Raw genomic sequence first — 225,869 nt, forward strand, 5'->3', positions numbered from 1 at the left:
GAACGACGTCGGGTTCGCGGGTGCCCCCTGCGACGTCCCGTTGAACCCGAAGCTCACCGTCTGGCCCGGCTGGATGTTCTGGTTCCAGCTGGCGCCCTTCGCGGTGGCCTTGCCCGCCGCGACGGCGACCTCGGCCGACCACGCCTGGGTGATCCCCTGACCCGAGGGGACGTCCCAGACCAACTGCCACGCGCTGACCGCGCTGGTGCCCGTGTTCTTCACCGACACGTTCGCGGTGAAGCCGCCGGACCACTGGCTGGGCACGCTGTAGGTCACCGAGCACGCGCCCGGCGTCGTGCCGCCACCCGTGGCGGTCCGCACCGACACGACCGCGGACGGCGGCGACGTGTTGCCCGCCGCGTCCCGCGCCACCACGTAGAACTGGTACGCGGTGTCCGCCGCGAGACCGGTGACGGTGGCCGTCGTGCCCGAGGCCGTCGCGACCGCCACGTCGGTGGCGCCCGCCTCCCGGTAGACCGTGTAGCCGCTGACGCCGGAGTTGTCCGACGCCGCCGACCAGCTCAACGACACCGAGTTGGCCGTGGCGGTCGCGACGGGCGTGCCGGGAGCCGTGGGCGCCTGGGTGTCACCGCCGCTGTCGCCGCCGGTGAAGTTCACGTCCGAGCAGCTGTAGAACGCCTCGGGGCTGTCGCTGCGCTGCCAGATCGAGTAGATGATGTGGCGGCCGGTCTTGTTCGGCAGCGTGCCGCTCCACGAGTACTCGCCGCTGCCCAGCGGCGGGTTGACCACGCTGTCGAACGGCGCGGGCTCCAGGTCCGACCACTTCAGCGGCTGCGTGACGTCGAAGCCGTCGCGGGTGACGTACTGGTCCCAGCGGCCCGGGTGGGGAGCCCAGGCGTTGTACTTGAACGTGATCGACGCGTTGGCCCGCAGGCTGGTCACCGGCCAGTCGTTGCGGGCCAGGTTGTAGGCGTCGTACTTGGTCGTCGGACCGCACAGGTCGCCGTCGGCGATGATCTCGCGGTGCTTGCCGGCCGCTTGGCTGATCAGGTTGCCGTACCAGTCCCACAGCGGTTGCTTGCCACCGATCTGCACCGCGGCGACGCACGCCGGGTTGGCCGGGTTCAGGTCGCCGCCGCCGCTGTTCGCCCTGCCGTCTTCGTAGCAGGCGTACGTGCGGCTCGGGGGGTAGGTCATGGAACCGTGTGCCAGCGCCACGCCGCTCTGGACGAACACGCTGGTCACACCGACCACACCGAGCGCGGCAACCGCCAACGCCCCAAAGCGCTTGAGTCGCAAGGACCTTCTCCTTCAGATCGACGGTGATCTGTGAACCAGGGGACTGGGAGCGCTCCCAGAATTACGATCGCATTACCGGTGACGCCACGTCAACGATCCGTTTCAACTGGTGGTCGTCGGGTACCGCCTGACCATGCGGATCGCGGTGGTCGGTCAGATAGCCCGTGACCTGGTGCTCGTGGTACCCGAAGTGCCCGGATCGGGAGGGCACGCGGACGTCCTGGAGCGGCGCGAAGTGCTGGGCGGGAAGGGCGCGAACATCGCTCGCGGCACCAGGCAGCTCGGCGCAACGGCCGCGGTGGTGGGCGTCGTCGGGGACGACCGGGAGGGCCGCCTGCTGGTCGAGCGGCTGGACGCGGACGGCGTAGCCACGACCGCCGTGACCTGCCGGGCGGGCGTCCGGACGGCCCTGATCGTGGACGTCGTGTGCGAGGGCGGGTACCGGTACCTGGAGGACATCCCCGAGGCGACCCTGGTGACGGCCGACGACGTGCGCGCCGCGTCGGCGACGCTGGCCGGGGCGGACGCGGTGGTCGTGCAGCTGGAGCAGCCGGCCGACGCGGCGCTGGCGGCGGTCCGGGCCGCGAGCGGGCTGGTCGTGCTGGACGGCGCGCCGGACGGGCGCGCGACCGAGCTGCTGGCCGCGGCCGACGTGGTGCGGGCCGACCACGGCGAGGCGGAGGCGTTGACCGGGCGCTCGATCACCGACGTGGACGCCGCCGTGCGGGCGGGGCGCGAGCTGCTGGCGCGCGGCCCGTCGGTGGTCGCGCTGGAGGTGCCGGGCGAGGCGAACGTGCTGACGTGGGACGACGGGTCGGCGGTGATCCCGTTGACCGACGAGGAGGTCGTGGACACGACCGGGGGCGGTGACGCGTTCGTGGCCGCGCTGACCGTGGCCCTGGTCCGCGGCGACACCCCTGAGGTCGCGGGCAGGCTGGCCACAGCCGCCGCGGGCCGCGCGGTCCGCCACCCCGGCGGGCGGACGGACCTCACCGGGCTCGACCTAGGCGCGCGTCAGCTCGGCTAGGCGTTCGAACAGCTCGTAGGCCGACCTCAGGTGCCGCGGTTCCTCGGTGAACATCGCGCGGTGCAGGTAGGCGTAGAAGACGACGGCCGGGCCGTCCGCGAGCGTGAACCGGGTCAACGGGTGCTCGACGCCGGGGCAGTACCCGGCGCTGCGCGGGATCACCCGCACGGTGACGTCGGTGCGGTCGATCGCGGCGCCCTCCAGCACGTAGACCGTGCAGCGGTCGGGGTCGAGCCGTTCGAAGACCGGGTTGAGACCCAACGGCGCGAGCACGTCGATCCGCTCCGCGGCGCGGCACAGCACGTTGATCACGCTCGTCGCCTCCGTGCCCCACGCGCACCACATGGTCGGGTCGGGCGTCGGCGACTCGGCGACGCCGTTCTCCAGCTCCCGGATCCGCTGCGGCGACTGCCGCGTCCTGGCGGCGAGCTCGGCGACGGTCAGGCCGTTGGCCTCGCGCACCCGGCGCAGTTCCAGGCCGAGCAGGCGGCTGCGCAACGCGGGCTTGAGTTCCATCAAGTGATCACTTCCAACGGGACGGCGGTCCCACCGAAGCTATCGTGATACTTATCGGAGTGTCGATTCATCGAACGAGTGGACTGTCGCTACGCTCTGTGTCGCCGCGACCACAGAACGACGGGATGAAGGACATGGGCGACGACGCCCCGACCTCCAGCACGGTGCAGGCGTGGGAGCTCGGCCTGAGGCTGCGCGAACACCGGGAACGGCTCGGGTTCACGGCGGCGGCGATCGGCAAGACGACGGGCATCGGCGGCACGAACCTCTCCGCGATCGAGTCCGGCAAGCGCCGCCTCACCGCGGCGAAGCTGCACGACCTCGCCGACGCCTACGAGCTGCCCGACGACGAACGCGCCGACCTGGAATCGATGCGGGCGCGGACCGAGCGGCGCGAGTGGTGGTACGACTACGCGCGCCTGTACTCCGACGACTTCCTGCGGTTGCTGGGGTTGGAGGCGGGCGCGGAGAAGGTCTACGAGTACGCGCCGGACATCGTCCCGGGTCTGTTGCAGACCGCCGACTACGCGCGCGCCGTGATGCAGGCCGGCACCCCGTACATCCGACCGGTCGACGTCGGCCCGAGGCTGGAAACCCGGCTGGCGCGCCAACTCCGGCTCGACGGCGACCACCCGTTGCTGCTCGACGTCGTGCTCGGCGAAGCCGCGCTGCGCCAACGGGTCGGCGAACCCGGTGTCATGCAAGGACAACTGGCCCACGTGCTGGAAGTCTTGGAGCACAAGGCTGATCACGTTCGTGTCCGGGTCATCCCCTTCACGGCCGGGGCGCACCCGTTGCTCGGCGCGGCGCTGCGGATCATGTCGTTCAGCTCCAACCGGCTCTCGGATCTGGTCTATCAGGAGACAGCGATCAGCGGTGTCATCATCGACAAACGCCAAGTAATACTCGAATCGACGGCGAGCTTCGCGGAGACGTTCGACCGAGCGCTCGACGACCGCGACTCGCGCGAGTTCATCGACGCGGTCTACCACGAGATGGAGCGGCACTGATGTCTTTCACCTCCTCTGCCCTGGCGCGCGGCTGGTTCAAGAGCAGCTTCAGCACGGCGTCGGGCGAGTGCGTCGAGGTCTGCTTCGACGGCGACGTGGTCCTGGTGCGGGACACCAAGGACCGGGGCGACGGCCCGGTGATCACGCTCGACGCCGTGCGGTGGGACGACTTCCTCCGCCGGTTGCTCGCGGGGGCCGTCGACGCGGACAGCGCGCTCGCCGTGCTGCCGGAGCCCAGCGGCGGCACCATCCTGCGGGCCCGCCACGACGGCACGGCGTTGCGCTACACGCGCGGCGAGTGGGAGATGTTCATGCGCGGTGTCCGGGCGGGCGAGTTCACCCACTCCGCCGCCGTCGCCTGAGTCGGCAGGTCACGGAACCGGACCCCTTATGGACTCGCACCGACCGGTTCCGTAACCTGTCCGAGACCTGGGCGGGTGTGACCCGTTCGGGCCCCACCCGGCTCAAGGAGGATTGCGCGAACCGTGGCGTCGAAAACCGCTCAGCGCACCGTCCGCGCAGCCCTGACGGCCACCGCTGTCTCGGTGCTGCTCGGCGTCACCCTGCCCCTCCCCCCGGCCGTCGCGGACCCGGACGCGTCCGAGGCGCTGAAGAAGTACCTCGACCTCTCCCACGAGGCCGAGGCGCTCAACGAGGAGCACCTGCGGGCGCAGGAGTCGTTGTCCAACGCCCAGGGCGCGCTCGACCAGGCCAACCGCGACCTCACCGCCGCCCAGCAGGCGCAGGAGGCGCTGCGCGGCCAGGTCGACCTGCTGACCGAGGCGTCGTTCGAGGGCGCGCGGTTCAGCCAGCTGTCGGCGTTGCTGGTCAGCGACTCGCAGCAGGACTTCCTCAACCGCATGTCCGCGCTGGGCGTGCTGGCGGGCGACAACGCGGAGGCGTTGGACGGGCTCGGCAAGGCCGTCGACCTGGCCAACGACGCCGCCCGCCGCGCCGGTGAGGCGGCCGACGCGGCCAACCAGGCCATCGCCGACATCGACCAGCGCAAGGCCGCGCTGGACGGGCAGATCACCGAAGCCCGCGAGGCGTACCGGTCGTTGAGCCCCGCCCAGCGGGCGGCGTTGAACAACGCGGGCGACATGAGCGCGATCCCCGTCCCGTCGGGCCAAGCCGGGCAGGCGCTGGCGTTCGCCCTGGCCCAGCGGGGCAAGGACTACGTGTTCGGCTCGAACGGCCCGAACACCTGGGACTGCTCCAGCCTCATGCAGGCGGCGTACCGGTCGGCTGGCATCGCGATCCCCCGCACCACCTACAGCCAGGCCCTCATCGGCCGGTCGGTGTCGCGCAACGAGGTCAAGGCCGGTGACCTGATCATCTACTACACGGGCCAGACGCACGTGGCGATGGCGATCGACGGCCTGCGCGCCGTGCACGCGTCCACCGAGGGCGTGCCGGTGAAGGTGCAGGACATCGAGTCCATCGGACCGGTCAACGTCATCCGGCGCGTGGTCGGCTGATTCCCGGGTACTACTCCTGCGCCACCACACGTGACGGAGGACGACATGCCCGACGTAGTCGATCTGATCATGCAGGACCACCGCGAGGTGGAGCGGCTGTTCGCCGAGCTGAAGGACCACCCGGAGAAGCGCCCGCTGCTGGTGCCCGTGCTGGTGTCCGTGCTCACCGCGCACAGCCGGGCCGAGGAGGCGGAGGTCTACCCGGTCGCGAAGGACGAGGCGGGCGAGACCGACGAGGTCGAGCACAGCCAGGAGGAGCACGCCGAGGCCGAGCAGCTGCTGGCCAAGCTGGCCGGGACCGACCCGACGTCCCCCGCGTTCGACGACGTGCTGCGTGAGCTGGTCGAGTCCGTGACGCACCACGTCGAAGAGGAGGAGTCGTCGGTGCTGCCCGGCATGCGGGAGCGGCTGGACGACCGGCGGCGCGAGGAGCTGGGGCGGGCGTTCGCGGAGAGCCGGGCCCGGCACATGGGTGACCGACCGGGTGAGGCGACCCGCGAGGAACTGCTGACCCAGGCGCGCAACGCGGGTGTGTCGGGCGCGTCGGGGATGAGCAAGGCCCAGCTCGAGAAGGAGCTGCACGCGTCCTGACGGGCGCTCACATCTCCCCTGGGCCTAGGCTGGGTGCGGTTGAGCAGACAGCCGCACCTGCCGACCACACCCAGGGGTGGACATGGACGATTTCACCGACGCCGTCACGCTCGCGGCGCGCGACGTGTCCGAGGGCGTGGCGGTGGTCGTCGTCACCGGCGAGCTGGACATGGCGACGGTGCCGGTGGTGGAGGAGTTCGTCCGCCGCCGGCTCAACGACGTGAGCCAGGCCCTGGTGCTGGACCTGTCCGGCGTGACGTTCCTCGGGTCGACCGGGATCAACCTGTTGATCGTGCTGCGGGCCGAGTGCGCGGCGGCGGGCGCGGAGCTGCGGTTGGTGGCGACCACGAAGGCCGTGTTGCAGCCGCTGGCGCTGACCGACCTGATCGACCACTTCACGATCGTGACGGCGGTCGGCGAGGCGAGCTGAGCGGGTTCGCGGTGGCCTGGTCCTCCAGCACCGCCCAGACGATCTTGCCGCCCCGCGGCCACGGGTGGCTGCCCCACTTGCGGCTCAGCGACGACACGATGGTGAGGCCCCAACCGCCTCGGCGTCGTGGCTCGGACTTCGGCTCGCGGGGTTGGTCCGGGCTGTCGTCGTGCACCGCGACGACCAGCCGGCGGTCGCGCAGGTCGAGGCGCAGCGTCGGCGCGGAGCGGCCGTGCCGGACGGCGTTCTCCACCAGTTCGGTGGCCACCGTGACCGCGTTGTGCACGAGGTGGGTGACGTGCCAGCGCTCGCACGCAGCGCGGACGAAGTTGCGGGCCAGCAGGCCGCTGACCAGCGAGTTCGGCAGAGCGGTTTCGTCGCGGGTGCGTTCGGGCGGGCGTTCGACGGCGGCCAGGGCGTCGTCCAGCGCCGCGAACCGCGGCACCGCGCCGAGGCTGTTCGCGAGCGCCCGGCGTTGACCGGGCGACTCGCCGACCAGCAGCACCGGGATGCCCGGCCACTCGGCCACGCGCAGCCGCACGGTGGCGAAGACGGACAGGAACGCGGGCGTGGCGCACTCGAAGCGGTCGTCGAGCCGCACGACCAGGGCCGTCGGCTCGTCCGCCGCGCACTTGAGCAGCCCGTCCCGCAGCTCCCGGTAGGTGGTCAGGTCGAGCCGCCCGGCCGGTCGGACCACCGCCGCGCCGTCGACGTCGGTGCGGTCGAGCGCCAGCGCGATCCCGCCGGCGCCCGGCCCGTCTAACGTTGGCATCAGGTCACCCCGATCGGTGGATACCCGGGCGGTGCGGGGCTATTCCCCTGATCGGGATGCGGGGTCGGCCGAGGGGGGCGGCCGACCTCAGCGGGCGGCCGAGGCGACCTTCGACTTCGGCGTCCACTGCGTGTAGCCCGCGCGCTCCGCCTCGGCGACCGAGCGGAACGTGACATCGCCCTTCATGCGCTTGTAGTACGGCGACTGGGGCGTGTGGAAGATCATCGACTTCGAGTTCGCCTTGACCTCGACCGCCTCCTCCGCCGCTGCCGCCACGGGCACGACGGCGGCTTCGACCGCAGGGGACTCGACGGCGACGGGCTCGGCCACCTCGGGCGTCTCGGCTGCCGGGATCTCGACGGCCGGAACCTCGACGGCAGCAGGGGCCTCGACGGTCCGGGACGCTTCGACCGCCTCCGACTCGGACGCGACCTCGACCTCCTGGACCGCTTCGGGAGTCTCGGCGGCCACGGGTTCCTGGACGGCTTCGGCTTCCTGGGCAGCCTCGGCCACCGCGACGACCTCGGGCTCAGGCACGGCGGCGGGGGCCGGGATCACCGCGGCGGCAGCGGCGACCGGGGCGGTCTCGGCGGCAGGGGTCTCGGCGGCAGGGGTCTCGGCGGCAGGGGCTTCGGCGGAGACCGGAACCTCGGCCGGAGTCTCGGCGACAGCGACCTCGGCGGCAGGAACCTCGGCAGTGGCAGGGGTCTCGGCGGCCGGAGCTTCAGCGGAAACCGGAACCTCGGCGGCAGGGGCAACCGGGGCGGTCTCGGCGGCGGGGGTCTCGACAGCAGGGGTGTCGGCGGCGGAGGGCTTCGCGGAGACGGCGGAGACGGCGGCGGCGGCCGGGACCTTGTCGGCGGCGGGAGCCGTGTCGGAGTCGGCGGAGTCAGCGGAGTCAGCGGTGGGGGTGGCGGCCGGCTCTTCGAGGCGGGCGCGCAGGTCGCGGATGACGGGCTTGAGGCGCAGCCAGACGACGGCCGCGCCCGCCAGGAACGCCGCCACGCACAGGACGATGGTGAACAACCAGGACACTGCCAACTCCTACGGCCACAGCTTGCGGAACAGGGACGTCGACCGGACGCGTCACGACAGGGCGCACGCCGCTCGGTCGGCAGGTCGGGCGTCACGGGCGTTGCCACCCGAAGTCACGACGCCTCGCCACGAGCTCGACCCGAAAGCACACGACCCGTCGGCCGAATTCACCGTGTCGGGAACCACAGACTAAGGACGCGTCAAGCGGCGTTCGGCAGCACCCCCTGCCTGCATCCGCACCGGCTGCACACCGGGTGCGCGGGCAGCCGCACGTCGGCCAGCAGTTTCCGGGCGTCGTCGAACGTCGGAACCCGCTGCCCCGGCACCAACAAGCTGTCCAGCACCTCCTGCCGCCGCCGCGCCAACGCGCGCGACCGCTCCACCGGGTCCTGCAACCGCGCCCGCACCCGCTCCCGCGACTGCTCCCGGGCCAACGTGCCCGCGGTGCCCAGCGGACGCCGGGGCCGCGGCTCGGTCAGCCGGGCGTTGCGCCGGTTGATCCGCCACCACGCGCCCAGCGTCATGCCCGCCACCGGGGGGCGCGCTCGCCGCGCGCCCCCCTGCCACCACGACCGCAGCCGCGCACGGAGGAAGTCGTGCGCTACCTGGTCGCGGTGGCGCGGGCTGCCCTGCCTGGTGCCGTCCGGCCTGCGGTCGACCGCCGCGAGCAGGGCATCGACGCTCCACCCCTCGCCGAACCACGGCTCGACGACCCGGCGCACGGCGGCGCGGTGGGCGTCGGGCCAGGTGGCGCGCAGGCAGAGCGCCTCGACCGCCGTGTCGATCTCGGCGTCGGTCTCGGGGATGACACGGCCGGGCCACTGACGGGGATCGAGTCGAACACGCATCGCATGGCTCCCTTCGAACGCGTACCGAACATCCGTTCGAGATAGTGCCACCGACCACCGACAATTCCTGAACCTTAGATTTGACTTATATAAGCCCATCCTGAAAGATACTGGTCGTGCACGCGTTCGACGTACTCGGCGACCCGGTCCGTCGCCGCATCCTGGAGCTGCTCGCCGACGGCGAGCAGACCTCCGGCGCGGTCACGGAGGTGGTCCGCCGGGAGTTCGGCATCTCGCAGCCGGCCGTCTCCCAGCACCTGCGGGTGCTGCGCGAGAACGGCTTCGCCCGCGTCCGCGCCGAGGGCACCCGACGCCTCTACGCGGTGGACGACCAGGGCTTGCGCGAGGTGGACGAGTGGCTCGACCGGTTCCGCCGGTTCTGGAGCGGGCACCTCGACGCGCTGGCCACCGAACTCGCGCGCGGCAAGCGCGAGAGGCGACTCAAGGAGGAGCGACAGTGATCGACATCGCCGACCAGCTCAAGGCGATCCACCGCGAGGTGAGCGCGGGCTCGGACGAGACCGTCGGCGTGCTGCTGCGCCGCACCTACGACGCCGCGGCGGCGGACGTGTGGGACGCGGTGACCGACCCCGACCGGCTCAAGCGCTGGTTCCTGCCGGTCGGCGGCGACCTGCGCGAAGGTGGCACCTTCCAGGTGGAGGGCAACGCGAGCGGCGAGATCCTGACCTGCGCGCCGCCGGAGCTGCTGCGGCTGACGTGGGGCGCACCGTCCAGCGTCGTGGAACTGCGCCTCACCGAGGACGACGACGAGCGGACCACCGTCGAGCTGGAGCACACCGTGCCCAAGGCGATGGCGGGCAGCGGCGCGGGCGCGCTGTACGTCGGCCCCGGTTGGGACGGCGCGCTGCTCGGCCTGGGCCTGTACCTCGCGGGCGGGGTGCACGAGGGCTTCGACCCGGTCGCCGCCGCCAACGCGCCGGAGACCCAGCGGTTCAACGCCGGGTCCATCGACGCGTGGGCGGCGGTGGTGGCCGGGTCGGGCACCGCCTCTCAGGACGAGCTGGACGCGGCGGTCGCGATGGCGAAGGGCCAGTACACGCCGGACCTCGACTGAGTAGTTCCACGGTGGGCAGCCGCGCGCGGCACGCCTCACCTTCGACGGGCAGGGGCGCATCACCGAGGTGGCCGACCGCTACCACCCCTGGCTACGGCTCGGAGACCTCGGCTTCGACGCCGTCCAGCGTCGACTCGATCCCGTCGAAGCCGGGGTCCACGGGTGCGGCGTCGTCGGCGCGGCACCCGGCCACCGCGAACAGCAGCACGACCGCCGCGATCACGGCCCTCACTTCACACCGCAGTGCGCGGCCTGGAACTCGTCCACGCGCCGCTGCGCGTCCGCGAGCTTGGTCACCTGCCCGTCGCGCCGCTCCAGCCGCCGGTCCAGCCGCTCGGCGCGGGCGGTGTTGCCCGCGTCGCGCGCCTTCTGCGCCTGCGCGCGCAGCCACGCCGTCGAACCGTGCAAATCGGCCCCGCCGTTGATGCGGGTGGTGAGCCGGGTGATGCGCTCCTCGACCTTCGGGGCGCGCTGCTCGCACAGCTGCTTGACCTTCTCCGGCCCGATCGTGATGGGCGCGTAGTCCTGGGCGGCGGCGGCCACGCCGGTCGAGGTGAGCCCGAGCGCGGCGGTCGCGACGACCGCGAGGCGAGTCCATGAGTTCATGACCACCACGATCACCGGTGACGGTGTGGGGAGCGTGCGGCGAATGTTCGGGTTCGGCAAAGACGCCCGGTTTCACCGCTCACCGCGGCGGCAACCCTCTCCCCCATGACCGACACCTTGTGGGACGAGTTCCACCGCGTGGTGAACATGACCTCGCACGAACTGGAGGACTGGCTGCGCACCCGCTCGGCGGACGAGGACAGCGAGGCCCTGCCCGACCAGGCCGGCACGCCCACCGGGCAGGAGGTGCTGCGGGTGCTGCGCAAGCGGCGCACCGACCTGACCACCGAGGACGTGAAGGTGATGCGCAAGGTCGTGGAACGGGTGCGCGAGCAGCGGCGCGAGGACCTGGAGCCGACGGCGGGCGAGGCGCACTGGCGGCACCGGCTGATGTCCATCGGCCACGACCCGCTCAAGCCCGCCTAGGGCTCACCGCCGGTCGGCGACGCCGATCTTCTCCACCTCGCCCAACCGCACGCCCGCCTCCGGGACCAGCCCGAACTGGACGACCTGGCGGCGGGCGAGCAGGTCGGTGAGCCAGTCCACCGCCACCCGCAGCCGGTTGCCCGGCATCGCCAGCAGGTGGTAGCCGCGCGCCACGGCCTTCGCGGGCAGGCCGGTCAGCGGCACGTGCAGCGGGTTGGCCACCGCCTGCGCGCCGGCCAGGTCGACCACGAACCCGAGGTCGCGGTGCCGGTAGGTGCCCACGTCGCCGTACCCGAGGGACGCGGCGACGTTGCGGCCCGCGAGCTTGCCCTGCCGCTCGGCGTGCTGCGCGGTCATCGGGGTGGGCCGGCCGCCGTTGAACACGTCCGGCACGGCCGCCACGTCACCGGCCGCGAACACGTGCGGGTGCGTCGGCACGGCCAGCGTCGGGTCGACCACGACCCGGCCCTTCACCGTGGCCAGCGAGACCGACTCCACCAACGGGTCCGGCCGCACGCCCACGCACCACACGAGCGTGCGCGTCGGGATCTCGCTGCCGTCGGTCAGCTTCGCGCACTCCGCGGTGACCTCCTCGACGCTGGTCCCCAGCCGCACGTCCACACCGCGGCCCCGCAGGACCCGCGCCGCGGGCCCGGACAGCCGCTCGTCCAGGCCGGGCAGCACGCGCGGCGCCATGTCGACGAGCACCCACTTGATCTCCGACTCCGCCAGGCCGCGTCGCCCCCGCAACGCCGACCGGGTGAGCTGCTGACCCTGCGCCACCAGCTCCGTGCCCGTGTACCCGGCGCCGACCACGACGAACGTCGCGCGCGCCGCCCGTTCCGCCGGGTCGGTCGCCTGCTCGGCCAGCTCGACCTGCCGCAGCACGTGGTCGCGCAGGAACACCGCCTCGGCCACCGACTTGAACCCGAACGCGTGCTCTGCCACCCCCGGGATCGACAGCAGCCGGGTGACCGAGCCCGCCGTGAGCACGAGCCGGTCCCACTCCAGGACCTGCTCCCGCCCCTCGACGTCCACGGCGGTGCACGTGCGCGCGGCCAGGTCGAGCCCGGTGACGTGCGCCTGCACCAGCCGGGTGCGCGGCAGCTTGGGCCGCAGGGGCACGGCCACCCGGCGCGGGTCGAGCGAACCGCCCGCGACCTCGGGCAGCAGCGGCACGTAGAGCATGTAGTCGGTGGGGTTGACCGCGACCAGCTCGGCGGCGTCGGCGGGCAGCACGCGTTCCAGCGTGCGCAGGCAGTGGTAGCCCGCGAAGCCCGTTCCCACGACCAGCACGCGTGGCTTGCCCATGGCCCGACCCCTCCGACGGTGTGCGTTCCGCCAGCGGGTACCCCGGACCCGGAAGGGGTAGACAACGACCATGGCCCTGGGACTGCCCGACGCGATCACCGCCTGTCTCTTCGACCTCGACGGCGTGCTGACCAGCACGGCCGTGCTGCACCGCCGCGCGTGGCGGCGCACCTTCGACGACTTCCTGCGCCCGCGCGGCGAGCCGCCGTTCGCCGAGTCGGATTACCTCAAGTACGTGGACGGCCGGCCGCGCTACGACGGGGTCCGGGAGTTCCTCGCCTCGCGCGGCATCACGCTGCCCGAGGGCGAGCCCGACGACCCGCCCGACGCCGACACCGTGCACGGCGTCGGCAACCGCAAGAACGACCTGCTGGAGGCGATCATCCGACACGAAGGCGTGACCCCCTACGCGGGCACGGCGCCGTACCTGCGCGCGGTGGAGGGAGAGGGGTTGGGCATCGGCGTGGTGACGTCGTCGGCCAACGCCCGCAAGGTCCTCGACGCGGCCGGCCTGAGCCCGTTCGTGCAGGCCCTGGTGGACGGCGTGGTGATCAGCCGCGACGGGCTCAAGGGCAAGCCGGCGCCGGACTCGTTCCTGGTGGGCGCGCGGCTGCTGGGCGTGAACCCGGCGCACGCGGCGGTGTTCGAGGACGCGCTGTCGGGCGTGCGGGCCGGGCGCGCGGGCGGGTTCGGGCACGTGGTGGGCGTGGACCGGACCGGTCAGCGGGAGGCGCTGCTCGCGCACGGCGCGGACGTCGTGGTCGAAGACCTCTCGGAGCTGCTGTGAGCGGTTGGGAGGTCCACCCCTGGATGGTGCGCTGGGACGGTCTCGCGGTGGACCAGCTGCGGCGCACGGAGTCGGTGTTCGCGCTGTCCAACGGGCACATCGGTCTGCGCGGCACGCTGGACGAGGGCGAGCCGCGCGGCCTGCCCGGCACCTACCTCAACGGGTTCTACGAGGAGCACGCGCTGCCCTACGGCGAGTCCGGCTACGGCTACCCGGAGGCGGGGCAGACGGTCGTCAACGTCACCGACGGCAAGGTGATCCGGCTGCTGGTCGAGGACGAGCCGCTGGACATGCGCTACGGCCGCGCCCACGCGCACCAGCGGGAGCTGGACTTCCGCACCGGCACGCTGCGCCGCTGCACCGAGTGGGAGTCGCCGACCGGACGGCGGGTGACCGTGCGCACCGAGCGGCTGGTGTCGCTGACCCAGCGCGCGGTCGCGGCGATCCTCTACGAGGTCGAGCCGAGCGAGGACGTGCAGCTCGTCGTGCAGTCCGATTTGCTGGCCAACGAGCCGGTGGAGAACGAGGGCGACGACCCGCGGGTGGCCGCGGCGCTGAACGAGCCGCTGGTGGCGGACTTCGCGCACGCCGAGGACTACCGGGCGGTGCTGGCGCACCACGCGCGCAACTCGGGGCTGCGGATGGCCGCGGCGATGGACCACGAGCTCGAGGTGGACGACGGCGTGCGCACCGAGATCCGCGCCGAGGGTGACCTGGCCCGCTTCACCGCCGCCGTGGACGTGCCTGCGGGCGGGAAGCTGCGGCTGGTGAAGTACCTCGGCTACGGCTGGTCCGCGCAGCGCTCGGTGCCCGCGCTGCGGGCGCAGGTGGAGGCGGCGCTGGCGGGCGCGCGGCAGACCGGGTGGGAGGGCCTGCTGGCCGAGCAGCGGCGGTTCCTGGACGACTTCTGGGAGGTCGCCGACATCGAGCTGCACGGCGACGACGAGTTGCAGCAGGCGTTGCGGTTCGCGCTGTTCCACATCATGCAGGCGGCGGTGCGCGGCGAGACGCGGGCGATCCCGGGCAAGGGGCTGACCGGGCCCGGTTACGACGGGCACGCGTTCTGGGACACCGAGATGTTCGTGCTGCCCGTGCTGGCCTACACCGTGCCGGAGGCGGCGCGGGACGCGCTGCGGTGGCGGCACTCGACGCTGCCCAAGGCGCGGGAGCGGGCCGAGGTGCTGGGCCAGCGCGGCGCGGCGTTCCCGTGGCGGTCGATCAGCGGTGCGGAGTGCTCGGCGTACTGGCCCGCGAGCACGGCCGCGTTCCACGTCAACGGCGATGTCGCGCACGCCGTGCTCCAGTACGTGAACGCGACCGGTGACCGGGCGTTCGAGCGCGAGTGCGGCGCGGAGATCCTGGTGGAGACGGCGCGGCTGTGGACGTCGCTGGGCCACCACGACCAGCACGGCGGGTTCCGCATCGACGGGGTGACCGGGCCGGACGAGTACTCGGCGGTGGTGGACAACAACGTCTACACCAACCTCATCGCGCAGAAGAACCTGCGCGGCGCGGCGGACGCGTGCGAGCGGCACCCGGACGTGGCCGAGCGGCTCGACGTGACCCCCGAGGAGGCGCAGGACTGGCGCAAGGCCGCCGACGGGATGCTGATCCCGTTCGACGACCTGCTCGACGTGCACCAGCAGAACGAGGGGTTCACCTCGCACGCCGAGTGGGACTTCGAGGCCACCGACGCCGACGAGTACCCGCTGCTGCTCAACCGGCCCTACTTCGACCTGTACCGCAAGCAGGTGGTCAAGCAGGCCGACCTGGTGCTGGCCATGCACGTGCGCGGTGACGCGTTCACGGCGGCGCAGAAGGCCCGCAACTTCGCCTACTACGAGGCGAGGACGGTGCGCGACTCGTCGCTGTCGGCCGGCACCCAGGCGGTGCTGGCGGCCGAGGTGGGCGCGCTGCAACTGGCCTACGACTACCTGGCCGAGGCGGCGTTCACCGACCTGCACGACCTGCACCGCAACGTCCACAACGGACTGCACATGGCCTCGCTGGCGGGCGCGTGGGTAGCCCTGGTGGCCGGGTTCGGCGGGATGCGCGACCACGACGGCGAGCTGTCGTTCGCGCCGCGCCTGCCGCCGGGGCTGACCGGGATGGCGTTCCACATGTCGTTCCGCGGCACCCGCTTCGCGGTGGAGGTCGGCCCGGGGTCGGTGACCTACCGGATCGTGGCGGGCGACGCGCTGCGCACCAGCCACCACGGCGAGCCGATCGTGGTCGAGCCGGGCCGCCCGGTCACGATGTCCACACCGGACGCGCCGCGGCCACCCGAGCTGTGCCAGCCGGCGAACCGCGCACCCGCGCGCCGGGTGCCGCCGGTCCGGCCGTTCACAGGCGTTCCGGGTGACCCGGAACGGGAAATCGCGGCGGGACAAGAAGATCGTGGATGAGGTGCCCGGCCGGACTCTTGGGGGGGAGGGGAGCCCGGCCGGGACTTGTCAGGCGGCCAGTGGGGGGGCGGTGGCCGCCTAAGCCCTCATCGCAGGCTGGGTTACCCCTGTTACCGGAGTTCAACCGCCGACTTCGGGGACGACCGCGTGATCCGGATCATTCGCCCGGTCGGGACCGCCGCCCCTCGGCCCGGCGTCGCCCACCCGGCGGCACCCGTGACCAGGGGAAACCGTCTCCGCAATCGTGCGGGCGCGGACCGGCTGCTTCCCGGCGAAACGTAACCCACAGGAGTGAGAGGGGCAGCGCGGCGGCCCGCGGCCGGACAGGATGCCGGAACGTGAGCTCAACACCGATCTACGACGAGTTGGCGGCGACCTACCTCGCCGACCTCCTGCCCGAGCCGGCCCGGCCCGCCGCGCCGGACGAACCGGGCGGGCGGGCCGCGCCCCCGCCCGGCACGACACCCGGGCCGGCCTCCGCCACGCCGCCCACCGGAGGTCTGAACCACCTCTGATCTTGACACCGCCTCACGCAGCAGAGTAGGACGAGCGCAGCCCGTAAAGGTCGCCTACCCCGAAGGGTGGAGCGGAATGCGTGCACGAGCACTGCTCTGCGCAGTGGCCCTGTTCGCCGCCGGTGCTTGCAACGCAGAGCAGACCGAGACCCCTGAACAGGTGACACTGACCTGGTGGGACTACCTCAACCACTCCCCCATGGCCGACCAGGCCGTGGACAGCCTCCTCACCCGGTACCACCAGGAACACCCCGACGTGCGGATCGAGCGCACCTCCCTGTCCCACCCCGAGTTCCGGGTCAAGCTCGCCGAGGCGACGGCGTCCGGCGTGTTCCCCGACATCGCCGCCGTCGACGCCGCCGACCTGCCCCGGCTGGCGGAGGGCGGCGCCCTGGCCGACCTCACCGACCGCTTCGACCGGTGGGAGCTCGAAGACCGGTTCCTCCCGGCCGTGCGCGAGAGCGTCACCCACCAGGGGCGTGTCCACGGCGTTCCGCTGCGCACCACCACCACGGCGCTCGTCTACAACCGCGACCACTTCGCCGCGGCCGGCCTCGCGGACCCGCCGACGACCTGGGACGGGCTGCGCACCGCCGCCCGGACCCTGACCTCGACCGAGCGCTCCGGGCTGTGCTTCGGCGCGAAGGACGACGACCTGACCGCCACGTTCCTGCCGCTGCTGTGGCAGGCGGGCGGCGACGTCACCGACATCGGCGGGCAAGCCTCCCTGGACGCCCTCGCCCTCCTCGACGGCCTGGTGAACACCGACCGGAGCACCCCCGCCGACGCGCTGGGCTGGACCGACGACGACGCCCGGCAGCGGTTCGCCGAGGGCCGCTGCGCGATGGTGATCACCGGACCGGCCGCGGCGCCCGAGCTGAACCAGGCCGGCCTGGACTGGGCCGCGGCCCCGCTGCCCGACGGCGCGGCGGGCGCGGCGGGCCTGCTCGGCGGTCAGACGGGGGTGGTCGGGCGCAACGCCCGCGCCGAGCGGGCGTGGGACGTGCTGACCTGGCTGGCCGAGCACCCCGACAACGCCACCGAGTTCGGCGGCGGCCTGGGCGCGCTGCCCAACCGCACCGACACCGTGGACGAGCTGGCCTGGCAGTGGGACCCCAACGTGCCGGGCTTCGCCGCGGGCCTGCGGTCGGCGCGCACACCCACCGCGTACGGCGCGAAGTACCCGGAGATCTCCCGCGCCGTGGCCGCGATGGCGACGCGGGTGCTGACCGGTGAGCGCCGCCCCGATCAGGCGATTGCGGACGCCGCGGCGGAGATCGACCCGCTGCTGCGCTAGTCGTGCGCTGACCTGCGTGCGACCGGCCGGTTAGCCGTAACGCCGCACGGTGTTGGGCGATATGCCCCGAAAGGGGAGGTCACCGGGGGGCGAGGATGAGCCGAACGGGCGCGGGTAACCCGGTGTCATGCGGAACCAGGCTGCCGTGACCGAACGGCGTACCGGGAAGAAGGCCCGACCGGGGTCCGAGGCGGAGACCCCGTCGTTCAGCCGGGCGCAACTCCTCGCGCTCCTCGTCGGCCTGCTGCAGATCGTCTTCGCCTCCATCCCGTTCCTGCCCATGGGCGAGGGAGCCGTCCACACCCTGTACGTGTGCACGGGCCTGGCCGGCGTGCTGCTGGCGTGGCGGCACCAGCACGCGCGGTGCTACGGCGTCCTGCTCCTGCTGCTCTACGGTCAGCTGTTCATCACCGACGCGGAGGACACCACCGTCCTGGGCCTGCCCACGTGGGAGACCCTGGCGTACGGGCGGGCCGCCTTGGCGGGCGTGGTGATCGCGCTGGTGCCCGCGTTCAAGCGGCGGTAGGCGCCCGCGGTCATGGTGCCGTCCGGGTGGAAGCGGAGCTTGGGGTCGCCGCTGCGGGCGATCGACTCGAACATCGCGAGGTCGGACTTCGTCGTGGGCTCCCAGTACATGTGGGCGCCGTGCGTGACGCCCATGTCCATCGACATCATCGTCGCGACGGCCCGGTCGTAGCGCCGCCTGCTCAGGTACGCGCCGCCGGAGGCGTGGATGTCGAACACGTCGTGATCGCCGGTCAGGGGCCGCAGCCCGCCGTCCCGGTCGACACCGTGCACCACCCCGTCGCGCACCACGAACTCCCCGCGCCGCTCGAACCGGGCCATCTTGTCGCGCAGCGCCTCGAACTCCGCGCGCCGCTGGTCGTAGCGGCGCAGCAGCCGGTCGTGCAGGTCGAAGCGGGGTAACTCGGGCCGGAAGTAGCCGACCAGGCCGCGGTGGCGGCGGGCCGCGCCGAGCCGGACGTCCAGGTCGTCGATGGTCTTGGCCTTCACCGCCTCGGGCTTGGGCAGCGCGCCCTCGCGCAGCCACGCCACCGCGTGCGGGTTCGTCGCCCGCACGTCGATGACGAGGTCCTGCTCGGCGGCCACCTGCTGGAACTTGCGGGCGTTCTCGATCGGCATGCCGAAAACCGGCTCCACCGACGCCAGGGGGAAGAGGTGATCAGTGCGCACGGCTATTAAGGTCCGCCCGAAAGGCGCGTGCACCAGACCGCGGGCTTCGGTTAGCTCGGAGCGTGACCCCTGATTCACTGATCGGACTGCTGGCCGAACCCGAGCGGTTGCGCGTGGCCGCCGCGCTGGTCCTGGGCGCCCGCACGACCGCGGACATCACCGAGGCGACCGGGTTGGACGTTCGGCGGGTCGAGAACTCGTTGCGCCGACTGCGGTCGGCGGGACTCGTCGTCACCGACGGGTCGGGCTTGCGACTGCGCGAGGAACTGTTCAAGGAAGCCACCCGGGTCGAACAGGCGAACCGGGTCCAGGAGGACCCGTTCGTGCGGGATGGGCGGCTGGTGAAGCTCCCCGCGCAGCGCGGACGCAGGCGGGCGGTGCTCGAACAGGTGAGCACCGCGTTCGAGCCGGGTAGACGGTACCCCGAGCGGGACGTGGTGGAGGTGCTGAAGCGGTGGTGCGACGGCGGTGAGGTCGACCACGTGACCGTGCGCCGGTACCTCGTGGACGAAGGGCTGCTCAGCCGGGACGACGGCGTGTACTGGCGTACCGGCGGCCCGGTGAGCGTCTAGCGGCGGTCAGGTCGTTCGGTGGTCCGATCTTCGGCCGTGTTCAGCCGAACGAGTCGGGGTCGGGACCGGTGCGCTCGCCCCGGTCCAGTCCCCTGATGGCCGCCATGTCCTCCTCGTCCAGCTCGAAGTCGAACAGGGCGGCGTTCTCCGCGATCCGGCCGGGCGTCACCGACTTGGGGATCACCACGTTGTCCAGCTGCACGTGCCAGCGCAGCACGACCTGGGCGGCCGTGCGGCCGTGCTTGGCCGCGATGCCGGTGATGACCGGGTCGGACAGCAGCGCGCCCTGCGCCAGCGGGCTCCACGCCTCGGTCACGATGCCGTGCCGGGCGTGGAAGGCGCGCAGCTCGGCCTGCTGGAGCCACGGGTGCAGCTCGACCTGGTTCACCGCGGGCACCGCACCGGTGGCCTCCACGATCCGCTCCAGGTGCGCGGGCTGGAAGTTGGACACGCCGATCGCCCGGACGCGGCCGTCGGCGTACAGCTTGCCCAGCGCGCGCCAGGTGTCGACGTAGCGGTCCTGCCCGGGCGCGGGCCAGTGCACGAGGTACAGGTCCAGCCGGTCGAGGCCGAGCCGGCCGAGGCTCGCGTCGAACGCGCGCAGCGCCTCGTCGTAGCCCTGGTCGGAGTTCCACAGCTTGGTGGTCACGAAGATCTCGTCGCGCGGCACGGGCGAGTCGGCCACGGCGCGGCCGACGGGCTCCTCGTTGCGGTAGGCCGCGGCCGTGTCGATGCTGCGGTAGCCGACCCGCAACGCCTCGGTCACCGCGTCGTAGGTGTCCTCAATGGACACCTGGAAGACGCCGAAACCGAGCTGCGGCATGGTCACGCCGTTGTTCAGGGTGGTGGTCCTCATGGGTCTCATCATGCCCGCTGTCAACGCCTCCCACGGGCTGGGAGCCGTTGACGCGCGTCACGCCCCACTGGTCCGATCACCCCGTGACGGCATTGCCCGAGGTGACGGGCTTCGACGCGGCGGACGTCGAGGTGACCGTGCTCATCCGCGTCTCCGCACCGGCCGCGCGCGTGGCGGACACGGCGGGGCGGTTGGCCGAGGCGCTGCGCTCGGCGCTGGACCTGCCGCGCTCGGACGTGGTCGTCGACCTGCCGGTCGCGCGGGCCCGACCGGTGCTGCGCGTGCTGGTCGACTCCCGCCGGGTGCTGCACCGGGGCGTGCCGGTGGAGCTGACCAGGCTGGAGTTCGACCTGCTGCACCACCTGTGCGCCAACCCGCACCGGGTGCACCGCCGGGCCGCCCTGATGGCGAGCGTGTGGGGCACGACGAGCACCGTGGACACCCGGACGGTGGACGTGCACGTGCGGCGCCTCCGGCACAAGCTGGGCGAGGCGGCGTCCATCATCACCACCGTGCGCGGCGTCGGTTACCGGGTGGACCACGCCGGCGAGGTCGTCGTGGAGCGGGACGCGCCCGCCGGGTGACCGGCGTCAGGAGATGAGCGCGACCCGTCGTTCCACCTCGGCGGGCAGCGGGCGGCGGTGGCGGACGGCCCCGGGCAGCCTGCGGAGCGCGGCGACCAGGGCCGCTCCCGCGTCCCGGTCCCGCAGACCGCGCCTGGCCAGCGCGAACGTCTCGCCGAGCACCACCCGGGCCGGGCGGCGCAGCCAGGTGGTGAGCAGGTCGTTGCGCATCTCCACGCGACGCCGCCACGCCGACGGCGGCCGGAACGACGACGGCTGGTGGTGCGCCACCACGTCGTCCACGTAGCAGCACGCCCAGCCGGACGCGGCCATGTCCCACGAGAACAGCCGCTCCTCGCCGGGCCAGAACAGCACGGGGTGGAACCCGCCCACCTCCAGGAACGCCGTCCGGCGCACGACCGCGCCGCAGCACACGAACCCCAGCACCGACGGTCCGGGCAGGTCGTCGTCCCGGCCCAGCGCCGACCGGGCCATCTGCTCGCACACCGGGTCCAGCCGGCCCTCGGGCTCCACGAGCGTGCGCGCCGCGACCAACCCCAGCCGGGGGTGCCGGGCGAACAGCTCCTCGGCGCACGGCAGCGCGCCGGGCGCCCACCACGAGTCGTCGTCGCTGAACGCGACGTACGGGGTGGTCGCGTGCCGCACGCCGCGGTTGCGGGCCAACGCGCCTTCGTTGCGGCCCAGGGCCAGCACCTCGACCTGGTCGAACCCGCGCCGCACCCGGGCCACCGTGTCGTCCGACGAGCCGTTGTCGACCACCACGACCGGCACGCGCAGCTCCGCGAGACGGGTCAGCGTGCGCACCAGGTCGTCCGCCCGGTCACGGGTGGCGATCACCACGGTGGTCTGGGACACCGGGGAGTAGTACCCCGGGAAGTGGTGGTTACTCCTCTGCTCCGGGGGTAGGCCCAGGTCATGGGATTCGAACGGGCGGTGGTGACGGGCGGGGCCGGGTTCCTCGGGTCGCACGTGTGCGAAGCGCTGCTCAAGCGCGGCACGCGGGTCGTCTGCGTGGACGACTTCCGGACCGGGTCGCCGGACAACCTGCCGGACGACCCGCGGCTGGGCGTGGTGGTCGAGGACGTGGCCAAGCCGCTCGACCTGCTCGGCGACGTCGACCTGGTCGTGCACCTGGCCTGCCCGGCGTCGCCGGTCGACTACCTGCGCATGCCGGTCGACACGCTCAAAACGGGCGGTTTCGGCACGCTGCACGCGCTGGAGCTGGCGCGGCGCAAGGACGCGCGGATCGTCATCGCCTCCACCAGCGAGGTCTACGGCGACCCGTTGGAGCACCCGCAGCGGGAGACCTACTGGGGCAACGTCAACCCGGTCGGCCCGCGCAGCGTCTACGACGAGGCCAAGCGCTTCGGCGAGGCCATGACCTTCGCGTTCCGCGGCGAGCACGGCGTGGACACGGGCGTCGTGCGCATCTTCAACACCTACGGCGCGCGGATGCGCCCCGACGACGGCCGGATGATTCCCACGTTCGTGCGGCAGGCCCGCGCGGGCGAGCCGCTGACCGTGCACGGCGACGGCTTGCAGACCCGGTCGCTGTGCCACGTGGACGACCTGGTGCGCGGCCTGCTGTCGATGGCCGAGAGCGACCACCCCGGTCCGGTGAACCTCGGCAACCCCGAAGAGGTGACGGTGCTCGACGTCGCCCGGAAGGTGATCGAGCTGACCGGCAGCACGTCCGAGGTCGAGCACGTCGACGCCATGACCGACGACCCGCGACGACGCCGGCCGGACATCTCGCTGGCCCGGCGGGTGCTGGGCTGGCAACCGGAGATCGGGTTGGACGAGGGGCTGCGGCGGTCGTTTGACCGGCACCTCGTCGGGTAGTCGGACGACACCGGTCCGCGACGGTCCACAGCCGAGCGGCGCCCACGCCGGTGACAGTCCACACAGGAGTTGGAGCGAAAGGGGAAAGCCGTGCGCGTGCTCGGTATCAACGCGGTCTTCCACGACCCCGCCGCCGCCCTCGTGGTGGACGGCGAGGTGGTGGCCGCCGCGGAGGAGGAACGCTTCTCCCGGCGCAAGCACGGCAAGCGGCCGGTGCCGTTCTCCGCGTGGGAGCAGCCCGAGCAGGCCGCGAGGTGGTGCCTGGAGCACGCCGGGCTGACCCCCGCCGACCTCGACGCGGTCGCCTACTCCTACGACCCGGACCTGGTCGAGCCGAACGACGTGCCGTGGGAGGACCTGCGCACCGAGTACGCGCGCCGCGCGCCGTACTTCCTGGCCACCGCGCTGCCGGGGCTGGACCCGGCGATCGTGCGGTTCGTGCCGCACCACGTGGCGCACGCCGCGTCCACCGGCCTGGCCGCGCCGTTCGGCGGCGACTGCGCCGTGCTGGTCAACGACGGTCGCGGCGAGTGCCGCTCGCACCTGGCGGGCAGCTACCGGGGGCACCGGCTGGAGACGCTGGCCGCGCAGCACCTGCCGCACTCGCTGGGCCTGCTCTACGAGGACCTGACCGAGCACCTGGGCTTCCTGCGCTCCAGCGACGAGTACAAGGTGATGGCGCTGGCCTCCTACGCCGAGCCCAGGCACCTGGACCTGCTGCGCGAGCACGTCCGCGCGACCGAGGACGGCGGGTTCCACATCACGCCGCTGGACTGGGCGACGCTGGCCAAGCGCCGCGGCCCGGACGACGAGGTGACGCGGGAGCACGCCGAGCTGGCGGCCAGCGTGCAGGTGCGGGTCGAGGAGGTGCTGCTGGACCTGGTCCGGTGGCTGCACGAGCGGACCGGGCAGAAGCGGCTGACCATGGCGGGCGGCGTCGCGCTCAACTGCGTGGCGAACACCCGGATCTTCGCCGAGGGGCCGTTCGACGAGGTGTGGGTGCAGCCGGCCGCCGGTGACGCGGGCACGGCGCTCGGCGCGGCGTTGCAGGTGGTCGCCGACGCCGGCGAGCCGGCCGCCGCCATGCCCGGCGCGGACCTGGGCCGGTCGTGGACCGACGCGGAGGTCGAGGACTACCTGCGCGACGCCAAGGTGGCGTACGAGGAGCCGGACGACGTGGCCGTCGCGGTGGCCGAGGCGTTGGCCGAGGACAAGGTGGTGGCCTGGTTCCAGGGGCGCAGCGAGTACGGGCCGCGGGCGCTGGGCCGCCGGTCGCTGCTCGCGCACCCCGGCAAGGCCGAGAACCTGGAACGGCTCAACAACGTGAAGGGGCGCGAGCAGTTCCGGCCGATCGCGCCGATGGTGCTGGCCGACCGCGCGGCCGAGCTGTTCGAACGCGGGCCGCTGCCCAGCCCGTACATGCTCTTCGTGCACGACGTGCGACCCGAGTGGCGTGACCGCGTCCCCGCGGTCGTGCACGTGGACGGCACCGCGCGGGTGCAGACCGTGGACCCGGGCACCGAGCCGCTGATGGCGCGCGTGATCCGCGAGTTCGACCGGCGCACGGGCGTGCCCGTGGTGGTGAACACGAGCCTGAACACGGCCGGGCGGCCCATGGTGGACGACCCGCGTGACGCGCTGGAGTGCTTCGGCTCGGCGCCGGTGGACCTGCTGGCCATCGGCCGGTTCGTGGTGCGGCGGCCATGAGCGTCGACTACGCGGTGGTGATCCCCACCGTCGGCCGGGACAGCCTGAAGGTCGTGCTGGACGCCCTGGAGCACGGCGTCGGCCCGCCGCCGCGCGAGATCATCGTGGTGGACGACCGGCGCGAACCCGGACCGCTGCCGGCGACGCACTCGGCGCGCGTGCTGCGCACCGGTGGCCGCGGCCCGGCCGCCGCGCGCAACGCCGGGTGGCGTGCCGCGTGCTGCGAGTGGGTGGCGTTCCTGGACGACGACGTGGTGCCGCCGCACGACTGGAAGCAGCAGGTGACGGCCGATCTGGCGAAGCTGGGGCTGGACGTGGGCGCGTCTCAGGCGCGGATCGTGGTGCCGCTGCCGCAGGACCGCCGGCCGACCGACTGGGAACGCGGCACGGCCGGGTTGGCCGACGCGCGGTACATCACCGCGGACATGGCCTACCGGCGGGCGGCGCTCGTGCACGCGGGCGGGTTCGACGAGCGCTTCCCCCGCGCGTACCGGGAGGACGCCGAGCTGGCGCTGCGCGTGCAGGCGCACGGGTACCGGATCGTCAACGGTGACCGCGTGACCACGCACCCCGTGCGGGAGTCGGACTTCTTCGTCAGCCTCAAGCAGCAGCGCGGCAACGCCGACGACGCGTTGGTGCGGCGGCTGCTGGGCCCGCAGTGGCGCGAGCGGATGGGCGGTGTGCCCGGACGGCTGCCCTGGCACGCGGCCACCACGGCGTCCGGCGCGTTCGCCGTCCTCTGCGGACTTCGCGGGTGGCGCAGGGCCGCGGTCGCGTTCGGCGCCGCGTGGGCCGGGCTGACCGGGTGGTTCGCCGCGCAGCGCATCGCGCCCGGACCGCGCACCCGCGACGAGGTGGTGAAGATGGTCGTCACGAGCATCGCCATCCCGCCCGCCGCGTGCGCGCACCGGTTGCGCGGCGAGATCCGCCACCGGGCCGTGCCGGTCGCGGGACGGCAGCGCCGCCGGGTCGTGCCGGTGGCGGACGCGCTGGACCGGCTGCGCACCCGTGGCGGCCCCGCGGCGGACCGCTCCCGCGTGTCGCGCGCCAAGTCGTCCGGTGGCAAGTCGGGGGTGGTGCGGTCGTGAGGGTGCTGGTGCTGCGCGCCCTCGGCCTCGGCGACCTGCTGACGGCCGTGCCGGCGCTGCGCGGGCTGCGGCGCGCCCACCCGGACGCCGAGATCACCCTGGCCGCGCCCGGCTGGCTGGCCGACGTGGTCGACCGGATCGACGCGGTCGACCGGCTCCAGCCCACCGAAGGGCTCGTGCCGATCGACTACGACTCGCCGGACCTCGCGGTCAACCTGCACGGGCGCGGGCCGCAGAGCACCGAGCTGCTGCGCGCCACCCACCCCGCGCGGCTGATCACGCACGGCGTGCACGTGCCGTGGCCCGCGCACCAGCACGAGGTGCTGCGGTGGTGCCGGTTGCTGGCGCAGTTCGGCATCGCGTGCGACCCGGACGACCTGCACCTGCCACCGCTGCCGCGGCACGACCACGTCGTCGTGCACCCCGGGGCGAGCCACGGCGCACGCCGGTGGCCCGCGGACCGGTTCGCGGCGGTGGCGCGCGCGCTGGGCCCGGACGTGGTGGTGACCGGCAGCCCCGCCGAGGAGCCCTTGGTGCGCGAGGTGGCGCAGGGCCGCACGCGCACGGGCGACCTGGCCGGACTGCTGGACCTCGTGGCCGGCGCACGACTCGTCATCTGCGGTGACACCGGCGTGGCGCACGTCGCCACCGCCTACCGCACGCCGTCCGTGGTGCTGTTCGGACCGGTGTCCCCCGCCGAGTGGGGGCCGAGGTCGGGACCGCACCGGGCGCTCTGGCACGGGACGACCGGCGACACGTTCGCCGACCGGCCCGACCCGGGGCTGCTCGGGATCACCGTGGACGAGGTGCTGGATGCCGCGCGATCGCTACTGGGAGGTGGACCGTGGCCAGGATCGGCGTCATCGGCGCGGGCTATGTCGGGTTGACCACCGCGGCCTGCTTCGCGCGGCTCGGGCACACCGTGGTGTGCGCGGACGTGGACGGGGCGAAGGTCGCCGCGCTGGGTCGGGCCGAGATCGGCGCGCACGAGCCGGGGCTGGGCGAGCTGGTCGCGGAGGGGCTGCGGGCCGAGCGGTTGCGGTTCGTGCTCGGCAACGCGGAGGCGCTGTCCGATGTGGACTTCGTGTTCCTGTGCGTGCCGACGCCGACCGGGCAGGACGGCGCGGCCGACCTGAGCGCGGTGCACGCGGTGCTGCGCGAGGCGCGGGACGCGGTGCGGCCCGGCTGCGTGCTGGTGATCAAGTCGACGGTGCCCGCCGGCACGACCGAGCGGGTGGCGGAGCTGGTGGGCCGGCCGGACGTGCAGGTGGTGTCCAACCCGGAGTTCCTGCGCGAGGGGCACGCGGTGGACGACTTCCTGCGGCCGCAACGGGTCGTGGTCGGGTCGGCGGCCGAGGAGGCCGCGCGCCGGGTGGTCGCGCTGTACGCGGGGACGGGCGCGCCGGCACTGGTCACGAGCAGCGCGAGCGCGGAGCTGGTGAAGTACGCCAGCAACTGCTTCCTGGCGATGAAGCTGTCGTACGTCAACAGCCTGGCCGAGCTGTGCGAGCGGGTCGGCGCGGACATCGGCGACGTGACCGAGGGGATGCGGCTGGACGACCGGATCGGGGCGTCGTTCCTGGAGCCGGGGCCCGGGTGGGGTGGTTCGTGCTTCCCCAAGGACACCAGGGCGTTGCTGTCCACGGCGGAGGACGCGCACGTCGACTTCCCGTTGCTGCGGGCGACGATCGGCACGAACGGCCACCAGGCGCACCGGGTGGTCGGGATGGTGCGCGACGCGGTGGGCGGGTCGCTGGACGGCGTGCGGCTCGGGCTGCTCGGGTTGACGTTCAAGGCGGGCACGGACGACCTGCGCGACTCGCCGGCCCTGGCGGTGGCCTCGCTGCTGGCGGAGGAGGGCGCGCGGCTGACCGGCTACGACCCGTGCGTGTCGGCGGACTGCGGCCCGGTGCGGGTGCTCGACTCGGCGGAGGCGGCGGCGGACGGCGCGGACGGGCTCGTGGTGCTGACCGAGTGGCCGGAGTTCGCGGAGCTGGACTGGCCGAACCTGGCCGCCGCCATGACCACCCCGGTGATCGTGGACACCCGCAACCTGCTGCCGGCGGAGAAGGTCGCGGAGGCGGGGTTCCACCTGGTCTCCCTGGGCCGCCCGACCGCCGCCAGGTGACGGCGAGGGTGCGGCCCGGCGGATGACGACGAGAAGTGCCACCCGACCGGCGACAGCCGGCCCCGGCCCTGCTAGCCGTTGCCCTCCGCCCGCCGGTCCAGCAGCTCGACCAGGTCGCGGACGAGGGCCGTGACCTGCTCGGCGGGCAGGGGGTCGTCGCCCGGGGCCGGCTTGAGCCGGTCGCCCAGGACCTCCTCCAGCTCGTCCCCCAGCTGGTCGAGCACCGCGTCCACCAGCGACTCCGGCACGACCTGGTACGTGATGTGGGTCGAGCCGCCCTCCCCCGCCGTCGCCGCGTGCACCCAGCCGACCGGGATGTAGAGCACGTCCCCCGGCGTCAGCGTGACCACGGCGGTCGGGTCGCCCAGCGCCGAGGCGTCGATCCGCTGCGCGCCCACGCCGTCGTGCTCCCACACCGACCAGGTCTTGGAGCCCGCCAGCTGCACCAGGAAGTTGTCCTCGCCGTCGGCGTGCGGCACCAGGCCCGCGTGCCCCGCGCCGGTCAGGAACACGTGCGCCTGCACCTCGCACCCGAAGTCCTCGGCCAGCACCTCCGCCAGCCGGGTCGCGCGCGGCACCCACAGCTCGGCGTTGGCCAGCACGGCGGTCGCGCCCGAGTCCAGCAGGCGGTGCACCTGCTCCGGGTCGACCACGTCGGCCACCGGCCGGCCCGCGATGGTCCGCGCGGTGGTGAACTCGGCGGGGTGGTGCAGCCGGCCCCGGGTGGAGACGCTGACCCGGTCGGCCCGCAGGCCCTGCCCGAGCAGCTCGCCGATCTCGTCCTCGGTCAGCCCGCCGGGCACGTCGGCCGGGTCGACCACCCGCCCGGTCGCGTGCGCGCGCCGCCAGTTGCGGTCCAGGAAGTCGTCCGGCAGGCCCCAGGCCCGGAAGACCTTCTCAGAGTCCACGGGTCACCTCGTCCAGTTCCTCGCGCCGGAACCACCCGACGGCCAGGCACGACAGGATCGTCGGCACGACCCGGTCGCCGACCGCCCGCACCGCGGTGGCGTACGCCGAGGCCCACGCCTCGCGCGGCGCGCCCGACCGCGGCAGGCCGTCGTCCGCCGCGGCCAGCGCCGACCGGTGCTCGCGCCACCGCGCCGCACCCGCCGCCACCGCCACGTCGAACGGGATGCGCACCGCGCCCTGGTGCCACGCCTCGTCCACGAGCAGCAGCACCGAACCCGGCTCGGCGGTCAGCGCGGCCGTGCCCAGCACGGCCAGCAGGCGCTTCGCGTCCAGGCCCATCAGGATCAACCCCGCCTCGGACACCGGGTCGGCGTCCAGCGCGGGCAGGTCGAACGTCGTGTGCGGGTGCTCAAGCATGGACGCGCTCCGCTCCGGTGGCCACCAGTTGCCCGAGGACGCTGTTGACCACCCGGGACGTGCCCACCCGGTGGCCGTCGATGTTGCGCGCGGCCGGGCCGAGCACCATGCACGCCGCCGCGCCCAGGGCGTGCACGCGGGGTGCCGCGCGGTACGCCAGGGTGGCCTCGTCCAGGTCCGGCCAGCCGTCGCGCAGGCCCACCACGTCCGGCGGCAGCAGGCCCGTGCCGACGTTCGGGCGGGTGCCCAGCGCCAGCACCACCCGGTCGCCCCCGGCCGCGGACCCGTCGGCCAGGTCGACCGCGCCCTCGCGCAGCCCGGCGACCTCGACGCCGCGGTGCACCACGAGGCGCCCCTCGGCCTCCGCCGCCGCCAACCCGGGCCGGAACTCGAACATCACCGACGCGACCCGCTGCTGGCGCATCATCTCCAGCCGGTCCTCCCACGTGGTGCCGTGGAAGCGGGCCCGGCCCTCGGCGCGGAAGAACGACGCGTTCACGTCGGCGCACTGGTAGTGCTCGGCGGCCTTGCGCAGCACCCAGTGCACGCGCCCGCCCGCGGCGAGGTTGTTCGCCACCACGTGCGCGCCGCTCAGGCCCGCGCCCACCACGACGGTGGTGTCCGCGCCGGGCTCCAGCGGCTCGTCCCAGTGGTGCGCGCGGCCGGGCAGCGGGCCGGGCCACTCGGCGCGCTCCTCCCCCGTGCACAGCACCACCGAGGACGCCGTGACGTCGCCCGCCGTCGTGCGCACGACCACCTCGTCGTCGGTGGGCAGCAGCTCCAGCACGTCGCCCTGCCACAGCCGGTCCGCCAGGCCGTGCGTGGAGACCACGTGGTCGCAGTAGGCTTCGAAGACGTCCAGCGGCACGACCGAGCGGTGCCCGGCCTGCGCCATCCGGACCTCCCGCTTCTCCACCGCCGTGAGGCCGGACCAGTGCAGCCGGGCGAAGTCGAGCAGCTCGCAGTCCCGGTAGCCCTCCACGCCGGGGTGGTGGTCGTAGGGCGAGCGCAGCGTGCGCTGGCCGAGCACGTCGGCGCGGCGGAAGAACCGGCCGCCGAGCCGTCCTTCGCGGTCGACCACGACGACGTCGCCGACGCCCGCGTGCCACAGCGTCGCGGCCAGGCCGAGCGCCGCCAGGCCGCCGCCGACCAGCACGACGTCGGCTCGCGCGGGCAGCGCGTCGGTGCGCGGTCGCGGCCGGGACCGGCCGCGTCCGGTGAGGTCCCGGCCGCGCGGCGAGCCGATCACCTCGGGCGGGGGCAGGAAAACGGTCACGTCAGCTCCGATTCAACCCGGTCGGTGGACGTCGCGGAGACGCCCAGCACGAGCACGAAGGGCACGGCGAGCACTGCCAGCCCGACCAGCACCGGCCCGGGGCCGACCAGGTCGACCAGCGCGCCGACGCCGCCGATGGCCACCATCCGCACGGTGGCGGTGACCGCGGTGCTCGCCGAGATCACCCGGCCACGCAGCCGGTCCGGCGTGATCCGCTGGCGCGTGGTGGCGACCACGATGAACGCCAGCGCGGACGCGCCGTCGAGCACCAGCACGGCGGCTGCCAGCGCCACCGGCGCGTCGAGCAGCGCCAGCAGGCCGACCGCGCCGCCGTTGACGGCCAGCACGCAGGCCAGCAGCAGCGGCCACCGGCGCACGTCGCAGAAGCGGGCCAGCACCAGGCTGCTGATCAGCCCGCCGATCCCGGCCGCGGACACGATCAGGCCGGTGGTGGCCGGTGAGAACGCCAGCTCACCGTCCGCCCGCACCAGCAGCGGCAGGAACGCCGCCGCCGCCAGCAGGTGCATGTAGCACGCGCCGGTGAGCAGCACGGCCTGCTGCCGGTCCCGCAGCACCAGCCGCAGCCCGGCGAACACCGAGGCGTCCTGCTCCCCGTGCTCGTCGGCGGCGGGCCGGTTGCGCGGCAGCCGCAGCAGCAGCGCCGCGGAGACCACGAAGCTGCCCGCGTTGACCAGGAACGCCACCAGCGGCCCCAGCGCCTGGAGCAGCCAGCCGCCCGCCGCGGGCCCGGTCAGCGTCGCCGCCGCGTCCGAGCCCTCGACCAGGCCGTTGGCCCGCATCAGGTCCCGGTCGCCGACGATGTTGGGCAGGTAGCTGCCCGCCGCCGAGTGGAACACCGCGTCGCCGACGCCCGCCACCAGGCCCAGCACGACCAGCGGCCACAGCCGCGCGCCGCCGAGCACGACCTCCGCGCCGATCGCCACGAACGCCACCGCGCGCAGCACGTCGGCGAACACCATCAGGCCACGTCGTTCGCCCCGGTCGACCAGCGCGCCCACGTGCAGCGACGCCAGCACCTGCGGCAGTTGCGACGCGGCGCCGACGAGGCCCGCGGTGACCGCCGAGCCGGTCGCCGCCAGCACGGCCAGCGGCAGCACGACATCGGCGACCCGGTCGCCGAGGATGCTCACCGCACGGGCGGCGACGAAATAGGGGAACAGTGTTCTCATGGTGACGACCGGGCACCGGCGGGAATGGCCCGCCGGTGCCGAGGCGCTCTTCTCAGCCGATGAGGGTCACCGGGATGACGACCTCGATCACGGGCTTGGGCGGCATGCCGTTCGCCACGTACTCCTCGATCATGCTCTTGACCTTCTTCGGGCTCTCCGTCGGCGCCGGGGAGAACCGCGCGTGCGAGGCGTTGCCGCGCCGCTTGGCGCATTCGATGGTGAACATCTTCAGCACCGCCTCGCCGGGCCGCACCTCGCCGTCGTAGAACATGATGCGCCCCTGGTCGGGCGTCATGAACGTCTTGGCGAACTGCCGCGAGACGACCATCGCGTCCGCGTCGTTGACGAACCTGGTGCCCTCGCCGGCGGTCATCTGCCAGGTCAGCCACGGTGCGTCGGTCAGGTTGGTCTCGGACTTGATGACCTGCCAGCGGCCCGCCTCGGGCAGCTCGAAGGACACCGCGATGTCGTGCTCCTTCGTGTCGATCGCGCCGGAGATCATCAGGACCCGGCGCTTCAGGTCCGCGCTCGCGGCCATCTGGATGTCGCGTGCCCGCACGCGCGTCTGCACGTCGAAACCGGGTACGGAAAGCGTCATCGGAACTCCCCCAATTCGAGTTCGCTGAGGTCTGCGTCGAACGTGCCACACCCCAGTGCGTTCGCCGTCATACCACTTCGAACGTAGACGAGCCCGGCTCGCACTACAACCACTCCGATCGGGTGAAGACGTTCGTTGTGGTGGTCGTGAACGAAATTCGTCTACGCTCGGGGTGTGCCGAGTCGAATGGTCCACAATGGACTGCGCATGATCGTCCACACCGCACCGGGCTCCGAGGTCGTCGGCGCCGCGCTGGCGGTGCGCGTCGGGTCGCGCAGCGAGACCACGTCGTGGTCGGGGCTCGCGCACCTGGCCGAGCACGTCGCGTGCGGTGACCGGACGCCCGCGGCGGAGGCGCTGACGGCGGTGGGCGGCACGTGCAACGCCGTCACGCAGCCGGACTTCACGCTGTACCACGGCGTCGTGGACGCCGAGCGCGGCGAGGTCCTGCTGGACCGGCTGCTGGAGGTGCTGTGCGCCACCGGCGGGACCGAGGAGCGGATCCGCGGCGAGGTGGCGATCGTGACCGACGAGCTGTCCGCCGCGGTGGACGGCGCGGTCATGGGCGGGTTCCCGTGGCTGTGGCTGCCCGCCGCGCTGTACGACGAGCCCGAGTTCGCGCACAACGGCTACGGCGACCTGGAGTCCCTGGGCCGGGTCACGCCCGAGGTGCTGGCGGGGTTCTTCGCCCGGCACTACGTCGCGGACAACGCGGTGCTGGCCGTGTCCGCCCCCGACCCGGAACCGCTGGTCGCGCACCTGCGGACGGCCCGGCCGCGCCGGGGCCCGGCCCGGCGCGACGACACCGGGCTGCCCCGGGTGACGCCGGCTGCGCCGACCCGCCTGGCCGCGCCGGAGCAGCCGCACCAGGCCACCGCCGTGGCCTGGTCGCTGCCGCACGAGCCGCTGTCACCGGGCCACCTGGCCGCCGCCGTGCTGGCGGACGTGCTGGTCGGTCCGGACGACGGGGTGCTGGAGGACGCGTTGCCGGAGGCGTTGGAGGTGGCGGCCTACGTCGGCCCGTTCGCCGACCCGTGGGGCGTGGCCGCTCCCCTGCCGTTCGTGGTGGAGGTGCACCACGAGGCCGACCGGGACCCGGCGGAGGTGCCGGGCGAGGTGGCGGACGTGCTGCGGCTCGACGAGCTGGACGACGTGCTGGTGGCCGCGGCGGCGGGCCGGTTGGCCACCGCGCTGCGGCAGCGGCTGGCCGACCCGGTCGACCTGCCGCTGCTGGCGGTGGCCGCGGAACTGGTGCACGGCGGCGTGGAACGGCTGGCCGCCGTGCCGGCCGAGCTGGCGCGGGTCGGCCGGTCGGACGTGCGCGCCGCCGCGGCCGGGTTGGCCGGTTCCGCGCACCGCGTGCTGACGAGGGGGCCCAGGCCGTGACGTTCTCGCCGGCACGCCCCTCGGCGCCGCTGACCTGGCTGCGGCTGCGGCTGCGCGTGAAAGGGCCCACCGCCGCCCGGGTCCTGGCGGGCGCGCGCGTCCGCGCCGAGCTGCTGCCCGTCACGCCGGTGGCCGGGCTGCCCCTGCACCGGCTGCTGGCCACGTGGGGCGCGCTGCTGTCGGTGTCCGCCGACGGCCACGGGGTGGTGGCGCACGTCGTCACGGACACCGACCGCGCGCAGGACGTGGTCGACGCCCTGGCCGCGGCCCGGTCCGCGCTCGCGCCGGCCGAGCTGGTCGAGCACGCCCGCGAGCAGGCGGCGCTGGCGTGGCGGTGGGAGCGGGACGACAGCGAGGCCCTGGCCGACCTGCTCGCCGACCTGGCCCTGCACACGCCGCCGTCGTCGTGGCCGGACCTGCACGACGACCTGGTGGACGCGATGGCGGCGGACGACCCGGGCGAGTGGTCCGGCGAGGTGACGATCGCGCACGTGGGCCCGCCCGGCGGGTCGATCTCCTTGCCCGAGCCGGTCGCACAGGACCGGAATGGACAGTCCACTGTGGAGTCGGCCGAACCGGCGCGGTGGCGGCTGGACGTGGTCAGCGACGGCAGCGCGCTGGTGCGCATGGCGTGGCGGACGCCCCGGCGCGACCACCCCGACTTCGCGGCGCTGGCCGTCGCGGCCCGGGTCGTCGGCGGGCACCACCGGTCGCGGTTGACGCGCGAGTTCCGCAACGACCGCGGGTGGAGCTACTCGCCGTGGGCGCTGGCGCGGGCCGGCCGGGACCACGGGTGGTGGCAGGTGTCGGTGCGGGTACCCGAGCGGCACGTGGCCGAGACCGTCGACCGGGTGCGCGAGCTGGTCGGCGGGCACGCGCCCGACCCCGCCGAGCACGGGGCGGCCGTCGCGCACGCGGCCACCGAGATCCGCAGGCTGTGGTCCTCCGGCGAGTCGGCGGCGTCGCTGCTCGGCTACTGGCAGGACCTGGGCCTGGACGTGGCCGCCGAGAAGGACCGCTGGCTGTCGGCGTTGGCCGCCACCACGCCCGAGGACGTGACGGCTGCCGCCCGCCGCTGGCTGTCCGGGCCGCCGCAGCTGGAGGTCGTGCTGGCCTGACCCGGGGTCGCGCCCGCGCCGGTGCCGCTCAGTCGCCGGCGTCGACCAGGAGGTCGACGGCGACCCCGGCCTTGCCCGGGTGGTAGTAGTCCTTGATGGCCTCGGTCCACGCGCGGACCTCGACGCGGTCCTCGGGCGTGGGGCCGAACGCGTCGAACAGCGCGTTCGTGTTCGCCGCGTCGAAGCCGATCGCGGTCATCAGGTCGAGGAACCGCGAGCGCTCCATCCAGCCGTCGCCGTCCGGGTCGCCCAGCGCGGACAGCGCCTCGGCGAACTCCTCTAGGGTGTCGTTGAACCGCTCCGGCGACAGCACGCACGCCGCGAACTCGTCGGGGGTGATCGAGCCGTCGTCGTCCACGTCCAGGTGCTCGGCCAGCGTCGCCCAGAAGCGCCGGAACGCGTCGGCCGCGCGTGCGCGCACCGCCTCCTCGGAGTCGGTCGCCACCGCGTCGACGCGGCCGGCCATCAGGTCGAAGTCGTCGGCCTCGACCCGGCCGTTGCCGTTCACGTCGAAGAGGGTGAAGACCAGTTCGACCCGCTCCTGCGGTTCCGCCTGCATCGTGGGCGTCCCTTCCTCCGAGGTGGTGCCCGGCCCCCCTGACCGGAGGGCCCTGACCGGGAGGCCACTGTGCCACGGGCGGGATCACGCGCCGCCCGGACGACGATCAGGTGCGGGTTTCCACGGCGCAGCGTCGTCGTGCAGTTGCTCCGCTCGCGTCCAAGCCCCGAGTGGGACACCACCCGATCGTGTCGGACACCTCCCGTGCGTGGGCCGCTGCGCCCGTTCTCGGGTGATGTCTGCACGATCGAGTGGTCTTGCTCCGCCGTGCGAGGACCGGCCGGCCGCTACCCGCGCGGGTCCCAGCGGAAGAAGCGGGTGGCCAGGGCGGTGGCGGCGACGGTCCACAGGGCCACCGCCAGCACGGCCGGGCCGACCTGGTCGGTCGGGCCGCCCCACGCGGCGTTCACCAGCGTGCCCAGGCCCGTGCCCGGCACGAGGAACACCGGCAGGTCCACCTCGCCGTTCGAGCCGAACAGGCCGCCGACGATCAAGGCGAAGAAGAACGGCGCGGTGGTGATCTGGGCCAGCTCGGCCGTGCCGGTGACCCCGCTGGTGGCCACGCCCGCCGCGCAGCTCAGCGCCACGCCGCCGACCAGCGCGGGCAGCAGCAGCTCGGGCCGGGCCGGCAGCGGCGCGCCCGCCGCCACGCTGATGCCCAGCAGCACGAGCGCCTGCGCGAGCCCGAGCGCCACCACCGGCAGCAGGAGGCCGGTCAGCACCACGACGTCGGACGCCGCGCCCGTCCGCAGCCGCTTGAGGTAGAGGTCCTGGCGGCGGGCGGTCAGCGCGGTCGTCACCGTCACGTACACGGTGAACCCGAACGAGAACAGCAGTTGCAGCGTCACGACCATCGTCCAGCCGGTCTGCTCGCCGTCCATGGCCAGCGCGAAGTACAGGCCGGCGGCCATCGGCATGAGCACGGCCAGCGCGGCGGCGGTCCGGTTGCGCAGCAGGAGCTTCAGCTCGGCCACGCCCAGTGCGGCGATCACGCGGCCACGACCTCCCTGCCCGTGCGGGCGTTGTGGAACACGTCCTCCAGCGACGCGTGGTGCGCGCGGATCCGGCCCAACCGCAGGCCCTCCCGCCCCGCCCACGCCAGCAGCACCGCCAGGTCGTCCTGCAACTCGGACGTGCGCACCTCGACCCGGCCGGACGGCCGGTGCACCACGTCACCGGACACCATCGGCAACGCGCCCACGTCGAGCGGGCCCGGCAGGTCGAACTCGATCCGCCCGGGCTGGGCGGCGAGCACGTCCACCAGCGCGCCGGACACCGCCACCCGCCCCTCGTGCATGATCGCGAGCCGGTGCGCCAGCGACTCGGCCTCCTCCAGGTAGTGCGTGGTCAGCACGACGGTCGTGCCCTCGGCCAGCAGCCCGCGCACGACCTCCCACGTGCGCTGCCGCGACTCGGGGTCGAGCCCGGTCGTCGGCTCGTCCAGGAACAGCAGCTCGGGTCGCCCCAGCACGGCCAGCGCGAGGTCCAGCCGCCGCCGCTCGCCACCGGAGAGCTGCTTGATCCGCACGTCGCGCCGGTGCTCCAGGTCCAACCGCGCCAGCACGTCCTCGGTGACCCGCCGACCGCTCGTGACGCCCCACAGCGCCACCATCTCCCGCGCGGTCAGGTCGGCCGGGAACCCGCTGTCCTGCAACATGATCCCGGTGCGTGAGCGCAGCGCCGCCCGGTCCCGGAACGGGTCCAGCCCCAGCACCCGCACCGTGCCGCCGGCCGGGGCGCGCAGCCCCTCCAACGTCTCCATGGTCGTGGTCTTGCCCGCGCCGTTGGTGCCCAGCAGCGCGAACAGCTCCCCGCGCCGGACCTCGAAGTCGACCCCTCGCACGGCCTCGAAGTCGCCGTAGCGGCACCTCAGGCCCACCACGTCGATCACTGTCTCTCCCATGACCACCATGCTGGTCGCCTGCGTGCGCCGCACCCAGTGCCGCGGCGCACCGGTCCATGTGACAGATGTCAGCAGACAGGGGTGCGACCCGGCTCGTAGATTCATCGGTGTGACTCCCCTGAACAGGCTCCGCCGCTACACGTGGTGGACCGTGGTGGCCGGCGGCGTGGTGGTCGGCCTCGGCACGGTGCTGGACCTGTTCGCGCACCCCTACGGCGTGCTGAAGTCGGTGCTGCTGGTCCTGGCCGTGGCCGTGGTGATCGGCCAGCACGCGCGGTACATGCGGCAGGCCATGCGCGGGCTGGGCCGCGGCGACGGCCCCGCGTGGGAGCACGCCGCGACGTTCGCGGTGGCGTTGGTCGCGTGGGCGGTCACCAGCGGCGCCAACGGCTTCCTGCCCGCCTGGGCCATGCTGCCCGCCCTGGTGGTCGCGCACGTGGGCGCGGTCCTGCCCTCGCGCAGCCGCTGGCCGGTGGTGGCGGTGATGGCGGTGCTCTCCGTCGCCGTCGGTGGGCTGTTCGGCGGCGCCGACGCGCAGCCCGCGATGGTCATGGCCGGCGCGATGGTGGTCGCGCTGGTGTTCGCCGACCTGGCCCAGCTGTGGATCTGGGACCTGGCGGTGAAGCAGGAGGAGAGCCGCCGGACCGCCGAGGCGCTGGCCGTGGCCGAGGAGCGGCTGAGGTTCGCCGCCGACCTGCACGACATCCAGGGCCACCACCTCCAGGCGATCGCGCTGAAGGGCGAGCTGGCGCAGCGGCTGATCGGCCGGGACGACGACCTGGCCAGGCAGCACGCGGGCGAGGTCGCCGAGCTGGCCCGGACCGCGTTGAAGGAGACCCGCGAGGTGGTGCAGGGCTACCGGCGGGCGAGCCTGGGCACGGAGATCGCCAACGCGGTGGGCGTGCTGCGCGCGGCGGGCATCGAGACCACGGTCTCCGGTGACGCGGCGGGCGTGCCGCCGCCGTTGCAGCCGCTGTTCGGCGCGCTGGTGCGGGAGGGCACGACGAACGTGCTGCGGCACAGCCGGGCGCGGCGCTGCGACCTGCTGATCGACGTGGTCGACGGCCAGGTGTGCGTGCGGCTGCGCAACGACGGCGTGCCCGCCGACTTCGCGGGCGCGGACGACGCGGGCGCGGGGCTGGCCGGGTTGCGCGAGCGGTTCGCCACGGTGGGCGGGCGGGTCGAGGTCGGCCCGGCCGGGTCGGAGGGGTTCGAACTGGTCGGGAAGGCCGGGGTGGGCCGGTGATCCGCGTGGTGCTGGCCGACGACGAGGACCTGATCCGGGGCGCGCTGGCGGCGTTGCTGGAGCTGGAGGACGACGTCGAGGTGGTCGCCCAGGCCAGCGACGGCGAGGCCGCGGTGGCGGCGGTGCGGGCGCACCGGCCCGACATCGCGGTGTTCGACCTGGAGATGCCCCGGCTCGACGGCGTGCTCGCCGCCGAGGCGGTGCGCGGGCTGGACGGCGTCGCGGTGGTCATCGTGACCCGGCACGCGCGGCCCGGCGTGCTGCGCCGGGCGTTGAGCGCGGGGGTGCGCGGGTTCGTGCCGAAGACGACGCCGGCCGCGCAGCTCGCCTCGATCCTGCGGGACGTGCACGCGGGCCGGCGGTACGTGGACTCCGAGATCGCCGCCGCCGCGCTCACCGAGGGCGCGTGCCCGTTGACCGCGCGCGAGCTGGACGTGCTGCGGCACGCGCTGCGGGGCGGCACGGTGGCGACGATCGCGCGCGAGGCCCACCTGGCGACGGGCACCGTGCGCAACTACCTGTCGTCGGCGATGACCAAGCTGGGCGTGACCACCCGCTACGAGGCCGCCCGGTTGGCCTGGGACGAGGGCTGGATCTGAGCCTGGCCGAGGTGCACGACCTTGACCGCGGTCATCTCGTCCAGCAGCTCGGGGCCGTAGCCGAACCCGGTGCCGGACAGGCGCCGCGGCTGGGCCGCTCCGCCGGGCGCGCCGCCGAACACGGCGTTGACCTTGACCGTGCCCACGGGCAGGGCCCGCCACGCGTGCTGCGCGTGCGCCATCGACCCGGTCAGCACGGTCGCGGCCAGGCCGTGCTCGTCCACGCACGCCTCCGCCAGGCCGGCCTCGAACGACGGCACCACGCGCACGGGCGCGACCGGCCCGAAGGTCTCCTCCCGCATCACCCGCATGTCCGGCGTGCAGTGGTCGAGCACGGTCGCCGGGTAGTACGCGCCCTCGCGGTCCGGGACCTCCCCGCCGACCAGCGCCCGCGCGCCGTCGGCCACCGCCTCGGCGACGTGCGCGTGCACGTGCTCGCGCATCCGCAGGTCCACCAGCGGCTGCGGGTCGGCGTTCCAGCGGCGCGCCTGGTCGCACAGCGCGGCCACGAACTCCTCGGCCACGGCCGCGTGCACGAAGATCCGCTCCACCGACGTGCACAGCTGGCCCGCGTTGGTGAACGCGCCGATCGCGGCCTGTTCGGCCGCCCAGACCGGGTCCACGTCGGCGTCGACCAGGAACGGGTCGTTGCCGCCGTTCTCCAGCAGCGCCTTGGCGCCGGTCCGGGCGCAGGCGGCGGCGATGGAGCGGCCGGTGGCCGTGCCGCCGACGTGCGCGACGACGTCCACGTGGGGTGACGCGGCCAGCGCCGCGCCCACCGAGGCGTCGCCGGTCAGGCTCTGGAGGACGCCCGGCGGGAAGTGGTCGACCATGAGCTGCGCGAGCAGCACACCGGTGTGCGGGCAGCGCTCGCTCGGCTTGTGCACGACGGTGTTGCCGGTCACCAGGGCCGCCCCGAGCAGGCCGCAGGACACCGCGACCGGGTCGTTCCACGGGGTGAGCGCGACGACCACGCCGCGCGGCTCGGGCACCATGAGGTCGGCGGCGTCGTGCGAGCCCTGCAACGACCGGCCGCGGTGGACCGGGCCCAGCTCGGCGTACTGCTCCAACGTGGACACACCGGCCAGCACACCGTCCCGCGCGGACGCGAACGGGCGACCGGTCTCGGAGTGCAGGGCGCTCGCCAGCTCCGCCGCGTGCTCCCGGATCGCCTGCGCCGCGGCCCTGAGCGCGGCTCCCCGCTCGGCGGCGGGTGTCGCCGCCCAACCGGGCTGCGCTTCACGCGCGGTGAGCACCGAGCCGGCCACGTCCTCGTCCGTGGCGATGGGCAGCCAGCCGATCAGCTGGCCGTCGACCGGGCTGTGGACGTCGAGTGCATCGACACGCATGTCCGTCATGGCCTCCGGGTACCCCCGCAGCCGAGGTGAAACCCGAGGCGGAGCCCCGAGGAGGACAGCCATGCCCGGACGTGAGGAGTTGCCCAGCACGATCGCGCGCTCGTCGAAGAAGGCGCAGCGGACGTGGATCAAGGCGCACGACTCGGCCGTGCAGACCTACGGCGAGGGCCAGCGCTCGCACCGGACGGCGTTCGCCGCGTTGAAGCACTCGTTCGAGAAGGTCGGCGACCACTGGGAGCCCAAGCAGGAGAAGGGCCCGTCCGACGCGCAGGCCGCGCGCAGCACGCCGAAGCAGGGCAAGACCGCCGGCGGCGTCGACGCCAACGCCAGCAAGCAGCACCTCTACGACCTGGCGAAGCGACTGGACGTGCCCGGCCGGTCGACCATGACCAAGCAGGAGCTGGTCGAGGCGATCGGCAAGGCGAACAACCGCAAGACCGCCAAGGCCCGGTCGTAGTATCGGCGCATGGGATTTCGGGTGCCGTGGGCCGCGCTGGCGCGGCTCGGTCAGGCCCACTGGTTCTTCGGCAACCTCTACGAGGCCGCGGTGGACGTGCCGCGGCTGCTGGCCGACGCCGGGCCGGACCGGGCCGCGGGCCTGCTCGCGCCCGGCAGCCCGTTGCGCTACTACGCGCCCGCCGCACCCGTGACGCTGACGGCCACCGCGGTGGCGCTGCTGCGCTCCGACGGCGACCGGCGGGCCGCGGCCACGTCGGCGGCGAGCACGCTAGTGGCCGCGGCCCTCACCGGCTACCTGGTCAAGACCGTCAACCTGCGGTTGCTCGGCGGCGAGCCGCTGGGCGACGACGACCGCCGCCGCCTGCTCGCCACCTGGCACCGCGGCAACCTGCTCCGGCTGGTCGCCCTGGCCGTGGCGGCGGCCACCCTGCGCCGGGCGACCGGACCGGCGCGCTGAGCCGGCGAGCGGTCAGGGTTCGAGCCACTTGCGGTCGGTGAGGAGCTGGCTCGCCTGCGGGCCCATGAGGGTCATACCGCCGTCCACCACGAACGACGCGCCGGTCACGTAGCCGGCCGCCGGGGTCGCGAGGAACGCCACCACCGACGCCACCTCGCTCGCGTGGCCCGGACGTCCCAGCGGCACGCCCGGTCGCGGCTCGGTGCGCGGGTCCACGTCCTCCTGGCCCGTCATCGGGGTGGAGATCTCGCCGGGCGCGACCGAGTTCACCGTGATGGCGTGCTCGGCCAGCTCCAGCGCCAGCACCTTGGTCAACGCGCCCAGCCCGGCCTTCGCCGCGCAGTACGGCGCCGCGCCGACCCGCGGTTGGTGCTCGTGCACCGACGTGATGTTGATGATCCGGCCGCCCCGACCGGCCTCGATCATGTGCCTCGCCGCGCGCTGCGCGCACAGGAACGCGCCGTCGAGGTCGACCGACAGCACCCCGCGCCACGTGTCGAAGTCCATGTCCACGGCCTTCTGCGCGGACCCGGTGCCGGCGCAGTTCACCAGCACGTCGACGCCGCCCAGCTCGGCCGCGAGCTCGTCGACCACGGACGCGGCTGCGGGCAGGTCGGTCAGGTCGAGCTGCCGCACGACCGCCCGGACACCCTGCTCTCGGACCTCCCGCGCGGTGGCCTCCGCGCCGTCGGCGTCGGAGTGGTAGGTGATGCCGACGTCCACCCCGCCGCCCGCCAGGGCGACCGCGACGGCCTTGCCGATGCCGGAGTCGGACCCGGTCACGACCGCGCGCATCGGCGCGCCCGCCCGGTCCTGGGGTAGTGGTGCGCTCATGGGCTGCGGGTACCCGGGCCGGTGTTTGCCACACGCCGTGCCGGGAACGCTCCGGGCAGTTCCACAACGGCGGGAGGAGCACCGATGAAGGCCGTCACCTGGCACGGCAAGAGGGACGTGCGTGTGGACACCGTGCCGGACCCCATTCTCAAGGAGCCGACCGACATCATCGTCCGCATCACGTCCACCGGGCTGTGCGGCTCGGACCTGCACCTGTACGAGGTGATGGGCCCGTTCATCGACGAGGGCGACATCCTCGGGCACGAGCCGATGGGCGTGGTCGAGGAGGTCGGGGCGGAGGTCACGGCGGTCAAGCCCGGTGACCGGGTCGTGGTGCCGTTCAACATCTCGTGCGGCACGTGCTTCATGTGCGAGCGCGGCCTCCAGTCGCAGTGCGAGACGACCCAGGTGCGCGAGCACGGCTCCGGCGCGGCGCTGTTCGGCTACACCAAGCTGTACGGGCAGGTGCCCGGCGCGCAGGCCGAGTACCTGCGGGTGCCGTTCGGCAACACGCTGCCGATCAAGGTGCCGGAGGGCCCGGCGGACGACCGGTTCGTGTACCTGTCCGACGTGCTGCCCACGGCGTGGCAGGCGGTGGAGTACGCGGGCACGCGGGACAGCCTGGTCGTGCTCGGCCTCGGCCCGATCGGCGACATGGCGACCCGCATCGCGCAGCACCGCGGCGTGGAGAAGGTCATCGGCGTCGACCTGGTGCCCGAGCGCATGGCCCGCGCCCGCGGCCACGGCGTGACCGTGCTGAACGTGCGGGACAACCACCTGGTCGACCACATCCGCGACCTGACCGGCGGTCGCGGGCCGGAGGCGGTGATCGACGCGGTGGGCATGGAGGCGCACGGCGCGCCGGTCGCGAAGCTCGCGCACCAAGCCGTCGGCCTGCTCCCGGACGCCATCGCGGCGCCGTTCATGCGGACCGCGGGCGTGGACCGGCTGCACGCGCTGCGGCTGGCGATCGAGATCGTGCGGCGCGGCGGCACCATCTCGATCTCCGGCGTGTACGGCGGCATGGCCGACCCGATGCCGATGCTGACCCTGTTCGACAAGCAGGTGCAGCTGCGCATGGGCCAGGCCAACGTGTGGCGCTGGGTGCCGGAGATCCTGCCGCTGCTGACCGACGACGACCCGCTCGGCGTGGACACCTTCGCCACCCACCACATGCCGCTCGACCAGGCCCCGCACGCGTACGAAATCTTCCAGCGCAAGCAGGACAGCGCGGTCAAGGTGCTGCTCCGCCCGTGACGGGTTATCGTCCAGCCATGATCCGCTTTCGGTGGTGTGCCGCCGTGGCGTTGCCGGCGGTGGTGGTGCTGGGCGGGTGCGGCACGGGATCGGACGACCTGGCCCGGCGGGCGGCGGAGGAGTTCACCGCGGCGGTGTCCTCGGGCGACTCCGACCGGGCGTGCGACCTGCTCACCGAGAAGGCCCGCGAAGACGCGGAGTGCTCGTCCTTGGACGTTCCGGGCGGGACGGTCGAGTCGGTGGAGGTCTGGGGTGACGCGGCGATCGTCCGCACCTCGGACGACGTGCTGTTCCTGCGCGACGTGACGTCGGGGTGGCGGGTGGCCGGCGCGGGCTGCGAGTCGCAGGGCGAGCGGCCGTACCGGTGCGAGGTGGGTGGGCCGTGACGCAGCGGGGGATGTTCTACGCGTACCTGTTGGGCGTGCTGGCGTTGTTGGTGTGCTTCAGCGTCATCGGGTTGGTGGGCCTGTGAAGAGGTTCCTGCGGGACAACGGGTTGGGGCTGGCGTTCGGCTTGCTGTTCCTGGCCTCGCTGGTCGGCCAGGCGTTCGCGGGCAACGCCGACCTGAACGACCACCGGTTGGCCGACGGCGGCGACCCGATCGGCTTCTGGCAGTACGTGACGTCCTCGGACTTCGCGGTGGACGTGGCGGAGAACTGGCAGTCCGAGTACCTCCAGTTCGTCCTGTTCATCTTCGCCACGGTGTGGTTGATGCAGAAGGGGTCCACCGAGTCGAAGACCGCCGAGCGGTTGGGCGCGGAGTCCGATGAGGACCAGTTGCTCGGCGCGCACGTGAAGGAGCAGTCGCCGCCGTGGGCGAAGGCGGGCGGTTGGCGCACCAAGCTGTACTCGAACTCGCTCGGCCTGGTGATGCTCGGGCTGTTCGTCGGCTCGTGGCTGACCCAGTCGATCGCCGGGCGCAGCCAGTACAACAACGACCAGCTCAACACGTTCCAGGACCCGGTGTCGTGGTGGGGGTACGTGCTGTCGCCCGACTTCTGGAATCGCTCGCTGCAGAACTGGCAGTCGGAGTTCCTGGCCATCGGGTCGATGGTGGTGCTGAGCGTCTACCTGCGCCAGCGCGGCTCGTCGCAGTCCAAGCCGGTGGGCGCGCCGCACGACTCGACCGACGAGTCCGGGTGACCGCCGGTTCGCGGCCGACCCCGCTCCCGGGGCCGGCCGCGAACCGCTGCTACACCGGCGTGCCGACCTCGACCAACCCGCGCAGCGCGTGCGGCAGCGGGCCCTGGTGCAGGACGCCGAGCCGTTGCGTGGCCCGGGTGAGCGCGACGTAGAGCTCGGCCCAGCCGCGCGGCCCGTCGGCCAGGATGTGCTCCGGCTCCACCACCAGCACGGCGTCGAACTCCAGGCCCTTGGTCTCCGAGGCGGGCACCGCGCCCGGCACGCCGGGTGGCCCGATCACCACGCTGGTGCCCTCCCGGCCGGCCTCGGACCGGACGAACTCCGCCACGGCGGCGGTCAGCCCGTCGCCGGTGACCTGCCTGGACCACGGCCGCACGCCGCACGCGCGCACCGACTCCGGCGGCGTGACGTCGGGCGCGAACTCGGCGAGCACCGCGGCGGCGACGGCCATGATCTCCGCCGGGGTGCGGTAGTTCACCGTCAACGACCGGTAGGCCCAGCGGCCGGGCGCGTACCGCTCCAGCATCGCGCCCCACGACGTGGCGCCGGCCGCCGAGCGGCGTTGCGCGAGGTCGCCGACCACGGTGAACGACCGGCCCGGACACCGCCGCATCAGCACCCGCCAGTCCATCTCGGACAGCTCCTGCGCCTCGTCCACCACGACGTGCCGGTAGGTCCAGTCGCGGTCCGCGGAGGCGCGCTCCACCAGGTCACGCGTGTCGCGCTCCAGCACGCGGTCCGCCAAGTCCTCGGCGTAGAGCAGATCGGTGGCGAACAGGTGGTCCTCGTCGTCCATCGAGTCCTGCCGCCCGACGAGGCTGTCCAGCACCTCGGCGGCGTACCGCGTCTCCGCCGCCCGCGCGCGCTCGGCGGCCCGGTCGTCGGACTTGTCGCGACCGAGCAGGTCGACCAGCTCGTCCAGCAGCGGCACGTCCGACACCGTCCACGCGTCGCCGTCGGCCCGCCACAGCGCCTGGTCCGCCCCGGCCGCCCGCAACCGCTCCGGCGAGGCGTAGAGCGAGGACAGCAGCGATTCCGGCGTGAGGACCGGCCACAGCTCGTCCAGCGCGGCGGTGAACACCTCGTCCTGGGAGAGCTCCTTGACCAGGTCGGCCCGCAGTCGCTCCCACGACTCGCGGTCGGACCGGGTCAGCCAGTCCTTGCCGATCCGGGCGATCGCGCGCTCGGTGAGCACGTAGGTGACGATCTCGGCGAACACCGCGCGGGCCTCGTTGTGCGGCAGCCCGCTGGTGCGCGCCTCCTCCCGGGCCCACTGCGCGGTCTCGGCGTCGATCCGCCCCCGGACGCCGCCCAGCTCGACCACCAGCGGCTCCTCCGGCAGCCGCTGCCGGTCCGCCACCGCCGCCGCGAGCACGTCCAGGATCTTCAGCGAGCCCTTGAGCCGGGCGACCTCCGGCGCGTCCTCGGCGGTGACGCGCAGGCCGGGCACGAGGTCGCCGGGCGTCATGAACACCACGTCGGACTCGCCCAACGACGGCAGGACGCGGCCGATGTGGTTCAGGAACGCGGGGTTGGGCCCGACGACCAGCACGCCGTGCCGTTCCATCCGCTCGCGCTGCGTGTAGAGCAGGTAGGCGACGCGGTGCAGCGCCACCACGGTCTTCCCGGTGCCCGGCCCGCCCTCGATCACCAGCACGCCGGGGTGGTCGAGCCGGATGATCTCGTCCTGCTCGGCCTGGATCGTCGCCACGATGTCGCGCATGCCCTCGCCGCGCGGCGCGTTGACCGCCGCGAGCAGCGCCGCGTCCCCGCGCTCCGCGCCGTCGGGGCGGCCCAGCACCTCGTCGGTGAAGTCGAGCACCTCGCGGCCGCGGGTGTGGAACTGGCGGCGGCGGCGCATGCCCTCCGGGTTGGCCGCGGTGGCGACGTAGAACGGGCGCGCCGCGGGCGCGCGCCAGTCCAGCAGCACCGGCTCGTACCCGTCGTCCTCGTCGAACAGGCCGATCCGGCCGATGTAGGAGCGATCCCCCGACGCGGAGTCCAGCCGGCCGAAGCACAGCCCGTTGTCGGCCACGGCCAGCCGCTTCACCTCCTTGGCCAGCGCGCGCACCTCGTCGTCCCGCTCCAGCGCGGTGCCGCCGGTGCCCAGCAGCGCCGCGTCGTACCGCTCCTTCACGCGCGCCCGTTCGACGTCGAGCCTCCGGTGGAGGTCCGCCACGTAGCGGCGCTCGGAGCGCAGTTCTCCGTCATAACCCTGAATGGACACGTGCCCCCGGTTTCCGCAGGTCCTGGCCTTGGCCGTGGCATTCTGCGGCATCACCGGGGTCTTGCCGCAAGGCGGGGGGTGCGCTATAAGTTAAAAGTGGCGGAAGAGCGCCGTGCGTTCACCGGCCGTGAACCGCTCACTCGATGCGGTCCTCGTCGTCCTCGTCCTCGTCACCGTCGGTGATGGTGTCCCGCTTGCGCTCGTGCCACGGCCAGGCGAACCACAGCGTGCCGAACACCAGGGCCGCGAACACGCCCATCAGGATCGCGATCCAGCCGCCGACGATCACCTCGCCGAGCATGAGGATCGTGCCGGTCATGGCCAGGGCCAGGCACGCCAGCCCGGCGATCGCGAAGCGGTTGGCCACCTCGATCACGTCCTCGCGCCGGCCGCGGCGGAAGAGCAGCCGGTGCCAGGGTGCGGGCGCGGTGAGCAGCGCCACGGCCCCGCCGGCGAACAGGATGGTGATCAGGTGGGTGGCGCGGATGTAGCTGTCGGCCGACGCGTAACGCTCGGTGAAGACGATCGACAGCAGGAAGCCGAACAGGATCTGCACGCCCGCCTGCGCCACGCGCAGCTCCTGCAACAACTCGTTGAGGTTGCGGGCCAACCTCCGCTGGTGTGACTCCTCAGCCTGACTCACCGCCACCATCTACCCAAAAGGGGCATTTCCCAATCATCACTGCGAGTGACGAAGGTTGACGCGTGGTGGTTCCGCGCCGGCCGGCGCGACGTCCTCCCGGGCGGACGACCCGAGCACGACCCGCGGGGCCGCCCGCCACCACACCTGCGCGAACGACTCCGCCTTCTCCGCGGCTGCACCCGGTCACCCGCGGGCGAGCGGCCTCCCGGTGTCGGGCCGGGACGTCACGGCCACGACCCTTCCTCCGCGTGCGCGACCACGAGCTCCCGCACCTCGCACCCCTCGGGTTGGCGCAGCGCGAACACGATCGCGTCGGCGACCCGCTCGGGCGGGTTCAGCTTGCTGTCGTCCGGCGGCCGGTACTGCTCGGCCCGGTCGTCGAAGAAGTGGGTGCGCATGCCGCCGGGGATCACCAGCGTGACGCCGACCCGGCCCGTGGTCTCCGCCGCCAGCGCCCGGGTGAAGCCGACCACGCCGAACTTCGAGGCGCAGTACGCGGTGGCGTCGCTGACCGCCTTGATGCCGAGGGTGGACGCGATGGTCACCACCCGGCCGCCGTCCAGCATGGGCAGCGCCGCCCGCACCACGGCTGCGGTGCCGAGCAGGTTCACCATCACCACCCGGTCCCAGTCCGCGCCGGACACCTCGTCCAGCCGGCCGCACGCGTCCGTGCCCGCCGCCGTGACGACGGCCCGCAGGCCGCCGTTGCGCTCGGCGATGGCCTTCACCGCGCGTTCCGCCGCCCTGGTGTCGGACAGGTCGACCGACTCGAAGTCGGCCACCTCCGACGACGCCGGCGCGGCCTTGTCCAGCACCAGCGGCTGCCCGCCCAACTCGTGCACCGCGTGCACCACGGCCGCGCCCAAGCCGGACGCGCCTCCGGTCACCAACACCTGGCCGAGCATCAGCCCCTCCTCGACAGCATCTCAGTGGTGGAACGGCCCCGGTGGTAGGGCACGACGACGGTCCGCCCACCCCACCCCTTGACCAGGTCCGCTTCCGGCAACGACTCCACGGTGTAGTCGCCGCCCTTGACCCACACGTCCGGGCGCAGGGCGGCCAGCACGCGCTCCGGCGTGTCGTCCTCGAACACGACCACGTCGTCCACGCAGCCCAGCGCGCGCAGCACCTCGACCCGGTCCTGCTCCCGGGTGACCGGCCGGTCCGGGCCCTTGAGCCGGCGCACGGACGCGTCGGAGTTCAGGCACACCACCAGGCAGTCGCCGAGCGACCGGGCGGCGCGCAGGGTGCGGACGTGGCCCGCGTGCAGCAGGTCGAAGCAGCCGCCGGTGGCGACGACCGTGCCGCCGCGCGCGCGTACCGCGTCCACAGTGGACAACCGGTCGACCGGCCGGAAGCCGGACGCGCCGCCGTCGCGCAGGAACGCGGCGGCCGACGTGACGCCGGCGGCGATCGCGTCGTCCATCGCCGCGCCGCCCATGAGCCGCGCGGCGACCGTCACCGCGAACCGGTCCCCCGCCCCGCACGGGTCGACCACGGGGACGCGCGGCGCGGGCACGGCGACCGGCGTGCCGCCGCCGTGCAGCAGCGCGCCGTCCGCGCCGAGCGTCACGACCACCGCTCGCGCCCGCCACTTGGCGCGCAGCGCGTCGAGCGCGTCCATCGGGTCGGCGTGACCGCTGAACGCCTTGGCCTCGGACGCGTTCGGCGTCACCAGGCGCGCACCCGGCACCGGGGCCGGGCCGCGCGGGTGCGGGTCCCACACGACGGGGCGGCGGGCGAGCACGCCGCGCAGCCGTTCGTCGCGGACCAGGCCGCGGCCGTAGTCGGAGACCAGGACGTAGTCGGCCTCCAGCACGGCGTCGAGCATGTCGTCGGTGGCCGTCGGCACGCCGGGGCCGCCGCCCCGGTCCAGCCGGGCGATCGACTGGTCGCCGCACCGCAGCCGGGTCTTGACCGGGGTGGGCGCGGGCGACGGTCCGAGCACGGACGGGACGCGGGCCAGCTCGCCGCGCAGGCGGTGGCCGTCCTCGTCGTCGGCCACCGCGCTGACCAGCGTGACGTCGACGCCGTCCGCGGCGGCCAGGGCGGCGGCCAGTCCCGCGCCACCGGGCCGGGCGCGTTCCTCCCGGACGTCGAGCACGGGCGCGGGCGCGTCCGGGCACAGCCGGTCGGCCGTGCCCACGACGTCGATGTCCAACAACGAGTCGCCGACGACGACCAGCTTCACGACACCCTCCGTTCCGACGCGGGCAGCGCCGCTTCGAAGGCGGCGCACAGCGCGTGCACGGCCACCAGCTGGGCTTCCTGCACGTTCGCGGGCTCACCGGGCAGCGCCAGCACCTCGTCCACCACCTCCGCCAGCGGGTTCGGGGTCGGGCCCGTCATCGCCCACACGTGCGCGCCCGCCTCCCGGCCCGCCTTCGCCGCCTCGATCAGGTTCGGGCTGCGCCCGCTGGTGGTCAGCAGCACGACCACGTCCTGCGGCCGGGCGTGCGCGGTGACCTGGCGGGCGAACACCTGGTCGTAGCCGTAGTCGTTGCCGATCGCGGTCACGCTGGAGGACTCCGAGCACAGCGCGATCGCCGAGAACGGCCGCCGGTCGTCGCGGAACCGGCCGACGAGCTCGGCGGTGAGGTGCTGCGCCTCGGCGGCCGACCCGCCGTTGCCGGCCGCCAGCAGCCGACCGCCGTCGCTGAGCCTGCGGGCCAGCACACCGCCCCAGCGGGTCAGCCGCGGCGCCTGGGCGCGCAGCCCGGCCAGCGACTGGGCCAGTCCGTTCAGGTGGGTCTCGACGGTCATCGCGTGCCTCCCACGGCCACGGCCCGACCCGCCGTGACCCGCTCGTAGACGCGTTCGGTGTCCTCGGCGATCCGGTTCCACGTGTAGCGCACGCCGACCCGGTCCAGGCCCGCCAGCCCGCACGCCTCCCGACGCGCCTCGTCCAGCAGCAGCGAGCGGAGGGCGCGGCAGAGCGCGGCCGGGTCGCGCGGCGGCACCAGCACGCCCGTGACGCCGTCCACGACGGTGTCGGTCAGGCCGCCGACCGCGCTGGCCACCACCGGCACGCCGCACGCCATGGCCTCCAGCGGCACGATGCCGAACGGCTCGTACCAGGGCACGCACGCGACCACGTCGGCCGAGCGCAGCAGCTCCGGCATCGCGTCCCGCGACACCTGCCCCGCCAGCCACAGCCGGTCGCGCACGCCGTGGCGTTCCGCGTGCGCGGCCAGCCGGCGCGCCTCCGGGTCGGACTCGACGTCCACCGGGCCGCCCGCGATGACCAGCTCGGTGTCCGGGAGCGACCGCAACGCGGTGATCAGGTCCTGGAAGCCCTTGCGCGGCACCAACCGCCCGACGGAGACGATCCGGTGCGGGTGGCGGCGGCGGTCGACCGGGCCCTCGGGCCGGAACCGCGCCGGGTCCACCCCGCACGGCACGACGGAGATCCGCGACCGCTGCACGCCCATGCGCATCAGCTCGGTCACCTCGTCGTCGCACGTCGCGGCGATCCGGTCGGCCTCACGTCCGATCATCCGCTCGATGCCGATGCGCTCGGCCGGGCTGGTGTCGTCCGCGCCCTGGTGGCGGCGCTTGACCGTGCCCAGGGCGTGGAAGGTCTGCACGACGGGCACGCCGACCTTGCGCGCGGCCAGCACCGAGGCCAGCCCGGACATCCAGAAGTGCGCGTGCACGACGTCGGGCCGGTCCTCGAACCACTGCTGCTCCAGGAACCGGGCGAAGTCGCCCATGTGCGGCAGCAGCTCGTCCTTGGGCACGGCGCGGGCCGGTCCGGCCGGCACGTGCACCACGTCGTAGCCCTGCTCCGTGCGCACCCGCTCGGGCAGGCCCGGGTCGTCGCGACGGGTGTGGACCACCACGTCGTGCCCGAGAGCCGACAGCGCCGCCGACAAGGCGGCGACGTGCACGTTCTGCCCGCCCGCGTCGACGCCACCCAGCGCGGCCAACGGGCTGGCGTGCTCGGACACCATCGCGATCCTCATCCGCTCACTCCTGTCAACAACCGGTCCCAACTCCGCAGGAACGCGTCGAGGCCGTACCGGGCCAAGGCGAACTCCCTGGCCTGCTTCCCCCTCTGCTTGGCCAGCGCGGGGTCGGCGACCAGCTCGGCCACGGCCCGCACCAGCTCGTCCACGTCGGTGGACACCACGCCGACCTCCGGCGGCACGGCGCGCACGACCTCCGTGCACGCCAGCGCCACCACGGGCATCCCCAGGTGCATCGCCTCGATCAGCGACAGCCCCAGCGACGTCCACCGCACCGGGTGCAGGTAGAGGCGTCGCAGGGCCAGTTCCCGGTGCAGCGACGCCAGGTCGTGGTCGCCGCGCCCCATGTCGCCGAGCTTCTCGGTCTTCATGCCGTAGACGTCCAGCGGCGCGGCCTCGGCGAAGCGGGGCAGCAGGTCGGTGCCGACCGCGCGACCGCGGCGCACCGGGTCGTTGACCACGACCGCGGCCCGGGGCAGTTCACCGGTGTAGAGAGGTCCTGGATCGACCACTCCGTGCTCTATGACGACCGTGCGCGCGGTGCCGCAGTCCCACATCAGGTCGTTGAAGTGGGTGACGTGGACGATCGTGCCCGGCCAGTCCTTGAGCGGGTGGGCCTGGTTCGGGTACTTGGGCGTGTTGTGCTCCAGGTACACGACCGGGATGCCGGTCGGGACCAGGCCGACCTCCTCGGGCCGCTGGAGCACCGCGATGTCGGCCTCCACATCGGACAGAGCCGCCCCGGCCACGTCGACCTCGCGCGCGGCGGGCCAGTCGCGCCCGGCCAGGCCGATGCCCTTGGGCGGCCCCGGGATCAGGTACTCGTGACCGCCCCGGACGAACGCGTTCGTCCACGAGCCGTGCACGTGCCACAGCAGGATCTTCACGTCCGCACCCCCGCGAGTTCGGCTACGGCGGTGACGACCCGGTCGGGCGTCACCAGGTCAAGGCACGGGTGGCCGGGCACCGGGCACTCGCGTGCGCGCGAGTCGCGGCACGGAGCGTCCTGGTCGCCCAGCAACACGTGCGGCCCGTGCGGCGCCCACCGGCGGGCGGGCACCACGGGAGAGAACAGGGACACGACGGGCGTGCCGACCGCGGCGGCCAGGTGCGCGGGCCCGGTGTTGCCGACCACGACGGCGTCCGCGCGGGCCAGCAGCCCGGCCAGTTCGGCGAACGTCGTGCGACCGCCGAGGTCCACGCCGTGCGCGCCGGCCACGTGCCTGGTCAGCTCGGTCTCGTTCGGGCCCCCGGTGACCAGCACGCGGTGCCCGGCCCCGGCGAGCGCGGTGACGGCTTGCGCGCACCGGTCCGGCGACCAGGCGCGGGCGGGCACGGACGCGCCGGGGTGCACGACGACGTACGGGCCGATCTCGTCCGGCTCCGGCGGGTCGACGATCGCCAGCCGGCCGTCGTCGCCGGGCGGCAGCTCGAAACCGGCGGCCCGTGCGACTTCCAGCGCCCGTTCGGCCTCCGGGACGTCCGGGTCGTCGCGCAGCCGGACGTCCAGCAACGAGCCGGGGTAGTCCGTGGAGCGGGCCACGACCTTCGGCACGCCGGCGAGCTTCAGCAGCAGCGCGAGCGGCAGCGGGCTCTGGTGGAAGGAGGTGAGGATCAGGGCGACGTCGGCGCGGACCCCTTTGAGCAGGGCCACGATCCCCTCGATGTCCGGTGTGCGGACGTCCGGGGCCGGGTTGGCGATCCACGGGCAGTCCCAGCGCACGACCCGCTGCACGCCGGGCAGCAGCTCGGCCGCCTGCGCGCCGGAGTGGCCGCACAGCAGCACGACCTCGCCCGCGTGCGCGGCGGCGCGCACCGCAGGACCGGCGAGCAGCACGTCGCCGTCGTTGTCGAGCCGGGCCACGAGCGTCCTCATAGGACCATCGCCACCGCGGAGCGGAGGTCGGGCGCCGTGTGCGGCGCGCGGTCGACCTCGTCGGGCAGGGTGACCGGGGTCGGCACGAGGATCGGCGTGACGCCCGCGGCCAGGGCCGCTTTGACGTCCGCTTCGATGTCGCCGATGAAGCAGGTGCGCTCGGGCCGCGCGCCGAGGGCCTCGCACGCGCGGAGGATCATGGTGGGCGCGGGTTTGCGGCACGGGCAGCCGTCGTCGGGGTGGTGCGGGCAGATCTGCCAGGTGCCGAACCGGCCCAGCAGGACCTCGACCCTCGCGTTCACCGCGTCCACCTGCTCGCGCGTCAGCAGGCCGCGGCCGATGCCGGACTGGTTGGTGACCACACCCGTGCGGACCCCGTGAGCGCGCAGCAGGCGCAGAACGTCGCGCGCGCCGGGCATCGGGCGCACCCGGTCCGGGTCGCCGTTGTAGGGCACGTCGCTGATCAACGTGCCGTCGCGGTCGAAGAGAACCGCGTCGGGGTACTGGTCCACAGAGGAGAGTTAGCCGGTGGGAGGAGAAGCAAACACGTTCGGAAGCGCTACTGTCCGTCACCACCGATGCGGTGAACATGTGTGTGGGAACGGGGTTGGTGGGTATCCGAGGTGCGAACTCGATTCCCGAGGAGAGGTTGTTTGCAGTGACGACGATCGAGAAGTCCGTGGACGTCGAGGTCCCGGTCACGACCGCGTACAACCAGTGGACGCAGTTCGAGTCGTTCCCGCGGTTCATGGAGGGCGTCGAGCGCATCACCCAGGTCACTCCCACCCGGACCCACTGGGTCACCAAGATCGGTGGGGTGACGCGGGAGTTCGACGCGGAGATCACCGAGCAGCACCCGGACGAGCGGGTCGCCTGGCACACGGTCGACGGTCCGCCGCAGGGTGGTGTGGTGACGTTCCACCGGCTCGACGACCGCCGCACGCGGGTGCACGTGCAGATGGAGTACGACCCGCAGACGCTGACCGAGAAGGCCGGCGCGGCGGTCGGCCTGGTCGACCACCGGGTGAAGGGCGACCTGGAGAGGTTCAAGGAGTTCATCGAGGGGCGCGGCGCGGAGACCGGCGCGTGGCGCGGCGACGTGAGCCGCCCGCCGCAGGCCGGTGAGACCCGCCACGACCTGCCCGACGCGGGCCGTCCGGGAGACCCGCTGCGATGAGCACCCGGGCGGTCCCGTGGCGACGGAGCTGGTCGGACCCCCCGATCCCCCGCCCCCGACCGCCCGTGGACGGCAGCTGACCGGACACGGTTGACCGAAGAGCCCCGCGGCCCCGGCCGCGGGGCTCTTCGCGTGCCCGACCACCACCGCCGGCGCCGCCCGACTGCCACCTGCCGGGACCACACCTGCGCTCATCCCACCGCTGCCCACCCCGGCCACCCGCTCCCGCTCGGTCCCCGCCGCACCGGCCGGCCGCTCCTTCTCGGCTCCACTCCCCGCACCGTCACCCTCAGTTGCGTGCTCCTCGTCGGCCGCAGCGCACTGCACCGCTCACCCGCACCGCTTGGCCCGCGCCCTGCACCCCCGCGCCCTGCCCGCCGCCGTGCGGCTGACCATCTGCCCGTTCGTGGCGAGATGTCCCTCCCTCTCGCCCCCTCAGGCATGCGAAAGGCCCGCGGGCGGGTCCGCGGGCCTCTCCGGGCATGGCGTGCGGCGGTCAGCCGTCCTTCAGCCGCTCGAACAGCTGTCCCACCGAACGCCGCAGCGCCGAAGCCGCGTCACCGAGGAGCGAACCCGTCTCGGGGCTGCCGTTCGCCGGCCGCTCGCCCACCTCGGGTTCCACGTCCCGGTCCAGCAGCTCCCGCAGCACCTCCAGCACCACCTCCGGGTGCCCCAGCGGCACGGGGGCGGCGAAGGTCTGGGCGGAGCTGATCAGGTCCTCGTGCCGGCGGATCAGGTCGCCGACGCCGGAGCCCGCCGCCGCGCCCGCCACCAGGTGCACCGGCACGGCCCGGTCCGCGAACTCGGACAGCACCTCGTCCACCTCGTGCCACGGCTCGTCCGTCGCGGGCAGCCGGCACCACATCACCTGGAGGTGCTCCGTCAACGGCCGCCACGTGCCGGGCAGGTCGCCGTGCCGGCCGACGCCGGCCGGGTCGAGCACGACCACGGCGGGCGCGTCGGGCGGGCCGGCCCACACCACCGACGGGCCCTCGCTCCTCGGTTCCTCGTCCATGCGGCTACACCTCCACCACTGCGGGTTCCACGCAGTACACGGTGTATGCCGATCGGATGACCGGTTGTGCCACGTTGCGCACCCGCACGCCGCCGGGCGTCATGCCGTGCTCGTTGCCGAAGTGCGCGTGCCCGTGCACGGCCAGGTGCGTGCCGTTCGCGTCGATCGCCTCGCCCAGCAGGTACGAGCCGAGGAACGGGTAGATCTCCGGCGGCTCGCCGCGCAACGTGTCCGGCACCGGCGAGTAGTGCGTCAACGCCACCTTCACGTCGGTGTCGAGGGTGCCCAGGGCGGTGCGCAGGGAGTCGGCGATCTCGGTGGTGTGCCGGATGAACGCCTTCATCTCCGGCTCGCCGAACGCGCTGCCGCACTTGCCCGCGAACCCGCCGCCGAAGCCCTTCACCCCGGCGACGCCCAACGTGTGGCCGTTCACGCCGATGGTGGTGGCCTCGCCCTCCAGCACGGTGATGCCCGCGTCGCGCAGCACGGCGGTCACCTCGTGCGGCTTGTCGTCGTGGTGGTCGTGGTTGCCCAGCACCGCGACCACGGGCACCGGCAGCCCTCCGAACTCGTCGGCGACCACCCGCGCCTCGGACACCGTGCCGTGCCGGGTCAGGTCACCGGCCAGCAGCAGCACGTCGGCGCAGTCGCCGAGCTCCTCCAACGCGGGCCGCAACCGCCCGCGCGCGTCCTCGCCCAGGTGCACGTCACCCACCGCGGCGATGCGGATCATCGAAGCTCCTCTCGGCCGACCGGGGCTTCGGACGGCACCACTTTCACGTCGTCGAGCACGGTCAGCTCCGGGGCCACGTCGTGGATCACGGCTTCGAGCTCGGCGCGGCGCTCGGGGCTGGCCACGTCACCGGACAGCAGCACGTGGTCGCCGCGCACGGTGACCCGCACGCCCAGCTCGGTGGTGCGCGGGTCCTCGGCCAGCGCCTGGCGCAGCCGGGCGGCGAGGTATTGCTCTGCGGTCATGGGACGCTCCTGGTCAGCGGGGCGGGCAGCAGGTCGAGGCGTTCGACCAGCACGAGGAACGCCTCGGCGTACGGCGAGTGCTTGGTGGCTTCGCGGACGCGCTCCCAGTCGATCTGCTCGCGCAGCGCGCGGGCGAACGGCAGCAGCTCGCTGAAGTCGCAGCGATGCCCGTCGAGGACGAGCAGCTTGCCGATCAGCACCTCGGTGGCGGGCATGACGGGCAGGACCACCGAGCCGACCTGGAGCTCTTCGGCGCGGGACAGCGTCTCGTCGGTCACCGGGACCTCGTTGGGCCGGAACAGCAGGTCCACCAGCGAATCGCCGTCGTAGACCTTCAACAGCCAGTCCTCGGGAGGTGTCGCGGCGCGCATGCCCGCCGACACGAGCGCTCTCACCGCCTCGCCGGCGTCCTGTTCCCGCACCAGGATGTCGACGTCGTGTTCGGTCGCGGGCCCACCTCTGGCGTACACCGCGCACCCGCCCGCGAGGGCGAACGGGATCTCTTGCGCGCGCAGGGCCTTGGCGACTTTGGTCAACGTGCGCAGCAGCTCGTCTTGGACACCGCTCATGCGTGGTGACTACCCGTACGGCTGGGTGTTCACACGGCGGCGGGTAGTCACGTCGACACGGGGTAGTCCACTCGGTATGACTGCCACACCGCCCGACCCGGACCCGGCCCGCACCCCCGGACTGGAGCCCGGTGGCGGGGTCGCGCCCGGCGAGACACCGCCCGACTCCGGTCAGACCTCCGGCCTGTCGCACCCGCAGCCGATGCCGTCGCGGCGCGGCCCGATCATCACGCTGGTGGCCGTGCTGGTCATCACGCTGCTGACGGTGGCGTTCGTGGTGGCGCAGGTGATGGGCTGGACGAACCTGTTCGAGGGGTCCTGACGCGGGTCAGGGCCGCAGCGGCGGGCTCGGGGCCAGGCCCTCCTTGCGGGCCAGGCCGTCGAGCAGTTGCCGGAGGGTGTCGCGCGCGTTGTGCCGGGGCGCCCAGCCGAGCCGGGTGAACGCCTTGGTGGCGTCCAGCAGCGGCACGGTGAGGGCCAGGTCGACCCAGCCGTGCGAGGTCGGTTGCAGGCGCAGGTGCCAGCTCACCCGGGCCGCGGTGCGCAGGGCGGCCGGGGGGATCGGCACGTGCCGCGCGCCCATGACCTCCGCGAGCACCTGCGGCGTCATGACCGGCTCGGACACCAGGTTGAACGCGCCCTCCGCGCGGGTGGTGAGGATGCGGGCGAGGGCGTCGGCCACGTCGTCCGCGTGCACGAACTGGAGCACCATCGCGCGCGGAAGGGGCAGCACGGGCAGCTTGAGCCGGAACAGGGCGTGCGGGACGAGCGGGCCGAGGAAGTAGCGCTTGATCTCGGCGGCGGCGTCCGGTTGCAGGACCAGACCGGGGCGGACGCGGGTGACGGCGAGCCGGGGGTGGTCGCGCTCCACCTGGTCCAGCAGGTGCTCGACGGCGGCCTTGTGCCGGCTGTAGTAGGAGTTCACCAGGCCGTCGGTCGGCCAGCTCTCGTCCACGGTGTGGTCTTTCGCGGCCGGCGAGTACGCGCCGACGGACGACATGTGGACCAGGTGCGGCACGCCCGCCTTCGCGGCGGCGGTGAACACGCGGTCGCTGCCCGCGACGTTGGTGCGGTAGAGGAGCCGTTCGTCGTGGCTCGGCTGGATGAGCCAGGCCAGGTGGACGACCGCGTCGGCGTCGCGGAACGCCTCGGCCAGCGGTTCCTCCGCGCCCTCGCGGCTGATGTCGACCGGGGTCCAGCTGATGGTGTCGTAGGGCGGTTCCACCTCGGGCGCGCGGCGGGAGATTCCGTGCACGGCGACGTCCGGTTCGTCGGCGAGACGGCGCAGCAGGGCGGTGCCCAGATTGCCGGTGGCGCCGGTGACGACGATCCTCATGGCGGTCGGGTACCCGCGCGGGCCGGGTGCGACACGGGGAGGTCGGGTGCTGGAGGCGGCGGGGTGGGGGTTGCTGGCCGGGTCGGCGCTGCTGGTCGGGGCGCTGGTGGGCTACCTGGCGCGGGTGCCGCGCGGCGTGGTGGCCGCCGTGATGGGGTTCGGCAGCGGCGTGCTGATGTCGGCGGTGTCGTTCGACCTGATCGCCGAGGCGCACGAGCTGGGCGGGCTGCTGGCCACGGCGCTGGGCGCCGCCCTGGGCGCGCTGGTCTACACGGCGGCGAACGTGGCGCTGGCCAAGCGGGGCGCGCGGCACCGGAAGCGCTCGGGCGGGTTGCAGCCGTCGGAGTCGGAGCAGAGCGGGTCGGGCACGGCGATCGCGGTCGGCGCGCTGCTGGACGGCATCCCCGAGTCGGTGGTGATCGGCGCGAGCCTGCTGAGCGGCGGCGGCGTGAGCGTGGTGACCGTGGCGGCGGTGTTCATCAGCAACGTGCCGGAGGGCCTGTCGTCGGCCGCGGGCATGCGGCGGGCCGGCCGGTCGCGGCGGTACGTGTTCGGCCTGTGGATCGCCATCGCCGTGGTGAGCGGCCTGGCGTCGATGGCCGGGTACGGCCTGCTGGCCGGCGCCGCGCCGCAGTGGCTGGCCGCGATCACGGCGTTCGCCGGTGGCGCGATCCTGTCGATGGTGGCCGACACCATGATCCCCGAGGCGTTCGACGACGCCCACCTGCTGGTCGGCGTGGTCACGGTGGCGGGCTTCCTGAGCGCCTTCGCCCTGTCGCACGTCTGAGCGGCGGTCAGCCCGACGACGGCGGCGCGGGGATCGGGGACCTGGCCAGCGCCGTGGCGACGGCGTGGAGGTTGGCGGCCATGGCTCGGCCCGTGCTGCGCGACCACTCGTGGCCGTGGTCGGTGTCCGGGTAGTCCGGGCCCGGTCCCGGGCCCATGTTCCAGTAGGTCCACGCCTGGCCGGGGATGGTGTAGCCGATGTCCCCCAGTGCGCCGGCCACCTCGCTGATCACGTGGTGCGCGCCGTCCTCGTTGCCGGTCACCACCACGCCCGCGACGCGGTTGCAGGCGACCGGGCGGCCCTCGTCGTCCTGCTCGGAGATCATCGCGTCCATCCGCTCGATCACGCGCTGCGCGATGGACGACGGGTGCCCCACCCACGTCGGCGTGGCGACGACCAGGATCTCGGCGTCCAGCAGCGCCTCGTGGATCACCGGCCACTCGTCCCCGTCACCCAGATCGGTGACGACACCGGGCGGCACGTCGTGGTCCGCCACCCGGAACGTCCGCACCTCGACGTCGCGCTGCTCCAGCGCCTCGACCACGACGTCGGCCAACAACTGCGTGTTGGACCCCTCGGGCGACTTCTTCAACGAGCAGTTGAGCACCACGGCCCTCATCACGGGCACCTCCGCGTCCGGTCGGCCACCGGGTACCCGCCGCCGCGGTGAAAATGCGTTGCCGAGGCCGCCCGGGGGTGTGAAGGCTCGGGCCCGTGGTCGACATCCCCGACGGGCGCGCCGGCATCGACGCCGCACTGGTCCAGCGGCTGCTCGCGCGCCAGTTCCCGCAGTGGGCCGGGCTGCCCGTGACGCCGGTCGAGGTGGACGGGTGGGACAACCGCACGTACCGGCTGGGCGACGACATGACGGTGCGGCTGCCGACCGCCGAGGGGTACGTGCCGGCCGTCGGGAAGGAGCACCGGTGGCTGCCGGTGCTCGCGCCGTCGTTGCCGGTGCCGGTGCCCGTGCCGCTGGGCCTGGGCGTGCCCGGCGAGGGTTACCCGTTCCCCTGGTCGGTGCGGCGGTGGCTGGACGGGCGCACGGCGTCACCCGAGCGGGTCGGGGACCTGGTGGCGTTCGCGCTGTCGGTCGCCGACTTCATCCGCGCGTTGCAGCGCGTGGACGCGACGGGCGGGCCGGCGGCGGGCGCGCACAGCTTCCACCGGGGCGCGTCACCGGGCCACTACGACGACGGGACGCGGCGCGCGCTGGCCGTGCTGGACGGTCGTGTCGACGTCGCACGGGCGACGGCGGTGTGGGAGGACGCGTTGCGCGCGCCGGAGTGGTCCAGGCCGCCGGTCTGGTTCCACGGCGACATCGCGCACGGCAACCTGCTGGTCGACGACAGCGGCACGTTGACCGCGGTGATCGACTTCGGCACGTCCGGGGTCGGCGACCCGGCGTGCGACCTGGTGATCGCGTACACGATGTTCTCCGGGGAGAGCCGGGAGGCGTTCCGCGAGGCGGTGGGGCTGGACGACGCCACGTGGGCGCGGGCCCGGGGTTGGGCGCTGTGGAAGGCCCTCATCACGCTGGCCGGCGCGACCGGCCCGGAACAGGCGGACGTGCAGCGGCACGTGGTCGCGGAAGTGCTCGGCGACGCGCCGTGAGAAGGGAAGAAGGGGCGCCCCCGCGGCCGGAGGCGCCCCTTCTTGCTCGGTTCAGCGGTTGACGGTCAGGTCGCGGGCGGCGGCGTAGCGCTCCCGCACCCACGGAGTCGGCTCGGCCTCGACCGAGGTCGACGCCAGGTCCGACCACAGCGGCGGGGTGTCCGCGCCGCCGACCGCCCACGCCGCCTGCCTGGCCGCGCCGTCGGCCACGTACTCGCTCGGCGACGGCACCAGGACAGGGCAGCCGAAGACGGCGGGCGCGAGCTGCTGCACGGCGGGCATGCGCGCCCCGCCGCCGATCAGCAGCACCCGCTCGACCGGCATGCCCAGCGCGCGCAACGCGTCGATCGCGTCCGCCAGGCTGCACAGCAGGCCCTCGACCGCGGCGCGCGCCAGGTGCCCCGGGGTCATGGTGTCCAGCCGCATGCCGTGCAGCGCACCGGTGGAGTCGGGCTTGTTCGGCGTCCGCTCCCCCTCCAGGTACGGCACGAACACGAGCCCGTCGGCGCCCGCGGGCGCGCTCAGGGCCAGGTCCGACAGGTCCGCCAGGTCGACGCCCAGCACCGACGACGTGGACGTGAGCACCCGTGACGCGTTGAGGGTGCACACGAGCGGCAGGTGGCCGCCTTCCGCGTCGGCGAAGCCGTTGACGATGCCGGTGCCGTCGGCAACGGGGTTCGGCCAGCGCGCGAACGCCGTGCCGGACGTGCCGATGGACACCACCACGTCACCCGGCTGCGCCTGCACGCCGAGGGCCGCGGCCGCGTTGTCGCCCGCGCCCGCGCCGTACCGACCGCCGACCAGGTCCGCCGGGCCGACCACGCGCGGCAGCGCGACGACCTTGCCCAGGGCCAGTTCGAGCAGGTCCGGCCGGTAGTCCTCTGTGGACGGAGACCAGTAGCCGGTGCCGCTGACGTCGCTGCGGTCGGTGGTCAGCGCGTCCAGCGACGTGCCGCCGGACAGCTTCCACGTCAGCCAGTCGTGCGGCAGGCAGACCGCCGCCGTGCGGGCGACGGACTCCGGCTCGTTGGTCGCGAGCCACCGCAGCTTGGTCACCGTGAGCGAGGCGACCGGGACGCTGCCGATCGCCTCGGCCCACTCGTCCGGACCGCCCAGCTCGGCGGTGAGCTCGGCCGCCGCCCCCGCGGAACGGGTGTCGTTCCACAGCAGCGCGGGCCGGACGACCTCGCCCGCCTCGTCGAGCGTGACCATGCCGTGCTGCTGCGCGGCCACCGACACGGCGGCCACGTCGTCCAGGCCGCCCGCGTCCGCGATGGCCGTCTGGAGCGCGTCCCACCAGGCGGAGGGATGCACCTCGGTGCCCGTCGGGTGCGCCGCACGCCCTTGCCGAACAAGGGCGCCGGTGTCCGCGTCGCGCACCACAACCTTGCAGGACTGGGTGGACGAGTCGACGCCCGCGACGAGCGCCATCAGCGCGCGCCCAGCAGGTGCTCGGTCGCCAGCTGCGCCAGGCGCACGAACCCGAAGCCGCGCTCGGCGGCGGTGGACGGGTCGAAGTCCTCGCCCTTGAGGAAGTCGGCGATCGACTCGCCCTCGTTCAGGGTGGGCTCGGCCAGCTCGTACACGCCGCTGTACTTCATGGCCTCCTGCACCTCGGGGTCGGCGCGGAACGCCGCCGCCCGCTCGCGCAGGAGCTTGTAGGTGCGCATGTTGGCCGCGGCGCTCTCCCACACGCCGTCGAAGTCCTCGGTGCGCAGCGGCTTGTAGTCGAAGTGCCGGGGGCCGTCGTAACCGCCGTTCTCCAGCAGGTCGACCAGGAAGAACGCGGACAGCAGGTCGCCCTGGCCGAACACGAAGTCCTGGTCGTAGCGCGGGCCCTTCTGGCCGTTGAGGTCGATGTGGAAGAGCTTGCCCTGCCACAGCGCCTGGCCGATGCCGTGCACGAAGTTGAGGCCCGCCATCTGCTCGTGGCCGACCTCGGGGTTCACGCCGAACAGCTCGTGGTGCTCCAGCGTCGAGATGAACGCCAAGGCGTGCCCGATCGTCGGCAGCAGGATGTCGCCGCGGGGCTCGTTGGGCTTGGGCTCCAGCGCGAAGCGGAAGCCGTAGCCCTGGTCGACCGAGTACTGCGCGACCGTGTCGACGGCCTCGCGGTAGCGGTCGAGGGCGGCGGCCACGGGCTTGCCCGCGTCGACCTCGGAGCCCTCACGACCACCCCACATGACGATGGTCTGCGCGCCGAGCTCGGCCGCCAGCTCCAGGTTGCGCAGCACCTTCCGCAGCGCGAACCGGCGCACCGAGCGGTCGTTGCTGGTGAAGCCGCCGTCCTTGAACACCGGGTGGGTGAACAGGTTGGTGGTCACCATGGGCACGACCATGCCGGTCTCGTCCAACGCCGCCCGGAAGGCGGAGACCCGCTTGCCGACCTCGGCCGCGTCCGAGCCGAAGGGGAACAGGTCGTCGTCGTGGAACGTGATGCCCCACGCACCGAGCTCCGAGAGCTTGCGCACCGCCAACGGCACGTCGAGCGGGGGGCGGGTCGCGTCGCCGAACGGGTCGCGTCCCGGCCAGCCGACCGTCCACAGGCCGAAGCTGAACTTGTCCACGAGGGCACCTCCAATAAGTTTGATGCCTGAACTTATCGCACTCAGCCGCTAGTATCCAGTGGTGTCCAGACCACAGCCCGCGAGCCAGCACACCGTGCGACGGCACAACTCCGCACTGGTGCTCGACGCCATCGCCGAGGCCCCCGGGTCGTCGCGCGCCGCCGTGGCCGCCCGCACCGGACTGACCAAGGCGACCGTGTCCAGCCTCGTCGACCGGATGATCGGCGCGGGGCTCGTCGCCGAGGGCGAGGCGCAGGCCAGGTCCGGCCCGGGGCGGCGCGGCACGGCGCTGCACCTGTCCCCCACCGGGCCGCACGGGCTCGGCGTCGAGATCGGGGTCGACTACCTGGCCACGTGCCTGGTCGACCTCACCGGGCGGGTGCGGGCGCGGTGGGTGCGGCCCAGCGACAACCGCGCGTCCAGCCCGGCCCGGGTGCTGGCCAAGGTGGCGACGGCGGTGCGCACGGCGACCAGGCAGGACGTGCCGATCGGCGGGGTGGGCGTGGCCGTGCCCGGCCTGGTGGAGGTGGCGGGCGGGTCGTTGCGGCTCGCGCCGAACCTGGGCTGGCGCGAGGTCGACATCCGGGGCGAGCTGACCCGCCGGCTGGCGCTGGACGTGCCGGTGCTGGTGGGCAACGAGGCGAACCTGGCCGCGCTGGCCGAGCTGTGGCACGGGGACGTGGCGACGGACTTCCTGCACATCTCGGGTGAGATCGGCATCGGCGCGGGCATCGTCGTGGGCGGGGCGCTGTTCGAGGGCGTGTCCGGGTTCGGCGGCGAGATCGGGCACCTGTCGGTCGACCCGCGCGGGCCGGCGTGCGCGTGCGGGTCGCGGGGGTGCCTGGAGCGGCTGGCGGGGCAGGACGAGATCGTGCGCGCGGCGGGCGTGCCGGGGGTGGACGAGCTGCTGGCGCGGCTCGCGGCGGGTGACCGGACGGCCACGACGGCGGTGCGCTCGGCGGCGCGGTGGCTGGGCGTGGCGCTGTCCGGGGCGGTGAACCTGCTGGACCTGCCGACCGTGGTGCTGGGCGGGACGTACGCGCGGTTGGAGCCGTGGTTGCAGGAGCCGCTGCACGCGGAGCTGGACCGTCGCGTGGTGAGCGCCGAGTGGTCGCCCGTCCGCGTGGTCGCGTCGTCGCTGGGCGCGGAGGCCGCGATGCGCGGCGCCGCCACCACCGCCGTCCGCGCGATCCTCGCCGACCCCGACCCCTACGTGACCTCCGCCCTGTCCTGAACGCAGAACTCGGGGGTCCTGAGCGTTCGACTCGCGGGTGCTGAACGTAGGACTCTCGCGTGAGTCGAACGTTCAGGCCCCGAGAGTCGAACGCTCAGGTCCCGCGAGTTCTGCGTTCAGGTGGGACAGCAGGGCGTGGTAGGTGTGAGTTGGGTCACCCTCGACGGAGTGGATCACGTAGGGGTGACGGGCAGCGATGACGGTTTGCAGGTTGTCGTACATCGCGGACAGCTCGGCGGGGGTGGCCCGGACGGTGCCGCGCTCGGCGAAGCGGCGGATCGCGTTCTCGCGGGAGTCGTGCAGGACGACCTCGTAGTAGGGCACGCCGAGCTCGGCGGCCAGGGCGGACAGGCGGTCCAGGAACTCCGGGCGGCCCAGGAACTGGGGCACGACCACGTCGTGGCCGGACGTCAGGTGCACGCGGGCGGCGGCGATGGCGATGTCCCGCGCCAAGCGGCCCGCTTCGCCCGGGTCACCGGCGATCAGGTCGCGCACCCGGTCCACGTCCAGCGCCAGCGCGGGCGGGTGGTCCTCGGCGTAACGGCGCGCGATCGTCGACTTGCCGCATCCCGGTGGGCCGTTCAGGGCGATCAGGCGGGGCACCCCGCCGAGCCTAGCGGCGGGGGACGGTGCCCCCTGGTCACCGCCCCCGCACCACACATCCTGCCGATCACCGGTACACGCCGGGGTACACACCGCCGTGTACCGGAATCACTACGCTGTGTCCTGTGCGTTTCGGGGTTGCCGGGTCCGCTGGAGGTTCGCGACGGCGCGAACCGGCTGATAGCACCCTCCCGCCGCAAGGAACGCGTCCTGCTCGCCGTCCTGCTGCTCCGCGACGGCACACCCACCTCCGCCGACGCCCTCAGCGACGCGTTGTGGCCGGAGGCCCTGCCCCGCTCGGCCGGCGCGAACCTCAAGACCTACCTCTCCGACCTGCGCCGCCTGCTGCGCGACGGCGGAGCCGTGATCGACACCCGACCCGACGGCTACGTGCTGCGCGTCGACCGGGACGCCCTGGACGCGACCCGGTTCGAGGACCTGGTCGCCGAGGGCCGGGAAGCGTTGCGGGACAAGAGGTTCGACGTGGCCACCGAACGGCTGACCCGCGCGCTCGGCCTGTGGCGCGGCCCGGCGCTGGACGGCCTGCCGGTGCCGGAGCTCGTCCGGCCGCGCGTCACCGTGCTTGAGGAGCTGCGGCTCGCCGTGCAGGAGGACAACGTCGACGCCCGCCTGGCCCTGGGCCAGGAAGCGGAGCTGTGCGGCGAGCTGTCCGCCCTCACCGGGCAGCACCCGCTGCGGGAACGGCTGTGGGCCCAGCTCATGCTCGCCCGCTACCGCACCGGGCGGCAGGCCGAGGCGCTGGCCGCCTACCGGTCGTTGCGCGAGGCGCTGGCCGCCGAACTGGGCATCGAGCCCTCCCCCGCCGTCAAGCGCCTGCACGTGGAGATCCTGCGCGCCGACCGGGCGCTGGACCGCGCGCCGCTGCTGCCCTCCGCCGTCGTGCCGCGCCGGCCCCCGGCCGCCGTCCCCGACTTCACCGGCCGCCGCGCGGCGCTGCGGGAACTCGACCGCCAGGCGGTCCGGGCCCGGGACGACCGGGCGGGCGCGACGGTCGTCATCTCCGCCATCGCGGGCACGGCGGGCGTCGGCAAGACCGCCTTGGCCGTGTACTGGGCGGACCGGGCGCGCGAGCTGTTCCCCGACGGCCAGCTCTACGCCGACCTGCGCGGGTACGGCGCCCTGCCGCCCCGACGCCCGCTCGAAGTGCTCTCCCGCTTCCTGCACGCCCTGGGCGTGCCGCCCGAACGGGTGCCGCCGGACCTGGACGAGGCCACCGCCCTGTACCGCAGCACGCCGGCCGACCGCGCGGTGCTCGTGGTGCTGGACGACGCGGCGAGCGCCGACCAGGTCCGCCCCCTGCTGCCCGGCGGCTCCGGCTGCCTCGTCGTGGTCACCAGCCGGGACCGGATGGCGGCCTGGTGGCCCGGGAGGGCGCGGGCCGCATCGCGCTGGACGTGCTCACGCCGGCCGAGTCGGTCGAGCTGCCGGGCCGGCTGCTCGGGCCGGACCGCACCGCGGCCGAGCCGGAGGCGACCGCGGAGCTGGCCGCCCTGTGCGCGCACCTGCCGCTGGCGTTGCGCATCACCGCCGCCCACCACGCGGGCGGCCGGATCGCCGACCACGTCGCCGAGCTGCGCCGCGGCAACCGCTTCACCGCCCTGCACGCCGACGAGGACACCGCCGTGCGGGCCGCGTTCGACCTGTCCTACAGCGCGCTGCCCGCGCCGGCACGGAGGTTGTTCCGGCTGGTCGGCCTCATCCCCGGTCGGGACTTCGACGTCGAGGCGGCGGCGGCCACGGCCGACGTGCCCGTGCCGCGTGCTCGCGAGCTGCTGACCGCGTTGACCGACGCGCACCTCTTGCGCGAGGACGCGGGCCGGTTCTCGGCGCACGACCTGCTGCGCTTGTACGCGCGGGAACGAGCGGCCGCCGAGGAGACCGACGACCGGCGGGACGAGGCCGTCCGCCGCCTCTACGACTGGTACCGGGACCGGGCGCTGGCCTCGGCCGCCGTGCTGTACCCGGACATGTCCCGGCTGCCCGGACCGCCGCCGCCCGCGCTGTTCGAGCACGAGAACCAGGCGTCGGCCTGGCTGGACGCCGAACGCGCCAACCTGGTGGCCGCCGTGCTGCACGCCGCCGAGCAGCGCGCTGCGCGCCGCCCAGGCCGAGGACGAGCCGGTGGCGCAGGCCGCAGCCGAGCTGAGCCTGGCGAACCTGCGGTTCCTGCGCGCCGAGCACGCCGCCGCGATCGAGCACTCGACGCGGGCGCTGCGGCTGGCCGAGGAGGGCGGCTGGCCGGACGGCCAGGCGTCGGCGCACAACAACCTCGGCGGCATCCACCGCCAGTCCGGGCACCTCGCCGAGGCCGCCGAGCACTTCGCCCGCGCCGTCGACCTCGACCGCCGCAACGGCCTGGTCGCGGGCCGGCTCGCGGGCCTGAACAACCTGGCCATCGTGGCGTGGCAGCTGGGCAGGCTGGCCGAGTCGACCGAGTACTTCACCGAGGCGCTGCGGCTCAGCGACGACGCCCGCGCGCCGCAGGCCATCGCGCTGGCCAAGGGCAACCTCGGCGAGCTGTGGCACACGCGCGGCGACCCGGACTGGGCGACCGCGTACCTGACCGAGGCGCTGCGCATGCGCCGCGAGATCGGCGCGCGGGTGGCCGAGGAGGGCAACTTGACCACGCTCGCCGCCGTGCACAACGACCGGGGACGACTTCCTGGAGGCCGAGGCGCTGATCGGGCTGGGCCGGGCCGAGGAGGCGCTGGCCATCGCGCGCCGGGCCGGGTACCGCGTGGTCGAAGCCAAGGCGCTCACCGCGCTGGCCCGCACCGCACCCGCCGGTGCGGCCGTCCTGCACGCGCGGCAAGCCCTTGACCTGCACCGGAGCACCGGTCACCTGGCCGGGGAGGCGCACACGCTGCACCTGCTCGGCCACCTCGAACCCGAGCACGCGCGAACACACTGGCGAAGTGCGCTCGACCTGTTCACCCGAATGCAGTCTCCCGAAGCGGACGCGCTGCGGGCGCTCGTCTGACAGCCTGGACGGCACGTTTGTCGGTGCGGACAATCGTCGTGAGACTGCCAGGGGGTGGACCGGTTGCCGCGTGGAGAGCGCCCGTTGGACGTCGGTGACAGCCCGTTGCTCAGGTTTGCCGCCGACCTCCGGTCGCTGCGGGACAAAGCGGGCGGGCACAGCTACCGGCAGCTGGGCGCGCGGGCCCACTACTCGGCGACCACGCTGTCGGACGCGGCGGGTGGGCGCAAGCTGCCCACGCTCGCGGTGACGCTGGCCTACGTGCGCGCGTGCGAGGGCGACGTGGCCGAGTGGGAGGACCGGTGGCGGCAGGTCGCCGCCGAGGTGCTGCCCAGCCCCGAGGCCGGTCCCGACGAGGGCCACCCGCCGTACGCGGGCCTGGCGGCCTACGGCACCGAGGACGCCGAGTGGTTCTTCGGCCGCGACCACCTGCTGGACGAGCTGGAGCAGCGCATCGCGCACCGCCGGTTCGTCGCGGTGTTCGGCGCTTCCGGCGCGGGCAAGTCCTCGCTGCTGCGCGCCGGGCTGGTGCCGCGGGTAGGCGGCCGGGTCGTGGTCACCTCGCCCAGCGAGTCCGCCGAGCCGGACCTGGACGTCGACCTGCTGATCGTGGACCAGTTCGAAGAGGTCTTCACGCTGTGGCCGGACGCCGACCGGCGCACCGCGTACGTCGACGCCCTGCTCACCGCCCGGTGCAAGGTCGTGATCGGGGTGCGGGCCGACTTCTACGGGCACTGCGCGCAGCACCCGGCGCTGGTGGAGGCGTTGACCGACGGCCAGCTGCTGCTCGGGCCGATGGGCCCGGAGGAGCTGCGCCAGGTGATCATGCAGCCCGCCGTGAAGGCGTCGTGCACGGTGGAGACCGCGCTGGTGTCCCGGCTCATCGCGGACGCCACCGGCCAGCCGGGCGTGCTGCCGCTGATGTCGCACGCGTTGCTGGAGACCTGGCGGCGGCGGCGCGGCACCACGATGACGCTGGCCGGCTACGAGGCCGCCGGCGGAATCCAGCACGCCATCGCGCAGACCGCCGAACGCACCTACACCTCGCTGGAACGGCACCAGCGCGCGTTGGCGCGGCAGGTGTTCCTGCGGCTCACCGCCCTGGGCGACGGCACCGAGGACACCAAGCGGCGGCTGCCGCGCGCCGAGCTCGACCACGACGTGGACGTGGACGTGGTGCTCGACCGGCTCGCCCACGCCCGCCTGCTCACCCTGGACCGCGACAGCGTGGAGATCGCGCACGAGGCGCTGATCCGCTCGTGGCCGCGGCTGCGCGGCTGGCTCGCCGAGGACCGCGAGGGGCTGCGCACCATGCGCCGGCTCACCGAGGCCGCCGCCACCTGGGAGTCGCTGGGCCGCGACCCGGACGCGCTGTACCGGGGCTCGCGGCTGGACACCGCGGTGGAGTGGACGCAGCGCGACGGCGTGCGCACCAGCGCCCAGGAGCGCGACTTCCTCGCCGAGAGCCTCCAGGCGCGCGACCGGGAACGGCTGCTCGCGCACCGGCACACCCGCAGGCTGCGCCAGCTCGTGGCGCTGCTGGCGGTCCTGCTGCTGCTCGCGGGCACCGCCGTGGTGCTCGCCATCACCTCGCAGAAGGAGGCCGCGGCGGGCTGGAAGTCGTCGGCCGCCTGGTACGTGGCCAACCAGTCGCAGGGGCTGCGCAGCAGCGACCCGCAGCTCGCCGACCAGCTCGCCATCGCCGCGCACCAGCTCAACCCGAACGACGAGACGCGCAACGGCGTGCTCAGCGCCCACGCGTCGAGCGAGCTGAACGTGGCCGGCCGGGCCGCCTTCGCGTCCGCCCAGGCCCTCAGCGACCCCGACCTGCAACCGGACCCGGACCGGAAGACGCCCGTGTACGTGCTCGGGCCCGCCGACGAGACGGTGACCTCGATCGCCGTCAACGACGCGGGCCAGGCGTTCACCACCACGTTGGTGGACGGCGCGGCGAAGATCTGGGACGTCACCGACGTGACCGCCGAGGTGGTGCGCACCTTCGACTTCCCGGTGGAGCGGATCGCGTTCGACCCGGCCCGCGCCCGCACGCTGGTCACCGTGTCGGACACCGCCGCGGTCGCGGTGTGGGACTGGTCCGACCCGGCGAACCCGGTGGAGGCGGCCCGGCTGCCCGGCCACGCGCGGCCGCTGGTCGGCTTCGTCTACAGCCCGGACGGCGAGGTCGTGGTCACCTTCGACGCCATGGGCGTGGTCCGGCTGTGGGACGTGACCGACCCGAGGCTGCCGGAGCCGGTCACCGAGGTGGACACCGGCCAGGACGTCACCGCGGCGGCCCTGTCGCACGACCGCCGCACGCTGGCGCTCGGCTCGGCGAAGGGCGAGGTCCGGCTGTACGACGTGACGGACCGGTCCGAGCCGGTCGAGCTGTGGTCCGGCAAGGCGCACCGGGGCGCGGTCCAGGCGCTGGGCTTCCACCGGCTCGGCGACGCGCTCGCCACCGTGGGCACGCAGGACAAGGTGGCGCTGTGGGACGTGTCGGACCCGCGGCGCGCGGTCGAGCGGGGCCGGATCAACGGGCTCACCGAGGGCGTCTACGCGGTGGGGTTCGGCTCCACCGCGACCAACGTGGTGACGTCGAAGTCGAACGGCACCATGCGGTCCTGGGAGTTCGACTTCGACACGGCGGTGCGCGAGATGTGCGACGGCGTGACCACCCACATCACCCGCGAGGAGTGGCAGCAGTACGTGGGCGCGGTCGGCGCGCTGGAGTACAGCCGCCCGTGCAGCTGATTGGCGGGCCGACCCGCGGCGGCGGATAATCTCCGGATGACCACGCCGCGGGACGACGACCGCACCGAAGCGCTGCCGACGAGCCCGATCCCGGACGGACCGCCCGTGGTGGGTCCGCGTGGGCCGGGCGCGGTCGAGCCGTCGGTGACCGGCACGCCGGAGCGCAAGGCCGGCACCCGGGCCAAGCTGAGGCCGACGCGGATCAGCGGCACGTGGGTCGCCGTGCTGGCGTCGATCGTGGTGCTGATCGTGCTGCTGGTGTTCATCCTGCAGAACCTCACCGACGCCACGGTCCACTTCCTGGGCGCGGAGGGCACGCTGCCGCTGGGCGTGGCGCTGCTGTTCGCGGCGATCGCCGGGGCGATCCTGGTGGCCCTGGTCGGCGCAGCCCGGATAATGCAGCTGCGCCGCCAGGCCAAACGAGGGCTGCGCTAAGTCGTCCTCAGACCGAGGAACAGGACCTGCCGTTCAGCTGGAAGCCGGTGGGTGCGACGTTGCTGCCCTGCCAGCTCGCCTGGAATCCGAAGTCCACCGAGCCACCCGCTGCGATGGTCCCGTTCCAGCCCTCGTTGGTCACCGTCACGGCCGCGCCGCTCTGCGACGCCTTGCCGTTCCAACTGTTGGTGATCTGCTGGCCGTTCGCGAACGCCCAGCGCAGGCTCCACCCCGTGAGCGAGGTGGCACCCGTGTTGGTGATCCTCACCGATGCGGTGAAGCCACCTCCCCACTGGCTGGAGACCTGGTAGCGCACCGAGCAGCCGGGTGGCGGCTGGTCGGTGACCGTGGTCGTGCCAGTGGTGGTCGTGGTGGTGGTGGTCGTCGTCGTGGTCGTGCTGGTCGGCGACGAGTCCGTGGGGTGCGTGTTGGTGCTGCTGGTGCCGCCGCTCGGCTCCGCGACGAGGATGCCCCGGCCGTTAATGCCCAGGTAGACGCGGCCGTAGACGCGCGGGTCGCCGGTGATCGCCTCGCCCATGTTCCCGTACTGGTGCGCGTCGTCGTTGATGCGCACCCAGTGGCCGCCCTCGTCGTCGGACCGGTACACGCCGGTCTTGCCGTCGATGGTCAGCACCCCGTACAGGGCCGGGTAGGTCTTCTCCAGCGCGCCCTTGCCGAAACCGATGTTGACGCCCGACGTGACGCCGGCGAGCGCGCCGACCGTCCGGCCGCCGTCGGTCGAGCGGAACAGGCCGCCGTCGCCGGCCAGCCACAGGTGGCCCTCGTGACCCGGCACGGCGTGCAGCTTGCCCGCGTCGGCGGTCGCGCCGGCGGTGAACGTCGCGCCGCCGTCCGTGCTGACGTAGACCGTGTCGCCCGCCAGGCCGTAGAACCTGTTCGGGTTCACCCGGTCGGACTCGACCACCGCGCCCGCCGGGATGCCGGTGGACGGCGACCAGGAGGTGCCGAAGCCCGTCGAGTGGTGCACCGCCGCGCCGGCCGGGCTCCACACGAACCGGCTGCCGTCCGCCGCCGCCGCGACCGTGCCACCGCCGGTGACGCCGCCGGGCTCGCCGCCCGCGAACCAGTTCGCGCCACCGTCGGTGGAGAACGCCACGTGCGGCGAACCGTCCACGTTGCCGGAGCGGACCATCACCGACGGGTTCTTCTCGGCGAAGTCCATGCTGGTCGTGCTGGTGAAGTTCGGCTGCTGGAACATCATCGCCGGCACCTCGGCCAGGTCGGTGTGCCGGAAGCCGCCGATGTCACCCAGGCCGCTGATCAGCGGCGCGCCGGTGGGCGGGCTGATCAGGTCGAGCACCGCGGTCTCCTCCAGCCCCGCGGCGGTCGGCTTGATGGTGATCTGGCCGCCGGCGTCCCACTTGAGCAGGTCCGTGGTGCCGTAGACGGTCGCGCCCGTGCCGTACAGCATGCGGTTGGAGTCGAACGGGTCGATCTCCAGCGACTCGACCATCCAGCCCAGCTTGGGCGTGACCTCGGGTGGCTGCGGGTTCGCGCCCCAGCTCAGCCACGGCGAGGAGCTGATGTCCATCTTGTAGCGGAAGCTGCGGTTGGGGTAACCGGTGAAGTCCCAGGCCCGCGTCCACGTCGCGCCGCCGTCCGTGCTGCGGAAGATGATGATGTCCGGCCACCAGGAGATCTGGGTGGCGACCATCAGCGTGTTCGGGTTCTGCCGGTCGACGGTCAGGCCGCTGTAGCCGAAGTAGTCGTCCGCGCTGGTGGAGGGGACGGGGCTGATCCGCGTCCACGCGCCGGTGGCGGTGTCGTGCTTCCAGACGTCGCCCTTGCCGCCGTCGTACGGGCCGCCGGTGTCGCTGGTGGCCAGGTAGAGGAAGCCGCCCTCGGTGTCCAGCACGCCCTTGTGCGCGATGTAGCCGGTGGGCTGGCCGGCGAGCCGGGACCAGGTCGCGCCCGCGTCCGTGCTGCGGTAGACCGTGTTCTCCTTGTCGGCGACGCCGACGTAGATCGTCTTGGACGGGCTGCCCGCCGTCGAGGAGCGCGGGTCGTAGGTCACCCAGACCACGCCCTGGATGTCGTTGGCGTAGCCGTTGGCGTCGTTGGGGTCGGCGACGTAGTTGCCGGGGTTGGGGAAGCTCGCGACCGGCGACCACGTGACGCCCGCGTCGGTGCTGCGCCACAGGCCCTTGCCGCTGGGCGCGCCGAAGTAGAGGACCCGGCCGTCGTTGGGGTCGACCGACAGCCGCTCCCCCATGCCGCGGCCCGGCATGTTGCCGCCGATCTTGAACGGCAGCTCGGTGCGCTGCCAGGTCCGACCGCGGTCGGCGGAGCGCAGGATGGCGCCGTTGTCCGGGTCCCAGCTGTTGGTGTACATGCCGACGGCGGCGTAGACCTTGTCGGCGTTCCCGGGGTCGGGCGCGATGCTCGCGACACCGTTGTAGCCCCACTCGTCCCAGCCGACCCAGTCGAGCAGCGGGATCCAACGGCCGACCGCCTGGTCCCACCGGTACGCGCCGCCGATGTCGGTGCGGGCGTAGATGAGGTCCTTCTCCGCCGGGCTGAACACGATGCCGGGCACGAACCCGCCGCCCGCGATCTCCACGTTGCGCCAGTTGTGCGGCTGCGCGGGCACGGCGGCGGTGGTCGGCGCCGCGGGACTCGCCGCGGCGGTGACCAGCACGACGCCGAGCGCGGCCAGTGCCGCGGTGGTCAGGGCCAGCAGCCGCTTCATCGCTTCACTCCGCGGGCTCGGGACTGGACCGGCTCGGGCGCGGCCGAGGCGGTGGGGGCGGTGACGGCCGCCGGGGAGGTGAGGACCGGGGCGGCGGGGAGCGCGGGCCGGAGGTCGACCGGCAGCGCACGGGACGGCCGCGAGGCGTGCGGCTGCGGGGGCTGCGAGTGCGCCGGATGTCCTGCCGGGACGGCGTTTCGCACGAACTGTCCGGTTCCCCGGCGGCTCGGCTCGGCAGTGCGCACGGCAACGGCGCTGCCGAGCACCGCGAACCCGCCGATCCCTCCGCCCGGTACCGCGATTCGCGCGAAGGGTCCGGATGCCCGGTGGTCCGACCCGGCGGCCCGCGCGCCGGCGCCCGCGTGGCCCGTTGGGGCCGGGGCCGCCGGGGGCGGGGTGCGTCGGGCCATCGTGCTGCGCTCCTTTGCGCGGGGTGGGAGGAGGCGGTGGGCGAGTGGGTTTCCGCCTCCCCCCTGGCTGGTCGAAGTCAGGGGTCCTGCGTCCGGTTCATCCTGTCTGGGAGCGCTCCCAGAAGGTGCAGGATTGGACCGTAACCAGGCGCGTCGGTCAGCGGCAATGGATCAGGCTTACGCCATCCGAGTGAAGTGCGCTGAGTGATCAGATCCGGCCGTCGAACCCGTCGAAGCGGCCGTCGAATCGCTTCGAAAATGCCGCGACCCGGACCGGTGGTCCGGGTCGCGGCAGTCCTTCGGGTGAGACTCAGGCGCTCGAACGAGCCACCATCGCCGTCGGCAGGAGCAGGAACGGCGGCAGGTTCTCCTCGCCGGCCAGCTCCGCCATGAGCCGCCACGTCATGGTGCGCCCCAGCTGCTCCACGTCCTGGCGGATCGTGGTCAGCGGCGGCACCGCGGTGGAGGCGATCATCAGGTCGTCGAACCCGACCACGGCCACGTCGTCGGGCACCTTCTTGCCGTGCGCGTGCAGGGTCTGCAACGCGCCCAGCGCCATGATGTCCGCGCCGACGAAGACCGCGTCCAGGTCCGGCGCCCGTTCGAGCAGGTCGGCCATGGCGACCGCGCCGCTCTCCGGGGTGAAGTCGCCGTACGCGACGAGATCGGTGTCGAGCCGTGCCTGGCTCAGCCCGCGCTTCCAACCGGACAAACGGTCCATACCGACCGCCATGTCCCGTGGACCGGCGATGGTGGCGATCCGCTTCCGGCCCTTAGAGACCAGGTAGCGGGCCGCCTCCATGGCGCCGTTGAAGTTGTCCGAGTCCACATAGGGCACTCCACCGGCGCCGAGGGGCCTGCCGCCGACGACCGTCGGCAGGCCCGCGTCGGCCAGGGTGCGGGGCAGTGGGTCCTGGCCGTGCAGGCTGATCACCAGCACGCCGTCCACGTGGCCGCCGCAGAGGTAGTTGACCAGGTCCTGCTCGTCGCCCTCCTTGCTCATCATGAGGACGAGCTGGACCCGCTTGCCCGCGAGTTCGGCGTGCACACCGCGGAGCACGCCGGCGAAGAACGGGTCGGCCAGCACGCGGCTGCCCTGCTCCGAGACGACCAGGGCGATGCAGTTGGCCCGGCTGCCCGCGAGCGTGCGGGCCGCCTGGTTCGGGCTGTACCCGAGCTTGCCGATGGCCTGGTGCACCGCCTCGCGCGCCCTGGAGCTGACGTACGGCTCGCCGTTGATCACCCGGGAGACGGTCGACTTGGACACCCCGGCGGCGCGAGCGACCTCCTCCAGCCGGGTGTTGGGTCGTCGCGTCTTGGGTGGGTCAACGGCATCGGTCACGGAGCGACCGTCGCCGCGAGAGCGTTGCCACGGGCAACCTGCGAGTACCACATGGCGCTCATCTTAGGCGTCCGCACCTGGGTCTCGTAGTCGACATGCACGATCCCGAACCGCTTGGCGTAGCCCTCGGCCCATTCGAAGTTGTCCATGAGCGACCACGCGAAGTAACCGCGCAGGTCGACACCCGCCTCGATGGCCGCATGCGCCGCCCTGAGGTGCGACTCGATGTAACCGAGGCGCTCGGGGTCGTTGATCGATCCGTCCTCGTTGATCGAGTCGACGTACGCCGCCCCGTTCTCGGTCACGTACAGCGGGATGCTGGGGTAGTCCTGGTGCACCCGCATGAGGACCTTGAACAGGCCGTCCGGCTGCACCTCCCAGTCCATCGCGGTGCGCGGCAGGCCCCGGCTCGGGAACGACACGTGCTCCGCGCCGACCCACGGTGACCCGGTCGGGCGACGGCCGTTGTCCACGACCGGGGCTTCGGGCTCGGGGGTGTTGCTGACGAAGTGCTCTGCGTAGTAGTTCACGCCCAGCTGGTCCAGCGGCGCGGAGATGATCTCCAGGTCGTTCTCGCGGATGTGCTTGGAGAACCCGTAGGGCTCCAGGTCCTCCACGATGTCCGCCGGGTACTCGCCCTTGAACAGCGGGTCCAGGAAGATCCGGTTCTGCAGGCCGTCGAGCCGGCGCGCGGCGTCGAGGTCGCCCGGGTCGTCCGGGTTCGCCGGGATGATCGGGTACATGTTCAGCGTGATGCCGATCTTGGCGCTGGGCGCCTGCTCCCGGATCACCGAGGTGGCCAGGCCGTGCGCCAGCAGCAGGTGGTGCACCGCCGCGACGGCGGCCTCCGGCTCCTGGCGGCCGGGCGCGTGCACGCCGGCGGCGTAGCTCAGCAGCGACGAGCACCACGGCTCGTTGAGCGTGGTCCAGTTCTCCACCCGGTCGCCCAGCGCGCCGACGACCGACTCCGCGTACTCCGCGAAGCGGTACGCGGTGTCCCGGTTGGCCCAACCGCCCTCGTCCTCGAGGGTCTGCGGGAGGTCCCAGTGGTAGAGCGTGAGCCACGGGGTGATGTTGTTCTCGAGCAGCTTGTCGACCAGCCGGGAGTAGAAGTCCAGGCCGGGCTGGTTCACCGGGCCCGCGTCGGGCCGGATGCGGGGCCACGCGGTGGAGAACCGGTAGGCGTGCAACCCGAGGTCGACCATCAGCTGGACGTCTTCGTCGACGCGGTAGTAGTGGTCGGCCGCGGGATCACCCGTGTCACCGCCCACCACCGCGCCGGGGATCTTGCAGAACGTGTCCCAGATGGACGCGGTGCGACCGTCCGCGGTGGTCGCGCCTTCGATCTGGAACGCCGCGGTCGCGGCGCCCCACACGAATCCCTCGGGAAAGGAAATCGACTCCACAGCTACCCCTTCACAGCACCCTGCATGATCCCGGCGACGATCTGCCGACCGAGTACGAGGAAGACGATCAGAATCGGGACCGTGGCCATCGTGGTCCCGGCGAGCACGAGCGTTTTGTCGACGTAGTAGCCGCTCTGCAACTTCTCCAGGGCGACCTGCATCGTCGGGTTGTCCGCGTTGAGCACGATCAACGGCCAGAGGAAGTCGTTCCACGACATCATGAACGTGAAGATGCCCAGCATGGCGGCGGCCGGGCGCACCGCGGGCAGGCACACGTGCCAGAACGTGCGGATCATGCTGCACCCGTCCATGCGGGCCGCCTCGATCAGCTCGTCGGGCACGGCGTCGGCGATGTACTGGCGCATCCAGAACACGCCGAACGCGGTCACCAGGTTGGGGACGATGACCGCGCCGAGGGTGCCGGACCAGCCGTACTCCGCCATCACCATGTAGAGCGGGATGATGCCGAGCTGCGTGGGCACGGCGAGCGTGGCGACCACGAACACCATCAGCGGGCCGCGGCCCTTGAACCTCAGCTTGGCGAACGCGAACCCGGCCAACGTCGAGAGCACCACCACGGAGACCGTGACGGTGCCGGAGACGATGACGCTGTTGCCCAGCGCCTTCCAGAACGGGATGGTGTCGAGCACGCGTCCCGCGTTGACGAAGAACTGGCCACCGGGCAGCAGGGGCGCCTCGGCGGTGAACGTCGCGTCGTCGTGGCTGGCCACGAGGAACGACCAGTAGAACGGGAACGCCGATCCGAGGATGAAGGCGATCAGGATCCCGTAGACGGTGAAGCCCGGACGGCGCTCGGACAGCGAGACCGCCTTCGAGCGCCTCCGCTTCGAGGGCCTGGGCGGAGCGGCGCTCGGCGCCGGGCGATCGGTGATGGTGGCCATCACGCCTCCCCACTGGACGCGAGCCGGCGGGTGAGCAGGAAGTTGATCCCCGCGATCGCGATGATGACGATGAACAGCACCCAGGCCATCGCCGAGGCGTAGCCGAGGTCCTGGCTCTGGAAGCCGGCCTGGTACATGTAGAGCACGACCGTCTGGTACTGGTTGGTCGCACCGCCGTTGGCGCCCGCCGAGGGCGAGAACAGCAGCGGCTCGGTGAAGATCTGCAGGCCGCCGATGGTCGAGGTGACGATCACGAAGATCAGGGTGGGCCGCAGCATCGGCAGCGTGATGCTGAAGAACTGGCGCACCTTGCTCGCGCCGTCGACCCACGCGGCCTCGTACACGTCGCGCGGAATGGCCTGCATGGCGGCCAGCACGATCAGGGCGTTGTAGCCCGTCCAGCGCCAGTTGACCATGGTGGCGATGGCGACGTGGCTCCACCAGCGCTCGGCCTGCCAGTCGATCCGGTCGAAGCCGAAGAACTCGACGATGTTGTTGATCGTGCCGTACTGCACGCCGAACAGGTCGCCGAAGATGATGGTCAGGGCGACGAGGCTGGCCACGTAGGGCAGCAGCACGCCCATCCGCCAGCCGGTCCGCCCGCGCAGGGCGGTGTTGAGCAGCGCCGCCAGCAGCACCGCGATGACGACCTGAGGGAGCGTGGAGATCGCGAAGATGCTGAACGTGTTGACCATCGCGTTCCAGAACTGCGAGTCGGCCAACAGCGTGGTGTAGTTGTCGATGCCCACGAAGGGCTGTTCGTCCGCGCCCAGCTCCCACTCGAACAGCGAGATGTAGGCCGTGTAGAGCAGCGGGAACAGGCCCACCGCGGCGAACAGCACGAAGAACGGGGCGATGTAGAGGTAGGGCGAGACCTTCACGTCGAGGTTCGTGAGCCGGTAGCGCCAGCTCAGCTTGCCCGGACCGATGTCATCGTTGTCGTCGCGCCGCGGCGGGCGGGGCTCGGAGCCCCGCCCGCGCGCAACCGAAAGCTCGGTCGTCATTACTTGGCAGCCTTCTTGGCCCCATCGACGACCTTGTTCCAAGCCTCCTCAGGCGAGGTGCCCTGCTCGACCGAGGTCAGCGCCGGGGACACGACGTTGTCCTGGATCTCGCCGTCCTTCGGGCCCTTGTACTGGGCCGCCGCGACCTTGTTCGCCTGCTCGGAGAACAGCAGGCCGACCTTCTCGCCGCCGAAGTACTCGCTGGTCTGGTTGAGCAGCTCGGGGGAGATCAGCGCCTGGGTCTGGCTCGGGAAGGTGCCCTTGGCCTTGAACGCCTTGATCTGCTGCTCAGGCGCGGTCAGCCACGCGGCCAGCTTGGCGGCCTCGGCCTTGTTCTTGCCCTGCTTCGGGACGGTCAGGTACGAGCCGCCCCAGTTGCCGCCGCCGCCGGGGAACGCCGCGGTGACGGCCCACTTGCCCTTGTGCTCCGGGCCGGCGTTGCCCTCGATGACACCCAGCATCCAGGACGGGCAGGTCTTGGTGGCGAAGGCCGACTCCTTGAAGCCCTTCTGCCACTCCGGGCTCCACGCGGAGAGCTTGGCCGACTGGCCGCGCGCGACCGCGCCGGTGACCTGGTCCCAGACCTTCTTGTCGTCGTTGGTCTCGATCACGAGCTTGTCGTCGCGGTCGAAGTAGCCGGTCTCGTTCTGGTTGTGCATCGGGTTGAAGATCTGGGCGGCCGAGTCGAACCACGGCTTGTTCGTGGCCTTGACGTACTTGTCACCGGCCTCGAAGTACGAGTCCCAGGTGGCGAACAGGGCCTTGACGCCCTCGGGGTCGGACGGCAGGCCGGCGGCCTCCAGCATGTCCTTGCGGTAGCACATGGCCAGCGGACCGATGTCGGTGCCGTAGCCGATGAGCTTGTCGTCCTTGGTGGTGACCGCGTCGACCTTCCACTGCAGCCAGCGGTCCTCGCGGACGTCCTTCGGGCCGATCTCCTTGAGGTCCTCGAACTGGCCCGACTTGGCCATGACCTGGCTCAGGAAGCCCTCTTCGACGGCCTCGACGTCGGCCAGGCCGGAGCCCGCGCCCAGCTTGGTGAACAGGTTCTGGTGGTGCGGCGCGGCCTGGCCGGTCTTGCGCTGCGTGACCTTGATGTTCGGGTTCGCGGCTTCGTACTCCTTGAGGAGCTCCTCGTACCCGAACTCGTTGAAGGTCGCGATGGTCAGCTCGACCTTGCCGTCGGACGAGCCTCCGGACCCTCCCGAGCCACAGGCCGTGGCGACTGCGGCAAGCACTGCGGTGCAGGCCAGGACTTTGGCCAAGCCTGCTCGACGGTAGCGCACGAGAACTCCTCAGTTGATCGGCGGTGAACGTTCTGGGAGCGCTCCCAGGTTTTGGGGGAGTGTGGTTCGCGCCACGGAGTTGTGTCAAGCTCTCGTGTCCGCGCTGTTACCGACGTTGCGACGTTTGCCTTGCTGGACCGATTCTGCTAGCGGTGTGCGCCGTAGTCCGTTCAGGCACTGTTCGTAGACCAGTCGGACACGCTCGGTTCATCTCCGCGCCGAACGGCCCGGAAAAGATTCACGAGTCGCGAACCCACTCTCCCGGCACCAGTCTGCACCGGAAGTGTGCACATGTCCGCCATCACCCCACCGCGAGTCGCGAACCGGGGTCGGCGGAGTGGTCCGGTCGGGTTGCGCGAGTCGGCCGGCCGGGTGGTGTGCGCCGGCCGGCCGAGTGACCTCCGACCGGCCCGCGGGACGTGCTGAGACGTCCATTCAGGACCGGCCGGCCACCGGGGTGTTTCGTCACGCGCGGGGGCGCCCCGGAATATAGGGGTACCCCTCATTATCGGCGCGTTTCCGAGACGTTATCGGACGCGCCGCGCGGTGGCGGTGGGTCAGCGACCGTCCTCCAGGTCGCCCTCGGTTTCCAGGTACGCCTTTTGCAGCGCGTCCAGCGTCTCCGGTTCCGGGTGCTCCCACATACCCCGGTTGGCCGCTTCCAGCAGCCGTTCGGAGATGCCGTGCAGCGCCCAGGGGTTGGACCGCTCCAGGAAGTCCCGGTTCACCGGGTCCAGCACGTAGGTCGCCGCGAGCTGCTCGTACATCCAGTCGGCGACCACGCCGGTGGTGGCGTCGTAGCCGAACAGGTAGTCCACGGTCGCGGCGAGTTCGAACGCGCCTTTGTACCCGTGCTTGCGCATCGCGGCCAACCACCGCGGGTTCACCACGCGGGCGCGGAAGATCCGGTTCGTTTCCTCGTGCAGCGTCCGGGTGCGCACGGCATCGGGCCGCGTGCTGTCGCCGACATATGCCGCGGGCGCTTTTCCGGTCAACGCGCGGACGGTCGCGATCATCCCGCCGTGATATTGGAAGTAGTCGTCGGAATCGGCGATGTCGTGTTCCCGGGTGTCGATGTTCTTCGCCGCGACCGCGATGCGCTTGTAGGCGCTCTCCATCGCCGGGCGCGCTTCGACGCCGTCGAGTTCCCGGCCGTAGGCGTAGCCGCCCCACACCGCGTACACCTCGGCGAGATCGGCGTCGTCGCGCCAGTTCCGACTGTCGATCAACGGGAGCAGGCCGGCGCCGTACGCGCCCGGTTTGCTGCCGAAGATGCGCATTGTCGCGCGACGCGGGTCGTTGTGCTCCGCGAGGTCGGCTTGGGCGTGCGCGCGGACGTAGTTGTCCGCCGCCGACTCGTCCAGGTTCGCGACCAGTCGCACAGCGTCATCGATCAGTGCCACCACGTGCGGGAACGCATCGCGGAAGAAGCCGCTGACGCGAACCGTGACGTCGATTCGCGGTCGGTTCAACTCGTCGAGCGGGATCACTTCCAGACCGGTCACCCGGCGGGACTGGTCGTCCCATTGGGGCCGAACGCCGAGCAGCGCGAGCACCTCGGCGATGTCGTCGCCCGCGGTGCGCATGGCGCTGGTGCCCCAGACCGACAGGCCCACCGACGGCGGCCACTCCCCCGTGTCCGCGCGGTAGCGCTCCAGCAGCGACTCCGCCATGGCCTGCCCGGTCTCCCAGGCCAGCCGGGACGGCACCGCCTTGGGGTCGACCGAGTAGAAGTTGCGGCCGGTCGGCAGCACGTTCACCAGGCCGCGCAGCGGCGAGCCGCTGGGACCGGCCGGCACGTAGCCGCCGTCCAGGGCGTGCAGCACGTTGGTCAGCTCGTCGGTGGTGCGGGCCAGCCGGGGCACGACCTCCAGCGCGGCGAACTCCAGGATGCGCGCCACGTCCTCGTCGTCGGTGAGGGTCCGGGCCGCGTTCACGTCCCAATTGGCGTCTTCCATCGCTTGGACCAGCGCGCGGGCCCGTTCCTCGACGCGGTCGGTGGCGGTCCGGTCGTTGCCGGCCTCCGCCAGGCCCAGCGCCTCGCGCAGGCCGGGCAGCGCGGCGACCTCACCCGCCCACATCTGCTTGGCCTGGAGGATCGACAGCACCAGGTTGACCCTGGTCCCGCCGGTGGGAGCGTGGCCCAGGACGTGCAGGCCGTCGCGGATCTGGACGTCCTTGATCTCGCACAGCCAGCCGTCGACGTGCAGGATCAGGTCGTCGAACTCGGCGTCGTGCGGCCGGTCGGAGATGCCCAGGTCGTGGTCGAGCTTGGCGGCCTGGATGAGGGTCCAGATCTGGGCCCGGATCGCGGGCAGCTTGGCCGGGTCCATCGCGGCGATGGTGCCGTGCTCGTCCAGCAGCTGCTCCAGCCGGGCGATGTCGCCGTAGCTGTCGGCCCGGGCCATCGGCGGCACGAGGTGGTCGACCAGGGTGGCGTGCGCCCGCCGCTTCGCCTGGGTGCCCTCGCCCGGGTCGTTGACCAGGAACGGGTAGACCAGCGGCAGGTCGCCCAGCGCCGCGTCCGGCCCGCAGCCCGCGGACATGCCGACGGTCTTGCCGGGCAGCCACTCCAGGTTGCCGTGCTTGCCCACGTGCACCACGGCGTCGGCGCCGAACTCGTCCTCCAGCCACCGGTAGGCGGCCAGGTAGTGGTGGCTCGGCGGCAGGTCCGGGTCGTGGTAGATGGCGATCGGGTTCTCGCCGAAGCCGCGCGGCGGCTGCACCATGACCACGACGTTGCCCGAGCGCAGCGCCGCCAGCACGATCTCGCCGTCGGGGTCCTTCGACCGGTCCACGAACAGCTCGCCGGGCGCCTCACCCCAGTGCCGCTCCATCTCCTGGCGGGTGTCCTCGGGCAGGGTGGCGTACCACCCCCGGTAGCGGGCCGCCGGCAGCCGCACGGGGTTGCCCTCGAACTGCTCGGCGGTGAGCCAGTCGGCGTCCTGGCCGCCCGCGGCGATCAGGGCGTGAATGAGCGCGTCGCCGTCGAGGTCGGCCACGCCGGGCAGCTCGTCGCCGATGTCGTAGCCGCGCTCCCGCATCGCGGCCAGCAGCCGCACGACGCTGGCCGGGGTGTCCAGGCCGACCGCGTTGCCGATCCGGGAGTGCTTGGTCGGGTAGGCCGACAGCATCACCGCGATGCGCCGCTCGGCCGGCGGGATGTGCCGCAGCCTGCCGTGGCGCACGGCGATGCCCGCGACCCGGGACGCGCGTTCGGGGTCGGCGACGTACACGGTCAGGCCGTCCTCGTCGACCTCCTTGAACGAGAACGGCACCGTGATGATCCGGCCGTCGAACTCCGGGATCGCGACCTGGGTGGCGGTGTCCAGCGGGGACAGGCCGTCGTCGTTGTCGTCCCACGCGGCACGGCTGCCGGTCAGGCACAGGGCCTGGAGGATCGGCACGTCGAGGGCGGCCAGCGCGCCCACGTCCCACGCGTCGTCGTCGCCACCCGCGGAGGCGGTGGCGGGCTTGGTGCCGCCGGCCGCGAGCACTGTGACGACCAGGGCGTCCGCGGTGCCCAGCTGGGCCAGCAGCTCCGCCTCCGCCGTGCGCAACGAGGCGCAGTAGACCGGCAGCGGTCGGCCGCCCTTGGCCACGATCGCGTCGCACAGCGCGTGCACGAACGCCGTGTTCCCGGCCACGTGGTGGGCGCGGTAGTACAGGACCGCGATCGTCGGCCCCTCGACCTCGTCCCGCCGCTCCAGCAGGCCCCAGGTGGGCGTCGGCTCCGGCGGCGCGAAGCCGTGGCCGGTGAGCAGCACCGTGTCGGACAGGAAGTGGTGCAGCTGGGCGAGGTTCGCCGCGCCACCGTGCGCCAGGTACGCGTGCGCCTCCGCGCAGACGCCGCCGGGCACGGTCGACAGCTCCATGAGCGGCGCGTCGGGGTTCTGCTCACCGCCCAGCACCACGACCGGCAGGCCCGAGGCGAGCAGCCGGTCGAGCCCCTCCTCCCACATCCGGCGACCGCCGAGGATGCGCACGACCACCAGGTCGACGCCGTCCAGCAGTGCCGGGAGGTCGTCCGCGGCGGTGCGGGCGGGGTTGGCCAGGCGGTAGTCGGCGCCACTCGCGCGGGCGGACAGCAGGTCCGTGTCGGAGGTCGACAACAGCAGGATCACGTGCGGGCTCCATCCCTCGGGGGTCCTCGCCCCGGTCGTGGGGGACGGCGAGCGGAGTTCCTGACTCCCGGGGGCTCCCCCGGTCACAGTGGCGGGACCGCGCCGGATTCACACCGGCTTCCTCCTGCTGCTTCGCCGTTCGGAGGTCACCCTAACGGCAGTTAGCATCCAGTCCATGCCCGCGGATCGAACTCACCCGGACGCCTGCCCCGGAGCCGTCGACGTGCACCAGGCCGCCGACGGCGGTCTGGCGCGCGTGCGGGTGCCCGGCGGGACGTTGAGCGCGGCGCAGGTCGACGTGCTCCGGTCCGCCGCGATCGAGCTGGGCGACGGCGTCCTGGAGTTGACCTCGCGGGCGAACTTGCAGATCAGGGGCTTGGCGCCGGGGGCGGAGCACGAACTGGGCGCGCGGCTGCGCGACGCCGGCCTGCTGCCCTCGATGACGCACGAGCGGGTGCGCAACATCGTCGCCGCGCCGCTGGAGGACAACCAGGCGCTGGTCGACGCGATCGACGCCGCGCTGTGCGGCGTGCCGGAGCTCGCGTCCCTGCCCGGCCGGTTCCTGGTCACGGTGGGTGGCGCGGTCAGCGGCCTGGCGGGTGACATCGGGCTCGTCGGTGACGCGTTGTTCCTGGCAGGCCACGATTCAGGGCTGCGGGTGGCCGACCCGGTCGCGGCGGTGGTGACCGCCGCGCGGGTGTTCGGCGAGCTCCGCGGCGAGGCGTGGCGGCTGTCCGAAGTGGACGGCGGTGTGCGGAAGATCACGGCGGCGTTGGGCGTTCCGGGTGACGCCCGGGTCCAGCCGGGTGTGACGCCCGTCGCACCCGGCGTGCACGGTCCGGTGGTCGTGGCGGGCGTGCCGCTGGGGCGCTGGGACGCCCGGCTGCTGGCCGGCGTGCCAATGCGGCTGACGCCCTGGCGGAGCGTGGTGCTGCCGGCCGGGAGCGACACCACGGGCCTGTTCACCTCGCCGGACTCGCCGTGGCACGGGGTCAGCGCGTGCACCGGCCGGCCGGGGTGCGCGAAGTCGTTGGCCGACGTGCGCGCCGACGCCGCCCGGTGGGTCGAGACCCGGACCGCGCCGGGTCGGGCGCACTGGTCGGGCTGCGCCCGCCGGTGCGGGCGGCCGGCGGGCGACGTGGTGGAGTTCGTCGCGACCGGCGACGCCTACGAGGAGATCAGGTGACCAGCTACGTCAAGGACGGCGCGGAGATCTACCGCCGTTCCTTCGCCACCATCCGCGCCGAGGCAGACCTGGCGCGGTTCCCGCCGGACGTGGCGCGGGTGGTGGTGCGGATGATCCACGCCTGCGGGATGGTCGACCTGGTGTCGGACGTCGACTTCTCGCCGCACGTGGTGCGCGACGCGCGGGCGGCGCTGCTGGCCGGCGCGCCGATCCTGTGCGACGCGCAGATGGTCGCGGCGGGCGTGACGCGGCGTCGGCTGCCCGCTGACAACGAGGTCGTGTGCGCGTTGGGCGACCCGCGGGTGCCGGAACTGGCCGCCGAGCTGGGCAACACCCGCAGCGCGGCGGCGCTGGAGCTGTGGGGCGACAAGCTGGACGGCGCGGTGGTCGCCATCGGCAACGCGCCGACCGCGTTGTTCCACCTGCTGGACCTGATCGCGGCGGGCGCGCCCCGGCCCGCCGCCGTGCTGGGCGTGCCGGTCGGGTTCATCGGCGCGGCGGAGTCCAAGGACGCGCTGGCCGACAACGACCTGGGGTTGGAGTACCTGGTGGTGCGCGGTCGGCGGGGCGGCAGCGCCATGACGGCGGCGGCGCTCAACGCGATCGCGAGCGAGGAAGAATGACGGGCAAGCTGTACGGGGTCGGGGTGGGTCCGGGCGACCCGGAGCTGGTGACCGTCAAGGCGGCGCGGCTGATCGGCGAGGCGGACGTGGTCGTCTTCCACAGCGCGCGGCACGGTCGGAGCGTGGCGCGCCGGATCGCCGCGCCCTACCTGCGGGAGGGGCAGGTCGAGGAGCAGCTGGTCTACCCCGTCACGACCGAGGACTCCGACGACTACCAGGGCGAGATCGACGCGTTCTACGAGGAGTGCGCGGCGCGGTTGGCCGCGCACCTGGACGTCGGGCGCACGGTGGTGGTGCTGGCGGCGGGCGACCCGTTCTTCTACGGCTCCTACATGCACCTGCACAAGCGGCTGGCGCACCGGTACGAAGCCGAGGTCGTGCCCGGCGTGACGTCGGTGAGCGCGGGCGCGGCGGTGATCGGGCGGCCCCTGGTGGAGCGGGACGAGGTGCTGACCGTGCTGCCCGGCACGTTGTCGGCGGACGCGCTGGTCGAGCACCTGGCGGGCGGCGACCCGGTGGCGATCATGAAGCTGGGGCGGACGTTCCCGCAGGTGCGCGAGGCGCTGGCGCGGGCGGGCCGGCTGGACGAGGCGTGGTACGTGGAGCGGGCGACGACCGGCGCGCAGCGCACCGCGCCGCTGTCCGAAGTGGACGCCGAGGGCGTGCCGTACTTCTCCTTGGCGCTGCTGCCGAGCAAGCCCGCCCACCGGCCGGCGGGCCGGGGCGAGGTCGTGGTGGTCGGGCTCGGCCCGGCCGGGCCGGAGTGGTTGACGCCGCAGGCTCGGCGGGCGCTGGCCGAGGCGGACGACCTGGTCGGGTACGTGACCTACCTGAACCGGGTGCCGGTGAACCCGCGCCAGCGGCGGCACGCGTCGGACAACAAGGTCGAGGCCGAGCGGGCCGCGTTCGCGCTGGACCTGGCCAAGCGGGGCCGGCGGGTCGCGGTGGTGTCCTCGGGCGACCCGGGCGTGTTCGCGATGGCCAGCGCGGTGCTGGAGGTCGCGGACGAGGAGCAGTTCGCGGACGTGCCGGTGACCGTGCTGCCGGGGATGACCGCGGCGCACGCGGTGGCGAGCCGGGTCGGCGCGCCGCTGGGGCACGACTACTGCGTGGTGTCGCTGTCGGACCGGCTCAAGCCGTGGGACGTGATCGAGGAGCGGCTGGAGGCCGCGGCGCGGGCCGACCTGGTGCTGGCGATCTACAACCCGGCGTCGCGCAGCCGCACGTGGCAGGTGGACAAGGCGCGTGACGCGCTGCTGCGGCACCGCTCCCCCGACACGCCGGTGGTCGTCGGGCGGGACGTGGGCGGGCCGGAGGAGTCCGTGCGGGTGGTGCGGCTGGCCGACCTGGACTCGTCCACCGTGGACATGCGGTGCCTGCTGCTGGTCGGGTCGTCGCAGACGAAGGTCGGCGCGCGGGGCGCGGTGTTCACCCCGCGCCGCTACCCCGGGTGAGCCAGGCGACGGCCTCGGCCACCGTCTCCACCAGCGGCGCGGTCGGTGGCGGCGGCCGGCGCACGACCACGACCGGGATGCCGAGGTGACGGGCGGCGGTCAGCTTGGCCGCCGTCATCTCCCCGCCGCTGTCCTTGGTGACCAGCACCTCGACCCGGTGCTCCCGCATCAGCGCCAGCTCACCGTCCACTGTGTACGGTCCGCGGTCCAGGACGACGTGCAGGCGCGGGTTCGGCGGGTCGGGCGGGTCGACCGTGCGCGCGACGCCGCCGGTGAACGCGGCCAGCTCCTGCCGCCCGGTGGTGATGAACGCCCGGCGGCCGGCGACGAGCGCGGCGGCCTCGGCGACGCTGTCCACGTACCGCCAGCCGTCCTCGGGCGGCCAGCCGGGGCGGCGCAGGACGAGCAGCGGCGTGCCGGTCGCGGTGGTGGCGGCGAGCGCGTTGGCGGTGATGCGGTCGGCGAACGGGTGGGTGGCGTCCACGACGGCGTCCACGCGTTCGGCGCGCAGGTAGGCCACGAGGCCGTCGACACCGCCGAAGCCGCCGACGCGGACCTCCCCCACCGGCAGCTTCGGGTCCGCCACCCGGCCCGCCAGCGACGAGATCACCCGGACGCCGGTGAGCGCGGCGGCCAGCGCGCGGGCCTCGCCGGTGCCACCCAGTACCAGCACGGTCTTCACGGTTGTTGCATCCTGTCGTCGTGAGCACGAACCTGCGCTTCGGCTGGACCACCGGCGCCTGCGCCACCGCCGCGACCACGGCGGCGTACACGGCGTTGCTCACCGGCGAGTTCCCCGACCCGGTCGGGATCGTGCTGCCGAAGGGCCAGACGCCGTCGTTCGCCCTGGCGCGCGAGGAGCTGGCCGGTGACCGGGCGTTCGCCGCGATCGTCAAGGACGCGGGCGACGACCCGGACGTCACGCACCTCGCGCTGGTCGGGGCGCAGGTGCGGCACGGCGCGCCGGGCAGCGGCGTGGTGTTCGAGGCCGGGCCCGGGGTCGGCACGGTGACCAAGCCGGGCCTGCCGCTGCCGGTGGGCGAGCCGGCCATCAACCCGGTGCCGCGGCAGATGATGCGCGAGCACGTCGCGCGGGTCGCGGCCGAGCACGGCGGCACCGGTGACGTGGTCGTGTCGATCTCGGTCGAGCACGGCGAGGAGCTGGCCCGGCGGACGTGGAACCCCCGGCTGGGCGTCCTGGGCGGGCTGTCGATCCTGGGCACGACGGGGATCGTGGTGCCGTACTCGTGCTCGGCGTGGATCGACAGCATCCGGCGCGGCATCGACGTGGCGCGCGCGCAGGGCTACGAGCACGTCGCCGGGTGCACCGGCAGCACGTCGGAGAAGGTCGCGGCGGCGCTGCACGGGCTGCCGGAGGACGCGTTGCTGGACATGGGCGACTTCGCCGGCGCGGTGTTGAAGTACCTGCGCCGCCACCCCGTGCCGCGGCTGACCGTCGCGGGCGGGATCGGCAAGCTGTCCAAGCTGGCCGACGGCCACCTGGACCTGCACTCGGGGCGGTCGCAGGTCAACCTGGGTTTCCTCGCGTCCCTGGTGGACGACCCGGCGCTGGCCGGGGCGATCACGCAGGCCAACACGGCGCTCGGCGCCCTCCAGGTGTGCCAGGCGGCGGGCGTGCCGCTGGGCGACCTCGTGGCGGCGAGGGCCAAAGCCACGGCGGACGACGTGCTGCGCGGCGCGCCGGTCACCGTGGACGTGATCGTCATCGACCGCGCGGGCACCGTCGTCGGGCGCGCCTGACCTCGTCACGAGCGGCTGCGGGTGGTGGAGTACAGGTGGCTGTCGGGGAAGCCCTCGGCGGTCAGCACCCGGCCCACGACGATGACGGCGGTGCGCTTCACGCCCGCCGCGCGCACCTGGTCGGCGATGTCGGCCAGGGTGCCGCGCAGGACCAGCTCGTCGTCGCGGCTCGCGCGCGCCACCACGGCGACCGGGCAGTCCGCGCCGTAGTTCGGCAGCAGGTCGGCGACCACCTCCAGGATCCGCTGCACGGCCAGGTGCAGCACGATCGTGGCGCCGGGGCGGCCCAGCGTCAGCAGGTCCTCCCCCGGCGGCATGGCGGTGGCGCGGGCCGCGGTGCGGGTCAGGATCACCGTCTGCCCGACGCCCGGCACGGTCAGCTCCCGGTTCAGCGACGCCGCGGCGGCGGCGAACGCGGGCACGCCCGGCGTCACGTCGTAGGCGATGCCCAGCGCGTCCAGCCGGCGCATCTGCTCGGCCATCGCGCTGAACACCGACGGGTCGCCGGAGTGCAGGCGGGCCACGTCGTGGCCGGCGGCGTGCGCGGCGGCGAGCTCGGCCGTGATCTCGTCGAGGTCCAGGTTCGCGGTGTCGACCAGGCGCGCGTCGGGCGGGCAGTGCTCCAGCACCTCGGCCGGCACCAGCGCGCCCGCGTACAGGCAGACCGGCGACCCGGCGATGAGCCGCGCCGCGCGCAGGGTGAGCAGGTCGGCCGCGCCGGGCCCGGCGCCGATGAAGTGGACGGTCACGAACGCTCCTTGGTCACTAGCCACGTGGTCACGGGAAGCTGCGGGCGCCAGCCGGTGAACGTGCCGATCGCGGTCGCCCGGCTCACCTCGATCCGGCTCAGGTCACCGCCCAGCCTGCCGTGCCACCGGGTCAGCACGGCCTCCGACTCCAGCGTCACGGCGTTGGCCACCAGCCGGCCGCCGGGCTTCACCGCGTCCCAGCAGCGCTCCACCACGCCCTCGGCGGTGAGGCCGCCGCCGATGAACACCGCGTCGGGCGCCTCCAGGTCGAGCGCCCCCGGTGACGTGCCGACCACGACCTCGATGCCCGGCACGCCGAACGTCGTCGCGTTGCGCGTGATGCGGGCGGCGCGCTCGGGGTGCTGCTCCACGGCGATGGCCCGGCAGCTCGGGTGGGTGCGGCACCACTCGACGGCGATGCTGCCCGCGCCCGCGCCGACGTCCCACAGCAGCTCGCCGGGGCGCGGCGCGAGCAGCGCCAACGTCACCGCGCGCACCTCGCGCTTGGTCAGCTGACCGTCGTGCTCGAAGGAGTCGTCCGGCCGCCCCGGCGTCACCGACGCGCCGCCCGCGCCGCACTCGACCGCGAGCACGTGCAGCGGGTCGGCGTCGTCGAGCGAGTGGTGGACGCGTTCCGCGGGTCCGCCCAACTGCTCCAGCACGGTCAGCCGCGCGTCCGGGGCCAGCGCGGCGACCTCGCGCGGGTTCGCGCCGAGCACCAGCACGCGCCGTCCCGGGTGCAGGTGCGGCACGACGAGCGCGGCGGGCTTGCCCACCAGGCTCACCACCGCCACGTCGTCCAACGCCCAGCCGAGCCGCGCGCACGCCAGCGACACCGACGACGGGTGCGGCAGCACGCGGACGTGCTCCGCGCCCAGCAGCCGCACCAGGGTGGTGCCGATGCCGTGGAACATCGGGTCGCCGCTGGCCAGCACGCCCACCCGGCGGCCGGCGTGGCGCTCCAGCAGACCGGGCAGCGCGGGCACCAGCGGCGACGGCCACGGCACCCGGTCGAACCGACCCGGGACCAGGTCGAGCTGGCGCGCGCTGCCCATCAGCACCTCGCACGAGGCGATCTCGTGCCGCGACGCGGGCGGCAGGCCGTCCCAGCCGTCGGCGCCGATGCCGATGACCGTGACGCTCACACCGTGCCCAGGACGCGGGTGACGGCGATCTCGATCACCACGCGGTCCGGGTTGGGCCGGGGCGTGCGGTAGCGGTCGGCGTAGCGCCGTTCGGCGTCCCGGACCGCCTCCGGGTCCTGGCGGACCACGGCACGCCCCTCCAGAGTCGACCAACGACGACCGTCCACTTGGCACACGGCGACGTGCGCCTCACCGGCCGCGAGGATCTGCCGCGCCTTGTGCGACCCGCGCGAGGTGATGACCCGCGCGGTCGCGGTCTCCACGTCCAGCGTGACGCCGACCGGCACGACGTGCGGCGTGCCGTCCGGGCGGATCGTGGTCAGCGTGCACAGGTGGCGCTCGGTCCAGAACGCGCGGAAGTCCTCGCCCTTGCTCGACAACATGGGTGCATCATGCGGCACGCACCGGCTATCGTGGAAAACGTGACGCGCCGATTTAGCCGCCCCCGGCCGGGAGACCCGGTCGCCGGGGCCTGCGGCGTGCGCTAGTTCACGCGGTCCCGGTGGCGGACCGGCTCGGGGGACACCTCCAGCCGCTGTCCACCACCGCGAAGGGACCACCGCGATGCCCCACGACCTCAGCGACCCCACCTACGGGCCGCACGCCGTGCAACTGCTCGTCGACGAGATCCTCTCCGACCTGCCGGGTGAGCTGCGCGTGCTGCGCGACCACCCCGAGGTGTCGGTCGACGACAACTACACCGCGCTGGGCTACCCGCCCGACGCCATCACCCGGGACGCCCGCTACACGCGCTACACCGGCGAGAACCGCATGCTGCGCAGCCACACCACGGCCATGGTGCCGCCCGCCCTGCGGCTGCTCGGCACCCAGGAGGGCTGGGACGACGTGCTGCTGGCGTGCGTCGGGATGGTCTACCGCCGCGACGCGGTGGACCGCCTGCACTCCGGCACGCCGCACCAGCTCGACCTGTGGCGGATCTCCCACCACCGGGCCGACCTGGACGAGCTGATCGACGCCGTGGTCACCGCCGCCGTGCCCGGCCTGCGCTACCGGACGACGCCCGCGACCCACCCGTACACCGCCGAGGGGCGGCAGGTGGACGTGCTGGTGGACGGCCAGTGGGTGGAGGTCGCCGAGGGCGGCCTGGCGGCCCGGCACGTGCTGCGCCGGGCGTGGCTGCCCGACGACGTGCACGGCCTGGCCCTGGGCTTCGGCCTGGACCGGCTGCTCATGCTGCGCAAGGGCGTCCCGGACATCCGCCTGCTGTCCTCGGACGACCCGCGGGTGGCCGCGCAGATGCTGGACCTGACGCCGTACCGGCCGGTGTCCAGGCACCCGGCGATCACCCGGGACATCTCGGTGGCGGTCGGCGCGGACGCCGACGGGGAGACCATCGGCGACGTCGTGCGCGCCGCCGTCGGCGACCTGGTGGAGGAGGTCGCCGTGGTCGACGAGACGCCGGTGGCCGACCTGCCGCCGGTGGCGGTGGCCCGGCTCGGCGCGCGGCCGGAGCAGAAGAACGTGCTGCTGCGGCTGGTCCTGCGCCACCCGACCAGGACCCTGACCGACGAGGAGGCCAACGCCGCCCGGGACGCCGCGCACGCCGCCGTGCACGAGGGTGATCAGCCCCTGACCTCGTTGAGGTAGTTGTAGATCGTGTACCGGGTCACGCCGAGCACGCCCGCCAGGTAGTCGACCGAGTCGCGGATGAGGAACAGGCCCGCCTCGTCCAGCACCCGCACCACCTCGGACTTGTGCGCCTTCTTCATCAGCTCCACGGGCACGCCGACGGCGGTCACGGCCCGTTCGACCAGCAGGCGTTGCAGGGTGTCGACGTCGCCGGGGAACGCCTCGACCGCCGGGACCGCCGCCTCCGCGGCCCCCGGGCGGCGGTCGGGCCCCGGGTCGCTGTTGACGCACAGGCAGCCGACGGCCACGCCCTGGTCGTCGCGCAGGAACACGGTGGACGAGTGGAGCACGCGCCCGTCCGGCGCGTAGGTCTCGTAGCCCGCCAGGTCCTGGGTGGTGCCGCGGCGGACCAGGCCGAGCAGCAGGTCGGTCATCGGGCCGCCGACCTTGCGGCCGGTGAGGTCGCCCGCGATGGCGATGATCGAGTTGGGCAGGGCGCCGAGGTCGTGCAGCACGACCTCGGTGCCCGGTCCGAGCGCGGCGGCCAGGCTGTTCACCGTCGGGACCAGGGCGGTGAGCACGTCGGACGTCACCGCGGGCGCGGGTGCGGCGACGGCGACCGGCTTGCGGACCTCCTTCAGCGCGGCGGCGAACCGGGCGACCGTGTCGGGGGTGGTGGAGGCGTGCGGCGAGATCCGGACGTGCTCGGGCCGCACGGTCGCCGTCACGCCCGCCTCGGCCAGCGCCGCGCCGACCACGGACGGCGGGTGGTCGGGCAGGGTGAACGCGAGGATGCCCGCGCGGCGGTCCAGCGCGGAGACGACCTCGCCGCCGGCCGCGCGGATCACCTCCACCAGTTCGTCGGATCGTTCAACGATTCGACGCTGGATGGCCTCGACGCCGGCCACCTCGACCAGCTCCAGCGCCGCCGCCAGCGCGCCGGACGCGATCGGGCTCAGGTTCGTGATCGACCAGCCCGCCGCGCCTTCGCCGACCGGGTGGATGCCGTTGTCGAACAGGCCGGGGTCCTCGGCGCCCGTCCACCCCGACAGCACCGGGTCCAGCCGGGCCAGCGCCCGGTCGGACAACGTCATGAACCCGGTCGACCAGCCCGCCCGCAGCCACTTCTGGCCGCCGACCACCAGCACGTCGGCCACCTCCCACGGCTCGTCCACGACGCCGAAGCCCTGGATGCCGTCCACGACCAGCAACCGGTCGCCGACCACCTCCCGCAGCGCCGCCAGGTCCGCCCGGTACCCGGTGCGGAAGTCCACCGCGCTCACCGACAGCGCCACCGCCCCCGGCGTCAGCGCCGCGCGCACGACGTCGGGCGTGACGGGGCCGGGCGGCAGCCACGACACGCGCGCGGACGGCGAGCGCGCCCACGGGTAGGTGTTCGCCGGGAACTCCCCCGACGACACCAGCACCTCGCCGGTCACGCCCAGCGCCGCCTGGAACAGGCCGGTGCTGGTGTTCGGCAGCAGCGTCACGTGGTCGGTGTCGCCGCGGCACAGCCGGGCCACCGCCGCCTTCGCGCGCAGCTCCTGCCGCATCAGGTCGTCCACCGTGGACGGCCCGGCCGACACCGACGCCTCCACCAGCCGGGTGGACGCGTCCACCACGGCGAACGACGGCGGCCCGAAGCGGGCGAAGTCCAGGTACCCCTCCGGCTCGTGGAACTGGACGAGGTAGGACGACGGGATGCGCATGACCACCTAGAGCACCTTCGCGAGGAACTGCTGCGTGCGTTGCTGTCGCGGATTGTCCAGCACCTGGCCCGGCGGTCCGGCCTCGACCACCGCGCCGTCCACCAGGAACACCACCTCGTCGGCCACCTGCCGGGCGAACCCGACCTCGTGCGTGACCACGATCATGGTCATGCCGTCGCGGGCGAGGTCGGTCATCACGTCCAGCACCTCGCCGACCAGCTCCGGGTCCAGCGCCGAGGTCGGCTCGTCGAACAGCATGAGCTTCGGCCGCATCGCCAGCGCCCGCGCGATCGCCACCCGCTGCTGCTGGCCACCGGACAGCTGGTGCGGGTAGGAACCGGCCTTGTCCGCCAGCCCGACCCGGTCGAGCAGCGCGCGCGCCTCGGCCAGCGCCGTCTTCTTCGGGGTGCGCAGCACGTGCACCGGGCCTTCGGCGACGTTCTCCAGGGCCGTGCGGTGCGGGAACAGGTTGAACCGCTGGAACACCATGCCGATGCCCCGCCGCTGCCGCGCCACCTCCCGCTCGCGCAGCTCGTGCAGCCTGCCGCCGCGCGGGGTGAACCCGACCGGCTGACCGTCGACCCAGATCCGGCCCGCGTCGATCGTCTCCAGGTGGTTCACGCAGCGCAGGAACGTCGACTTGCCCGCGCCCGACGGTCCGAGCAGGCACACCACCTGGCCCGCGGCCACGGACAGGTCGATGCCCCGCAGGACCTCCGCGTGCCCGAACGACTTCCGGACCCCTACCGCCCGCACGAGGCTCACCGGGCCACCCCCTTGCCGTAGTGGCGCTCCAGGAAGTGCTGCCCCACGCTCGCCACGCTGACCACGACCATGTACCACGCGGCGGCGGCCAGCAGCGTCTCCATGATCTGGAGGTTGCGCGAGGCGATGTTGTTGGCCGCGTGGACCAGCTCCAGGAACCCGATGACCGACGCCATGGACGTGCCCTTGAGCATGTTGATGAAGTTGTTGCCGGTCGGCGGGATGATCACCCGCATGGCCTGCGGCAGCACCACCCGCCGCAACGTCGTCGCGGGCGTCATGCCGATCGCCTTGGCCGCCTCGACCTGGCCGTGGTCCACGCTGTTCAGCCCGGCGCGCACGATCTCCGCCATGTACGCGCTCTCGTTGAGCCCCAGGCCGAGCAGCGCCGCCACGAACGCGGTCACCAGGACGTTGGTCTTCTCCTCGAACAGGCCGGGGATCGAGATGGTCTCGAAGACCAGCGCCAGGTTGAACCACAGCAGGATCTGGAGCAGCACGGGCAGGCCGCGGAACAGCCACACGTACCCGGCGGCGAACCAGCGGGCGACCGGGTTGGCCGAGCGGCGCAGCAGCGCGATCAGCACGCCGAGCACGATCGCGCCCGCCTGCGCGGCCACCGCCAGCACGACGGTGTTGGCCAGGCCGCGCAGCATGATGTCGTGGGTGAAGAACCCCGGCACGGCGGCGTAGTCGATCTTCGCGCCGGCCAGGGCCCAGGCCAGTGCGCCGAGAACCGCGAGGATGACCGCGCCACCGACCCACCGGCCCCAGTGCCTCAGCGGGACGACCACCAGGTCGTCGGTGTCGCTACCGGCCATTGACGGTCGCCTTCGTGACCGCGCCCTGCTCGACGTCCCAGGCTTGGAGGATCTTGCCGTAGGTGCCGTCCTCGATGAGCGCTTGCAGCGCCTTCTGCAACGCCGCGGTCAGCTCCGGGGTGTTCTTGTTGACGCCGATGCCGTACGGGCCGCCGTTGATCGGCGCCAGGTCGACGACCTCGAAGAACTCGCCGTCACCGGCGGTCTTGGCCACGTAGACGGCGGTCGGCAGGTCGTTGAGGATGGCGGCCACCCGGCCGGTGCGCAGCTGGTTCTGGTTCTGCGTGTCGCTGTCGGTGGCGGTCACCCCGATGGGGTCGCCCGACAGGCACTGGAACTCCTTGGCGTAGGTCTCCTGGCTGGAGCCGAGGTTCACCGCGACCGACTTGCCGCACAGGTCGTCCGGGCTCTTGATGCCCGCCGGGTTGCCCTTCTGCACCATGATCGTGATGCCGGAGGTGAAGTAGTCCACGAAGTCGATGGCCTGCTGCCGCTCCGGCGTGTCGTTCATCGCGGCCATGGTCACGTCGATCCGACCCGCCTGGAGGCTCGTGATGAGCGAGCCGAACGCCATGTCCTGGTGCTCGACGGTCAGCCCGAGCTTGGCCCCGAGCGCCTTGGCCAGGTCGACCTCCGAGCCGACGGGCGTCCTGCCGTCGGCGGCGTAGAAGTTGTTCGGCGGGTTCTGGATGTTCGAGCCGACCCGCAGCTTGCCCGACTGGGCGATGGCGGTCGGCAGCGTCGCGGCGAGCGCGTCGTCCTTCGTGACCGCCCCCACGATGGCCGAGGTTGACGGCAGGCCCTCGTCGACGGGGCCGGCCGGCGGGTCCTCGGCCGGTGCACCGCACGCCACCAGGGCGAACAGGGACAGGGCGAGGGCTGCGGTCCTGCGCACGGAACACCTCCTGCATTCGGGTGAACCGAAAGCTACAACGTTATGTTGAAGGCGTCCACAACTTGTTGAAGGGAATTGTCCGGGTGTGACGGTCGTTGGTCGGGGTACAAGGGGTCAACCCCATGTCCACAGCAAGGAGGACCTATGGCCACCGTGGAGCTGACCGCGGAGAACTTCGACGAGGTTGTCGGCGGCTCCGAGATGGTCCTGGTCGACTTCTGGGCGGCCTGGTGCGGGCCGTGCCGCCAGTTCGCGCCGACCTACGAGAAGTCCGCCGAGAAGCACAGCGACATCGTGTTCGGCAAGGTCGACACCGAGGCGCAGCAGCAGCTCGCGGCCGCGTTCCAGATCCGGTCGATCCCGACCCTCATGATCGTGCGCGACGGCGTCGTGCTCTACGCGCAGCCGGGCGCGCTGCCCGAGTCGGCGCTGGAGGACCTCATCGACCAGGCTCGCAAGGTCGACATGGACGAGGTCCGCAAGCAGGTCGCCGAGCAGCAAGCCTGACCGCCGCGCCGTCGGTCCATCGCAGCGCCAGTCCATCGCAGCGTCAGTCCATCGCGGCTGTGTCGCGGGGCGGGGCCACCGGGTCCCGCTCCTCGGGCTGCCCGGCCTCGATCCGCCTGCCCCGCTCCAGCTCCGCGTCCAGCTCGGCGCCGAGCAGCAGGGCCAGGTTGGAGATCCACAGCCAGACCAGGAAGATGATCACACCGGCCAGTGAGCCGTAGGTCTTGTTGTAGGACCCGAAGTTCGCCACGTAGAACGCGAACCCCAGCGACGCGGCGACCCAGACCACCACGGTCAGCAGGCCGCCCGGCGTGATCCACAGGAAGCTGGGCTGCCGCACGTTCGGCGAGGCCCAGAACAGCAGGCCGATCGCCAGGCTCGCGAGCACGAACAGCACCGGCCACTTCGCGACGTCCCACACCGTGACGAAGGTCGAGCCGAGCCCCAGCACCTCGCCCAGCCACTCGGCCACGCCGCCGGTGAGCGTGACGCCCAGCGCGGTCAGCGCGAGCAGCACCACCACGCCGACGGTCAGGCCCAGCCGCAGCGGGATGACCTTCCAGAACGGCCTGCCCTCCTCGACGTCGTAGATCGAGTTCGACGCGCGCATGAACGCGCCCACGTACCCCGAGGCCGACCACAGCGCCGTCACCAGGCCGACGATCGCGAGCAGGCCGCTGGCCTGCGACTTCTGCAGGTTCTCGATCGCGCCCGCGACGGTGTCCTTGGCCTCGCCCGGCCCCAGCGCCTCCAGGCTGTCCACAATGGACTTGGTGGCGTCCGGGCCGAGCAGCCCCAGCAGCGCCGTCAGCAGCAGCAAGCCCGGGAACAGGGACAGCACCGCGTAATAGGTGAGGGCAGCCGCCCAGTCGGTCAGGTTGTCGTCGTTGAACTCCTTGACCGTCCGCTTGAGCACGCCCCACCACGAGCGCTTGGGCAGTTGGGTCGGAGCCTCCGGTGCGTGCGCCATGGGCGACGGGTTTCCCCCGAACACCGTGCGTACACCCTCGCGTTTTCGGGTAGTCGGAGGGCGAGTGGAGAGAGGAGACGGCCATGAGTCACGTCGCCGACACCCGTGCGGCTGACCGCGTCACCGATCGGGTCACCGGCCGCGTCACGGACCGCGCCCCCGAGCGGGAACCGTCGACCGCGGAGCTGGTGCACCGGCTGTCCGAGCAGGTGAGCAGGCTGGCGCGGGACGAGATCCGGCTGGCCGCGGCCGAGATGCGCACGAAGGGCAAGCGCGTCGGCACCGGCGCCGGGCTGCTCGGCGGCGCGGGTGTGCTGGCCTGGTTCGGCCTGATGACGGTCCTCGCGGGGCTGGTGCTGCTGCTGGCCACCGTGATGGAGGCGTGGATCGCGGCGTTCGTCGTCGCGCTGGCCGTGTTCGTCGTCGCGGGCGTGCTCGCGCTGATCGGCCGCAAGCAGCTGCAACGCGGCACCCCGCCGGTGCCGGAAGAGGCCATAGCGGGTGTCAAGCAGGACATCGCCACCGTGAGCGAGAGGGCACACCGATGAGCGGCAAGGACATCCCCACGGACCCGGAGGAGCTGCGCGCCGACGTCGAGCAGACCCGGCGGGAGCTCGGGGACACCGTGGAAGCGCTGGTGCACAAGACCGACGTGCCCGGACGGGTGAAGAACAAGGCGCACGAAGGAGTGGAACAGGTGAAGGAGACCGCTACGCGGGCCAACGCGGCGTTGTCGGCCGCGGCGGGCAAGACCACCGCCAAGGTCGGCGAGGTCGCGGACAAGGCGGGCGAGCAGGTCGGCAAGGCGGGCGCGGCGGCCGGCGCGGCCGGTGCCGCCGTCGGCGAGAAGGCCGCCGTGATCGGCGAGAAGGCGGGCGCCGTGGCGACGCAGGTCGGGCACAAGGCGAGCGAGGTCGCGGGCCAGGTCGGCGCGAAGGCCGGCGTGGTCGCCGAGCAGGTCAGCCTGAAGGCGGGTGTGGTCGCCGAGCAGGTCGGCACGAAGGCCGCGCAGGCGGTCGAGTCGCTGCCGCCACCCGTGCAGGAGCGCGTGGAGCAGGCCCGCAAGCACCCGGCGGCGGTCGCGGCCGGTGTCGCGGCGGTCGTGCTGGTGCTGTGGAAGCTCCTGAGGAGGGGGCGGTGAACGTGAACAAGCTGCTGTACCGGCCCCTCGGCATGCTGTTCGGCGTGCTCGGCGGTCTGGCCGCCAGCGCGTTGTTCGGCCAGGTGTGGAAGCTGATCACCGGCACGAAGGAGGCGCCGACCCCGACCCAGAAGGATCGGGGCTGGGGCGAGGTGCTCCTCGCCGCGTCCGTCCAGGGTGCGATCTTCGGCCTGGTGAAGGCCGCGATCGACCGGGGCGGCGCGACCGGCTACGACAAGCTCACCGGCGAGTGGCCCGGTGACACGAACAAGTACGACGACTGACGTCCTGACGGTCTAGGACGGCGGTTCGTCCTCCTTCCCGCGCCGCTCGCCCTCGTCGAGGAACTGCTCCGGGTCCACGTCGAGGTCGGGCGGCTCGGGCGTGCCCGGAGAGTGCGGCGGGTCGGGGTTGATGTGCTGGTCCGGATCGTTCGGGTCGCCCTCGAGCGGGGGTTCGGTCCTGTGCTCGGTCATGTGCTCGAAGTACCCGCCCGCCGGCGTTCAGAACCTCGGCGTCCGCTTCTCCAGGAACGCCGCCACGCCCTCCGCGTACTCCGGGCTGTGCACGGCTTCGTCGTACAGCGCGCGCACGGCGTCGTCCTCGTCGTACCGGCCGTCCGTGATGCGGTTGACGATGTGCTTCGCGCCGCGGACGCTGACCTGCGCGCGTGACGCGATGGTCTCCGAGAGCTGCGCGACCCTGGCCGCCAGGGCGTCGGCCGGGTGCACCTCGTTGACCAGGCCGATGCGCAGCGCGGTGGCGGCGTCGACGATCTCGCCGCTGAACAGGATCTGCTTGGCCCACGCCGGGCCGACCACGTCGACGAGCTGCTTGGTGGACGTGGAGTTGTAGACGATGCCGAGCTTGGCGGGCGTGATGCCGAACCGGGCGTCGTCCGCCGCCACCCGCAGGTCGCAGGCCAGCGCGATCTCGCAGCCGCCGCCGATGCAGAAGCCGGTGATGGCGGCGATGGTGGGTTTGCCGAGGGTGGCGATGGCGCGTTCGCCGTTGTGGACCGCCTCGCTGTACCTCGCCGCCCCGTCCGCGCCCTTGCGGAGGGTGGAGAACTCGCTGATGTCCGCGCCGGCCGAGAAGTGCTCACCGCCCCGGACGACCAGGACGCGCACGTCGTCGTCGCGCCGCACCTCGTCCATGAGGGCGGGCAGGGCGGACCACATGTCGTAGCTCATGGCGTTGCGCTTGGCCGGGCGGTCGATGGTCAGCGTGGCCACCGGGCCTGCGGTGTCGAGCCTCAGCGTCATCACCGGAGAGTACGATCCCGCCGGTTGTGGTGGCGCTCACAGTCCGGTAATCAGCCGGAACGCCGTGCCACCGACCCGGTCACCCCGACCACCGCTCCCCACCCCGACCCGCGCGTGTCGTCCCTCCAGCCCGCGTGAGTCGAACGCTCAGGCCGCGTGAGTCCTACGCTCACGACGCGTGAGTCCTACGTTCAGGTACCCCGAATTCAACGCTCAGGACGGCCGAGGCGTGTTCTGAGCGTTGAACTCGGGTGTTCCGAACGTAGGACTCTCGCATTCCGAACGTAGGACTCTCGCGGGGGTCAGCGGTAGGAGTTGCGGAGGTAGGTCAGGCTGAAGGTGCCGCGGTTGGCGAAGTAGACGGAGACGACGTAGGCCGGGTCCGTGGCGAGCAGGCCGCGCTGGATGTCACTGCCGTCGTTGCCGTCGTCCCATCCCCACGCGCTGTTCGCCGAGTTGTCCTTCCCGTTGTCACCGCGGAACGTGCCCCAGCTCGCGAACGTCGTCGAGCTGTTGCGCTGCGCCCACAACCCGCCCGCCGCGAACGTGTCCACCAGCCGGTAGCCCACCGATCGGTCGTTGCCACCCGACGGCACCTCGCCGGTCGCGCTCGGCACGTACACCACCCCGTCACCACCCGGGAACTCCGCGCCGTTCCACGCGTACAGCCCGTGCCCCTTCGCCTCCTGGCGCGTGGTCGGCCGGTTTCCGGACAGCCGCACGGTGCCGTCGACGCTCTCCCGCCCGGACGTGAACGTACTCCCGGCCGGCACGTACGAGTAGAAGTCGCTGTGCGCCACCGTGATCACGGCCTCCAGCTTGCCGAACGCCGTGCCGTCCTTGCGCACGGTCGCCAGCAGGCCCTCCATGTCGTTCTCGTGCGTGAACTGCTCGAACGGATCGGCGAAGTCCTCCCAGTCACGCGGGTGGTAGAAGCTGTAGACCAGGAACCAGTGCGTGGACGTCTCCACCACCGAGTAGTACGCGGCACCGGTGAGCCGCGCCAACGAGTCATCCTGCGCCTCCCAGTTGTTCAGCGTGTTCCACTCGCCGTCGAAGTCCACTGTGGACAGGTAGTCGGCGTCGTAGTCGGACGAGTCCGTGTCCTGGTAGTGCACCGGGGCCCAGTAGAACGCGAGCTCGGCGTCCGTCACGGCGTGCGCGGGGGTCGTGACGAACACCGAGAGCGCGGCCGCCGCGAACAGGGACGCGGCAAACTTGCGTGCAGGGAACATGCTCCACCTCCATCAGGGTTGCCCGTCGGAGCCAACGGGCCGCGCCGAACCCTGGGGTGAAGCGGTGGCCAACACAAGGGGTGATTCAGGTGATCGTTCGCGGTGAGGTGCGCGGGAAGCGGCCGAGCAGCTTCGGGACACCGCAGCGCGAACGCCTCAGGCGTGCTCCGGCGGGCTGATCAACGACTCCGGGATGGCCGAGTCCCCGGTGCCCCACTTGTCCAGGATGCGCGTGTACACGCCGTCCGCGATCAGCTTGTTCACCGCCGCCTGGAACGCCGGCGCGAGCGGCGAGCCCTTGGGCAGCGCGAAGCCGACGTCCAGCCGCTTGAACTCGCCCAGGAACTCGACGTTCGGCTGGTTGGCCGCCGCGTGCCGCAGCCCGTTGATCGTGCTCATCACGACGTCGATGTGGCGCTGCTGCAGCCCCAGGAAGATCGCCGCGTTCTCGGAGAAGCTCAGCACCTCGTAGTCCGGCTTCCCCGCCTCGCCGCACACGTGCTTCTCCCGCTCCAGCGTCGCCTCGAACGTCGTGCCCGCACCCGTGCCGATCTTCAACCCGCACAACGAGACCAGGCCGTCCACCCGCGCCACGCGATCGTCGTCGGCCCGCACCGCGAAACCCTGACCGTCGTTGACGTAGGTGACGAAGTCGATGGTCTTCTTCCGCGCCTCGGTCACCCCGAAGTTCCCCGTGCCGACGTCGTACTTCCCGCCGGCCAACGACGGCAGGATCGTCTCGAAGCTCGCAACCTCCCGCTCGACCCGCAGCCCCAACGTCCTCGCGACCGCCTCGGACATGTCGGCGTCCAGGCCGAGCACCGTCTTGTTGTCCTCCGCGTAGTAGGACGACGGCGGCTGCCCGCCCACCGACGACCCGAACCGCACCACACCCGCGTCACGCACAGCGGGTGGCAGCAGCGCGGAGATCGACTCGTCCTCCACCACCGCCGACAACACGTCCTCGGTCGGCCTCACGCCGGACGGGGGCGGGTCGACGGCGTCCGCGGGCAGGGCGCAGCCGGAGACCACGAGCGCGAGCACGGTGGTGAGCATCAACAGGCAACGTGCGCGCATGGGCTACCCCAAGTCCTTCTCGAACGGCAGGTGGGCGATCGTGAGCGGGTCCGCGGTCAGGTCGAACAGCGGCGCGTACCCGGTGGCCAGGTACAGCGCACGCGCCTCCGGTTGCCGCGGCCCGGTGGTCAGGTAGAGGCGGGAGTAGCCGAGGGCGAGGGCGTCGCGCTCCAGCTCCGCGAGCACCCGCCGGGCGAGGCCGCGACGGCGGTGCCGCGAGTGGGTCCAGATGCGCTTGAGCTCGGCGGTGCGCTCGTCGTGCCGCATGAACGCCCCGCCCGCCACCGCCGCGCCGTCCTCGAGCAGCAGCACCAGCGTGCCGTGCGGTGGCGCGAAGACGGACGGGTCGTACCGGGTCAGCTCGGCCCGCGCCCGGTCGCCGTAGCGGGTCACGTACTCGTGCGTCAGCTCCTGCTTCAACGGCCCGGTGGCCGGGTCCTCCCAGCGGACCCGGCGGGCGACGAGGGTGTCGGTCACGCGGTCATCCGTCCACCGCGATCTCACGCGGCTCCGGCACGGCGGCGGCGCGCTCGCGGTCGCGCTTGGCGACCTCCTCGCGCACGATCGGGATCACGTGCCGGCCGAAGTCGATCGTGTCGTTGACCATGTCGTAGCCGCGCGCGGAGAGGATGTCCACGCCGAGGTCGTAGTAGTCGAGCAGCGCCTGGGCCACGGTCTCGGGCGTGCCGACGAGCGCGTTGGAGTTGCCCGCCCCGCCGGTCGCGGCGGCGGTCGGCGTCCAGAGGGCGCGGTCGAAGCGCTCACCGCGTTCGGCGATCTCCAGCAGCCGCTGCGAGCCGGTGTTCTCCGGGTTCCGCAACGAGTGCCTGCGGGTCAGCGGGGTCACTCCCCCGGTCCGCGCCTTGATCGCGTCCACCGTCCGGTACGCCTTCTCCCAGGCCAGTTCCTCCGTCGCGCCGAGGATGGGGCGGAACGCCACCTGGATGCGCGGCAGGTCGGTGCGGCCCGCGTCCCGCGCGGCCCGGTGCACGGCCTCGATCTGCGCGGCCGTGTCGGCCAGCGGCTCGCCCCACAGGCAGAAGATGTCGGCCTCCGCGCCACCCGCCCGGTACGCGGCGGGCGACGACCCGCCGAACGACACGCGCGGCCTCGGTTGCTGCACCGGGAACACGTCGCTCACGAAGTCGGCGAACCTGTAGTGCTCGCCCTCGTGGTCGAACGGTTCCCGTGACGTCCACGCCTTCTTGACGATCCGGATGTACTCCTCGGTGCGCGAGTAGCGCTCGTCCTTGGTCAGGTAGTCGCCTTCGCGCTGCTGCTCGTGGTCCGTGCCGCCGGTGATGAAGTGCACGGTGAGCCTGCCGTCGCTGATCTGGTCCAGCGTGGCGAACGTCTTCGCGGCGAACGTCGGGTAGGACACGTTCGGCCGGTGCGCCAACAGGATCTGCAACCTGTCCAGCTCGGTGGCCACGTACGCGGCGGCCTGGGCGGGGTCGGGCGAGCCGGAGCCGTAGGCGAACAGGACCCGGTCCCAGCCGTGTTCTTCGTGCGCGCGGGCCAACCGCAGGGTGTAGTCCTTGTCGAACGCGGGTCCGCTGCGCGGGTGCGTCTCGGAACCGTCGTTGGTGCCGCCGATCCCCAGGAACTCAACAGGCACGTCAGTACCTTCCGTCAGGTGGGAGGAGACGTCGACGCGCACACGACGTTGAGGGAGACGGCGCGGGGTCGACGGGAGGAGCGGAACGCGGGCGTCAGCCCCGACAGGAGGCCGACCACACCCGACCGAGGTCGATGTGGTCGCGGGTGACCAGCCGCGTGCTTTCCACGATCCCAGTGCAACAGCGGCGCGGGTCGTCGTCAACGTCGGCGCGACCGCGTCCAGATACCGGAATCCCTTGACCTGCCTGGCCAACGCGCGCTTACGATCACCGCGCGGCGTTGAGGGACGCGGCACCCACCGTGATCCCTCCTGCTCCGGAGTTGCCGATGAGCACGTCCACCCTCTCCTCCCCTTCGCGGTCCGACGAGACCGCCGTGATCGTCCCGCTCCGCCGTCCCTGGCGCTGGGCCTCCGCCGCGCTCGTGCTGGTCGCGGTCGGTGTCGTGCTGTGGTCGGCGGCGACCAACGAGCAGTTCCAGTGGCACGTGGTGGTCCGGTACTTCGCCACCGACGCCGTGCTGCGCGGGCTGTGGCTGACGTTGTGGCTGACCGCGTTGACCGTGGCGCTGGGCTTCGCGATCGGCGGTGTGCTGGCCGTCATGCGGCTGTCCGGCAACCCGGTGCTGGCGAGCGTGAGCTGGGGCTACGTCTGGCTGTTCCGCTCGGTGCCGCTGCTGGTGCAACTGCTGTTCTGGTTCAACTTCGGCGCGCTGTACCCGGCGCTGTCCGGCGCCACCCCGGTGATCGGCCCGATGACGTCGGTGATCATCGGCCTGGTGCTGCACGAGGCCGCCTACGCCGCCGAGGTCGTGCGCGGCGGCATCCTGTCCGTGGACGCGGGCCAGGTCGAAGCGGCGGCGGCGCTGGGGCTGCGGCGGTGGCGGGTGCTGCGGCGGATCGTGCTGCCGCAGGCGATGCGGTCGATCGTGCCGGCGGCGGGCAACCTGCTCATCGGCACGTTGAAGGGCACGTCGATCGTGAGCGTGCTCGCCGTGCAGGACCTGCTGTACTCGGTCCAGCTGATCTACAACCGCAACTACCTGATCATCCCGTTGTTGCTGGTCGCGACCGTGTGGTACGTCATCGTCACGAGTCTGCTCAGCGTCGGCCAGCACTACGTCGAGCGCTACTACGGGCGGGGCACGCGATGAGCGTCGTCGTGCTGGTGGGTGCCGGGCCGCGGGCGTCCGGCATCCTGGAACGGTTGGGCGCAAACGCTTCCGGGCTGTTCGACGGGCCGTTGGAGGTGCACCTGGTCGACCCGTTCGCGGCCGGCGCGGGGCGGGTGTGGCGGCACGAGCAGTCGCCGTTGCTGCGGATGAACTCCATGGCGGAGGACGTCACCATGTTCACCGACTCGTCGGTGACGTGCGCGGGCCCGATCCGGCCGGGGCCGTCGCTGGCGCAGTGGGCGGAGTCGTGCCTGACGGGCGTGGAGCTGGAGCCGGGCGTCCGGGCGGAGCTGGAGGCGATGCGGCCCACGTCGTTCCCGAGCAGGCGGGTGCAGAGCGCGTACCTGAGGTGGTTCCACGAGCGGGCGGTGTCGTCGTTGCCCGGTGGCAGTTCGGTGACGACGCACGCGACGAAGGTCGTGCGGATCACCGGATCACCGCAGGTGCGGCAGCGGGTGTGGCTCGCGGACCGCGCCGAGCCGCTGGTGGCCGACGTGGTCGTGCTCGTGCAGGGGCACCTGGACACCGTCGTCGCGGACGAGCACCGGGAACTCGCCGACCACGCCGCCGCGCACGGGCTCACGTACCTGCCGCCGGACTACACGGCAGACGTCGACCTGTCGGTGGTGCCGGCGGGTGAGGACGTCGTGGTGCGGGGCGTGGGGTTGGCGTTCGTGGACCTCGCCGTGCTGCTGGGCGAGGGGCGGGGCGGTCGGTTCGTGCGGGACGACGGCGTGCTGCGGTACGTCCCGTCCGGCCGTGAACCGCGCCTGCACGTCGGTTCCCGCCGCGGCACGCCGTACCACTCCAAGACCGGCTACCGGCTGCGCGGGGAGCCGCCTGGGCCACCGCGGTTCTTCGTCGCGGCGGAACTGCTGGCACGGCCGGGCGCGCTCGACTTCCGGCGCGACGTGTGGCCGTTGATGGCCAAGGAGATCGCGTACGGGCACTACCGCGAGCTGTTCACCGGGCACCCGACGCGGGTGCGCGAGCCGTGGGACGCGTTCTCGGCGCGGTTCGCCGAGCTGGACTGGTACAGCGACGGGATGCGGGAGTTGGAGCGCGCGGCGGTGTCGGAGGCGGACCGCATCGACTTCGAGCGGCTGGACCGCCCCATCGACGGGCTGGAGTTCTCCACGTCCGAGGCGTTCCAGGAGTTCCTGCGGGCCCACGTGGCCGCGGACGTGGCCCGGCGCTCGGACCAGGCGTTCAGCGCCGACCTGGGCGCGTTCCTGGCGCTGCTCGGCGTGTACGGCCAGTTCGCGGTGCTGTCCGCGTCCGGGCGGTTGCGCGGCGACGACGGGTGGTGGCACGGGTTCTTCAGCTCCATCGCGAGCGGACCGCCGCCGGACCGCCTGGAGGAGCTGCTGGCGCTGTCCCGCGCGGGGGTGGTGCGGTTCCTGGGAGCGGACACGTGGGTGCGCGCGGAGGACGGGGTGTTCCTCGCCGGCAGTGCGAGCGTGCCGTCGCACGTCGTGCGGGCGACCGGCCTGATCGAGGCGCGGCTGCCCGTGCACACACTGGCGCACACCGCCGACCCGTTGCTGAGGTCGATGGCGGCGGCCGGTGACGTGACCGACGTCGACGGCCTGGTGCTCGTGGACCCGTCCGACAGCCGAATCGTGGACGCCACGGGCACGCCGCACGCTCGGCGCTTCGCCGTCGGCCCCTACACGACCCGCAAGGCGTACGCGGCGTTCGCCCGACCCGGCACCAACGCGCCGAACTTCCGGCAGAGCGACGAGGTCGCGCGGGACGTCCTGCGCTTCCTCGCCGCCGCGGCCGGCGGTGCGGACGAGTCGGTGGCCTGAGCGGGCGGACGGCGGACCAGCCCGCTTCCTCGTGCTCGTCGGCGGTGACCGCGACCGATCCGTCCTCCTCGTCCCCGCAACGCGGCACTGGCCCGGCGCACCGCGGTGCGCCGGGCCAGTGCCGCCTCGGAGGTGCGGGATTCAGCCCGTCCTGGGCAGTCCCGCCGGGTTGATCTCGCTCTTCTCCACGGCCTCGCCCTTCAGGCCCCACCGGTCGAGCACCTCGGCGTACTTGCCGCTCGCGATCAGGTGGTCGATCGCCTCGGCGACCGGCTCCACCAGGCCGCTGCCCTTCTTGGTGGTCGCGGCGATCTTGCCCGCGAGCGAACCGCCGCCGGAGAACGTGCCGATCACCTCGGTCTTGCCGGACGTGGCCACGTGGTAGGCGGAGGTGGGGTTCGGGCCCAGGTAGGCGTCGATCCGGCCGGACTCCAGCGCCAGGTAGTAGTCCGACGGGTTCTGGAAGTACTTGACGTCCGTCGCGGGCAGGCCCTTGGCCTGGTTGGCCTTGCTCCAGTCGACCAGGATCTTCTCCTGGTTCGTGCCGGACCCGACCGCGATGACCTTGCCCGCCACGTCCTCGGGCCCGGCGACGCGCCACGTGCCGCCCTTCTTCGCTTCGAACGCCAGGGTGTCGAGCCGGTAGGTGGCGAAGTCGTACTTCTCCTTGCGCTCCTCGGTGACGGTGATGTTGGACAGGCCCAGCGGGTAGGCGCCGCTGTCGAGGTTGAGGAACAGGTTCTCCCAGGACGTGCTCTCCAATCGCGGTTCCAGCCCGAGGACACCCGCGATCAGCACCGCGATGTCGGTCTCCACGCCGATCGGGGTCTTGTCGTCGGTGGCGTAGAAGCGCAGCGGCGGCGCGGTGTTCACCGATCCGCCTATGACGAGCTCGCCGGTCCGGCGGATCTCCTCGGGCACCTTGGCCGCGATGGACTCCACCCTGTCGGCCGTCACGCGCTGCTGGTCCGGGCCGAGGTTCACGGTCCTGCCGCCGGCGACCACCTGCTCCTCGGGCGTCCCACCGGCGGCTCCGCAGGCGACCAGGGACACGGCGGCGATGACGGCGGCGGCTGTTTTGATCAGGGACAACGGTTCTCCCGGGTCTGGTCAGAGCACTTTGGACAGGAACGCGCGGGTGCGCGGGTGCTGCGGGTCGTCCAGGACTTGCGCGGGCGAGCCCTGCTCGACCACGACGCCGCCGTCCATGAAGACCACGGTGTCCGCCACGTCGCGGGCGAACCCGATCTCGTGCGTGACGATGATCATCGTGGTGCCGCTGCGGGCGAGGTCGCGGATCACGTCGAGCACCTCGCCGACCAGCTCCGGGTCCAGCGCGGAGGTCGGCTCGTCGAACAGCAGCACCTTCGGTTCCAGCGCCAGGGCGCGGGCGATCGCGACGCGCTGCTGCTGGCCGCCGGACAGGTGCCGGGGGTAGGCGGACTCCTTGTCGGACAGGCCGACGCGGTCCAGCAGCCGACGGGCCTGAGCGCGTGCCTCGGCCGGCGACGTGCGGCGCGTCGACACCGGGGCCTCCACGATGTTCTCCAGCACGGTCAGGTGCGGGAACAGGTTGAAGTTCTGGAACACGAAGCCGACGTGCGCGCGTTGCCGGAGCACGTCGCGTTCCCGCAGCTCGTACAGCTTGTCGCCGCGACGGCGGTAGCCGATCAGGTCGCCGTCGATGCCGACCAGGCCGCGGTCGGTCTTCTCCAGGTGGTTGATCGTGCGCAGCAGCGTGGACTTGCCCGAGCCGGACGGCCCCAGCACGACCACCACCTCGCCCGCGCCGACCTGGAGGTCGACGCCCCGGAGCACCTCGTTGTCGCCGAAACTCTTGTGGACGCCGCGGACGTCCACCATCACCTCGCCCATTTCCACCCGTCCTCGTTCCTGGTCGTGCCCTTGGCGTAGTGCTTCTCGACGTAGTGCTGGACGATCGACAGCAAGGTGGTCAGCGCGATGTACCACGCGGTGGCGACCATGAGCAGCGCGACCACCCGCGCGTTGCGGCCGTAGATGACCTGGACCTGGTAGAACAGCTCGCCGATGGCCACCACGGAGACCACGGACGTGCCCTTGAAGAGGCTGATCACCTCGTTGGTGGCGTTCGGCAGGATCGAGCGCATGGCCTGCGGCAGCACGATCCGGCGCAGTTGGCGGCTCCTCGGGATGCCGAGCGCGGCGGCGGCTTCGAGCTGGCCGTGGTCCACCGAGATGACCCCGGACCGCACGATCTCCGCCGCGTACGCCGCCTGGTGCAGCGCGAGCCCCAGCACGGCCGCGCCCATCGGGCTGATCAGGTCCTTGGTCGGGAAGCCGAAGAACGTCGGGCCGAACGGGATGCCGAAGTTCAGCTCCTCGTAGAGGTAGGAGATGTTGAACCAGAACAGCAGTTGCACTATCAGGGGGATCGAGCGGAAGGCCCAGACGTAGGTCCAGCTCACGGCGGCCAGGAAACGACTGCGGGACAGCCTCATCAAGGCCAGCACGATGCCGAGGGCGAAGCCGATGACCGTGCCGTACAGCGTCAACTCCACCGTGACCACGACCGCGTCCAGGATCGATCGGGCGGTGACGAAGCGGGCGAACGTGGCCCAGTCCCAGCCGGGGTTGGTCGCCAGGCCGTGGACGAACTGCCCCACCAGCACCACCACGACCGCGATCCCCACCCACCGCCACGGGTGGCGGGCGGCGACGACCTTCGGTGCCGGTGAGTCGAGGGCACGCGGGCGTGGTCGCGCGGACACGCTCATGGCGGAGTCCTTCCGGGGATGGGTGAGGGCGCTGCGGTGCGGAGAACCGCTGGGGGCCACTGCGATGGGGCCGCCGCCGGGGGTGGCGGAAACGTAGCCACTGCTTCGGCGGGCGAACAAGGACGCCCACGTGCTGAACCACTGTGGTGGGGTGGTTGACAAATCGGCGTCGTCACCCGAACCGACGAGTGCGGGGGGCGGCGGTTCCGGTCCACTGAGGAATGTCGTATGCCGACGGATGCGGCGGGAGGGGTGGACGCGCGCGGGGGACGTTGTGGGGTGGCGGCAGTGCCGGGCGGCGGTGCCGCGCTGTGGTTCGGGGCGGTGGTGAGCCGCCGCACGCGGATGACCACAGGCGGATGACCGCAGGCGGCAGGGTCCGGGGATTCCGTCCCGGGTGGTGATCTGCCGGGCGGCAGGCTCCGGCAGTCGGCGGTTACTGCTCGGGGAACATCCGGGCCATGCCCGGCGGCGGGGTGAAGGGGTGCCAGCGGTGGGGGCGTTGGGAGAGACGGTCGGCGATCAGCCAGAGGACGGTGGCGTTGTAGCCGTAGCCCAGGTGGCTCGAGTTGACCGCGACGTTCTGCTGGCGTGCGCCCGGTGTCGAGATGCACGTCTGCCAGGCGACGATGCCGTCCGACTTCGAGTAGACCGAGGTCGACGGCACCGGGAACGGTGGGCGGGTGTGTTCGGGCGGTGGCATGGCGGCGCCCGAGACGTAGAACCGCGCCAGCAGTTGGTAGACCGGGTTGACCCTGGTCTGACGCAGGTCCGTCATGGCGTACGGGCTGCCCAGGGTGATCACCTGGCGGACCGTGCCCGGGTGGTCGCGGGCCAGTTCGCGGGCGAAGATGCCGCCCAGCGACCAGCCCACGACGCTCACCTTGCCGCCCACGGCGAGTTCCCGCAGCAGGTCGCGCATGCCGCGCACGACCCCGACCGACGGGCCGATGTTCAGCCCGAGGCCCCAGCCGTGGACGTCGTAGCCCAGGCCGGTGAGGAACTTGCGCAGCGTCGCGGTCGACGCGTCGGTCGCACCGAGGCCCGGCAACACCAGGACGGTGTGGCCGTCGCCGCTCGGAGCCGCCCGCAGCAGTGAACGGGTGGCCGCGAACTGGCCGATGCCGACAGCGGTGCGGGTCGGTTCGGTCAGGTACCAGAGCAGACCCGGCGCGGAACCCGGCTCGGTGACCGACTCCGACGGCAACTCCGGCGTTGGCCGCGACTCCGACTGCGGCCCCGTAGCCGGCTGTCGACGCAGGTCAGGGTGATCCGGTGGGACGTGCGGCAGTGCTGACATGGCCCCTCCCCGCTCCGCGTCGAGCGCGAACCCCAGGTGACCATGATGTTTCGTGGCGGTTGATTGCGCCAGTACCGGTAAGTCTCGATTCTTGCGGGGTCACCTCCCTGGACCAGTGGGACGACGCGGGCTTACGGTCGGTCGATGGACCGGATGAGCGCCATGGACGCGGGTTTCTTCTTCGTCGAGGACGAGAACGTGCCCATGCACGTCGGGTCGGTCCTGGTGTTCGAGGGACCGGCACCGTCGTACGGGGACGTGGTGCGCCTGTTCGCGGCCAAGCTGGGCACCGTGCCGCGGTACCGGCAGCGGGTGAAGGCGCTCCCGCTGCACGTCGGCCGCCCGGTGTGGGTGGACGACGAGCACTTCCAGATCCTGTACCACGTCCGGCACACCGCCGTGCCGGCACCGGGCGCGGACGACCAGCTCCGCAACCTCGCCGGACGCCTGTTCGCCCAGCGCCTGGACCTGGCCAAGCCCCTGTGGGAGGTCTGGCTGGTGGAGGGCCTGGAAGACGGTCGGTGGGCGATCATCTCCAAGGTCCACCACTGCCTGATCGACGGCGTCGCGGGCAGCGACCTCATGCAGGTGCTGCTGGACTGGCGCGAGGACTCGCCCCTGCCCGAACCGGCGCGCTGGCAGCCCGCCACCAGCCCGTCGACCTTGGACCTGGTCGTGGACGGCGTGCGTGACGCGGTGCTGACACCGGTCACGCACCTGGCCAAGTTCCCGGCGCTGGCCAAGCGGTTGCGCAGCGGCACGGAGGTGCTGGACTTCGGCCGGGCCGTGCTGCGCAGCCTGCCGACGACGGCCCGCCGGCTCGCCGCCGGCACCCCGAAGACCTTGAACGGGCCGATCGGGCCGCACCGGCGGTGGGTGTGGGCCAAGGCCGACCTGGCCGAGATCAAGGCCGTCCGCCGCGTCACCGGCGGCACGGTGAACGACGTGATCCTCGCGGCGGTGACGCGAGGTTTCCGCGACCTGCTCGCCAAGCGCGACGACCTTGCCGACGGTCAGGTGGTGCGCAGCATGGTGCCGGTGTCGATGCGCTCCTCCGCCGAGCGCGGCGTGCTGAACAACCGGGTCAGTGCCGTGTTGGTGAACCTCCCTGTCAGTGAGCCGGACCCGTTGACGCGGCTCGCGTCGATCCGGGAACAGATGGACGACCTCAAGAGCAGTCGGCAGGCGGCGGGTGCGGACGTGCTCACGAACCTGTCGAACTTCGCCGCCCCCACGTTGCTGGCGCTGGGCTCGCGCACCGCCATGCGCTTCCCGCAGCAGTTGTTGCAGACGGTCACGACGAACGTGCCCGGTCCGCGCATCCCGTTGTTCATGCTGGGCAAGCGGCTGTGCGAGATCTACCCGTACGTGCCGATCGCCAGCACCCTGCGCGTCAGTGTCGGCATCTTCTCCTATCTCGGCCAGATCACCTTCGGCATCAACGCGGACTTCGACGGCGTGCCGGACGTCCAGGTGCTCGCCGACGGCATCCGCGCGGGCTTCGACGAACTGATCACCTCGACCGCGAGCTGAGGTGGTCGGCCGCCACCGCGCCGGCCAACTCGGCCGCCTCGGCCGCCACCTCCCCGATCCTGGTCAGAGCCCGGGGCTCGATGTAGAGCTCCACGTCCTGACCGATCTTGAACACCACCGCACCTCCTCCCGGCTCGACTTCGTAGTTGATCCACACATCACCCGGCACCTGCGCCCACAGGTGCACCTGAGCCCGACCCATCACGCCCTCCGATCTGCGCCTCTGCTACGATCGTGCCAACCTCCTCTAATATTAGCAAGTAGCACTACTCGATCGGGTGATAGATCATGGCAACGTCGCCGTCCGTAGCCGGCTGGGAACTGGGTCTGCGCCTGCGGGAGCGCCGCGAACTCATGGACATAACCGCCGTGTCGGCCGGGAAGGCCATCGGCACCAGCCAGTCCTACATCTCGGGCATCGAGAACGGGAAGCTCAAGATCAACGCGGCCAAGCTGGCCGAACTCGCCGGCGTACTGGAGTTCGACGAGGCGGAGGTCGAGGAGCTGCAAGCGCTTCGCGAAGCGGCGGGCAAGCGCGCCTGGTGGAACCCTTACTCAGCCATGTTCAGCGCGGAAGTGCTGCGCTACTTCGGGTTCGAAGCCGGCGCGGAGAGCATGCGGACGTACTGCGCGGGGCTGATCAACGGCCTGCTGCAGACCGAGTCCTACGCGATGGCGGTCATGCACGGGGGCGGACCCAGCATCCGGCTGGCCGAGGCCAACCGCCGGGTGGAGGTACGCATGAAGAGGCAGCAACGGCTGTACGGCGACGACCCGCTGCAACTCACTGCGCTCATCACCGAAGCGGCGCTACGGCAGCACGTCGGCGGGCGCGAGGTGATGGCCGCGCAACTCCAGGACCTGGCGAACCGCATCGAGGAGCTGCCGGACACCCTGGACGTGCGGATCATCCCGTTCACCGCCGACTACTTCAACGCGCTCGGCGGATCGAGCTTCCACATGCTCGACTTCAACAGCAGGTTGCCCGAGTTGATCTGGCAGGAGACCATCACCTCGACCGATCTGATTGATCAACCCATGCGGATGCGCGAGTACAATCTGGCGTACAACCAAGCGATGAGCTACGCGCTCGATCGGAGCGAGTCGCTCGCGATGATCAAGCAGGCCGCCAAGGAGTTCGCATGACGCGCCCGTCGGATCGCACCGGTTGGTACAAGTCGAGCTTCAGCACGGACAACCCGTCGTGCGTCGAGGTCCGGTTCGTGCCCGACGCGATCGACGTCCGCGACTCCAAGAACCCCACCGGGCCGGTGCTGTCGTTCCCCCGCTCCGCGTGGAGCAAGTTCCTCAACCGCTGAGGCGGTCGATCTCGGCGACGACGTGGCGCACGTGCTCGGGCACGCGCGCCCGCAGGTCGTCGGGCCAGGTCTCCTCGTCGTAGCGGTACCCCAGGTACAGCTCCTTGGCGTGCGCCAACACCGGCCGGTGCGCCGCGGGCAGCCGCGCGAGGGCCCAGTCGGCGGCGGCGGACTTCGACCTGATCGCGCCGGTCGCGACGGTGGTCCACACGCGGGCCAGGATGAGCACGACGTTGCGGGTGTCGTGGTCCAGGTCGGCCACCAGGCCCGGCACCCCCGCCACGCTCGCCCGCACCACGTCGGCGTGCGGGACGGGGTCCAGGACTTCCGCCGGTGGCGGGCCGGACAGCGGGTGGTCCCCGGCCAGCGCCGTGGTGACCAGCAGGGCCAGGTCCGGCATCGGCTCGGGCACCGGGACCGCGCCGGCCTCGAACTCCGCGCGCAGCCACTCGCCGTACAGGAAGTCGGCGGTCGGGGGGAACCGCCACGGGCGGACCTCCGGCTGCGCCACCACGACCAGTTCGACCGGGCGGGAGCCGGGGAGCGCCAGCAGGCCGGCCAGCAGGGCCCGCCGTCGCACGTCCTCCGCCGGCTGCCGCGTGACGACGAGGAAGTCCAGGTCACTGGCCGGTTTCAGGCCGTCCAGCACGGCCGAGCCGTGGAGGTAGACGCCGATCGGGTCGAGCACGTCGCGGGTCAGCTCCACGACCTCCCGGATCGGGTCCACCCGTCAGCCCCGCGCCGCCAGCCAGTCCTTGAGCCGGGACGCCACCAGGTCCGGCACCTCCAGCTGCGGCACGTGACCGACGCCCTCCAGCACGTCGAAGCGCCACGACGGGTTGCGCCGAGCCGCTTCACGCGCCGAGGCGATCGGCACCAAGCGGTCCTTGTCGCCCGACATCAGGTACACCGGCACGCGCACCCTGCTCATCGCCGTGTAGTACCGGCGCGCGGTGGCACCGGTCCACACGACCGACCGCGCCGCCGCCAGGAACGCCTCGTCCAGGCCCGGGACCTCGGCGCGCTGCTCCAGCAGCGACATCGACGCCAGGACGACCTCCTCCGGCACCGACTTCGCGTTCGCGCACACCAGGTTCAGCACCCGCTTGACCTGCCGCCGCGTCGACACCCCGGCCCGCGACTTCGCCAGGAACCACTGCCCCAGCCCCGGCACGGCGTACATCGCGAACGCCGCCGCCACCTGCGGGTCCGGGCGGACCCCGAACGGCATCGGCACGGCCGGGTCCAGCAGCCCCAGCGCCGTCACCGAGGTCGGGCGGCGGGCCGCGTGCAGGATCGCGATCATCCCGCCCATCGAGTTGCCGACGAGCACCACCGGCTCGCCGACCACCTCGGCCAGGAACCGCTCCAGCAGCCGCGCGTTCGCGGGCACCGTCGTGGACCGCCCCTCGGGGTGGGTGAGGCCGAACCCGGCCAGGTCGACGGCCAGCACGCGGTACCGGTCGACCAGGTGCGGCGCGAGCAGGCACCAGTTGAGGTGCGAGCCGCCCAGGCCGTGCACGAGCACCATCGGCGGGCCCTCGCCGCCGAAGTCGACGTAGTGCACCGGAGCGCCGTCCAGGTCGACGTGCCGGCTCGTCCCGCCCCAGTGGTCGAGTGTGGTCATACCGGTCAGTATGTCCCGGACGGGTGGCCGTGCAGACCGGGGCCCTCGATCCGCACGCCGCGAGGGACGCCGCCGAGGCGTCGTAGGACGCGGCGACCAGCTCGGCGGTGTGCCCGAAGTCGAGCGCACCACGGGCTGCGCGGGCGGTCCGGGCAGGGAGACGACCGCCACCGCGCCGAACGGCAGCGCCGGCTCGGCGGAGTCGGGCGTGCCGCCGAGGCCGAGCGCGACCACCTCGGCCGATCCCGTGGCGGGGAACAGGGTGCGTCTTGTGCTGCCGCAGCGCCCTGGCCCGGGAGAGCAGGCCGCCGGGGATCACGCGGGCTCGGGTCCTGTGCCGCCGGATCGCGGCCGGCCGCCTCGAACGCACCCGCCGGGTCGAGCACGAGCAGCGAGCCGTCGACCGAGCCGGACGGTCTCATCGCTACCCCGGCACGGAGTCACCTAGTGTGGTGAACATGATCGTGTGGATCAACGGCGCGTTCGGCGCGGGCAAGACGACCCTGGCCGAGGAGCTGCGCCGCCGGCTGCCGGACGCGCTGTCGTTCGACCCGGAGCACATCGGCCTCCTGCTCCGCATGTCCGCGCCACCGCCGCCGACCGGTGACTTCCAGGACCTGCCGGCGTGGCGGAGGACGACCGCCGAGTTCGCCGCCACCCTGCACCGCGAGTACGGGCAGCACGTGATCACGCCGATGACCCTGGTCGACCGGGCTTATCGGGAGGAGGTCTTCGACCACCTCGCCGCCGCCGGCGTCCCGCTGCTGCACGTGTTCCTCGACGTGCCCGCCGACGAACTGCGCCGCCGCATCAACGACCAGGTCCTGGACCCCTACAACCCGGACGCCGACGCCCAGGCCCGCACCTTCCGCCTCCGCAACGTCGACCGCTGCGTCGCCGCCCGGACCACCCTGCCGCCGGACACGCTCGTGCTGCCCGGCGACCGGCACACGCCCGAGCAGCTGGCCGACCAGGTCCTGGCCGCGCTGTCCGGCTGATCAGGACGCCGCGCGGCTCACCACGCCGAGAGTCCCAGCGTCCCCTCGGGATCGAGCCCGTGGCGCAGCAGTTGCGCCGCTTCGGCCGATCCCGTGCGCTTCGCCGTCGACAACCACACCAGCTCGTCCTTGGCGGCCACGTCGCCGCGCAGGACGCGCGCCCTGAGCTCGGCCACCCGTCCCTGACGAGCCAGGATCTCGGCGAGACGGCGGCAGGCGTTCACGTGCCCGGTGTCGGCCAGTTCGGTGCGCGGCCGCACGTCGCCCTGCTCCGCCAGCAGGTTGAGCAGCCGCCAGTTGCCGTACTCGTAACCGCTGGCCGCCAGCTCGCGCAACTCGTCGACCATCTCGTGCTCCGCGAGGAAGTTCGCCAGCCGGTACCGCGCCTCCGGCGGGTTGTAGCTCTCGACGGACTGGCTCGGCGCCAGGGGCAGCGCCGGTCGGGTCAGCAGGTCGGTGCGGTAGCGGGTCGAACGCAGGTCGCCCGCGTCGCTCAGGGGTTGGAGGACCGCTTCGGCGTGCTCGGGGAAGTCGTACTGCCACAGCAGCAGTGCCTGGTGCCGCTGATCCGCCACCGGTCCCCGCGAGGCCAACCACCGCGCGCGTCCGGCTTCGCCGCGGCGCGCGAGCAGGTCGATCAACTGCGCTTGGGCGTGACGCGCGCACAGATCGCCGAGCAGGCACCGGGTGTCGACGTGCTCGAAGTGCTCCAGCGCCTGGACCAGGCCGTGCCGGGCCATGACCGCCACCATGTGCAGGTGCGCCGCCGCGTCGCCCTGCGCCAGCGCGTGCAGAGCCCGGTCGACGTCGCCCTGGCGCTCCAGCAGTTGGGCGAGCTTGAGCCTGACGATCCCCTGACCGGACTGCTCCAGGGTCGACCGGGTCCGGGTCGTGCTCTAGAACGACGGCGGCCCGGCGGTGATGCGGTCGCGGACGGCGCTGACGGTGGTTTCCCAGTCGGATTCGATCCACCAGGTGGCACCCGCGTCGGCCCACTCGGTCACGTCGGTCGCCCTGCCCTCGGCGATCACGTCGAAGCCGTCCCACGGCAGGCCCAGCGAGGTGCGCAGCGAACGGGCCTGTGCCACGACCTCGGCCAGTTCCGCCGGGGTTTCCGGGCCGCGAGCTCCACCTTCGGCGATCACGTTGGGCAGCAGGCCGTCCCACGACACGGCGCGCCGCATCGACACGGGACGGTCGAACGCGCCCACGACCCACACCGGGACGCGGGGCCGTTGCACGGGTGGTGGGGGCGGGAAGAAGTCGGTTTCCCGCACCTCGTAGCGGCGGCCCTCGAACGAGAACGGTTGGCCGCGCATCAGGCCGTCGTACACGGCCAGACCTTCGTCCAGCAGCAGCGCCCGCTCGGCGCGGCCGGTGTCGCGTTCGAACGCGGTCCAGCCCGGGTGCAGCGCGCCCAAGCCGACCGACAGCTGCACCCGCCCGCCCGACAACCGGTCCAGCGTGGCCGCCTTCGACGCCACGTCCCACGGCTTGAACCGGGGCAGCGGCGTCAGCATCGTGCCCAGCCGCACCGACGACGTGCGCATCGCCGCCGCCGTCAGCGCCACCCACGCGTCGACACCCCACACCGCCTCGGCCAGGAACACGCCGTCCCAGCCGCACTCCTCCGCCAACGCCGCGCACGACGCCACGTCCGGCGCGTCGAAGAACGGCAGCACGATCCCGCAACGCATGCGGGCAGCGTCCCACACCGCGTCACGTCACGGCGGCGAACCGGGACGCGGTCCACGTGCCGAGCGCGATCTCCGCCGTGATGCCGGGACCGAACCCCGCGATGACGCCCCGCGCGCCGGGCCGCGCGCCACCGTCGGCGAACAGCCGCTCCAGGGCGTCGAAGATGACGGCGCTGGCCACGTTGCCGCGCTCGGTGAGCGTGGTCCTGCTGTAGCGGAACGTCTCCGGCGGCAGCCGCAGGTGCTTGCCCAGGTCGTCCAGGATGCGCGGCCCGCCCGCGTGCACGATGTAGAAGTCGAGCCCCGCGATGTCCCAGCCGTGCGGCTCGGCCATGTCGCGCATGGCGGGCGCGAGCACGGACATCGTGCCGGGCACCCGCTTGTCCAGCAGGAAGTGGAAACCGGTGTCGCGGACCTCGTAGGCGATCCAGTTCTCCGTGTCGGGCACCAGCCGCGAGCTGTTCCGCTCCACCGACACGCCCTCGCCGCCCTCGCCGCGCATCACGGCCGCCGCCACCGCGTCGCCGAACAGCCCGTTGGACAGCAGGTTGCCGACGGCGCGGTCGGTCGGCTGGTAGAGCAGCGAGCAGAACTCGCACGCCACGATCAGCACGTTCGACCGCGGGTAGGCGGTGCAGAAGTCGTGCGCGCGGTTGATCGCCGCGCCTCCGGCGGCGCATCCCAGCTGGGCGATCGGGAGCTGGCGGGTGGACGACCGGAACCCCATCGTGTTGATCAGCCAGGCCGTCATCGACGGCATCATGAACCCGGTGCACGAGACGTACACGATCAGGTCGATGTCGGCGGCGGTCAGGTCGGCGTGGCCCAGCGCCCGCCGCACCACGTCGGGCACCCGCGACTTGGCCTCCTTCTCGTAGAGGGCGTTGCGCACGGTGAAGCCGGGGTGCTTGAGGGTGTCCTCGATCGGCTGGACGATGTGCCTGGTCTGGACGCCGGTGTTGCCGATCAGCCGCAGCGCGAGGTCGAGCTGCGGGTGGTCGCGGTGCAGCGCCCGGGCCAGCTCCAGGGTCTGCTCGCGGGTGATGAGGTGTTCGGGGACCGCGACGGCGGGCCGGCACAGCGTGGCCACGGCTCTCCTCACCACGTGACCGGCAGGGCGAGCGGGTACCGCCAGATCGAGACGGTGTTCCACCGCACCTCCGAGGCGGGCACGGCCAGCCGCAGGCCCGGGAACCGCGCGAGCAGCCCGCCGACGGCCTCCTGGAGCACCATGCGGGCCAGGTGGGCGCCCACGCAGTGGTGCCCGCCGTGGCCGAACGTCAGGTGCGGCGGTGCGTCGCGGCGGTCGAAGTCGAGCTCGTCGGGCCGGTCGTAGGCCAGCTCGTCGCGGTTGGCGGTCAGGTAGGACACGTGGACCGCGTCACCGGCCTTGATCGTCACGCCGCCCAGCTCGACGTCCTCCAGGGCGACGCGCGGGATGCCGACGCCCTGCCGGAACGGGATGAACCGCAGCAGCTCCTCGACCGCCCGCGGCACCGCCTCCGGCTCGGCGCGCAGCCGAGCCAGGTGCCGGGGGTGGGTGAGCAGCGTGAACGTGATGTCGCCGATCTCGTAGGTCGTGGTGTCGTGGCCGGTGACCGCGAGGAGCATGGCCAGCACGGACAGCTCCGCGTCGGCGAGCACGTCGTCCCCCGTGCGGGCGGTGGCCAGGGCGCTGATCAGGTCGTCGCCGGGGTCGCGGCGGCGGGCGGCGGTGAGCCGGTCGAAGTAGGCGCGCATGCCGGCCTTGGCCTCGGCGGCGGCGGTCCGGTCGGCGGCGCTCATCGACATCATGGCCGCCGCCCACTCCCGCACCCGCGGCCGGTCCGGCTCGGGGATCTCCAGCAGCTCGCAGATCGTCATCAGGGGCAGCCGGTCGGCCAGGTGCTCGACCACGTCGGCGGGCCGGCCGTGCTCGACCATGGTGTCGAGCAGGGCGTGGACGGTCCGGCGCGTCCACGGTCGCAGCGCCTCGACCTGGGGCGTGGTGAACGCCTTGGCGACCAGCCTGCGGACCCGGTTGAGGGCGGGCGGGTCCATCAGGTTGATCGCCTCGCGCTGCGCGATGGGCGCCGGGGTGATGCGCGGGAAGTCGCGCCCGATCAGCGCGGCCCGGCTGAACCGCCGGTCGGAGGTGACCACCCGGACGTCGTCGTAGCGCGTCACCAGCCACGCCTCGCCCTCCCCGTACGGCATGCGGACCTTGGCGACCGGCGCCTGCTCCCGCATCCGGGTCAGGAACGGGTCGGGCTCCAGGGCCTCGTCGTGCCGGAAGGGGCAGCTCGGCGCGGACTCCCGGTCACGCGCTCGGACGTTCACCACGGACGTTCCCCTCTGGACGGCGAAGCGGTTCCCTTCCATCACACACGTCGCCGCGCCGTCCCGCCCCCGCCGGCGGGCCGGTTCATCAGTTGTCGCGGTTCTCCCACCGGTTCGTGACCGGTGGCCGGGCGCTCCTTGACTCTCCAAGCCGCCGCGCTCCACTCGTTCAGGCGCTCAAACGCCCTCCATGGGGCCCAGGTCCGGGAGGCCACCGCCGCGCACAGTAGAACCAGTCGAGCCGGGGTCTCAGAAGATGGGCGTGAAGACGCACTCGAACCCGTACTCGCGGCCCGGTCGGGTGGTGGCGGCCATCCAGTACTCGCCGGGGCGGACCACACCGCCCATGTAGGAGTTGAGGTCGGCGCTGGAGTCGGCGTAGCCCACGCTGGTGTCCGGCGGGTTGTGCGACCCGACGAGCAGCCTGATCCGGGCCGTCCGCCCGCCGACGAAGAACACGGCCACGTAGCCGAACGCCTTCGCGTGGTAGACGGTGTCCAGCGCGGCTTGGAAGCGCGGTTGGCCGACCCCGACCGACGTCGCCCGCGCCTCCAGCGACCGCAGCGCGCCGTCGGTCCGCTCGGCCAGCCCGTGCAGCCGCGCGTACCGCTCCTCGTCGTCGACCAGCTTGCCCAGCAGGCCGGTCAGCCGCTCGACGCGGCCCTCCAGTTCCCGCACCCTGGCGTGCAGCGCTTCGTCCTTGGCTCCGAACACGTCCTCACCCCTCTCGACGCGGGACGTTACGAACCGTTCGGCTCCCTACCGGTCCCAAGTACCCGGCGGGGTGACGGCGCCCAGGTCGTGGTGACCGCCGCCCACACGAGCGGTGACCAGGCGAGGTCGCCGGTGTCTTCCCACCGGGTGGCGGCGGCGCGTTGCCAGTCGTTGAGCGCGGTCACCGGGTCGGGCGCGCGGTGCGCGGCGTCGATCGCCAGCACGGTCGGCGCGAGCACCGGGGTGGGCGGGAAGCCGGGGACGAGTCGGCGCAGCCCCTCGTCGGTCGGCACCGTCCACCGCGTCGCCGTCACATGCTCCGCGCCGCCGTGCACCATGGCCGTGACCAGGCCGGACGGTTCGGCGAACCGGACGTCGCCGCCGCTCTCGCACGCCACCAGGGCCACGCGGGCGGGGATGCGCCACGGGCGCACGGGGCCGGCGCGGTGGCCCAGCACGATGTCGGCGGCGGTCAGGGGTCGGTGCCCGCCGATCGGCGCGGCGCGGCCCTCGGTGTCGGCGGTGCAGGACAGGTGCAGGCGCGCGTCCAGGCCGTGGCCGCCGGTGGTCACGTGGCCGACGTAGAGCAGGCGCGCGGCGGTGGCCAGGGCTCGTTCGAGGTGGTCGCGGTCGACGTCGTCACGGCGCGTGCCGCCGAGCGCCGCCAGGTCCGCCGGGCCGAGGACCGGGCCGAAGCCGGAGTGGGCCGCGAACCCCGGCACGACGGGGTCCAGCACGGCCACGACCGTCCCTTGTGGATCGAACGGGCTGACGCGGCGTGCGGTGGCGTTGCCCACGGTCGCCGGCGGCAGCACGGAGATGGTGGTGTCGTGGACCGCCCGCAGCCCGTCGTCGATCCGCAGCGCCTCCCAGGGCACCAAGGCGGTCGAGGGGGACGGTTGGACGCGCAGGTGGGGCCTGATCCCCTGGCTGAGGAACGAGTTCAGCTCCACCGCGAGCCGGTGCGGGATCAGCGCCCGCGCCATCCTGGTCGCCAGGTCCCGTTCGCGGTCGTGGTCCACGAGCGGGCCGTGGGTGAGCGCGCGGCGCAGGGCGTGGTCGGCGGTCTCCCCCGGCAACGGCGACGGCACCGCTTCGGCCCACTCGGCCAGCGCGGCGTGCACGAGGTCGCGCGGCACGACCACCACGCGCGGTTCGGCCGGTTCGTGCTCCCAGCGCCACGAGACGTACAGGTCGCCCGCGTCCACGAGCTTGAGCTGGACGGTCACCACGACGCCACCGCCCGGTCCGATCGGACGGGGAAGCCGTAGCGGCGCTCGGCCAGGTCGATCCAGGCGTCCAGGGCGGTCGGCACGGCGGGGTCGAGGCGGACCCTCGGCGGCAGGTCGAAGCCGGAGGCGGGGTCCGCGCCGGTGGCGAGGCCGGCGGCGGCGTAGGGCAGGTGGGCCTCGACCTCCGGCGGCGCGGGCAGCGCCACCAGCTCACCGCGTTCGACCTGGGCGGCGCCTTCCGCGTGCAGGGACACCGAGCCCGCGACGTGGTCGACGTACTCGGCGGCCAGGGCCACGTCCTGCACCGCCCGGATCGCCAGGAACGCCGAGCGGGTGGCGGGCGCGGAGGCCAGCGCCACCCAGCGCTCCCGCAGCGGGCCGTGCGGGAACCGCTGCCGCACGGCCTCCGCCGCCAGCGCGGCGGGCAGCGCGAGGTCCAGCGCCCGGTGGCCGAGCCGCTGTCGTTCGTCCCCGGTGACCGCCGCGGCCCGGCGGACCAGGGCGTCCGCGCGCCACCACGCCATGCCCAGCACGACGTGCCACAGCCCGGCCGCCTCGCACACCTCCGCCGCCCGCGCGTAGCAGGTCTCGGCCTCGGCGAAGTCCTGCGCCGCCTCGAACGCCGATCCCCGCACCTGGTGCACGGCCACCTCCTGGAGCGGGGACGTGGTGCCCAGCAGCGCGAGCGCCCGGTCCGCCAGCGCCAGCGCCTCCCGCGGCCGACCGCGCAGCACCGCGACCGCCGCCCGACCGTGCAGGCACACCGCCCGCCGGTGGGGGTCGTCGGTGATCAGGGAGTCCGCCTCGTCGTACAGGGCGTCGGCGCGGTCGGCGTCCGAGGACAGGTAGGCCAGGCGCGCGGAGCTGAGCAGGGCGGTGACCTCCCCCGGGACGTCGCCGGTGGCGGCGCTCAGGTCGCGGGCCAGGGCGAGGTGCTCGGCGGCCCCGGCCAGGTCGCCGGTCGCGCTGGTGACCTCGGCCAGCGTCAGGTGCACGGACGCGGCCAGCTCGGGCGCGGCGGAGTAGGCGAGGTCCAACGCCCTCCCCGCCTCGTCGGCCGCTTCGGCGAACCAGCCGCCGGTGGCGAGCACGCGGGCGCGCACGGCTCGGACGGTGGCCTCGTACGACTCGCCGTCGTCGGCCGCCGTGACGACGTCGAGGGCGTCGTCCAGGTCGGTCAGCGCTTCGGGCAGCCGGGTCTGCGCCTGGCGTGCCGCCGCACGGGACACCAACGCGTTCACCAGCACGGTGGCGGACCCGTACGCGTCACCGACCTGGCTCAACGCCTCCCGTGCCGCTTCGATCGCCTCGGTGCTCCACCGCACGGCGTCGTCCGGCTGGTCGGCGACGCCCGCGAGGTTGCCCGCGACACCGGCCCGGCACACGACGGCCTCGACGTCTTCGGGGTCGTCCCGGTCGTCCGCGTCGAGGGTTTCCCGGTACGCGGCGTCGAAGGCCGACCTGGCGGCGGCACGGTCGCCCGCCTCCAGCAGCGCCACGCCCGCGGCGTTCAGCTCCACGAACCGCCGCCACCGGGGGCCGAGCGGTTGCCGGCCCGGGTTGTCGGACAGCGTCCGGTACATCGCCGCGCGCTGCTCGTCACCCGCCTCGTCGGCGAGGAGCGCAAGGCTCCCGTACAGGTTCTCCAGGTACTCGGGCGCGTGCTGCGCGGCCAGGTCGACGGCGTGCGTGGCGTCCGCCTCGGCCTCCGCGAGCCGGCCGGCCGCCATCAGCAGGCCCACCCGGGTGGTCCGGAGCACCACCTCGGCCACCGGGTCGGCGTCGACCAACGCGCTCTCGACGTCCCGCCACGCCTCGTCCCACCGGTCCAGCCAGGGCAGCAGGTCGGCCCGAGCGGCGAGGGCGATGACCCGGAGCCGCCCCTCCCCCACCGCGACCGCCTCGGTCAGCAGGTCCACGGCCCGCTGCTGATCATCGGACACGTGCGCCAGGTTCACCAGGACGTGCGCGCGGTCGTGCGGTGGCGCCGCGGCCAAGGCCGCTCCGAGCGTCGCACGGGCACCGGCCACGTCACCGGCCGCGGCGAGCCGCACGCCCTCGTCGTTCAGCGCCGACCAGTCGTTCACCGCGCCGTCCGCTCGGTGAGGGTCGCGGTCGGCGAAGTGGTCCTGGCGCGGGCGTAGGCGATGATCGCCGCGCGGCGCGGCCCGGCGGAGGGGTCCGGCGCGGTCGGTTCGGCGAAGTCCGGCGCGTAGACGACCAGCTCGCGCCGGTCCGGCGGCAGCAGCAGCACAGCCGCCGACACCGGCGCGGACCCGGTGAGCCGACCCACCTCGTCAACGCCGTCCAATGCCACCTCGACATCGCCGAACCGGGCCGCCAACCGGGCTCCCGGCCTCGGTCCGGGCACGACGGAGACCTCCACCGCCGTCCGGCCCTGCCGCCGCACGACGGCCCACGCGGCGGGCGCGGCGGCGTCCACCGCGCCGTGCGGCACCAGAGACCAGTCCACAGTGGACGAGCCGGACAAGGCGGAGATCCCGTCGCCGCCGCCGAAACCCCCGGCGGCCAACGCGTAGCCCGCCTGGTCGGCCACCTCGGCGGCCGGCAGGACCACCCCGTAGTCCTCGGCCAGCGCGGCGACGCGCTCGGCCAACGCGGCCAGGGCGGGATCGGGCGCGTCGAGCGGCACGACCGACGCCAGCGCCCGTTCCACCGCGTCCGGGTCGTCCAGCAGGTGCTCCACAGCGGACAGCTCGACGGCCAGCTCCGCGTGCAGCACGGCGGTGTCCAGCGCGGGCACGCCGGCCGTCACCGACGCGGGCCACCACGCGTTCGCCCAGTTCAGCTGCGCCGCCCGCCGGCACGCGTCGCGGACGCGCCACCCACCGGGGCCGGACTCCGCCACATCCGGGTCGTCCACCTCGGGGGAACCGCCGAGGATCGCGTCCGCCGCGTCCCCGTAGATCTCCCACAGCCACTCGGCCGCACGGTCGACGTCGTGCACGCGCGCGGCGGGCAGGGGCGTGTCGGCCAGGACGTCCCAGGCCAGCAGCGCGCCCGAGCACTCCAGCAGCGCCACCACCTCGGGCGACGTGGGCCAGTCGCCGACGACGACCTCGGAACCGCGGGTCACCCTCATGCCACCGCCTCCCGCTCCAGCACCGAGCGCAACCGGTCGCGCTGGTCCAGGATCACCGACCGCAGCACGCCGTCGAGCACGTCCCACACCTGGTCGAACGCCACCGCGTCGTGCCGCAGCTCGCGGCCGTGCACGCGCGCCCACAGCCGCCGCAGGTACGCCTCCCGCACGCCGCGCACGTCCGCGCGGACCTCCGGCGGCACGGCCGACGGCATCCGCAGCACGCGGTGCACGTACGCCTCGCGCTCCCACCTCGACCGCAGCCGGGCCGCGGCCGACCCCGGCTCGCCCGCCGGCGGACCCGCGAGGCCCGCGGACGCGTCCCGGCCCAGGACCACGACCAGCCGGCTCTCCTCGTCGGCGAGCTGCCACGGCCCGGCCGACCGGGCGATCTCCCGCCGCACCAACGTCGGCACGTCCGCCAGCCCGGCCCGCTGCGCCGCGTTGGTCAACGGCGCGAACAGGCGCTCCAGGATCGACCGGTCGAACGGCCGGGGCAGGTTCGCCTTCGACGCGGCACGCCCCAGCTCGGGCCGCACGGGCACGTCGCGCGAGGTCAACCCGTGCGCCAGCGCCACGCCCGGCCGGTGCAGCCCCGCCGCGCCCGCGGTGCCGGCCAGGCCCGCGACCAGCGCGGCGAACAGGGCCCGGTCGGGTGCGGCGGCGCAGGTGGCCAGGAACGGGGACGTCGCCACCGCCGTCCCCGCCACCGGGCCGGGCGCGGCCCACGCGGAGGCCAGCAACCCGGTCAGCTCGTCGGCGTTCGCCGGGTCGGTGACGTAGTCGCGCAGCGCGGCGGCCGTCGGCCCCTCGCGACCGTGGACCTCCTCCAGCACGTCGGCGGCGACGTCCGTGGCGTCCGGGCCGGGTTCGCCGTGCGCCGTGGCCAGCTCGAAGCAGCGCTGGAAGTAGAGGTCCTGCGGGTTGCCGTCGGTGATCCAGCGCCGGCGGCGCTCCTTCTTCAGCACCGTGAACCAGCTCGCGGTCGCGGCCAGCACCGGACCCGCGTCGACGATCCGGGACACCAGCGCGTCGGCGTGCTCCGCGGCGATGGCGCCCGCCGCGAACTCCGGGTTGAGCACGGGCCGCAGCACGAGCGGGTCGAGGATCAGCTTCACCGTGCGGGTCAGCGGGCGGCCCGCCGCGTTGCTCAGCGGCGCGACCGCGTCGCCCAGCCCGGCCCAGGCCCGCGCCACCAGCGCGCCCCGCGGCAGCGTCGTCGGCACGGCTCGGGCGGTGCTCACCGCGCCGAGCCTAGTCGAACCCGATCACCGCTGGTGGCGGACTCGCGCACCGCGTTCCTGGGACCGGTAGGCGGCCCTCGGGCCCGAGGCTTGCCCCGTCACGACCGAACGGGGGAACCGATGTACCAGACACCACCGCAGTACCCGCCGGTGACGCCCTACGAGACCGGGCGGACCATCCGCTTCCGCGTCCCGCTGCTGTTGCCGTTGCTGCCACTCATCCTGTTCGCGGCGCTGTTCTTCGGCGGGTCCTACGCGCTCTCGCCGGAGCCGGAGGTCGAGATGCAGGCCGGGTTCGCGTTCGCCGAGGTCGACGGGCGGGACGTGGTGCTCGCGCCCTACTCGCGGCACGGCGTGCGCGGCATGTTCCAGATGATGACGCAGGACCTGTTCCAGGTGCGGCTCGCGGCTACCGACCCGGCGTCCGGCGAGGTGCTGTGGGACACGCAGCTGTCGGACGGGCTGGCCTGGGAGGCGTCGGTGCTGGCCGCCGGTCAGCGCTACGCCTACCTGGCCACCGACTCCGGGCTCGTCGTGGTCGCGCTGGCCGACGGCTCCGTGGTCGCCGAGGGCGCGGAGGTCCAAGGGCTCGGCGACGCGTTCGCCGCCGTGCGGACCGCCTACGCGTACGACCAGGACGGCCGCCGCGTGATGGCCATGACCGCCACCGGAGGGGTGTTGGCGGTCGGGCTGGACGAGGTGGTGGCCACGCCGGTCGACACGTCGACCGCCGCCGCCTGGTCCGGCCGGCTCTCGGTGCAGCACGGCCCCGGCGCGCCGGCCAAGGCCACCGGCGACGAGGCGACCTTGAACGCCGGTGCCGAGCGGATCGCGCTGCGGCAGGCGCCGGATGGCGCGCCGGGCAGCGTGCTGGTCCGCGTCACGGCCGCCCAGCGGGAGCTCCCGGTGGGCGGGACCGCGTTCCTCGGCGCGCGGCTGGTGGTCGACGGCGTGACCGCGGTCGCCGCGGCCACCGGGCACGTGCTGGTCGAGCACCAGCGCTCGGTGAACGACCCCGGCGTGGCGCTGAGCCTGGTGTCCCTGGCCACCGGGCAGGTCACGGCCACCTTGGCGGTCGACGCCCGGGTGGACCGCGCCCTGGGCGGGCCCGACGGCGTGACGGCGGTCGCGGCGGGCGACCTGCTCGCGGCGGCCCGTGGCGACGGCCGGGTCGTGCCCCTCAACGTCGGGCTGACGGACTTCTTCGGCTTCCACCGCTGACACCTCGCTCGAAAGGACAAGATCATGAAGGTGTTCTCCTGGCTCGGCCTCACCGCCGGACTGGCCCTCACGGCGGCCTGGGTCGCGGGCGGGCTGGCGGGCGACGACGTGTCCGCCTGGCTGAACGGCTGGCTGGTCGGCCCGTTCGTCCTCCTGTTCGCCGTGCCCACCCTGTTCTCGACGAGCAGGCTGTTCGCCGGCGGTTACGCGGCCCTGACCGGCGGCGTGCCCAAGGAGTTCCGCGACGCGCCGATCGGCATGGGCACGGTCGTGGGCGTGGCGCGGACCGGCCTGACCGTCAACGACCAGCCCCAGCTCGACATCCGGTTCCAGGTCGACACCGCGGACGGCCGCACGTTCCCGGCCACCGCGCGGCAGGTCGTCGACATCACCGAGCTGTCCCTCGTGCAGCCGGGCGCGATCCTGCCGGTCCGCTACCTGTCCGACGGCCGCGCGGTGCTCGCCACCGACGCGCCGCCGCACGAGCTCCAAGCCGCCCTCGACCGCGTGCACGTGGCCAAGGGCATCCTGACGCCGCACCAGCTGCGCATCACCGAGGAGGGCGTCGAGACCAGCGCCGTCGTGCTGGACATGGTCCCGACCGGGCAGACCTCCGACGGCCGGACCGCGTTGCGGCTGAGCCTGCGCGTGACCCGCCCGGACGGCACCACGTTCGACGTGACGCAGGAGAAGAAGCTGCCGCCGATGTCGATCCCGCAGGTGCAGCGCGGCATGGTGGTCAAGGCGATGTACCTGCCCGAGGACGAGTCGGACGTCGCGGTCCTCACCAAGCTGATCCCGTGACGGCGGCGCCGGCGGGCGGACCGGCGTTGACCCGGTCGGCCCAGTCGGCCGGGTCGGGGTGCCCGAACGCGCCCCGGCGGGCAGGGCACAATGGCTCGCTGTGACCACAGCCATTCACCAGAGGATCGCCGACGAGCTCGGGGTGCGGGCCGGGCAGGTCAGCGCCGCCGTCGACCTGCTCGACGGTGGTTCCACCGTCCCCTTCATCGCCCGCTACCGCAAGGAAGCGACCGGCGCGCTGGACGACGCCCAGCTGCGCACCCTGGAGGAGCGGCTGGGCTACCTGCGCGAGCTTGAGGAGCGCCGGGCGGCTGTGCTCGAGTCCATCCGGTCGCAGGGCAAGCTGGACGAGGCGCTGGAGGCTTCGATCCTGGCCGCCGACTCCAAGGCCCGGCTGGAGGACCTCTACCTGCCGTACAAGCCGAAGCGGCGGACCAAGGCGCAGATCGCGCGCGAGCAGGGCCTCGAACCGCTCGCCGACGGCCTGCTGGGCGACCCGACGCAGGACCCGCAGGAAGTGGCGAAGGCGTTCGTGACCGAGGAGGTCCCCGACGTCGCCGCCGCGTTGCAGGGCGCGCGGTCGATCCTGGTCGAGCGGTTCGGCGAGGACGGCGACCTCATCGGCGAGCTGCGCGAGCGGATGTGGGCCCAGGGGCGGCTCGCGTCCAAGGTCCGGGAGGGCAAGGAGGAGGACGGGGCGAAGTTCTCCGACTACTTCGACTTCTCCGAGCCGTTCACCAAGCTGCCCTCGCACCGCATCCTCGCGCTGCTGCGCGGCGAGAAGGAAGAGGTGCTCGACCTCCAGTTCGACCCGGCCGACGAGGACGAGCCCACCGGGTACGAGGCGCGCATCGCGTCCCGCTTCGGCGTGGACAACCAGGGCCGGCCCGCGGACCGCTGGTTGGGCGACACGGTCCGCTGGGCGTGGCGCACCCGCATCCTCGTGCACCTGGGCATCGACCTGCGGTCGCGGCTGCGGGCGTTCGCCGAGGACGAGGCCGTGAAGGTGTTCGCCTCCAACCTGCGCGACCTGCTGCTCGCCGCACCGGCGGGCACCCGGGCCACCATGGGCCTGGACCCCGGGTTCCGCACCGGCGTGAAGGTGGCCGTGGTCGACGCGACCGGCAAGGTCGTCGACACCGACACCATCTACCCGCACGTGCCCGCGAACCGGTGGGACGAGTCGATCGCCAAGCTGGCCGTGCTGGCGCGCAAGCACTCCGTGGAGCTGGTCGCCATCGGCAACGGCACCGCGTCGCGGGAGACCGACAAGCTGGCCGTCGACCTGCTCAAGCGGCACCCCGAGCTGAAGCTCACCAAGGCCGTGGTGTCCGAGGCGGGCGCGTCGGTGTACTCGGCGTCCGCGTTCGCCTCGGCCGAGCTGCCCGGCCTGGACGTGTCGCTGCGCGGCGCGGTGTCCATCGCCCGCCGCTTGCAGGACCCGCTGGCCGAGCTGGTGAAGATCGACCCGAAGTCGATCGGCGTCGGCCAGTACCAGCACGACCTGTCCGAGTCGAAGCTGTCGCGCTCGTTGGACGCGGTGGTCGAGGACTGCGTGAACGCCGTCGGCGTCGACCTGAACACCGCGTCCGTGCCGCTGCTGACGCGGGTCTCCGGCATCACCGCGGGCCTGGCCGAGAACATCGTGCTGCACCGCGACAGCAACGGCCCGTTCCGCTCGCGGCGCGCGTTGAAGGACGTGGCGCGGCTGGGCCCGAAGGCGTTCGAGCAGTGCGCGGGCTTCCTGCGCATCCCCAACGGCGACGACCCGCTGGACGCCTCCGCCGTGCACCCCGAGGCGTACCCGGTGGTGCGGCGGATGCAGGAGCGCGCCGGCGGCGAGCAGCTGATCGGCAACACGGCGGTGCTGAAGTCGCTGCGCCCGCAGGAGTTCGTGGACGAGCGGTTCGGCCTGCCGACCGTGACCGACATCCTGCGCGAGCTGGAGAAGCCGGGGCGCGACCCGCGGCCCGCGTTCAAGACCGCCACGTTCGCCGACGGGGTGGAGAAGATCTCCGACCTCAAGCCGGGCATGGTGCTGGAGGGCGTGGTGACGAACGTGGCCGCGTTCGGCGCGTTCGTGGACGTCGGCGTGCACCAGGACGGGCTGGTGCACATCTCGGCGCTGTCCAACACCTACGTCAAGGACCCGCGGGACGTGGTCAAGTCCGGTGACGTGGTGCGGGTGAAGGTGCTGGAGGTCGACATCCCGCGCAAGCGGATCGGGTTGACGCTGCGGCTGGAGGACGAGCCGGGTCGCAAGCCGCCGCGTGAGCAGCGCGAACCGCGCGGTGGTCAGCGCGGGCCGCGTGGGGGCGGCGGTGGTGGCGGCAAGCCGCGTCAGCAGGAGCGGCCCCCGGCGAACGGCGCGATGGCCGAAGCGCTGCGGCGTGCCGGGCTTGGCGGCGGCAAGTAGGGGTACCCGGCGGCCATGAGGGTCGTCGTCACGGGTGCCAGCGGCAACGTGGGGACGGCCCTGCTCCGGGTGCTCGCGGACGCGGGCGACGTGGTGGTCGGCATCGCGCGGCACGTGCCGCCCGGTTCACCTGACTGGGTGAGCTGCGACATCGGTGCGCCGGCCGCCGAGGTGGTGTTGAGCAGGGCGTTCGCCGGTGCGGACGCGGTGGTGCACCTGGCGTGGGCCGTGCAGCCCACGTCGGGTGAGCCCGACATGCGGCGGACCAACCTCGTCGGCAGCGCGCACGTGCTGCGCGCGGCGGAACGTGCCGGTGTGCCGCACGTCGTGGTGGCGTCGTCGGTCGCGGCGTACACGCCCGCTTCGACGCCGGTGGACGAGGAGTGGCCGTGTGGCGGAGTGCCGGGGAGTGCATACAGTAGGCAAAAAGCCGAGCTGGAGCGGATGCTCGCCGGGCGTCGCGGGATCGCGGTGGTGCGGCCGTGCGCGATCGTGCAGCCGGACGCCGGCGGCGAGCTCGCCCGGTGGGTGCTGAGCCCGCTGCTGCCCGCCGGGATGCTGGGACGCCGGTGGCTGCCGATGCCGCTGTGGCCGGGGCTGCGGGCGCAGGTCGTGCACGCCGAGGACGTGGCGCGGGCGATCCGGGTCGTCCTGGCGCACCGGGCGGAGGGCGCGTTCAACGTCGCGGCCGATCCGCCGTTGGGCGCGCGGGAGCTGGCGTCGACGCTCGGCGGGTTCCTGCTGCCGGTGCCGTTGGCGGTCCTGCGCGCGGCGGCGTGGCCGACGTGGCGGCTGGGCGTGCAGCCCGTGCACCCCGGCTGGTTGCGGTTGGCCGATCAGGCGTCCCTTGTGGACTGCACGCGGGTGCGGGCGTTGGGCTGGGAACCGCGGCACCCGCCGCGGGAGGCGTTGGCGGAGTTCGTGGCGGCGGTCGCGCGGGGGCGCGGGACGTGGGGGCCGCTCGCGCCGCGCCACGAGGGACGGTGGCGGCGGCTGGGCTTCGGCCGGCCGGCGCATCAGAGCCAGGGAGATGTGCGTTGAGCGATGTCGTGGACGCGGTGGTCATCGGATCGGGCCCGAACGGGCTGGTGGCGGCGAACCTGCTGGCCGACGCCGGGTGGGACGTGCTGGTGCTGGAGGCGGCCGACGAGCCCGGCGGTGCGGTGCGGACGGCCGAGCTGACGGAGCCGGGGTTCCGGCACGACCTGTTCAGCGCGTTCTACCCGCTGGGCGCGGCGTCGCCCGTGATCGCGGGGTTGGGGTTGGAGCGGCACGGGCTGCGGTGGCGGCGGGCGCCGGAGGTGCTGGCGCACGTGTTCCCGGACGACCGGGCCGTCGTGCTGTCGCAGGACGTGGACCGGACGGCGGAGTCGGTCGAGTCGTTCGGCGCGGGTGACGGCGACGTGTGGCGGGCGGAGTTCGCGCGGTGGGAGCGGGTGCGGTCGGAGTTGATCGAGGCGTTGATGCGGCCGTTCCCGCCCGTGCGGGCCGGTGCCGGGCTGCTCGGGGCGCTGGGTGCGGGTGAGGCGTTGCGGTTCGCGCGGTCGTTCGTGCAGTCGGTGCGGGCGTTCGGGGACGAGCGGTTCTCGGGCGAGGGCGCGCCGTTGTTGTTGGCGGGCAACGCGATGCACACCGACCTGGGGCCGGACCAGGCCGGCGGGGCGGCGTTCGGGTGGTTGCTGTCGATGCTGGGGCAGGACGTCGGGTACCCGGTGCCGGAGGGCGGGGCCGGGGCGTTGACGCAGGCGTTGGTGCGGCGGCTGGGTGGCGTGGTGGAGTGCGGCCGGGCGGTGGACCGGGTGGTCGTGGCCGGTGGGCGTGCGCTCGGGGTGCGTGACGCGGCGGGCGGGTACGTGCGGGCGCGCAAGGCGGTGCTGGCGGACGTGCCCGCGCCGTCGCTGTACCTCGGGCTGGTGGGGGCGGAGCACCTGCCGGCGCGGTTGGTGTCGGACCTGGACGCGTTCGAGTGGGACGACGCGACGATCAAGGTGGACTGGGCGTTGAACGGGCCCGTGCCGTGGACGGCGGCGGAGGTGCGGGGTGCGGGGACCGTCCACTTGGGAGGGGACTTCAACGGGTTGGCGCAGTCCAGCACGGAGATCGCGTGCGGGCGGGTGCCGCGGCTGCCGTTCGTGATCATGGGGCAGATGACGACGACGGACCCGACGCGGTCGCCGGCGGGCACGGAGACGGCTTGGGCGTACACGCACGTGCCGCGGGGTGAGCGCTGGTCGGCGGACCGGCTGCGCCGCCGTGCCGACCGGGTCGAGCAGGTGGTCGAGCAGCACGCGCCCGGGTTCCGGGACCTGATCCGCGCGCGCGTCGTGCAGGGTCCGGAGGACCTGGAGACCCGCAACCGCAGCCTGGTCGCCGGTTCGATCAACTCGGGCACCGCGGCCATCCACCAGCAGCTCGTGTTCCGCCCGATCCCGGGCCTGGGCCGGTCCGACACCCCGGTCGACCGCCTCTACCTGACCTCCGCGTCGGCCCACCCGGGCGGCGGCGTCCACGGCGCGTCCGGCGCGAACGCCGCCCGTGCCGCCCTGGCCCGCAACGGCCTGGCCGGCGACGCCTACCGCCTCCTCCTCTCCAGCCTCCACCACCACCTCTACCCCCGCGAGAGTCGAACGCTCAGGTCCCGAGAGTCGAACGTCCAGGCCCCCTGAGTTCTACGTTCAGGTCACCGCTGGACGGGACCCGAGCGTTGAATTCGGGGGTCCTGAGCGTTCGACACACGAGACCTGAACGTTCGACTCTCGGGACCTGGAGGTTCGACACGCGGGACCTGAGGGTTCGACTCGCGGGGTTAGAGGGTGCCCTTGCGGGTGGCCTGGTCGGCCAGGCGGCGGAGGGACTCGCGGTTGCGTGGGGTCAGGAAGAGGGTTTGGGCGGCTTCGGGGAGGAGGGAGAGCGGGCCCTTGGTGGCCTCCTCGGCCATGGTGACCTCGCAGCCGTCGGCGGTGGGGGCCAGGGTGAAGCGGATGCGGGCCGCGCCCAACGGCCACAGGCGGGCTTCCAGCTCCAGCGTGTTCGGCGGGTCGACGTCCAGCACGGTGGTCACGTCCTTCACCGCCAGCGGCCACGCGCCGACGCTGTGGTGGATGCGCGTGCCGGTGCCCGGCCACCCCGGGTCGACCTCGCGGATGTGCGCCGCGCCCACCACCCAGCCCGCGTACGACCAGCCGTCGGCCAGCACCGCGAACACCCGCTCCACCGACGTGGGCACCGCCCAGCGCACCTCGATCATGCGCCTCGGATTCCCCGCGCGGACCGGCGGAAACTACCCGGCGGGGCTACTTCGCCCGGGTGCCCTTCAGCTTCACCAGGTCCGACTCGAACAGGTCGGCGATCACGGCCAGCCCGCCGGGTGTCGCCGGGTCCGGCCGCGCGATGTAGGACTGCGTCGCCGACGGCCGTCCCACGAGCGAGAACCGCAGCTGACCGGTCAGGCTGCTCGTGTCCACCTTGTTGGTGTCCTGGAACGCCCGCAGCACGCCGTCACGGGTCAGGTCGCGCTCGCCGCACGCCTTCTCCAGCACCGCCGCGAACGCCACCCCGATCACGTACCCGTGGTCCACCGAACCGGTCGGCTCCAGGTCCGGGAACTTGCGCGTGAACGCCTCCGCCACCGCGCGCGGCCCCGGCAGGTCGGTCGCGAACGGCGCGATCGGCGACACCACCTGGACCCGCTTCACCACGGCCGCCGCCGCGGGCGACTGGAGGATCAACGGGTCGTAGCCCGCCGCGTTGACCAGGAACGGCACGTCCCAGCCGAGCCGCTCGGCGGTGGCGACGGCGGTCGCGGTCTGCTGCGGTGACGTGCTGAGGAACACCGCCTTCGCCCCCGCCGCACGCAGCTCGCCGACCTGCGCGGCCACGTCCGCAGTCTCCGGCACGGCCTTCGCGACCAGCTTCATCCCCCACTGCTCGGCGGCGAACGTGCTGCCCTCCAGCGCGTTGCGCCCGTAGTCGCTGTCGACGTACACGTGCCCGATGGTGTCGCCCTCGCGGATCGCGCCGGACCGCTTCACGTGGTCCAGCCCGTTGATCACGTCGAGGTCGTACGTCGTGCCGACGACCATCATGTGCGGGTTGCCGAGCAGGCTCGCCGACCAGGACGCGGGCGCGGCGATGGCGCGGGTCTGCATCAGGTCCGGCTCGATGGCTTCGGTCATCGGCGCCCCGGTGACGTCCATGAACCCGAGCACCTGCGGTTCGAGGTCGAAGTACGCGGTCAGCGCCCGGTTCACGTCGTAGCCGTGGTCGGCCTGCTTGAGCTCGACCTTGCGCCCGCAGATGCCGCCGCGCTCGTTCAGCTCGCTCAGGAACAGCTCGTAGCCCTTGATCCGGATGAGCGACGTGGCCGAGAACGGTCCCGTCATGTCGGTGAGCACGCCCAGCGAGATGGTGTCGTCGGTGACGCCCGGTCCGGTCTTCACCGGCGCCTCGTCCGGCGCGCCGCACCCGGCGAGCAGCACGGCGAGCACGGTCGATCCGACGACGAAGTTGCGCACCAACGGGACTCCCACAGCTCACGTTACCGACGGGTAAGGAGTATTGACAGAAGTCACCCGAATCGCCTAATCATGTGACATACCGCACGGTCGGTAACCTTTTCCGCCGGGTTCGAAGTACTCGTTCGCCGTGATTGCCACTCGATCAGCCCCATATCGTCACAGCGAGCCAGGGGGTGCTCGAACCGAACGATTCGGGTTCCAATACAGGGGCCCGGTCGATCTCCGCGCGAGTGCCTGGAGTGCGCATGACGCCACCCCGAACCAGCTCTCCGATCCTGGTCGGCCGGGGTGCCGAGCCGGCCGCGCTGCTGGGCGCGGTGGCCGCCCAGCCGTCGGTGGCGCTGGTGGCGGGTGAGGCGGGCGTCGGCAAGAGCCGGCTGGTGCGCGAGCTGCTCGGCCGGCCCGAGGTGCGGCACCTGCGCGTGCTCACCGGGTTCTGCCAGCCGCTGCGCGAGCCGTTCCCGTACGGCGCGGTGCTCGACGCGTTGCGCACGGTGGGCGACTGCCTGGACCGGGTGTCACTGAGCCCGGTGACGGGCGTGCTGAGGCCGCTCGTGCCGGAGCTCGCGGGCCACCTGCCCGACCCGCCCGAACGCCCGGACGACCCGCGGCACGAGCGGCACCACCTGTTCCGGGCGGTGCGCGAGCTGCTGTCCGTGCTCGGCCCGGTCCTGCTGGTGGTGGAGGACCTGCACTGGGCCGACGACGGGTGCCGCCACCTGCTGCGCTTCCTGATGGCCGACCCGCCGCCGAACCTGACCACGCTGGTCACCTACCGCCGCGAGGACGCGCCCGGCGGCATGCCGCTGGGCCGCGCCTACCGCCCGCCGGCCGGCGTGACGTCCGTGCTGGTCGAGCCGGCCCCGCTGGACGTCGACGGCGTGCACGACCTGACCGCCGCGATCCTCGACGTGGACACCGTGCCCGCCGCGTTCGCCGCACGGCTGCACGAGCGCACGGCCGGCATCCCGTTCGTGGTCGAGGAGGTGCTGCGGGCGTTGGACGGCCCGGACTGGAGGCTGCTGGACGAGGTCGAGGCGCCCGCGCTGCTGCGCGACGCGATGGCCCAACGCCTGGCCAGGCTGCCCGGCACGGCCCGCCGCGTCGCCGAGACCGCCGCCGTGCTCGGCGTGCCCGCCACCGAGCGGCTCCTCGCCGACGTCGCCGCCGTCCCCCTGGAACGGGCCTCGGCCGCCGCGCTCACCCACGCCCTGCACAGCGGCGTGCTGCACGAGACCTCGGACGTCCGCTATAGCTTCCGCCACGCCCTCGCCCAGCAGGCCGTCTACGACACGCTCACCGGTCCCGAGCGGCAACGCCTGCACTTGCGCGCCCTGCGAGCCCTCAACCACGCCACGCCCCGCCCGTTCATGCAGCTGGCCGAGCACAGCCGCCGCGCCGGGCTGCGGCACGACTGGCTGCGGCACGGCGAGGCCGCCGCGGACCGGGCGCTGGACGTCGGCGACCCGTCCACCGCGACCCACCTCTACCAGCGCCTGCTGGACGAGGCGTCGCTGACGCCCGCCGACGTCGACCGGCTCGCCGTGAAGCTCGGCCAGGTCGCCCGCGGCGGCCTCGACCAGCGCGACCCCCGGGCCACGCTGGAACGGCTGCTCGACGACCACCGGCTGTCCACCGCCGCGCGCGGCGAGGTGCGGCTGAACCTCGGTTTCCTGCTGATCCGCCAGTTCGACGGGCCGCGGCACGGGCGCGTGGTCGCCGAGCAGGCCATCGGGGAGCTGGCCGAGCGGCCGGACCTGGCGATGCGGGCGCGGGCCGTGCTCGCCCAGCCGTTCGTCGGCGCGACGCCGCTGGCGGAGCACCTGCGGTGGCTGCGCGAGGTGGAGGCGTTCATCGCGTCGTGCGAGGACGACCAGGTGCGGTACGCGTTGCCGGCCAACCAGCTCGGGTCGCGGATGTCCGTGGGCGACCACACCGTGATGGCCGAGCTCGACCGGCTGCCGGACACGGCGGCGGACGTGGCGGTCCGGCGGCACCTGGCGCGGGCGTGCCGTTCACCGAGGGCACCGGCCAGTCCACCGGCATCCACCTCGACTGGTACAGCGGCGACTGGGGCACGTTGGCGGACCGGGCCGCGCGGCTGCTGGAGGAGTACCGCGAGATGCTGCCGGTGGCGGGCGAGATCAACCTGGTGCTGGGATGCCTGGCCGTGACGCGGGGCGAGAGGGACGCGGCCGAGCGGCACCTGGCCGACAGCGGCGTGCGGTCGGTGGAGAACTCGATCACGCCGGTGGCGCTGGGCGGTTTCGCCGCGCTGACCAGGCTGTGGTCGGAGCGCGGCGACCCGGCGCGGGCGTGCGCCGAGGCGGACCGGGGGCTGGACCTGGCGCGACGCAAGGGCGTCTGGGCGAGGTTGGGCGAGCTCGCGCCCGCCGCGGTGGACGCGTTCCGCGCCGCCGGGCGGGTCGAGGACGCGGCCAAGCTGGTGGAGGAGTTCGACGCCGGGCTGGTCGGCCGGGACGCGCCGCCGGCGCACGTGGCGTTGAAGATGTACCGGGCGTTCCTGGCGCAGCGGGACGACGACGCCGGGCCCCTGCTCCAGGAAGCGCGTCGGGCGGCCGACGACCTGGGCCTGCGGTACTGCTCGGCGGTGTTGTCGGAACGGATCGCGCTGGTGGCGTTGGAGCGCGGTGACGACGCGGCGGCGACCGAGCTGGGCGAGGTGGCGGCGCGGTCCGACGCGCTGGGCGCGAGCCGTGACGCGGCGCGGTGCCGGCACCTGGTGCGCGGCGCGGGCGTGACGACGCCGTCACGGCGCGGTCGGCGCGGGTACGGCAACGCGTTGTCCCCGCGTGAGCAGGACGTGGCGCGGCTGCCGGCGCAGGGCCGGACCAACCGGGAGATCGCCGACGTGCTGTTCCTGGCGCCGCGCACGGTGGAGCAGCACGTGGCGCGGGTGCTGCGCAAGCTCGGCGTGGCGTCGCGGGCGGACCTGCCGGCCTGACGCGGGCCCGTCCCGGGCCGGAACGCCGCGAGGACCGGCGGGGATCGCCCCGTCGGCCCTCGCGTCACTGCGTTCGACCGGTACGTGCGCCTAGAGGTACGAGCGCTGGCCCCACGGCATCGCCGCGGCGAGCTGGGCCCGCCTGCCGATGTCGAGCTTGCGGTAGATGCGGGTGATGTGGAGTTCGACGGCCCGGGTCGACACCGAGAAGTGCTCGGCGATCTGCCGGTTCGTCATGCCCTCCAACATCATCAGCGCGATCCGGTGCTCGTGCGGCGTCAACGGCTCGCGCGAGCGCGCTTCGGCGCTCTGCCCGTCGCGCGGCCGGACGATGCCCGGCACGCGCTCACCTTCCGGCACACCCAGCAGCACGTGCCACTGGCGTATGCGCACCTCTGCGATCGACTGCGATCGCACGTACGGGTCACCGCGCACCAGGTCCCGGGCTGCGGCGTCGTCGGGCACCTGCACGATGAGCAGCACGCCGGAACCATCGGCCCAGGGGCCGGTCCCGACGAGCACTCCCTGCTCGGCTAACGGACGCCAATATTCCCGGTGTGCGAGATGAATGGATCTCCGCACCTGGCGCGCATCACGAAATGTCAACTCAACGGCGAAAGCCACTGGACTGATCCCCATTTCATTCCGCGGCCGACTTTCGCCACATACTCAACTGGGGCGTTTATTCAGTGTCAAGTGAGACACATCACAACAGTGATATGGGAACCCAATGGCCCCTATAGCCGCTTTTCGAACCAGTGCTCCGCATAGCGGTCGCTGTTGAACGCGGGCACCTCACGGTAGCCGTGCTTGGCGTACAACGCCCGCGCTTCGACCAGGTCAGTACGGGTGTCGAGGCGAATGGCCGAAGCGCCAAATGAGACGGCGGCCTCCTCGACCGCGGCGAGCAGCGCCGCGCCGCCGCCGGTGCCGCGGGCGGCCGGATCGACGAACATCCGCTTCATCTCCGCCGTTTCGCGGTCTACCAGGCGAAACCCGACGCACCCTCGCACCTGCCCGCCGTGCCGGCCGACGAAGAACCGGACCAGGTCGTCGGTCGGGTCGTCGGCGATGGCCAGGTCGACCTCCGCCGGCGTGGCGGGCCGCCCGTAGTAGCGGGCGATGATGTCCGCCAGGTAGGTGCGGATCACCGCCACGGCGGTCGGGCTGTCCACCGGCTCGGGTTGAACGGTCCAGGAACTCATGGGCGGATTCTCACCCCCACTGGGCCATTCGGACACATGCTTTTCGGCATTCCGGACGCGTGTAAAGTGCGGGCCCGTGGTTGCGCAACAGGTCCGGCTGGAGCGGGACGCCGTGGGGCTGGCCGTGCTCACCGTCGACGCTCCCCCGCTGAACCTCTACACCGCCGAGCTGCAGGACCTGCTCGACGCGGCGGTCGAGGACCTGGAGCGACGGCCCGCGCGGGCGTTGCTGATCCGCTTCGAGGGCAAGGTCGTCAGCGGCGGCGTCGACGTGGGCCTGTTCGCCGCGCAGAAGACGTCCGCGCAGGCCAAGGCCCTGCTGGACCGGATGCTGGAGCTGACCGACCGGGTGGCCGCGCTGCCGTTCCCGACCGTGTTCGCCGCGCACGGGCTGTGCCTGACGTGGGCGTTCGAGGTCGCGGTGGCGTGCGACATCGTGCTGGCCGCGCACCGGGCGAGGTTCGGGTTGGTGGAGAAGGTCGTCGGGCTCACCCCGACCATGGGCGGCACGCAGCGGCTGGCCGCGCGGGCGGGCGTGGGGCGGGCCAAGGAGTTCGTGATGACCGGCGAGCGCTACGACGCGGCCACGCTGGAGCGGTGGGGCGTGGTCAACCGGGTGCTGCCGGACGAGGGGTTCGACGACGCGGCGCTGGAGTTCACGCTGGCGCTGGCGACCGGGCCGACGGTGGCGCACGCGGCGACCAAGCGGGTGCTGGCGCACTTCGAGAGCGGCGGGGTGGCCGAGGCGAACGAGCACGTCACCTCGATCGCCGCCGAGCTGTTCGACACCGAGGACCTGCGCGGCGCGGTGCGGTCGTTCCTGGCCGACGGGCCGGGCAAGGCGACGTTCAGCGGTCGCTGAGCCGCCGGGGGCACCTCACCGGGGGTCGTAGGCGGCGGAGCCGTACCAGGCGAGGGCGGAGCGCAGCTCGACCACGTCCCGGTCCCGGCGCTTGCGGTAGCGCTCGTGCGAGATCGGGTAGACGCGCAGGCCGCCCTTGTGCTTGGTGAAGCTGCCGCGTCCCAGCGTGTCCGGGGTCTTGGCGGCCGGGACCAGCCAGACCACGAGCCACGGGCGGGCGTGGTGGGCCTCGACCTTGACCCGGGCGATGGCGTACCACGGGAGGCGGCGGTTCTCCGTGCCGTTGGCCAGCGTGATGCCGTCGGGGCCGACGTCGAGGGTGAGCGGTGAGCGGGCGACGCCGATCAGGAGGCGGATGGCCGCCACCGCGAACGCGAGGAACGCGATGAACGCGGCCAGCCGCACCGCGCCGGGCGCACCGGCGGCGGGGTCGGCGATGGAGGCCGTCACGACCGCTGCCAGCACGTTCGCCCCGGCCCAGCTCAGGCCCACGGCGCGCGAGGTCTTGAACCGGACGCCGGTGGGGCGGACCTCCTTCGGTTCCGGGGTGATCCGGACCGGGACCGCCGCCGGGGTGGGTACCGGCGCGGCTGCGGGCGTGGGTGCGACGAGGGTCGGCGGTTTGGGCGGCGGGTCGTCCACCATGACCCGCGTCGGCGGCTTCGCGGGCAGTCGGCCCAGCTCGGTGTGCCGCTGCTCGACCATGGTGCGGACGCGTTCGGGCAGCCACGACGGTTCGCTGGACGGCGGGCCGATGGCCTCCAGCAGCCGCGCGGGCGTCGGCCGGTTCGCCGGTTCGCGGACCAGGCACGGCACGATCAGGGGCACCAGCCCCTGCGGCACGCGGGACAGGTCCGGCTCCTGGTGGACCACGCGGTAGACCAGCGCGGACGTGGCGCCCTCGCCGAACGGGCCACCGCCGGTCGCGGCGTAGACCAGCACCGAGCCGAGCGCGAACACGTCGCTCTGGGTGGTGATCTGCTGGCCGATGACCTGCTCGGGTGACAGGTAACCGGGCGTGCCGAACACGATGCCCGCTTCGGTGAGCGCGGAGTGCTCCAGGGCGCGGGCGATGCCGAAGTCGATCACGCGGGGGCCGTCGTCGGCCAGCAGCACGTTCGACGGCTTGAGGTCGCGGTGCACCAGGCCCGCGTTGTGGATCGCGACCAGCGCCTCGGCCAGGCCGCCCGCGAGGCGGCGCACGGCCCGTTCCGGCAGGGGGCCGTGGTCCTGGACGGCCTGCTGGAGGCTCGGGCCGGGGATGTACTCGGTGGCCATCCACGGCCGTTCGGCGTCGGGGTCGGCGTCCACGACGGTGGCGGTCCAGAAGCCGCCGACCGCGCGTGCCATCTCGACCTCGCGGCGGAAGCGCTCGCGGAACGGCGGGTTGTCGGCCAGCTCGGCGCGGGCGACCTTGACCGCGATCGGCCGCCCGCCGCGTGACCGCGCCAGGTAGACCGACCCCATCGCGCCGCGGCCGAGGGCGGCGAGCAGCGTGTAGTCGCCGATCCGCGACGGGGCGTTCGGGGGCAGTGGCTGCACGACACCCACACTAGATGTGCCGGCCACCCCGCTTGGGCCGGACGGCGAGGTTCGCGGCGCAGACCACAGTCGCGCAACCTCGGCCGGGGTCGCGGAGTCGAGCGGGCCTCAGGACCGGGGCGGCGCGTCCTGAGCGTTGAACTCAGGGGTCCTGAACGTAGGACACACGCGTTCCGAACGTAGGACTCACGGGACCTGAGTGTTCGACTCTCGGGGCCTGGAGGTTCGACTCACGGGGTGGTCAGGGTCAGGAGGGTGCGGGTGCGGGCGTGCCAGGAGTGGGGGTGGACGGAGGCGCGCAGGGCGGCGGGAGGGAGCAGGGGGCTGGCGATCAGGGTGGCGCGCAGGGCGTCGACGAACTCCGCGTGGGTGCGGGCGACGCGGACGCGGTCGGTGTAGCCCGCCAGCTCGGCGAAGTCGGTGCTGACCACCGGCAGGCCCAGGGCCAGGTACTCCTTCAGCTTGATCGGGTTCGACCGCTTGATCCAGTCGTTGTCCTGCCACGGCATGATCGCCACGTCGAACGCCGAGCCGTAGGCCGGGATCAGGCTGTAGCGGCGGAACCCGAGCCAGTGCACGTTCGGGTACTTCGCGAAGCGCTCCATCGGGTGCGTCGCGTCCCCGATCAGCACCAGGGACGCCTGCGGCAGCTCGGCGGCGACGCGTTCCAGCAGGTCGAAGTCGACCACGAAGTCGTCCAGCGCCCCGAAGAAGCCGACGCGCGGGCCGGGGATCGCGCGCACGTCGTCCGGCCACTCGGACTCCGGCCGCGCCGCGAAGTGGTCGACGTCCACGCCGTGGTCGAGGAAGTGCGCCCGGTGGCCGGTGCGCGGCAGCTCCTCGGCCATCAGCGCGTGGCTGACGTACACGACGTGGTCGGCGTGCGCCAGGAGCTGGTTCTCCAGCGCCTCGATCGACGCCCGGTCGGCCTCCGGGAAGTCCGAGTGCCGGTCCGAGCGGTTGAACACCAGGCGGTGCCGGCGCATCGGGGCGACCACGTCCCACGCGGTCGGGATGGTGACCATGATCACCGGCGTCCGGAGGCCCAGCGCGCGGGCCACCAGCCGGACCTGCGTGCGGACCAGCACGGCGTTGACCCGGCGCAGCAGCGGCGAGCCGTAGAACGGCAGGGGCAGCGGCGACATGACGTAGAACTCGGGCATCGGGCGGCGCACGAACTTGGCCACGCTGCGCAGCTTGCGCAGGACGCGCCGGGACACGTGCGTGCTGTTGCCGCGGGTGGGCATCCGCATGCCGATGCTGTTGACCACGAGCACCCGGCGGTGCGCGGCCATCGACCGCATCAGCTGGAAGTCCGAGTGCGCCCGGTTGTGGTACCACCAGTCCTGCGCGGAGAAGCACACCCAGCCGGGTTCGGGGCCCGCGCCGGGGCGCTCCGGCCACCGCCGCCACCGCAGCAGGTCACCGACGGCCTTGCGGTGCTTGACGCCGCGCGGCACGCGCAGCAGCTCGTTCAGCAGCACGGCGCACCACATGGCGAACGCGGCCGACCGGCCGTGGCGCTCGCGGACCATCCGGACGCGGTTCGTCGTCGCCATCGACCACAGCACCGGTGACGTCGACTGCTCGCCGCCCAGGTGCACGGCCCGCGCCCGCGGCTCGTAGCGGATGCCGTACCCGCGCTTGCCCGCGCGCAACATGTACTCGGTCTCCTCCGAGTACAGGAAGTACCGCTCTTCCAGCGCACCGGTCGCCTCCCGCGCCTCGCGCGAGATCAGCCACGCCGCGCCGGTCGCCCAGTCCGCCGTGCCCGCCGTCTCGTACCGGATGGGCTCCACGACCAGCTCCCCGAGCGCTTCGCGCCGCCCCGCCCGCGTGCCGCCGAGGACCGCTTCGCCCAACGCGCGCAACGGGTTCGGGGCGCGGCGCAACGACAGCTGCGGCGCGCCGTCCAGGCCCGCGAGCCGCGGCACGGCGATCCCGGTGCCGGGCAGCGCGAGCGCGGCGCGCAGCATGGCGACGGCGTCGCGGTGCAGGCGGACGTCCGGGTTGAGCACCAGCACGTCGCAGTCCGGCGCGGCGGCGAACCCGGCGTTGACGCCCGCCGCGAAGCCGTCGTTGGAGGCGCGGGCGACGACCTGCGCGTGCGGGGCGACGCGGGCGACGATCGCCAGCGTGTCGTCACCGGAAGCGTTGTCCACCACCACGACCCGGCTGTCCGCAATGGACTCCAGCGCGACGGCGACGGACTCCAGGCACTCTTCGACGACCTCGGCGCTGTGGTAGGTCACGATGACGACGGCAAGCGGCACTTCTACTCCCCGATCCGAGTGCCGGCGCCACCTGCGGCCGAGCGGCGGAAGCGGGTGCGCAGCGCGCCCCCGAGCAGGCGGAACGCGAACGGCAGGTCGTCGCGCAGGTAGCGCTTGGCCAGGCGGCGCGGTTCGAGCGCGAGGCGGTGCAGCCACTCCGCGCCCAGCTTCTGCACCACGCCCGAGGCGCGCCGGAACTCGCCCGCGGCCATCGGGATGCCCGCGCCGCAGCCGAGGAACCACGCCCGCGGCAGGTCGGCGCGCAGCAGGCGGATGAGGTTCTCCTGCTTGGGGAAGCCGAGGCCGACGAGGACCAGGTCCGGCGCGGCCGCCACCACCTCCGCGACGGTCGCGGCGGTGGTGGCGGAGGAGGCGTCGAACCCGAACGGCGGCGAGGCCGTGCCCGCGACGCGCAGCCCGGGGTAGCGGGCGCGCAGCACGTCGGCGGCCTTCTCCGGCACGCCCGGCTCACCGCCGAGCAGGTAGACCGACCTGCCTTCGCGGGCGGCGGCTCCGGCGAGGGTGAACACCAGCGACGAGCCGGTCACGCGCTCGGGCAGCGGGACGCCCGCGAGCCGACCCGCCCACACCACCGGCATGCCGTCGGCCACCACGAGCTCGGACTCGGCGATCAGCGCGGCCAGCTCGGGGCGGCGGGTCGCGGCGCGCACGATGTCCACGTTGGCCGTGACGATCGCCCCGCCCTCGGACCGCCGCCACGCTTCGGCGACGTGGTCGGCGACGCCGGACTCGCGGACGGACCACACGTCGACGGCGCCCACGCGGACGCGGGGCTGCGGGATGTCCGGCATACCCGCGTCATCGGGTTCGGGGTGGTCCCCGTTACGACGGGCCCGGACGGCGGTAACGGTCACCGCACGTGACCGATATCGGGTGCATGTACGTAGCGTCCGCCCGGCCTGGCGAGCGGGTCAGGGGCAAGGTGCCGGGCACGGTGGTCGCGCTCGGCGCGGTGAGCCTGCTGACCGACGTGTCGGCCGAGATGGTCACCGCGTTCATGCCGGTCTACCTGCTGTTCACGCTCAACGTGGGCTACGCCCAGTTCGGTCTGCTGGACGGCCTGTACACCGGTGCCACGGCCGTGCTGCGGCTCGTCGGCGGGCACGTCTCGGACCGGACGCACCGGCACAAGGCGGTCGCGGCGGCCGGTTACGGGCTGTCGGCGGTGACGAAGCTCATCTTCCCGCTCGTGGGCGCGTCGGCGTTCGGGATCGGCGCGACCATGGCGGCCGACCGCGCGGGCAAGGGGCTGCGCACCGCGCCGCGCGACGCGTTGATCTCGTTGGCCACGCCGCCGGACCGGTTGGGCGCGGCGTTCGGGGTGCACCGGAGCATGGACACGGTGGGCGCGCTGCTCGGGCCGCTGGTGACGTTCGCGCTGCTGTACTGGGTGGGCACGGTGGCGGGGCCGGTGTTCGTGGTGAGCGCGTGCTTCGCGGTGGTGGGGCTGATCGTCCTGGTGGCGTTCGTGCGGGAGAACCCGCGGCCCGCCTCGACCGGACCGCGCCCGTCGTTGCGGGCGGGCTTCGCGCTGCTGCGGGAGGCGGCGTACCGGCGGTTGGCGGTCGGGGCGGCGGTGCTGGGCCTCGCGACGTTGTCGGACGCGTTCGTGTTCGTCCTGGTGCAGAAGGCGACGGACGCGCCGCTGCACCTGCTGCCGCTGCTGCCGCTGGGCACCGCGCTGGTGTTCCTGGTGGCCGCCACGCCGGTGGGGCGGTTGGCGGACCGGGTCGGCCGGTGGCGGGTGTTCCTGGGCGGGCACGTGCTGCTGCTGGCCGTGTACGTGCTGCTGCTGGCCCCTGGCACGGGGTACTTCGGCGTCGGCGCGGCCTTGGTGCTGCACGGCCTGTTCTACGCCGCGACGGACGGCGTCCTGTCCGCCCGGGTGAGCGCGCTCGTGCCGGAGTCGCTGCGGGCGTCCGGCCTGGCGGTGGTGCAGACGGGGCAGGCGCTGGCCCGGCTGGTGTCGTCCGTGGCGTTCGGCCTGCTGCTCCAGTTCGCCGCGTTCGGCGCGGCGGTGCACGCGGCGATCGGCTCGCTGCTCGTGGCGGTCGCGGTCGCCTGGTGGCTCAACGCTCAGCGGCGGTAGTACCTCTTGCTCGCCTTGAGCGCCAGCCGGCCGATCTGGGCCATCGCGGCGACCACCACGGCGCTGTAGACCACCAGGCGGAAGGCGAACCTGTCTTCGGGTGTGTTGAGCAGGGCCAACCACACCAGGGCGGACAGGCCGACACCGGTCAGCAGCGTGATCAGGAGTGGGTGCCGACCCGACCAGCGGTCGAAGCCGATGGCCCGGCTCCGCGAGCGCTCCGTCGGGAAGCGGTCGGGGTCCTGGTCCTCGGCCAGGTCGAGTCCACCACCGGATCGGAAGCGCACGTCCACCCCCAGGAGGTCGGTTCGGTTCCTCCTGGGGGTGCCCGTCAGCGGTCAGCGGTGGTCGCTACACGCGGTCAGAGCAGGCCGATCCGACCGTGTGCCACCGAACGGCCGTGGGTCAGGTCGCCGGGGTGGCTCGCGGTGTAGCCCTGGAGCAGGGTGGCCAGGCCGACCAACAAGGGCACGTTGGCGTCGCATTGCGCCTTGCCGTAGGCGTTCGTGGTGGCGGTGCACAGCGGGTGGCCCTTGACCGTGCGGAACGTGATCTGCTTGCCCGCCACCGGCTTGCCCGTGTGCGACTCGGTGAGCGTGGCGTCCAAGCCGCGCGCGGTGAAGCCCAGCAGGCGCAGGTGCAGTTGCGCGTGGCCCGCGGTGAGCTCGGTCGGGGCCGGCGGGACGGCGTGGATCGCGATGCCCACCGGGTTGACGCCCACCGGCGCCGTGCCGACGACCGCGAGGGTGGTGGTGTCCACGATGGACACCGTGCCGCTGTTGTAGTTCGTCACGTACGCCCTGCCGCCGTCCGGGGTCAGCGCCACGCTGATCGGCCTGCTGCCCACCGGGATCTGCGCGACCGGGACCAGCCCGGCGATGTCCACCACGGACAGGCTGTGGCCCTCGCTGTTGGTCACGTACGCGCGCCCGCCGTCGGGCGAGATCGCGACGCCGTGCGGGATGAAGCTCACCGGGACCGTGCCGATCACGGCGTTGGTCGCGGTGTCGACCACGGTCACGTTGTTCGAGAACTTGTTGACCACGACCAGCTTCGCGCCGTCCGGCGTCACGGCCACCGCGGTCGGCGTGTTGCCGGTGGGGATCTCGGCGACCTCGGTGTTGGTCGCGGTGTCGACCACGGACACCGTGCCCGGCCCGACCACGTCGTGCGCCACGTAGAGCCGCTTGCCGTCCGGAGTGATCGCGATGCCGTCCGCGTTCGCGCCCACCGGGATGGTCTCGGTGGTCGCCAACGTCGCCGCGTCCACCACCGACACCGTGCCCGCCAGGTAGTTCGACACGTACACGTGGCCGCCGGACGGCGACACCACGACACCGGCGGGACCGTCGCCGACCGGCACGGCCGCGTCGACGGTGTTGGTCGGCGTGTCGATGACCGTCAGCGTGTCGTCGCGCACGTTCGTCACGTACCCGCGCGTGCCGTCGAACGCGACGCCGACGCCGTAGGGCGAATCGCCGGTGGAGTCGATGAGGGTCGTGGTGACGGCGTTCGTCGCGGTGTCGAGCACCGACACGCCGCCGCCGTTGTTGGCGACGTACCCGAGCACGCGCACCGGGCCCTCGGCGACCGCCGTCCCGGGCGGCAGGAGCAGCAGCGCCGCTCCCAACGCGATCACGCCGCACGCCGCCGTCGCCTTGCGGATCTGTCTGAGCAGCACTGTCGGCCTCCAGGGGTTCGCGGCTCGCAGTGCTCCCATCGGCGAGGGGCGCTGCCCTGTTAGCCGGTCAGAACCGGTACGCGCGGAACTGGTACGGACCGAAGTCGTCCACGATGCGGCCGGCCACGATCGGCACGGTCCGGTCCTCGTCCACCACCTCGGCGGTGCCCGACGACACCGGCACGGTCAGCGTGACGCGGGCGGCGAGGCTGCGCGGGTGCTCCTTGGTGCCGTCCGGCTGCGCCAGCACCCATCGCGCGTCACCGACCTGCTTGTGGAGCGCGGACACCGGGATGCCGTTGTCGCTCGACGCCGTGACGCCCGGCAGGTTCGGCGCGTTGAGCACCGGCGCGAGCGACTTCAGCCGCGCGTTGACGGCGGCGACCCGGGCGGTGATCGCCGGGCGGGTCAGGACGCTGGAGTACTCCCCCGTGCCGTCGGTGTGGAAGCTGTGCGCGAAGTAGTTGATGCCGGTCGCGCCGTGCAGGACGGTGTTCCACACCGCCGCTTCGAGCTGGTCCGGCTCGATGGTCTCGCCGCGGTCGTGCGGGTGCCCGGTCTCGACGAACCCGTACAGCGGCTTGTCCGGCCCGCACCACTTGCGCATGGTGTCGATGACCTGCCCGTAGCTGTACGCGCCGACGGTGTGGTCTCGGTCGGGGTGCGTCCAGCCGTAGTAGTCGGCCGACGCGATGTCCGCGGCCGAGCAGTAGGTGCGCATGTCCTCTTCGTACGACTTCTCGACGTAGCCGTAGCCGACCTCGCCGGTGGGCGTGCCCATCCAGGGGCTGAAGTTGAGGTACGTCGGCCGGGACGGGTCCTTGGCGCGCACCGCGTCGGCGGCCTTCACGATCGCCGACGGCTGCATGTCGGGGTGGAACACGTCGCCGTAGACCTTGGTCATGTCCGGCTCGTCGGCGATCAGGTAGCCGATGTAGTTGCGGGCGTGCGCGGTGTCGGCCAGGACGGCGTCCACGCGCGTGCCGTCCACGTAGACGCGCCAGTCGGTCTCGTGCAGGCCCTCCTGGCGCAGGTACCACCACTCGTCCTCCCACAGCCCGATGCCGGCGTCGATGCCGATCCTCGGGTAGGCGCGGCCGAGCTTCTCGCCGTTCTCGATGCCCGACGGGTCCTGCATCCAGACGTTGATCGGGAAGACGGTCGGGTCGCCGGTGGGGTTGGGCCCGTTGGCCCACTTCTCGTAGTAGTCGACGGACGGGCTCGCGGGGACCGGCGGCGGGTCGGCCGGCCGTGGCGCCTCGGCCGTGCACGCGGTCAGGGCGAGGGTCAGCGCCGCCAGCACGGCGGTCCTGGTCACCGCGGCGCCCGGACCCGCCCGCGCGCGGCCAGCACCTGCTTCGCCCGCTCGAAGCCGCCGGGGCCGAGCAGCCGCTGCGCCGCGGTCTTGGCCAGGTACCGCGCGCCGTCGCGGGCCGTGCGCAGCGGGTGGCCGACGAACCGGTCCCGGGCCAGCAGACCGCCGGCGGGCTCGGGCACGTCGTCCAGCGCCGCGCCGAACAGCGCCCGGTACGGCGCGGGCGCCACCAGCCGGCCGCGCGTGCGGTTGCTCACGTTGCCGCCGTGCACGACCTGGAGCCAGCCGGGCGGCCCGCCCAGCGACACCACCTCGGCGTGCTGGTGCAGCCGGTTGTGCCAGTCGGCCCAGCACGTCACCGGGTCGGTCCAGCTCTCCCGCACCGACGCGAACGCGTTGTCCCGGTCGTGGTGGGCGAACAGCCCGGTCGGGCTCTTGACGAGCCCGTTGGCCAGGTAGAGGGCGGTGCGGCGGCCCGTGGACCGCTCGGCCTGCACCCGGGCCACGAAGTCCGCGGCCAGGCCGTCGTCGTTGTCGAGGTTGCTGGTGATCAGCTCGTCGCCCTTGACCGGGAACAGCGCCGAGACGTCCCCGACCAGCTCGTCCCGGCTCACCTGCGTGCGGAACACCGGCGTGTACGCGTCGCCGTGCGCCTCGATGCGATCCTTGAGCCACCGCGGGCTCTCCGGGTCGAAGTAGATGAGCCACCGGAAGTTCGAGGACGTCTGCGCCGCCACCGAAGGCAGGCAGTACCGCTCGAACAGTCCGACGCGTTCGGTCAACCACCCCTCCCGCGCCCGCACGACGCTCTCCGCGCCCACGGACGGCAGGTTGAAACGCGTCAGCACGACGTGGTCCATGGAACCCCTTCCCGTATGTCCCCTACATCGGGATCGGGGCCCGGCCGTTAACGATCCGCGGCCGGGCACGATGTCTAGGTCGTGACTGAGCCACCGGCACGACCTACGGTCGACGTCGTCATCCCCTGCTACAACTACGCGCGGTTCCTGCGCGCGTGCGTGAAGAGCGTGCTCGACCAACCCGGCGTCGACGTGCGGGTGCTGATCATCGACGACACGTCGAGCGACGACACGCCCGAGGTCGTGGCCGAGCTGACGCGGGACCCCCGGGTCGAGGGCCGCCGGCACGAGGTCAACCGCGGTCACATCGCGACCTACAACGAGGGCCTGCTGGAGTGGGCCAAGGCCGACTACACCGTGCTGCTGTCCGCCGACGACCTGCTCGCGCCGGGCGCGCTGGCCCGCGCCGCCGAGGTCTTCGAGGCCCACCCGAACGTCGGCATGGTGTACGGACGTGTCGTCTATTACACCGACCACGACGACCTGCCGTCCGTGGTGGCTCCTCCGGCGGGTCGCACGGTCTGGTCCGGTGTGGACTGGATCGAGGCCCGCTGCCGCACCGGGCAGAACGTGCTGTCCTCCCCCGAGGCCGTGGTGCGCACGTCGGTGCAGCAGGAGGTCGGCGGCTACCGGCCCGACCTGCCGCACGCGGGTGACCTGGAGATGTGGATGCGCATCGCCGCGGTGTCCGACATCGGGTACGTGCGCGGCAAGCCCGCCGCGTACTACCGCGTGCACCAGCAGAGCATGATGCGCACGCGGTTCTCGTCGCTGTTCGCCGACCTGGAGCAGCGGCAGGCCGTGTTCGAGCGGTTCTTCGCCGAGCACCCCGACCTGCCGCCCAAGCTGCGGTCGCTGGCCAACCGGTCGATCGCCAAGGACGCGCTGTGGCGGGCCGTGCGCGCCTACGACCGGGACCGGCTGGCCGAGATCCCGGTGGACGAGCTGGAGGCGTTCGCCCGGCGGGTGTGCTCCGACGTGGAGCGACTGCCCGAGTACCGGGCGTTGCGGCGGCGGCGGGCGCTGGGGCCGGGGGTGTGCAGCCGCACGCAGCTGTTCGTGGGCAGCCACCTGGCCAAGCGCGGTGCCGGGCTCGTCGGCAAGCAGGTCTGGAAGTGGCGCGGCCGGTGACCGCCGTGGAGCCACCGGGGACCGAGCGGCCCGAGCTGCGGCGCAAGGTCTCCTCGGCGATCCGCTGGAGCGCGGTCAACAGCCTGGTGCAGCGGTTCAGCCAGGTGGGCGTGGGCGTGCTGCTGGCCCGGCTGATCGCGCCCGAGCAGTTCGGCGTGTTCGCAGTCGCCCTGGTGGTGCTCAACGTCGTGCTGAGCGTCAGCGAGATGGGCGTGAGCGTCGCCCTGGTGCGCGCGGAACGGCCGGTCGACGAGCTCGCGCCCACGGTGACGACGCTGTCGATCGCGTCCGGCGCGCTGCTCGCGCTGGTCTGCGTGCTCGGCGCGCCGTGGTTCGCCGCGGCGATGGACACGCCGCAGGCGACGGGCGTGATCCAGCTCATGTCGTTCTCGCTGGTGATCGCGGGCGCGTCGGCGGTGCCGGGCGCGTTGCTCCAGCGCGAGTTCCGGCAGGACCACAAGTTCGTGGCCGACACGTCGGCGTTCGTCGTCGGCACGGCCGTGGTGGTGGTGCTGGCGCTCATGGGCTTCGGCGCGTGGAGCCTGGCGTGGTCGCGGATCGCCACCAACCTGGTGGCCGCCGTGGTGATGTTCGCCTGCACGCCGAAGCGCTACCGGCCGGGGTTCGACGCGGTGCAGGCGCGCGGGCTGCTGGCGTTCGGGCTGCCGCTGGCGGGCGCGAGCCTGCTCGTGTTCGGGGTGCTCAACGTCGACTACATCATCGTCGGCAGCGTCCTGGGCACCGTGCCGCTGGGCTTCTACCTGCTCGCGTTCAACCTGGCGAACTGGCCGGTCGGCGCGTTCTCGCAGCCGGTGCGCAGCGTGTCGCTGGCGGCGTTCTCGCAGGTCAGGGATGATCCGGAGCTGTTCTCGCGGACCTTCGCGCGTGCATTGCGGCTGCTCGCGCTGGTGACCGTGCCCGCGTGCGTGCTGCTGGCGGCGTTGGCCGACCCCCTCGTGCGCACGGTGTACGGCGAGCGGTGGGCGCCGGCCGCGCAGGCGTTGGCGCTGCTGGTGCTGCTGGGCGCGCTGCGGGTGGCGCTGGAGCTGGGCTACGACTACCTGGCCAGCGCGGGGCGGTCGCGCGCGATCCTGGTGATCCACCTGGTGTGGCTGGCCGCGCTCGTGCCGCTGCTGGCGCTGGGCGCGCACGTGGACGGCATCCGGGGCGTGGCGCTGGCGCAGAGCGTGGTGGTGCTGGTGGTGATCGTGCCCGCGTACCTGGTCGCGTTCCGGCCCTACGGGCTGCGGGCACGGGTGCTGGGCGCGGCGGTCGCGCGGCCGGTGCTCGGCGGCGTGGTGATGGTCGTGGTGGCGTCCGGCGTGCAGTGGGTGGTCGACGGCGCGCTGTGGCGGTTGCTGGTCGGTGGCGCGCTGGCGTCGCTGGCGTACGCGGCCGTGGTGTTCCCCCTGCGCCACGAGGTGCTGGGCCTGTTGCGGAGGAGTGGCGCGTGAGGGTCGTCCAGCGGTTGCGGCGTCGGGCGCACCAGGTCACGCGCATCGTGCGCGAGCAGGGCGTGCGGCAGGTCGGCGCGCGGGCGCTCGGCCGGGCGGCGCGGCGGCTCGGCGCGGACGCCGAGGTGTTCCCGGTGCGGTGGGAGGACGTGCGCGCGGCCGACATCGGCGCGCCGCGGCCGGTGGTCGTGCCGCCCGTGCCCCCGGACGGGCGGATGACGATCAACTGGGTCAGCACGCCGCCGTCACCGGGCTCCGGCGGGCACACCACGATGTTCCGGCTGATCGAGCACCTGGAGTCGTCGGGGCACACGTGCCGGCTGTACCTGTACGACGTGTACGGCAGCCGCGCGGCCGACCACGAGCCGGTGATCAGGTCGGCGTTCCCGGGGTTCCGCGGGTCGGTGCACGACGTGCTGGACGGGATGGCCGACGCGCACGCCGTGTTCGCCACCGCGTGGATGACGGCCTACCCGGCGTTCAACGACCCGTGCGCGGGCAGGCGGTTCTACCTCGTGCAGGACTACGAGCCGTGGTTCTTCCCGGTCGGCGGGCTGTCCGCGCTGGCGGAGAACACCTACCGGATGGGGTTCCACGGCTTCACCGCCGGCCGGTTCCTGGCCGACAAGCTGCGGGCCGAGACCGGGATGGCGGCCGACTCGTTCGACTTCGGGTGCGACGCGGACCGCTACCACCTGCTCGACGGCGTGCCGCGCGACGGCGTGGTGTTCTACGCGCGGCGGCTCGCGCCCCGGCGGGCGATCGAGATCGGGTTGCTGGCGCTGGAGGTCTTCGCCGAACGCCACCCCGACGTCGCGATCCACACCTACGGCGAGAAGATCGGGTCGCTGGGACCGCGGCACGTCGACCACGGCCTGGTCACCCCCGATCGGCTCAACGACGTCTACAACCGGTGCTACGCGGGCCTGACGCTGTCGATGACGAACGTGTCGCTGGTGCCGCACGAGATGCTGGCCGCGGGCTGCCTGCCGGTCGTGAACGACGCCGTGCACAACCGGGTCGTGCTGGACAACGACCACGTCCGCTACGCGCCCGCGACACCGCACGACCTGGCCCGCGCGCTGTCCGACGTGGTCGCGTTGCCGGACTTCGGCGCGGTGGCGCGGGCCGCGTCGGCGAGCGTGTCGGGCCGGTCGTGGGACGCGGCCGGGCACGAGCTGGAGAAGGTGCTCAGGCGGGAGCTGTCGGCCTGACCAGGCGTCGCTGCGCCGGCCGTTCGACGAGCCGGTGCAGCAGCCACGCCAGCGCCAGCGAGACGCCCAGGGCGGCGAGCGAGATCCCGATCGCGCCGGCCAGGGCGACGTCGTGCGGCCCGAACGCCTCCGCGGCACGCAGCACCGCCTGGTGCACGAGGTAGAAGGCGAAGGAGATCTCGCCGAGGAACACCGCCGCGCGGTGGCGCCACGGCGACCACGAGCCGGTGAGGTCGGCCGTGGCGGCGGCCGGGATGAGCAGCGCGAGCGGGACGACCGTGCCCGCGACGTAGCCGAACGCGCCGGGCAGGTGGCCCGAGGCGACGTACCCGGCGACGGCCGGCGCGCCCGCGTGCCACAGCGCCAGCCGGGGCCACCGGCCCGCGCGCACGATCCGGGCGAGCACCATGCCCAGCACGAACTCCAGCGCCCGCGTCACCGGGAAGACGTAGACGAACCAGTACTCCAGGTGGTCCGGCAGGGGCAGCGCCACCGCCGGGACGGCGACGACGGCGACCACGAGGCCGACCGCCAACGCCCAGAGCCTCTTGTGCGGCACGCGGTCCACCCGTGCCAGCAGCCACGCGAACGCCGTGTAGAACGCCGCCTCGCACGACAGCGACCACGCCGGCGTGTTGACGCCGAAGTAGACCGACTGCACCGGCACCCACGCCTGGAGCAGGAACAGCCCCAGCACGCCCGAGAGCACCGACACGCCGCCCAGCCAGGCGAGGCCCGCGAAGACGACCACCCAGACGACCACGTGGTTGGGCAGGACCCGGGCCGCCCTCCGCCGCCTGCCGACGGCCGCCGGCACGCCCTCCCGCGCCGACCAGGTGAGCACGAAACCGGACAGCAGGAAGAAGAACCCGACGCCGGTCGCCCCCTGCCCGAACACCGCCGCCAGGACGCCCTCCGCGCCGGTGCCCGCGAACAGGCCGCCGGCGTGCACGTGGAAGCCGAAGACGACGAACGCGGCGAGGAAGCGCAACCCGGTGAGGGACGGCAACCGGGCGGGCAGCACCGGTGGGACCGTCGGGGCGGGTGCCGGCGCGTTCGTCATCGGCACGTGGTCCGAGCGGCGGACCGGGCCGTACTGCCGTTGCCACGTAATACCATTCTTGCGGTCGGGTATTCGTTTTCAGGAAGGAATAACAACTTCCGCCTCCGGTGCAGCAGGATTTCCTGTGACGACAGGACATCGCGACGCTGCGGGAGGCGTTAACCGGAGGTCACACCGGGGACGGCGAGGTGGCGTCGGGGATCACCGGCACGGCGGAGGAGGAGCCGTCGGCGGGCACCACGTGGATCGACGCGAGCTCGGCGTCCTTCGGCACGGCGGCGAACGCCAGCCGCTCGTCGTCCAGCCAGGTCGCCTGGTCGTCCACCCCGGCCGTGCCGGGCAGCCTGCGCTCCTGCCCGGTCGCCAGGTCCAGCACCGCCAGCTCCCACGGACCCAGCCGGCCGATGCGCTTCTTGTAGGCGACCTTCGTGCCGTCCGGCGACAGCGAAGGGCACTCGGCGTCACGGCGCAACGACTCCAGGCGACGCTCCACCAGGTCGCCCTTCACCAGCCACGTGTACCCGCCGGAGGCCAGGGTCGCGTAGAACGTCCGGTCGTCACCCGCCACGGTCAAGCCCCAGTAGTTGACGTCCTGCGGGGCGTGCGGCCGTCCCTCGACCACCGCCGTGAACCCCTCCAGCGACTCCACCACCGCGCCGGCGCGCAGATCCAGGAACCCCGTCCGGGTGGAGAACCCGCCGGGCACCGCGTACGAGTCACCGGTCACGAACGACGTCCACGTGACCACCTGGCCCGACGCCGACACCTTCGCCCGGCTCGGCACGCCCGGCAGCGGCACGGTCCGCACCACCGCGCCGTCCCGCGAGACCTCGGCCGCGTACGTCGGCCCCGGCCCGGCCAGCTTCAGGCACACCGTCGTCCCGCCGGCCCGGTACACGCGCCGGCACGCCATCGGGGTCCCGCCGCGGGCGCCCGGCTCGGCCAACCGGACCTGCTCGACCCGGTCGCGGCCGTCGGCCAGCGCCACGAACATCAGGTCGCCGTCGACCGAGGTCACCGCAACGGGTGAGGTGTCGCGCACGACCGACGTCACGTAGACCACCGCGCCCCCCGCGACCAGTACGATGGCCGCGACGGCGAACACGACCCGCCGGTAGCCCAAGTCCATCACCACCTGTAACGACTAGGCGCGAGTCGGCCGATTTCAGAGTAACAACACCGTGCGCGCACACACGCGGGGTAAACGTGGATCGGGGAGCGGATGGACTTCTGGGGCGCCGTGCGAACGCTGCGCAGGCGGTGGTACATCGCCCTGCCGGCGGCGATCACGGCGGTCGCCGTGGCCGCCGGCGTGTTCCTGTCCATCCCGACGCGCTACCAGTCCACCGGCGTCATGGTGCTCACCTCGCCCGCGTCCGGCGGCACGTTCTCGGAGAAGCTGTCGCCCGAGGACGCGGTGCAGGTGAACCCCCTGCTGGCGTTCGACGGCAGCCTCACCACCACCGCGCAGATCCTGGCGCAGATCCTGGCCGACCCCAAGACCCGCAAGGAGTCGCTGGGCCTGGACAAGGAGTCGACCGAGAACTTCACCGCGGCGGGCGGCGGGCAGAGCGGGCCGTTCCTGTTCGTGACCGCGGACGGCAGCACACCGGAAGCGGCCGAGCGGCTGGTGACCACGGTGATGGAGTTCGCCACCAAGGAGCTGGACGAGCAGCAGACCGCGCTGAAGGCGCCCGCGTCGACGTTCATCACCTCGCAGGTGATCGTGAACCCGACCACGGCGGAGGCGCAGATCGGCGGCAAGGTCCGGTACGCGGGTGCGGCGTTCGTGCTGCTGATGCTGTTGACGACGGCGGCGACGTTCGGCGGGGACAGCGTGCTCAACCACCTGCGCCGCCGGCGTGAGGCCCAGGAGGGCGAGGCCGAGGTGGCGGAGGTGGCAGTTCCGCCTGTGGCTGTTACCCCGGCGGCCGGTCCCCCGCCGTCCACCAACGGCGCGCCACGCCGTCCGCCCGGCCCGCCGGTCCGCCGCCCGCAGCCGACGGCCAGCGAGCAGACGGTGAAGATCGCCGCGCCGGGTCCGCGCACCGGCCGACCGGGCGCGCCCGCGTGGCCGACCACCGACGACCGGCCTTGACCGCGTCCGAGCCGTTCCTGCCGGTGCGGCGGCGGGCGGACGGCGCGACGCTGGTGAGCCTGTTCCTGCTGGCGCTGCTGATCATCCCGGCCCGGCTGGTGCTCTCGTTCGTGCCGATGACCCTGCCGCCCGCGCTCGTGGTGGCGCTGCTGCTGGGCGTGCTGTGGGTGTCCGGGCAGATGGTCGACACCGTCGGCATGGGCAAGGGGCGCAACGTCGTGCGCACGGCCGTGGCGCTGTACCTGGCGTCCCAGCTGGCGACCTACGGCGTGGCGACCCGGCGGTGGCTGCCGACCGACGAGCTGACCGTGGCCGACAGCAGCATCATCCGAATCACGTCCATGATCGCGGTCGCGGTGTTCGTGTGCGACGCCGTGCGCACCAAGGAGCGGCTGGACCGGGTGCTGCGGCTGCTGCTGGCGTGCGCGGCGGTGATCGCGTTCGTGGGGCTGGTGCAGTTCGGGCTGGGCGTCGACCTGGCGTCGTACGTGTCGCTGCCGGGGCTGCGGGTGCAGGACAACGGGTACTCGGCGATGGAGGCGCGGTCGATCTTCCGGCGGCCGACCGGCACCACGAACCACCCCATCGAGTTCGGCCTGGTGTGCGCGATGGCCGTGCCGCTGGGCGTGCACTACCTGTTCAAGGCGCGGGACGACGGCACGCCGCACGTGCGGTGGGCGGCGTGCCTGGCGCTGGTGGGGCTGGGCGCGCTGACGTCGTTGTCGCGGACGGCGCTGCTGGGCATGGCGGTGGGCGCGGTGATCATGATCATGACGTTGCCGCGGCGGCGGAAGATCACCACGGCGGTGGTGGGCGGTGGGTCGTTCCTCGGGGCGAGCCTGGTGGTGCCGGGGCTGTTCGGCACGTTGCGGGGCATGTTCTCCAACATCGAGGACGACCCGAGCGTGAAGGCCCGCACGGCGGACTACGAGGCGGCGTGGGAGCAGATCGACCTGAACCCGTTGCTGGGGCGCGGGTTCGGGACGTACCTGCCGACGAAGTACACGATCCTGGACAACCAGTTCCTGCTGACGTTGATCGAGAACGGGTACCTGGGGCTGTTCGCGTTGATCGGGATGTTCCTGGCGGCGGCGTTCGCGGCGATCCGGGTGCGGATGATCAGCGGGGACGAGCAGCTGCGGAGCCTCGCCAGCGCCCTGGTGGCGGGCGTGGTGGCGGGCGGGATCGCGTCGGTGACGTTCGACCTGCTGGGGTTCGGCGTGGCGACGGGCCTGGTGTTCACCATGATCGGCGTGACGGGCGCGTTGCTGCGGGTGGCGCGGGAGGAGCGCCGGCGGGCGGCGCTCGTTCCCGCGTCCCGAGAGGCGTGAACACCCGGGTCGCGTGTTCTGAGCGTTGAACTCAGGGGTCCTGAACGTAGGACTCACGCGACCTGAGCGTAGGACTCTCGGGTCCTGAGCGTTCGACACGCGGGACCCGGGGGTTCGACTCACGCGAGGGGTCAGGCGAGGTCGGGGTGGTGGGTGTGGCAGTCGGGGCAGGTGGAGGTGGAGTCCAGGCGTTGGCCGCAGGAGCAGACCCAGCCCTTGAGGGTGGCGGGGTTGCCGGCGACGAAGGCGTGGGCCGGGACGTCCTTGGTGATCACGGAGCCCGCGGCGGCGAAGGCGTGCTCGCCGATCTCCACCCCGCACACCACCACGGTGCCCGCGCCCAGGGTCGCGCCGCGCCGGACCACCGTGGGCAGCAGGGCGTCGCCGGTGCGCTTGATCGCGGCACGCGGGCGCAGGTCGTTGGTGAACAGGACGTTCGGCCCCAGGAACACCTCGTCCTCGCACACCACGCCGTCGAACACGAGGGTGCCGTTCTTCACCGTCACCCGGTCGCCCAGCACCGCCCGGCCCTCCACGAACGCGCCGTCGCAGATGTTGCAGTCCCGGCCGATCCGGGCGCCCGGCAGCACGTGCGCGAAAGCCCACACGCGCGTGCCGTCGCCCACGTCCGCGCTCTCGCACAGGCCGTTCGGGTGCACGAAGACATCGCTCATCGCACGGCCTCCGCCAGAGCCGCCACCACGCGCTCCTGCTGCGCCACCGTGATCTCCGGGAACAGCGGCAGCGACAGGATCTCCCCCGCCACCGCCTCGCTGACCGGGAAGTCGCCCGGCACGTGCCCCAGGTGCGCGTAGGCGCCGGTCAGGTGCACCGGCGTCGGGTAGTGGATGCCCGCGCCGATCCCCGCCTCGTGCAACGACGCCAGCACGCGGTCCCGGGACGGCACGCGCACGACGTACAGGTGCCACACCGGCACGTTGCCCGCCAGCACCACCGGCGGCGTCACGCCCGGCACGTCGGCCAGCAGCGCCGAGTAGCGGTCCGCCGCCGCGCGGCGCAGCTCGTTCCACCCCTCCAGCCGGCGCAGCTTCGCCGACAGCACCACGGCCTGCAGCGTGTCCAACCGGCTGTTGAAGCCGACCACCGAGTGCTCGTACTTGCGCGGCGACCCGTGCTCGCGCAGCAGCCGCACCGCCGCGGCCAGCTCGGCCGACGTGGTCAGCACCGCGCCGCCGTCGCCGTACGCGCCGAGGTTCTTGCCCGGGTAGAAGCTGGTCGCCGCGAGGTCGCCGAGCCCGCCGACGGCCACGCCGTGCCGCCGCGCGCCCTGCGCCTGCGCCGCGTCCTCCACGATCGGCACGCCGAACGACCGCAGCTCCTCGACCGGCGCCGCCTGCCCGTACAGGTGCACCGGCAGCAGGGCCTTCGTGCGCGACGTCACGGCCTCCGCCACCAGGGACACGTCGATCAGCCCGGTCTCGGCCACGCAGTCCACCAGCACCGGCGTCGCGCCGGTCCGGGCCACCGCGCCCGCGGTCGCGATGAACGTGTTGGCCGGCAGCACGCACTCGTCGCCCGGACCGACGTCCAACGCGCGCAGCGCCAGCTCGATCGCGTCGGTGCCGTTGCCGACCGCGACGCAGTGCGGCACCTCCTGGTAGGCGGCGAACTCCGCCTCGAACTCGCCGACCTGCCGCCCGCCGACGAAGGAGGTGTTCTTGAGCACCTCCGCCCAGCCGTCGGCGACCTCGTCGGCCACCTGCTCGTGCTGGGCGCGCAGGTCCACCAGCGGGATGTCGATCACGAACCGCTCCCCTCTCGCAGTCTCCGGGCGGGGTTGCCCGCCCAGACCTCACCGGCGGGCACGTCGGCGAGCACCACCGAACCCATGCCCACCACCGCCCCCGCCCCGATCGTCACGCCTTCCCGGACCGCGCTGCCCTGCCCGAGGTACGCGGCCTCCCCCACCCGCACCGCACCGCCCAGCGACGCGCGGCCGGCGAACGTGACGCCGTCGCCGACCTCGTCGTCGTGGGTGATCAGCACGTGCGGCATGGCCACGACGTGCGCCCCCAGGCGCAGCGGCGCGGTCACCACCGCGCCGGCCAGCAGGACCGAACCCGGCCCGACCTCCGCGCCGACCGCCACCGAGGCGGCCGGGTGCACCACCGTCGCCCACCGCTCGTCGGGCAGGTCGAGCCGGGCGACGAGGTCCAGCCGGCCGCGCGGCCGGTGCGCGTTGGCCACGCACACCACGACCGCGGCGTCCGTCGAGCGCACGAGGTCCGTGCCGCCGAGGACGGGCAGGCCGTCGAGGTCCGCGCCGTGCCGCGCCGGATCGTCGTCCAGCGCGCCCACGGGTCGCCACAGCGAGGGGAGGAGGCGGACGGCCGCGAGGACTTCGCGGGCCAGCCCGCCGCCACCCACCAGCAGCAGCGGTCGGGGTGCGCTCATCCGGTGGTGAACACGACGTCGACCCAGTAGTTGCTGCCCGCGTAGGACGACTCCGGGAACCCGGGGCCGGACCGGAACACGCCGTTGCGGCTGCCCTCGGCGGTCGCCGGGGCGCTCAGCGGCGGGCTGGTCACGGCGTTGCCCATGAAGTACCCGGTGTCCACGGAGTACCGGCCGTTGGGCGCGGTGTAGGACGCCACGTACGTCGTCCCGGCGATCACGGTCACCGGCGAGGAGAACGTGAGCGCCTGCCAGCCGGTGGCCGTCTCGTTCGCGAACGTGCCGGTGGCCAGGGCGTTGCCCGCCGCGTCCCACAGCGTGCCGGTGTGCGTGCCGGTGTTGCCCGCGCCCTTGTAGAACTTCACGCCGGTGACCGACCCGCTGACCGACGGCACGAACCGGACGCCCAGCTCGTAGGAGCCGGTGTCGTCGGCCGCCGCCACGGTGGGCGCGGTCGCCGCGCTGAACAGCGAGCACGGGCAGTCCCCGTCCGTGGTCGTGGTGAACGACCAGGTCGCGGGCGCGGTCATCAGGTTGCCGTAGACGTCGGCGATGCGCAGGCTCGCGGTGTAGGTCATGCCGCCGCCCAGCGGCGCGGCCGGCGTCCAGGTCACCTGCTGCTGGTTGGCCGACAGCGACAGCGTGCCCGCGATCGTCGCGCCGCCGGAGTCGGCGAGCGAGAACCGGGCCGTGCTGAGGTCCACCGGCTCGTCGAACGCCGCGGTCAGCGGCGACGTGCGAGCCACCTCGCCCGCGCCGTCGAGCGGCGTGCGCCCGTTGACGACCGGCGGGGTGTTGTCCTCGTTGGGCACGAACACGACGTCGACCCAGTAGTTGCCGCCCGCGTACGAGCTCGTCGGGTACCCCGCGCCGGACCGGTAGACCCCGTTGCCGCCGTCGAGGCCCGACGGCGCGCTCAACGGCCCGCTGGACACCGAGTAGCCGTCGAAGTAGCCCGCGTCCACGGCGTAGTGGCCGGTGGTCGTGGTGTACGAGGCGGTGTAGGTCTGGCCCGCCGACACGAACACCGGCGTGGCGAAGGTCAGCGTCTGCCACCCGGACGTGGTCTCCCCGGTGAACGTGCCGGTGGCCAGCCGCTGCCCGGTCGGCGACCACAGCGTGCCGGTGTGCGTGCCGGTGTTGGCCGTGCCCTTGTAGAACTTCACGCCGGTGATCCGGCCGCCCGCGGTGGGCGTGAACCGCACGCCCAGCTCGTACGCGCCGCCGTCGTCGGCCGAGGTGACCGTCGGCACGGTCGCCGGGCTGAACAGGGAGCACGGGCAGATCACCACGATGGTGGTGGTGAACGACCACGTCACCGGGTCGGGCATCGGGTTGCCGTTGACGTCGGCGATCAGCACGCTCGCGGTGTACCGGGTGAGCGGCATCAGCTTGCCCGACGGCGTCCAGGTGACGGTCCGCTGGTCGCCCGACAGCGACACCGAGCCGGCGAGCTGCGCGCCGCGCCGGTCGGTCAGCCAGATCTGCGCGCTGGCCGGGTCGACCGGCTCGCTGAACGTCACCGTCACCGGGCTGCCGGCGACCACGTCCGTCGCGCCCGAGGCCGGCGTGCGGTTCGTCAACGTCGGCGGGGTGGTGTCGCCGTTGAGGCCGTTGCGGTAGACGACATCGACCCAGTAGTTCGTCGCGTTGTACGACGCCGCGGGGAACCCGCCGCCGCTGCCGTAGCGGTACACGCCGTTGGGCCCGTCGACGCCGTCGGCGAGCGCGCGCAGGCCCGCGTAGCTCGCGCCCTGGCCCGTGAAGTGGCCGGGGCTGACCGAGTAGCGGCCGTTGGGCGCGTAGTAGGACACGACGTAGGTCGTGTTGGCCTGCACGACGACCGGTGAGGCGAACGTCAGCTTCTGCCAACCGCTCGCGCTCTCGTTGGTGAACGTGCCGGTGGCCAGGAGCAGGCCGGTGGACGACCACAGCGAACCGGTGTGGGTGCCGGTGTTGCCGGTGCCCTTGAAGAACCGGACGCCCAGCACCTCGCCCTTGCCGTTGAAGCGGACCTTGGTGCCGACCTCGATCGGTGTGGTGTCGTCGGCCGCGTACACGGCGGGCCGGGCGAAGTCGTCCCAGATCGTGCACGGGCACGTCGAGGGCCGGGTCGCGCCGGTGGTGAACGACCACGTCGACTGCGGCGTCTGGTTGCCCGCCGCGTCCGACACGCGCAACGCCACCGCGTAGCCGGTGTTCGGGGTCAGCGCCTGGCTCGGCGTGAACGTCACGGTCCGGTTCTCGTGGGACAGCGCCGACGCGCCGGACACCGCGCCGTTCGGCCCGGTCACGGTGAACTGGGCGGAGCCGGGAGCGATCGCCTCGTCGTAGGTCGCGGAGATCACCGGGGTGAGCGCGACCGTGCCCTCCCCGTCGACCGGCGTGGTGGACACCCGCAGCGGTGCGCGCTGGTCGGGGCCCGGGTCCGGCGCCCACACCACGTCCACCCAGTAGTTGCTGCCCCAGTGCGACTGGGTCGGGAAGCCGGGCCCGCCGAACCGGAACAGGCCGTTCGGGCCGTCCTCGCCGTTCTTCGGGCCGGTGAGCGGCTCCAGGTAGCGGGACTGCTGGAAGAAGTACTCCAGGTCGTAGGAGTAGTGCCCGTTGGGCGCGAAGTACGACACGACGTAGGTGACGCCGCCGGTGACCGGCACGGGTTGCGCGAACGTCAGGGTCTGCCAGCCGCTCGCGGTCTCGCCCGTGAACGTGCCGGTGGCCAGCGGGGTGCCGTTCTTGTCCCACAGCGTGCCGGTGTGCGTGCCGGTGTTGCCCGGCCCCTTGTAGAACCGCACGCCGCGCACGTAGCCGTCGCTGTTGGCCCGCCACTTCACGCCCAGCTCCAGCGGCGAGGCGTCACCGCTGTCGGGCACGTCGGGGGTGTCGGCGTTGGTCCACAGGCCGCACGGGCAGGTGCGCGGGTTCACGCCGGGCGTGGCCACCACGGGGGTGGACAGGTTCGCCGAGTCGTCCACCGCGCGCACGCGCAGGCTCGCGGGCCCGGACTTGCCCGGGGTGTAGGTGTAGCTCCACGCCGTCTGCCCGGCCTGCCACACCGCCGGGTGCCAGCGGTCGCCGCCGTCGGTGGACACCTCGACGCCGCCGACCTGGCCGCCGAGGTCGGACACCGTGCCGGAGAACGTGTACGGCGCGCTGACGGTCGAGATCGGCGGCACGCTGGTGAACGCGACCGTCGGCGCCTGGGTGTCGGTGCTCTTGGTCGCCTGCGTCAGACCGGCCTGCAACGTGGTCGCCTGCACGCCCATGTCGGCCAGGAAGTTGACCGTGGCCTGCTTCATCCGCACGTCGGAGGTCGGCGTGTTGGTGAGGAACGCGTGCTCGTCATCCACGCCCCACGCCCACTGCACGGTGCCCGCGCCGAACACGAGCGCGCCGCTCGCGTGCTTGTAGTAGGTGATGGCGTGGGTCTTGGTGTCCGGGGTGTAGAGGTCGCCGTGGTTCTGCAGCACGTACGGGCCTTCGGGCATGCTCACCGTGGTGCGGGACAACTGCGCCACGCCCGCCGGCTGGAACCCGTTGTCCTCGACCGAGTTCCACTCGTAGCCGAGCGTGCCGGGCTGGAACGTGTAGGTCGTGTTGGTGGGCAGGTCCTTCAGCGACGTGTGCCGCCACAGCCGCATCTTGCCGTAGGCGGCCGGGACCTGGAGCGAGTCCTCGCGGCGGCCGTTGACGGTGAAGATGTTGCCCAGCAGCGCGTTCTCCGGCTTGCCGCCGTCCTGGTCGGGGTAGCGCGGGTCGCGCCAGGTGCCGGTCCAGTCGCTCAGGCCGTCGTTCTGGGTGCCCTTGGTCTCCTTGTAGCAGGCGATGGTGCGCCAGTCGGTCTTCGAGGAGTCGATGCTCTTCTCCCACCGGTGCTTCCAGAAGACCTCGTTGCCGGTCAGGAACGCCAGGTGCACGCCCGCGTCCCGGGCCGCCTCGACGTTGGCCCGCTGCTCCTCGGACCAGTACTCGTCGTGGCCGACGGCCATGAACACCTGGTGGTTCTTGATCAGGTGCCCGCGCCGGGCCGAGTCGGCGTCGGTGGTGTAGCTGACGTCGTACCCGTTGGCCTCCAGGAAGCGCAGCATCGGGTACTCGGCGTTGAAGATGAAGTTGTCGTCGCCGTCGCCACCGGTGTACGGGCGGTTGTAGCTGACCTTGTACGCCTGCCCGCCCTGGCCGGGGCCGTCGCCGAAGTAGAGGCTGTTGCCGCCGTAGCGGTTGTAGGCCACCCAGGTCGAGTCGGAGGTCTGGAACAGCACCTCGGAGGTGCTGGTGTCGTCGCGGACGACGAACACGATCTCGTTCTCCGCGCCGTTGTCGGTGCGGTGGGTGCGCGCGTAGTACAGGCCGGAGACCGCGGTCGACGGCACGTTCCAGCTCAGCGACACGGCCCAGTTGCCGCAGTCGATCAACGCGCTGCCGTCCTCGCCGCGCAGGCACGGCGGCTGGTTCTGCGCCGTGGTGCGGGTGATCCGCTCCTGGAACCGCGCGCCGACGCCGCCGTACCAGCCGAGCCGGTAGATGTCGATGGAGTAGGACGACGCGCTGGTGAGCATCTTGAAGTCGACCCGGCCGCCGGGCGTGGTGCTGATGTCGGTGGTGTAGCCCAGGATGCCGTCGTCCCGGTAGGACACCTGCCAGTCCGGCGTGCCGGGCTTGGTGTTCTCGCAGGCCACCTTGTTGACCACGGGCACGTCGCACGGCGCGGCGGCGGCCTCGGGGGCGCGCAGCAGACCGACGACCGCGATGGTGGACGCCACGAGGGCGGCCACCACCGCCAAGCGCAGCAGGGTCACCGCGAGAACGGGTCTGGCCCGCTTCCGGTCGGCGGTCATGGTCGCACCTTTCGAACACGGGCTGTCGTGACGGGTGGTGATCGCGTGTGCACTGCATCGACCAGCGGAGCCTCGTTGCTCCGATCGTCGCTGGAAGCCGGCTTCGCGTTACACCACAACGGAAGGATCCGCACCGCCGAACGCAGTCCGTGCCGGGCGCACTGCCTAGTGCGACGGCAGCGGCAGCCGCAGCGCCGCTTTGAGCTCCGCCACCACGGTGTCCTGCTGCGCGGCGGTGAGGTCGTGGTAGAGCGGGAGGATCAGCGACCTGGTGGTGAACGCCTCGGTGACGGGCAGCTCGACGTGCGGGTGCCCCGCGTACGCGGGTTCCAGGTGCGCGGCCATGATTCCCCGCCGCGCCGACACGCCCCGCTCGGCCAACCGGGCCAGGACGTCGTTGCGCGTCACCGCGACCTCGTCGGGGAGCACGACCCAGAACGACTGGTAGTTCGTCGTGCCGTGCTCCGGGTCGTGCACCGCGCGCAGCCCCGGCACGTCGGCGCCCAGCTCCTCGGCGAGCAGCTCGTGGTAGCGGGCCGCCAGCTCGCGCCGGCGCCGCACGATCGCGTCCAGCTTGGACAGCTGGACCAACCCGACCGCGGCCTGGATGTCGGTCATCCGGTAGTTGAACGCGGTCTCCAGGTAGCTCTCCACGACCGCGCCGCCGCCGCTGTGCCGCTCGGCCGCGCTCACGCTCATCCCGTGCTCGCGCAGGCGCTTGGCCCGGGTCGCCCACTCGGCGCGGTTCGTGGTGAGCATCCCGCCCTCGCCGGTGGTGATCAGCTTGCGCGGGTGGAACGACCACGCGGCCATCTCGGCGTCCGCGCCGACCGGCACGCCCCGGTAGGTCGACCCGGCGGCGCACGCGGCGTCCTCCACCACCGTGACGCCGCGCGGACCGCACAGCGCGCGGATCGCGTCCACGTCGGCGGGCACGCCCGCCTGGTGCACCAGGATCACCGCGCGGGTGCGCGCGGTGAGCACCGCTTCGACGGTCGCCGCGGACAGGTTGCCCGTCTCCGGCTCCACGTCGGCGAACACCGGCGTGGCGCCGCAGTAGCGCACCGCGTTGGCGGTGGCGATGAACGACAGCGACGGCACCACGACCTCGTCACCCGGCCGCACGTCGAGCAGGTGCAGCGCGACGTGCAGCGCGGTCGTGCACGACGACACGGCGACGGCGTGCAGGGCGGCGACGCGGCGGCCGAAGGCGTCCTCGAACGCGGCGACCTTCGGTCCCTGCGCGACCCAGCCGGACAGCACGGCGGCCGACGCGGCCTCCGCCTCCTCCGGGCCGAGCCACGGCTTCATCACCGGGATCACCGCGACACCTCGGCCATCGCCGACTGCCACCACGAGACCAGCCCGCGCAGGCCGTCGACCAGCTCGATGTCGGGCTTCCAGCCCAGGTCGCGGGCGGCGGCGGAGATGTCGGCGAGCCGGCGCGTGACGCCGTTGACCGCGCGCTCAGGGCCGTGCTCCAGCGGCAGGTCGGAGTCCATCGCGACGAGCAGGGCGTGGGCCAGCTCCTTGAGGCTGGTCTCCCGGGCGCTGGCGATGTTGTAGACCTGGTCGGTCACCGGGGCCGTCGCGGCCAGGACGTTGGCGCGGGCGATGTCGTGCACGTGCACGAAGTCCATGGTCTGCGCGCCGTCGCCGAAGATCAGCGGCGGCTTGCCGTCGGCGATGCGCTCCATCCAGCGGATCAGCACCTCGGTGTACTTGCCGTGCGCGTCCATCCGCGGGCCGTAGACGTTGAAGTAGCGCAGCGCCACGTAGTCCAGGCCGTGCATGGCGTGGAAGCTGCGCAGCATGCCCTCGTTGAACGCCTTGGCCGCGCCGTAGAACGTGTCGTTGTTGTACGGGTGGTGCCGCTCGGTGGTCGGGAACTCCTCGGCCAGCCCGTAGACCGACGCCGACGAGGAGGCGATCACCTTCTTGACGCCCGCCGCGGCGGCGGCCTCGACCACCGTGAACGTGCCGTCGACCAGGCACTCCAGCGCGAGCCGGGGTTCCTCGGCGCACTGCGTGATCCGGATGGCGGCGAGGTGGAACACCAGGTCGGTGCCCGTGCTCAGCTCGGCCAGCAGGGCCCGGTCGTTGATGTCGCCCTCGACCACGGTGAGCCGGTCGCCCGCGAGCGCGGCGGCGTCGGCGAGGTTCTCCCGACGACCGCGGACGAAGTTGTCCAGCACGACCACCTCGGCGGCACCGGCGTCGAGCAGCCGGTCCACCACCGCGGACCCGATGGTGCCCGCCCCTCCGGTGACGAGGGCGCGCTGGCCGGTGATCGGCTGGGCGGCGTCCGACATGGTGCTTGTTCCTTCCATCTGCTGGGTCACGCGGTGGCGAGCTGGAGCGCGGTCGGGTGGTCGACCCGCGCGACGGTGACGAACTCCCCGCCCGCGGCGAGGCTCGCGGAGGCGGCTTCGAGGGTGGCCAGCACGCGCAGGCCCGACCAGCCGTCGGTGAGCGGCGCGCGCTTCTCGGTGATCGCGGCGGCGAACTCCGCCATCATCCCGCGCAGCGCCTCCTTCTCCGGCAGCGCGGGCGCGACGGTGTCGCCGCGCCGGTAGGAGATGATCGCCTGGCGGCGGTCCTCGTCGTCCTCGATGCGGTCGGCGCCCCGGTCGTGCACGGACAGCCGCTGCACGGCGTTCAGGTCGTCCCACACGACCGTGCGGCGGGAGCCGCCGACGATCATGGTGCGGATCTTGGTCGGCGACAGCCAGTTCACGTGCACGTGGGCCAGCACGCCGTCGGACAGCTCCAGCGTCAGGTGGCCGACGCACGCGCGACCCGCGCCGATCGGGTCCGAGCCGTGCGCGGCGACCCGCGTCACGCGCACCCCGTCGGGCAGGATCGCGTCGAAGATCGACAGGTCGTGCGGCGCGAGGTCCCAGAACACGTCGACGTCCGGCTGCACCAGGCCGAGGTTGACCCGCACCGAGTCGAGGTACTGCACCGTGCCGATCTCGCCGCCGCGCACGAGCCGGCGCAGGTGCTGCACGGTCGGCGTGTAGACGAAGGTGTGGTCGAGCATCAGCGTGAGGCCCAGGGCCTCGGCCTCGCGGACGAGCTCCAGGCCGTCGGCGTAGTTCGCCGCCAGCGGCTTCTCCACCAGCACGTGCTTGCCCGCCCGCAGCGCGGCCAGCGCGACCGGCAGGTGCGTGGCGGCCGGGGTGGCGATGGCGACCGCGTCGACCGCGGGGTCGGCGAGCACGTCGTCCAGCGAACCGGACACCCGGACGGTGGAGTAGTCGCCCAGCACGCGCCGGGCCCGCTCGACGTCCAGGTCGCACAGGTAGCGCAGCGACAGGCCGGGGGTGGCCTGGGCGTTGCGCACCAGGTTCGGCCCCCAGTAGCCGGCGCCGATCACGGCGATGCCGATCGGCTGGTCCATTCGGTTCTCCCTCTCCTGACCGCCTCCGCTGGGAGACGTGCGTCGGCGGAACATCAGTAGGCCCCCTGGCCGCCGAACACGGCGCGGAAGGTCTTCCACAAGATCAGCGCGTCGAGGGCGAGCGACCACTCCTCCACGTACCGGAGGTCGAGCCGCACGGACTCCTCCCACGACAGGTCGCTGCGCCCGGAGACCTGCCACAACCCGGTCAGGCCCGGCTTCACCAGCAGCCGGCGGCGCATCGCGGGCCCGTACTTCGCGCTCTCCTCCGGCAGTGGAGGCCGCGGGCCGACCAGCGACATCGCGCCGGTGAGGACGTTGAACAGCTGCGGCAGCTCGTCCAGGGAGTAACGCCGCAGGACCCGGCCGATGGCGGTGACCCGGGGGTCGCGGCGCATCTTGAACAGCACGCCCGCGCCCTCGTTGACCGCTTGCAGCTTGGCGCGCAGCGCGTCGGCGTCGGTCACCATGGTGCGGAACTTGAGGATGGTGAACGGCACGCCGTCCTTGCCGACGCGGCGCTGCTTGTAGAGCACCGGCCCGCGGGTGTCGACCATGATCGCCACGGCGACGGTCAGCAGCACCGGGGTGAGCAGCGCGACCAGCAGGGCCGAGCCGACCTTGTCCACGGCCGTCTTGACCACGCGCCGGAAACCGGTGAACGACGGTTCGCTCACCCGCAGCAGCGGCATCCCCAGCACGCCGGTGACGTGCAGCCTCGGCCCGGCGAAGTCCATCAGGGCGGGCGCGACGACCATCTCGGTGCCGGTGCCCTCCAGGTCCCAGGCGAGCTGCTGCAACCGGCGCGGCGTCCAGTAGGCGTCGGCGGTGACCGCGACGATCCGGTAGCCGCCGCGGCGGACCTGCTCGCCCAGCTCGCCGAACCGACCGACGACCGGCACGCCGTCCAGTTCGAGGCCGATCTCGGCGCGGCCGTCCACGGTGCACACGGCGTCCACGCGCCAGCCCAGGTGCGGCGCGCGGCGGGTGCGGCCGATCAGGTCGGTGACCGTGTCGAGGTTGCCCGCGGCCAGCACCGGCAGCAGGCAGCGGCCCTCGCCGCGGGCGCGGTGCAGCGGGCGGCGCAGCAGGTAGCGGACCGGGAAGGCGACCAGCGCGACGGCCGGTCCCACCACGAACACCCACAGGCGGGCTCCCGGCAGGTCGGCCGCGAGCGCGCCCAGGCCGAGCGCGACGAGGCTGCCGAACAGGCCGCGGCCCAGGCGGCGGAACTCCTCCGCGCCCTGCCCCAGCACCATCGGGTTCCACACCCGGTTGAGGAACAGCGACCCGACGACCACCGCGACGGTGACCGCTTCGAGCGCGAACAGGGGCAGCGGGCCGAACGAGGCGTGCCGGGAGGAGAGGACGAACCCGGCGAGCACGACGACCAGCACCGTGGACAGGACGTCGGCGGCGATCACGCCGTAGCGGTAGGCGGGCTCCCAGCTGCCCACGGTGGGACTGGTGGTGCGATGGGTGGCGCCGACCCCCGCGACGGGTCTGTGTCGCGTGGGCTGGACCTGCTCGCTCATCGTGGTGCTCCCCCGGGTTGGCCGGTTCCGGACGTGCTCGTGCGCAGGGCATCCCCGACGGACCCGCGTGGCGTGTTGCGAATGTGCGGTGGGCGATTTCTCGCCTTGCCAAACCGTCATTCGTCGCGCACCGGGCGCGCGTTACACGGACAGTGAACAGCGACCGGATGGACATTCCCCGATACGGCACCCGGCGCACACCGAGCCGGGTCGGCAGGTGACCTCGGGTCACCGGCACCGTTCCCGGAAAAGGCTTGCCGCGACGTCGGACGACTCGGTCCACAGTGTCCGGTGGGTGGTCGCGCAGGCGCGCGGACACGTTCATCGACTCCGGGACGGGTTCCGTTACAGCGAGTTTTCGGCCGGGATCGGAACCGGGCGGAAACAATCCCGAAAAGGACTTCCCACCCGTTGGACGAGACCGCACCGTGGCGGACTGCGCTCACCCATTCACAGCGGGGCAGCAGCTATTCGGCGCAACGGCGCGGACACTTCGGGTGAGGGGAGTTCGGAATTTCACCGGACTCGAACCGGGCCGGAGTGACCGTCGCCACTTCCCGGGTCACAATGGTCCGGTGGTCGTCGGGTGGGTGGTCGCCGGGCTGCTGAGCGCGTTCCACGGGGTGTGGGCGTGGCGGACCCGGCTGTACCCGCGCGGTCGTCGCGGCGTCGGGCTCGCCGTGGTGGACGCCACGTGGAGCCTGCCGAACACGGTGGCCGGCGCCGCGTTCCTGGCCTGGGCGCTGGCCCGCGGCAACCGGGTGGACGCGGCGTTCAGCCGGCACCGGGGCACGCTGGGCCTGCGCGACGGCGTGATCAAGGGCTTCGCCACCACCGTCGGCCCCGTGCAGGCGGGGATCGCGATGGGCGTGGACGACCACGAGGCCGTGCACGTCTTCCAGGCCCGCCTCTTCGGCCCGCTCTACCTGCCGCTGGTGGTGGTCAACTGGGTCGTCGCCACCGTCCTGCCCTACTGGCTGCTCTACCACGACCGGACGGCGGCCCCGATCACCGGCGTGTCCGCCTACTTCCGCCACGGCGTCTACCCCCACTGCTGGCACGAGGAGTGGGCCTACCGCCGCCAGGGCTCCCCACCGCCGTGATCAGCGGCCGAGGTCGTCCTTCGCGGCCTTGAGGTTGGCGAGGATCAACCTGGTGGTGGGGTGCCCCGCCCCCAGCACCCGCTCGGCGTCGATGAGCGCGGCGGCCAACAGCCGAACTGCCCGGTCCACGTCACCCACCGAACTGCGGACCGTCGCGAGGTTGTTCCGCGAGAGCAGCGTGTCCGGATGATCGGAACCCAGAACTCGCTCCCGATCGGCCACCACGAGTTCCAACAGCGGGAGCGCCCGCTCCGGATCGCCCGCCGACCCGTAGGCAGCGGCGAGGTTGTTGCGCGAACTCAACGTGGTGGGGTGGTCCGGGCCCAACACCCGCAGGCAATCGGACAGCATCGCCTTGGACAGCGCCACCGCCCGCTCGAGATCACCTGTCGACTCGTAGGCAGCGGCGAGGTTGTTCCGCGAGAACAACGTATCCGGGTGATCGGGACCCAACACCCGCTCCCGAGAGGCCAGGATCGCCTCGCACAGCTCCACTGCCCGACCGGCGTCACCTGCGGATTCGTAGGCAGTGGCCAGGTTGTTCCGCACGGTCAGGGTGCTCGGGTGTTCGGGACCACGGAGCCGTTCGCCGCAGTCCACGGCGCGGGTGAGCAGCGCGATCGCAGTGGTCGTGTCGCCCTGACCGACCAGGTACAGACCGAGTTCGTTGGCGAGGAAGAAGACGTCGTACCTGTCGCCGCTGGTGTGGTCCAACAGCGACTGCGCGTGGGGCAGCACCCTCCGGTGCGCCGCCCAGTCCGAAGGGAGCTGCGGATCGGTTCCCCGCAACTCCTCCACGAGTGCCAAGGCGGCTGTGTCACGGGAGGTCGTGATGTCGCCGGGTTGGCGGTGGGGATCGTCGGGGTCCGGGGTGCGGGTGACGGCCTGGACCAGCCGGTGGACGCTGATCGTGTCGGCGGTCAGCGTGATCATGCTGTAGGCGGCCAGCCTGCCCAGGGCGTGCACCACGTCGGGGTCGTCCTCGTCGAGCAGGTGGCGTGGGATGTCGTCGGGGGCGAACCACGCCAGGAAGCGCAGCAGGTGACCCGCCAGCGGGGTGTCGGCGAGTCGGTCCAGGGTGACGTGCCAGACGCGGGCGGCGGTGCGTTGGGCGTCGCCGCCCTCGGCCGTCGTGGTGAACATCCGGGCCGGGTAGCGGCGGAGCAGGTCCAGGTAGGCGGTCGGGGTGATGCGCGACTGGGCGAGGTAGGCGGCGGCCTGTTCGACGGCCAGGGGCAGCCAACCCAGTTCGGCGCACAGGCGTTCGGCGTCGGCCAGGTCGGCGTCGGGCCACTGGTCGCGCACGATCCGGGTCAGCAGTTCGACCGCCTCGGCGGGCGGCAGGACGTCCACGGCCACGGTGGTCCCGTGCCAGCCTCCCGCCTGGCGGGACGTGATCAGCACCGTGCCGGTGCGCACGCGCTCCAGGAGCTGCGCCGCGTCGGCCGGGCCGGTCAGGTTGTCCAGGACGAGCAGCCAGCCGTCGTGCGAGGCCAGCCAGCGCACGGCCAGCTCGACCCGGTGCTCCGAGGTCAGCTCGGCGGTCCCGGGCGCGAGGGCGACCGCCAGGTCCGCCAGCCCGGTGTCCAGGGCAGCGGGCGAGTCCGCGGTGATCCACCAGACCGGGGCGAACCGCTCGGTGTCCGCGGCGAACCGGGCCGCCAGGGTGCTCTTGCCGACGCCGCCCAACCCGTGCACCGCCACCACGACCGCACGCCCGCCCGAGGTGGCCGCGGCGTCCAGGCGGGCCAGCTCCGCCGTCCGGCCGACGAACGACCCCGGCACCACGGGCACGCGCCGGACCCACGACCCCGCCGCCAGCGACTCCATCACCGGCACGGCCGGGGCGGCGCGCACGGTGACGTCGCGGCCTGCCTGGTAGAAGGTCGAACCGCCGTGCGCCTCACCAATCTGACTCACCGCGCCCCCGAGCCCGCGACTCCAGCCGGTCCGCGCCCCGTGCACAACGCAGAACCGCGGACAACCGGCGGGACGCTAACGCCCGGTAACAAGGCGGGCCTTCTCGCCGCCCACGGCGACCACGTCGCCGTCGTGCAGCTGCGCCCCGCGGCGGGTCTCCAACCGGCCGTTCACCGTGACCTCCTCCGATTCGACCAGGTCACGGGCGTGCGCGCCGTTGTCGGCCAAGCCCGCCAGCTTGAGGAACTGGCCCAACCTGATCATGTCGTCGGAGATCTCGACCTCGCGGATGCGCATCGTCCCATCATCCTCCAGCCGCCCGCCGACGCCGCACCTGGCGCTGGTTAACGAGGATTGCACGCACTCGAAACACGCTCGACATCCCCCGGACGTGGTTCGGTCTACGGTTCCCGGAATGTGAGCACAGGCAGCTCTGACCCGGAGCCGACCGGCGGCGAGCGCAGACGCCGCCGGTCCCTGCGCGGGGACGTCGGCACGACCGGCGCCCGGTTCGGCTCCCCCGCGTTGCGGCGCAGTCTCGACGAACAGCCCGCAGAGGCGCCGAAACCGCCTCGGCGGCGGAGGTCGTCCCGAGGCGAGGTGGGCGCGACGGGCGCCCGGTTCGGCTCGGCGGCGCTGCGGCGCAGCCTGGAGGACGAGCCGCTGGAGGACACCGCCCCGTTCGACCGCGACCTCCGCTTCGACCCGCCGCCCATGCCGGCCGTGCCGTCCACCCGGGAACCCGAGCCCGACGTGGAGGAGTTCTCCGGCCCGCTGGTCCGCCCCTACGCGTGGACGGGTGGCCGCACGTCCTCCAGCCACGACCTGAGGCTGGAGACGCTGGTCTCGCTGGAGGAGAACGGCATCGCGATCGCCATGCGGGAGAGCACCGCCGAGCAGCGGTCGATCGTGGAGCTGTGCGCCAACTACCCCAGGTCGGTCGCCGAGGTGTCGGCGCTGCTGTCGGTGCCGCTCGGCGTGGCGCGGGTGCTGCTGGGCGACCTGATCTCGATGGGCGTGGTCGCCGTGCACGACAACGCCGCGGCGCCCGGCGGACCGGACCTCACCCTGCTGGAACGGGTGCTAGTCGGCCTGCGCAACCTCTGACCGCAACCGGCCGAAGACCTCGGCCAGGGCGGGCAGCTGGTAGTGCGCGTTGAGCCCGCTGGGGTTCGGCAGCACCCACAGCCGCGACGACGCGATCGTCTCCTCCTGCGGGCCGATCGCCGCCGCCTTGCGCCCGAACGCCGCCCGGTACGCGGTCACGCCGACCACCGCCACCACCTTGGGCCGGTACTCGCGCGCCAACGCGGTCAACCGCTCGCCACCGGCGCGCAGCTCCTCCGGGGTCAGCTCGTCGGCCCGCGCCGTGGGCCGGTCGACCAGGTTCGTGATGCCCAGCCCGTACCGGGGCAGCTCGTCCTGCTCGGCGGGCGTCAGCAGGCGCGGCGTGAAGCCGGACCGGTGCAGCGCGGGCCAGAACCGGTTGCCCGGCCGGGCGAAGTGCTGCCCCTTGGCGGCCGACAGCAGGCCGGGGTTGATGCCGCAGAACAGCACGTCCAACCCCGGCCCGAGGACGTCCGGCAGCGTCACCCGACCACCACCGGCACGCCGCCGACGACCAGCCGCCAGTCGACGCGGTGGAACGCGGCCGGGTCGACCTCGCCGCGCGCCTGGACCCAGTCGATGATCAGCTGCCGGATCTCCAACTGCCGGTTGTGCAGCACGGGCGCGGTCGCGACGTGCGGGAAGTTGCCGCCGCCTGACTGGCGGTAGTTGTTCACCGCCACCGCGAACGCCTGGTCGGCCGCGACCGGCACGCCGTCGTAGGCCAGCCCGGTGATCCGCTGCCCGACCGGCTCGGCCAGGTCGATGTCGTAGGTCAGCGGCGCGTCCAGGCCCGCCGCCACGTCGTACAGGTAGTCCGGCGTGCCGCCCGCGTTGGTCAGCGCGTCCGGCTGGTGCGGTCCCGGTGTCGTCACGGCCTTGAAGTACCCTGCGGACCGCTCCAAGTAGTCCTTCAGCTGAGCACCGGTGAGCCGCACGCCCAGCAGCGTGTTGTCGAAGACGTAGAGCCCGGCCACGTCGCGCACCGACACGTCGCCCGCCGGGATCGCCGCCGCCTTGTTGAACGGCGAGGCCAGCGACAGCACCGGCAGCGGCTCGGTCAGCGACGCCTTCAGCGCCTCGCCCTGCACCAGGTTGACGAAGTCGAGCGCGGCGGTGTCCTCGTACCGCGCGGTCGCGGCGGACATGGCCGACTTCGACGTGCCGATCCTGGAGTTGACGTAGGCGACCACCTTCTCGTGGTCGTCGCGCAGACGGCGCACGATGGCCGGGTCCTCCGGCACGGTGTTGGTGTTGAGCACCTGCGCCCGGGACGCCTCGGCGCGCCAGCCCCGGCCCGGCGTCCACGCCAGGTCGAACTCCATCAGGCTCAGCCGCTTGCCCCAGAACAGCGGCTCGGTCAGCAGCACCTGCCTGCCCGTGGCCTTGTTGGTGACGAACCGCTGCGCGATCTCGGTGTGCGCGTGGCCGACGAGGATCGCGTCGATGCCCGGCACCTCCTCGGCGACCAGCGCGGAGCAGTTCTCCGGGAACGGCAGCAGGTCGCCCAGCGACGACGACAGGTCCGCGCCCGAGTGGGCCGCCACCACCACGAGGTCCGCGCCGGCCGCGCGCACCTTCGGCACCCACTCGCGGGCCTGCTCGAGCACGCCGGGGAACGTCATCCTGCCGTCCACGTGCGCCTTGTCCCAGATCGCGATGCCCGGGTTGGTCAGGCCGAGGATGCCGACCCGCAGCGGCGCGGCACCGGTGCGCCACACGGTCTTGATCACGTAGGGGCGGAACGCGGGCTCGCCGGTGGCCGAGTCGATCGCGTTCGCGGCGAGCAGCGGGAAGTCGAGCTGCTTCTCGAACGCCCGCAGCAGGGGGATGCCGTAGTTGAACTCGTGGTTGCCGAGCGCGGCGGCGTCGTAGCCGAGCTCGTTCATCGCGGCGGCCATCGGGTGCACGCGACGGCGCCCGATGGGCTCGACCTTGGCGTAGTAGTAGGCCAGCGGGGTGCCCTGGATGGTGTCGCCCGCGTCGATGAGCAGGGTCCGGTGCGCGCCGCGCTCCTGGCGCACGGCCTTCACCAGCGTGGACAGCTTCGCCAGGCCCACGTCGTTGTGCGCGGTGTCGTCGAACTCGCGGTCGGCGAAGTAGTCCCAGTTGAACACGTTGCCGTGCAGGTCCGTGGTGCCCAGGACGGTGAGGGTGAACCGCCGCCCGCCGGCCCGGTCGTCCGGCGCGGCGTGGGCGGCGGCGCGGAACCCGGCGGTGGCGAGCACGGCCGCGGCGCCGCCGGTGAGCAGGGCACGGCGGTGCAAGGGAGATCCCGTCATGGGGGGACCGTAGCCCTTGACCGTTGACTACTCGGCCGGTTCGCCGCCGCTCTTCGCGCGCCTCTTCAGGCCCACGCCGACCGCGATGCCGATCACCGACAGCACCGCCGCGACCAGGATCCACACCCACAGCGGCACGCCGCCGTCGTCGTCACCGGACGAGGTGGCGGGCGGGGTCGAGGTCCGGGTGGCCGGCGCGTCGAGCGTGGCCACCGAGCCGGTGGTGGCGGACGAGGCGGTGGTGGGCGCGGCGTCCGCCGAGGTCACGGCGGGCGGCGCGGCGGGCGTGGTCGCGGCCGGTGGCTGCGGCGTCACCGGCGGCGCGGTCAGCGTGAACGCGAACGTGCCGTCGACGAAGTCGCCGTCCAGCGACTCGACCGTCCACGACACGGTGTACTGCCCGGCGGGTGACGTGCTCTCCGCCAGCGGCACGGTCAACGTCGCGCCGCTCGCGGTGACCTCGCCGGTGGGCCACGCGGCCCCGTCCGGGCCGGTGACGGTGACCGCGGCGCTCTCGGCGGGCACCGGTTCGGTGAACGTCAGCGTGAGCCGGGTCGGCCGCTGCGGCACCGAGGCGCCACTGGCCGGGTCGCTGGACAGCAGGTCGGTGTGGGCGGACGCCGGGGTCGCCACGCCGATCAGGGCCGCAGCCGCCAGCAGTGCCGAGAGCGCCAGTCGGGTCATACCGGTAGTTCTACCGGGTCGGCGGGGTCCCTTGCTGGTCGGTCGCGCCCGGCTGGGCCGGCGGCCGGCCGCCGTTCTGCCGCTGCTGCGGGCCGCCGCGCTGCACGTCGCCCTTCATGATGCTGTCCGCGGTGGCCTCGCCGTCGGTGTCCTCGGTGGCGATCACGGTCACGACGTCGCCCTGCTCGATGTCGTCGAGGTCGTTCTGACCGCCGTTGACGCGCGTGTCGTCGTCGACCTTGTAGGTCTCGCTGAACCCGTCGGCGCTCTTGACCGTGATGGACGTGTCGCCGACCTCGGTGACCTCGCCGTTCTGGAACTCGCCGTGCTGGGTGTCGCCGAACGGCCCGCCCATGATCATCAGGCCGCCGTTGGGCCTGCCGTACCCGCCGGGCCCGCCCATGCCCTGGGCCGCGTCGGAGTTGGCCGCGGCGTAGATGACACCGCCCCCGACGGCGGCGATGCCCACGGCGATGGCGACCGCGACGAGGCTCTTGCGGGCGTTCCAGCCGGTTCCCGCGGCGGCGGCCTGCGGCGGCGGCTCTTCACCCCACGTCGGGTGCTGCTCGGTTTCGGTAGTCATGGCGACCACGGTCTCGGGCGGGCCTGTGAGCCGGCTGTGCGGCCGTTGGGCGGTGGCTGTGCGTGCGCCGCGGCAGGTCGGGTCGCTTCACAGGTGGTACACAGGATCGGCACAGGTCCGGCTCAAGGGCCGGGTTCAGGATGGGAGCATGCGCCCAGTGTCCACTTCGGGGACCTCCCCCGAACTCCGCCGCCCGGACGGCAGTCCGGTGCGGGTCCTCGTGGTGGACGACGAGTCCACGTTGGCCGAGCTGATGTCCATGGCGTTGCGGATGGAGCGCTGGGAGGTCCGCACCGCGCTGGACGGCACGTCGGCCGTGCGGACCGCGCGCGAGTTCCGGCCCGACGTGGTGGTGCTGGACGTGATGCTGCCCGACTTCGACGGGCTGGAGGTGCTGCGCCGGATGCGCGCGGACGTGCCCGCCCTGCCGGTGCTGTTCCTCACCGCCAAGGACGCGGTGGAGGACCGGATCGCCGGGCTCACCGCGGGTGGCGACGACTACGTGACCAAGCCGTTCAGCCTGGAGGAGGTCGTGCTGCGGTTGCGCGGCCTGCTGCGCCGCACCGGCGTCACCGAGGCGACCGCGGGCACCGAGCTGGTCGTCGGCGACCTGGTGCTGGACGAGGAGACGCGCGAGGTGCGCCGCGGCGGCACGTCGATCGACCTCACCGCGACCGAGTTCGAGCTGCTGCGGTTCCTGATGCGCAACCCGCGGCGGGTGCTGTCGAAGGCGCAGATCCTGGACCGGGTGTGGAGCTACGACTTCGGCGGCCAGGCCAACATCGTCGAGCTCTACATCTCCTACCTGCGCAAGAAGATCGACGCGGGCCGGACCCCCATGATCCACACGATGCGCGGCGCGGGCTATGTCCTCAAGCCCTCGCCCTGAGCGGCCGTCGCGGACGGCGGGCTGGCCGCTGCGGACCAAGCTGGTGGCGGCGCAGGTGGTGCTGCTGGCGGTCGTGTGCGCGATCATCGGCGTGGCGACCGGGTTCGCGCTGCGGGACACCCTGATCGCCCGGTTGGACGACCAGCTGGTCGACACCACCACCAAGGTGCGGCGGGACGTGCCACCGCCGCCGTTCCCGGGCCTGGCCGACCCGCTGGGCCAACCCGGGTTCGGTCCGGGCACGCTGGTGCTGATCAAGCACCCCGACGGCGGCACCAACGCCGAGCGGCTGGACCGGGGCAGCGGCGACCGGACCAGGCTGTCCACCGACGTCACGGCGCTGGCCGAGGCGGTGCCCGCGGACGGCAGGCCGCGCACGGTGTGGCTGGGCGAGGAGCTGGGCGACCACCGGTTGATCGCGACGACCACGCCCACCGGCACGAAGGTGATCACCGGCCTGCCGATGGCCGACGTCGACGCCACGGTGTGGCGGATGGGCTGGATCCTCGGCGGCGTGGCGCTGGCCGGGCTGGTCGCGGTGAGCCTGGCCGGCGCGCTGATCGTGCGCCGCACGCTGCGCCCGCTGGAACGGGTGGCCGCGACCGCGAGCCGGGTCGCCGAGCTGCCGCTGCACGAGGGCGAGGTGGCGCTGGCCGAGCGGGTGCCCGACGAGTACGCCGACCCGGGCACGGAGGTCGGCCAGGTCGGCCTGGCGCTCAACCGGATGCTCGGGCACGTGGGCAGCGCGTTGGAGGCCCGGCACGCCAGCGAGACCAGGGTCCGGCAGTTCGTCGCCGACGCCAGTCACGAGCTGCGCACCCCCCTGGCCGCGATCCGCGGGTACGCCGAGCTGACCCGCCGCACGTCCGACGAGGTGCCGCCGCCGATCGGGCACGCCCTGCGGCGGGTCGAGTCCGAGGCGGTGCGGATGACGTCGCTGGTGGAGGACCTGCTGCTGCTGGCCCGGCTGGACGCGGGACGTCCGCTCGCGCGCGAACCGGTGGACCTCTCCCGGCTGGTGGTCGACACGGTCAGCGACGCCCGCATCGCCGGACCGGACCACGAGTGGCGGATGGAGCTGCCGCCCGACGCCGTCGAGGTGACCGGTGACGCGCACAAGCTGCACCAGGTGCTGGCGAACCTGCTGTCCAACGCCCGCACGCACACGCCGCCGGGCACCACGGTCACCACCACGCTGTCCACTGTGGAGGGCGGGGTGCGGGTGTCGGTGAGCGACGACGGCCCCGGCATCCCGGCCGGGTTGCAGGGCGAGGTGTTCGAGCGGTTCAGCCGGGGCGACACGTCGCGGTCGCGGGCGGCGGGCAGCACCGGGCTCGGCCTGTCGATCGTGGCCGCCGTGGTGGCCTCGCACCACGGGACCGTGCGGCTGGCGAGCACGCCCGGCCGGACCACGTTCACCGTGCACCTGCCGCGCTGACCGCCGTGAGGTGATCGCGGCGGCGGTGATCACAGGTCCGGCGATCACGGGTCCGGCGATCACGGCGGGGTGATCGCGCACAGCCCGCTCACAGCCGGGGCACAAGGACCGCCCAGCCCGCGCCGACAGGCTCGACCCCATGCGAGCGAGACTCCCCCTGTTGCTGCTGCTGGTCGGGACGGCGGCGCTGTACCTGTGGCGGTTGGGCGACTCCGGTTGGGCCAACGCCTACTACTCCGCCGCCGCGCAGGCCGGCGCCGAGAGCTGGCACGCGTGGTTCTTCGGCGCGACCGACGCGGCCGGCTCGATCACCGTCGACAAGACACCCGCGGCGACGTGGGTCATGGGGCTGTCGGCCCGGCTGTTCGGCGTCAACGCCTGGAGCATCCTGGTGCCGCAGGCGTTGATGGGCGTGGCGAGCGTGTGGCTGCTCCACGCCACCGTGCGCCGGACGTCCGGTGAGGCCGCCGGGCTGATCGCGGGCGCGGTGCTGGCGTTGACGCCGGTGGCGGTGCTGATGTTCCGGTTCAACAACCCCGACGCGTTGATGGTGCTGCTGCTGGTCGCGGGCGCCTACTGCACGGTCCGCGCCACCGAGGAGGCTTCGGTGTGGTGGCTGGCGTCGGCCGGGGTGGCGGTGGGTTTCGCGTTCCTGGCCAAGATGCTCCAGGCGTTCCTGGTGCTGCCCGCGTTCGGGGTGGCGTACCTGGCGTTCGCGCCGGCACCGCTGCTGCGCAAGGTGGGGCACCTGGCCGCGGCGCTGGGCGCGGTGGTCGTCGCCGGCGGCTGGTGGGTGCTGGCGGTGGAGCTGACGCCCGCGGGCTCCCGGCCGCACATCGGCGGCTCGCAGGCCGACAGCGTGCTGGAGCTGGCGTTGGGCTACAACGGGTTGGGCCGGTTGACCGGTGAGGAGGTCGGCAGCGTCGGCGGCGGGCGCGGCTGGGGTTCGGCCGGGTGGAGCAGGCTGCTCGGCGACGAGATGGGCGGTCAGATCGCCTGGCTGCTGCCGACCGCGCTGGTGCTGCTGATCGCCGGGTGGTGGGCCGGGCGCGCCGGCGACCGGGTCGGGCTCGCGCTGTGGGGCGGTTGGTTGCTGGTCACCGCCGCGGTGTTCAGCTTCATGAACGGCATCATCCACTCCTACTACACGGTGGCGCTGGCGCCGGCGATCGGCGCGCTGATCGGGATCGGCGCGGTCGCGTTGTGGCGCAGGCGGCACGAGCCGGTCGCGGCGGCAGTGCTGTCGGGCGCGATGGCCGTGACGGCGTTGCAGTGCTACCTGCTGCTGCTGGACTGGTCCACCGCGTTGGCCGCGGTCGTGCTGGTGCTGGGTCTGGTCGGCGCGGTGGGGCTGTTCCTCGCCGCGACCGCGCCCGCCGCCGCGGTGGTGCCGGTGGCCGTGGTCGCCGCGCTGCTCGGGCCCGGCGCGTACTCCGCGGCCACGGCGGCGACACCGCACTCGGGCGCGATCCCCAGCGCGGGTCCCGTGATGGCGAACCGGCCCGGCGGGCTGGTCCTCGTGGGTCCCGGCGGGGCCGCGAACACCGTCAAGGGCGGTGGCGGGATGGGCGGCCTGCTCAGCGCGCCGACACCGGGTGCCGCGCTGGTGGAGCTGTTGCGGGACAACGAGGGCTTCACCTGGGCGGCTGCGGCCGTGGGGTCGAACAACGCGGCCGGGTACCAGCTCGGCAGCGGCGAGCCGGTGATGGCCGTCGGCGGGTTCAACGGCACCGATCCCGCGCCCACGCTGGAAGAGTTCCAGGAACTGGTCCGAAGTGGACGCGTCCACTACTTCCTCGGGGGCGCGCTGATGCCCGCGGAGACCGGCAGTGACGCTTCCCAGCGCATCGCCGACTGGGTCGCGGAGACGTTCACCGCGGCCGAGGTGGACGGCGTGGCCGTCTACGACCTCACAGCGGGCGCACAGCGATGACACACGAACCGCCCAGCCAAGCGCCCGAGGGTGGCCCCATGACCACGCTCACGACGACCACCGTGCTCGACGTGGTGGTGCCCGTGCACAACGAGGAGCGCGACCTCGCGCCCTGCGTGCGCAGGCTGCACGCCGACCTGACGCGGACGTTCCCCTACCCGTTCCGGATCACCATCGCGAACAACGCGAGCACGGACGCGACGCGCGCCGTCGCCGACGAGCTGGCCCGCGAACTGCCCGCCGTGGCCGCGGTGCACCTGGCGGAGAAGGGGCGCGGGCGCGCGTTGAAGGCGGTGTGGACGGCGTCGGACGCCGCCGTGCTGGCGTACATGGACGTCGACCTGTCCACCGACTTGGCCGCCCTCGCTCCGCTGGTGGCGTCGTTGATCTCCGGGCACTCCGACCTGGCGATCGGCAGCCGGCTCGCCCGCGGCGCGCGGGTGGTGCGCGGGCCCAAGCGCGAGTTCATCTCCCGCTGCTACAACCTGATCCTGCGCGGCGCGCTCGCGACCAGGTTCACCGACGCGCAGTGCGGGTTCAAGGCGATCCGGGCCGACGTGGCCCGGCGGCTGCTGCCGCACGTCGAGGACACCGGGTGGTTCTTCGACACCGAGCTGCTGGTGCTCGCCGAACGGGCCGGCGCGCGCATCCACGAGGTGCCGGTGGACTGGGTGGACGACCCGGACAGCCGGGTGGACATCGTCTCGACCGCGGTGGCCGACCTGAAGGGCGTGGCGCGGGTGGCGCGCGGCCTGGTCACCGGGCGCATCCCGGTCGGCGAGCTGCGCGCCCAGCTGGGCAGGCGACCGCTGGAGCCGCAGACGCCGGGCGTGCCCGCCGGGCTGTTCAAGCAGCTGGTCCGGTTCGGCGCGATCGGCGTGATCAGCACGTTGGCCTACCTGCTGCTGTTCGTGTCGCTGCGCGGCGGGCTGGGCGCGCAGGGTGCGAACCTGGTGGCGCTGCTGGTGACCGCCATCGCGAACACCGCGGCCAACCGCCGGTTCACCTTCGGCGTGCGCGGTCGGCGCGGCGCGGGCCGCCACCAGTTCGAGGGCCTGCTCGTCTTCGCCCTCGGCCTCGCGCTGACCAGCGGATCGCTGGCCCTGCTGCACCTGTTCGCCGCGCCCGGCGGCCCGGCCGAGCTGGTCGCGGTCGTCGGGGCGAACCTCCTGGCCACCGTGCTGCGCTTCCTGCTGCTGCGCAACTGGGTCTTCCGGCCACGCCGCGCCGCGAAGGCCACCTCATGACCACACCGTCGACCTCGGGGACCCCTTCCATGACCACCGCAACCCTGACCGCACCCGCACCGACCTCGGACGCGCCGCCGTCGGGGCGCAACCGGACCGCACCCGCGCTGGTCGTGCTGCTGGTCGGCACGGCGGTGCTGTACCTGTGGGACATCACCGCCTCCGGCTGGGGCAACGGCTACTACGCCGCCGCCACCCAGGCGGGCGCGCAGAGCTGGACCGCGTGGCTGTTCGGCGGGCTGGACGCCGGTGGCGTGATCACGGTCGACAAGCCGCCCGCCGCGCTGTGGGTGAGCGGGTTGTTCGCCCGGCTGTTCGGGTTCTCCAGCTGGACCGTGCTCGCGCCGCAGGCGATCGAGGGCGTGCTGGCCGTGTGGTTGCTGTACGCCGCGGTGAAGCGCACGTCCGGGGCGGTGGCCGGGCTGATGGCGGGCGCGGCGCTCGCCGTGACACCGGTCGCGGTGCTGGTGTTCCGGTTCAACCTGCCGGACGCGCTGCTGGTGCTGCTGATGGTGGCCGGGGCTTACTGCACCGTGCGGGCGCTGGAGAAGGGCTCCGGGTGGTGGCTCGCGCTGGCGGGCGTGGCGATCGGGTTCGCGTTCCTGGCCAAGATGGGGCAGGCGTTCCTGGTGCTGCCCGGGTTCGCCGCCGCCTACCTGCTGGCCGCGCCGACGACGCTGCTCAAGCGGGTGCTGCACCTGCTCGGCGCGGGTGCCGCGGTGGTCGTGTCCGCCGGGTGGTTCATCGCGCTGGTCGAGCTGTGGCCCGAGGGGTCGCGCCCGTACATCGGCGGGTCGTCGAACGACTCGCTGTGGGAGCTGGCCATGGGCTACAACGGCCTCGGCCGGATCTTCGGCGGCGGTCGCGGCGTCGTCGCGGGCGGCGGTAACGCCACCATCGGTTTCGGCGGCGAGACCGGCATCGGCCGGCTGTTCGGCGCGAGCATGGGCGGCGAGATCTCCTGGCTGCTGCCCGCCGCGCTCATCGGGGTGGTGGCGGGGCTGTGGTTCACCCGCCGGCTGCCGCGCACCGACCGGACCCGCGCGGCGCTGGTGATGTGGGGGCTGTGGGTGCTCGGCAACGGGGTGGTCTTCAGCTTCATGAGCGGCATCACCCACCCCTACTACACGGTCGCCGTCGCGCCCGGCGTCGCCGCGCTCGTCGCCATCGCCGGGCGGGAGATGTGGCGCGGACGCAGGCACCTGCCGGTGCGCGTCGCGCTGGCGGCGATGGTCGCCGCCGCCGGGTTCTGGGGCTTCGCGCTGCTCCAGCGGTTCGGTGAGTGGCTGCCCGCGCTGCGCTGGGTCGTGGCGGTGCTGACCGTGCTGGTGGCGACGGCGGTCGTGATGGGCGTGCGCCGGGTCGCGGCGCTGGCGGTGGTCACCTCGGTCGTCTCCACCGCGGCGTTCGGCGTGGCCACCGCCGCCACCCCGCACGCCGGTTCCATCCCGATGTCCGGTCCGGCGTCCTACGCGGGTGACGGCGGGGGCATGGGCGGGCCGATGGGCGCGACGTCCGACGAGCTGGTCGAGCTGCTCAAGGCCACCACCGGCACGTGGGCGGCGGCGACGGTGAGCGCGCAGAGCGCGGCGACCCTGTCGCTGGACTCGGGCAAGGCGGTGATCGGCATCGGCGGCTGGAGCGGCGGCGACCCCGCGCCGACGCTGGAGGAGTTCCAGCGTTACGTCGCGGACGGCCGGATCGGCTACTTCGTCACCGGCGGCATGGGCGGCGGCATGCGGGGGCAGGACGCGATCGGCGAGTGGGTCGCGGCGAACTACGAGGCCGTGGACGTCGGCGGGTCGACCGTCTACGACCTCGGCTGACGCAGGGCCGGCGCGGCGGTGGTCGGCCCGACCACCGCCTCCGCCGCGACGTACCGGGCGGGTTCGGGGCGACCGGCCCACGAGCGGTACAGGATCGTGGCCGCGTACGGCACCAGGTCGCGGCCACGACGCCACAGCCACGGGACGCCCTTCACCACCAGCCAACCCAGGTGGTGCAACGGCGTCACCTCGATCCCGCCGGTGCAGGTCGGCGACACCCGGCCGGGCACCTCGCAGCCCGCCCGCGCCAACCGCGCCGCGAACGCCGCCGCCAACCGCCGGTGCCCCGCCTCCGACGGGTGCAGCCGGTCCACCGCCCACGTCTCCGGCGAGTACGCGCCGTCCAGCAGGTCCAGGTCGACGCACTCGACGCCGTGCCGCCGCACCACCGCGTCGACGACCCCGTTCAGCTCCCCGATCCGCGCCCGCAACGCCCGCCGCAACGCGCCCGGCAGCCGGAACACCCGGCTGTGGTCGTGGAACCGCACCGTGACGACCGCGGCCCCCGCCGCCACCAACGCCCCGACGACCGCGTCCAGGTCGACGTGCACCCGCCGCCCGTCGAAGTCCGAGCGCAGGATGTCGTTCATGCCGACCAGCACCACGGCCGCGTCCGGCTGCGCGGCCAGCGCCGCCGGCAACTGCCGGTAGCGCACCGACGCCACCCGGGCACCCGTGAACGACACGTTCAGGTACCGCGCGTGCGGCATCGCCGCCGCGAGCAGCGGGCCGACGCCACGCCACCCACCGGGCACGGGGTCACCCACGCCCACCGTCGTCGAATCGCCCAGGACCACCAGGCTGCGCACCGTCTTGGCCACGGGGGAACGATCGCGCAGCCACGTGACGCGCCGAGGACGAGCAGCCCAACGCGGGCGGAATGCCGGGCACAGCGGCAGTACCGGAACCGGGGTCGGCCCTACCTGCACCCCGGGTGCGGGCGTGTTCCCCAGCCCACCAGCACCCGCTCCACCAGCGGCCGAGCCATCAGCGGCCGAGCCGCAGCGCCTGCTCCCGAGCACCCACTCCCCAGCGCCGGGAGACCGCTTCTACCGGAATGCCGGGTAGAGCGGCAGGTCAGCGGCCCGGGAGCCGTAGCGTCCCACCAGGGCCGAGATCACGTCGTCGGCGTGCGCGGCGATGTGCTTCGCGCCCGCGGCCAGCGCGTCGGACCGCAGCCGCACCCACCGGGAGGTCAGCACGACCACGCGCGGCGGGGAGTCGAGGGGGCGGTGGCCGGACGGCAGGGCCGAGTCCAGGCCCGGCAGCCCCCGCCACGTGCCCAGCCACACCCACAGCAGCTGCGCCTCCAGCAGCCGGGGCAGGAACACCGCGTCGTCGTCCAGGTCCGGCCACACCGACGACACCTCGGCCCGCCACGCCGCGACCATCGCCTCCGACATCCCCGCCGGCAGCCCGTAGGCGCACCAGCACGACGGGAACGGCACCCGCAGGCACGCCGCGTCGAACACGATGTCGCGCACGCACCCGCCCTCGAAGTCGAGGAACCGGACGCCCTTGCTGGTCACGAGGTGGTTGTCCGGGCACGACGTGGACGGGCTGAACGCCCGACGGCGCGACGTGACGAACCCGCGCACGGCCTGCTCGGCGAAGGTGCGCACGGAGTCGGGCGTGTCGACTTCCAACGATTCAACCAGCAGCTCCGGCAGCCCGGCCAACGCCGTGTGCACGTCCACCACGATCGGGTCGGCGCAGCACTGCGAGCCCTGGCGGCGCATCAGCGCGTCGAAGTCCGCGTCACGCCCGGCGGTCGTCGCGTGCAGCCGCCCCATGGCGTGCGCCCACGACAGCAGCCCCCGCTCGGCGGCCCGCGCGTCCGAGCCGAGCAGCTTCTCCGCCAGCCGCGGCGCCTTGCCCAGGTCTTCGAGCACGACGAGCCGCTTGGCGTTGTCCTGCGCGACCAGCTCGGGCGTCAGGCGCTCCTCGGACGGCAGCGCGGTGAGCAGCTTGTGGCTCACCACCTCGTGCGCGAACGGGTCGCGGTCGGCCACCGGCGACGGGTAGCGCTTGACCACGAGCGTGCGGGGCAGGGAGAACGGGGTGTGGGCCACCCGGACGCGGGCGACGACGGACCGGCCGGCACCCCCGAGGTCCTCGGGGTCGGCCAGCCGAACCGGTGCGCCGAACCTGCCGCTCAACACCGACTCGGCCGCTGCCACCGCGTCGTCCAGTTCGGAGGGGGCAGCGTCGTCGATGTCCTGCGGGCCGGCGGTGATCTCCACGCTCATCCCCTCCGACCCTACTCCCGGTGCCGACCGTCCTGACAGAACCCGTCCGGGCACCGTGACGGTAGTGCTCACGGACCGCCCGGCTCCACCTTTTGTGGAAATCCCGTCGCGGTCAACCGTTGGCGAGCGGTCGTCCCAGGTCACGGACCTGCCCGCGGCGGTTGCGCAACGCCAGGACCAGCGCCGCCGCCGCCACGATGCCCACCAGGTTCACCGCGAGCTGTGCAACCGAACGGAGGCATATGTCCCACTCGGCGAGAACGGCGGCCACCGCGGCGTAGCCCGCGGCGGGCACGGTGGTGACCGAAATGAACACCCCGACGAGCGCCGCCGACTTGGCCGACGTCATCGACAGCATCCCGGCCGCGCCCGCGAGCAGCGCCACGATCAACGAGAACGGCCCGACCTGGAACACGAAGTCGACCTCGTGCGCGGACAGCACCATGTCGCGGTCGAACAGGTCGGTGTAGGACCCGGCGAACGCCGCCACGGCGGTGATGAGCATGGCCACCGGGAACCCGATCGCCATCGCGAGCGCGGCCCGGCGCACCAGGTCCCAGCGCCGCAGCACCAGCCCGACCGCGATCGCGGCCAGCGGGCCGAACTCCGGCCCGACGACCATCGCCCCGACGATGGTGATCGGCGAGTTCGTCACCACGCCGACCGCCGCGAGCAGGCACGCGATGGTCAGGAACGCCAGGAACGTGGCGTTGAGCCGGGACTCCTCGCCGGTGCGGGACAGCAGCTCCTCCCACACCACGGCGTCCGCGCCGTCGCCGGGCGCGGCCTCCTCGGCGCGGTCGGCGGCGTCGGACAGGGCGGTGTCGATCTGCTCCAGCGTGACGCCGCCGTCCCGGTCGACGCCCAGCTCGCACAGGGAGGCCACCACGGGGTCGGTGGCCTCCCGGGCGACGTCGCACTCCACCACGTCACCCACCGGGTCGACGGCCGCGCCGCGCAGCACCACGACGTGCGTGACGCCGGAGTGCTCCCGCAGCGCGGCCAGCACCGCGTCGGTGCGCTCGACCGGGCAGATGGCGCGCAGGTGCAGCACGGTGCTACTGGGCCTGCTTGTCCGCCGGGGCGGGCTTGAAGTCGACGCCGGCCTCCTTGCGCTGCTGCGCGGTGATCGGCGCGGGCGCGGCGGTCAGCGGGTCGTAGCCGCCGCCGCTCTTCGGGAACGCGATGACCTCGCGGATCGAGTCGTACCCGCCGAGCAGCATGGCGATGCGGTCCCAGCCGAACGCGATGCCGCCGTGGGGCGGCGCGCCGTACTTGAACGCGTCGAGCAGGAAGCCGAACTTCTCCTGCGCCTCGTCGGGCGTGATGCCCATGACCTGGAACGCCCGCTGCTGCACGTCGGCGCGGTGGATACGGATCGACCCGCCGCCGATCTCGTTGCCGTTGCAGACGATGTCGTAGGCGTAGGCCAGCGCGTTGCCCGGGTCCTCCTCGAACCGGTCGATCCACTCCGGCGTCGGCGAGGTGAACGCGTGGTGCAGCGCGGTCCACTTGCCGCTGCCGACCGCGACGTCGTCGCCGATCTTGTCGACCGCCTCGAACATCGGGAAGTCCACGACCCACACGAACGACCAGGCGTTGGGGTCGATCAGGCCGACCCGGTGCGCGATCTCCACGCGGGCCGCGCCGAGCAGGGCGCGCGCGCCGTCCGGGTCGCCCGCGCCGAAGAACACGCAGTCGCCGGGGTTCGCGCCCACGGCCTTGGCCAGGCCGTCGCGCTCGGCGTCGGACAGGTTCTTGGCGACCGGGCCGCCGAGCGTGCCGTCCTCCTGGACCAGCACGTACGCCAGGCCCTTGGCCCCGCGCTGCTTGGCCCACTCCTGCCACGCGTCGAGCGTGCGGCGGGGCTGCGACGCGCCGCCGGGCATGACGACCGCGCCCACGTACGCCGCCTGGAACACCCGGAACGGGGTGTCCTTGAAGTACTCGGTCAGCTCGGTCAGCTCGAGGTCGAAGCGCAGGTCCGGCTTGTCCGTGCCGTACTTGGCCATCGCCTCGGCGTAGGAGATGCGGCGGAACGGCCGGGCGATCTCGTGGTCGGCCAGCTCCCGCCACAGCGCCGAGACGATCTTCTCGCCGAGCGCGATCACGTCGTCCTGCTCGACGAAGCTCATCTCGATGTCGAGCTGGGTGAACTCGGGCTGCCGGTCGGCGCGGAAGTCCTCGTCCCGGTAGCAGCGGGCGATCTGGTAGTACCGCTCCAGGCCGCCGACCATCAGCAGCTGCTTGAACAGCTGCGGCGACTGGGGCAGCGCGTACCAGGAGCCGGGCCGCAGCCGCGCGGGCACCAGGAAGTCGCGCGCGCCCTCCGGGGTGGAGCGGGTCAGCGTGGGGGTCTCGACCTCCACGAAGTCCTCCGCGTGCAGCACCTCGCGGGCGATCCGGTTGGTCTCGCTGCGCAGCCGCATGGCCTTCGCCGGGCCGCTGCGGCGCAGGTCGAGGTAGCGGTGCCGCAGGCGCGCCTCCTCGCCGACCTCCAGGTGCTCGTCCAGCTGGAACGGCAGCGGCGCGGACTCGTTCAGGACCTCGAGCTCGCTGGCGTAGACCTCGATCTCACCGGTGGGCAGGTCCGGGTTCTCGCTGCCCTCGGGGCGGCGGGTCACGTCGCCGACGACCTTGACCACGAACTCCGAGCGCAGCTTGTGCGCCCGCTCGGCCATCTCGCCCTCGCGGAAGACGACCTGCGCCACGCCGGAGGCGTCCCGGAAGTCGATGAAGATCACGCCACCGTGATCGCGCCTGCGGGCCACCCACCCGGTCAGGGTGACGGACTGCCCGGCGTGCTCGGCGCGGAGCTTCCCGGCCTCGTGCGTGCGCATCACGGGAACTGCTCTCCTCGGTGTTTGCTTCTCTGGGGGTCGGCTCAACTGACGACTGGTCGTCAAGGCTAGCCAACGACCCGGTGCCCGACGCCACCAGGTTTCCCCACCCGCGTGGGAGCGGTGGCCCTCCCCCTCAGCCCACCTACCGGGATTGCCCCCAGGCTGCCGCGGCACCAGTGTGCGCAGGAGGGCCGAACGGACCCTGAGCAGACCGTTAATGCGCAGGTCGGAGCACACGAAGAGCCGGGGCCGCCCCCTCTCGGAGAGGTGACGGCCCCGGCTCGCGTGCAGCGGTGATCAGGCGCTGGGCGCCAGGTAGAGCAGGCGGTTCGGGGAACCGGTGCCCGGGCTGGTCACCTTGCTCGGGGTCGACTGGCCGACCAGGTAGCTGGCGACCTGGGCCGGGGTGGCCGAGCGGTTGCCCTGGAGGTAGCGGGCCGCGGCGCCGGCGACGTGCGGCGTCGCCATGGAGGTGCCGCTGATGGTGTTGGTGGCGGTGTCACTGGTGTTCCACGCCGAGGTGATCGACGAGCCCGGCGCGAAGATGTCCAGCACCGAGCCGTAGTTCGAGTAGCTGGCGCGGGCGTCGGTGTTGGTGGTCGCGCCGACCGTGATGGCCTCGCTGACGCGGGCCGGGGAGTAGTTGGACGCGTTGGCGTTGCTGTTGCCCGCGGCGATGGCGTAGGTGACGCCCGCCGAGATCGACCGGCGCACGGCCGCGTCGATCGTGGTGGACACGCCGCCGCCGAGGCTCATGTTGGCCACGGCCGGCTTGACGTGGTTGTTGGTCACCCAGTCGATGCCCTCGATGACGTCGGCGGTGGTGCCGCTGCCCGCGTTGTTGAGCACGCGCACGCCGTAGACGGTGGCGCCCTTGGCAACGCCGTACTGGCTGCCCGCGATGGTGCCGGCGACGTGCGTGCCGTGGCCGTTGCCGTCCTGGGCGACGCTGTCGTTCTCCACGGCGTCGTAGCCGTTGCGGGCCCGGCCGCCGAAGGTGCTGTGGCTGATCCGCACGCCGGTGTCGATGATGTAGACGTTCACGCCCGAACCGGTGGAGGTGTAGCTGTAGGCGGAGTCCAGCGGCAGGTTGCGCTGGTCGATCCGGTCGAGGCCCCACGAGGGCGGGTTGGTCTGCGTGGCCTGGATGGTGAAGACCTGGTCCTGCTCGACGTACTCGACGGCCGGGTTGGCCGCGAGCCGCTTCGCCGCCGACTCGGGCAGCGACACGGCGAACCCGTTGAGCGCGCTGCGGAACACGGTGTCGACCTTGCCGCCGTACTGGCCCGCGAGGCCCTCGGCGGACGCGGAGGTGCCGTCCTTGAGCTTCACGATGAAGTGGTTCTGGACCTTGTGGGCCGCGTCGGCGGCGCGGATCTCGCCCTCGGCGGCCTGCGCCGGGGCGGCCAACAGGGAGGTCGCGGTGACGGCGAGCGCCGTCGCCCCGACGCCGGCCAGGAACCGGGCCTGTCGTGACTGTCGCATGCGGATTCCGTTCTTCGAACGGTGGCCCCAACGCACCCCGAGGAGCTTCGCAGGGCTCGGGGGTGACATTGGGCCACCTTGCCCTCGCTGACAGTCACCAAAGTAGGCAACGGAGGCGTTAACTCGGAAGTGTGAACATTTGCCAGTTGAACCCACAGCGTTAATAAACCGCCTGACCTGCGTGTTCCCATAATCCGAGAGCGCTCGCGTGACGGCGGCGCTACCGTCCGGACATGCGTTTGGAACCGGTCACCGAGGACAACTACCGGGCCGTCATCGGCCTGGAGGTCCACGAGGAGCAGCGGGCGTTCGTCGCGACGAACCTGAAGTCGATCGCGGACGCGTGGATCTACCGCCCGAAGTTGCAACCCCTTGCGCTGTTCAGCGGAGAGGAGCTGGTCGGGTTCACCCTCCTCGAACGCGACCGGCCGGAGGCGCTGCACGTGGTGCGGTTCATGGTCGACCGGCGTGCGCAGGGCCGCGGGCTCGGCCGCAAGGGCCTGGCCGCGATCGCCGACGTGGCGCGCTCCGAGGGCCGCACCGAGCTGGTGCTGAGCGTCGTCCCGGGCAACGCGGTGGCCCGCGGCCTGTACGCGGCGTTCGGCTTCACCGACACCGGCGAGGTGGACGGCGGCGAGCTCGTGATGCGCCACGTGCTCGCCCCGTCGACCCAGGCCCAGGCCCACCTCGCCGAGCAGTAGCTCAGCGGGTCGGCGACCAGTACAGCAGTCGGCCCCACGACAGCGGTGTCGACTCGGTGACCACCGCCGAGTGCACCTGCGCGGGCGTGGCGGTCGGGTTCAGTTCCAGGTGCCGCAGCGTCACGCCGGTGACGTACGCGGTGGACAGCGACGTGCCGCTGAGCGTGTTGGTGGCGGTGTCGCCGGTGTGCCAGGCCACCGTGATGTTCATGCCGTAGGCGTAGACGTCGACCACCGAGCCGTAGTTGGAGAACGTGGCCCGAGTGTCGGTCCGGGTGGCCGCGCCCGATGTCAGCGCCTCCCGCACGCGGGCGGGTGAGTAATTGGCCGCGTCGGCGTTGCTGCCGCCCGCGGTGACCGACGCGGTGACGCCCGCGGCGATCAGCCGGCGGACCGCGTCGTCCACCGCGGTCGACGCGCCGCCGCCCAGGCTCAGGTTGGCCGAGGCCGGCTTGACGTGGTTGCGCGCCACCCAGTCGATGCCCGCGATCACGCCCGCGGTCGTGCCGCTGCCCGAGCCGTTGAGCACCCGGACGCCGCACACCAGGGCCTGCTTCGCGACACCGTTCACGCGGCCCGCGATGAGGGAGGCGATGGCCGTGCCGTGGCCGTTGTCGTCCTGCGGCGTGGTGTCGTTGTCGACCGCGTCGTAGCCCGCGCACGTGCGGCCGGAGATCTCGGTGTGCGTGGTGCGCAGGCCGGTGTCGATGACGTACGCACGGGTGCGCGCACCGGTCGACGTGTAGGTGTAGTTGCCGTCGGTGGGCAGCGCGCGCTGGTCGATCCGGTCGAGGCCGAACGGCGCGTTGGTCTGCGTGGTGTGTGCCCGCACCACCTGGTCCTGCTCGACGTAGGCGACGGCCGGGTCGGCGGCGAGCCGGCGGGCCTGCTTCGGGGTGAGGGCGGCGGCGAAGCCGTGCAGCGCCGGGAACGACCGGGTGACGCGGCCGTCGAGCCGGGCGGTGACCGCGTCGGCGGCGGCCACGTCCTTCAGCTTGACGACGTAGCTGCCGGGAACGGCGGTGGGCGAGCCCGCGTGCAGCACCGCGCCTTCGGCGTGCGCCGGTGCGGTGAGGGTGACGGCGGCCAGGGCGGCTACGCCCAGGCCGGACAGCAGTGTGCGCATTGGCAGGGTCCTTTGCAGGGAGGGGACGTGACTACCGCGTGGGCGACCAGTGCAGGAGCCGCCCGCCCCACGGCGCCGGGCCCGGCTTGGTGAGCTCGGTCTGCACCAGGGCCGGGGTGGCGGTGGGGTCGCTCTGGAGGAACCGGGCGGCGACGCCGCTGACCAACCCGGTCGCCATCGACGTGCCGCTGAGCGTGGCGGTGGCGGTGTCGCTCGTGTGCCACGCCGACGTGATGCCGACCCCGGGCGCGTACAGGTCCACGCCGGTGCCGTAGTTGGAGAACGGGGCCCTGGCGTCGGTCTGCGCGTGGGCGCCCGACGTGACGGCTTCGGCGACCCGGGCGGGTGAGGTGCTGCCGACGTCGCCGTTGCTGCCGCCCGCCGTGACGGACGCGGTGACGCCCGAGGCGACCAGCCGCCGGACCGCGTCGTCCAGGGCGACCGACGCGGGACCGCCGAGGCTGAGGTTCGCCACGGCGGGGCGGCGGGCGTTGAGCCGCACCCAGTCCACGCCCGCCATGACGCCGGAGATCGTGCCGCTGCCCCGGGCGTCGAGCACCCGCACGCCCACCACCCGCGCGCCCTTCGCCACGCCGTGCGTGCTGCCGGCGATGAGGGCGGCGACGTGCGTGCCGTGGCCGTTGTCGTCCTGGGCGACGGAATCGTTCTCCACGGTGTCGTGGCCGTGCGCGGCCCGGCCGCCGAACTCGGCGTGGGTGACGCGGATGCCGGTGTCGATCACGTAGGCGGTGGCGCCCGCGCCCGTGGTGGTGTAGCTGTACGCGGTGTCCAGCGGCAGGGCGGGCTGGTCGATCCGGTCGAGCCCCCACGGGGCGTCGGGCTGGGTCGAGTTCGCGCGCACGACCTGGTCCTGCTCGACGTAGGCGACCGCGGGGTCGGCCGCCGGCCGGCGGGCCCGCGTCGGGGTGAGGGCGGCGGCGAAGCCGCCTAACGCGGCGAACCTGCGGGTGACCGACCCGTCGAGCGCGGTCGTCACGGCGTCGGCCGCGGCGGGGTCCTTCAGCTTGACGATGTAGCTGCCGGGCACCGCGCTGGGCGAGCCGGCGTTCAGGACGACGCCCTCGGCGTGGGCGGGCGCGGCCAGCAGGGTCGGGGTCGGCAGGGTCGGGGTCAGCAGGGTCGGGGTCAGGGCGGCCACGGCGAGGCCCGGTAAGAGCTTGCGCATACGGCTTTCCTCTGCGGGGTGAGGGATGCCCCGCGCGGATCACGCGCGGGGCTGCCAGTGTGGCCGACTCCGCCGCGCCGGTGGTCGCCCGAACGGGCGGTCGGTTCGGGTGACCGTCCACCGGTTCCGGCCGGCCGGAACCGCACAACGGCGGAGAAGCGCGCGCGACGCGGACCGACAACGTGATTGAGAACCGATTCAACGCTGTGGAGAAAATACGGTCGAAGGCCCTGTCGAAACGAGAGGCGAGCGCGTCCGCGGCCACTGCGGAGAAGTTCTTCGGGGTGAGTATGTAACCGTTGGCCCGGATCTTCGGTCCGCCGACCGGGCGGATGCCACCCCCGTACACCGCGACCGGGTCCGCCACCAGCGCGAACACCGGTGTCACGGGTATTGCGGGACGGGTCAACGTGACCTTCGGCATAGGGGTTGGCCACTCGCACCGGCAACGGCCGCCGGCGTCGCGTCCCGACCCGCGGTCGGAGCCCTCGCCCACCGGGGTGTGCCGCGCATCACCCCACGTACCCAAGGCCCTGGGCCGGTCCGCGTACCGGGACGGGGCCGGATGACCGAGCGCGGTGCGGCGATCGAGGGTACCGGGTTCTTCACACCGCTGCTGTTAATGAGAATTCAAACATTCCACAGCCGACCGGATTTTGCCGTCCGATTCGGTCAAATTCACGGCGGGAAACCCGATCGGCTGTACCGCACCGGCGATTTCGCACGATAACGTCGCTCGCCTTGTCCTTGGGAGAACGGAGCGAAGATGCCTACGCCAGTCGTCGGACCGGAATCGCGGACGCGCGATCCCCGACGGATCGAAGCGGGGGCCGACCCCTTCGCGGACGCATTGCGTGCGGCGATCCGCGCCAAAGGGCTCAGCCTGGAACGCATCCAGCACAAGCTGCGCACGCGGGGCGTCGCGGTCAGCATCGCCGCGCTGAGCTACTGGCAGTCCGGTCGCCGCCGACCGGAACGACCGGACTCGCTCACCGCCGTCAGCCACCTGGAGGAGATCCTCGACGTCGGGGTGGGCGGGTTGAGCTCGCTGCTCGGGCCGCCGCGACCGCGCGGCAAGGCCCGGCCCAGGACGCGCGTGTCCGGCCCGGAGGGCTGGGTCGGCGAGAGCGACTACGCGACCATCGCGGAGCTGCTGGCCGACATCGACACCAGCACCGACCAGGACCTGACCCGGCTGAGCCTGCGCGACCAGGTGGAGCTCGCGATGGACGGCAGCACCCGCCGGGTGCGGTCCCGGCAGGTGCTGCGCGCCGAGCGCTCGGGCGTCGACCGCGTGCTGCTCGGCTACGACACCCGCCTGCCCGGCGACCCGCTGCCGGTCATCGGCACGCTGCGCTCGTGCCGGCTGGGACGGGTGTCCGCCGACCCGCGCAACGGCCTGATGGTCGCCGAGCTGCTGCTCGACCGGCCGCTGCGGCGGGGCGAGCGGACCGCCGTCGAGTACGAGCTGATCCACGTCGCGCCACACCACCCGACGTTCGACAACACGCACTCGCGGCGGTTCCGCCACCCCGTGCGCGAGTACGTCCTGGAGGTCAGGTACGACTCACGGTGCCGACCCGTGCGTTGTGAACAATTCACGACCGGTTTGACCGGTGAAGGACCAACCGACGTGCGCGAGACCCCGGTGGACACGTGGGGCTACGCGTACGCGGTCGCGCTCGACTTCGGTCCCGGCGTGGTCGGCCTGCGCTGGGAATGGGCCTGACTCAATAGGAGCGCGGCAACTTCAACGTGTGCTGCGCCACGAAGTTCAGGATCATTTCCCGGCTGACCGGGGCGATGCGGGACAACCGGGACGCGGCCAGCATGGCGCCCAGTCCGTACTCGGACGACAGTCCGTTGCCGCCGTGGACCTGGATGGCCTGGTCCACCGCCCCCGCCACCGCCTCCCCCGCCGCGTACTTGGCCATGTTGGCCGCCTCACCAGCAGCCCGGTCCTCCCCAGCGTCGTAGAGAGCCGCGGCCTTCTGGGTCATCAGCCTCGCCAGCTCGACCTGGATCGCGCACTGCGCCAGCGGGTGCGCGATGCCCTGGTGCGCGCCGATCGGCGCGTCCCACACGGTCCTGGTGCGGGCGTACTCACTCGCCTGGTCGAGTGCGCGGCGGGCCATGCCGGTGGCGAACGACGCCGCCATGATCCGCTCCGGGTTCAGGCCGGCGAACAGCTGGGCCAGCCCCGCGTCCTCGGTGCCGACCAGCGCGTCCAGCGGCAGGCGCACGTCGTCGAAGAAGCAGGTGAACTGCTTCTCCGGCGACAGCACCTCCATCGGGATGTGCTGGTAGGTGAAGCCGGGCGCGTCCGTCGGCACGATCATCAAGGACGGGAGGAGCCGCTGTCCCCTGGCGTCGACGTGCCGGGCGACCACCATGACCGCCTCGACCTCGTCCACGCCCGAGATGAACGTCTTGCCGCCCTTGAGCACCCACTCGTCGCCGTCGCGGTGCAGCGCGGTGGCGAGCTTGTGGGAGTTGGAGCCCGCGTCGGACTCGGTGATGGCGAACGCCATCTTCGTGGTGCCGTCGGCGAACCCGGGCAGCCACCGCCGCTTCTGCTCGGCCGTGCCGAACCGGGCGATGACGGTGGCGCAGATGGCGGGCGAGACGACCGTCAGCAGCAGCGGGCAGCCCGCCCTGGCCAGCTCCTCGCACACGGCCGCCAGGTCGCCGATCCCGCCGCCACCGCCGCCGTACTCCTCCGGCACGGCCACGCCGAGGTAGCCGAGCCGGCCCGCCTCGGCCCACAGCTCGTCGGTCTTCTCCCCCGCCCTGGCCTTGGCGGTGAAGTACTCGTGGCCGTACTTGCCGGCGAGGTCGGCGACGGCCTCGCGCAACGCCCGCCGCTCTTCGCCCTCGGTGAAGTTGATCGTCACGACGCCTCCACAACCGCGAGCACGTCGCCCGCGTCGACCTGTTGCCCCGACCGCACCAGCACTTCCGCGACCGCGCCGCCGGTGGTGGCGAGCACGCGGTGCTCCATCTTCATCGCCTCCAGCACCAGCAGCTCCGCGCCGGCCTCGACCCGCTGCCCCGGCTCGACCGCGACCCGCACCACCGTGCCGGGCATGGGCGCGACCGTGGCGCCCTCGGTCACCTCGGCCCGGGGCTCCGGGAACCGGGGGCGGAGCGCGAGCGACACCGCGCCCACCTCCACGCGGTCGCCGTACACCGCGACCGGGTACGTCGTGCGGACGCCGTCGCGCTCGAACGTCACCTCGTCCGGCGACGCCGCGACCACGACGACGTCCAGGCTCGTCCGCACGCCGGCGCGGGTGTGCCGGTAGTCGACCTCCACCACGTCGTCGCCGTGCTCGAACGCGGTCCGCTGCGGCTGGGACGGCAGGTTGCGCCAGCCCGGCGGCAGGCCGGTGCGCCGCCGTTCGGCCAGGGCCAGGGCGGCGGCCAGCGCGGCGGGCCGCACGTCGACCGGCTCCGGGGTGGTGAGGCCGTGCTGGTCGAGGAAGCCGGTGTGGGTGTTGCCCGCGCCGAACTCGGGGTGCCGCAGCGTGCGGACGAGCAGGTCGCGGTTGGTGACCAGGCCGTGCAGCTCGGCGCGGTCCAGCGCGGCGGCCAGCTTGCGGACGGCGGCGTGCCGGGTCGGCGCCCACGCGATCACCTTGGCCAGCATGGGGTCGTAGTGCACGCCCACCTCGCTGCCGTCCTCCACGCCGCTGTCGACGCGCACGCCACCGGGCACGGCGAAGCGGTGCAGGGTGCCGCTCGCCGGCCGCCAGTCGTGCGCCGGGTCCTCGGCGTACAGGCGCGCTTCGACGGCGTGGCCGTTCGGGGTCGGTGGCTCGGCGGGCAGGCGCGCGCCCTCGGCGACGGCGAGCTGCCAGGCGACCAGGTCGAGGCCGAACACCTCCTCGGTGACCGGGTGCTCCACCTGGAGGCGGGTGTTGACCTCCAGGAAGTGGAACGAGCCGTCGTCGCTGAACAGGAACTCCACCGTGCCCGCGCCGACGTACCCGATGGCGCGGGCGGCCTTGGTGGCGGCGTCGACCAGCCGTTCCCGGGCCTGCGGCGTCACGGCCGGGCTCGGCGTCTCCTCGATGATCTTCTGGTGGCGGCGCTGGATGGAGCACTCCCGCTCCCCCAGCGCCCACACCGTGCCGTGCGCGTCGGCGAGCACCTGCACCTCGACGTGCCGCGCGTGCTCCAGCAGCGGTTCGCAGAACACCGTGCCGTCGCCGAACGCGGACTCGGCCTCGCGCCGGGCGGCGGCCACCTGCCCGGCCAGCTCGTCGGCGGACCGGACGACCCTCATGCCCCTCCCGCCGCCGCCCGCCGAAGCCTTGACCAGCAACGGGAACCGGTCGGCCGACTCGGGGTCGAGCTCCGGCAGCACCGGCACGCCGGCCGCGGCCATCCTCTTCTTCGCCGCCACCTTCGAGCCCATGGCCTCGACGACCTCGGGGTCCGGCCCGACCCACGTGAGCCCGGCGTCGAGCACGGCCCGCGCGAAGGAGGCGTTCTCGGACAGGAACCCGTAGCCGGGGTGCACCGCGTCCGCGCCGGCGGCGAGGGCGGCGGCCACCAGCGCGTCACCGCGCAGGTAGGTCTCGGCGGGCGTCGCGCCGGGCAGCCGCACGGCCGCGTCGGCTTCCCGGACGTGCGGCGAGCGCTCGTCGGGGTCGGAGAACACGGCGACCGGCGAGATGCCGACCTCGCGGCACGTGCGGATCACGCGTCGCGCGATCTCGCCCCGGTTGGCGATCAACAGCCTGCGGATCATCACGCCCTCACATCCGGAAGACGCCGTAGGTCTCGGCGCCCTTGATCGGTCCGCTGTGGATCGCCGACAGGCACAGGCCCAGCACGGTGCGGGTGTCGCGCGGGTCGATCACGCCGTCGTCGTAGAGGCGGCCGGAGAGGAAGGCGGCCACCGACTGCTGCTCGATCTGGTCCTCCACCATCCGGCGCACGGCCGCGTCGTGCTCGTCGTCGTAGTCCTGCCCCTTCGCGGCGGCGGCCTGGCGGGCGACGATCGACAGCACGCCGGCGAGCTGCTTGGGGCCCATCACGGCCGACTTGGCGTTGGGCCAGGTGAACAGGAACCTCGGGTCGTAGGCCCGGCCGCACATGCCGTAGTTGCCCGCGCCGTAGGACGCGCCCATCACGACGGTCAGGTGCGGCACGCGGCTGTTGGACACCGCGTTGATCATCATCGCGCCGTGCTTGATGATCCCGCCCTGCTCGTACTGCGCGCCGACCATGTACCCGGTCGTGTTCTGCAGGAACAGCAGGGGCGTGTCGCTCGCGTTGGCCAGCTGGATGAACTGCGCGGCTTTCTGCGCCTCCTCGCTGAACAGCACGCCGCGCGCGTTGGCCAGCACCCCGATCGGGTACCCGTGCAGGTCGGCCCAGCCCGTGACCAGGCTGGTGCCGTAGTCGGGCTTGAACTCGTCGAACCGCGACCCGTCCACGATCCGGGCGATCACCTCGCGCGGGTCGAACGGCACGCGCAGGTCGGTCGGCACCAGCCCGAGCAGGTCTTCCTCGTCGTGCAGCGGCGGCTCGACGGCTTTCGGGGCGGGGCCGAGCTTGCGCCGGTTCAGCCGGGCCACCACGCGGCGGGTGAGCCGGATCGCGTCCACCTCGTCCTCGGCGACGAAGTCTGCCAACCCCGAGGTGGTGCCGTGCATCCGCGCGCCGCCCAGCGACTCGTCGTCGGACTCCTCCCCCGTGGCCATCTTGACCAGCGGCGGACCACCGAGGAACACCTTCGAGCGGTCCTTGATCATCACCACGTAGTCCGACATCCCGGGCACGTACGCGCCGCCCGCGGTCGCGTTGCCGAACACCGTGCTGATCGTCGGGATGCCCGCCGCCGACAGCCGGGTCAGGTCGCGGAACGCCCGCCCGCCCGGGATGAAGATCTCGCTCTGGCTCGGCAGGTCCGCACCGCCCGACTCGACCAGCCCGATCAGCGGCAGCCGGTTGGCCAGCGCGATGTCGTTGGCCCGGAACGTCTTGCGCAACGTCCACGGGTTGCTCGCGCCGCCGCGCACGGTCGGGTCGTTGGCCACGATCACGCACTCGACGCCCTCGACCACCCCGATCCCGGTCACCACGCTCGCGCCCACCGGGTAGTCGGTGCCCCACGCGGCCAGCGGCGACAGCTCCAGGAACGGGCTGTCCGGGTCCACCAGCAGCTCGATCCGCTCGCGCGCGAGCAGCTTGCCGCGCTTGTGGTGCCGCTCGGTGTACTTGGGGCCGCCGCCCGCGAGCGCCTTGGCCTGCTCGGCGTCCAGCTCCGCGATCCGGTCCAGCAACGCCGCGCGGTTGGCCGCGTGCTCGGGCGACCGGCGGTCGACCGCCGTGCGCAACACACTCATGCCGTGTACCCCAATCGCCGCGCCGCCAGCTCCGTCATCACCTCGGTCGCGCCGCCCCCGATGCCGAGGATGCGCGCGTCCCGGTAGTGCCGCTCGACCTCGGTGTCGCGGAGGTAGCCGGCGCCGCCGTGCAGCTGGACGGCCGCGTCCACCACGAACGAGCACGCCTCCACGGCCGCGTTCTTCGCGAAGCACACCTGCGCCACCACCTCCTCGCCGGCGGCCACCCGCACCGCCACCTCGCGGGTGTACGTGCGGGCGAGGTCGATGCGCTGCGCCATGTCCACCAGCCGGTGGCGGACCACCTGACGCCCGATGAGCGGCCTGCCGAACGTCTCCCGCTGCCGCACGTGGGACAGCGCCAGGTCGAGGCACCGCTGGGCGGTCGCGTAAGCCTGCACGGCCAGCGAGATCCGCTCCACCTGGAACTGGCGCATGACCAGCGCGAACCCGCCGTTCTCCGGCCCGACCAGGTTGGCCGCCGGCACGCGGGCGTCCACGAAGGACAGCTCGGCGGTGTCGGAGCAGTGCCAGCCCATCTTCTCCAGCCGGCGGTCCACCGCGAACCCCGGCGTGCCCTTCTCGACCACCAGCAGGCTGATGCCCTGGTGGCCCGGACCGCCGGTGCGCACGGCCGTGGTCACGAAGTCGGCCCGGTCACCCGAGGTGATGAACGTCTTCGTCCCGTTCACCACGTAGGTGTCACCGTCCCGACGTGCCGTGGTGCGCAGGGCCGCCACGTCCGAACCACCACCCGGTTCGGTGATCGCGAGCGACCCGATCAGCTCACCGGCCAACGTCGGCCGCACGAACCGGTCGATCAGGTCGGGGTCGCCGGCGTCCACGATGTGCGGCACCGCGATGCCGTGCGTGAGCAGCCCCGCGACCAGCCCGGACGACCCGCCGGCCTGGATCAGCTCCTCGGTGGCCACGACGGTGTCGAGCAGGTCGCCCGCGCCGCCGACGGACTCCGGGAACCCGAGCCCCAGCAACCCGATGCCGGCCGCCGTGCGGTGCAGCGAGCGGGGCAGCTCGCCGGCGCGCTCCCAGTCCGCGAGGTGCGGCACGACCTCCCGCTCGGTGAACCTGCGCACCACGGCCCGCAGGTCGCGGCGCTCCGGCGTCTCGAACAGCTCCGACGTGGCGGTCACAGCAGCGCCTCCGGGATCTCCACGTGCCGGGAGCGCAGCCACTCGCCCAGCGCCTTGGCCTGCGGGTCGGACCGGGTGGACGAGGCGACGCCGGCGCCGAGCAGGCCGTGCAGCACGAAGTTCAGCGCCCGCAGGTTCGGCAGCTCGTACCGGTCGACCTCGCCCGCCTCGGGCAGCAGCTCCTTCAGCCGCCGGACGGTCAGCTCGGCGCGCAGCCACTCGTACTGCGCGTCCGTGCGCACCCACACGCCGAGGTTGGCGTCACCGCCCTTGTCGCCGGAGCGCGCTCCGGCGATGGCACCCAAGGGGACTCTCATACTTCGACCACCTTCCCGTCGGGCAGCACGGCCCGGTGCGGCACCGACGACCGCGGCACGTACGCGGCCCGGTAGACGCCGAACGGCGTGCCGTCGCCGGGCGGCGCGGTGACGTGGAAACCGGGGTAGGACGCCAGCGCCAGCTCGATGCCCGCCCGCGAGAACGCCTTGGCCCGCTTGGGGTCCGGCGTCTTGACCGTGACGTGCAGCAGCGCGCTCGCCGTTTCCTCGGTGTCCGCGTCGGGGTGGTCGGTCCGGGCCAGCGTCCAGGTCAGGCCCTCGGCCCCGATCGCGGACTCCAGCTGGTGGCGGACCAGGTCCGCCTTGGCCTCGACGTCCAGCCCGGTCAGCACGAACGTGGTGGAGTTGCGGAAGCCGCCCAGCGCGTTCAGGCAGACCTTGAGCGTGTCGGGCGGCGGCGAGCCCTTCGTGCCCGAGATCCGCACGCCCCGGTCGTGCGGGTCGAGGCGGATCGTGTCGAAGTGGCTCACCACGTCCGGTCCGGGGTAGGCGGGCGCGCCGATCTCGTAGAGCAGTTGCGCGGTGACGGTGTCGACGGTGACCGCGCCGCCCGTGCCGTCGTGCTTGGTGATCACCGCCGAGCCGTCCGCCTCGACCTCCGCGATCGGGAAGCCCGGCCTGGTCGCGTCGATCTCGGTGAAGAACGAGTAGTTGCCGCCGGTGGCCTGCGCGCCGCACTCCAGCACGTGGCCCGCGACCGTCGCGCCGGCCAGCGCGTCGAAGTCGTCCCGGCGCCAGCCGAAGTGCGCGGCGGCCGGCCCGACGACCAGCGACGCGTCGGTGACCCGCCCGGTGACCACGACGTCCGCGCCCGCGTTCAGGCACTCGGCGATGCCCCACGCGCCCAGGTAGGCGTTGGCGGTCAGGGCTTCGGGGAACCGGTCGCGCACGTCGTCGCCGGTCACGTGGGCGACCTTCGCGCCGAGCCCGAGCCGGTCGATCGCCTCGGCCAACCCCTCCGGGTTCACCCCGCCCGCGTTGGAGACGATCTTCACGCCGCGGGCCAGGGCGTCGGCCAGGTTCTCCTCGAGCTGGCGCAGGAACGTGCGGGCGTAGCCGAGGGAGGCGTCCTTCACCCGGTCGCGGCCGAGGATGAGCATGGTCAGCTCGGCCAGGTAGTCGCCGGTGAGCACGTCGAGCTCGCCGCCGGTCAGCATCTCGCGGACGGCGGAGAACCGGTCGCCGTAGAAGCCGGAGGCGTTGCCGATCCGGATCACGACCGCTCCCTCTCCCGACCGGGGCCGGGCGGACCCGCGAACGCCTGCGCGATCGGCAGCCACGCCCGCGCGTGGTCGCCGACCGCCGTCACGGCGAGGTCGTCGCGGTGCCGCCGCTGGGTGGCCAGCAGGCAGAAGTCCACGGCGGGACCGGTGATCCGGTCCTCGGCGTCCGCCGGGCCCCAGGTCCACAGGTCGCCCTCCGGCCCGAGCAGCTCCACCCGGAGCGGGACCTGCGGCACCGGCAGGCCGTTGACCAGGAACGACCAGCCGAACGCGCGGACCGCGATGTGCGCGACGTGCTTGAGCCGGTCGGTCGGCTCACGGGTGGCGCCGAGGGCGTCGGCCACGTCCTGGCCGTGCGCCCAGGTCTCCATCAACCGGGCGGTGGCCATCGACACGGGGCTCATCGGCGGACCGAACCACGGCACCTTCACGCCCGGCGGCACGGCTCGCAGCGCCTCCGCCAGCTCGTTGCGCCCCTCCCGCCACTGCTCCAGGGTGACGGGCTCCCGCGCACCCTCGTCCACCATGTCCGGCGTGGCCCGCTTCACCGCTTCGGCGAACGCCTCCGGGTCGCGCGCGGCGAGCACGGAGATGCGGTCGGTCCAGTTCAGGTGGCTGATCTGGTGGGCGATCGTCCAGCCCGGCGCGGGGGTGGGGACCGACCAGTCGTCCAGCGGGGCGACGAGGGCGTCCAGCACCTCGCTCTCGGTGTGCAGGTCGATCAGGATCTCGTCGATCACAGCGACTCCTCCAGCATCCGCGCCCAGTGCCGGATGATCCGGCTCCGCCGCTTGCCGTCGTCGGTGAGCTGGTTGGCCAGCGCGAGGCCGCGCACCAGGTCCAGGGTGAGCTGCACGGTCTCGCGGACGCCCGGCTTGGTCTCGTCGGCGTCCAGCAGCTCGACGGCCAACCGGTGGGTTTCGCGGCCGAGGCGGGCCTCCAGCGGCACCACCACGGTCTTCAGCTCGGGGTCGGTGCGCGCGGCGACCCACAGTTCGAGCGCGGCGGTGAACAGGTCGCTGGCGTAGAAGTCGGCGATCAGCTCGACCACCGCGACGGTGCTGCCGTTGACCTGCCGCGCGCGTTCCTTGAGGTCGATCACGCTCTCCGCGCCGAGGTGCTCGACGGCGGCGGCGACGAGCTCGCCGCGGGTGCGGAAGTGGTGCAGTTGAGCGCCGCGCGACACGCCGGCGCGTTCGGCCACCACGGTCGTCGTGGTGCCCGCCCAGCCGCGCTCGACCAGGCACTCGACGGTGGCCTGCATGAGCTTGCGCCGGGTCTCGCGGCTGCGGTCGGCCTGGCTGCGGCCTTCCCGCTGCCCGGTTCCGGTGGACATGCGGCGAGTGTCCGCGCCAACTAACAAACAGTCAAGACTGATTGTTAGTTGGCGCGGACGGGCCGGGAGTTACCAGCCGCCCTGGACCATCGTCTGGAACAGCCACTTCCCGTCGGTCTTCACCAGCAGGTCGCCGTACCGCACGACCTGCGAGAACTCCCCGGCGGTGATGGTCGCGTCGGTGATCACGAACACCAGGTTCGCGTTGACGAACACCGGCGTGCGGACGGACTCCATCTGCACGTCACCGTCGCCCAGGGTCGCCCCCATGTCGTCGAGGAACCTCGCCCGGTCCCACGACTGCGCCGACCCGTCGGTCACCGCGTTGACCGGGAACAACGCCATGTCGGCCATCCCCTCCACGTCCTTGGCCACGGCCAAGGCGTCCCACTGCTCGAACCACGCGAGCACACCCGCCACGTCGTCGTCGGTCGGCACGAACCCCGCTCCACTACCCGGCACAGCCTGCATGCCGTACAGCGTACCGTACGCCGTACGGCAGACCGGCCCGGCGCGTCCGAACAGCGGTTCTGTTCCGATTCAGCGCCTTGTTGGATGGGGCTGGAGAGGAGGTCGGCGTGGGCGCACCGCGGTGGGCACGGCTGCGCGACCGGCTCGACGGCGAGCTCAACCGGCCGGAGGACCCCGCGTACGACACCGCGCGATCTCCGCGTCGCCTCACGTGCGACTGGCTGCCCGCCGCGCGGGTGGTCACGGTCGACAGCCGGGTGATCACGGCGTCGGAGGACCGCGAACCCGACCTGTTCTGGGCGCTGCGCGGCTGGCAGCCGTGGAGCGTGGCGCTGCCCGAGGAGGTGTCCGCGGTGTGCGTGGTCCGCGCGGGCGGTTCCGCCGAGGTGCGGGGGTGCGCGATCGGCCCGGCCGCCGCGCTGCGCGCTCGGGTGGCACGGCTGCTCGACGTGGTCGGCGCGCACCCGCCGGTGGAGGCCGTCGAGGTCGACTACCCGACCGCCATGCGGATCATGACCGGCGAGCAGCCGACGCGCAACGCGTTCCGGCAGTCGTCGCGGATGGCGGAGGTCCTGTGGCCCGACCCGGACGCGGTGGCGGCGACGGTGCGCGGCCGGGACAGCGCGTTGCTCATCGTCGGCGCTCTGGGCGGTGCGGTCGACCGGCTCGGGCCGACCGACACGGCCTGTCCGCACCGGGGCGCGCCGACGTCGGGGTCGGCCGCGGCACCTACATCAACTACCTGGACCCGGAGCAGGACGACTGGGCCGAGACGGCCTACCGGCACAACCTGCCCCGGCTCCGGGAGGTGGCACACCGGTACGACCCGGACGGCGTGCTGCGGTTCGCGCGGGTGGTGCGGTGATCGGGGTCAGGCGCTGACGAGGAGGTCGGTGTGGTGGTTTCGCGACGGGGACTGTTGCGGTGGGCGGGCGCGGCGGCGGGGGTGGCGGCGCTCGCCGGCACGGGGGCGCGGCCGGCGAGGTGGGGGCGGTTGCGGGCGCACCTGGCCGGTGAGCTGCTGCTCCCCGGTGACGACGGCTACGAGGCGGCCAGGCTGCCGTTCAACTCGCTGTTCGACCACCACCGGCCGGCCGCGATCGCCCGCTGCGTGCGACCGGAGGACGTGCAGCGGTGCCTGGAGGAGGCTCGGCACGTCGGCATCCGCGTCGCCGCGCGCAGCGGCGGGCACAGCTACGCCGCCTACTCGACGCCGCACCAGGGGTTGGTGGTGGACCTCGCGCCGATGAACGGCGTCGAGGTCCGGCCCGACGGCACGGCCGTGGTCGGCGCGGGCGCCCGCCTCGGGGACGTCTACGCCGCGCTGGCGGCGGCGGGCCGGTGCCTGCCGCTGGGCAACTGCCCGTCGGTCGGCATCGCGGGCCTCACCCTGGGCGGCGGTCTCGGCTGGGTGGACCGCACGTTCGGCCTCACGTGCGACTGGCTGCGCGCCGCGCGGGTGGTCACCGTGGACAGCCGGGTGATCACGGCGTCGGAGGACCGCGAGCCCGACCTGTTCTGGGCGTTGCGCGGCGGCGGGGGCGGCAACTTCGGCGTGGTCACGTCGTTCGAGTTCGCCACCGCGCCGGTGCCGGAGGTGTTCACGGTGTTCCGGCTGAGGTTCCCGGCCGGGTCGGCGGCGGACGTGCTCGGGGCGTGGCAGCCGTGGGCCGCGGCGGCGCCCGAGCACCTGTCCAGCACCTGCGTGGTGCTGCCGGACGGCTCGGTGGACCTCGTCGGCTGCTCGACCGGCCCCGCCGCGCCGCTGCGCGCCGAACTGGCCCGGCTGGAGGTCGACGGGCTGCTGGAGCACGCCGAGGTCGACTACCCGACCGCGACGGCGATCATGACCGCCGGCCAGCCGGCCCGCAACGCCTTCCGGGCGTCGTCGCGGATCTCCGACGGCCTGTGGGACGACCCGGCGGCGGTGGCGGCCACGGTGCGGGGCGCGGCCGGCGCGCTGCTCATCGTCGGCGCGCTCGGCGGCGCGATCGACCGGGTCGGACCGGCGGACACGGCCTACCCCCACCGCGGCGCGCCGACGTCCGTCGAGGTGTTCGGCACCGTCGGCGACCTGCCTCCCGAGCAGGTCGGGCGCGAGGTGGACGACGCGCAGTCGGCGTTGGCGGGCTTGATCGGCACCGGCACCTACGTCAACTACCTGGACCCGGAGCAGGAGGACTGGGCGCGGACGGCGTACCGGCACAACCTGCCCCGGCTCCGGGCCGTGGCGCGGCGCTACGACCCGGACCGGGTGCTGCGGTTCCCCCAGGCGGTGCGCTGAGCGTTGAATTCAGGGGTCCTGAGCGTAGGACTCTCGGGACCTGAACGTGGGACTCTCGGGTCAGAGGAGGGTGAGCTGGTCCTGGACGACGGGAGCGGGCGGGGTCGAGGACGGCAGGCTGCCTTCCGGCCACAGGCCCTCGTCGTCGCCGGGCACGCCGACCGCGTCCCGCTTGCCGCGCGCGTCCAGGCCGTGCCGCTCCAGCAGCGGTCGGATGCGCGCGGCCAGCCACCGCCGGTACCGGGCGTCCACGTAGGACCCGCGCGCGTACAGGCCGCGGTAGTCGTCCACCAGGTCCGGCCGCTCGCGCACCAGCCACCGGGCGAACCACTCGCGCGCGCCCGGCCGCAGGTGCAGCGGCAGCACCGTCACGCCGGTCGCGCCCGCCTCGGCGATCGAGGCCAGCAACGCGTCCAGCTGCTCCTCGGAGTCGGTCAGCTTCGGCAGCACCGGCGCGACGAACACCCCGCACGGCAACCCCGCGTCCCGCACCCGGCGCACGAGCTCCAGCCGCGCCTGGGGGCTGGGCGTGCCCGGTTCCAGGCCCGACTGGAGCTCGCGGTCCAGCAGGGCCAGCGACACGCCGATGCCCACCGGCACCGACGACGCGGCCTCGGCCAGCAGCGGGACGTCCCGCGACAGCACGGTGCCCTTGGTCAGGATCGAGAACGGCGTGCCCGAGTCGGCCAGCGCCCGGATGATGCCCGGCATCAGCCGGTAGCGGCCCTCGGCCCGCTGGTACGGGTCGGTGTTCGTGCCCATGGCCACGTGCTCGCGCCGCCACCGCTTCGACCGCAGCTGCGTCCGCAGCACCTCGACCGCGTTGACCTTCACCACGACCTGGGTGTCGAAGTCGCGGCCGGCGTCCAGGTCGAGGTAGGTGTGCGTGTTGCGGGCGAAGCAGTTGTGGCTGACCAGGCCGTTGGCCACGAAGTCGCCGGTGCCGGTGGTGATGTCGTACAACGTCCGCGTCACGCCCAGCGACTCCACCGACACGACCACCAGCCCGGGCGCCAGCGGCACCGCCATGCCCTCGACCGCGTTGCCGCGCGGGATCACCGGGCACACCAGGTGCAGGAACCGCAGCCGCTCGGCCAGCCCGCCGACGATCCGCACCCCGCGCACCTCGACCACGTGGGACACGCGCAACCGCGTCAACGCCCGCACCGCCTCCTCGAACACCGCGCTGTCCGAACTGGACACGACCAGCTCGCCGCCGGTCGAGCTGCCGCGCGCGTCGAACAGGCCGGCCAGGAAGCCCTTCGACCACTCCTCCCCCGGCGCGGCCGGCCACCGCACCAGCTCGTTCTCGCGCGGCACCCGGCCGCCGGCGAACTCGCGCACGCGCGCCAGGACGTCCGGGTGGCTGGGCAGCCCGCCGCGCACCGCGCCCCACAGGTAGCCGGTGCGGTACTCGTCGCCCTGCGCGGGCGGCGCGGCGAACCGACCCGTGCCGACCAGCCGCGCGCCCTTGACCAGGTGCGGGCGCTCCTCGAAGTCGTCGCACCGGCCCGGCGTCAGGTGCTTCCAGCCCTCGTCGGTGAGGAACCGGTGGTCGCCGCCCGCCACGACCTGCGTGCCGTCGCCCAACGTGAGCCGGTAGGCGGGCTTGGTCGTCTTCCAGTGCGCCCGCACGCGGGTGACCACGAACCGGCCCTCCCGCGTGCCGAACACCTCCTCGCCCACGGCCAGCTCGGCGATGGGCTTGGTGCGGCCGTCGGCCAGCAGCACGGGCGTGTCACCGGTCAGGCAGTACGTGCAGCCGTGCGTGCAGCCGCGGTACGGGTTGACCGTCCAGCCGAACGGCAGGCCGCCGCCGGGGACCTTGTTGAGCACGGACTTGGCGTTCACCTCGTGGAACACGACGTCGGCGAAGTCGGGAGTTCGTACGCTGCGCACCAGCCCCGGCAAACCCGGCAGAGCCTGCTGCCGGTCCGCCCCGTCCTTCTGCCCGTCCCATCGCATGTCCACATTCGAACACGTGTTCGAACAACGGTCAATCGGAGTCCCTGTGCCTGTGCTGGACATCATCCTGTGGCCCTTCAAGACCACCGCGTTCACGTTCGCGGGCGCCACCACGAGCTGGGGCGAGGTGGCGGGTTTCGTCACCGGTGCGCTCTGCGTGTGGCTGGTGGCCCGGCAGAACGCGTGGAACTGGCCGATCGGCATCCTCAACAACCTCGCCTTCCTCGTCCTGTTCGCGACCAGCGGCCTGTACGCCGACTCGGGCCTCCAGGTCGTCTACGTGGTGCTCGCGCTGTACGGCTGGTGGGCGTGGCTGCGGGGCGGCGTCGAGCACACCCCGCTGCCGGTCGGTCGCACCACGCGCGAGCAGTGGTGGTGGCTGCTCGGGACCGGCGTGGCCGGCACCCTGCTGCTGGTGTGGGTGCTCACCACGTTCAGCAACTCGACCGTGCCGTGGGCGGATGCCGTGACCACCGTGCTCTCGCTGCTGGCCACGTGGGGCCAGACCCGCAAGAAGGTCGAGTGCTGGTGGCTGTGGATCGCCGCGGACGTGATCTACGTTCCGTTGTACGCCTACAAGGACCTGTGGCTGACCGCGATCCTCTACGTCGGGTTCATGGCGTTGTGCGTGCTCGGCCTGCGCAACTGGACCAAGGCGTTGCGCGAGGACGAGCGCGAACGGGCGGTCGCCGCGTGACCGGCCCGGAGTTCGACCACGCGTTGGTGCTCGGCAAGTTCTACCCCCCGCACGTCGGCCACCACCACCTCATCCGCACGGCCGCCGCGCGCAGCAGGCGCACCACCGTGACGGTGCTGGCGTCGAGCGCGGAGTCCATCCCGGTCGCCGACCGGGTGGCGTGGCTGCGCGCCGAGCACGCGGGCACGCCCGGCCTCGTCGTGCTCGGCGACGTGGACGACCACGAGATGGACTTCCACAGCGACCGCGTGTGGGAGCTGCACATGGGCGTGGCGCGGGCGGTCCTCGCGCGACGGGCCATCCTGGACGGCGACCCGGCGTCGGCGGTCGTCGACGCGGTGTTCTCCAGCGAGCACTACGGCGAGGAGATGGCCAAGCGGCTCGGCGCGCGGCACGTGCTGGTGGACCTGGAGCGCACCGCGTTCCCCGTGTCCGGGACGGCGGTGCGGACCGATCCGCGGGGCCAGTGGGAGCGGCTGGCGCGGGCGACCCGGGTCGGGTTGTGCGCGCGGGTGGTCGTCGTAGGGGCGGAGAGCACCGGCACCACGACGTTGTCGCGCGACCTGGCGGAGGCGTTGGGCGCGCCGTGGGTGGCCGAGTACGGGCGCGAGCACACCGAGCTGAAGCTGGCCGCCGCGCGGGCGTTCGACCCCGGCGCGGGCGTCGAGGATCTGGTGTGGACGGTCGGCGACTTCCAGGACGTGGCGCGCAGGCAGCAGGAGTCGGCCGACGCGGCGGTGGACGGGCCGGTGCTGGTGTGCGACAACGATCCGTGGGCGGCGACCGTGTGGGGCCACCGGTACCTCGGCGCGCCGCACCCCGACATCGCGCCGGACGCCCACCGCCCCGCGCTGTACCTGCTGACCGATCACGTCGGCGTGCCGTTCGAGCAGGACGGGTGGCGGGACGGTGAGCACCTGCGGGAGTGGATGACGGGGTTGTTCCGGGCCGGGTTGGCACGCCGGGGTGTGCCGTGGCGGCTCGTCACGGGGTCGCCGCGGGAGCGGTTGCGCCAGGCCCTGGCGGCGTGCGAGGAGGCGGTGGCGGCGCACTTCCGGTTCGCCGACCCGTTGGCGCCGTCAGATGGTGACCAAGACCTGGTCCAGTGACTTGCGCACCAGGTCGGGCACCACGCAGTCGTCGGCCGGGTAGCCGATCGGGATGACCGCGAACGCCTTCTCGTTGCGCGGGCGGCCCAGCACCTCGCCGAGGAACTTCATCGGCGAGGGCGTGTGGGTCAGCGCGGCGAGCCCGGACAGGTGCAGCGCGGTCAGCAGCATGCCGACCGCGATGCCCACCGACTCGTCCACGTAGTAGTGCTTGCGGCGGGTGCCGTCGGCGTCGAGGTAGTACCGCTGCTGGAACACGACGACCAGCGCGGGCGCGTCGGTGAGGTGCGGCTTGACGTCGTCCGTGCCCAGCGGGCGCAGCGCGTCCAGCCACTCGTCGCCGAGCCGGCCCGCGTACGAGACGCGTTCCTCGTGCTCGGCCGCCTCACGGATGCGCCGGCGCACCTCCGGGTCCTTGACCAGCACGAACGTCCAGGGCTGCTGGTGCGCGCCGCTGGGCGCGGTGGACGCCACCCCGATGGCGTCCACCACCACCTGCTCGGGGACGGGGTCGCCGGAGAACATGCGCACCGTGCGGCGTTCCCGCATGCGCGCACGCAGTTCCGCGGCCGTGCGCAGGGAGTCGTCGACCGGCATCCTGGCCGGTCGGTACGGGACCGGCTCGAAGGACCGGCCGTGGATGGGTGTCCAGTTCGTGGTCACGCGGCGAGCGTGGCACCGCCGGGGTTCGGCTGAAGGGTTCACCGCGAAATTCGCACCGAACTGTCCGACATGCGAACGAGTGGGGTCGACGGGCAGTATGTGCGCGTGCGCGCAAAGGACCTCATCGCCGCCCATGGTCACGGCCACGGGCACGGCCCCGCCGAGCCCGCCTCCCGACCGGTGCGCAAGCTGCTGGTGGTCCTCCTGCTGCCGTTCGTGCTGGCGACGGTGGTCGGCGCGCTGCTGCTGTACCCGTTCGGGCACGAGCAGCGCACGGGCGCGGAGGCCGGTCTGGCGCAGGTGCCGGTGCGCGGTGACGTGACGCAGGTGGTGCTGGGCGGGTGCGGTCCGGACGCGGCGGAGCCCGGCGCCACGGGGTGCGTGCTGGTGACCGTGAAGATGAGCGACGGCGCGGCGTCGGGCCGGGAGATCCGGGTTCCGGTGCCCGACCAGCCGGGGACGCCGAAGTTCACCGTCGGCGACGCGGTGGTCCTGTCCTACGGCGGGGGCGACCCGAACGACAGCACGTCCTACCAGCTGGCCGACTTCCAGCGGGGCGTGCCGCTGCTGCTGCTGGCGGTGCTGTTCGCGGCGGCGGTGCTGCTGCTGGGCCGGTGGCAGGGGTTGGCGGCGCTGGGCGCGTTGGTGCTCAGCTTCGTGGTGCTGGTGCTGTTCGTGCTGCCCGCGATCCTGGCCGGGGAGAGCCCGCTGACCGTGGCCGTGGTCGGCGCGGGGCTGATCATGTTCGTGGTGCTGTACCTGACGCACGGGGTGTCGGCGCGGACGTCCACGGCCGTGCTGGGGACGTTGGTGAGCCTGGCGCTGATCGGCGTGCTCGGCGCGCTGTTCTCGGCGTTCGGCAAGCTGACCGGGTTGGACCAGGACACGGCGAACCTGGTGTCGCTGCTCGGGCACGGCATCGACACGCGGGGGTTGCTGCTGGCGGGCACGATCATCGGCGCGCTGGGCGTGCTGGACGACGTGACCGTGACGCAGACGAGCGCGGTGTGGGAGCTGCGGCGGGCCAACCCGTCGCTGGGGTTCCGGGAGCTGTACGCGGCGGGGTCGCGGATCGGGCGCGACCACCTGTCGTCGGTGGTGAACACGCTGGTCATGGCGTACGCGGGCGCGGCGCTGCCGTTGCTGCTGGCGTTCGCGCTGTCGGGTCGGACCCTGGGCGAGATCCTGACCGCGCAGGACGTGGCGCAGGAGGTCGTGCGGACGCTGGTGGGCAGCATCGGGCTGGTGGCGGCGGTGCCGATCACGACGGCGCTGGCGGCGTTCGTGGCGGCGAGGGAGACGGTGCCCGACGTGGCCGAGCCGGTGGAGCCGGACGAGCCGACGGGGTCGGTGGGCCGGGCACCCCGCGAGCCGGAGCCGTTGTGGCGTCGGCACGTGCGGGGTGACCTGCGCACCGGGTACGACCCGGCCAAGGGGCCGTGGCGGCGACCGGCCGCACCGGCTACCGGGCGAGCAGAACCAGCAGCAGCGCGATCGCGGCGGGCGCGGACTGCACGACCAGGATCCGACGGCTGACCGTCGCCGCGCCGTACAGGCCCGCGACGATCACGCAGATCAGGAAGAACACGGCGAAGGCGAACCCCGTCGTGCCGCGGGCGATCAGCGCGAAGATCAGCCCGGCGGCGAGGAAGCCGTTGTAGAGGCCCTGGTTCGCGGCGAGGACCTTCGACTCGGCGGCGAACTCGGGCGTGGTGCCGAACGTCGCGCGACCGCGCGGGGTGTTCCAGAGGAACATCTCCAGCACGACGATGTAGAGGTGGATGGCCGCGACGAGCGCGGTGAGGACGTCTGCGGCGAGCTGCACGGCTGTGCAGCGTAACCACGTGCGGCGAGCCGGACCACACGGGCGCTGCCCTCACGGCCGTCCGCTCGGCCGGCGACCGGGCCGGCGGGTCGGCCCTAGTGTCGACGGCGCTCCGCGGAACAGCCCGTTCGACTTCTCCGCCTCAACCCCGAACGGGCGCGGGCATCCACGTGTCATCGCGTTGGAGGGGGAGCCTTGAAGACATTCCGAAGTGTGGTCGCGGTACTGGTGGGCGTGGCGGCCTTGGTCGGCGGCACGATCGCGCCGGCGTCCGCGGCCGGTGAGGGCGTGCGGGTGGTGCGGGTGGCACCCGGTGACGTGACGGCCCAGGCGTGGGAGTGCCCGTCGGGCAACTTCTGCGCGTGGACCGGGCTCGACGGGACCGGCAGCCGGTGCAGCTGGTCGGACTACGACCCGGATTGGCGGTCCGGGTCGATCACCTGCTCGTGGTCGGGCGGGCTGAAGGTGCAGTCGTACCGGAACAACGGGGTCAGCCCCACCCTGACCGGGGTGAACGTCTACCAGGCCGCGGACTACGGGAGCTGGTTCGACTGCGCGCCGCAGCAGTCGTACTGGAACGTGACCGCGGGCGGCGTCTTCCTGCGGTCCCACCGCTGGACCGCGGGGACCTGCGTCGCCTGACGCGGTGGGGCCGGGTGACGTTTCGCCCGGCCCTCCCGGCGGGGCCGGCGGTACGGTACGGGGCATGCTGCGGACCGTGCTGGGTCTTGCCACCCGTGTCGCCACCGGGCTGGTGTCGGGGGTGCTCGCGCTACCGCGCATCGCCGGCGCACTGGAGCAGCTCACCCCGCTGGTGCAGGCGTTGCCACAGGTCGTGGAGCTGCGGGGCACGCTGGAGCGGTTGGAGCAGCTCGCCACGTTCCTGGCCAACGAGATGCCCGAGGCGCTGCACCAGCTGGAGGCGGTCCAGCGGCAGTTGGTGGAGCTGGAGCCCAGGATCGCCGCGCTGGCCGGGAACACCGGGCAGCTCGACGAGTCGATCCGCGTGCTGGCCGCCGCGCTCGGCCCGTTGCAGGGCACGACCGAGCGGCTGGGCCGGCTGGTCGACCGGCTCCCGGACCGCAAGCGCCGCACGCAGGCGCTCCCCGGGTCGACCGCCGGGGACCGCTGAGCGGGGCCGGTTCGTCGGGGATAATCGGCGGGTGGGACGGATCCGAAAAGCCGATGAGACCATCAGCAGGGAGGTCGACTCGGGCATCGCGGAGCTGGTCCCCGATCCCGACGTGCCCCGGGCGTGGATGCTGCGCCTGAACGGCACCCCGCAGTCGCACGTGGACCTGGACGACCCGACGCACCTGGAGTTCGAGTACCTGCGGCGGTTGGGGCACGTGGCGGACCTCGTCGCACCGGGCAGCGAGCCGATCCGGGCGTTGCACCTGGGCGGTGGCGCGCTCACGCTGCCGAGGTACATCGCGGCGACGCGGCCGAGGTCCAGCCAGCAGGTGGTGGAGATCGACGCGGCGTTGATCGGCCTGGTGCGCGGCGTGCTGCCGCTGGACCGGAACTGGCGGTTGCGCATCCGCAACGGCGACGCGCGGGCGGTGCTGGAGAAAGCGCCGGAGGGTGCTTTCGACCTGGTGGTGACGGATGTCTTCGCCGGCGCGCGGACGCCGGCGCATTTGACGTCGGTCGAATTCGTGGCGCTGGCGTCGCGGGTGTTGCGCGCCGGAGGGGTCTACGCGGCGAACATCGGCGACGGGGGCAAGCTGGCCTTCGCCAAGGCGCAGGCGGCGACCGTGCGGGCGGTGTTCCCCCACGTGTGCGTGCTGGCCGAGCCGGCGGTCTTCCGGGGGCGCAGGTTCGGGAACTTCGTGCTGGTCGGGTCGCACGTGGAGCTGCCGGTGGCCGCCCTGACCAGGCTCACCGCCGGCGACCCGTTCCCCGGTCGGGTGGAGCACGACGACTCCCTGATCCGGTTCATCGGCGGGGTGCCGGCGATGACGGACGCGACGGCCACCCAGTCCCCTCCGCCACCGAAGGGCACGTGGGGTCTGCCGGACGAGTGAAGTCCCCGCCGGCCGGCAGGTGGGTCGGACCCGGCGGTCAGGACTGGTCGAGGGTGGCGACGAAGCGGGAGATGGCTTCGGGGTTCAGCTTCTGGGCGAGGCGGCCCGTGGGGGCCAGGGAGCCCAGCTTGTAGAGGGGGCGGTCGGCGGCGGCGAGACCCCGGGCTTCGGCGCGGAGCTGGGCGACCAGGAGCTCGGAGAAGACCAGGCCCGGGGCGTCGCCCCGGCCGGCCAGGACGTCGGCCAGCTTGCGGAGCGGGAGGACGCCTTGTTCGCGGCCTCCCGTGCCGGCGTAGATGGCCAGGGCGAGGTTGATGGCCTTGCCCGCCCCGCGGACGAAGAGGCCCACGGTGCGGGTGCCCCGGACGTCGGTGACCAGGAGGTCGAGCTGGTCGGCGGTGTGGAGGTCCACCGATCGGGTGCCGAAGGCGCGGACCGAGAGGACGTGGCCTTCCAGCCAGACCCGGCGGCGGGCTTCGGACCAGGCCAGCATGAGGAGCGGGACGGCGAAGATCGCGGCGGTGACCAGGCCGGCGGTGCGACCGGCGAGCAGGCCCAGCAACCCGCCGAAGGCTGCGGCGACGATCAGCGCGCCGATGGCGACCGTGCGCGCGCGTTTGCGCACCGCTTTCGGGTCGAGCAGGTCAAGGGCAATCCGCTCGCTCACCGGCCCAACGCCTCCAGCACCGACGTCACCACGTCCGCCAGCGGCACCTCGCGCTGGTCGCCCGACGAGAGCTCCTTCACCTGCACGACGCCGGCCTCGATGTCGCGCTCGCCCAGGACCAGCGCGAAGCGCGCGCCGGAGCGGTCAGCGCCCTTCATCGCGCCCTTGAGGCCCTTGCCGCCATAAGACAGGTCGAAGCGGACGCCCGCGGCGCGCAGCGGGGCGGACAGCGCGACCAGGCGGGACTTCGCGGCCTCGCCCAGGGGGACGCCGTAGACGTCGCAGCGGGTCTCGTCGCCCGGCGTCACGCCCTCGACCTGGCAGGCGAGGAGGGCGCGGTCGACGCCGAGGCCGAAGCCGACGCCGGACAGCGGCTGGCCGCCGAGCTGTTCCATCAGGCCGTCGTACCGGCCACCGCCGCCGATGCCGGACTGGGCGCCGAGGCCGTCGTGCACGAACTCGAACGTGGTCTTCGTGTAGTAGTCCAGCCCGCGGACCATGCGGGGGTTCTCGACGAAGTTCACGCCCAGCTCGTTGAGGTAGCCCTTGACCTGCTCGTAGTGGGCCAGGGACTCGGCCGACAGGTTGTCCACCATCAACGGCGCGTCGGCGACCAGTTCCCGCACCTCGGGGCGCTTGTCGTCCAGCACGCGCAGCGGGTTCAGCTCCGCGCGCCGGCGGGTCTCGTCGTCCAGGGGCAGCTTCGCCAGGAACGCCTGCAACTTCTCGCGGTACTGCGGGCGGCACGTGGAGTCGCCCAGCGAGGTCAGCTCCAACCGGAAACCGGTCAGCCCCAGAGCGCGGAAACCCGCGTCGGCCACCGCGATGACCTCGGCGTCCAGCGCCGGGTCGTCCACACCGATCGCCTCGACGCCGACCTGGTGGAACTGCCGGTACCGGCCCGCCTGGGGCTGTTCGGCCCGGAAGAACTGGCCGGCGTAGGCGAGCTTCACCGGCAACTGGCCGCGGTCGAGCCCGTGTTCGATGACGGCGCGCATCACCCCGGCCGTGCCCTCGGGGCGCAGCGTGATGGACCGGCCGCCGCGGTCGGTGAAGGTGTACATCTCCTTGCTGACCACGTCGGTCGACTCGCCGACACCGCGGGCGAACAACGAGGTGTCCTCGAAGACGGGCAGCTCGATGTAGCCGTAGCCGGCGCGGCGCGCGGCGGCCACGAGGGTGTCGCGCACCGCCACGAACGACGCCGAGGCGGGCGGGAAGTAGTCGGGCACGCCCTTGGGCGCGGCGAAGGGGGTCGTCACTGTTCTCTACAGTCCTCGGTGAGGTGCGGCGGGAGCGTCGGAGGAGCCCAGCTCCAGCAGGAACGGGTTGCTCGCGCGCTCGCGGCCGATGGTCGTCGTCGGTCCGTGGCCGGGCAGGACCACCGTGTCGTCGGCCAACGTCAGCACCTTGGTGCGCAGCGACGTCAGCATCTCGCGGTGGTTGCCGCCCGGCAGGTCGGTGCGTCCGATGGAGCCGGCGAAGAGGGTGTCGCCGGACAGCACGAGCCGTCCGCCCTCCTCGGTGCCGGCGCGGAACATCACCGACCCGCCGGTATGGCCCGGTGTGTGGTCGACGGTCAACCGGAGGCCGGCCAGGTCAAGCTCGGCGCCGTCGGTCAGCTCGCGCACCTCGCGCGGCTCCCGCATCTCCAGGTTGCCGCCGAAGAAGGCCCGTGACTCGGCGCTGATGCCCTTGAGCGGGTCGGCCAGCATCTCGCGGTCCTCGGGGTGGATCCACGCGGGGATGTCGTTGCCGTCGCAGACGGGCGCGACGGAGAACGTGTGGTCGAAGTGCCCGTGCGTGAGCAGCACGGCCACCGGGGAGAGCCGGTGCTCGCGCAGCGCCTCCGCGATCGGTTCGGCCGCGTCCTGGCCGGGGTCGACCACCACGCACGCCTCCCCCGCACCCGCGGCCAGCACGAAGCAGTTGGCCTGGAGCGCCCCGGTCGGGAACCCGATCACCAGCACGGGACCACCTCTCGACGGCAACGGATCGACAACGGATCCCGGTGGACCCCGTGAAGCAGCCTATCCGGCATACACCAGTCACATACCCGCCCCCTAGACTGCTGACCGATCGTCGCCGTCGACGCAGAGATCAGGGAGGTTGCAGGTGCCGACCAACGTGCAGCGCCGCGAGCAGGCCAAGCGGAAGCTGGAACGCCAGCTCGTCCGCAGGGCGGAGCGCGCGAAGCGGCGCCGGGTGATCGCGGTCGTCGCGACGGCGGTCACCGTCGTCGTGGTCGCGGGCGGTGTGTACTTCCTCGCCACGGCCGACTTCGGCAACTCCGGCGACGACGCCGCCGCGGCCAGCTCGACCTCGGCCGCCCCGATCCAGATCCCGACGGAGGTGAAGGCGCTGCCGACGCGCCCGACCCCCATCGCGGACCCGGCGACCTGCGAGTACCGGCCGTCGAAGGAGCCCGCCTCCAAGGAGGGCACGAAGGCCCCCGAGGGCAGCGCCCCCGCGACCGGCACCGCCACCGCCACCATCAAGGCCAACATCGGCGAGCTGAAGCTCACCCTGGACCGCGCCCTCGCGCCGTGCGCGGTGAACAGCTTCGTCAACCTGGTCAAGCAGGGCTACTACGACGGCAGCACGTGCCACCGCATCGGCACCGAGGGCCTGCAGATGCTCCAGTGCGGCGACCCGACCGGCACGGGCACCGGCGGCCCCGGCTACACCTTCGACAACGAGACCTGGCCGGAACTGACCTACGGTCGCGGCTACCTGGCCATGGCGAACGCGGGCGCCGACCCGGAGACCCAGAAGGGCACCAACGGCAGCCAGTTCTTCATCGTCTACGGCGACGCCCAGCTCTCGCCCGACTACACGGTCTTCGGCAGCCTGGACGAGGCCGGCCTGAAGCTGATCGACGAGGTGGCCCGCGCCGGCCACGACGGCTCCTTCGACCCGTCCCCCGGCGGCGGCAAGCCGAACAAGGAAGTCAAGTTCGAGACGGTCACCGCCGCCTAGGACGACCCGGAACGCGCAGGGGCCCGGCAACTCGGGAGAGGAGTTGCCGGGCCTCTGCGTCTTCCCCGTCGGCTGGTGAGGCCGACCTGCCCCGATGGTCGCACCGACCGATGACGTTTCGCTGACGCGAACCACCTACCGCCTCCGCGCCGCCCGCACGGACCGAACCACGTAGACGATCGCGGCCACCACGAGCAGCACGCCGATGCCCTGGAGCCCGGGCGAATCGTCACGTTCCCCGAGCACGACGGCAACGACGCCCAGAACACTCACAAAGCCGGCCACAAACAGGGTCATACATCGAGTGTCGCTCGATACCTATCGAAAATCAACAGCACCAAAGTCACCCGCACCACCACGCCCTGCCCAGCGAAACCCGACCCACAACGCAACCGGAGATCACCGCGGACGCAGGGGTCATCCTGCTGATCTGCCCGTCCGGCGAGGACTCTTCATCTTTGCTTTTCGATCTTCGCCTTCCAGCCCTTGCCGCTACGACGCCGACGTCACCCGGTACACGTCGTACACACCCTCGACGCTCCGCACGGCCTTCAGCACGTGCCCGAGGTGCTTCGGATCGCCCATCTCGAACGAGAACCGCGACACCGCCACCCGGTCCCGCGACGTCGTCACCGACGCCGACAGGATGTTGACCTTCTCATCGGCCAGCACCTTCGTGACGTCCGACAGCAACCGGTGCCGGTCCAGCGCCTCCACCTGGATCGCCACCAGGAACACCGACGACGACGAAGGCGCCCACTCGACGTCCAGCAGCCGTTCGGGCGTCCTCAGCAGCTCGTCCGCGTTCGTGCAGTCGGTCCGGTGCACGGACACCCCGCCACCGCGCGTCACGAAGCCCAGGATGTCGTCACCGGGCACCGGCGTGCAGCACCGCGCGAGCTTCACCCACACGTCCGCCGCGTCCTTGACGATGACACCGGCGTCACCGGTCACCCGCCGCCGCGCCACCGTGGACGGCGTCGAGCGCTCCGCCAGCTCGTCCTCTGCGTGGTCCACCCCTCCGAGCTGCGCGACCAACCGCTGCACGACGTGCCGGGCGGACGTGTGCCCCTCGCCCACGGCCGCGTACAACGCAGACACGTCGGGGTAGTGCAGCTCCTTCGACAGCGCGCCCATCGAGTCGGCCGAGACCAACCGCTGCAACGGGAGCCCGACGCGGCGGACCTCCTTCGCGATCGCGTCCTTGCCGACCTCGATCGCTTCTTCCTTGCGCTCCTTGGCGAACCACTGCTTGATCTTCGCCTTGGCCCTGGGCGACGCCGCGAACGACAGCCAGTCCCGCGACGGGCCGGCGCCCTCCGCCTTGGAGGTGAAGATCTCGATCACTTCGCCGTTCTCGAGCTTGCGCTCCAGCGCGACCAGCCGACCGTTCACCCGGGCGCCGATGCACCGGTGCCCCACCTCGGTGTGCACGGCGTAGGCGAAGTCCACCGGCGTCGACCCGGTCGGCAACGTCACCACGTCACCCTTCGGCGTGAAGACGAAGATCTCCCGCGCGGCCAGGTCGAAGCGCAGCGACTCCAGGAACTCGCCGGGGTCGGCGGCCTCCCGCTGCCAGTCCAGCAGCTGCCGCATCCAGGCCATCTCGTCGACCTCGACGCCCTTGCCGCTGTGCGTGCCGCGCGTCTCCTTGTACCGCCAGTGCGCCGCGATGCCGTACTCGGCGGTCCGGTGCATGTCGTAGGTGCGGATCTGCACTTCCAGCGGCTTGCCGTCCGGCCCGATGACCGTCGTGTGCAACGACTGGTACACCCCGAACCGGGGCTGCGCGATGTAGTCCTTGAACCGGCCGGGCATCGGCTGCCACAGCGCGTGCACCACACCCATGGCCGCGTAGCAGTCGCGGACCTCGTCCACCTGGATGCGCACGCCCACCAGGTCGTGGATGTCGTCGAAGTCCCGACCGCGCACGATCATCTTCTGGTGGATCGAGTAGTAGTGCTTGGGCCTGCCCTCGACCTTGGCGGTGATCTGGGCCGCGGCCAGCTGCTGGGACAGCTCCGTGATGACGCCGCCGAGGTAGGTGTCGCGGGACGGGGCGCGGTTGGCGACCAGGCGCACGATCTCGTCGTACTTCTTGGGCTGGAGGATCGCGAACGCCAGGTCCTCCAGCTCCCACTTCACCGTCGCCATGCCCAGCCGGTGCGCCAGCGGCGCCAGCACCTCCAGCGTCTCGCGGGCCTTGCGGGCCTGCTTCTCCGGCGGCAGGAACCGCATGGTGCGCATGTTGTGCAGCCGGTCGGCCAGCTTGATGACCAGCACCCGGGGGTCCTTGGCCATGGCGATGACCATCTTGCGGATGGTCTCGGCCTCGGCCGCCGCGCCGAGCTTGACCTTGTCGAGCTTGGTCACGCCGTCGACCAGCAGCGCGACCTCGTTGCCGAAGTCGACCCGCAGCTGGTCCAGCGAGTAGTCCGTGTCCTCGACCGTGTCGTGCAGGAGGGCGGCCACGAGCGTGGTCGTGTCCATGCCCAGCTCGGCCAGGATCGTGGCCACGGCGAGCGGGTGGGTGATGTAGGGGTCGCCGGACTTGCGCCGCTGGGGGCGGTGCTTCTCCTCCGCGACGTCGTAGGCGTGCTGGAGCAGCGCCAGGTCGGCCTTGGGGTGCAGGTCGCGGTGGACGGCGGCCAGCGGTTCGAGCACCTGCTTGACCGGCGCGGCGCGCTGGGCGGTGATCCGACGTGCCAGCCGCGCGCGCACGCGCCTCGTCGCCGACGGCGGCCGTGCGGGCACGGGCTGCGACGTCTGGGCGGGTTCGGTGTCCTGGCTCAACCACGCTCCTCGGGTCTAGGAACCGAGGATAACTCCGTTGCGGCCCCTGCCTCGCCGACGAGCCGATGAGCGGTGCGGTTCACACGGTGAGCAGCACCTGTGATTCAGCTCCACCGGTCGCGCCCGGTCCGCTCCACCAGCGCGAACGGGTCGCTGCTCGCTCTCAACAGCCGTCAACTGGCAACGACGACGCCTCGACCACCCTGCGTAATCGCCCCGCGCCGGCAGTTCACACGCTGAGCAGCGCGTGCACCTCACGGCCCGCCAAACGCTCACGCCCGCCCAGCCCGGGGATCTCCAGCACCACCGACACCCCGGTCACGACACCGCCCGCGCGTTCCACCAGCTCGCACGCCGCCGCCGCGGTCCCACCGGTCGCCAGCACGTCGTCCACCACGACCACGTGCTGACCGGGCGTCACGGCCTCCGCGGGCAGCTCCAGCGTCGCCGTCCCGTACTCCAGGGCGTACGACACCCGGTGGGCCACCGCCGGCAGCTTGCCCGGCTTGCGCAGCGGCACGACGCCGTAGTGCCAGCCGTAGCCCAGCGCCGCGCCCAGCAGGAAGCCCCGCGACTCGATCGCGGCGACCACCTGGGTGTCGGGGTGGATCTTGTCCTGGAGGGCGTCGACCACGGCGCGCAGCGCGTCCGGGTCGGCGAGGACCGGCGTGAGGTCCCGGAACACGACCCCCGGCAGGGGGAAGTCCGGGACCTCACGCAGCAGCCCTAGGGCGCGGTCGAGCTTCAACGGTGCTTCTTGCCCGTCGGGCGGCGCCGCACGTCGCCTGCCTTGCCGGTCCGCGTGGGCACGCCCGCCGCGGCCGCCATGGCCTTCTCCTTGCGCAACTCGGCCTGCAGCGACTCGTCGTCGGTCGACTCCACGACGTCGCCACCGCCCGCGACCTCGCCCGTGACCTCGCCGGCGGCGGCCTTGCGGGCCAGGTTCTCCCGACGCGCCCGCACCCGCGCGGCCTGCGCCTTGTAGCGGGCGTCGCGCATCTTCAGGTCCACCGCGACCGGGGTCGCGATGTAGATCGAGGACAGCGCGCCGATCGCGATACCGGTCAGCTGCACCAGCGCCAGGTCCTTCAGGGTGCCGACACCGAGCAGGCCCACGCCGATCGCCAGCAGGCCCAGCACCGGCAGCAGCGCGATCAACGAGGTGTTGATCGACCGCATCAGGGTCTGGTTGACCGCCAGGTTCGCGGCCTCGCCGTAGGTGCGGCGGGTCAGGCCGAGCAGACCGCGGGTGTTCTCCCGGACCTTGTCGAACACGACCACCGTGTCGTACAGCGAGAAACCGAGGATGGTGAGCAGACCGATGACCGTCGCGGGCGACACCTCGAAGCCGACCAGCGAGTACACGCCCGCCGTGATCACGACGTCGTGCAGCACCGCGACCAGCGCGGCGATCGCCATCGACAGCTCGAAGTACAGCGCCAGGAAGATCATCACGGCGACGAAGAACACCAGCAGCGCGATCAACGCCTGGTTGGTGATCTCACCGCCCCAGGAGGCGGAGACGGCGCTGTCGCTGATGGCGCTCTCGCCGCCGTTCGGCTTCAGATCCTCGTTCAGCGTGGTCTTGAGCTTGGCGACCTCGTCGGCGTTCAGCGTCTCCGACCGGATCTGGATGGTCGCCGCGTCGCCCGTGCCCACGGTCTGCGTGGCGGCGGGCTCCTTGCCGAGGGCCTTCTCGAACGACTCCTTGGCCGCCTCGACGCTGATCGTGCCGGACGAGCTCACCGCGGGCATCT

General features: G+C 73.0%; 214 protein-coding genes, 1 pseudogene and 1 riboswitch (2 of these 216 running past the window's edge). Of the genes and pseudogenes, 85 read left to right on the forward strand and 130 right to left on the reverse strand.

What is annotated here, in order from left to right; genetic code table 11:
* A protein-coding gene (locus ACIQMJ_RS17010) for a lytic polysaccharide monooxygenase (protein ID WP_499761910.1) crosses the window boundary here: on the reverse strand, positions 1–1,260 show its 5' portion. 33 nt of this gene lie to the left of the window's left edge; 1,260 of the gene's 1,293 nt are visible here — the first part of the coding sequence; the start codon lies at positions 1,258–1,260; the stop codon falls past the left edge of the window.
* Positions 1,261–1,369: 109 nt separating this feature from the next.
* On the opposite strand from ACIQMJ_RS17010, the gene ACIQMJ_RS17015 reads away from it, so the two are divergent.
* Complete coding sequence (locus tag ACIQMJ_RS17015) at positions 1,370–2,287, forward strand: PfkB family carbohydrate kinase (protein WP_499761911.1); 918 nt, start codon at positions 1,370–1,372, stop codon at positions 2,285–2,287.
* Here ACIQMJ_RS17015 and ACIQMJ_RS17020 read toward each other — a convergent pair.
* Entirely contained in the window at positions 2,264–2,803 is a 540-nt protein-coding gene (locus ACIQMJ_RS17020) for a Scr1 family TA system antitoxin-like transcriptional regulator (protein ID WP_499761912.1), read from the reverse strand. The genes ACIQMJ_RS17015 and ACIQMJ_RS17020 overlap by 24 nt on opposite strands.
* 125 nt (positions 2,804–2,928) lie before the next feature.
* On the opposite strand from ACIQMJ_RS17020, the gene ACIQMJ_RS17025 reads away from it, so the two are divergent.
* From ACIQMJ_RS17025 to ACIQMJ_RS17045, 5 genes are all read left to right on the forward strand, one after another.
* Complete coding sequence (locus tag ACIQMJ_RS17025; protein WP_499761913.1) at positions 2,929–3,813, forward strand: helix-turn-helix domain-containing protein; 885 nt, start codon at positions 2,929–2,931, stop codon at positions 3,811–3,813.
* A complete protein-coding gene (locus tag ACIQMJ_RS17030) occupies positions 3,813–4,175 on the forward strand; it encodes a DUF397 domain-containing protein (protein WP_499761914.1) in 363 nt (120 codons plus the stop codon). Before ACIQMJ_RS17025 ends, ACIQMJ_RS17030 begins: the two co-directional genes overlap by 1 nt.
* A 123-nt stretch (positions 4,176–4,298) precedes the next feature.
* On the forward strand, positions 4,299–5,291 hold the full coding sequence (locus ACIQMJ_RS17035) for a C40 family peptidase (protein ID WP_499761915.1): 993 nt from the start codon (positions 4,299–4,301) through the stop codon (positions 5,289–5,291).
* Between the two features lie 45 nt (positions 5,292–5,336).
* Complete coding sequence (locus tag ACIQMJ_RS17040) at positions 5,337–5,882, forward strand: hemerythrin domain-containing protein (protein WP_499761916.1); 546 nt, start codon at positions 5,337–5,339, stop codon at positions 5,880–5,882.
* 82 nt (positions 5,883–5,964) lie between these two features.
* On the forward strand, positions 5,965–6,312 hold the full coding sequence (locus ACIQMJ_RS17045; protein ID WP_499761917.1) for an STAS domain-containing protein: 348 nt from the start codon (positions 5,965–5,967) through the stop codon (positions 6,310–6,312).
* Here ACIQMJ_RS17045 and ACIQMJ_RS17050 read toward each other — a convergent pair.
* The 3 genes from ACIQMJ_RS17050 to ACIQMJ_RS17060 form a co-directional block, all read right to left on the reverse strand.
* A complete protein-coding gene (locus ACIQMJ_RS17050; protein WP_499761918.1) occupies positions 6,278–7,084 on the reverse strand; it encodes an ATP-binding protein in 807 nt (268 codons plus the stop codon). The two genes, ACIQMJ_RS17045 and ACIQMJ_RS17050, sit on opposite strands and share 35 nt — an antisense overlap.
* Before the next feature lie 87 nt (positions 7,085–7,171).
* On the reverse strand, positions 7,172–8,089 hold the full coding sequence (locus ACIQMJ_RS17055; RefSeq protein WP_499761919.1) for a sunset domain-containing protein: 918 nt from the start codon (positions 8,087–8,089) through the stop codon (positions 7,172–7,174).
* 230 nt (positions 8,090–8,319) lie between these two features.
* Complete coding sequence (locus ACIQMJ_RS17060; protein WP_387492229.1) at positions 8,320–8,967, reverse strand: hypothetical protein; 648 nt, start codon at positions 8,965–8,967, stop codon at positions 8,320–8,322.
* A gap of 116 nt (positions 8,968–9,083) precedes the next feature.
* Between ACIQMJ_RS17060 and ACIQMJ_RS17065 the strand changes: the two genes are divergently transcribed.
* Positions 9,084–9,428, forward strand: a complete 345-nt coding sequence (locus ACIQMJ_RS17065) for an ArsR/SmtB family transcription factor (protein WP_378090669.1) — start codon at positions 9,084–9,086, stop codon at positions 9,426–9,428.
* Positions 9,425–10,042, forward strand: a complete 618-nt coding sequence (locus tag ACIQMJ_RS17070) for an SRPBCC domain-containing protein (protein ID WP_499761920.1) — start codon at positions 9,425–9,427, stop codon at positions 10,040–10,042. The genes ACIQMJ_RS17065 and ACIQMJ_RS17070 overlap by 4 nt, the downstream gene beginning before the upstream one ends.
* A gap of 91 nt (positions 10,043–10,133) precedes the next feature.
* Here ACIQMJ_RS17070 and ACIQMJ_RS17075 read toward each other — a convergent pair whose 3' ends face one another.
* Complete coding sequence (locus ACIQMJ_RS17075; protein ID WP_170231982.1) at positions 10,134–10,274, reverse strand: hypothetical protein; 141 nt, start codon at positions 10,272–10,274, stop codon at positions 10,134–10,136.
* Positions 10,271–10,648, reverse strand: a complete 378-nt coding sequence (locus tag ACIQMJ_RS17080; RefSeq protein WP_499761921.1) for a hypothetical protein — start codon at positions 10,646–10,648, stop codon at positions 10,271–10,273. The genes ACIQMJ_RS17075 and ACIQMJ_RS17080 overlap by 4 nt, the downstream gene beginning before the upstream one ends.
* Before the next feature lie 105 nt (positions 10,649–10,753).
* On the opposite strand from ACIQMJ_RS17080, the gene ACIQMJ_RS17085 reads away from it, so the two are divergent.
* Entirely contained in the window at positions 10,754–11,074 is a 321-nt protein-coding gene (locus ACIQMJ_RS17085; protein ID WP_499761922.1) for a DUF3140 domain-containing protein, read from the forward strand.
* A 3-nt stretch (positions 11,075–11,077) separates the two neighbouring features.
* Here ACIQMJ_RS17085 and ACIQMJ_RS17090 read toward each other — a convergent pair whose 3' ends face one another.
* Entirely contained in the window at positions 11,078–12,385 is a 1,308-nt protein-coding gene (locus ACIQMJ_RS17090; protein ID WP_499761923.1) for an NAD(P)/FAD-dependent oxidoreductase, read from the reverse strand.
* Positions 12,386–12,455: 70 nt separating this feature from the next.
* On the opposite strand from ACIQMJ_RS17090, the gene ACIQMJ_RS17095 reads away from it, so the two are divergent.
* From ACIQMJ_RS17095 to ACIQMJ_RS17110, 4 genes are all read left to right on the forward strand, one after another.
* Positions 12,456–13,172 (forward strand): HAD family hydrolase, encoded by a 717-nt coding sequence (locus tag ACIQMJ_RS17095; RefSeq protein WP_499761924.1) that lies wholly within the window; start codon positions 12,456–12,458, stop codon positions 13,170–13,172.
* Positions 13,173–13,195: 23 nt separating this feature from the next.
* Positions 13,196–15,577, forward strand: coding sequence for a glycoside hydrolase family 65 protein (locus tag ACIQMJ_RS17100; RefSeq protein ID WP_499762454.1), 2,382 nt, complete (start codon positions 13,196–13,198; stop codon positions 15,575–15,577).
* A gap of 338 nt (positions 15,578–15,915) precedes the next feature.
* Positions 15,916–16,092: a hypothetical protein gene (locus ACIQMJ_RS17105; protein WP_499761925.1), complete on the forward strand. Its 177-nt coding sequence runs from the start codon at positions 15,916–15,918 to the stop codon at positions 16,090–16,092.
* 160 nt (positions 16,093–16,252) lie between these two features.
* Positions 16,253–17,389 carry an ABC transporter substrate-binding protein gene (locus ACIQMJ_RS17110; RefSeq protein ID WP_499761926.1) on the forward strand — a complete coding sequence of 379 codons (1,137 nt, stop codon included), beginning with the start codon at positions 16,253–16,255 and terminating at the stop codon, positions 17,387–17,389.
* Between the two features lie 396 nt (positions 17,390–17,785).
* On the opposite strand, the gene ACIQMJ_RS17115 is transcribed toward ACIQMJ_RS17110, so the two are convergent.
* Positions 17,786–18,583, reverse strand: coding sequence for a hypothetical protein (locus ACIQMJ_RS17115; RefSeq protein WP_499761927.1), 798 nt, complete (start codon positions 18,581–18,583; stop codon positions 17,786–17,788).
* Between the two features lie 62 nt (positions 18,584–18,645).
* On the opposite strand from ACIQMJ_RS17115, the gene ACIQMJ_RS17120 reads away from it, so the two are divergent.
* The gene (locus ACIQMJ_RS17120) at positions 18,646–19,155 is read left to right on the forward strand and encodes a DUF2087 domain-containing protein (RefSeq protein WP_499761928.1); all 510 of its coding nucleotides are present in this window, start codon (positions 18,646–18,648) and stop codon (positions 19,153–19,155) included.
* Positions 19,156–19,195: 40 nt separating this feature from the next.
* Here ACIQMJ_RS17120 and ACIQMJ_RS17125 read toward each other — a convergent pair whose 3' ends face one another.
* Complete coding sequence (locus ACIQMJ_RS17125; protein WP_499761929.1) at positions 19,196–20,020, reverse strand: aldo/keto reductase; 825 nt, start codon at positions 20,018–20,020, stop codon at positions 19,196–19,198.
* A gap of 74 nt (positions 20,021–20,094) precedes the next feature.
* Between ACIQMJ_RS17125 and ACIQMJ_RS17130 the strand changes: the two genes are divergently transcribed.
* The gene (locus ACIQMJ_RS17130; protein ID WP_499761930.1) at positions 20,095–20,595 is read left to right on the forward strand and encodes a winged helix-turn-helix domain-containing protein; all 501 of its coding nucleotides are present in this window, start codon (positions 20,095–20,097) and stop codon (positions 20,593–20,595) included.
* A 6-nt stretch (positions 20,596–20,601) separates the two neighbouring features.
* On the opposite strand, the gene ACIQMJ_RS17135 is transcribed toward ACIQMJ_RS17130, so the two are convergent.
* Positions 20,602–21,450, reverse strand: coding sequence for a glycosyltransferase family 2 protein (locus ACIQMJ_RS17135; RefSeq protein WP_499761931.1), 849 nt, complete (start codon positions 21,448–21,450; stop codon positions 20,602–20,604).
* A 60-nt stretch (positions 21,451–21,510) separates the two neighbouring features.
* Here ACIQMJ_RS17135 and ACIQMJ_RS17140 point away from each other — a divergent pair, with 60 nt between their 5' ends.
* From ACIQMJ_RS17140 to ACIQMJ_RS17160, 5 genes are all read left to right on the forward strand, one after another.
* Positions 21,511–22,437, forward strand: coding sequence for an NAD-dependent epimerase/dehydratase family protein (locus tag ACIQMJ_RS17140; protein ID WP_499761932.1), 927 nt, complete (start codon positions 21,511–21,513; stop codon positions 22,435–22,437).
* Between the two features lie 90 nt (positions 22,438–22,527).
* Complete coding sequence (locus ACIQMJ_RS17145) at positions 22,528–24,144, forward strand: carbamoyltransferase family protein (protein ID WP_499761933.1); 1,617 nt, start codon at positions 22,528–22,530, stop codon at positions 24,142–24,144.
* On the forward strand, positions 24,141–25,232 hold the full coding sequence (locus ACIQMJ_RS17150) for a glycosyltransferase family 2 protein (protein ID WP_499761934.1): 1,092 nt from the start codon (positions 24,141–24,143) through the stop codon (positions 25,230–25,232). The genes ACIQMJ_RS17145 and ACIQMJ_RS17150 overlap by 4 nt, the downstream gene beginning before the upstream one ends.
* Complete coding sequence (locus ACIQMJ_RS17155) at positions 25,229–26,119, forward strand: glycosyltransferase family 9 protein (RefSeq protein WP_499761935.1); 891 nt, start codon at positions 25,229–25,231, stop codon at positions 26,117–26,119. Before ACIQMJ_RS17150 ends, ACIQMJ_RS17155 begins: the two co-directional genes overlap by 4 nt.
* Positions 26,077–27,360 (forward strand): UDP-glucose dehydrogenase family protein, encoded by a 1,284-nt coding sequence (locus ACIQMJ_RS17160; protein ID WP_499761936.1) that lies wholly within the window; start codon positions 26,077–26,079, stop codon positions 27,358–27,360. The genes ACIQMJ_RS17155 and ACIQMJ_RS17160 overlap by 43 nt, the downstream gene beginning before the upstream one ends.
* A gap of 71 nt (positions 27,361–27,431) precedes the next feature.
* On the opposite strand, the gene ACIQMJ_RS17165 is transcribed toward ACIQMJ_RS17160, so the two are convergent.
* Genes ACIQMJ_RS17165 through ACIQMJ_RS17185 form a run of 5 tightly spaced genes read right to left on the reverse strand, consistent with a single transcriptional unit; the run spans position 27,432 to position 31,750 of the window.
* Entirely contained in the window at positions 27,432–28,268 is an 837-nt protein-coding gene (locus ACIQMJ_RS17165; protein WP_499761937.1) for a JmjC domain-containing protein, read from the reverse strand.
* Positions 28,258–28,686: a DUF6187 family protein gene (locus ACIQMJ_RS17170; RefSeq protein ID WP_499761938.1), complete on the reverse strand. Its 429-nt coding sequence runs from the start codon at positions 28,684–28,686 to the stop codon at positions 28,258–28,260. Before ACIQMJ_RS17170 ends, ACIQMJ_RS17165 begins: the two co-directional genes overlap by 11 nt.
* Positions 28,679–29,962, reverse strand: coding sequence for an FAD/NAD(P)-binding protein (locus ACIQMJ_RS17175; RefSeq protein WP_499761939.1), 1,284 nt, complete (start codon positions 29,960–29,962; stop codon positions 28,679–28,681). The genes ACIQMJ_RS17170 and ACIQMJ_RS17175 overlap by 8 nt, the downstream gene beginning before the upstream one ends.
* Positions 29,959–31,152, reverse strand: coding sequence for an MFS transporter (locus ACIQMJ_RS17180; protein WP_499761940.1), 1,194 nt, complete (start codon positions 31,150–31,152; stop codon positions 29,959–29,961). Before ACIQMJ_RS17180 ends, ACIQMJ_RS17175 begins: the two co-directional genes overlap by 4 nt.
* A 52-nt stretch (positions 31,153–31,204) precedes the next feature.
* A complete protein-coding gene (locus tag ACIQMJ_RS17185; RefSeq protein WP_499761941.1) occupies positions 31,205–31,750 on the reverse strand; it encodes a DUF6423 family protein in 546 nt (181 codons plus the stop codon).
* Positions 31,751–31,957: 207 nt separating this feature from the next.
* Between ACIQMJ_RS17185 and ACIQMJ_RS17190 the strand changes: the two genes are divergently transcribed.
* Positions 31,958–33,136, forward strand: coding sequence for a M16 family metallopeptidase (locus tag ACIQMJ_RS17190; protein ID WP_499761942.1), 1,179 nt, complete (start codon positions 31,958–31,960; stop codon positions 33,134–33,136).
* Complete coding sequence (locus tag ACIQMJ_RS17195; RefSeq protein WP_499761943.1) at positions 33,133–34,254, forward strand: insulinase family protein; 1,122 nt, start codon at positions 33,133–33,135, stop codon at positions 34,252–34,254. The genes ACIQMJ_RS17190 and ACIQMJ_RS17195 overlap by 4 nt, the downstream gene beginning before the upstream one ends.
* 28 nt (positions 34,255–34,282) lie before the next feature.
* Here the strand turns inward: ACIQMJ_RS17195 and ACIQMJ_RS17200 are convergent, their stop codons facing one another.
* The 3 genes from ACIQMJ_RS17200 to ACIQMJ_RS17210 form a co-directional block, all read right to left on the reverse strand.
* On the reverse strand, positions 34,283–34,813 hold the full coding sequence (locus tag ACIQMJ_RS17200) for an EF-hand domain-containing protein (protein WP_499761944.1): 531 nt from the start codon (positions 34,811–34,813) through the stop codon (positions 34,283–34,285).
* A 287-nt stretch (positions 34,814–35,100) separates the two neighbouring features.
* Positions 35,101–35,805 carry an ABC transporter permease gene (locus ACIQMJ_RS17205; RefSeq protein ID WP_499761945.1) on the reverse strand — a complete coding sequence of 235 codons (705 nt, stop codon included), beginning with the start codon at positions 35,803–35,805 and terminating at the stop codon, positions 35,101–35,103.
* On the reverse strand, positions 35,802–36,716 hold the full coding sequence (locus tag ACIQMJ_RS17210) for an ABC transporter ATP-binding protein (protein WP_499761946.1): 915 nt from the start codon (positions 36,714–36,716) through the stop codon (positions 35,802–35,804). Before ACIQMJ_RS17210 ends, ACIQMJ_RS17205 begins: the two co-directional genes overlap by 4 nt.
* A gap of 109 nt (positions 36,717–36,825) precedes the next feature.
* Here ACIQMJ_RS17210 and ACIQMJ_RS17215 point away from each other — a divergent pair, with 109 nt between their 5' ends.
* Together ACIQMJ_RS17215 and ACIQMJ_RS17220 are read left to right on the forward strand one after the other, a co-directional pair.
* The gene (locus ACIQMJ_RS17215; protein ID WP_499761947.1) at positions 36,826–37,962 is read left to right on the forward strand and encodes a sensor histidine kinase; all 1,137 of its coding nucleotides are present in this window, start codon (positions 36,826–36,828) and stop codon (positions 37,960–37,962) included.
* Complete coding sequence (locus ACIQMJ_RS17220; RefSeq protein ID WP_499761948.1) at positions 37,959–38,561, forward strand: response regulator transcription factor; 603 nt, start codon at positions 37,959–37,961, stop codon at positions 38,559–38,561. Before ACIQMJ_RS17215 ends, ACIQMJ_RS17220 begins: the two co-directional genes overlap by 4 nt.
* Here ACIQMJ_RS17220 and ACIQMJ_RS17225 read toward each other — a convergent pair.
* Positions 38,519–39,910, reverse strand: coding sequence for an aldehyde dehydrogenase family protein (locus ACIQMJ_RS17225; protein ID WP_499761949.1), 1,392 nt, complete (start codon positions 39,908–39,910; stop codon positions 38,519–38,521). The genes ACIQMJ_RS17220 and ACIQMJ_RS17225 overlap by 43 nt on opposite strands.
* Before the next feature lie 70 nt (positions 39,911–39,980).
* On the opposite strand from ACIQMJ_RS17225, the gene ACIQMJ_RS17230 reads away from it, so the two are divergent.
* Together ACIQMJ_RS17230 and ACIQMJ_RS17235 are read left to right on the forward strand one after the other, a co-directional pair.
* Positions 39,981–40,376 carry a ChaB family protein gene (locus ACIQMJ_RS17230; protein WP_499761950.1) on the forward strand — a complete coding sequence of 132 codons (396 nt, stop codon included), beginning with the start codon at positions 39,981–39,983 and terminating at the stop codon, positions 40,374–40,376.
* Positions 40,377–40,385: 9 nt separating this feature from the next.
* Positions 40,386–40,835 carry a DUF1772 domain-containing protein gene (locus ACIQMJ_RS17235; protein WP_499761951.1) on the forward strand — a complete coding sequence of 150 codons (450 nt, stop codon included), beginning with the start codon at positions 40,386–40,388 and terminating at the stop codon, positions 40,833–40,835.
* Positions 40,836–40,847: 12 nt separating this feature from the next.
* Here ACIQMJ_RS17235 and ACIQMJ_RS17240 read toward each other — a convergent pair whose 3' ends face one another.
* On the reverse strand, positions 40,848–41,669 hold the full coding sequence (locus ACIQMJ_RS17240) for an SDR family oxidoreductase (protein ID WP_499761952.1): 822 nt from the start codon (positions 41,667–41,669) through the stop codon (positions 40,848–40,850).
* Positions 41,670–41,753: 84 nt separating this feature from the next.
* Here ACIQMJ_RS17240 and ACIQMJ_RS17245 point away from each other — a divergent pair, with 84 nt between their 5' ends.
* The 3 genes from ACIQMJ_RS17245 (at position 41,754) to ACIQMJ_RS17255 (ending at position 44,069) form a co-directional block, all read left to right on the forward strand.
* On the forward strand, positions 41,754–42,926 hold the full coding sequence (locus tag ACIQMJ_RS17245) for a zinc-dependent alcohol dehydrogenase (RefSeq protein WP_499761953.1): 1,173 nt from the start codon (positions 41,754–41,756) through the stop codon (positions 42,924–42,926).
* Between the two features lie 17 nt (positions 42,927–42,943).
* Positions 42,944–43,312, forward strand: a complete 369-nt coding sequence (locus ACIQMJ_RS17250; RefSeq protein WP_499761954.1) for a hypothetical protein — start codon at positions 42,944–42,946, stop codon at positions 43,310–43,312.
* 82 nt (positions 43,313–43,394) lie between these two features.
* Positions 43,395–44,069 (forward strand): DUF6766 family protein, encoded by a 675-nt coding sequence (locus ACIQMJ_RS17255; protein ID WP_499761955.1) that lies wholly within the window; start codon positions 43,395–43,397, stop codon positions 44,067–44,069.
* A 49-nt stretch (positions 44,070–44,118) separates the two neighbouring features.
* On the opposite strand, the gene helR is transcribed toward ACIQMJ_RS17255, so the two are convergent.
* From helR to ACIQMJ_RS17300, 9 genes are all read right to left on the reverse strand, one after another.
* Complete coding sequence (gene helR, locus ACIQMJ_RS17260; RefSeq protein ID WP_499761956.1) at positions 44,119–46,296, reverse strand: RNA polymerase recycling motor ATPase HelR; 2,178 nt, start codon at positions 46,294–46,296, stop codon at positions 44,119–44,121.
* 136 nt (positions 46,297–46,432) lie between these two features.
* Entirely contained in the window at positions 46,433–46,939 is a 507-nt protein-coding gene (locus ACIQMJ_RS17265) for a DUF6328 family protein (RefSeq protein WP_499761957.1), read from the reverse strand.
* A gap of 224 nt (positions 46,940–47,163) precedes the next feature.
* Positions 47,164–47,844: an SDR family oxidoreductase gene (locus tag ACIQMJ_RS17270; RefSeq protein WP_499761958.1), complete on the reverse strand. Its 681-nt coding sequence runs from the start codon at positions 47,842–47,844 to the stop codon at positions 47,164–47,166.
* On the reverse strand, positions 47,844–49,130 hold the full coding sequence (gene rfaE2, locus ACIQMJ_RS17275; RefSeq protein WP_499761959.1) for a D-glycero-beta-D-manno-heptose 1-phosphate adenylyltransferase: 1,287 nt from the start codon (positions 49,128–49,130) through the stop codon (positions 47,844–47,846). Before rfaE2 ends, ACIQMJ_RS17270 begins: the two co-directional genes overlap by 1 nt.
* Entirely contained in the window at positions 49,127–49,702 is a 576-nt protein-coding gene (locus ACIQMJ_RS17280) for a D-sedoheptulose-7-phosphate isomerase (protein WP_499761960.1), read from the reverse strand. The genes rfaE2 and ACIQMJ_RS17280 overlap by 4 nt, the downstream gene beginning before the upstream one ends.
* Entirely contained in the window at positions 49,699–50,904 is a 1,206-nt protein-coding gene (locus ACIQMJ_RS17285; RefSeq protein ID WP_499761961.1) for a glycosyltransferase, read from the reverse strand. The genes ACIQMJ_RS17280 and ACIQMJ_RS17285 overlap by 4 nt, the downstream gene beginning before the upstream one ends.
* On the reverse strand, positions 50,901–51,794 hold the full coding sequence (locus ACIQMJ_RS17290; protein ID WP_499761962.1) for a glycosyltransferase: 894 nt from the start codon (positions 51,792–51,794) through the stop codon (positions 50,901–50,903). The genes ACIQMJ_RS17285 and ACIQMJ_RS17290 overlap by 4 nt, the downstream gene beginning before the upstream one ends.
* Positions 51,791–52,783 carry a glycosyltransferase family 9 protein gene (locus ACIQMJ_RS17295; protein WP_499761963.1) on the reverse strand — a complete coding sequence of 331 codons (993 nt, stop codon included), beginning with the start codon at positions 52,781–52,783 and terminating at the stop codon, positions 51,791–51,793. Before ACIQMJ_RS17295 ends, ACIQMJ_RS17290 begins: the two co-directional genes overlap by 4 nt.
* Complete coding sequence (locus ACIQMJ_RS17300) at positions 52,780–53,295, reverse strand: D-glycero-alpha-D-manno-heptose-1,7-bisphosphate 7-phosphatase (protein WP_499761964.1); 516 nt, start codon at positions 53,293–53,295, stop codon at positions 52,780–52,782. The genes ACIQMJ_RS17295 and ACIQMJ_RS17300 overlap by 4 nt, the downstream gene beginning before the upstream one ends.
* A gap of 146 nt (positions 53,296–53,441) precedes the next feature.
* Between ACIQMJ_RS17300 and ACIQMJ_RS17305 the strand changes: the two genes are divergently transcribed.
* A complete protein-coding gene (locus ACIQMJ_RS17305; protein ID WP_499761965.1) occupies positions 53,442–53,960 on the forward strand; it encodes an SRPBCC family protein in 519 nt (172 codons plus the stop codon).
* 496 nt (positions 53,961–54,456) lie between these two features.
* Here the strand turns inward: ACIQMJ_RS17305 and ACIQMJ_RS17310 are convergent, their stop codons facing one another.
* The 4 genes from ACIQMJ_RS17310 to ACIQMJ_RS17325 are packed head-to-tail and all read right to left on the reverse strand — an operon-like array spanning position 54,457 to position 56,522.
* Positions 54,457–54,975, reverse strand: coding sequence for a hypothetical protein (locus ACIQMJ_RS17310; RefSeq protein WP_499761966.1), 519 nt, complete (start codon positions 54,973–54,975; stop codon positions 54,457–54,459).
* 4 nt (positions 54,976–54,979) lie between these two features.
* Positions 54,980–55,708 carry a metallophosphoesterase family protein gene (locus tag ACIQMJ_RS17315; protein ID WP_499761967.1) on the reverse strand — a complete coding sequence of 243 codons (729 nt, stop codon included), beginning with the start codon at positions 55,706–55,708 and terminating at the stop codon, positions 54,980–54,982.
* Positions 55,705–55,953, reverse strand: coding sequence for a BON domain-containing protein (locus ACIQMJ_RS17320; RefSeq protein ID WP_073895388.1), 249 nt, complete (start codon positions 55,951–55,953; stop codon positions 55,705–55,707). The genes ACIQMJ_RS17315 and ACIQMJ_RS17320 overlap by 4 nt, the downstream gene beginning before the upstream one ends.
* A complete protein-coding gene (locus ACIQMJ_RS17325) occupies positions 55,950–56,522 on the reverse strand; it encodes a nucleotidyltransferase family protein (protein ID WP_499761968.1) in 573 nt (190 codons plus the stop codon). The genes ACIQMJ_RS17320 and ACIQMJ_RS17325 overlap by 4 nt, the downstream gene beginning before the upstream one ends.
* Before the next feature lie 76 nt (positions 56,523–56,598).
* Between ACIQMJ_RS17325 and ACIQMJ_RS17330 the strand changes: the two genes are divergently transcribed.
* Complete coding sequence (locus ACIQMJ_RS17330; protein ID WP_499761969.1) at positions 56,599–56,844, forward strand: DUF6480 family protein; 246 nt, start codon at positions 56,599–56,601, stop codon at positions 56,842–56,844.
* Between the two features lie 6 nt (positions 56,845–56,850).
* Here the strand turns inward: ACIQMJ_RS17330 and ACIQMJ_RS17335 are convergent, their stop codons facing one another.
* Positions 56,851–57,858 (reverse strand): NAD-dependent epimerase/dehydratase family protein, encoded by a 1,008-nt coding sequence (locus ACIQMJ_RS17335; protein WP_499761970.1) that lies wholly within the window; start codon positions 57,856–57,858, stop codon positions 56,851–56,853.
* Here ACIQMJ_RS17335 and ACIQMJ_RS17340 point away from each other — a divergent pair.
* Positions 57,857–58,645 carry a ZIP family metal transporter gene (locus ACIQMJ_RS17340; protein WP_499762455.1) on the forward strand — a complete coding sequence of 263 codons (789 nt, stop codon included), beginning with the start codon at positions 57,857–57,859 and terminating at the stop codon, positions 58,643–58,645. The genes ACIQMJ_RS17335 and ACIQMJ_RS17340 overlap by 2 nt on opposite strands.
* 7 nt (positions 58,646–58,652) lie before the next feature.
* Here the strand turns inward: ACIQMJ_RS17340 and ACIQMJ_RS17345 are convergent, their stop codons facing one another.
* A complete protein-coding gene (locus ACIQMJ_RS17345; RefSeq protein WP_499761971.1) occupies positions 58,653–59,264 on the reverse strand; it encodes a flavodoxin family protein in 612 nt (203 codons plus the stop codon).
* Positions 59,265–59,359: 95 nt separating this feature from the next.
* On the opposite strand from ACIQMJ_RS17345, the gene ACIQMJ_RS17350 reads away from it, so the two are divergent.
* Positions 59,360–60,256 carry an aminoglycoside phosphotransferase family protein gene (locus ACIQMJ_RS17350; RefSeq protein WP_499761972.1) on the forward strand — a complete coding sequence of 299 codons (897 nt, stop codon included), beginning with the start codon at positions 59,360–59,362 and terminating at the stop codon, positions 60,254–60,256.
* A 51-nt stretch (positions 60,257–60,307) separates the two neighbouring features.
* On the opposite strand, the gene ACIQMJ_RS17355 is transcribed toward ACIQMJ_RS17350, so the two are convergent.
* Positions 60,308–61,687 carry a xylulokinase gene (locus tag ACIQMJ_RS17355; protein ID WP_499761973.1) on the reverse strand — a complete coding sequence of 460 codons (1,380 nt, stop codon included), beginning with the start codon at positions 61,685–61,687 and terminating at the stop codon, positions 60,308–60,310.
* A complete protein-coding gene (gene xylA, locus ACIQMJ_RS17360) occupies positions 61,687–62,823 on the reverse strand; it encodes a xylose isomerase (RefSeq protein WP_499761974.1) in 1,137 nt (378 codons plus the stop codon). The genes ACIQMJ_RS17355 and xylA overlap by 1 nt, the downstream gene beginning before the upstream one ends.
* 61 nt (positions 62,824–62,884) lie before the next feature.
* Here xylA and ACIQMJ_RS17365 point away from each other — a divergent pair, with 61 nt between their 5' ends.
* Positions 62,885–64,057: an ROK family protein gene (locus ACIQMJ_RS17365; protein WP_499761975.1), complete on the forward strand. Its 1,173-nt coding sequence runs from the start codon at positions 62,885–62,887 to the stop codon at positions 64,055–64,057.
* A gap of 72 nt (positions 64,058–64,129) precedes the next feature.
* Here ACIQMJ_RS17365 and ACIQMJ_RS17370 read toward each other — a convergent pair whose 3' ends face one another.
* The gene (locus ACIQMJ_RS17370) at positions 64,130–64,660 is read right to left on the reverse strand and encodes an AAA family ATPase (protein ID WP_499761976.1); all 531 of its coding nucleotides are present in this window, start codon (positions 64,658–64,660) and stop codon (positions 64,130–64,132) included.
* Positions 64,661–64,798: 138 nt separating this feature from the next.
* Between ACIQMJ_RS17370 and ACIQMJ_RS17375 the strand changes: the two genes are divergently transcribed.
* On the forward strand, positions 64,799–66,457 hold the full coding sequence (locus ACIQMJ_RS17375) for an AfsR/SARP family transcriptional regulator (RefSeq protein WP_499761977.1): 1,659 nt from the start codon (positions 64,799–64,801) through the stop codon (positions 66,455–66,457).
* A gap of 136 nt (positions 66,458–66,593) precedes the next feature.
* Here the strand turns inward: ACIQMJ_RS17375 and ACIQMJ_RS17380 are convergent, their stop codons facing one another.
* Positions 66,594–66,734: a hypothetical protein gene (locus tag ACIQMJ_RS17380; protein WP_499761978.1), complete on the reverse strand. Its 141-nt coding sequence runs from the start codon at positions 66,732–66,734 to the stop codon at positions 66,594–66,596.
* A gap of 68 nt (positions 66,735–66,802) precedes the next feature.
* Between ACIQMJ_RS17380 and ACIQMJ_RS17385 the strand changes: the two genes are divergently transcribed.
* From ACIQMJ_RS17385 to ACIQMJ_RS17395, 3 genes are all read left to right on the forward strand, one after another.
* Positions 66,803–67,501: a tetratricopeptide repeat protein gene (locus ACIQMJ_RS17385; RefSeq protein WP_499761979.1), complete on the forward strand. Its 699-nt coding sequence runs from the start codon at positions 66,803–66,805 to the stop codon at positions 67,499–67,501.
* A gap of 244 nt (positions 67,502–67,745) precedes the next feature.
* A complete protein-coding gene (locus ACIQMJ_RS17390) occupies positions 67,746–70,412 on the forward strand; it encodes an nSTAND1 domain-containing NTPase (protein WP_499761980.1) in 2,667 nt (888 codons plus the stop codon).
* A 36-nt stretch (positions 70,413–70,448) separates the two neighbouring features.
* Positions 70,449–70,847: a LapA family protein gene (locus tag ACIQMJ_RS17395; RefSeq protein WP_499761981.1), complete on the forward strand. Its 399-nt coding sequence runs from the start codon at positions 70,449–70,451 to the stop codon at positions 70,845–70,847.
* Positions 70,848–70,854: 7 nt separating this feature from the next.
* Here the strand turns inward: ACIQMJ_RS17395 and ACIQMJ_RS17400 are convergent, their stop codons facing one another.
* From ACIQMJ_RS17400 to cobN, 7 genes are all read right to left on the reverse strand, one after another.
* Complete coding sequence (locus ACIQMJ_RS17400; protein ID WP_499761982.1) at positions 70,855–73,557, reverse strand: cellulose binding domain-containing protein; 2,703 nt, start codon at positions 73,555–73,557, stop codon at positions 70,855–70,857.
* A gap of 720 nt (positions 73,558–74,277) precedes the next feature.
* Complete coding sequence (locus tag ACIQMJ_RS17405; protein WP_499761983.1) at positions 74,278–75,309, reverse strand: LacI family DNA-binding transcriptional regulator; 1,032 nt, start codon at positions 75,307–75,309, stop codon at positions 74,278–74,280.
* Positions 75,306–76,706, reverse strand: coding sequence for a GH1 family beta-glucosidase (locus ACIQMJ_RS17410; protein WP_499762456.1), 1,401 nt, complete (start codon positions 76,704–76,706; stop codon positions 75,306–75,308). Before ACIQMJ_RS17410 ends, ACIQMJ_RS17405 begins: the two co-directional genes overlap by 4 nt.
* Before the next feature lie 11 nt (positions 76,707–76,717).
* Positions 76,718–77,617, reverse strand: coding sequence for a carbohydrate ABC transporter permease (locus tag ACIQMJ_RS17415; protein WP_499761984.1), 900 nt, complete (start codon positions 77,615–77,617; stop codon positions 76,718–76,720).
* The gene (locus ACIQMJ_RS17420) at positions 77,617–78,621 is read right to left on the reverse strand and encodes a carbohydrate ABC transporter permease (RefSeq protein WP_499761985.1); all 1,005 of its coding nucleotides are present in this window, start codon (positions 78,619–78,621) and stop codon (positions 77,617–77,619) included. The genes ACIQMJ_RS17415 and ACIQMJ_RS17420 overlap by 1 nt, the downstream gene beginning before the upstream one ends.
* Positions 78,621–79,907 (reverse strand): ABC transporter substrate-binding protein, encoded by a 1,287-nt coding sequence (locus tag ACIQMJ_RS17425; RefSeq protein ID WP_499761986.1) that lies wholly within the window; start codon positions 79,905–79,907, stop codon positions 78,621–78,623. Before ACIQMJ_RS17425 ends, ACIQMJ_RS17420 begins: the two co-directional genes overlap by 1 nt.
* A gap of 557 nt (positions 79,908–80,464) precedes the next feature.
* Positions 80,465–84,031 (reverse strand): cobaltochelatase subunit CobN, encoded by a 3,567-nt coding sequence (gene cobN / locus ACIQMJ_RS17430; RefSeq protein ID WP_499761987.1) that lies wholly within the window; start codon positions 84,029–84,031, stop codon positions 80,465–80,467.
* 34 nt (positions 84,032–84,065) lie between these two features.
* A riboswitch (cobalamin riboswitch) is annotated at positions 84,066–84,195 on the reverse strand.
* 11 nt (positions 84,196–84,206) lie between these two features.
* Between cobN and ACIQMJ_RS17435 the strand changes: the two genes are divergently transcribed.
* Genes ACIQMJ_RS17435 through cobJ form a run of 3 tightly spaced genes read left to right on the forward strand, consistent with a single transcriptional unit; the run spans position 84,207 to position 87,294 of the window.
* Positions 84,207–85,217 (forward strand): ferredoxin-like domain-containing protein, encoded by a 1,011-nt coding sequence (locus ACIQMJ_RS17435; RefSeq protein WP_499761988.1) that lies wholly within the window; start codon positions 84,207–84,209, stop codon positions 85,215–85,217.
* Positions 85,214–85,840 (forward strand): precorrin-8X methylmutase, encoded by a 627-nt coding sequence (locus tag ACIQMJ_RS17440; protein WP_499761989.1) that lies wholly within the window; start codon positions 85,214–85,216, stop codon positions 85,838–85,840. The genes ACIQMJ_RS17435 and ACIQMJ_RS17440 overlap by 4 nt, the downstream gene beginning before the upstream one ends.
* Positions 85,837–87,294 (forward strand): precorrin-3B C(17)-methyltransferase, encoded by a 1,458-nt coding sequence (gene cobJ / locus ACIQMJ_RS17445; protein ID WP_499761990.1) that lies wholly within the window; start codon positions 85,837–85,839, stop codon positions 87,292–87,294. The genes ACIQMJ_RS17440 and cobJ overlap by 4 nt, the downstream gene beginning before the upstream one ends.
* Here the strand turns inward: cobJ and ACIQMJ_RS17450 are convergent.
* Positions 87,269–87,967: a cobalt-precorrin-6A reductase gene (locus tag ACIQMJ_RS17450; RefSeq protein WP_499761991.1), complete on the reverse strand. Its 699-nt coding sequence runs from the start codon at positions 87,965–87,967 to the stop codon at positions 87,269–87,271. The two genes, cobJ and ACIQMJ_RS17450, sit on opposite strands and share 26 nt — an antisense overlap.
* 29 nt (positions 87,968–87,996) lie before the next feature.
* Here ACIQMJ_RS17450 and ACIQMJ_RS17455 point away from each other — a divergent pair, with 29 nt between their 5' ends.
* Positions 87,997–89,055: a cobalt-precorrin-5B (C(1))-methyltransferase gene (locus ACIQMJ_RS17455; protein ID WP_499761992.1), complete on the forward strand. Its 1,059-nt coding sequence runs from the start codon at positions 87,997–87,999 to the stop codon at positions 89,053–89,055.
* A 5-nt stretch (positions 89,056–89,060) separates the two neighbouring features.
* Here the strand turns inward: ACIQMJ_RS17455 and cobM are convergent, their stop codons facing one another.
* The 3 genes from cobM to ACIQMJ_RS17470 are packed head-to-tail and all read right to left on the reverse strand — an operon-like array spanning position 89,061 to position 91,332.
* Positions 89,061–89,804, reverse strand: a complete 744-nt coding sequence (cobM, locus tag ACIQMJ_RS17460; protein WP_499761993.1) for a precorrin-4 C(11)-methyltransferase — start codon at positions 89,802–89,804, stop codon at positions 89,061–89,063.
* Positions 89,801–90,949 (reverse strand): precorrin-6y C5,15-methyltransferase (decarboxylating) subunit CbiE, encoded by a 1,149-nt coding sequence (gene cbiE / locus ACIQMJ_RS17465; protein WP_499761994.1) that lies wholly within the window; start codon positions 90,947–90,949, stop codon positions 89,801–89,803. The genes cobM and cbiE overlap by 4 nt, the downstream gene beginning before the upstream one ends.
* Complete coding sequence (locus ACIQMJ_RS17470; protein ID WP_499761995.1) at positions 90,946–91,332, reverse strand: pyridoxamine 5'-phosphate oxidase family protein; 387 nt, start codon at positions 91,330–91,332, stop codon at positions 90,946–90,948. Before ACIQMJ_RS17470 ends, cbiE begins: the two co-directional genes overlap by 4 nt.
* Before the next feature lie 181 nt (positions 91,333–91,513).
* On the opposite strand from ACIQMJ_RS17470, the gene srmL reads away from it, so the two are divergent.
* Positions 91,514–92,557 (forward strand): PheS-related mystery ligase SrmL, encoded by a 1,044-nt coding sequence (gene srmL / locus ACIQMJ_RS17475; RefSeq protein WP_499761996.1) that lies wholly within the window; start codon positions 91,514–91,516, stop codon positions 92,555–92,557.
* On the opposite strand, the gene ACIQMJ_RS17480 is transcribed toward srmL, so the two are convergent.
* The 4 genes from ACIQMJ_RS17480 to ACIQMJ_RS17495 are packed head-to-tail and all read right to left on the reverse strand — an operon-like array spanning position 92,533 to position 96,729.
* A complete protein-coding gene (locus ACIQMJ_RS17480) occupies positions 92,533–94,248 on the reverse strand; it encodes an aminotransferase class V-fold PLP-dependent enzyme (RefSeq protein WP_499762457.1) in 1,716 nt (571 codons plus the stop codon). The two genes, srmL and ACIQMJ_RS17480, sit on opposite strands and share 25 nt — an antisense overlap.
* A gap of 6 nt (positions 94,249–94,254) precedes the next feature.
* Positions 94,255–95,013, reverse strand: coding sequence for an amino acid ABC transporter ATP-binding protein (locus ACIQMJ_RS17485; RefSeq protein ID WP_499761997.1), 759 nt, complete (start codon positions 95,011–95,013; stop codon positions 94,255–94,257).
* A complete protein-coding gene (locus tag ACIQMJ_RS17490; RefSeq protein WP_499761998.1) occupies positions 95,010–95,834 on the reverse strand; it encodes an amino acid ABC transporter permease in 825 nt (274 codons plus the stop codon). Before ACIQMJ_RS17490 ends, ACIQMJ_RS17485 begins: the two co-directional genes overlap by 4 nt.
* Positions 95,824–96,729, reverse strand: a complete 906-nt coding sequence (locus ACIQMJ_RS17495; protein ID WP_499761999.1) for an ABC transporter substrate-binding protein — start codon at positions 96,727–96,729, stop codon at positions 95,824–95,826. The genes ACIQMJ_RS17490 and ACIQMJ_RS17495 overlap by 11 nt, the downstream gene beginning before the upstream one ends.
* Positions 96,730–96,873: 144 nt before the next feature.
* Here ACIQMJ_RS17495 and trxA point away from each other — a divergent pair, with 144 nt between their 5' ends.
* Positions 96,874–97,236, forward strand: a complete 363-nt coding sequence (gene trxA / locus ACIQMJ_RS17500; RefSeq protein ID WP_499762000.1) for a thioredoxin — start codon at positions 96,874–96,876, stop codon at positions 97,234–97,236.
* Between the two features lie 43 nt (positions 97,237–97,279).
* Here trxA and ACIQMJ_RS17505 read toward each other — a convergent pair whose 3' ends face one another.
* Positions 97,280–98,206 carry a YihY/virulence factor BrkB family protein gene (locus ACIQMJ_RS17505; RefSeq protein WP_499762001.1) on the reverse strand — a complete coding sequence of 309 codons (927 nt, stop codon included), beginning with the start codon at positions 98,204–98,206 and terminating at the stop codon, positions 97,280–97,282.
* A gap of 83 nt (positions 98,207–98,289) precedes the next feature.
* Between ACIQMJ_RS17505 and ACIQMJ_RS17510 the strand changes: the two genes are divergently transcribed.
* From ACIQMJ_RS17510 to ACIQMJ_RS17520, 3 genes are read left to right on the forward strand one after another with little or no spacing between them, the layout of a single operon-like run.
* Positions 98,290–98,754 carry a phage holin family protein gene (locus ACIQMJ_RS17510; protein WP_499762002.1) on the forward strand — a complete coding sequence of 155 codons (465 nt, stop codon included), beginning with the start codon at positions 98,290–98,292 and terminating at the stop codon, positions 98,752–98,754.
* Complete coding sequence (locus ACIQMJ_RS17515) at positions 98,751–99,347, forward strand: DUF3618 domain-containing protein (protein ID WP_499762003.1); 597 nt, start codon at positions 98,751–98,753, stop codon at positions 99,345–99,347. The genes ACIQMJ_RS17510 and ACIQMJ_RS17515 overlap by 4 nt, the downstream gene beginning before the upstream one ends.
* Positions 99,344–99,631: a DUF4235 domain-containing protein gene (locus tag ACIQMJ_RS17520; protein ID WP_499614131.1), complete on the forward strand. Its 288-nt coding sequence runs from the start codon at positions 99,344–99,346 to the stop codon at positions 99,629–99,631. Before ACIQMJ_RS17515 ends, ACIQMJ_RS17520 begins: the two co-directional genes overlap by 4 nt.
* A 12-nt stretch (positions 99,632–99,643) precedes the next feature.
* Here the strand turns inward: ACIQMJ_RS17520 and ACIQMJ_RS17525 are convergent, their stop codons facing one another.
* The 6 genes from ACIQMJ_RS17525 to ACIQMJ_RS17550 all read right to left on the reverse strand — a co-directional run bounded on the left by ACIQMJ_RS17525 (position 99,644) and on the right by ACIQMJ_RS17550 (position 104,542).
* On the reverse strand, positions 99,644–99,823 hold the full coding sequence (locus ACIQMJ_RS17525) for a hypothetical protein (protein WP_499762004.1): 180 nt from the start codon (positions 99,821–99,823) through the stop codon (positions 99,644–99,646).
* Between the two features lie 27 nt (positions 99,824–99,850).
* Positions 99,851–100,612, reverse strand: coding sequence for an enoyl-CoA hydratase/isomerase family protein (locus tag ACIQMJ_RS17530; RefSeq protein WP_499762005.1), 762 nt, complete (start codon positions 100,610–100,612; stop codon positions 99,851–99,853).
* 302 nt (positions 100,613–100,914) lie between these two features.
* Complete coding sequence (locus ACIQMJ_RS17535; protein WP_499762006.1) at positions 100,915–101,847, reverse strand: hypothetical protein; 933 nt, start codon at positions 101,845–101,847, stop codon at positions 100,915–100,917.
* Positions 101,848–102,003: 156 nt separating this feature from the next.
* A complete protein-coding gene (locus tag ACIQMJ_RS17540) occupies positions 102,004–102,903 on the reverse strand; it encodes an ABC transporter substrate-binding protein (RefSeq protein ID WP_499762007.1) in 900 nt (299 codons plus the stop codon).
* 24 nt (positions 102,904–102,927) lie between these two features.
* Entirely contained in the window at positions 102,928–103,401 is a 474-nt protein-coding gene (locus tag ACIQMJ_RS17545) for a GNAT family N-acetyltransferase (RefSeq protein ID WP_499762008.1), read from the reverse strand.
* A gap of 4 nt (positions 103,402–103,405) precedes the next feature.
* Entirely contained in the window at positions 103,406–104,542 is a 1,137-nt protein-coding gene (locus ACIQMJ_RS17550) for an LLM class flavin-dependent oxidoreductase (protein WP_499762009.1), read from the reverse strand.
* 329 nt (positions 104,543–104,871) lie between these two features.
* Here ACIQMJ_RS17550 and ACIQMJ_RS17555 point away from each other — a divergent pair, with 329 nt between their 5' ends.
* A complete protein-coding gene (locus ACIQMJ_RS17555; protein WP_499762010.1) occupies positions 104,872–105,696 on the forward strand; it encodes an amino acid ABC transporter permease in 825 nt (274 codons plus the stop codon).
* Entirely contained in the window at positions 105,693–107,528 is a 1,836-nt protein-coding gene (locus ACIQMJ_RS17560; RefSeq protein ID WP_499762011.1) for an FAD/NAD(P)-binding protein, read from the forward strand. The genes ACIQMJ_RS17555 and ACIQMJ_RS17560 overlap by 4 nt, the downstream gene beginning before the upstream one ends.
* A gap of 141 nt (positions 107,529–107,669) precedes the next feature.
* Here ACIQMJ_RS17560 and ACIQMJ_RS17565 read toward each other — a convergent pair whose 3' ends face one another.
* From ACIQMJ_RS17565 to ACIQMJ_RS17580, 4 genes are all read right to left on the reverse strand, one after another.
* A complete protein-coding gene (locus tag ACIQMJ_RS17565; RefSeq protein ID WP_499762012.1) occupies positions 107,670–108,620 on the reverse strand; it encodes an ABC transporter substrate-binding protein in 951 nt (316 codons plus the stop codon).
* An 18-nt stretch (positions 108,621–108,638) separates the two neighbouring features.
* Positions 108,639–109,403 (reverse strand): amino acid ABC transporter ATP-binding protein, encoded by a 765-nt coding sequence (locus ACIQMJ_RS17570; RefSeq protein ID WP_499762013.1) that lies wholly within the window; start codon positions 109,401–109,403, stop codon positions 108,639–108,641.
* The gene (locus ACIQMJ_RS17575; RefSeq protein ID WP_499762014.1) at positions 109,391–110,284 is read right to left on the reverse strand and encodes an amino acid ABC transporter permease; all 894 of its coding nucleotides are present in this window, start codon (positions 110,282–110,284) and stop codon (positions 109,391–109,393) included. The genes ACIQMJ_RS17570 and ACIQMJ_RS17575 overlap by 13 nt, the downstream gene beginning before the upstream one ends.
* A 436-nt stretch (positions 110,285–110,720) precedes the next feature.
* Positions 110,721–111,491, reverse strand: a complete 771-nt coding sequence (locus ACIQMJ_RS17580; RefSeq protein ID WP_499762015.1) for an esterase/lipase family protein — start codon at positions 111,489–111,491, stop codon at positions 110,721–110,723.
* A gap of 237 nt (positions 111,492–111,728) precedes the next feature.
* Here ACIQMJ_RS17580 and ACIQMJ_RS17585 point away from each other — a divergent pair, with 237 nt between their 5' ends.
* Complete coding sequence (locus ACIQMJ_RS17585) at positions 111,729–113,117, forward strand: WS/DGAT/MGAT family O-acyltransferase (protein WP_499762016.1); 1,389 nt, start codon at positions 111,729–111,731, stop codon at positions 113,115–113,117.
* On the opposite strand, the gene ACIQMJ_RS17590 is transcribed toward ACIQMJ_RS17585, so the two are convergent.
* Positions 113,098–113,319, reverse strand: a complete 222-nt coding sequence (locus ACIQMJ_RS17590; RefSeq protein WP_499762017.1) for a hypothetical protein — start codon at positions 113,317–113,319, stop codon at positions 113,098–113,100. The genes ACIQMJ_RS17585 and ACIQMJ_RS17590 overlap by 20 nt on opposite strands.
* A gap of 86 nt (positions 113,320–113,405) precedes the next feature.
* On the opposite strand from ACIQMJ_RS17590, the gene ACIQMJ_RS17595 reads away from it, so the two are divergent.
* Both ACIQMJ_RS17595 and ACIQMJ_RS17600 read left to right on the forward strand, forming a co-directional pair.
* Positions 113,406–114,263, forward strand: a complete 858-nt coding sequence (locus ACIQMJ_RS17595; RefSeq protein ID WP_499762018.1) for a helix-turn-helix domain-containing protein — start codon at positions 113,406–113,408, stop codon at positions 114,261–114,263.
* Positions 114,260–114,436 carry a DUF397 domain-containing protein gene (locus ACIQMJ_RS17600; protein WP_499762019.1) on the forward strand — a complete coding sequence of 59 codons (177 nt, stop codon included), beginning with the start codon at positions 114,260–114,262 and terminating at the stop codon, positions 114,434–114,436. The genes ACIQMJ_RS17595 and ACIQMJ_RS17600 overlap by 4 nt, the downstream gene beginning before the upstream one ends.
* On the opposite strand, the gene ACIQMJ_RS17605 is transcribed toward ACIQMJ_RS17600, so the two are convergent.
* Both ACIQMJ_RS17605 and ACIQMJ_RS17610 read right to left on the reverse strand, forming a co-directional pair.
* Positions 114,426–115,163 carry an aminoglycoside adenylyltransferase domain-containing protein gene (locus tag ACIQMJ_RS17605; protein ID WP_499762020.1) on the reverse strand — a complete coding sequence of 246 codons (738 nt, stop codon included), beginning with the start codon at positions 115,161–115,163 and terminating at the stop codon, positions 114,426–114,428. The genes ACIQMJ_RS17600 and ACIQMJ_RS17605 overlap by 11 nt on opposite strands.
* A 3-nt stretch (positions 115,164–115,166) precedes the next feature.
* Entirely contained in the window at positions 115,167–116,063 is an 897-nt protein-coding gene (locus ACIQMJ_RS17610) for an alpha/beta fold hydrolase (protein ID WP_499762021.1), read from the reverse strand.
* Positions 116,064–116,521: 458 nt separating this feature from the next.
* On the opposite strand from ACIQMJ_RS17610, the gene ACIQMJ_RS17615 reads away from it, so the two are divergent.
* The gene (locus ACIQMJ_RS17615) at positions 116,522–117,061 is read left to right on the forward strand and encodes a P-loop nucleotide/nucleoside kinase family protein (protein WP_499762022.1); all 540 of its coding nucleotides are present in this window, start codon (positions 116,522–116,524) and stop codon (positions 117,059–117,061) included.
* A gap of 17 nt (positions 117,062–117,078) precedes the next feature.
* On the opposite strand, the gene ACIQMJ_RS17620 is transcribed toward ACIQMJ_RS17615, so the two are convergent.
* The 9 genes from ACIQMJ_RS17620 to ACIQMJ_RS17660 form a co-directional block, all read right to left on the reverse strand.
* On the reverse strand, positions 117,079–117,801 hold the full coding sequence (locus ACIQMJ_RS17620; protein ID WP_499762023.1) for a hypothetical protein: 723 nt from the start codon (positions 117,799–117,801) through the stop codon (positions 117,079–117,081).
* A 156-nt stretch (positions 117,802–117,957) separates the two neighbouring features.
* Positions 117,958–118,758: an LLM class flavin-dependent oxidoreductase gene (locus tag ACIQMJ_RS17625; RefSeq protein ID WP_499762024.1), complete on the reverse strand. Its 801-nt coding sequence runs from the start codon at positions 118,756–118,758 to the stop codon at positions 117,958–117,960.
* Positions 118,759–118,780: 22 nt separating this feature from the next.
* On the reverse strand, positions 118,781–119,848 hold the full coding sequence (locus ACIQMJ_RS17630; RefSeq protein WP_499762025.1) for a type III polyketide synthase: 1,068 nt from the start codon (positions 119,846–119,848) through the stop codon (positions 118,781–118,783).
* Between the two features lie 8 nt (positions 119,849–119,856).
* Positions 119,857–121,080, reverse strand: a complete 1,224-nt coding sequence (locus ACIQMJ_RS17635) for a cytochrome P450 (RefSeq protein WP_499762026.1) — start codon at positions 121,078–121,080, stop codon at positions 119,857–119,859.
* A gap of 246 nt (positions 121,081–121,326) precedes the next feature.
* The gene (locus ACIQMJ_RS17640; RefSeq protein WP_499762027.1) at positions 121,327–121,791 is read right to left on the reverse strand and encodes a hypothetical protein; all 465 of its coding nucleotides are present in this window, start codon (positions 121,789–121,791) and stop codon (positions 121,327–121,329) included.
* Positions 121,792–121,817: 26 nt separating this feature from the next.
* Entirely contained in the window at positions 121,818–123,023 is a 1,206-nt protein-coding gene (locus ACIQMJ_RS17645) for a CHAT domain-containing protein (RefSeq protein WP_499762028.1), read from the reverse strand.
* Positions 123,017–125,110: a hypothetical protein gene (locus ACIQMJ_RS17650; RefSeq protein ID WP_499762029.1), complete on the reverse strand. Its 2,094-nt coding sequence runs from the start codon at positions 125,108–125,110 to the stop codon at positions 123,017–123,019. The genes ACIQMJ_RS17645 and ACIQMJ_RS17650 overlap by 7 nt, the downstream gene beginning before the upstream one ends.
* A complete protein-coding gene (locus ACIQMJ_RS17655) occupies positions 125,107–126,126 on the reverse strand; it encodes a hypothetical protein (RefSeq protein WP_499762030.1) in 1,020 nt (339 codons plus the stop codon). The genes ACIQMJ_RS17650 and ACIQMJ_RS17655 overlap by 4 nt, the downstream gene beginning before the upstream one ends.
* On the reverse strand, positions 126,123–127,370 hold the full coding sequence (locus tag ACIQMJ_RS17660; protein WP_499762031.1) for a hypothetical protein: 1,248 nt from the start codon (positions 127,368–127,370) through the stop codon (positions 126,123–126,125). The genes ACIQMJ_RS17655 and ACIQMJ_RS17660 overlap by 4 nt, the downstream gene beginning before the upstream one ends.
* A gap of 120 nt (positions 127,371–127,490) precedes the next feature.
* Between ACIQMJ_RS17660 and ACIQMJ_RS17665 the strand changes: the two genes are divergently transcribed.
* The 5 genes from ACIQMJ_RS17665 to ACIQMJ_RS17685 all read left to right on the forward strand — a co-directional run bounded on the left by ACIQMJ_RS17665 (position 127,491) and on the right by ACIQMJ_RS17685 (position 134,477).
* Entirely contained in the window at positions 127,491–128,591 is a 1,101-nt protein-coding gene (locus ACIQMJ_RS17665; RefSeq protein ID WP_499762032.1) for a PA2928 family protein, read from the forward strand.
* Between the two features lie 24 nt (positions 128,592–128,615).
* Positions 128,616–129,395: a hypothetical protein gene (locus tag ACIQMJ_RS17670; RefSeq protein WP_499762033.1), complete on the forward strand. Its 780-nt coding sequence runs from the start codon at positions 128,616–128,618 to the stop codon at positions 129,393–129,395.
* A gap of 100 nt (positions 129,396–129,495) precedes the next feature.
* The gene (locus tag ACIQMJ_RS17675) at positions 129,496–131,811 is read left to right on the forward strand and encodes a Tex family protein (RefSeq protein ID WP_499762034.1); all 2,316 of its coding nucleotides are present in this window, start codon (positions 129,496–129,498) and stop codon (positions 131,809–131,811) included.
* A 15-nt stretch (positions 131,812–131,826) separates the two neighbouring features.
* Positions 131,827–132,852 (forward strand): NAD-dependent epimerase/dehydratase family protein, encoded by a 1,026-nt coding sequence (locus ACIQMJ_RS17680; protein WP_499762035.1) that lies wholly within the window; start codon positions 131,827–131,829, stop codon positions 132,850–132,852.
* Positions 132,849–134,477, forward strand: coding sequence for a phytoene desaturase family protein (locus tag ACIQMJ_RS17685; protein WP_499762036.1), 1,629 nt, complete (start codon positions 132,849–132,851; stop codon positions 134,475–134,477). Before ACIQMJ_RS17680 ends, ACIQMJ_RS17685 begins: the two co-directional genes overlap by 4 nt.
* 140 nt (positions 134,478–134,617) lie before the next feature.
* On the opposite strand, the gene ACIQMJ_RS17690 is transcribed toward ACIQMJ_RS17685, so the two are convergent.
* On the reverse strand, positions 134,618–135,058 hold the full coding sequence (locus ACIQMJ_RS17690; protein ID WP_499762037.1) for an SRPBCC family protein: 441 nt from the start codon (positions 135,056–135,058) through the stop codon (positions 134,618–134,620).
* Positions 135,059–135,104: 46 nt separating this feature from the next.
* A complete protein-coding gene (locus ACIQMJ_RS17695) occupies positions 135,105–136,325 on the reverse strand; it encodes an ABC transporter substrate-binding protein (RefSeq protein ID WP_499762038.1) in 1,221 nt (406 codons plus the stop codon).
* A 248-nt stretch (positions 136,326–136,573) separates the two neighbouring features.
* On the opposite strand from ACIQMJ_RS17695, the gene ACIQMJ_RS17700 reads away from it, so the two are divergent.
* Together ACIQMJ_RS17700 and ACIQMJ_RS17705 are read left to right on the forward strand one after the other, a co-directional pair.
* Entirely contained in the window at positions 136,574–138,502 is a 1,929-nt protein-coding gene (locus ACIQMJ_RS17700) for an ATP-binding protein (RefSeq protein WP_499762039.1), read from the forward strand.
* A gap of 335 nt (positions 138,503–138,837) precedes the next feature.
* Positions 138,838–139,293, forward strand: a complete 456-nt coding sequence (locus tag ACIQMJ_RS17705; RefSeq protein WP_499762458.1) for a helix-turn-helix transcriptional regulator — start codon at positions 138,838–138,840, stop codon at positions 139,291–139,293.
* Positions 139,294–139,383: 90 nt separating this feature from the next.
* On the opposite strand, the gene ACIQMJ_RS17710 is transcribed toward ACIQMJ_RS17705, so the two are convergent.
* Positions 139,384–139,932 carry a LuxR C-terminal-related transcriptional regulator gene (locus tag ACIQMJ_RS17710; protein WP_053715935.1) on the reverse strand — a complete coding sequence of 183 codons (549 nt, stop codon included), beginning with the start codon at positions 139,930–139,932 and terminating at the stop codon, positions 139,384–139,386.
* Positions 139,933–140,030: 98 nt separating this feature from the next.
* Positions 140,031–140,468 (reverse strand): GNAT family N-acetyltransferase, encoded by a 438-nt coding sequence (locus tag ACIQMJ_RS17715; RefSeq protein ID WP_499762040.1) that lies wholly within the window; start codon positions 140,466–140,468, stop codon positions 140,031–140,033.
* Positions 140,469–140,574: 106 nt separating this feature from the next.
* Between ACIQMJ_RS17715 and ACIQMJ_RS17720 the strand changes: the two genes are divergently transcribed.
* On the forward strand, positions 140,575–141,360 hold the full coding sequence (locus ACIQMJ_RS17720) for an enoyl-CoA hydratase/isomerase family protein (RefSeq protein ID WP_499762041.1): 786 nt from the start codon (positions 140,575–140,577) through the stop codon (positions 141,358–141,360).
* 15 nt (positions 141,361–141,375) lie between these two features.
* On the opposite strand, the gene ACIQMJ_RS17725 is transcribed toward ACIQMJ_RS17720, so the two are convergent.
* From ACIQMJ_RS17725 to ACIQMJ_RS17735, 3 genes are all read right to left on the reverse strand, one after another.
* A complete protein-coding gene (locus ACIQMJ_RS17725) occupies positions 141,376–142,902 on the reverse strand; it encodes a serine/threonine-protein kinase (protein ID WP_499762042.1) in 1,527 nt (508 codons plus the stop codon).
* Positions 142,903–143,132: 230 nt separating this feature from the next.
* Positions 143,133–145,175: a glycosyltransferase gene (locus ACIQMJ_RS17730; protein ID WP_499762043.1), complete on the reverse strand. Its 2,043-nt coding sequence runs from the start codon at positions 145,173–145,175 to the stop codon at positions 143,133–143,135.
* Between the two features lie 2 nt (positions 145,176–145,177).
* Positions 145,178–145,987 carry a WecB/TagA/CpsF family glycosyltransferase gene (locus ACIQMJ_RS17735; protein WP_499762044.1) on the reverse strand — a complete coding sequence of 270 codons (810 nt, stop codon included), beginning with the start codon at positions 145,985–145,987 and terminating at the stop codon, positions 145,178–145,180.
* Between the two features lie 86 nt (positions 145,988–146,073).
* Here ACIQMJ_RS17735 and ACIQMJ_RS17740 point away from each other — a divergent pair, with 86 nt between their 5' ends.
* Positions 146,074–147,285, forward strand: a complete 1,212-nt coding sequence (locus ACIQMJ_RS17740; RefSeq protein ID WP_499762045.1) for an MFS transporter — start codon at positions 146,074–146,076, stop codon at positions 147,283–147,285.
* Here the strand turns inward: ACIQMJ_RS17740 and ACIQMJ_RS17745 are convergent.
* From ACIQMJ_RS17745 to ACIQMJ_RS17760, 4 genes are all read right to left on the reverse strand, one after another.
* On the reverse strand, positions 147,273–147,572 hold the full coding sequence (locus ACIQMJ_RS17745; protein WP_499762046.1) for a hypothetical protein: 300 nt from the start codon (positions 147,570–147,572) through the stop codon (positions 147,273–147,275). The genes ACIQMJ_RS17740 and ACIQMJ_RS17745 overlap by 13 nt on opposite strands.
* Before the next feature lie 74 nt (positions 147,573–147,646).
* Complete coding sequence (locus ACIQMJ_RS17750) at positions 147,647–148,966, reverse strand: cytochrome D1 domain-containing protein (protein ID WP_499762047.1); 1,320 nt, start codon at positions 148,964–148,966, stop codon at positions 147,647–147,649.
* Positions 148,967–149,033: 67 nt separating this feature from the next.
* Positions 149,034–150,284 carry a hypothetical protein gene (locus ACIQMJ_RS17755; protein WP_499762048.1) on the reverse strand — a complete coding sequence of 417 codons (1,251 nt, stop codon included), beginning with the start codon at positions 150,282–150,284 and terminating at the stop codon, positions 149,034–149,036.
* Positions 150,281–151,129 (reverse strand): glycosyltransferase, encoded by an 849-nt coding sequence (locus ACIQMJ_RS17760; protein WP_499762049.1) that lies wholly within the window; start codon positions 151,127–151,129, stop codon positions 150,281–150,283. The genes ACIQMJ_RS17755 and ACIQMJ_RS17760 overlap by 4 nt, the downstream gene beginning before the upstream one ends.
* Positions 151,130–151,222: 93 nt before the next feature.
* Here ACIQMJ_RS17760 and ACIQMJ_RS17765 point away from each other — a divergent pair, with 93 nt between their 5' ends.
* The 3 genes from ACIQMJ_RS17765 to ACIQMJ_RS17775 are packed head-to-tail and all read left to right on the forward strand — an operon-like array spanning position 151,223 to position 154,940.
* Entirely contained in the window at positions 151,223–152,272 is a 1,050-nt protein-coding gene (locus ACIQMJ_RS17765) for a glycosyltransferase (RefSeq protein WP_499762050.1), read from the forward strand.
* Positions 152,269–153,726: a lipopolysaccharide biosynthesis protein gene (locus tag ACIQMJ_RS17770; RefSeq protein WP_499762051.1), complete on the forward strand. Its 1,458-nt coding sequence runs from the start codon at positions 152,269–152,271 to the stop codon at positions 153,724–153,726. The genes ACIQMJ_RS17765 and ACIQMJ_RS17770 overlap by 4 nt, the downstream gene beginning before the upstream one ends.
* Complete coding sequence (locus tag ACIQMJ_RS17775) at positions 153,723–154,940, forward strand: rhamnosyltransferase WsaF family glycosyltransferase (protein ID WP_499762052.1); 1,218 nt, start codon at positions 153,723–153,725, stop codon at positions 154,938–154,940. Before ACIQMJ_RS17770 ends, ACIQMJ_RS17775 begins: the two co-directional genes overlap by 4 nt.
* Here ACIQMJ_RS17775 and ACIQMJ_RS17780 read toward each other — a convergent pair.
* Both ACIQMJ_RS17780 and ACIQMJ_RS17785 read right to left on the reverse strand, forming a co-directional pair.
* Entirely contained in the window at positions 154,918–156,003 is a 1,086-nt protein-coding gene (locus ACIQMJ_RS17780; RefSeq protein WP_499762053.1) for an acyltransferase family protein, read from the reverse strand. The genes ACIQMJ_RS17775 and ACIQMJ_RS17780 overlap by 23 nt on opposite strands.
* Before the next feature lie 169 nt (positions 156,004–156,172).
* Positions 156,173–157,132 (reverse strand): TolB family protein, encoded by a 960-nt coding sequence (locus ACIQMJ_RS17785; RefSeq protein WP_499762459.1) that lies wholly within the window; start codon positions 157,130–157,132, stop codon positions 156,173–156,175.
* 93 nt (positions 157,133–157,225) lie between these two features.
* On the opposite strand from ACIQMJ_RS17785, the gene ACIQMJ_RS17790 reads away from it, so the two are divergent.
* Positions 157,226–158,101 carry a hypothetical protein gene (locus ACIQMJ_RS17790; protein WP_499762054.1) on the forward strand — a complete coding sequence of 292 codons (876 nt, stop codon included), beginning with the start codon at positions 157,226–157,228 and terminating at the stop codon, positions 158,099–158,101.
* Positions 158,098–159,432, forward strand: a complete 1,335-nt coding sequence (locus tag ACIQMJ_RS17795; protein ID WP_499762055.1) for an O-antigen ligase family protein — start codon at positions 158,098–158,100, stop codon at positions 159,430–159,432. The genes ACIQMJ_RS17790 and ACIQMJ_RS17795 overlap by 4 nt, the downstream gene beginning before the upstream one ends.
* A 131-nt stretch (positions 159,433–159,563) precedes the next feature.
* Here ACIQMJ_RS17795 and ACIQMJ_RS17800 read toward each other — a convergent pair whose 3' ends face one another.
* The 8 genes from ACIQMJ_RS17800 to ACIQMJ_RS17835 all read right to left on the reverse strand — a co-directional run bounded on the left by ACIQMJ_RS17800 (position 159,564) and on the right by ACIQMJ_RS17835 (position 171,623).
* Positions 159,564–160,106: an acyltransferase gene (locus ACIQMJ_RS17800; protein ID WP_499762056.1), complete on the reverse strand. Its 543-nt coding sequence runs from the start codon at positions 160,104–160,106 to the stop codon at positions 159,564–159,566.
* Positions 160,103–161,194, reverse strand: coding sequence for a DegT/DnrJ/EryC1/StrS family aminotransferase (locus ACIQMJ_RS17805; protein ID WP_499762460.1), 1,092 nt, complete (start codon positions 161,192–161,194; stop codon positions 160,103–160,105). The genes ACIQMJ_RS17800 and ACIQMJ_RS17805 overlap by 4 nt, the downstream gene beginning before the upstream one ends.
* The gene (locus ACIQMJ_RS17810) at positions 161,194–161,847 is read right to left on the reverse strand and encodes a NeuD/PglB/VioB family sugar acetyltransferase (RefSeq protein WP_499762057.1); all 654 of its coding nucleotides are present in this window, start codon (positions 161,845–161,847) and stop codon (positions 161,194–161,196) included. Before ACIQMJ_RS17810 ends, ACIQMJ_RS17805 begins: the two co-directional genes overlap by 1 nt.
* On the reverse strand, positions 161,844–166,685 hold the full coding sequence (locus ACIQMJ_RS17815) for a DUF4082 domain-containing protein (protein WP_499762058.1): 4,842 nt from the start codon (positions 166,683–166,685) through the stop codon (positions 161,844–161,846). Before ACIQMJ_RS17815 ends, ACIQMJ_RS17810 begins: the two co-directional genes overlap by 4 nt.
* A 165-nt stretch (positions 166,686–166,850) precedes the next feature.
* Entirely contained in the window at positions 166,851–168,008 is a 1,158-nt protein-coding gene (locus ACIQMJ_RS17820) for a DegT/DnrJ/EryC1/StrS family aminotransferase (protein WP_499762059.1), read from the reverse strand.
* The gene (locus tag ACIQMJ_RS17825) at positions 168,005–168,997 is read right to left on the reverse strand and encodes an NAD-dependent epimerase/dehydratase family protein (RefSeq protein ID WP_499762060.1); all 993 of its coding nucleotides are present in this window, start codon (positions 168,995–168,997) and stop codon (positions 168,005–168,007) included. The genes ACIQMJ_RS17820 and ACIQMJ_RS17825 overlap by 4 nt, the downstream gene beginning before the upstream one ends.
* A 26-nt stretch (positions 168,998–169,023) precedes the next feature.
* A complete protein-coding gene (locus tag ACIQMJ_RS17830) occupies positions 169,024–170,088 on the reverse strand; it encodes a Gfo/Idh/MocA family protein (protein WP_499762061.1) in 1,065 nt (354 codons plus the stop codon).
* 53 nt (positions 170,089–170,141) lie between these two features.
* The gene (locus ACIQMJ_RS17835; RefSeq protein ID WP_499762062.1) at positions 170,142–171,623 is read right to left on the reverse strand and encodes a sugar transferase; all 1,482 of its coding nucleotides are present in this window, start codon (positions 171,621–171,623) and stop codon (positions 170,142–170,144) included.
* 575 nt (positions 171,624–172,198) lie between these two features.
* On the opposite strand from ACIQMJ_RS17835, the gene ACIQMJ_RS17840 reads away from it, so the two are divergent.
* Complete coding sequence (locus ACIQMJ_RS17840; protein ID WP_499762063.1) at positions 172,199–172,726, forward strand: hypothetical protein; 528 nt, start codon at positions 172,199–172,201, stop codon at positions 172,724–172,726.
* Here ACIQMJ_RS17840 and ACIQMJ_RS17845 read toward each other — a convergent pair whose 3' ends face one another.
* Positions 172,727–174,646 carry a tetratricopeptide repeat protein gene (locus ACIQMJ_RS17845; protein ID WP_499762064.1) on the reverse strand — a complete coding sequence of 640 codons (1,920 nt, stop codon included), beginning with the start codon at positions 174,644–174,646 and terminating at the stop codon, positions 172,727–172,729. It lies immediately after the preceding gene.
* 75 nt (positions 174,647–174,721) lie between these two features.
* Positions 174,722–174,943, reverse strand: coding sequence for an RNA-binding S4 domain-containing protein (locus tag ACIQMJ_RS17850; RefSeq protein ID WP_499762065.1), 222 nt, complete (start codon positions 174,941–174,943; stop codon positions 174,722–174,724).
* A 303-nt stretch (positions 174,944–175,246) separates the two neighbouring features.
* On the opposite strand from ACIQMJ_RS17850, the gene ACIQMJ_RS17855 reads away from it, so the two are divergent.
* On the forward strand, positions 175,247–175,753 hold the full coding sequence (locus ACIQMJ_RS17855; RefSeq protein WP_499762066.1) for a DUF742 domain-containing protein: 507 nt from the start codon (positions 175,247–175,249) through the stop codon (positions 175,751–175,753).
* Here ACIQMJ_RS17855 and mug read toward each other — a convergent pair.
* Genes mug through ACIQMJ_RS17875 form a run of 4 tightly spaced genes read right to left on the reverse strand, consistent with a single transcriptional unit; the run spans position 175,730 to position 179,302 of the window.
* Positions 175,730–176,239 carry a G/U mismatch-specific DNA glycosylase gene (mug, locus tag ACIQMJ_RS17860; RefSeq protein ID WP_499762067.1) on the reverse strand — a complete coding sequence of 170 codons (510 nt, stop codon included), beginning with the start codon at positions 176,237–176,239 and terminating at the stop codon, positions 175,730–175,732. The two genes, ACIQMJ_RS17855 and mug, sit on opposite strands and share 24 nt — an antisense overlap.
* Entirely contained in the window at positions 176,236–178,035 is a 1,800-nt protein-coding gene (locus tag ACIQMJ_RS17865) for a bifunctional metallophosphatase/5'-nucleotidase (protein ID WP_499762068.1), read from the reverse strand. Before ACIQMJ_RS17865 ends, mug begins: the two co-directional genes overlap by 4 nt.
* 27 nt (positions 178,036–178,062) lie before the next feature.
* Complete coding sequence (locus ACIQMJ_RS17870; protein WP_499762069.1) at positions 178,063–178,719, reverse strand: copper resistance CopC family protein; 657 nt, start codon at positions 178,717–178,719, stop codon at positions 178,063–178,065.
* Positions 178,720–178,729: 10 nt separating this feature from the next.
* Entirely contained in the window at positions 178,730–179,302 is a 573-nt protein-coding gene (locus ACIQMJ_RS17875) for a DUF5666 domain-containing protein (protein WP_499762070.1), read from the reverse strand.
* 148 nt (positions 179,303–179,450) lie between these two features.
* On the opposite strand from ACIQMJ_RS17875, the gene ACIQMJ_RS17880 reads away from it, so the two are divergent.
* The 5 genes from ACIQMJ_RS17880 (at position 179,451) to ACIQMJ_RS17900 (ending at position 186,635) form a co-directional block, all read left to right on the forward strand.
* A complete protein-coding gene (locus tag ACIQMJ_RS17880) occupies positions 179,451–180,191 on the forward strand; it encodes a response regulator transcription factor (protein ID WP_499762071.1) in 741 nt (246 codons plus the stop codon).
* Positions 180,169–181,629 (forward strand): sensor histidine kinase, encoded by a 1,461-nt coding sequence (locus ACIQMJ_RS17885; RefSeq protein WP_499762072.1) that lies wholly within the window; start codon positions 180,169–180,171, stop codon positions 181,627–181,629. The genes ACIQMJ_RS17880 and ACIQMJ_RS17885 overlap by 23 nt, the downstream gene beginning before the upstream one ends.
* A gap of 139 nt (positions 181,630–181,768) precedes the next feature.
* Positions 181,769–183,562 carry an ArnT family glycosyltransferase gene (locus ACIQMJ_RS17890; RefSeq protein ID WP_499762073.1) on the forward strand — a complete coding sequence of 598 codons (1,794 nt, stop codon included), beginning with the start codon at positions 181,769–181,771 and terminating at the stop codon, positions 183,560–183,562.
* A gap of 38 nt (positions 183,563–183,600) precedes the next feature.
* Entirely contained in the window at positions 183,601–184,809 is a 1,209-nt protein-coding gene (locus ACIQMJ_RS17895; RefSeq protein WP_499762074.1) for a bifunctional glycosyltransferase family 2/GtrA family protein, read from the forward strand.
* 29 nt (positions 184,810–184,838) lie between these two features.
* Positions 184,839–186,635 (forward strand): ArnT family glycosyltransferase, encoded by a 1,797-nt coding sequence (locus ACIQMJ_RS17900; protein WP_499762075.1) that lies wholly within the window; start codon positions 184,839–184,841, stop codon positions 186,633–186,635.
* Here the strand turns inward: ACIQMJ_RS17900 and ACIQMJ_RS17905 are convergent.
* The 5 genes from ACIQMJ_RS17905 to ACIQMJ_RS17925 all read right to left on the reverse strand — a co-directional run bounded on the left by ACIQMJ_RS17905 (position 186,620) and on the right by ACIQMJ_RS17925 (position 193,212).
* Positions 186,620–187,456 (reverse strand): GDSL-type esterase/lipase family protein, encoded by an 837-nt coding sequence (locus tag ACIQMJ_RS17905; protein WP_499762076.1) that lies wholly within the window; start codon positions 187,454–187,456, stop codon positions 186,620–186,622. The two genes, ACIQMJ_RS17900 and ACIQMJ_RS17905, sit on opposite strands and share 16 nt — an antisense overlap.
* A gap of 228 nt (positions 187,457–187,684) precedes the next feature.
* Entirely contained in the window at positions 187,685–188,884 is a 1,200-nt protein-coding gene (locus tag ACIQMJ_RS17910; RefSeq protein WP_499762077.1) for a hypothetical protein, read from the reverse strand.
* A 112-nt stretch (positions 188,885–188,996) separates the two neighbouring features.
* A complete protein-coding gene (locus ACIQMJ_RS17915; protein WP_499762078.1) occupies positions 188,997–189,938 on the reverse strand; it encodes a DUF389 domain-containing protein in 942 nt (313 codons plus the stop codon).
* 4 nt (positions 189,939–189,942) lie between these two features.
* Complete coding sequence (aspS, locus tag ACIQMJ_RS17920; protein ID WP_499762079.1) at positions 189,943–191,727, reverse strand: aspartate--tRNA ligase; 1,785 nt, start codon at positions 191,725–191,727, stop codon at positions 189,943–189,945.
* 297 nt (positions 191,728–192,024) lie between these two features.
* Positions 192,025–193,212 (reverse strand): S8 family peptidase, encoded by a 1,188-nt coding sequence (locus tag ACIQMJ_RS17925; RefSeq protein ID WP_499762080.1) that lies wholly within the window; start codon positions 193,210–193,212, stop codon positions 192,025–192,027.
* A 233-nt stretch (positions 193,213–193,445) separates the two neighbouring features.
* Here ACIQMJ_RS17925 and ACIQMJ_RS17930 point away from each other — a divergent pair, with 233 nt between their 5' ends.
* Positions 193,446–193,913 (forward strand): GNAT family N-acetyltransferase, encoded by a 468-nt coding sequence (locus tag ACIQMJ_RS17930; protein ID WP_499762081.1) that lies wholly within the window; start codon positions 193,446–193,448, stop codon positions 193,911–193,913.
* A 1-nt stretch (position 193,914) separates the two neighbouring features.
* On the opposite strand, the gene ACIQMJ_RS17935 is transcribed toward ACIQMJ_RS17930, so the two are convergent.
* Positions 193,915–195,039: a S8 family peptidase gene (locus tag ACIQMJ_RS17935; RefSeq protein WP_499762082.1), complete on the reverse strand. Its 1,125-nt coding sequence runs from the start codon at positions 195,037–195,039 to the stop codon at positions 193,915–193,917.
* Between the two features lie 31 nt (positions 195,040–195,070).
* Entirely contained in the window at positions 195,071–196,225 is a 1,155-nt protein-coding gene (locus tag ACIQMJ_RS17940; RefSeq protein ID WP_499762083.1) for a S8 family peptidase, read from the reverse strand.
* An 850-nt stretch (positions 196,226–197,075) separates the two neighbouring features.
* Between ACIQMJ_RS17940 and ACIQMJ_RS17945 the strand changes: the two genes are divergently transcribed.
* Positions 197,076–197,954: a hypothetical protein gene (locus ACIQMJ_RS17945; protein WP_499762084.1), complete on the forward strand. Its 879-nt coding sequence runs from the start codon at positions 197,076–197,078 to the stop codon at positions 197,952–197,954.
* 1 nt (position 197,955) lies between these two features.
* On the opposite strand, the gene ACIQMJ_RS17950 is transcribed toward ACIQMJ_RS17945, so the two are convergent.
* From ACIQMJ_RS17950 to ACIQMJ_RS17985, 8 genes and pseudogenes are all read right to left on the reverse strand, one after another.
* Entirely contained in the window at positions 197,956–199,113 is a 1,158-nt protein-coding gene (locus tag ACIQMJ_RS17950; protein ID WP_499762461.1) for an acyl-CoA dehydrogenase family protein, read from the reverse strand.
* A 2-nt stretch (positions 199,114–199,115) separates the two neighbouring features.
* Positions 199,116–200,981 (reverse strand): acetyl/propionyl/methylcrotonyl-CoA carboxylase subunit alpha, encoded by a 1,866-nt coding sequence (locus ACIQMJ_RS17955; protein WP_499762085.1) that lies wholly within the window; start codon positions 200,979–200,981, stop codon positions 199,116–199,118.
* Between the two features lie 7 nt (positions 200,982–200,988).
* Positions 200,989–202,584 carry an acyl-CoA carboxylase subunit beta gene (locus ACIQMJ_RS17960; protein ID WP_499762086.1) on the reverse strand — a complete coding sequence of 532 codons (1,596 nt, stop codon included), beginning with the start codon at positions 202,582–202,584 and terminating at the stop codon, positions 200,989–200,991.
* Positions 202,581–203,735 (reverse strand): acyl-CoA dehydrogenase family protein, encoded by a 1,155-nt coding sequence (locus tag ACIQMJ_RS17965; RefSeq protein ID WP_499762087.1) that lies wholly within the window; start codon positions 203,733–203,735, stop codon positions 202,581–202,583. The genes ACIQMJ_RS17960 and ACIQMJ_RS17965 overlap by 4 nt, the downstream gene beginning before the upstream one ends.
* Positions 203,732–205,230 (reverse strand): annotated as a pseudogene (locus ACIQMJ_RS17970) (acyclic terpene utilization AtuA family protein). Before ACIQMJ_RS17970 ends, ACIQMJ_RS17965 begins: the two are co-directional and overlap by 4 nt.
* Positions 205,231–205,286: 56 nt before the next feature.
* Complete coding sequence (locus ACIQMJ_RS17975) at positions 205,287–206,036, reverse strand: TIGR03084 family metal-binding protein (RefSeq protein ID WP_499762088.1); 750 nt, start codon at positions 206,034–206,036, stop codon at positions 205,287–205,289.
* Positions 206,033–206,632: a TetR/AcrR family transcriptional regulator gene (locus ACIQMJ_RS17980; protein ID WP_499762089.1), complete on the reverse strand. Its 600-nt coding sequence runs from the start codon at positions 206,630–206,632 to the stop codon at positions 206,033–206,035. Before ACIQMJ_RS17980 ends, ACIQMJ_RS17975 begins: the two co-directional genes overlap by 4 nt.
* 69 nt (positions 206,633–206,701) lie before the next feature.
* Positions 206,702–207,103 carry a nuclear transport factor 2 family protein gene (locus ACIQMJ_RS17985; protein WP_499762090.1) on the reverse strand — a complete coding sequence of 134 codons (402 nt, stop codon included), beginning with the start codon at positions 207,101–207,103 and terminating at the stop codon, positions 206,702–206,704.
* Positions 207,104–207,677: 574 nt separating this feature from the next.
* Between ACIQMJ_RS17985 and ACIQMJ_RS17990 the strand changes: the two genes are divergently transcribed.
* Both ACIQMJ_RS17990 and ACIQMJ_RS17995 read left to right on the forward strand, forming a co-directional pair.
* Complete coding sequence (locus ACIQMJ_RS17990) at positions 207,678–207,968, forward strand: BBE domain-containing protein (RefSeq protein WP_499762091.1); 291 nt, start codon at positions 207,678–207,680, stop codon at positions 207,966–207,968.
* Between the two features lie 30 nt (positions 207,969–207,998).
* Entirely contained in the window at positions 207,999–209,387 is a 1,389-nt protein-coding gene (locus tag ACIQMJ_RS17995; RefSeq protein WP_499762092.1) for an FAD-binding oxidoreductase, read from the forward strand.
* A gap of 60 nt (positions 209,388–209,447) precedes the next feature.
* Here ACIQMJ_RS17995 and ACIQMJ_RS18000 read toward each other — a convergent pair whose 3' ends face one another.
* Entirely contained in the window at positions 209,448–211,352 is a 1,905-nt protein-coding gene (locus tag ACIQMJ_RS18000) for an intein-containing Rv2578c family radical SAM protein (protein ID WP_499762093.1), read from the reverse strand.
* A 46-nt stretch (positions 211,353–211,398) separates the two neighbouring features.
* On the opposite strand from ACIQMJ_RS18000, the gene pnuC reads away from it, so the two are divergent.
* Both pnuC and ACIQMJ_RS18010 read left to right on the forward strand, forming a co-directional pair.
* Positions 211,399–212,049, forward strand: a complete 651-nt coding sequence (pnuC, locus tag ACIQMJ_RS18005) for a nicotinamide riboside transporter PnuC (RefSeq protein ID WP_499762094.1) — start codon at positions 211,399–211,401, stop codon at positions 212,047–212,049.
* Positions 212,046–213,158 (forward strand): AAA family ATPase, encoded by a 1,113-nt coding sequence (locus ACIQMJ_RS18010; RefSeq protein ID WP_499762095.1) that lies wholly within the window; start codon positions 212,046–212,048, stop codon positions 213,156–213,158. Before pnuC ends, ACIQMJ_RS18010 begins: the two co-directional genes overlap by 4 nt.
* Here the strand turns inward: ACIQMJ_RS18010 and ACIQMJ_RS18015 are convergent.
* Entirely contained in the window at positions 213,129–213,755 is a 627-nt protein-coding gene (locus ACIQMJ_RS18015; protein ID WP_499762462.1) for a nitroreductase family protein, read from the reverse strand. The two genes, ACIQMJ_RS18010 and ACIQMJ_RS18015, sit on opposite strands and share 30 nt — an antisense overlap.
* A 135-nt stretch (positions 213,756–213,890) precedes the next feature.
* On the opposite strand from ACIQMJ_RS18015, the gene ACIQMJ_RS18020 reads away from it, so the two are divergent.
* Entirely contained in the window at positions 213,891–215,357 is a 1,467-nt protein-coding gene (locus ACIQMJ_RS18020; RefSeq protein ID WP_499762096.1) for a YibE/F family protein, read from the forward strand.
* Here the strand turns inward: ACIQMJ_RS18020 and ACIQMJ_RS18025 are convergent.
* Positions 215,284–215,646 (reverse strand): DUF1304 domain-containing protein, encoded by a 363-nt coding sequence (locus ACIQMJ_RS18025; RefSeq protein ID WP_499762097.1) that lies wholly within the window; start codon positions 215,644–215,646, stop codon positions 215,284–215,286. The two genes, ACIQMJ_RS18020 and ACIQMJ_RS18025, sit on opposite strands and share 74 nt — an antisense overlap.
* A 213-nt stretch (positions 215,647–215,859) precedes the next feature.
* Between ACIQMJ_RS18025 and ACIQMJ_RS18030 the strand changes: the two genes are divergently transcribed.
* The 3 genes from ACIQMJ_RS18030 to ACIQMJ_RS18040 all read left to right on the forward strand — a co-directional run bounded on the left by ACIQMJ_RS18030 (position 215,860) and on the right by ACIQMJ_RS18040 (position 217,673).
* Entirely contained in the window at positions 215,860–216,288 is a 429-nt protein-coding gene (locus ACIQMJ_RS18030; RefSeq protein ID WP_499762098.1) for a peptidase inhibitor family I36 protein, read from the forward strand.
* Positions 216,289–216,352: 64 nt separating this feature from the next.
* Positions 216,353–216,778, forward strand: coding sequence for a hypothetical protein (locus ACIQMJ_RS18035; RefSeq protein WP_499762099.1), 426 nt, complete (start codon positions 216,353–216,355; stop codon positions 216,776–216,778).
* Positions 216,779–216,809: 31 nt separating this feature from the next.
* The gene (locus ACIQMJ_RS18040) at positions 216,810–217,673 is read left to right on the forward strand and encodes a spermidine synthase (protein ID WP_499762100.1); all 864 of its coding nucleotides are present in this window, start codon (positions 216,810–216,812) and stop codon (positions 217,671–217,673) included.
* A gap of 37 nt (positions 217,674–217,710) precedes the next feature.
* On the opposite strand, the gene ACIQMJ_RS18045 is transcribed toward ACIQMJ_RS18040, so the two are convergent.
* Genes ACIQMJ_RS18045 through ACIQMJ_RS18055 form a run of 3 tightly spaced genes read right to left on the reverse strand, consistent with a single transcriptional unit; the run spans position 217,711 to position 220,310 of the window.
* A complete protein-coding gene (locus tag ACIQMJ_RS18045) occupies positions 217,711–218,340 on the reverse strand; it encodes a hypothetical protein (RefSeq protein WP_499762101.1) in 630 nt (209 codons plus the stop codon).
* A complete protein-coding gene (gene hisS, locus ACIQMJ_RS18050) occupies positions 218,337–219,602 on the reverse strand; it encodes a histidine--tRNA ligase (RefSeq protein ID WP_499762102.1) in 1,266 nt (421 codons plus the stop codon). The genes ACIQMJ_RS18045 and hisS overlap by 4 nt, the downstream gene beginning before the upstream one ends.
* Positions 219,603–219,608: 6 nt before the next feature.
* Positions 219,609–220,310: an MBL fold metallo-hydrolase gene (locus tag ACIQMJ_RS18055; protein WP_499762103.1), complete on the reverse strand. Its 702-nt coding sequence runs from the start codon at positions 220,308–220,310 to the stop codon at positions 219,609–219,611.
* A 145-nt stretch (positions 220,311–220,455) separates the two neighbouring features.
* On the opposite strand from ACIQMJ_RS18055, the gene ACIQMJ_RS18060 reads away from it, so the two are divergent.
* Positions 220,456–221,319, forward strand: a complete 864-nt coding sequence (locus ACIQMJ_RS18060; RefSeq protein ID WP_499762104.1) for a peptidylprolyl isomerase — start codon at positions 220,456–220,458, stop codon at positions 221,317–221,319.
* Positions 221,320–221,454: 135 nt separating this feature from the next.
* On the opposite strand, the gene ACIQMJ_RS18065 is transcribed toward ACIQMJ_RS18060, so the two are convergent.
* The 4 genes from ACIQMJ_RS18065 to secF all read right to left on the reverse strand — a co-directional run.
* Positions 221,455–221,616, reverse strand: a complete 162-nt coding sequence (locus ACIQMJ_RS18065) for a hypothetical protein (protein WP_499762105.1) — start codon at positions 221,614–221,616, stop codon at positions 221,455–221,457.
* Positions 221,617–221,811: 195 nt separating this feature from the next.
* The gene (locus tag ACIQMJ_RS18070; protein ID WP_499762106.1) at positions 221,812–224,112 is read right to left on the reverse strand and encodes a RelA/SpoT family protein; all 2,301 of its coding nucleotides are present in this window, start codon (positions 224,110–224,112) and stop codon (positions 221,812–221,814) included.
* Positions 224,113–224,341: 229 nt separating this feature from the next.
* The gene (locus ACIQMJ_RS18075; RefSeq protein WP_499762107.1) at positions 224,342–224,860 is read right to left on the reverse strand and encodes an adenine phosphoribosyltransferase; all 519 of its coding nucleotides are present in this window, start codon (positions 224,858–224,860) and stop codon (positions 224,342–224,344) included.
* Positions 224,857–225,869 carry the 3' portion of a protein translocase subunit SecF gene (gene secF, locus ACIQMJ_RS18080; RefSeq protein ID WP_499762108.1) on the reverse strand. The gene runs 184 nt beyond the window's last position, so the window shows 1,013 of its 1,197 coding nt (coding positions 185–1,197); its start codon lies beyond the right edge, outside the window — the gene reads right to left on this strand; the stop codon is at positions 224,857–224,859. The genes ACIQMJ_RS18075 and secF overlap by 4 nt, the downstream gene beginning before the upstream one ends.

This window comes from Actinosynnema sp. NPDC091369 (genome assembly GCF_044757065.1).
GTDB lineage: Bacteria > Actinomycetota > Actinomycetes > Mycobacteriales > Pseudonocardiaceae > Actinosynnema.

Coding starts and splice junctions, on each gene's coding strand:
- ACIQMJ_RS17020 (WP_499761912.1), bottom strand. CDS start 2,803: ATGGAACTCAAGCCCGCGTTGCGCAGCCGCCTGCTCGGCCTGGAACTG.
- ACIQMJ_RS17025 (WP_499761913.1), top strand. CDS start 2,929: ATGAAGGACATGGGCGACGACGCCCCGACCTCCAGCACGGTGCAGGCG.
- ACIQMJ_RS17030 (WP_499761914.1), top strand. CDS start 3,813: ATGTCTTTCACCTCCTCTGCCCTGGCGCGCGGCTGGTTCAAGAGCAGC.
- ACIQMJ_RS17040 (WP_499761916.1), top strand. CDS start 5,337: ATGCCCGACGTAGTCGATCTGATCATGCAGGACCACCGCGAGGTGGAG.
- ACIQMJ_RS17045 (WP_499761917.1), top strand. CDS start 5,965: ATGGACGATTTCACCGACGCCGTCACGCTCGCGGCGCGCGACGTGTCC.
- ACIQMJ_RS17050 (WP_499761918.1), bottom strand. CDS start 7,084: ATGCCAACGTTAGACGGGCCGGGCGCCGGCGGGATCGCGCTGGCGCTC.
- ACIQMJ_RS17060 (WP_387492229.1), bottom strand. CDS start 8,967: ATGCGTGTTCGACTCGATCCCCGTCAGTGGCCCGGCCGTGTCATCCCC.
- ACIQMJ_RS17080 (WP_499761921.1), bottom strand. CDS start 10,648: ATGAACTCATGGACTCGCCTCGCGGTCGTCGCGACCGCCGCGCTCGGG.
- ACIQMJ_RS17085 (WP_499761922.1), top strand. CDS start 10,754: ATGACCGACACCTTGTGGGACGAGTTCCACCGCGTGGTGAACATGACC.
- ACIQMJ_RS17090 (WP_499761923.1), bottom strand. CDS start 12,385: ATGGGCAAGCCACGCGTGCTGGTCGTGGGAACGGGCTTCGCGGGCTAC.
- ACIQMJ_RS17095 (WP_499761924.1), top strand. CDS start 12,456: ATGGCCCTGGGACTGCCCGACGCGATCACCGCCTGTCTCTTCGACCTC.
- ACIQMJ_RS17100 (WP_499762454.1), top strand. CDS start 13,196: ATGGTGCGCTGGGACGGTCTCGCGGTGGACCAGCTGCGGCGCACGGAG.
- ACIQMJ_RS17125 (WP_499761929.1), bottom strand. CDS start 20,020: ATGAGACCCATGAGGACCACCACCCTGAACAACGGCGTGACCATGCCG.
- ACIQMJ_RS17140 (WP_499761932.1), top strand. CDS start 21,511: ATGGGATTCGAACGGGCGGTGGTGACGGGCGGGGCCGGGTTCCTCGGG.
- ACIQMJ_RS17150 (WP_499761934.1), top strand. CDS start 24,141: ATGAGCGTCGACTACGCGGTGGTGATCCCCACCGTCGGCCGGGACAGC.
- ACIQMJ_RS17170 (WP_499761938.1), bottom strand. CDS start 28,686: ATGCTTGAGCACCCGCACACGACGTTCGACCTGCCCGCGCTGGACGCC.
- ACIQMJ_RS17180 (WP_499761940.1), bottom strand. CDS start 31,152: ATGAGAACACTGTTCCCCTATTTCGTCGCCGCCCGTGCGGTGAGCATC.
- ACIQMJ_RS17185 (WP_499761941.1), bottom strand. CDS start 31,750: ATGACGCTTTCCGTACCCGGTTTCGACGTGCAGACGCGCGTGCGGGCA.
- ACIQMJ_RS17190 (WP_499761942.1), top strand. CDS start 31,958: ATGATCGTCCACACCGCACCGGGCTCCGAGGTCGTCGGCGCCGCGCTG.
- ACIQMJ_RS17200 (WP_499761944.1), bottom strand. CDS start 34,813: ATGCAGGCGGAACCGCAGGAGCGGGTCGAACTGGTCTTCACCCTCTTC.
- ACIQMJ_RS17210 (WP_499761946.1), bottom strand. CDS start 36,716: ATGGGAGAGACAGTGATCGACGTGGTGGGCCTGAGGTGCCGCTACGGC.
- ACIQMJ_RS17225 (WP_499761949.1), bottom strand. CDS start 39,910: ATGCGTGTCGATGCACTCGACGTCCACAGCCCGGTCGACGGCCAGCTG.
- ACIQMJ_RS17230 (WP_499761950.1), top strand. CDS start 39,981: ATGCCCGGACGTGAGGAGTTGCCCAGCACGATCGCGCGCTCGTCGAAG.
- ACIQMJ_RS17235 (WP_499761951.1), top strand. CDS start 40,386: ATGGGATTTCGGGTGCCGTGGGCCGCGCTGGCGCGGCTCGGTCAGGCC.
- ACIQMJ_RS17240 (WP_499761952.1), bottom strand. CDS start 41,669: ATGAGCGCACCACTACCCCAGGACCGGGCGGGCGCGCCGATGCGCGCG.
- ACIQMJ_RS17245 (WP_499761953.1), top strand. CDS start 41,754: ATGAAGGCCGTCACCTGGCACGGCAAGAGGGACGTGCGTGTGGACACC.
- ACIQMJ_RS17250 (WP_499761954.1), top strand. CDS start 42,944: ATGATCCGCTTTCGGTGGTGTGCCGCCGTGGCGTTGCCGGCGGTGGTG.
- ACIQMJ_RS17270 (WP_499761958.1), bottom strand. CDS start 47,844: ATGCTCGGCCAGGTGTTGGTGACCGGAGGCGCGTCCGGCTTGGGCGCG.
- ACIQMJ_RS17280 (WP_499761960.1), bottom strand. CDS start 49,702: ATGACCGTCGAGACCCACCTGAACGGACTGGCCCAGTCGCTGGCCGGG.
- ACIQMJ_RS17285 (WP_499761961.1), bottom strand. CDS start 50,904: ATGAGGATCGCGATGGTGTCCGAGCACGCCAGCCCGTTGGCCGCGCTG.
- ACIQMJ_RS17295 (WP_499761963.1), bottom strand. CDS start 52,783: ATGAGGACGCTCGTGGCCCGGCTCGACAACGACGGCGACGTGCTGCTC.
- ACIQMJ_RS17310 (WP_499761966.1), bottom strand. CDS start 54,975: ATGGACGAGGAACCGAGGAGCGAGGGCCCGTCGGTGGTGTGGGCCGGC.
- ACIQMJ_RS17315 (WP_499761967.1), bottom strand. CDS start 55,708: ATGATCCGCATCGCCGCGGTGGGTGACGTGCACCTGGGCGAGGACGCG.
- ACIQMJ_RS17320 (WP_073895388.1), bottom strand. CDS start 55,953: ATGACCGCAGAGCAATACCTCGCCGCCCGGCTGCGCCAGGCGCTGGCC.
- ACIQMJ_RS17325 (WP_499761968.1), bottom strand. CDS start 56,522: ATGAGCGGTGTCCAAGACGAGCTGCTGCGCACGTTGACCAAAGTCGCC.
- ACIQMJ_RS17330 (WP_499761969.1), top strand. CDS start 56,599: ATGACTGCCACACCGCCCGACCCGGACCCGGCCCGCACCCCCGGACTG.
- ACIQMJ_RS17340 (WP_499762455.1), top strand. CDS start 57,857: ATGGCGGTCGGGTACCCGCGCGGGCCGGGTGCGACACGGGGAGGTCGG.
- ACIQMJ_RS17335 (WP_499761970.1), bottom strand. CDS start 57,858: ATGAGGATCGTCGTCACCGGCGCCACCGGCAATCTGGGCACCGCCCTG.
- ACIQMJ_RS17345 (WP_499761971.1), bottom strand. CDS start 59,264: ATGAGGGCCGTGGTGCTCAACTGCTCGTTGAAGAAGTCGCCCGAGGGG.
- ACIQMJ_RS17355 (WP_499761973.1), bottom strand. CDS start 61,687: ATGGCGCTCGTCGCGGGCGTCGACTCGTCCACCCAGTCCTGCAAGGTT.
- ACIQMJ_RS17395 (WP_499761981.1), top strand. CDS start 70,449: ATGACCACGCCGCGGGACGACGACCGCACCGAAGCGCTGCCGACGAGC.
- ACIQMJ_RS17400 (WP_499761982.1), bottom strand. CDS start 73,557: ATGAAGCGGCTGCTGGCCCTGACCACCGCGGCACTGGCCGCGCTCGGC.
- ACIQMJ_RS17415 (WP_499761984.1), bottom strand. CDS start 77,617: ATGGCCACCATCACCGATCGCCCGGCGCCGAGCGCCGCTCCGCCCAGG.
- ACIQMJ_RS17420 (WP_499761985.1), bottom strand. CDS start 78,621: ATGACGACCGAGCTTTCGGTTGCGCGCGGGCGGGGCTCCGAGCCCCGC.
- ACIQMJ_RS17435 (WP_499761988.1), top strand. CDS start 84,207: ATGCCCGCGGATCGAACTCACCCGGACGCCTGCCCCGGAGCCGTCGAC.
- cobJ (WP_499761990.1), top strand. CDS start 85,837: ATGACGGGCAAGCTGTACGGGGTCGGGGTGGGTCCGGGCGACCCGGAG.
- ACIQMJ_RS17470 (WP_499761995.1), bottom strand. CDS start 91,332: ATGTTGTCGAGCAAGGGCGAGGACTTCCGCGCGTTCTGGACCGAGCGC.
- srmL (WP_499761996.1), top strand. CDS start 91,514: ATGCCCCACGACCTCAGCGACCCCACCTACGGGCCGCACGCCGTGCAA.
- ACIQMJ_RS17480 (WP_499762457.1), bottom strand. CDS start 94,248: ATGCGCATCCCGTCGTCCTACCTCGTCCAGTTCCACGAGCCGGAGGGG.
- ACIQMJ_RS17490 (WP_499761998.1), bottom strand. CDS start 95,834: ATGGCCGGTAGCGACACCGACGACCTGGTGGTCGTCCCGCTGAGGCAC.
- trxA (WP_499762000.1), top strand. CDS start 96,874: ATGGCCACCGTGGAGCTGACCGCGGAGAACTTCGACGAGGTTGTCGGC.
- ACIQMJ_RS17505 (WP_499762001.1), bottom strand. CDS start 98,206: ATGGCGCACGCACCGGAGGCTCCGACCCAACTGCCCAAGCGCTCGTGG.
- ACIQMJ_RS17510 (WP_499762002.1), top strand. CDS start 98,290: ATGAGTCACGTCGCCGACACCCGTGCGGCTGACCGCGTCACCGATCGG.
- ACIQMJ_RS17515 (WP_499762003.1), top strand. CDS start 98,751: ATGAGCGGCAAGGACATCCCCACGGACCCGGAGGAGCTGCGCGCCGAC.
- ACIQMJ_RS17525 (WP_499762004.1), bottom strand. CDS start 99,823: ATGACCGAGCACAGGACCGAACCCCCGCTCGAGGGCGACCCGAACGAT.
- ACIQMJ_RS17530 (WP_499762005.1), bottom strand. CDS start 100,612: ATGACGCTGAGGCTCGACACCGCAGGCCCGGTGGCCACGCTGACCATC.
- ACIQMJ_RS17535 (WP_499762006.1), bottom strand. CDS start 101,847: ATGTTCCCTGCACGCAAGTTTGCCGCGTCCCTGTTCGCGGCGGCCGCG.
- ACIQMJ_RS17540 (WP_499762007.1), bottom strand. CDS start 102,903: ATGCTCACCACCGTGCTCGCGCTCGTGGTCTCCGGCTGCGCCCTGCCC.
- ACIQMJ_RS17555 (WP_499762010.1), top strand. CDS start 104,872: ATGAGCACGTCCACCCTCTCCTCCCCTTCGCGGTCCGACGAGACCGCC.
- ACIQMJ_RS17560 (WP_499762011.1), top strand. CDS start 105,693: ATGAGCGTCGTCGTGCTGGTGGGTGCCGGGCCGCGGGCGTCCGGCATC.
- ACIQMJ_RS17570 (WP_499762013.1), bottom strand. CDS start 109,403: ATGGGCGAGGTGATGGTGGACGTCCGCGGCGTCCACAAGAGTTTCGGC.
- ACIQMJ_RS17575 (WP_499762014.1), bottom strand. CDS start 110,284: ATGAGCGTGTCCGCGCGACCACGCCCGCGTGCCCTCGACTCACCGGCA.
- ACIQMJ_RS17585 (WP_499762016.1), top strand. CDS start 111,729: ATGGACCGGATGAGCGCCATGGACGCGGGTTTCTTCTTCGTCGAGGAC.
- ACIQMJ_RS17590 (WP_499762017.1), bottom strand. CDS start 113,319: ATGGGTCGGGCTCAGGTGCACCTGTGGGCGCAGGTGCCGGGTGATGTG.
- ACIQMJ_RS17595 (WP_499762018.1), top strand. CDS start 113,406: ATGGCAACGTCGCCGTCCGTAGCCGGCTGGGAACTGGGTCTGCGCCTG.
- ACIQMJ_RS17600 (WP_499762019.1), top strand. CDS start 114,260: ATGACGCGCCCGTCGGATCGCACCGGTTGGTACAAGTCGAGCTTCAGC.
- ACIQMJ_RS17610 (WP_499762021.1), bottom strand. CDS start 116,063: ATGACCACACTCGACCACTGGGGCGGGACGAGCCGGCACGTCGACCTG.
- ACIQMJ_RS17615 (WP_499762022.1), top strand. CDS start 116,522: ATGATCGTGTGGATCAACGGCGCGTTCGGCGCGGGCAAGACGACCCTG.
- ACIQMJ_RS17620 (WP_499762023.1), bottom strand. CDS start 117,801: ATGGCCCGGCACGGCCTGGTCCAGGCGCTGGAGCACTTCGAGCACGTC.
- ACIQMJ_RS17625 (WP_499762024.1), bottom strand. CDS start 118,758: ATGCGTTGCGGGATCGTGCTGCCGTTCTTCGACGCGCCGGACGTGGCG.
- ACIQMJ_RS17655 (WP_499762030.1), bottom strand. CDS start 126,126: ATGAGGGTGACCCGCGGTTCCGAGGTCGTCGTCGGCGACTGGCCCACG.
- ACIQMJ_RS17665 (WP_499762032.1), top strand. CDS start 127,491: ATGTACCAGACACCACCGCAGTACCCGCCGGTGACGCCCTACGAGACC.
- ACIQMJ_RS17670 (WP_499762033.1), top strand. CDS start 128,616: ATGAAGGTGTTCTCCTGGCTCGGCCTCACCGCCGGACTGGCCCTCACG.
- ACIQMJ_RS17680 (WP_499762035.1), top strand. CDS start 131,827: ATGAGGGTCGTCGTCACGGGTGCCAGCGGCAACGTGGGGACGGCCCTG.
- ACIQMJ_RS17690 (WP_499762037.1), bottom strand. CDS start 135,058: ATGATCGAGGTGCGCTGGGCGGTGCCCACGTCGGTGGAGCGGGTGTTC.
- ACIQMJ_RS17700 (WP_499762039.1), top strand. CDS start 136,574: ATGACGCCACCCCGAACCAGCTCTCCGATCCTGGTCGGCCGGGGTGCC.
- ACIQMJ_RS17705 (WP_499762458.1), top strand. CDS start 138,838: ATGTACCGGGCGTTCCTGGCGCAGCGGGACGACGACGCCGGGCCCCTG.
- ACIQMJ_RS17710 (WP_053715935.1), bottom strand. CDS start 139,932: ATGGGGATCAGTCCAGTGGCTTTCGCCGTTGAGTTGACATTTCGTGAT.
- ACIQMJ_RS17735 (WP_499762044.1), bottom strand. CDS start 145,987: ATGCCGGACATCCCGCAGCCCCGCGTCCGCGTGGGCGCCGTCGACGTG.
- ACIQMJ_RS17740 (WP_499762045.1), top strand. CDS start 146,074: ATGTACGTAGCGTCCGCCCGGCCTGGCGAGCGGGTCAGGGGCAAGGTG.
- ACIQMJ_RS17780 (WP_499762053.1), bottom strand. CDS start 156,003: ATGACGAACGCGCCGGCACCCGCCCCGACGGTCCCACCGGTGCTGCCC.
- ACIQMJ_RS17785 (WP_499762459.1), bottom strand. CDS start 157,132: ATGGACTTGGGCTACCGGCGGGTCGTGTTCGCCGTCGCGGCCATCGTA.
- ACIQMJ_RS17790 (WP_499762054.1), top strand. CDS start 157,226: ATGGACTTCTGGGGCGCCGTGCGAACGCTGCGCAGGCGGTGGTACATC.
- ACIQMJ_RS17800 (WP_499762056.1), bottom strand. CDS start 160,106: ATGAGCGATGTCTTCGTGCACCCGAACGGCCTGTGCGAGAGCGCGGAC.
- ACIQMJ_RS17810 (WP_499762057.1), bottom strand. CDS start 161,847: ATGAGCGCACCCCGACCGCTGCTGCTGGTGGGTGGCGGCGGGCTGGCC.
- ACIQMJ_RS17815 (WP_499762058.1), bottom strand. CDS start 166,685: ATGACCGCCGACCGGAAGCGGGCCAGACCCGTTCTCGCGGTGACCCTG.
- ACIQMJ_RS17825 (WP_499762060.1), bottom strand. CDS start 168,997: ATGTCGGACGCCGCCCAGCCGATCACCGGCCAGCGCGCCCTCGTCACC.
- ACIQMJ_RS17830 (WP_499762061.1), bottom strand. CDS start 170,088: ATGGACCAGCCGATCGGCATCGCCGTGATCGGCGCCGGCTACTGGGGG.
- ACIQMJ_RS17835 (WP_499762062.1), bottom strand. CDS start 171,623: ATGAGCGAGCAGGTCCAGCCCACGCGACACAGACCCGTCGCGGGGGTC.
- ACIQMJ_RS17850 (WP_499762065.1), bottom strand. CDS start 174,943: ATGCGCATCCGCGAGGTCGAGATCTCCGACGACATGATCAGGTTGGGC.
- ACIQMJ_RS17865 (WP_499762068.1), bottom strand. CDS start 178,035: ATGACGGGATCTCCCTTGCACCGCCGTGCCCTGCTCACCGGCGGCGCC.
- ACIQMJ_RS17870 (WP_499762069.1), bottom strand. CDS start 178,719: ATGACCCGACTGGCGCTCTCGGCACTGCTGGCGGCTGCGGCCCTGATC.
- ACIQMJ_RS17875 (WP_499762070.1), bottom strand. CDS start 179,302: ATGACTACCGAAACCGAGCAGCACCCGACGTGGGGTGAAGAGCCGCCG.
- ACIQMJ_RS17880 (WP_499762071.1), top strand. CDS start 179,451: ATGCGCCCAGTGTCCACTTCGGGGACCTCCCCCGAACTCCGCCGCCCG.
- ACIQMJ_RS17885 (WP_499762072.1), top strand. CDS start 180,169: ATGTCCTCAAGCCCTCGCCCTGAGCGGCCGTCGCGGACGGCGGGCTGG.
- ACIQMJ_RS17890 (WP_499762073.1), top strand. CDS start 181,769: ATGCGAGCGAGACTCCCCCTGTTGCTGCTGCTGGTCGGGACGGCGGCG.
- ACIQMJ_RS17895 (WP_499762074.1), top strand. CDS start 183,601: ATGACCACGCTCACGACGACCACCGTGCTCGACGTGGTGGTGCCCGTG.
- ACIQMJ_RS17900 (WP_499762075.1), top strand. CDS start 184,839: ATGACCACCGCAACCCTGACCGCACCCGCACCGACCTCGGACGCGCCG.
- ACIQMJ_RS17910 (WP_499762077.1), bottom strand. CDS start 188,884: ATGAGCGTGGAGATCACCGCCGGCCCGCAGGACATCGACGACGCTGCC.
- ACIQMJ_RS17925 (WP_499762080.1), bottom strand. CDS start 193,212: ATGCGACAGTCACGACAGGCCCGGTTCCTGGCCGGCGTCGGGGCGACG.
- ACIQMJ_RS17930 (WP_499762081.1), top strand. CDS start 193,446: ATGCGTTTGGAACCGGTCACCGAGGACAACTACCGGGCCGTCATCGGC.
- ACIQMJ_RS17935 (WP_499762082.1), bottom strand. CDS start 195,039: ATGCGCACACTGCTGTCCGGCCTGGGCGTAGCCGCCCTGGCCGCCGTC.
- ACIQMJ_RS17940 (WP_499762083.1), bottom strand. CDS start 196,225: ATGCGCAAGCTCTTACCGGGCCTCGCCGTGGCCGCCCTGACCCCGACC.
- ACIQMJ_RS17955 (WP_499762085.1), bottom strand. CDS start 200,981: ATGATCCGCAGGCTGTTGATCGCCAACCGGGGCGAGATCGCGCGACGC.
- ACIQMJ_RS17960 (WP_499762086.1), bottom strand. CDS start 202,584: ATGAGTGTGTTGCGCACGGCGGTCGACCGCCGGTCGCCCGAGCACGCG.
- ACIQMJ_RS17980 (WP_499762089.1), bottom strand. CDS start 206,632: ATGTCCACCGGAACCGGGCAGCGGGAAGGCCGCAGCCAGGCCGACCGC.
- ACIQMJ_RS17985 (WP_499762090.1), bottom strand. CDS start 207,103: ATGCAGGCTGTGCCGGGTAGTGGAGCGGGGTTCGTGCCGACCGACGAC.
- ACIQMJ_RS18000 (WP_499762093.1), bottom strand. CDS start 211,352: ATGCGATGGGACGGGCAGAAGGACGGGGCGGACCGGCAGCAGGCTCTG.
- ACIQMJ_RS18015 (WP_499762462.1), bottom strand. CDS start 213,755: ATGCCGGTCGACGACTCCCTGCGCACGGCCGCGGAACTGCGTGCGCGC.
- ACIQMJ_RS18020 (WP_499762096.1), top strand. CDS start 213,891: ATGCGAACGAGTGGGGTCGACGGGCAGTATGTGCGCGTGCGCGCAAAG.
- ACIQMJ_RS18035 (WP_499762099.1), top strand. CDS start 216,353: ATGCTGCGGACCGTGCTGGGTCTTGCCACCCGTGTCGCCACCGGGCTG.
- ACIQMJ_RS18065 (WP_499762105.1), bottom strand. CDS start 221,616: ATGACCCTGTTTGTGGCCGGCTTTGTGAGTGTTCTGGGCGTCGTTGCC.